Annotated in this window: 216 protein-coding genes and 7 tRNA genes (3 of these 223 only partly in view); 170 read left to right on the top strand and 53 right to left on the bottom strand. The window is 72.3% G+C overall.

Annotated features, from left to right (window positions below):
* A protein-coding gene (locus RWK90_RS02190) for a THUMP-like domain-containing protein (RefSeq protein WP_314034229.1) crosses the window boundary here: on the top strand, nt 1–12 show its 3' portion. The gene continues 1218 nt to the left of window position 1, outside the view; the window shows 12 of its 1230 coding nt (coding positions 1219–1230); the start codon falls outside the window, past its left edge; it ends in the stop codon at nt 10–12.
* On the opposite strand, the gene RWK90_RS02185 is transcribed toward RWK90_RS02190, so the two are convergent.
* Nucleotides 1–1355, bottom strand: partial view of a PQQ-binding-like beta-propeller repeat protein gene (locus tag RWK90_RS02185; protein WP_314034227.1) — the 5' portion only. The gene continues 4 nt to the left of window position 1, outside the view; 1355 of the gene's 1359 nt are visible here — the first part of the coding sequence; its start codon is at nt 1353–1355; its stop codon lies off the left edge, out of view. The genes RWK90_RS02190 and RWK90_RS02185 overlap by 16 nt on opposite strands.
* Nucleotides 1356–1539: 184 nt before the next feature.
* Here RWK90_RS02185 and RWK90_RS02180 point away from each other — a divergent pair, with 184 nt between their 5' ends.
* The 6 genes from RWK90_RS02180 to RWK90_RS02155 all read left to right on the top strand — a co-directional run bounded on the left by RWK90_RS02180 (nt 1540) and on the right by RWK90_RS02155 (nt 8659).
* Complete coding sequence (locus RWK90_RS02180; protein WP_314034225.1) at nt 1540–3171, top strand: AMP-binding protein; 1632 nt, start codon at nt 1540–1542, stop codon at nt 3169–3171.
* A gap of 195 nt (nt 3172–3366) precedes the next feature.
* The gene (locus RWK90_RS02175) at nt 3367–4152 is read left to right on the top strand and encodes an electron transfer flavoprotein subunit beta/FixA family protein (RefSeq protein WP_314034223.1); all 786 of its coding nucleotides are present in this window, start codon (nt 3367–3369) and stop codon (nt 4150–4152) included.
* 51 nt (nt 4153–4203) lie between these two features.
* Nucleotides 4204–5154 carry an electron transfer flavoprotein subunit alpha/FixB family protein gene (locus tag RWK90_RS02170; RefSeq protein ID WP_314034221.1) on the top strand — a complete coding sequence of 317 codons (951 nt, stop codon included), beginning with the start codon at nt 4204–4206 and terminating at the stop codon, nt 5152–5154.
* A gap of 93 nt (nt 5155–5247) precedes the next feature.
* Nucleotides 5248–6444 carry a cysteine desulfurase family protein gene (locus tag RWK90_RS02165; RefSeq protein ID WP_314034219.1) on the top strand — a complete coding sequence of 399 codons (1197 nt, stop codon included), beginning with the start codon at nt 5248–5250 and terminating at the stop codon, nt 6442–6444.
* The gene (gene mnmA / locus RWK90_RS02160; protein ID WP_314034217.1) at nt 6441–7571 is read left to right on the top strand and encodes a tRNA 2-thiouridine(34) synthase MnmA; all 1131 of its coding nucleotides are present in this window, start codon (nt 6441–6443) and stop codon (nt 7569–7571) included. The genes RWK90_RS02165 and mnmA overlap by 4 nt, the downstream gene beginning before the upstream one ends.
* Nucleotides 7568–8659: a cobalamin-independent methionine synthase gene (locus RWK90_RS02155; RefSeq protein ID WP_314034215.1), complete on the top strand. Its 1092-nt coding sequence runs from the start codon at nt 7568–7570 to the stop codon at nt 8657–8659. The genes mnmA and RWK90_RS02155 overlap by 4 nt, the downstream gene beginning before the upstream one ends.
* 30 nt (nt 8660–8689) lie before the next feature.
* Here the strand turns inward: RWK90_RS02155 and RWK90_RS02150 are convergent, their stop codons facing one another.
* On the bottom strand, nt 8690–9385 hold the full coding sequence (locus RWK90_RS02150; RefSeq protein ID WP_314034213.1) for an exonuclease domain-containing protein: 696 nt from the start codon (nt 9383–9385) through the stop codon (nt 8690–8692).
* 69 nt (nt 9386–9454) lie between these two features.
* On the opposite strand from RWK90_RS02150, the gene ligA reads away from it, so the two are divergent.
* Entirely contained in the window at nt 9455–11635 is a 2181-nt protein-coding gene (ligA, locus tag RWK90_RS02145) for an NAD-dependent DNA ligase LigA (RefSeq protein WP_314034212.1), read from the top strand.
* Nucleotides 11636–11644: 9 nt separating this feature from the next.
* Here ligA and RWK90_RS02140 read toward each other — a convergent pair whose 3' ends face one another.
* On the bottom strand, nt 11645–12301 hold the full coding sequence (locus RWK90_RS02140) for an amino acid-binding protein (protein WP_314034210.1): 657 nt from the start codon (nt 12299–12301) through the stop codon (nt 11645–11647).
* A 77-nt stretch (nt 12302–12378) separates the two neighbouring features.
* Between RWK90_RS02140 and gatC the strand changes: the two genes are divergently transcribed.
* From gatC to gatB, 5 genes are read left to right on the top strand one after another with little or no spacing between them, the layout of a single operon-like run.
* Nucleotides 12379–12678: an Asp-tRNA(Asn)/Glu-tRNA(Gln) amidotransferase subunit GatC gene (gene gatC, locus RWK90_RS02135; RefSeq protein ID WP_314034208.1), complete on the top strand. Its 300-nt coding sequence runs from the start codon at nt 12379–12381 to the stop codon at nt 12676–12678.
* Nucleotides 12675–14129 carry an Asp-tRNA(Asn)/Glu-tRNA(Gln) amidotransferase subunit GatA gene (gene gatA / locus RWK90_RS02130; RefSeq protein ID WP_314034206.1) on the top strand — a complete coding sequence of 485 codons (1455 nt, stop codon included), beginning with the start codon at nt 12675–12677 and terminating at the stop codon, nt 14127–14129. The genes gatC and gatA overlap by 4 nt, the downstream gene beginning before the upstream one ends.
* The gene (locus RWK90_RS02125) at nt 14126–15526 is read left to right on the top strand and encodes a DHA2 family efflux MFS transporter permease subunit (RefSeq protein WP_314034204.1); all 1401 of its coding nucleotides are present in this window, start codon (nt 14126–14128) and stop codon (nt 15524–15526) included. Before gatA ends, RWK90_RS02125 begins: the two co-directional genes overlap by 4 nt.
* Before the next feature lie 28 nt (nt 15527–15554).
* The gene (locus tag RWK90_RS02120) at nt 15555–16589 is read left to right on the top strand and encodes an ATP-dependent 6-phosphofructokinase (RefSeq protein ID WP_314034202.1); all 1035 of its coding nucleotides are present in this window, start codon (nt 15555–15557) and stop codon (nt 16587–16589) included.
* A gap of 10 nt (nt 16590–16599) precedes the next feature.
* Nucleotides 16600–18081: an Asp-tRNA(Asn)/Glu-tRNA(Gln) amidotransferase subunit GatB gene (gene gatB / locus RWK90_RS02115; protein WP_314034200.1), complete on the top strand. Its 1482-nt coding sequence runs from the start codon at nt 16600–16602 to the stop codon at nt 18079–18081.
* A 56-nt stretch (nt 18082–18137) separates the two neighbouring features.
* On the opposite strand, the gene RWK90_RS02110 is transcribed toward gatB, so the two are convergent.
* Nucleotides 18138–19715, bottom strand: coding sequence for a DUF222 domain-containing protein (locus RWK90_RS02110; RefSeq protein ID WP_314034198.1), 1578 nt, complete (start codon nt 19713–19715; stop codon nt 18138–18140).
* Between the two features lie 92 nt (nt 19716–19807).
* Nucleotides 19808–20830 carry an oxidoreductase gene (locus RWK90_RS02105; protein ID WP_314034196.1) on the bottom strand — a complete coding sequence of 341 codons (1023 nt, stop codon included), beginning with the start codon at nt 20828–20830 and terminating at the stop codon, nt 19808–19810.
* 66 nt (nt 20831–20896) lie between these two features.
* Between RWK90_RS02105 and RWK90_RS02100 the strand changes: the two genes are divergently transcribed.
* Nucleotides 20897–21709, top strand: coding sequence for a DoxX family protein (locus RWK90_RS02100; RefSeq protein ID WP_314034194.1), 813 nt, complete (start codon nt 20897–20899; stop codon nt 21707–21709).
* Between the two features lie 47 nt (nt 21710–21756).
* Here the strand turns inward: RWK90_RS02100 and ilvD are convergent, their stop codons facing one another.
* Nucleotides 21757–23595, bottom strand: coding sequence for a dihydroxy-acid dehydratase (gene ilvD, locus RWK90_RS02095; RefSeq protein ID WP_314034193.1), 1839 nt, complete (start codon nt 23593–23595; stop codon nt 21757–21759).
* Between the two features lie 186 nt (nt 23596–23781).
* Between ilvD and RWK90_RS02090 the strand changes: the two genes are divergently transcribed.
* The gene (locus RWK90_RS02090; protein ID WP_314034191.1) at nt 23782–25218 is read left to right on the top strand and encodes a DUF3533 domain-containing protein; all 1437 of its coding nucleotides are present in this window, start codon (nt 23782–23784) and stop codon (nt 25216–25218) included.
* Here RWK90_RS02090 and RWK90_RS02085 read toward each other — a convergent pair.
* Entirely contained in the window at nt 25114–25548 is a 435-nt protein-coding gene (locus tag RWK90_RS02085; protein WP_314034189.1) for a PH domain-containing protein, read from the bottom strand. The genes RWK90_RS02090 and RWK90_RS02085 overlap by 105 nt on opposite strands.
* A gap of 282 nt (nt 25549–25830) precedes the next feature.
* Between RWK90_RS02085 and RWK90_RS02080 the strand changes: the two genes are divergently transcribed.
* The 4 genes from RWK90_RS02080 (at nt 25831) to RWK90_RS02065 (ending at nt 31057) form a co-directional block, all read left to right on the top strand.
* Nucleotides 25831–27726: an acetolactate synthase large subunit gene (locus RWK90_RS02080; RefSeq protein ID WP_314034187.1), complete on the top strand. Its 1896-nt coding sequence runs from the start codon at nt 25831–25833 to the stop codon at nt 27724–27726.
* Nucleotides 27723–28229, top strand: a complete 507-nt coding sequence (gene ilvN / locus RWK90_RS02075; protein ID WP_007627160.1) for an acetolactate synthase small subunit — start codon at nt 27723–27725, stop codon at nt 28227–28229. The genes RWK90_RS02080 and ilvN overlap by 4 nt, the downstream gene beginning before the upstream one ends.
* A gap of 54 nt (nt 28230–28283) precedes the next feature.
* Nucleotides 28284–29297 (top strand): ketol-acid reductoisomerase, encoded by a 1014-nt coding sequence (ilvC, locus tag RWK90_RS02070; protein WP_314034183.1) that lies wholly within the window; start codon nt 28284–28286, stop codon nt 29295–29297.
* Between the two features lie 77 nt (nt 29298–29374).
* Entirely contained in the window at nt 29375–31057 is a 1683-nt protein-coding gene (locus RWK90_RS02065; RefSeq protein WP_314034181.1) for a hypothetical protein, read from the top strand.
* Nucleotides 31058–31097: 40 nt separating this feature from the next.
* On the opposite strand, the gene RWK90_RS02060 is transcribed toward RWK90_RS02065, so the two are convergent.
* Both RWK90_RS02060 and RWK90_RS02055 read right to left on the bottom strand, forming a co-directional pair.
* On the bottom strand, nt 31098–32582 hold the full coding sequence (locus tag RWK90_RS02060; protein WP_314034179.1) for an NAD(P)/FAD-dependent oxidoreductase: 1485 nt from the start codon (nt 32580–32582) through the stop codon (nt 31098–31100).
* Nucleotides 32579–33187, bottom strand: a complete 609-nt coding sequence (locus tag RWK90_RS02055) for a hypothetical protein (RefSeq protein ID WP_314034177.1) — start codon at nt 33185–33187, stop codon at nt 32579–32581. Before RWK90_RS02055 ends, RWK90_RS02060 begins: the two co-directional genes overlap by 4 nt.
* Before the next feature lie 133 nt (nt 33188–33320).
* Here RWK90_RS02055 and serA point away from each other — a divergent pair, with 133 nt between their 5' ends.
* The 5 genes from serA to RWK90_RS02030 all read left to right on the top strand — a co-directional run bounded on the left by serA (nt 33321) and on the right by RWK90_RS02030 (nt 39458).
* Nucleotides 33321–34913 (top strand): phosphoglycerate dehydrogenase, encoded by a 1593-nt coding sequence (gene serA / locus RWK90_RS02050; protein ID WP_314034175.1) that lies wholly within the window; start codon nt 33321–33323, stop codon nt 34911–34913.
* Nucleotides 34914–34939: 26 nt separating this feature from the next.
* Nucleotides 34940–35959: a 3-isopropylmalate dehydrogenase gene (locus RWK90_RS02045; RefSeq protein WP_314034173.1), complete on the top strand. Its 1020-nt coding sequence runs from the start codon at nt 34940–34942 to the stop codon at nt 35957–35959.
* A 113-nt stretch (nt 35960–36072) separates the two neighbouring features.
* Complete coding sequence (locus RWK90_RS02040; protein ID WP_314034171.1) at nt 36073–37935, top strand: DUF294 nucleotidyltransferase-like domain-containing protein; 1863 nt, start codon at nt 36073–36075, stop codon at nt 37933–37935.
* On the top strand, nt 37932–38654 hold the full coding sequence (locus RWK90_RS02035; RefSeq protein WP_314034169.1) for an exonuclease domain-containing protein: 723 nt from the start codon (nt 37932–37934) through the stop codon (nt 38652–38654). The genes RWK90_RS02040 and RWK90_RS02035 overlap by 4 nt, the downstream gene beginning before the upstream one ends.
* Before the next feature lie 9 nt (nt 38655–38663).
* Nucleotides 38664–39458 (top strand): fumarylacetoacetate hydrolase family protein, encoded by a 795-nt coding sequence (locus RWK90_RS02030; protein WP_314034167.1) that lies wholly within the window; start codon nt 38664–38666, stop codon nt 39456–39458.
* A gap of 37 nt (nt 39459–39495) precedes the next feature.
* Here the strand turns inward: RWK90_RS02030 and RWK90_RS02025 are convergent, their stop codons facing one another.
* A complete protein-coding gene (locus tag RWK90_RS02025) occupies nt 39496–40626 on the bottom strand; it encodes an isochorismate synthase (RefSeq protein WP_314034165.1) in 1131 nt (376 codons plus the stop codon).
* 130 nt (nt 40627–40756) lie between these two features.
* Here RWK90_RS02025 and gltX point away from each other — a divergent pair, with 130 nt between their 5' ends.
* The 3 genes from gltX to RWK90_RS02010 all read left to right on the top strand — a co-directional run bounded on the left by gltX (nt 40757) and on the right by RWK90_RS02010 (nt 42585).
* Nucleotides 40757–42241 (top strand): glutamate--tRNA ligase, encoded by a 1485-nt coding sequence (gene gltX / locus RWK90_RS02020; protein WP_314034163.1) that lies wholly within the window; start codon nt 40757–40759, stop codon nt 42239–42241.
* A 145-nt stretch (nt 42242–42386) separates the two neighbouring features.
* Nucleotides 42387–42458 (top strand) — tRNA-Gln (locus RWK90_RS02015).
* Between the two features lie 54 nt (nt 42459–42512).
* Nucleotides 42513–42585 (top strand) — tRNA-Glu (locus RWK90_RS02010).
* Nucleotides 42586–42632: 47 nt separating this feature from the next.
* Here the strand turns inward: RWK90_RS02010 and RWK90_RS02005 are convergent.
* The 3 genes from RWK90_RS02005 to RWK90_RS01995 form a co-directional block, all read right to left on the bottom strand.
* Nucleotides 42633–43628 (bottom strand): hotdog domain-containing protein, encoded by a 996-nt coding sequence (locus RWK90_RS02005; RefSeq protein ID WP_314034161.1) that lies wholly within the window; start codon nt 43626–43628, stop codon nt 42633–42635.
* Nucleotides 43629–43774: 146 nt separating this feature from the next.
* Nucleotides 43775–45367, bottom strand: a complete 1593-nt coding sequence (locus RWK90_RS02000) for an MDR family MFS transporter (protein ID WP_314034159.1) — start codon at nt 45365–45367, stop codon at nt 43775–43777.
* Complete coding sequence (locus RWK90_RS01995; RefSeq protein ID WP_314034157.1) at nt 45360–46094, bottom strand: helix-turn-helix domain-containing protein; 735 nt, start codon at nt 46092–46094, stop codon at nt 45360–45362. Before RWK90_RS01995 ends, RWK90_RS02000 begins: the two co-directional genes overlap by 8 nt.
* Before the next feature lie 118 nt (nt 46095–46212).
* On the opposite strand from RWK90_RS01995, the gene RWK90_RS01990 reads away from it, so the two are divergent.
* Both RWK90_RS01990 and RWK90_RS01985 read left to right on the top strand, forming a co-directional pair.
* Nucleotides 46213–46285, top strand: a tRNA-Glu gene (locus RWK90_RS01990).
* A gap of 73 nt (nt 46286–46358) precedes the next feature.
* A complete protein-coding gene (locus tag RWK90_RS01985) occupies nt 46359–47210 on the top strand; it encodes an ABC transporter substrate-binding protein (protein WP_314034155.1) in 852 nt (283 codons plus the stop codon).
* Here the strand turns inward: RWK90_RS01985 and RWK90_RS01980 are convergent.
* Nucleotides 47207–47908, bottom strand: coding sequence for an IclR family transcriptional regulator (locus tag RWK90_RS01980; protein WP_314034153.1), 702 nt, complete (start codon nt 47906–47908; stop codon nt 47207–47209). The two genes, RWK90_RS01985 and RWK90_RS01980, sit on opposite strands and share 4 nt — an antisense overlap.
* Before the next feature lie 70 nt (nt 47909–47978).
* On the opposite strand from RWK90_RS01980, the gene leuC reads away from it, so the two are divergent.
* The 3 genes from leuC to RWK90_RS01965 all read left to right on the top strand — a co-directional run bounded on the left by leuC (nt 47979) and on the right by RWK90_RS01965 (nt 50582).
* Complete coding sequence (leuC, locus tag RWK90_RS01975) at nt 47979–49445, top strand: 3-isopropylmalate dehydratase large subunit (RefSeq protein WP_314034151.1); 1467 nt, start codon at nt 47979–47981, stop codon at nt 49443–49445.
* Nucleotides 49446–49450: 5 nt separating this feature from the next.
* Nucleotides 49451–50047, top strand: coding sequence for a 3-isopropylmalate dehydratase small subunit (leuD, locus tag RWK90_RS01970; RefSeq protein ID WP_314034149.1), 597 nt, complete (start codon nt 49451–49453; stop codon nt 50045–50047).
* A 154-nt stretch (nt 50048–50201) separates the two neighbouring features.
* On the top strand, nt 50202–50582 hold the full coding sequence (locus tag RWK90_RS01965) for an HU family DNA-binding protein (RefSeq protein ID WP_314034147.1): 381 nt from the start codon (nt 50202–50204) through the stop codon (nt 50580–50582).
* An 80-nt stretch (nt 50583–50662) separates the two neighbouring features.
* Here RWK90_RS01965 and RWK90_RS01960 read toward each other — a convergent pair whose 3' ends face one another.
* From RWK90_RS01960 to cofC, 3 genes are read right to left on the bottom strand one after another with little or no spacing between them, the layout of a single operon-like run.
* Nucleotides 50663–51577: an NUDIX hydrolase gene (locus tag RWK90_RS01960; RefSeq protein ID WP_314034146.1), complete on the bottom strand. Its 915-nt coding sequence runs from the start codon at nt 51575–51577 to the stop codon at nt 50663–50665.
* The gene (locus RWK90_RS01955) at nt 51574–53670 is read right to left on the bottom strand and encodes an RNA degradosome polyphosphate kinase (protein ID WP_314034145.1); all 2097 of its coding nucleotides are present in this window, start codon (nt 53668–53670) and stop codon (nt 51574–51576) included. Before RWK90_RS01955 ends, RWK90_RS01960 begins: the two co-directional genes overlap by 4 nt.
* Entirely contained in the window at nt 53667–54386 is a 720-nt protein-coding gene (gene cofC / locus RWK90_RS01950) for a 2-phospho-L-lactate guanylyltransferase (protein ID WP_314034144.1), read from the bottom strand. Before cofC ends, RWK90_RS01955 begins: the two co-directional genes overlap by 4 nt.
* 107 nt (nt 54387–54493) lie before the next feature.
* On the opposite strand from cofC, the gene RWK90_RS01945 reads away from it, so the two are divergent.
* On the top strand, nt 54494–55492 hold the full coding sequence (locus RWK90_RS01945) for an NAD(P)H-dependent glycerol-3-phosphate dehydrogenase (RefSeq protein WP_314034141.1): 999 nt from the start codon (nt 54494–54496) through the stop codon (nt 55490–55492).
* A gap of 10 nt (nt 55493–55502) precedes the next feature.
* Nucleotides 55503–56609, top strand: a complete 1107-nt coding sequence (locus RWK90_RS01940) for a D-alanine--D-alanine ligase family protein (RefSeq protein WP_314034140.1) — start codon at nt 55503–55505, stop codon at nt 56607–56609.
* A 60-nt stretch (nt 56610–56669) separates the two neighbouring features.
* On the opposite strand, the gene RWK90_RS01935 is transcribed toward RWK90_RS01940, so the two are convergent.
* Nucleotides 56670–57284, bottom strand: a complete 615-nt coding sequence (locus tag RWK90_RS01935; protein WP_314034137.1) for a DUF3515 domain-containing protein — start codon at nt 57282–57284, stop codon at nt 56670–56672.
* Nucleotides 57285–57405: 121 nt separating this feature from the next.
* Between RWK90_RS01935 and thiL the strand changes: the two genes are divergently transcribed.
* The 3 genes from thiL to RWK90_RS01920 are packed head-to-tail and all read left to right on the top strand — an operon-like array spanning nt 57406 to nt 59660.
* Nucleotides 57406–58419 carry a thiamine-phosphate kinase gene (gene thiL / locus RWK90_RS01930; RefSeq protein ID WP_314034134.1) on the top strand — a complete coding sequence of 338 codons (1014 nt, stop codon included), beginning with the start codon at nt 57406–57408 and terminating at the stop codon, nt 58417–58419.
* A 9-nt stretch (nt 58420–58428) separates the two neighbouring features.
* The gene (locus tag RWK90_RS01925; protein WP_314034132.1) at nt 58429–58950 is read left to right on the top strand and encodes a gamma carbonic anhydrase family protein; all 522 of its coding nucleotides are present in this window, start codon (nt 58429–58431) and stop codon (nt 58948–58950) included.
* 2 nt (nt 58951–58952) lie between these two features.
* Nucleotides 58953–59660, top strand: coding sequence for a uracil-DNA glycosylase (locus RWK90_RS01920; RefSeq protein ID WP_314034130.1), 708 nt, complete (start codon nt 58953–58955; stop codon nt 59658–59660).
* Nucleotides 59661–59711: 51 nt separating this feature from the next.
* Here RWK90_RS01920 and RWK90_RS01915 read toward each other — a convergent pair whose 3' ends face one another.
* Nucleotides 59712–60506: an enoyl-CoA hydratase-related protein gene (locus RWK90_RS01915; protein ID WP_314034127.1), complete on the bottom strand. Its 795-nt coding sequence runs from the start codon at nt 60504–60506 to the stop codon at nt 59712–59714.
* Between the two features lie 127 nt (nt 60507–60633).
* On the opposite strand from RWK90_RS01915, the gene RWK90_RS01910 reads away from it, so the two are divergent.
* The 12 genes from RWK90_RS01910 (at nt 60634) to RWK90_RS01855 (ending at nt 73611) form a co-directional block, all read left to right on the top strand.
* Nucleotides 60634–62394 (top strand): DAK2 domain-containing protein, encoded by a 1761-nt coding sequence (locus RWK90_RS01910; protein WP_314034125.1) that lies wholly within the window; start codon nt 60634–60636, stop codon nt 62392–62394.
* Nucleotides 62391–64661: an ATP-dependent DNA helicase RecG gene (gene recG, locus RWK90_RS01905; protein WP_314034123.1), complete on the top strand. Its 2271-nt coding sequence runs from the start codon at nt 62391–62393 to the stop codon at nt 64659–64661. The genes RWK90_RS01910 and recG overlap by 4 nt, the downstream gene beginning before the upstream one ends.
* An 18-nt stretch (nt 64662–64679) precedes the next feature.
* Nucleotides 64680–65267 carry a 16S rRNA (guanine(966)-N(2))-methyltransferase RsmD gene (gene rsmD, locus RWK90_RS01900; RefSeq protein WP_314034121.1) on the top strand — a complete coding sequence of 196 codons (588 nt, stop codon included), beginning with the start codon at nt 64680–64682 and terminating at the stop codon, nt 65265–65267.
* Nucleotides 65264–65737, top strand: coding sequence for a pantetheine-phosphate adenylyltransferase (gene coaD, locus RWK90_RS01895; protein WP_314034119.1), 474 nt, complete (start codon nt 65264–65266; stop codon nt 65735–65737). The genes rsmD and coaD overlap by 4 nt, the downstream gene beginning before the upstream one ends.
* Nucleotides 65738–65829: 92 nt before the next feature.
* Entirely contained in the window at nt 65830–66621 is a 792-nt protein-coding gene (locus RWK90_RS01890) for a DivIVA domain-containing protein (RefSeq protein ID WP_314034118.1), read from the top strand.
* Nucleotides 66622–66644: 23 nt separating this feature from the next.
* On the top strand, nt 66645–67244 hold the full coding sequence (locus tag RWK90_RS01885; RefSeq protein ID WP_314034116.1) for a YceD family protein: 600 nt from the start codon (nt 66645–66647) through the stop codon (nt 67242–67244).
* Nucleotides 67241–67954 carry a ribonuclease III gene (rnc, locus tag RWK90_RS01880; protein ID WP_314034114.1) on the top strand — a complete coding sequence of 238 codons (714 nt, stop codon included), beginning with the start codon at nt 67241–67243 and terminating at the stop codon, nt 67952–67954. The genes RWK90_RS01885 and rnc overlap by 4 nt, the downstream gene beginning before the upstream one ends.
* A 1-nt stretch (nt 67955) precedes the next feature.
* A complete protein-coding gene (gene mutM / locus RWK90_RS01875) occupies nt 67956–68867 on the top strand; it encodes a bifunctional DNA-formamidopyrimidine glycosylase/DNA-(apurinic or apyrimidinic site) lyase (RefSeq protein WP_314034112.1) in 912 nt (303 codons plus the stop codon).
* Between the two features lie 4 nt (nt 68868–68871).
* Complete coding sequence (locus RWK90_RS01870; RefSeq protein ID WP_314034110.1) at nt 68872–69381, top strand: OsmC family protein; 510 nt, start codon at nt 68872–68874, stop codon at nt 69379–69381.
* A complete protein-coding gene (locus RWK90_RS01865) occupies nt 69378–69668 on the top strand; it encodes an acylphosphatase (RefSeq protein WP_314034108.1) in 291 nt (96 codons plus the stop codon). Before RWK90_RS01870 ends, RWK90_RS01865 begins: the two co-directional genes overlap by 4 nt.
* A 16-nt stretch (nt 69669–69684) precedes the next feature.
* The gene (gene smc / locus RWK90_RS01860; RefSeq protein WP_314034106.1) at nt 69685–73248 is read left to right on the top strand and encodes a chromosome segregation protein SMC; all 3564 of its coding nucleotides are present in this window, start codon (nt 69685–69687) and stop codon (nt 73246–73248) included.
* A 45-nt stretch (nt 73249–73293) separates the two neighbouring features.
* Complete coding sequence (locus RWK90_RS01855) at nt 73294–73611, top strand: helix-turn-helix transcriptional regulator (RefSeq protein WP_069389232.1); 318 nt, start codon at nt 73294–73296, stop codon at nt 73609–73611.
* Between the two features lie 75 nt (nt 73612–73686).
* Here RWK90_RS01855 and RWK90_RS01850 read toward each other — a convergent pair whose 3' ends face one another.
* The 3 genes from RWK90_RS01850 to RWK90_RS01840 are packed head-to-tail and all read right to left on the bottom strand — an operon-like array spanning nt 73687 to nt 77131.
* A complete protein-coding gene (locus tag RWK90_RS01850; RefSeq protein ID WP_314034102.1) occupies nt 73687–74430 on the bottom strand; it encodes a succinate dehydrogenase/fumarate reductase iron-sulfur subunit in 744 nt (247 codons plus the stop codon).
* Nucleotides 74427–76403 (bottom strand): fumarate reductase/succinate dehydrogenase flavoprotein subunit, encoded by a 1977-nt coding sequence (locus RWK90_RS01845; protein ID WP_396230253.1) that lies wholly within the window; start codon nt 76401–76403, stop codon nt 74427–74429. The genes RWK90_RS01850 and RWK90_RS01845 overlap by 4 nt, the downstream gene beginning before the upstream one ends.
* On the bottom strand, nt 76400–77131 hold the full coding sequence (locus RWK90_RS01840; RefSeq protein ID WP_314034100.1) for a succinate dehydrogenase cytochrome b subunit: 732 nt from the start codon (nt 77129–77131) through the stop codon (nt 76400–76402). Before RWK90_RS01840 ends, RWK90_RS01845 begins: the two co-directional genes overlap by 4 nt.
* Before the next feature lie 99 nt (nt 77132–77230).
* Between RWK90_RS01840 and ftsY the strand changes: the two genes are divergently transcribed.
* The 17 genes from ftsY (at nt 77231) to RWK90_RS01755 (ending at nt 93934) form a co-directional block, all read left to right on the top strand.
* Complete coding sequence (ftsY, locus tag RWK90_RS01835; RefSeq protein WP_314034098.1) at nt 77231–78724, top strand: signal recognition particle-docking protein FtsY; 1494 nt, start codon at nt 77231–77233, stop codon at nt 78722–78724.
* Between the two features lie 296 nt (nt 78725–79020).
* Complete coding sequence (locus RWK90_RS01830) at nt 79021–80313, top strand: ammonium transporter (RefSeq protein WP_314034748.1); 1293 nt, start codon at nt 79021–79023, stop codon at nt 80311–80313.
* A gap of 27 nt (nt 80314–80340) precedes the next feature.
* The gene (locus RWK90_RS01825; protein WP_314034096.1) at nt 80341–80679 is read left to right on the top strand and encodes a P-II family nitrogen regulator; all 339 of its coding nucleotides are present in this window, start codon (nt 80341–80343) and stop codon (nt 80677–80679) included.
* A 230-nt stretch (nt 80680–80909) separates the two neighbouring features.
* Nucleotides 80910–83285, top strand: coding sequence for a [protein-PII] uridylyltransferase (locus RWK90_RS01820; RefSeq protein ID WP_314034094.1), 2376 nt, complete (start codon nt 80910–80912; stop codon nt 83283–83285).
* A 64-nt stretch (nt 83286–83349) separates the two neighbouring features.
* Complete coding sequence (gene ffh / locus RWK90_RS01815) at nt 83350–84936, top strand: signal recognition particle protein (protein ID WP_314034092.1); 1587 nt, start codon at nt 83350–83352, stop codon at nt 84934–84936.
* 200 nt (nt 84937–85136) lie between these two features.
* Nucleotides 85137–85631 (top strand): 30S ribosomal protein S16, encoded by a 495-nt coding sequence (gene rpsP, locus RWK90_RS01810; protein WP_314034090.1) that lies wholly within the window; start codon nt 85137–85139, stop codon nt 85629–85631.
* Nucleotides 85632–85636: 5 nt separating this feature from the next.
* The gene (locus RWK90_RS01805) at nt 85637–85879 is read left to right on the top strand and encodes an RNA-binding protein (RefSeq protein WP_314034088.1); all 243 of its coding nucleotides are present in this window, start codon (nt 85637–85639) and stop codon (nt 85877–85879) included.
* Between the two features lie 41 nt (nt 85880–85920).
* A complete protein-coding gene (gene rimM, locus RWK90_RS01800) occupies nt 85921–86454 on the top strand; it encodes a ribosome maturation factor RimM (protein ID WP_314034086.1) in 534 nt (177 codons plus the stop codon).
* A 35-nt stretch (nt 86455–86489) separates the two neighbouring features.
* Nucleotides 86490–87278, top strand: a complete 789-nt coding sequence (gene trmD, locus RWK90_RS01795; RefSeq protein ID WP_314034746.1) for a tRNA (guanosine(37)-N1)-methyltransferase TrmD — start codon at nt 86490–86492, stop codon at nt 87276–87278.
* Between the two features lie 162 nt (nt 87279–87440).
* Nucleotides 87441–87782, top strand: a complete 342-nt coding sequence (gene rplS / locus RWK90_RS01790; RefSeq protein ID WP_007632870.1) for a 50S ribosomal protein L19 — start codon at nt 87441–87443, stop codon at nt 87780–87782.
* A gap of 62 nt (nt 87783–87844) precedes the next feature.
* Nucleotides 87845–88609 carry a signal peptidase I gene (lepB, locus tag RWK90_RS01785; protein ID WP_314034083.1) on the top strand — a complete coding sequence of 255 codons (765 nt, stop codon included), beginning with the start codon at nt 87845–87847 and terminating at the stop codon, nt 88607–88609.
* Nucleotides 88606–89313: a ribonuclease HII gene (locus RWK90_RS01780; RefSeq protein WP_396230252.1), complete on the top strand. Its 708-nt coding sequence runs from the start codon at nt 88606–88608 to the stop codon at nt 89311–89313. Before lepB ends, RWK90_RS01780 begins: the two co-directional genes overlap by 4 nt.
* Nucleotides 89310–89615, top strand: a complete 306-nt coding sequence (locus RWK90_RS01775; RefSeq protein ID WP_007632861.1) for a DUF2469 domain-containing protein — start codon at nt 89310–89312, stop codon at nt 89613–89615. Before RWK90_RS01780 ends, RWK90_RS01775 begins: the two co-directional genes overlap by 4 nt.
* Before the next feature lie 141 nt (nt 89616–89756).
* Nucleotides 89757–90152, top strand: a complete 396-nt coding sequence (locus RWK90_RS01770) for a YraN family protein (RefSeq protein WP_314034078.1) — start codon at nt 89757–89759, stop codon at nt 90150–90152.
* Between the two features lie 2 nt (nt 90153–90154).
* A complete protein-coding gene (locus RWK90_RS01765) occupies nt 90155–91672 on the top strand; it encodes a YifB family Mg chelatase-like AAA ATPase (protein WP_314034076.1) in 1518 nt (505 codons plus the stop codon).
* Nucleotides 91672–92895, top strand: coding sequence for a DNA-processing protein DprA (gene dprA, locus RWK90_RS01760; RefSeq protein ID WP_314034074.1), 1224 nt, complete (start codon nt 91672–91674; stop codon nt 92893–92895). Before RWK90_RS01765 ends, dprA begins: the two co-directional genes overlap by 1 nt.
* A 79-nt stretch (nt 92896–92974) precedes the next feature.
* Entirely contained in the window at nt 92975–93934 is a 960-nt protein-coding gene (locus RWK90_RS01755) for a tyrosine recombinase XerC (protein ID WP_314034742.1), read from the top strand.
* Nucleotides 93935–93955: 21 nt separating this feature from the next.
* Here the strand turns inward: RWK90_RS01755 and RWK90_RS01750 are convergent, their stop codons facing one another.
* Complete coding sequence (locus RWK90_RS01750) at nt 93956–94423, bottom strand: M23 family metallopeptidase (protein WP_314034740.1); 468 nt, start codon at nt 94421–94423, stop codon at nt 93956–93958.
* A 622-nt stretch (nt 94424–95045) separates the two neighbouring features.
* Here RWK90_RS01750 and rpsB point away from each other — a divergent pair.
* The 5 genes from rpsB to RWK90_RS01725 all read left to right on the top strand — a co-directional run bounded on the left by rpsB (nt 95046) and on the right by RWK90_RS01725 (nt 99441).
* The gene (gene rpsB, locus RWK90_RS01745; protein ID WP_314034072.1) at nt 95046–95915 is read left to right on the top strand and encodes a 30S ribosomal protein S2; all 870 of its coding nucleotides are present in this window, start codon (nt 95046–95048) and stop codon (nt 95913–95915) included.
* 207 nt (nt 95916–96122) lie between these two features.
* Nucleotides 96123–96947 (top strand): translation elongation factor Ts, encoded by an 825-nt coding sequence (tsf, locus tag RWK90_RS01740; RefSeq protein ID WP_314034070.1) that lies wholly within the window; start codon nt 96123–96125, stop codon nt 96945–96947.
* 239 nt (nt 96948–97186) lie between these two features.
* Nucleotides 97187–97912, top strand: coding sequence for a UMP kinase (gene pyrH, locus RWK90_RS01735; RefSeq protein WP_314034068.1), 726 nt, complete (start codon nt 97187–97189; stop codon nt 97910–97912).
* A 52-nt stretch (nt 97913–97964) separates the two neighbouring features.
* Nucleotides 97965–98522: a ribosome recycling factor gene (gene frr / locus RWK90_RS01730; RefSeq protein ID WP_314034066.1), complete on the top strand. Its 558-nt coding sequence runs from the start codon at nt 97965–97967 to the stop codon at nt 98520–98522.
* A gap of 40 nt (nt 98523–98562) precedes the next feature.
* Nucleotides 98563–99441: a phosphatidate cytidylyltransferase gene (locus tag RWK90_RS01725; RefSeq protein WP_314034064.1), complete on the top strand. Its 879-nt coding sequence runs from the start codon at nt 98563–98565 to the stop codon at nt 99439–99441.
* A 39-nt stretch (nt 99442–99480) separates the two neighbouring features.
* On the opposite strand, the gene RWK90_RS01720 is transcribed toward RWK90_RS01725, so the two are convergent.
* Nucleotides 99481–99921, bottom strand: coding sequence for a lipopolysaccharide assembly protein LapA domain-containing protein (locus tag RWK90_RS01720; RefSeq protein ID WP_314034062.1), 441 nt, complete (start codon nt 99919–99921; stop codon nt 99481–99483).
* An 84-nt stretch (nt 99922–100005) separates the two neighbouring features.
* Here RWK90_RS01720 and rlmN point away from each other — a divergent pair, with 84 nt between their 5' ends.
* Nucleotides 100006–101115 carry a 23S rRNA (adenine(2503)-C(2))-methyltransferase RlmN gene (gene rlmN, locus RWK90_RS01715; RefSeq protein WP_314034060.1) on the top strand — a complete coding sequence of 370 codons (1110 nt, stop codon included), beginning with the start codon at nt 100006–100008 and terminating at the stop codon, nt 101113–101115.
* Between the two features lie 128 nt (nt 101116–101243).
* On the opposite strand, the gene RWK90_RS01710 is transcribed toward rlmN, so the two are convergent.
* Nucleotides 101244–101618: a DUF2631 domain-containing protein gene (locus tag RWK90_RS01710; protein ID WP_314034058.1), complete on the bottom strand. Its 375-nt coding sequence runs from the start codon at nt 101616–101618 to the stop codon at nt 101244–101246.
* 163 nt (nt 101619–101781) lie between these two features.
* Here RWK90_RS01710 and dxr point away from each other — a divergent pair, with 163 nt between their 5' ends.
* From dxr to RWK90_RS01670, 8 genes are all read left to right on the top strand, one after another.
* Nucleotides 101782–102945, top strand: coding sequence for a 1-deoxy-D-xylulose-5-phosphate reductoisomerase (gene dxr, locus RWK90_RS01705; RefSeq protein ID WP_314034055.1), 1164 nt, complete (start codon nt 101782–101784; stop codon nt 102943–102945).
* A 3-nt stretch (nt 102946–102948) separates the two neighbouring features.
* Complete coding sequence (locus RWK90_RS01700; protein ID WP_314034053.1) at nt 102949–104169, top strand: M50 family metallopeptidase; 1221 nt, start codon at nt 102949–102951, stop codon at nt 104167–104169.
* 135 nt (nt 104170–104304) lie between these two features.
* On the top strand, nt 104305–105453 hold the full coding sequence (ispG, locus tag RWK90_RS01695; RefSeq protein WP_314034738.1) for a flavodoxin-dependent (E)-4-hydroxy-3-methylbut-2-enyl-diphosphate synthase: 1149 nt from the start codon (nt 104305–104307) through the stop codon (nt 105451–105453).
* Between the two features lie 3 nt (nt 105454–105456).
* Entirely contained in the window at nt 105457–106311 is an 855-nt protein-coding gene (locus RWK90_RS01690) for a GNAT family N-acetyltransferase (RefSeq protein WP_314034051.1), read from the top strand.
* Between the two features lie 170 nt (nt 106312–106481).
* Nucleotides 106482–106916, top strand: coding sequence for a hypothetical protein (locus tag RWK90_RS01685; protein ID WP_314034050.1), 435 nt, complete (start codon nt 106482–106484; stop codon nt 106914–106916).
* Nucleotides 106916–107107 carry a hypothetical protein gene (locus RWK90_RS01680; RefSeq protein WP_314034048.1) on the top strand — a complete coding sequence of 64 codons (192 nt, stop codon included), beginning with the start codon at nt 106916–106918 and terminating at the stop codon, nt 107105–107107. The genes RWK90_RS01685 and RWK90_RS01680 overlap by 1 nt, the downstream gene beginning before the upstream one ends.
* Nucleotides 107108–107183: 76 nt before the next feature.
* Nucleotides 107184–108059, top strand: a complete 876-nt coding sequence (map, locus tag RWK90_RS01675; RefSeq protein WP_314034046.1) for a type I methionyl aminopeptidase — start codon at nt 107184–107186, stop codon at nt 108057–108059.
* A 120-nt stretch (nt 108060–108179) separates the two neighbouring features.
* Nucleotides 108180–109658, top strand: coding sequence for an NAD(P)/FAD-dependent oxidoreductase (locus RWK90_RS01670; protein WP_314034044.1), 1479 nt, complete (start codon nt 108180–108182; stop codon nt 109656–109658).
* 16 nt (nt 109659–109674) lie between these two features.
* Here RWK90_RS01670 and mtr read toward each other — a convergent pair whose 3' ends face one another.
* A complete protein-coding gene (gene mtr, locus RWK90_RS01665; protein ID WP_314034042.1) occupies nt 109675–111075 on the bottom strand; it encodes a mycothione reductase in 1401 nt (466 codons plus the stop codon).
* Nucleotides 111076–111080: 5 nt separating this feature from the next.
* Nucleotides 111081–112115: an alpha/beta hydrolase gene (locus RWK90_RS01660; protein WP_314034040.1), complete on the bottom strand. Its 1035-nt coding sequence runs from the start codon at nt 112113–112115 to the stop codon at nt 111081–111083.
* Nucleotides 112116–112250: 135 nt separating this feature from the next.
* Between RWK90_RS01660 and mqo the strand changes: the two genes are divergently transcribed.
* The 3 genes from mqo (at nt 112251) to RWK90_RS01645 (ending at nt 116181) form a co-directional block, all read left to right on the top strand.
* Nucleotides 112251–113747, top strand: coding sequence for a malate dehydrogenase (quinone) (gene mqo / locus RWK90_RS01655; protein ID WP_314034038.1), 1497 nt, complete (start codon nt 112251–112253; stop codon nt 113745–113747).
* Between the two features lie 133 nt (nt 113748–113880).
* Complete coding sequence (gene cobA, locus RWK90_RS01650) at nt 113881–115107, top strand: uroporphyrinogen-III C-methyltransferase (protein WP_314034036.1); 1227 nt, start codon at nt 113881–113883, stop codon at nt 115105–115107.
* Nucleotides 115108–115194: 87 nt separating this feature from the next.
* Complete coding sequence (locus RWK90_RS01645) at nt 115195–116181, top strand: LLM class flavin-dependent oxidoreductase (protein WP_314034736.1); 987 nt, start codon at nt 115195–115197, stop codon at nt 116179–116181.
* A 49-nt stretch (nt 116182–116230) separates the two neighbouring features.
* Here the strand turns inward: RWK90_RS01645 and RWK90_RS01640 are convergent, their stop codons facing one another.
* Nucleotides 116231–116980: a peroxide stress protein YaaA gene (locus tag RWK90_RS01640; RefSeq protein ID WP_314034034.1), complete on the bottom strand. Its 750-nt coding sequence runs from the start codon at nt 116978–116980 to the stop codon at nt 116231–116233.
* A gap of 57 nt (nt 116981–117037) precedes the next feature.
* Here RWK90_RS01640 and RWK90_RS01635 point away from each other — a divergent pair, with 57 nt between their 5' ends.
* On the top strand, nt 117038–118789 hold the full coding sequence (locus RWK90_RS01635; protein WP_314034032.1) for a proline--tRNA ligase: 1752 nt from the start codon (nt 117038–117040) through the stop codon (nt 118787–118789).
* A 29-nt stretch (nt 118790–118818) separates the two neighbouring features.
* On the opposite strand, the gene RWK90_RS01630 is transcribed toward RWK90_RS01635, so the two are convergent.
* Both RWK90_RS01630 and RWK90_RS01625 read right to left on the bottom strand, forming a co-directional pair.
* On the bottom strand, nt 118819–119223 hold the full coding sequence (locus RWK90_RS01630) for a ferritin-like domain-containing protein (protein WP_314034030.1): 405 nt from the start codon (nt 119221–119223) through the stop codon (nt 118819–118821).
* Nucleotides 119220–119687, bottom strand: a complete 468-nt coding sequence (locus RWK90_RS01625) for a hypothetical protein (protein ID WP_314034028.1) — start codon at nt 119685–119687, stop codon at nt 119220–119222. The genes RWK90_RS01630 and RWK90_RS01625 overlap by 4 nt, the downstream gene beginning before the upstream one ends.
* A gap of 105 nt (nt 119688–119792) precedes the next feature.
* On the opposite strand from RWK90_RS01625, the gene rimP reads away from it, so the two are divergent.
* From rimP to RWK90_RS01515, 22 genes are all read left to right on the top strand, one after another.
* On the top strand, nt 119793–120338 hold the full coding sequence (rimP, locus tag RWK90_RS01620; protein WP_314034026.1) for a ribosome maturation protein RimP: 546 nt from the start codon (nt 119793–119795) through the stop codon (nt 120336–120338).
* The gene (gene nusA / locus RWK90_RS01615) at nt 120335–121321 is read left to right on the top strand and encodes a transcription termination factor NusA (protein ID WP_314034024.1); all 987 of its coding nucleotides are present in this window, start codon (nt 120335–120337) and stop codon (nt 121319–121321) included. The genes rimP and nusA overlap by 4 nt, the downstream gene beginning before the upstream one ends.
* A 140-nt stretch (nt 121322–121461) precedes the next feature.
* Nucleotides 121462–121860, top strand: coding sequence for a YlxR family protein (locus RWK90_RS01610; RefSeq protein ID WP_314034022.1), 399 nt, complete (start codon nt 121462–121464; stop codon nt 121858–121860).
* Nucleotides 121861–121928: 68 nt separating this feature from the next.
* Complete coding sequence (gene infB, locus RWK90_RS01605; protein ID WP_314034020.1) at nt 121929–124775, top strand: translation initiation factor IF-2; 2847 nt, start codon at nt 121929–121931, stop codon at nt 124773–124775.
* Between the two features lie 112 nt (nt 124776–124887).
* Entirely contained in the window at nt 124888–125346 is a 459-nt protein-coding gene (rbfA, locus tag RWK90_RS01600; RefSeq protein WP_314034018.1) for a 30S ribosome-binding factor RbfA, read from the top strand.
* Nucleotides 125343–126323 (top strand): DHH family phosphoesterase, encoded by a 981-nt coding sequence (locus tag RWK90_RS01595; RefSeq protein ID WP_314034016.1) that lies wholly within the window; start codon nt 125343–125345, stop codon nt 126321–126323. Before rbfA ends, RWK90_RS01595 begins: the two co-directional genes overlap by 4 nt.
* The gene (locus RWK90_RS01590) at nt 126307–127695 is read left to right on the top strand and encodes an MATE family efflux transporter (RefSeq protein WP_314034014.1); all 1389 of its coding nucleotides are present in this window, start codon (nt 126307–126309) and stop codon (nt 127693–127695) included. Before RWK90_RS01595 ends, RWK90_RS01590 begins: the two co-directional genes overlap by 17 nt.
* Nucleotides 127692–128627 carry a metallophosphoesterase gene (locus RWK90_RS01585; protein WP_314034012.1) on the top strand — a complete coding sequence of 312 codons (936 nt, stop codon included), beginning with the start codon at nt 127692–127694 and terminating at the stop codon, nt 128625–128627. Before RWK90_RS01590 ends, RWK90_RS01585 begins: the two co-directional genes overlap by 4 nt.
* Nucleotides 128624–129379 carry a 4'-phosphopantetheinyl transferase superfamily protein gene (locus tag RWK90_RS01580; RefSeq protein WP_314034009.1) on the top strand — a complete coding sequence of 252 codons (756 nt, stop codon included), beginning with the start codon at nt 128624–128626 and terminating at the stop codon, nt 129377–129379. The genes RWK90_RS01585 and RWK90_RS01580 overlap by 4 nt, the downstream gene beginning before the upstream one ends.
* Nucleotides 129376–130287, top strand: a complete 912-nt coding sequence (gene truB / locus RWK90_RS01575) for a tRNA pseudouridine(55) synthase TruB (RefSeq protein WP_314034008.1) — start codon at nt 129376–129378, stop codon at nt 130285–130287. Before RWK90_RS01580 ends, truB begins: the two co-directional genes overlap by 4 nt.
* A 23-nt stretch (nt 130288–130310) precedes the next feature.
* Complete coding sequence (locus tag RWK90_RS01570; protein WP_314034006.1) at nt 130311–131273, top strand: bifunctional riboflavin kinase/FAD synthetase; 963 nt, start codon at nt 130311–130313, stop codon at nt 131271–131273.
* 115 nt (nt 131274–131388) lie between these two features.
* Nucleotides 131389–131658, top strand: a complete 270-nt coding sequence (gene rpsO, locus RWK90_RS01565; RefSeq protein WP_314034004.1) for a 30S ribosomal protein S15 — start codon at nt 131389–131391, stop codon at nt 131656–131658.
* A 373-nt stretch (nt 131659–132031) separates the two neighbouring features.
* Nucleotides 132032–134290: a polyribonucleotide nucleotidyltransferase gene (locus tag RWK90_RS01560; RefSeq protein ID WP_314034002.1), complete on the top strand. Its 2259-nt coding sequence runs from the start codon at nt 132032–132034 to the stop codon at nt 134288–134290.
* Nucleotides 134291–134435: 145 nt separating this feature from the next.
* Nucleotides 134436–135731 (top strand): pitrilysin family protein, encoded by a 1296-nt coding sequence (locus RWK90_RS01555; protein WP_314034734.1) that lies wholly within the window; start codon nt 134436–134438, stop codon nt 135729–135731.
* A 36-nt stretch (nt 135732–135767) separates the two neighbouring features.
* Complete coding sequence (gene dapB, locus RWK90_RS01550) at nt 135768–136517, top strand: 4-hydroxy-tetrahydrodipicolinate reductase (RefSeq protein ID WP_314034732.1); 750 nt, start codon at nt 135768–135770, stop codon at nt 136515–136517.
* A 10-nt stretch (nt 136518–136527) separates the two neighbouring features.
* The gene (locus tag RWK90_RS01545) at nt 136528–137007 is read left to right on the top strand and encodes a hypothetical protein (protein ID WP_314034000.1); all 480 of its coding nucleotides are present in this window, start codon (nt 136528–136530) and stop codon (nt 137005–137007) included.
* Nucleotides 137004–137456, top strand: a complete 453-nt coding sequence (locus tag RWK90_RS01540; protein WP_314033998.1) for an NAD(P)H-dependent oxidoreductase — start codon at nt 137004–137006, stop codon at nt 137454–137456. The genes RWK90_RS01545 and RWK90_RS01540 overlap by 4 nt, the downstream gene beginning before the upstream one ends.
* Nucleotides 137457–137495: 39 nt before the next feature.
* A complete protein-coding gene (gene thyX, locus RWK90_RS01535; protein WP_314033996.1) occupies nt 137496–138248 on the top strand; it encodes an FAD-dependent thymidylate synthase in 753 nt (250 codons plus the stop codon).
* Between the two features lie 58 nt (nt 138249–138306).
* Nucleotides 138307–139254: a 4-hydroxy-tetrahydrodipicolinate synthase gene (gene dapA, locus RWK90_RS01530; protein ID WP_314033994.1), complete on the top strand. Its 948-nt coding sequence runs from the start codon at nt 138307–138309 to the stop codon at nt 139252–139254.
* Nucleotides 139251–141491 carry a ribonuclease J gene (locus tag RWK90_RS01525; protein ID WP_314033992.1) on the top strand — a complete coding sequence of 747 codons (2241 nt, stop codon included), beginning with the start codon at nt 139251–139253 and terminating at the stop codon, nt 141489–141491. Before dapA ends, RWK90_RS01525 begins: the two co-directional genes overlap by 4 nt.
* A gap of 4 nt (nt 141492–141495) precedes the next feature.
* Nucleotides 141496–142152, top strand: coding sequence for a TIGR03085 family metal-binding protein (locus tag RWK90_RS01520; RefSeq protein WP_314033990.1), 657 nt, complete (start codon nt 141496–141498; stop codon nt 142150–142152).
* A gap of 61 nt (nt 142153–142213) precedes the next feature.
* Complete coding sequence (locus RWK90_RS01515; RefSeq protein ID WP_314033988.1) at nt 142214–145108, top strand: DNA translocase FtsK 4TM domain-containing protein; 2895 nt, start codon at nt 142214–142216, stop codon at nt 145106–145108.
* Here RWK90_RS01515 and RWK90_RS01510 read toward each other — a convergent pair.
* Entirely contained in the window at nt 145105–145395 is a 291-nt protein-coding gene (locus tag RWK90_RS01510) for a YciI family protein (protein WP_314033986.1), read from the bottom strand. The two genes, RWK90_RS01515 and RWK90_RS01510, sit on opposite strands and share 4 nt — an antisense overlap.
* A gap of 87 nt (nt 145396–145482) precedes the next feature.
* Here RWK90_RS01510 and pgsA (RWK90_RS01505) point away from each other — a divergent pair, with 87 nt between their 5' ends.
* The 9 genes from pgsA (RWK90_RS01505) to RWK90_RS01465 all read left to right on the top strand — a co-directional run bounded on the left by pgsA (RWK90_RS01505) (nt 145483) and on the right by RWK90_RS01465 (nt 152299).
* A complete protein-coding gene (pgsA, locus tag RWK90_RS01505) occupies nt 145483–146070 on the top strand; it encodes a CDP-diacylglycerol--glycerol-3-phosphate 3-phosphatidyltransferase (protein ID WP_314033984.1) in 588 nt (195 codons plus the stop codon).
* A gap of 10 nt (nt 146071–146080) precedes the next feature.
* Nucleotides 146081–146638 carry a nicotinamide-nucleotide amidohydrolase family protein gene (locus RWK90_RS01500; protein ID WP_314033982.1) on the top strand — a complete coding sequence of 186 codons (558 nt, stop codon included), beginning with the start codon at nt 146081–146083 and terminating at the stop codon, nt 146636–146638.
* A gap of 16 nt (nt 146639–146654) precedes the next feature.
* Nucleotides 146655–146969, top strand: a complete 315-nt coding sequence (locus RWK90_RS01495; protein WP_314033980.1) for a helix-turn-helix transcriptional regulator — start codon at nt 146655–146657, stop codon at nt 146967–146969.
* 106 nt (nt 146970–147075) lie between these two features.
* Nucleotides 147076–147903, top strand: a complete 828-nt coding sequence (locus tag RWK90_RS01490; protein WP_396230251.1) for a PspA/IM30 family protein — start codon at nt 147076–147078, stop codon at nt 147901–147903.
* Between the two features lie 68 nt (nt 147904–147971).
* Nucleotides 147972–148166 (top strand): DUF3046 domain-containing protein, encoded by a 195-nt coding sequence (locus RWK90_RS01485; RefSeq protein ID WP_314033978.1) that lies wholly within the window; start codon nt 147972–147974, stop codon nt 148164–148166.
* Between the two features lie 224 nt (nt 148167–148390).
* On the top strand, nt 148391–149494 hold the full coding sequence (gene recA, locus RWK90_RS01480; protein WP_314033976.1) for a recombinase RecA: 1104 nt from the start codon (nt 148391–148393) through the stop codon (nt 149492–149494).
* Nucleotides 149494–150132, top strand: coding sequence for a regulatory protein RecX (locus RWK90_RS01475; RefSeq protein ID WP_314033974.1), 639 nt, complete (start codon nt 149494–149496; stop codon nt 150130–150132). Before recA ends, RWK90_RS01475 begins: the two co-directional genes overlap by 1 nt.
* 26 nt (nt 150133–150158) lie before the next feature.
* Entirely contained in the window at nt 150159–151727 is a 1569-nt protein-coding gene (gene miaB, locus RWK90_RS01470; RefSeq protein WP_314034730.1) for a tRNA (N6-isopentenyl adenosine(37)-C2)-methylthiotransferase MiaB, read from the top strand.
* On the top strand, nt 151715–152299 hold the full coding sequence (locus RWK90_RS01465) for a hypothetical protein (protein ID WP_314033972.1): 585 nt from the start codon (nt 151715–151717) through the stop codon (nt 152297–152299). The genes miaB and RWK90_RS01465 overlap by 13 nt, the downstream gene beginning before the upstream one ends.
* A 97-nt stretch (nt 152300–152396) precedes the next feature.
* On the opposite strand, the gene RWK90_RS01460 is transcribed toward RWK90_RS01465, so the two are convergent.
* Nucleotides 152397–153782: a DUF349 domain-containing protein gene (locus RWK90_RS01460; protein WP_314033970.1), complete on the bottom strand. Its 1386-nt coding sequence runs from the start codon at nt 153780–153782 to the stop codon at nt 152397–152399.
* A 222-nt stretch (nt 153783–154004) separates the two neighbouring features.
* Here RWK90_RS01460 and RWK90_RS01455 point away from each other — a divergent pair, with 222 nt between their 5' ends.
* From RWK90_RS01455 to RWK90_RS01445, 3 genes are read left to right on the top strand one after another with little or no spacing between them, the layout of a single operon-like run.
* On the top strand, nt 154005–154661 hold the full coding sequence (locus tag RWK90_RS01455; RefSeq protein ID WP_314033968.1) for a hypothetical protein: 657 nt from the start codon (nt 154005–154007) through the stop codon (nt 154659–154661).
* Nucleotides 154658–155611: a tRNA (adenosine(37)-N6)-dimethylallyltransferase MiaA gene (gene miaA, locus RWK90_RS01450; protein ID WP_314033966.1), complete on the top strand. Its 954-nt coding sequence runs from the start codon at nt 154658–154660 to the stop codon at nt 155609–155611. The genes RWK90_RS01455 and miaA overlap by 4 nt, the downstream gene beginning before the upstream one ends.
* Nucleotides 155608–156354, top strand: a complete 747-nt coding sequence (locus RWK90_RS01445; RefSeq protein WP_314033964.1) for an IclR family transcriptional regulator — start codon at nt 155608–155610, stop codon at nt 156352–156354. The genes miaA and RWK90_RS01445 overlap by 4 nt, the downstream gene beginning before the upstream one ends.
* Before the next feature lie 164 nt (nt 156355–156518).
* On the opposite strand, the gene RWK90_RS01440 is transcribed toward RWK90_RS01445, so the two are convergent.
* Nucleotides 156519–158699, bottom strand: coding sequence for a malate synthase G (locus RWK90_RS01440; protein WP_314033962.1), 2181 nt, complete (start codon nt 158697–158699; stop codon nt 156519–156521).
* Between the two features lie 119 nt (nt 158700–158818).
* On the opposite strand from RWK90_RS01440, the gene dapF reads away from it, so the two are divergent.
* Both dapF and hflX read left to right on the top strand, forming a co-directional pair.
* Nucleotides 158819–159748, top strand: coding sequence for a diaminopimelate epimerase (dapF, locus tag RWK90_RS01435; protein ID WP_314033960.1), 930 nt, complete (start codon nt 158819–158821; stop codon nt 159746–159748).
* Between the two features lie 14 nt (nt 159749–159762).
* Nucleotides 159763–161214: a GTPase HflX gene (gene hflX / locus RWK90_RS01430; protein WP_314033958.1), complete on the top strand. Its 1452-nt coding sequence runs from the start codon at nt 159763–159765 to the stop codon at nt 161212–161214.
* 74 nt (nt 161215–161288) lie between these two features.
* Here the strand turns inward: hflX and lexA are convergent, their stop codons facing one another.
* The gene (gene lexA, locus RWK90_RS01425; RefSeq protein ID WP_314033957.1) at nt 161289–161957 is read right to left on the bottom strand and encodes a transcriptional repressor LexA; all 669 of its coding nucleotides are present in this window, start codon (nt 161955–161957) and stop codon (nt 161289–161291) included.
* A 534-nt stretch (nt 161958–162491) separates the two neighbouring features.
* On the opposite strand from lexA, the gene RWK90_RS01420 reads away from it, so the two are divergent.
* Together RWK90_RS01420 and nrdR are read left to right on the top strand one after the other, a co-directional pair.
* Entirely contained in the window at nt 162492–162635 is a 144-nt protein-coding gene (locus tag RWK90_RS01420) for a hypothetical protein (RefSeq protein WP_314033954.1), read from the top strand.
* A 111-nt stretch (nt 162636–162746) separates the two neighbouring features.
* The gene (gene nrdR, locus RWK90_RS01415; protein ID WP_314033952.1) at nt 162747–163202 is read left to right on the top strand and encodes a transcriptional regulator NrdR; all 456 of its coding nucleotides are present in this window, start codon (nt 162747–162749) and stop codon (nt 163200–163202) included.
* A gap of 70 nt (nt 163203–163272) precedes the next feature.
* Here the strand turns inward: nrdR and hrpA are convergent, their stop codons facing one another.
* Nucleotides 163273–167187: an ATP-dependent RNA helicase HrpA gene (gene hrpA, locus RWK90_RS01410; RefSeq protein WP_314033950.1), complete on the bottom strand. Its 3915-nt coding sequence runs from the start codon at nt 167185–167187 to the stop codon at nt 163273–163275.
* A gap of 34 nt (nt 167188–167221) precedes the next feature.
* Entirely contained in the window at nt 167222–167410 is a 189-nt protein-coding gene (locus tag RWK90_RS01405; protein WP_314033948.1) for a hypothetical protein, read from the bottom strand.
* 49 nt (nt 167411–167459) lie between these two features.
* Here RWK90_RS01405 and RWK90_RS01400 point away from each other — a divergent pair, with 49 nt between their 5' ends.
* Nucleotides 167460–168221, top strand: coding sequence for a hypothetical protein (locus RWK90_RS01400; protein WP_314033946.1), 762 nt, complete (start codon nt 167460–167462; stop codon nt 168219–168221).
* Here the strand turns inward: RWK90_RS01400 and RWK90_RS01395 are convergent.
* On the bottom strand, nt 168196–168855 hold the full coding sequence (locus RWK90_RS01395; RefSeq protein ID WP_314034728.1) for a TrkA family potassium uptake protein: 660 nt from the start codon (nt 168853–168855) through the stop codon (nt 168196–168198). The two genes, RWK90_RS01400 and RWK90_RS01395, sit on opposite strands and share 26 nt — an antisense overlap.
* 136 nt (nt 168856–168991) lie before the next feature.
* Nucleotides 168992–169654 (bottom strand): TrkA family potassium uptake protein, encoded by a 663-nt coding sequence (locus RWK90_RS01390; protein WP_314033944.1) that lies wholly within the window; start codon nt 169652–169654, stop codon nt 168992–168994.
* 113 nt (nt 169655–169767) lie between these two features.
* Here RWK90_RS01390 and RWK90_RS01385 point away from each other — a divergent pair, with 113 nt between their 5' ends.
* From RWK90_RS01385 to dxs, 3 genes are all read left to right on the top strand, one after another.
* A complete protein-coding gene (locus RWK90_RS01385; protein ID WP_314034726.1) occupies nt 169768–171759 on the top strand; it encodes an APC family permease in 1992 nt (663 codons plus the stop codon).
* Complete coding sequence (locus RWK90_RS01380) at nt 171756–173114, top strand: TRAM domain-containing protein (RefSeq protein WP_314033942.1); 1359 nt, start codon at nt 171756–171758, stop codon at nt 173112–173114. Before RWK90_RS01385 ends, RWK90_RS01380 begins: the two co-directional genes overlap by 4 nt.
* 137 nt (nt 173115–173251) lie before the next feature.
* Entirely contained in the window at nt 173252–175129 is a 1878-nt protein-coding gene (gene dxs, locus RWK90_RS01375; protein WP_314033940.1) for a 1-deoxy-D-xylulose-5-phosphate synthase, read from the top strand.
* A gap of 37 nt (nt 175130–175166) precedes the next feature.
* Here the strand turns inward: dxs and RWK90_RS01370 are convergent, their stop codons facing one another.
* A complete protein-coding gene (locus tag RWK90_RS01370; RefSeq protein WP_314033938.1) occupies nt 175167–176405 on the bottom strand; it encodes an HRDC domain-containing protein in 1239 nt (412 codons plus the stop codon).
* The gene (locus RWK90_RS01365; RefSeq protein WP_314033936.1) at nt 176402–176989 is read right to left on the bottom strand and encodes a DUF3000 domain-containing protein; all 588 of its coding nucleotides are present in this window, start codon (nt 176987–176989) and stop codon (nt 176402–176404) included. The genes RWK90_RS01370 and RWK90_RS01365 overlap by 4 nt, the downstream gene beginning before the upstream one ends.
* A 218-nt stretch (nt 176990–177207) precedes the next feature.
* Between RWK90_RS01365 and hemE the strand changes: the two genes are divergently transcribed.
* Genes hemE through hemQ form a run of 3 tightly spaced genes read left to right on the top strand, consistent with a single transcriptional unit; the run spans nt 177208 to nt 180314 of the window.
* On the top strand, nt 177208–178230 hold the full coding sequence (gene hemE, locus RWK90_RS01360) for a uroporphyrinogen decarboxylase (RefSeq protein WP_314034724.1): 1023 nt from the start codon (nt 177208–177210) through the stop codon (nt 178228–178230).
* Nucleotides 178227–179615, top strand: coding sequence for a protoporphyrinogen oxidase (hemG, locus tag RWK90_RS01355; RefSeq protein WP_314033934.1), 1389 nt, complete (start codon nt 178227–178229; stop codon nt 179613–179615). The genes hemE and hemG overlap by 4 nt, the downstream gene beginning before the upstream one ends.
* A 3-nt stretch (nt 179616–179618) precedes the next feature.
* The gene (hemQ, locus tag RWK90_RS01350) at nt 179619–180314 is read left to right on the top strand and encodes a hydrogen peroxide-dependent heme synthase (protein ID WP_314033932.1); all 696 of its coding nucleotides are present in this window, start codon (nt 179619–179621) and stop codon (nt 180312–180314) included.
* Between the two features lie 81 nt (nt 180315–180395).
* Here the strand turns inward: hemQ and msrB are convergent, their stop codons facing one another.
* The 4 genes from msrB to RWK90_RS01330 are packed head-to-tail and all read right to left on the bottom strand — an operon-like array spanning nt 180396 to nt 184365.
* Nucleotides 180396–180830 (bottom strand): peptide-methionine (R)-S-oxide reductase MsrB, encoded by a 435-nt coding sequence (msrB, locus tag RWK90_RS01345; protein ID WP_314033930.1) that lies wholly within the window; start codon nt 180828–180830, stop codon nt 180396–180398.
* Between the two features lie 9 nt (nt 180831–180839).
* Nucleotides 180840–182036, bottom strand: coding sequence for a glycosyltransferase family 87 protein (locus RWK90_RS01340; protein WP_314033928.1), 1197 nt, complete (start codon nt 182034–182036; stop codon nt 180840–180842).
* Between the two features lie 53 nt (nt 182037–182089).
* Nucleotides 182090–183622 (bottom strand): alpha/beta fold hydrolase, encoded by a 1533-nt coding sequence (locus RWK90_RS01335; protein ID WP_314033926.1) that lies wholly within the window; start codon nt 183620–183622, stop codon nt 182090–182092.
* Nucleotides 183619–184365: a dihydrofolate reductase family protein gene (locus RWK90_RS01330; RefSeq protein ID WP_314033925.1), complete on the bottom strand. Its 747-nt coding sequence runs from the start codon at nt 184363–184365 to the stop codon at nt 183619–183621. Before RWK90_RS01330 ends, RWK90_RS01335 begins: the two co-directional genes overlap by 4 nt.
* A gap of 51 nt (nt 184366–184416) precedes the next feature.
* Here RWK90_RS01330 and zapE point away from each other — a divergent pair, with 51 nt between their 5' ends.
* Nucleotides 184417–185433, top strand: coding sequence for a cell division protein ZapE (gene zapE, locus RWK90_RS01325; protein WP_314033924.1), 1017 nt, complete (start codon nt 184417–184419; stop codon nt 185431–185433).
* Nucleotides 185434–185445: 12 nt separating this feature from the next.
* On the opposite strand, the gene RWK90_RS01320 is transcribed toward zapE, so the two are convergent.
* The 5 genes from RWK90_RS01320 to RWK90_RS01300 all read right to left on the bottom strand — a co-directional run bounded on the left by RWK90_RS01320 (nt 185446) and on the right by RWK90_RS01300 (nt 186653).
* Entirely contained in the window at nt 185446–185997 is a 552-nt protein-coding gene (locus tag RWK90_RS01320) for an N-acetyltransferase (RefSeq protein ID WP_314033922.1), read from the bottom strand.
* Between the two features lie 22 nt (nt 185998–186019).
* Entirely contained in the window at nt 186020–186250 is a 231-nt protein-coding gene (locus RWK90_RS01315; RefSeq protein ID WP_314033920.1) for a hypothetical protein, read from the bottom strand.
* 104 nt (nt 186251–186354) lie between these two features.
* Nucleotides 186355–186429 (bottom strand) — tRNA-Val (locus RWK90_RS01310).
* A 31-nt stretch (nt 186430–186460) separates the two neighbouring features.
* A tRNA-Cys gene (locus tag RWK90_RS01305) sits at nt 186461–186531 on the bottom strand.
* 49 nt (nt 186532–186580) lie between these two features.
* Nucleotides 186581–186653 (bottom strand) — tRNA-Gly (locus tag RWK90_RS01300).
* A gap of 494 nt (nt 186654–187147) precedes the next feature.
* Between RWK90_RS01300 and RWK90_RS01295 the strand changes: the two genes are divergently transcribed.
* Nucleotides 187148–187219 (top strand) — tRNA-Val (locus tag RWK90_RS01295).
* A 96-nt stretch (nt 187220–187315) separates the two neighbouring features.
* Here the strand turns inward: RWK90_RS01295 and RWK90_RS01290 are convergent.
* Nucleotides 187316–187999, bottom strand: a complete 684-nt coding sequence (locus RWK90_RS01290) for a DsbA family oxidoreductase (RefSeq protein ID WP_314033918.1) — start codon at nt 187997–187999, stop codon at nt 187316–187318.
* A gap of 157 nt (nt 188000–188156) precedes the next feature.
* Between RWK90_RS01290 and thrS the strand changes: the two genes are divergently transcribed.
* The 18 genes from thrS (at nt 188157) to RWK90_RS01200 (ending at nt 206139) form a co-directional block, all read left to right on the top strand.
* Entirely contained in the window at nt 188157–190241 is a 2085-nt protein-coding gene (gene thrS / locus RWK90_RS01285; RefSeq protein WP_314034722.1) for a threonine--tRNA ligase, read from the top strand.
* Nucleotides 190238–190840, top strand: a complete 603-nt coding sequence (locus RWK90_RS01280) for an HIT domain-containing protein (RefSeq protein ID WP_314033916.1) — start codon at nt 190238–190240, stop codon at nt 190838–190840. Before thrS ends, RWK90_RS01280 begins: the two co-directional genes overlap by 4 nt.
* A 12-nt stretch (nt 190841–190852) precedes the next feature.
* Entirely contained in the window at nt 190853–191512 is a 660-nt protein-coding gene (gene pgsA / locus RWK90_RS01275) for a phosphatidylinositol phosphate synthase (RefSeq protein WP_314033914.1), read from the top strand.
* On the top strand, nt 191509–192417 hold the full coding sequence (locus RWK90_RS01270) for a phosphatidylinositol mannoside acyltransferase (protein ID WP_314033912.1): 909 nt from the start codon (nt 191509–191511) through the stop codon (nt 192415–192417). The genes pgsA (RWK90_RS01275) and RWK90_RS01270 overlap by 4 nt, the downstream gene beginning before the upstream one ends.
* Before the next feature lie 7 nt (nt 192418–192424).
* Nucleotides 192425–193540: a glycosyltransferase family 4 protein gene (locus tag RWK90_RS01265; protein WP_314033910.1), complete on the top strand. Its 1116-nt coding sequence runs from the start codon at nt 192425–192427 to the stop codon at nt 193538–193540.
* A complete protein-coding gene (locus RWK90_RS01260; protein ID WP_314033908.1) occupies nt 193530–194177 on the top strand; it encodes an NUDIX hydrolase in 648 nt (215 codons plus the stop codon). Before RWK90_RS01265 ends, RWK90_RS01260 begins: the two co-directional genes overlap by 11 nt.
* 106 nt (nt 194178–194283) lie before the next feature.
* The gene (gene pdxS, locus RWK90_RS01255; protein WP_314033906.1) at nt 194284–195189 is read left to right on the top strand and encodes a pyridoxal 5'-phosphate synthase lyase subunit PdxS; all 906 of its coding nucleotides are present in this window, start codon (nt 194284–194286) and stop codon (nt 195187–195189) included.
* A 7-nt stretch (nt 195190–195196) separates the two neighbouring features.
* Complete coding sequence (locus tag RWK90_RS01250; RefSeq protein ID WP_314033904.1) at nt 195197–196069, top strand: acyl-CoA thioesterase II; 873 nt, start codon at nt 195197–195199, stop codon at nt 196067–196069.
* Entirely contained in the window at nt 196066–196680 is a 615-nt protein-coding gene (pdxT, locus tag RWK90_RS01245) for a pyridoxal 5'-phosphate synthase glutaminase subunit PdxT (protein ID WP_314033902.1), read from the top strand. The genes RWK90_RS01250 and pdxT overlap by 4 nt, the downstream gene beginning before the upstream one ends.
* A 91-nt stretch (nt 196681–196771) precedes the next feature.
* Nucleotides 196772–197524 (top strand): YebC/PmpR family DNA-binding transcriptional regulator, encoded by a 753-nt coding sequence (locus tag RWK90_RS01240; RefSeq protein WP_314033901.1) that lies wholly within the window; start codon nt 196772–196774, stop codon nt 197522–197524.
* Nucleotides 197525–197587: 63 nt separating this feature from the next.
* Nucleotides 197588–198247 carry a crossover junction endodeoxyribonuclease RuvC gene (locus RWK90_RS01235; protein WP_314034720.1) on the top strand — a complete coding sequence of 220 codons (660 nt, stop codon included), beginning with the start codon at nt 197588–197590 and terminating at the stop codon, nt 198245–198247.
* Nucleotides 198244–198843 carry a Holliday junction branch migration protein RuvA gene (gene ruvA, locus RWK90_RS01230; protein ID WP_314033899.1) on the top strand — a complete coding sequence of 200 codons (600 nt, stop codon included), beginning with the start codon at nt 198244–198246 and terminating at the stop codon, nt 198841–198843. Before RWK90_RS01235 ends, ruvA begins: the two co-directional genes overlap by 4 nt.
* Complete coding sequence (ruvB, locus tag RWK90_RS01225; protein WP_314033897.1) at nt 198843–199931, top strand: Holliday junction branch migration DNA helicase RuvB; 1089 nt, start codon at nt 198843–198845, stop codon at nt 199929–199931. Before ruvA ends, ruvB begins: the two co-directional genes overlap by 1 nt.
* Before the next feature lie 89 nt (nt 199932–200020).
* Nucleotides 200021–200341 (top strand): preprotein translocase subunit YajC, encoded by a 321-nt coding sequence (gene yajC, locus RWK90_RS01220; protein ID WP_314033895.1) that lies wholly within the window; start codon nt 200021–200023, stop codon nt 200339–200341.
* 126 nt (nt 200342–200467) lie between these two features.
* A complete protein-coding gene (secD, locus tag RWK90_RS01215; protein WP_314033893.1) occupies nt 200468–202114 on the top strand; it encodes a protein translocase subunit SecD in 1647 nt (548 codons plus the stop codon).
* A complete protein-coding gene (gene secF, locus RWK90_RS01210; protein ID WP_314033891.1) occupies nt 202111–203172 on the top strand; it encodes a protein translocase subunit SecF in 1062 nt (353 codons plus the stop codon). The genes secD and secF overlap by 4 nt, the downstream gene beginning before the upstream one ends.
* Entirely contained in the window at nt 203169–203726 is a 558-nt protein-coding gene (locus tag RWK90_RS01205) for an adenine phosphoribosyltransferase (RefSeq protein WP_314033889.1), read from the top strand. Before secF ends, RWK90_RS01205 begins: the two co-directional genes overlap by 4 nt.
* A 46-nt stretch (nt 203727–203772) precedes the next feature.
* The gene (locus RWK90_RS01200; protein WP_314033887.1) at nt 203773–206139 is read left to right on the top strand and encodes a bifunctional (p)ppGpp synthetase/guanosine-3',5'-bis(diphosphate) 3'-pyrophosphohydrolase; all 2367 of its coding nucleotides are present in this window, start codon (nt 203773–203775) and stop codon (nt 206137–206139) included.
* Nucleotides 206140–206242: 103 nt separating this feature from the next.
* On the opposite strand, the gene RWK90_RS01195 is transcribed toward RWK90_RS01200, so the two are convergent.
* Nucleotides 206243–207163, bottom strand: a complete 921-nt coding sequence (locus RWK90_RS01195; RefSeq protein ID WP_314033885.1) for a peptidylprolyl isomerase — start codon at nt 207161–207163, stop codon at nt 206243–206245.
* A 207-nt stretch (nt 207164–207370) separates the two neighbouring features.
* Here RWK90_RS01195 and RWK90_RS01190 point away from each other — a divergent pair, with 207 nt between their 5' ends.
* Both RWK90_RS01190 and hisS read left to right on the top strand, forming a co-directional pair.
* Complete coding sequence (locus tag RWK90_RS01190; RefSeq protein WP_314033883.1) at nt 207371–208036, top strand: MBL fold metallo-hydrolase; 666 nt, start codon at nt 207371–207373, stop codon at nt 208034–208036.
* Nucleotides 208037–208087: 51 nt separating this feature from the next.
* Complete coding sequence (gene hisS, locus RWK90_RS01185; RefSeq protein ID WP_314033881.1) at nt 208088–209368, top strand: histidine--tRNA ligase; 1281 nt, start codon at nt 208088–208090, stop codon at nt 209366–209368.
* A 21-nt stretch (nt 209369–209389) separates the two neighbouring features.
* Here the strand turns inward: hisS and RWK90_RS01180 are convergent, their stop codons facing one another.
* Nucleotides 209390–210298, bottom strand: coding sequence for a neutral zinc metallopeptidase (locus RWK90_RS01180; protein WP_314033879.1), 909 nt, complete (start codon nt 210296–210298; stop codon nt 209390–209392).
* 230 nt (nt 210299–210528) lie between these two features.
* On the opposite strand from RWK90_RS01180, the gene aspS reads away from it, so the two are divergent.
* On the top strand, nt 210529–212331 hold the full coding sequence (aspS, locus tag RWK90_RS01175; RefSeq protein ID WP_314033877.1) for an aspartate--tRNA ligase: 1803 nt from the start codon (nt 210529–210531) through the stop codon (nt 212329–212331).
* Between the two features lie 36 nt (nt 212332–212367).
* On the opposite strand, the gene RWK90_RS01170 is transcribed toward aspS, so the two are convergent.
* A complete protein-coding gene (locus tag RWK90_RS01170) occupies nt 212368–213672 on the bottom strand; it encodes an alkaline phosphatase family protein (RefSeq protein ID WP_314033876.1) in 1305 nt (434 codons plus the stop codon).
* Between the two features lie 170 nt (nt 213673–213842).
* Here RWK90_RS01170 and RWK90_RS01165 point away from each other — a divergent pair, with 170 nt between their 5' ends.
* The 18 genes from RWK90_RS01165 to carA form a co-directional block, all read left to right on the top strand.
* Nucleotides 213843–215219 (top strand): replication-associated recombination protein A, encoded by a 1377-nt coding sequence (locus tag RWK90_RS01165; protein ID WP_396230258.1) that lies wholly within the window; start codon nt 213843–213845, stop codon nt 215217–215219.
* Between the two features lie 111 nt (nt 215220–215330).
* Complete coding sequence (locus tag RWK90_RS01160) at nt 215331–215486, top strand: hypothetical protein (RefSeq protein ID WP_181365944.1); 156 nt, start codon at nt 215331–215333, stop codon at nt 215484–215486.
* 119 nt (nt 215487–215605) lie between these two features.
* Entirely contained in the window at nt 215606–215764 is a 159-nt protein-coding gene (locus RWK90_RS01155) for a hypothetical protein (protein WP_181365945.1), read from the top strand.
* A 293-nt stretch (nt 215765–216057) separates the two neighbouring features.
* Nucleotides 216058–218718, top strand: coding sequence for an alanine--tRNA ligase (gene alaS / locus RWK90_RS01150; protein ID WP_314033871.1), 2661 nt, complete (start codon nt 216058–216060; stop codon nt 218716–218718).
* Nucleotides 218715–219209, top strand: a complete 495-nt coding sequence (ruvX, locus tag RWK90_RS01145; RefSeq protein ID WP_314033869.1) for a Holliday junction resolvase RuvX — start codon at nt 218715–218717, stop codon at nt 219207–219209. Before alaS ends, ruvX begins: the two co-directional genes overlap by 4 nt.
* Nucleotides 219210–219302: 93 nt before the next feature.
* The gene (mltG, locus tag RWK90_RS01140; RefSeq protein ID WP_314033867.1) at nt 219303–220475 is read left to right on the top strand and encodes an endolytic transglycosylase MltG; all 1173 of its coding nucleotides are present in this window, start codon (nt 219303–219305) and stop codon (nt 220473–220475) included.
* Nucleotides 220465–221331: a shikimate dehydrogenase gene (locus RWK90_RS01135; protein WP_314033865.1), complete on the top strand. Its 867-nt coding sequence runs from the start codon at nt 220465–220467 to the stop codon at nt 221329–221331. Before mltG ends, RWK90_RS01135 begins: the two co-directional genes overlap by 11 nt.
* A gap of 80 nt (nt 221332–221411) precedes the next feature.
* Nucleotides 221412–222626: a chorismate synthase gene (gene aroC, locus RWK90_RS01130; protein ID WP_314033863.1), complete on the top strand. Its 1215-nt coding sequence runs from the start codon at nt 221412–221414 to the stop codon at nt 222624–222626.
* Complete coding sequence (locus RWK90_RS01125) at nt 222623–223177, top strand: shikimate kinase (protein ID WP_314033861.1); 555 nt, start codon at nt 222623–222625, stop codon at nt 223175–223177. Before aroC ends, RWK90_RS01125 begins: the two co-directional genes overlap by 4 nt.
* 56 nt (nt 223178–223233) lie before the next feature.
* Nucleotides 223234–224361 (top strand): 3-dehydroquinate synthase, encoded by a 1128-nt coding sequence (aroB, locus tag RWK90_RS01120; RefSeq protein WP_314033859.1) that lies wholly within the window; start codon nt 223234–223236, stop codon nt 224359–224361.
* A complete protein-coding gene (locus RWK90_RS01115) occupies nt 224358–225458 on the top strand; it encodes an aminopeptidase P family protein (RefSeq protein ID WP_314033857.1) in 1101 nt (366 codons plus the stop codon). Before aroB ends, RWK90_RS01115 begins: the two co-directional genes overlap by 4 nt.
* Nucleotides 225459–225551: 93 nt before the next feature.
* Nucleotides 225552–226115 (top strand): elongation factor P, encoded by a 564-nt coding sequence (gene efp / locus RWK90_RS01110; protein WP_314033855.1) that lies wholly within the window; start codon nt 225552–225554, stop codon nt 226113–226115.
* Between the two features lie 2 nt (nt 226116–226117).
* Nucleotides 226118–226771: a transcription antitermination factor NusB gene (nusB, locus tag RWK90_RS01105; RefSeq protein WP_314033853.1), complete on the top strand. Its 654-nt coding sequence runs from the start codon at nt 226118–226120 to the stop codon at nt 226769–226771.
* Nucleotides 226772–226840: 69 nt separating this feature from the next.
* Nucleotides 226841–227425 (top strand): bifunctional pyr operon transcriptional regulator/uracil phosphoribosyltransferase PyrR, encoded by a 585-nt coding sequence (pyrR, locus tag RWK90_RS01100; protein WP_314033851.1) that lies wholly within the window; start codon nt 226841–226843, stop codon nt 227423–227425.
* Nucleotides 227422–228363 (top strand): aspartate carbamoyltransferase catalytic subunit, encoded by a 942-nt coding sequence (locus RWK90_RS01095; protein ID WP_314033849.1) that lies wholly within the window; start codon nt 227422–227424, stop codon nt 228361–228363. Before pyrR ends, RWK90_RS01095 begins: the two co-directional genes overlap by 4 nt.
* Nucleotides 228360–229703: a dihydroorotase gene (locus RWK90_RS01090; protein ID WP_314033847.1), complete on the top strand. Its 1344-nt coding sequence runs from the start codon at nt 228360–228362 to the stop codon at nt 229701–229703. The genes RWK90_RS01095 and RWK90_RS01090 overlap by 4 nt, the downstream gene beginning before the upstream one ends.
* Nucleotides 229700–230239 (top strand): hypothetical protein, encoded by a 540-nt coding sequence (locus RWK90_RS01085; protein ID WP_314033845.1) that lies wholly within the window; start codon nt 229700–229702, stop codon nt 230237–230239. Before RWK90_RS01090 ends, RWK90_RS01085 begins: the two co-directional genes overlap by 4 nt.
* Nucleotides 230236–230686: the beginning of a glutamine-hydrolyzing carbamoyl-phosphate synthase small subunit gene (gene carA / locus RWK90_RS01080; RefSeq protein ID WP_314033843.1), read on the top strand. It continues 758 nt past the right edge of the window; the window shows 451 of its 1209 coding nt (coding positions 1–451); the start codon lies at nt 230236–230238; its stop codon lies beyond the right edge, outside the window. The genes RWK90_RS01085 and carA overlap by 4 nt, the downstream gene beginning before the upstream one ends.

Raw genomic sequence — 230686 nt, 5'->3', positions numbered from 1 at the left:
CCGAACATGTAGACCGCGCCCACCGCGGTCGTCAGCGCGATCCGGCCGTCCGAGTCCACGCTGAGCCCCGACACCGGCCCCGACGCCGCGGGCACCTCGATCCGGTGGACGGTCCGCCCGTCACCACCGTCGAGCACGTGCACCGCGATACCGGGTCCGTCCCCGCCACCGGCCGCCCGCACCGCCACCACGACCTGCCCGTCCGGGGTCGCGGCGGGGTTGGTGAGCTGCTGCAGATCGTCCCGGCGCCAGACCTCGCCGCCGGTTCCGCCGTCCCCGCGGACGGCCACCACGGGCGCCGGGCCCGCGTCGTCGTCGTGCTCGTCGTCGGGTCCCCTCCACACCGTCGTCGTCCGGCCGGCGGTGACGAGGGTGCCGTCGGGCAGCAGCGCCGGCGAGGAGTCCGGGCGGTACCCGACCGGCACCGACCACAGCGCCGCACCGTCGGCGGCCCGGAACGCGCCCAGCGCGCCGTCGGCGGCGTGGACGTACACCTCGTCCCGGTCGTCGGACAGCACCACCGGCACGCCCAGCCGACCGCCGGGCAGGGGCGCCCGCCACGCCACCTCCAGGACGGGGAGCTCGTCACCGGTCAGCCGCACGGCGACCAGCTCCGGCGCCCGCGCGCCCGGGGTCCAGGCGGTGAGGTACGCGGTGGCGGTGTCGGTGTCCACGGCGGCGGTCGCCGGCACCGGGCAGCCCCGGGCCCCGGTCGCGCACCACGGCAACCCGTACGCCGGGTCGTCGGTAGCGACGTCGCCGGTCAGGCGCAGCTCGGGGGTCACGTCCAGCCCGGTGTGGGCGTTGATCACCCGCGCCACGCCGAGGTGGGAGACGAGCAGAAGGTGACGGTTGTCCATCAGCGTCACCGTGGTCGGGACGCCGCGGGTGGCGGCGAACCAACGGTTCTCACCCTCGGCGGCCACCGCCGCGACCCCGCCGTACGCGGGCACGAACAGCGAGCCGCGCCCGTCGACCGTCGCCGTGATGCGCGGGCCGTCCGTGGGCATGCGCGAGCACCACCGCTTGCGGCCGTCGTCGGCGGTCAGGGCGAACAGGTTGCACCCGCGCTCGGAGATCGTCGCCTGGAAAGAGGTCCCTATCCCGTCGGAGGAGGCCACGCCTATCGCCGGGGCGCCCAGCGCGCGCGACCACAGCAGCTCCGGCGCGTCCGACACCCCGGCGTGGGCCCGCGACGAGTTGGGCGGGCCACCCGCCACCGAGGACCAGCTCGCGGCCTGGCCCAGCCGGGCGTCGCCGCTGCCGGTACTCGACGCGCAGCCCGCCGCCACGCCCAGGGCGAGGCCGGCGACGACCAGGGACCGTACGGTGCGCGGAAGCGATGCCGGTGCCACAGGTCCCCCCGTCGAAGAGTCGGTCGGCACACCAGCGTAGTCCGCGCGTCCGACGGCCCAGGGGTACGCCCGGGGGAACACACGCTCGCGGAGCGCGCTCCGCCGATACCGTGACGGCACTCACCCGTGCCCGCGAGGGCACCAGGACCCGGCCCCCGGCCCCCACGGAAGGCGGACACCCCCGATGACAGCGAACTCCGGTCTCGACACAGCGCTGACCCCGCTGCGCTTCCTCGAGCAGGCCGCGCGCGTGGCACCCGACGCCACCGCGGTGGTCGACGGACCGCGCCGCCAGACCTACGCCGAGTTCGCCGAGCGGGCTACCCGCCTGGCCTCCCTGCTCAAGATGCGCGGCGTCGCGCGTGGGGACAGGGTCGGCGTCCTGGCGCCCAACTCCGCGGAGGCGCTGCTCGCCCAGTTCGCCGTCCCGCTGGCCGGCGGGGCCGTCGTCGCCCTCAACACCCGCCTCGCCCCGGCGGAGATCGACTACATCGTCGGCCACGCCGGGATCGAGGTCCTCATCGCGGACGCGGAGCTGCTCGCGGGCCTGGGCGACGAGGTCCCCGACGCGCTGCGCCTCGTCCTGGTCGCCCCCGACGCCGACGGCACCCAGCCCGACGTCGCCCGCTTCGGCCCCCGCGCCGAGGCGCTGGAGGAGGGGATCGCCGGTGCCTCGCCGCAGCCCGTGCCGTGGACCGTGGACGACGAGGACTCGGTCATCGCCGTCAACTACACCTCCGGTACCACCGGCCGCCCCAAGGGCGTCATGTACACCCACCGCGGCGCGTACCTCAACGCGCTCGGCGAGATCGTCACCCAGGGTCTGGACGCCGACTCCCGGTACCTGTGGACGCTGCCGATGTTCCACTGCAACGGCTGGTGCACCACCTGGGCCCTGACCGGCGCGCGGGGAACCCACGTGTGTCTGCGCGCCGTCCGCGGGGACGAGATCTGGAGACTGTTCGACGACGAGGGGATCAACCGCCTCGCCGGTGCCCCGGCCGTGTTGAGCACCATCGCGGACGACCCGGCCGCCCGGCCGATCGAGGGGATCCGCATGATCACCGCCGGGGCGCCGCCCTCGCCGACCATCCTGCGCCGGTTCGAGGAACTCGGGATCGACGTGACCCAGGTGTACGGGCTCACCGAGACCTACGGCCCGTTCACCGTCTGCGCACCCCAGCCCCACTGGGCCGACCTCGACCCCGACGAGCGCGCGGCGCTGAAGTCCCGCCAGGGCGTCGCCATGATCCACGCGGACACCGTGCGCGTGGTCGAGCGCACCTCGCCGGGGGAGACCCGACTCGTCGACGTCCCCGCCGACGGCGTGACGATGGGCGAGGTCGTCATGACCGGCAACGGCGTGATGAAGGGGTACTTCGACGACCCCGAGGCCACCGCCGCGGCGTTCGCCGGTGGGTGGTTCCACTCCGGCGACCTGGGCGTCATGCACCCCGACGGGTACGTGCAACTGCTCGACCGCGCCAAGGACGTCGTGGTCTCCGGCGGCGAGAACATCTCCACCATCGAGGTCGAGCAGGCGATCGTCTCCCACCCCGACGTCGTGGACTGCGCGGTCGTCTCCATGCCCGACGAGAAGTGGGGGGAGCGGCCCAAGGCGTACGTCGTGGTCCGGCCCGGGTCCGAGCTCGACGAGAACGGCGTGATCGAGCACTGCCGCACGAAGATCGCCCGCTACAAGGTGCCGGGCGCCGTCGAGCTCACCGAGGCGCTGCCCCGGACCTCCACCGGCAAGGTCCGGAAGAACGAACTGCGCGACGCCGCCTGGGCCGGCTGGGAGAAGCGGATCAACTGACACCGGTACCGCCGCCCGGGGCGGGGTCCCTCGCACCCCCGCCCCGGGACCCGCGCGGCCCCGGCGGTGTGACGTACCCGGCACCGCCGTCGTGACCCCGCTCGCGTTATTGTGTGAGGCAGGACCACAATCCGGTGCGCCCGGTCATGACGGGGGCGCACCCCGCCCCGACTCGCAGGAGGTCGACGCAGGCCCATGACGAACATCGTCGTACTGATCAAGCAGGTTCCCGACACCTATTCCGAGCGCAAGCTCTCGGACGGGGACTACACCCTGGACCGCGAGGCCGCGGACGCGGTCCTGGACGAGATCAACGAGAAGGCCGTCGAGCAGGCGCTCCAGATCAAGGAGGCGAACGGGGGCGAGGTCACCGTGCTGTGCGCCGGACCGGATCGCGCCACCGAGGCCATCCGCAAGGCCCTGTCGATGGGCGCCGACAAGGCCGTCCACCTCAACGACGAGGCCCTCCACGGCTCCGACGTCGTCCAGACCGCGTGGGCCCTGGCCAACGTCCTGGGCACCATCGAGGGCACCGAGCTGGTCATCGCCGGCAACGAGGCCACCGACGGCCGTATGGGCGCCGTCCCGGCCATCCTCGCCGAGTACCTGGGCCTGCCCCAGCTCACCCACATGCGCACGCTGGAGATCGCCGACGGCGTCGCCAGGGGCGAGCGCGAGACCGACGAGGGCATCTTCGAGGTCGAGGCCGCCCTGCCCTGCGTCGTGTCGGTCGGCGAGAAGATCAACGAGCCGCGGTTCCCGTCCTTCAAGGGCATCATGGCCGCCAAGAAGAAGCCGGTCGAGGTCCTCACCCTGGCCGACGCGAACGTCGAGCCCGGGCAGGTCGGCAAGGACAACGCCGCCTCCACCGTGACCTCCTCGGCGCCCAAGCCGCCGCGCGCGGCCGGTGAGAAGGTCGTCGACGAGGGCGAGGGCGGCAACGACATCGCCAAGTACCTCGTCGCGCAGAAGCTCATCTGAGCCGAGCTCACCCCGACCAACTCATCCCAGTCTTTCCAAGGAGAACCCACCATGGCTGAAGTCCTCGTCGCGGTCGAGCACGTCGACGGCGAACTCAAGAAGGTCACCAACGAGCTGCTGACCGCCGCCCGCGCGCTCGGCGAGCCGTCCGCGGTCGTGTTCGGTGAGACCGGCACCGCCGCCGCGCTCACCGACGCCCTCAAGGAGGCCGGCGCGGAGAAGATCTACGTCGCCGAGGGTGACGCGGTCCAGAACTACCTCGTCACCCCGAAGGTCGACGTCCTGGCCGGCCTCGCCGAGCAGGGCGCGGCCGCGATCGTCCTCGCCGCCACGTTCGAGGGCAAGGAGGTCGCGGGGCGTCTCGCGGCCCGCACCGGCTCCGGCGTCCTCACCGACGTCATCGAGATCCGCGAGGACGGCTCGGCCGTCCACTCGATCTTCGGTGGCGCCTACACGGTCGAGGCCACCGTCTCCGGTGACACCCCGATCTACACGGTGCGCCCCGGCGCCGTCGAGGCCACCCCGGCCGCCGGTGCGGGCGAGGTCGTCGAGGTCCAGGTGCCCGAGCCCGAGAACGCCGCGAAGATCCTCTCCCGCAACCCGATCGTCGGCGGCGACCGCCCCGAGCTCACCGAGGCGACCGTCGTCGTCTCCGGTGGCCGCGGCGTCGGCTCCGCCGAGAAGTTCGAGGAGGTCGTCGAGCCGCTCGCCGACTCCCTCAAGGGCGCGGTCGGCGCGTCCCGCGCGGCCGTCGACTCGGGCTACTACCCGGGCCAGTTCCAGGTCGGCCAGACCGGCAAGACCGTGTCGCCGCAGCTCTACATCGCCCTGGGCATCTCCGGCGCCATCCAGCACCGCGCCGGCATGCAGACGTCCAAGACGATCGTCGCGGTGAACAAGGACGAGGAGGCCCCGATCTTCGAGATCGCGGACTACGGCATCGTCGGCGACCTGTTCAACGTCGCCCCGCAGCTCACCGAGGCCATCAACGCCCGCAAGTGAGCCCCGCGCACCGCGTCTGACCGACGCGTCCCGGACCCCGGCACCCCTGCGGTGCCGGGGTCCGGCGCGTTCGGGCGTATCCTTGCGTGCGATATGTCCACCACCCGCCCCGTGCACTATCTGGACCACGCCGCGACCACCCCGATGCGCCCGGCGGCCGTCGCCGCCTACGCCGAGGCGGCCTCGGTGGTCGGCAACGCCTCCTCGCTCCACGGCTCCGGCCGACGCGCGCGGCGCCGTGTCGAGGAGGCCCGCGAGTCCCTCGCCCACCACCTCGGCTGCCGCCCCTCGGAGGTGCTGTTCACCTCCGGCGGTACCGAGTCGGACAACCTCGCGGTCCTCGGCCAGGTCGCCGCGCACGGCGGCGACGTCGTGGCGGTCGGCGCCACCGAGCACCACTCCGTGCTCGACGCCGCCGCCCATCTCGCGACCGACCGCGGCGGGAACGCCGAGATCCGCCTCCTGCCCGTGGACCACCGCGGCGCGGTCGCCGCGGACACCGTGCGCGATCTCGCGGAGCGGACCGGCCCGCGGCTCGCGTTGGTCGCCACGATGCTCGCCAACAACGAGGTCGGCACGCTCACCGACGTCGCGGCGGTCGCGGACCACGCCCGCGCGGTCGGCGCCGCGGTCCACACCGACGCCGTCCAGGCCGTCGGCCACGTCCCGGTGGACTTCGCCGCTCTGGGCGTGACCTCGCTGAGCCTGTCCGCCCACAAGTTCGGCGGCCCGCTCGGGGTGGGCGCCCTGCTCCTCGACCGCGGCGCGGCGTGTTCGCCGATCGGCTTCGGTGGCGGGCAGGAACGCGATCTGCGTTCCGGGTCCGTCGACGTGCCCGGGGTGGTCGCCATGGCCGTCGCCCTGGACGAGGCGGTCCGCGAGATGGAGGCCGAGACACGGCGGCTGACGGCACTGCGGGACCGTCTCGTCGACGGGGTCCTGGCCGCCGTCCCCGGCTCGATCGCCAACGGGGGCGGCGAGCGTCTGCCCGGGATCGCCAACATCACCTTCCCCGGCTGCTCCGGCGAGTCCCTCATCCTCCTGCTCGACGCCGCCGGCATCGAGTGCTCGACCGGCTCGGCGTGCACCGCCGGGGTCGCCGAGCCGAGCCACGTCCTGCTCGCGCTCGGGGCCGACGAGGCCGCGGCCCGCAGCAGCCTGCGCCTGAGCCTCGGTTACACCACCACCGAGGCCGACGTCGACGCGGCGATCGCGGCCCTCGGCCCCGCCGCCGAGCGGGCCCGCGTCGCCGGACTCGGCCTCGCGCGCGCCGGGGTGGGCGCGTCATGAGGGTCCTCGCCGCGATGAGCGGGGGAGTGGACTCCGCGGTGGCCGCCGCCCGCGCCGTGGCCGCCGGTCACGAGGTCGTCGGCGTCCACCTGGCGCTGAGCACCGACCCGGCGACGCTGCGTACCGGGTCCCGGGGCTGCTGCTCGCGGGAGGACGCCGGCGACGCCCGGCGCGTCGCCGACCTGCTGGGCATCCCGTTCTACGTGTGGGACTTCGCCGAACGCTTCCGCGCGGACGTCATCGACGACTTCGTCGAGTCCTACGCCCGCGGCGAGACGCCGAACCCGTGCCTGCGGTGCAACGAGCGGATCAAGTTCGAGGCGCTGCTCGAGCGCGGTATGGCCCTCGGCTTTGACGCCGTCGCGACCGGCCACTACGCGCGCCTGGCCACGGAGGAGCTGCCCGACGGCACCCGCCGGCCCGTCCTGCGCCGCGCGGTGGACCCCGCCAAGGACCAGTCGTACGTGCTCGGCGTGCTCACGCCGGAGCAGCTCGCGCATTCGATGTTCCCGCTCGGTGACTCGCTGAAGTCCGAGGTCCGAGCGGAGGCCGAGGCGGCGGGGCTGCCCGTGGCGACCAAGCCGGACAGTCACGACATCTGCTTCATCCCGTCCGGGGACACCCGCGCGTTCCTCGGGGCGCGCATCGGGGTACGCCCCGGCGCGGTGGTCGACGCCGACACCGGCGACGAACTCGGTCGGCACGACGGGATCCACGGTTTCACCATCGGCCAGCGCAAGGGCCTCGGGGTACAGGGGCCCGCGGCCGACGGCCGCCCGCGGTACGTCACCGGGATCGACGCGGAGAGCGGCACCGTCACCGTCGGCGGCGCCGACCACCTGTGGTCCGTGGCGATGACCGGCGGCTCCCCGTACTGGCTCGTCGACGACGATCTCCGCGAGACCGATTGCCTGGTCCAGATCCGCGCGCACGGCGAGGCCACGCCCGCGCACGTCCGCCGCGTCGGCAGCGGCGACGACGCCCGTCTCGAGATCACCCTCCACGAGCCGGTCCGCGGCGTGGCACCCGGGCAGGCCGCCGTGCTCTACCGGCCCGAGCCCGGGGGCGATCGCGTCCTGGGCAGCGGCACCATCTCCGCCTCCCGCCCGGCCACGGAGGCGGTGTGACGACGGAGCCCACGCCGGTGCCGTCGGCCACCGGGCCGGGGCCGATGCCCGGGACCGATCCCCGCGAGGCGGCCCGCGTCGTGATGGGGGAGTGCCACGCCCTGCCCTTCCTGCCCGAGCTCGCCGACCGCGGCCCGGGGGCGGACGCGATCGGCCGTACGCTGGCGCTGCTCGCGGACCTGCCCGCGGACGTCAGCCCGCGAGGGTGGCGGCTCGCCGATTCCCCCGGGCGACTCGCGCGGCGGGCCGTCGACCACCTCGACCGGGACGCGGACGCCCTCGAGGAGGCCGACGAACTCGCCCGGGATCCCGAGCACGCACCCGCCCCTGATCGTCGGCGGCTCCAGGTGGGGATCGTCGGCCCGTGGACACTCGCCGCGCGGGTCGAGCTCCCCGGGGGGATGCCGGTCCTCTCCGACCGGGGCGCCCGCCGGGACCTGGCGGCCTCGCTGAGCGAGGGCGCGGGAGGATTCGCCGCCCGCCTCGCCGAGCGGGTGGGCGCGGGCGCCCGGATCCTGCTCGACGAACCCGCCCTGTGGCAGGTGGCCGCCGGGACGGTGCACTCGCCCAGCCGGCTCGACCCGATCCCGCCCGTCGCCGCGGACCAGTTGGCGCTCTCGCTGTGCCGCTTCGGCGATGCGTTGCGACGGGCCGGCGTTGCCGAGGTCCTGCTCCGGGTGCCGACGGCGTCGGTCCCCGGCGCGCCGCCCGTCTGGTCGGTCGTCGCCGCGCCGCCCCGCGGGGAGACACCACTGGACGGGGCGTGCCTGCCCGCCGCGCCGCTGTACTCCGCCGACTCGCACGCAGCGCTCGACGCCGCCGGGACGCTGCTCGGCGACGGGCGCCTGCTCCAGCTGGAGGGCCTGCCCGCTAGCGGGGCGGGCATCCCGCGCACCCCCGCGGACGCCGAGCGTGCGGCGGCGCGGGTACTCGCGCTGTTGGATCGCCTCGGGGCCCCGCCGCACACGCGACTGCCCGCTGTCGTCCTCACACCGACTCCCGGGGACATGGAGTCCGCCTCCGGGGCGGCCTCCGCCCTGCGCGCCGCACGCCTCGTCGCCGACACCGCGCCCCGGATGGCCGAGTGACCCGCTCTCGGCGGATCCGGCGGCGCGTGCCTACACCGCGGCCACGGGCCACACCGTGTTGACGTCTGACGCGTCCTTGCCGGACCGCTCCAGGTAGGCCGCGAAGTCCCGCTGACGCGACTCGTGCCACCGGGCCTGCAGGGCGTTGGACTCGCGCCAGTCGCATCCGGACAGTTCCTGCTGGGTGCCGAGCATCTTCCACGCCAGCCGCGCGGCCGCGAGCGCGTCCGCCGCGGCCTCGTGAGCGGCGTCGAGACGCACCCCGTGCTGACCGCACAACGCCTCGAGCGTGCGCTTGCCCTTGCGGAAGGGGTCGACCGCGCGGTCCACGACATAGGGGTCGATCACCGGGCCGACCACCTCGAACTCCGGGTGCCAACGCCGCAGGACGGTCAGGTCGTAACAGGCGTTGAACACCACGAGCGTGCGCCCGTCGCGCCACCCCTGCTGGATGGCCGCCACGGTCTCGGCGACCACCTCGGCGTGGGGCCGACCGTGTTCCCGGGCGTGGGCCGTGGTGATGCCGTGGACCGCGGTCGCCCCCTCCGGGATCTCTATGCCGGGATCGGCGAGCCAGTTGCGTTCCCTCTTGCGGGGCCCGTCGATCTCGATGAGGGCCGAGGTGACGACGTGCGCGGTGCGGGGGTCGGGGCCGGTCGTCTCGAGGTCGAAGGCCAGGAGGCGGTTCCGGTCGATGCTGACGGGGATCGTGTTGTCGTTGTCCATGGGCTCACGGTAGGCCAGCGCTCCGACACCGCGGAGGCACCGCGGCCGCGCTCGACATAACCTGTCTGTGTGAGCCAACCCGAGGAGAGCACCGAGCCCGCCGGCACCGGGGACATCCCGCCCGAGGTCCGGCAGGAGTGGACCGAACTCGCGGAGACGGTCCGCGACCACCAGTTCCGCTACTACGTCAAGGACGCACCGATCGTCTCCGACGCCGAGTTCGACCGGCTCTTCGGGGACCTGCAGGCGCTCGAGGAGAAGTACCCGGCACTGCGTACCGCCGACTCTCCCACGCAGCTGGTCGGTGGCGGCTTCTCCACGGACTTCGCCCCGGTCGAGCACCTGGAGCGGATGACCAGTCTGGACAACGTCTTCTCCGAGGAGGAGCTCCGCGACTGGGTGGCCTCCGCGGTCGAGCAGGCCGGGGTGCCCGAGGACCGGCTCCCGTTCCTCTGCGAGGTGAAGATCGACGGCGTCGCGCTGGACCTGGTGTACCGCGACGGCAAGCTCGTCAGCGCGGCCACCCGCGGCGACGGGCGGACGGGCGAGGACGTCACGCTCAACGCCCGCACGATCGAGGACATCCCGGTGACCCTCACCCCGACGCCGGACCGGCCGGTGCCCTCCCTGCTCGAGGTCCGCGGCGAGGTATTCTTCCGCCTCGAGGACTTCGCGGAGCTCAACGCCCGGCTGGTGGCGGAGGGCAAGGCGCCGTTCGCCAACCCCCGCAACAGTGCCGCGGGGTCGCTGCGGCAGAAGAACCCGGCCATCACCGCTCAGCGCCGCCTCGGGATGTACTGCCACGGCCTGGGCGCCGTGGAGGGCGCGGCGTTCGAGAGCCTCCACGACGTCTACCTCGCGCTCGCGGACTGGGGACTGCCCGTCTCACCGCACACCGCACCCGCGACGGGCGTCGAGGAGGTCGTCGAGCGGATGAAGTACTGGGGCGAGCACCGCGGCGACCCCGAGCACGAGATCGACGGCCTCGTCGTCAAGATCGACGACCGCGCCGTCCAGCGCCGCCTCGGCCAGACCTCGCGCGCCCCTCGGTGGGCGATCGCCTACAAGTACCCGCCCGAGGAGGTCATGACGGAGCTGCTCGACATCCGGGTCTCCGTCGGCCGGACCGGGCGCGTGACGCCGTTCGCCTACATGGAGCCGGTGCTGGTCGCCGGGTCGACCGTGTCGCTGGCGACGCTGCACAACCAGACCGAGGTGATCCGCAAGGGTGTGCTCATCGGCGACACCGTGGTGATCCGCAAGGCGGGCGACGTGATCCCCGAGGTCCTCGGTCCCGTGGTCGAGCGGCGCGACGGGACCGAGCGCGAGTTCGTCTTCCCCGAGCGCTGCCCCGAGTGCGACACCGTCCTCGCCCCCGCCCGCGAGGGTGACGCCGACTGGCGCTGCCCCAATCAGCGGTCGTGCCCCGCCCAGCTACGGGAGCGGCTGTTCTACCTCGCCTCCCGTAACGCGCTGGACATCGAGGCACTCGGGTACGAGGGCGCGTCCGACCTCCTCGCCAGCGGGGTGCTCGAGAACGAGGCCGGGCTCTTCGATCTCACCGAGGCCGATCTCCTCCGCACGCACCTCTACACTCGTATCGACAAGGCGACGCGCAAGCAGATCGAGGAGGGCGCCGAGCCCGAGCGCACCGTGCTCACCGAGAACGGGCGCAAACTACTGGCCAACCTCGCCACGGCGAAGGACCGGCCGCTGTGGCGGGTCCTGGTCGCCCTGTCGATCCGTCACGTCGGCCCGACCGCCGCCCGTGCCCTCGCGACGAAGTTCGGGACGATGGAAGCCATCCGCGCCGCGTCCGAGGAGGAACTGGCCGAGACCGACGGCGTGGGCCAGACGATCGCCGCGTCGGTGGTCGAGTGGTTCGGCGTCGACTGGCATCGCGAGATCGTCGACCGGTGGACGGCGGCCGGCGTCTCGATGGCTGACGAGCGGGACGAGTCGATCCCGCGCACGCTCGAGGGACTGACGATCGTGGCGACGGGCTCCCTGGAGGGCTTCACCCGCGACGGCATCAAGGAGGCCATCATCGCCCGCGGCGGCAAGGCCTCGGGATCGGTGTCCAAGAAGACCGACTACGTGGTGGTGGGGGACAACCCCGGTTCGAAGGCGGCGAAGGCCGAGGAACTGGGGCTGACGATTCTCGACGAGGCGGGCTTCGTGGAGCTCATGGAGAACGGGCCCGCCCCGGTCGGTACCGCGGATCCGGACGCGGACGACGCCGACCGGTGACGGCGCGCCTCAGCCGGCGTGCAGGGAGCGCAGGATCCCCGTGAGGTAGCCCAGCCGGGCGATCTCCGACGGCCGGAACGAGGGGCCGCCGGGTCTGCCCACCACGAGGACGTGGTCCGCGTTGAGAGGCGCGGCCGCCAACGCGGTGTCCATCGCCGTCCATTCGGCCGGGACCTCGTCGTCGTCGTAATCCAGTGCGGTGACACGCTCCAGGTCGCTCAGCGCGGAGACCTGCCCGCCGTCCCACAGCGGCGCGGATTCCCCGCGCGCCACGAGGCGACAGGACCCGGTCCCGGTCACCTCCACCACCAGCGCCCACCCGACCCGCAGCGCCGCGGGGAGCTCGTCGGCGAGCATCTGCGCGGCCCCGGCGCCCGCTCCGGCCACCGCGTCGATCAACTCGAGCTCACGGTGGGCGTCGAGGATGCCACCGAACGGGCGCAGGGAATCCACCACGACCCCGTCCAGCCGCTCGGCCGCGGTGATGAGTGTGTCGGGGAACGTGCCGTTGGGCACCGTGACCACGATGTCGTCCACCGCGACACCGTCGAAACGGTCCACCACGTCGAGGCTGATGATGTCCGCGTCCACGGTTCCCAACGCCACCGCGAGGGAGCCGAGGCTGCCCGGTCGATCGGGCAGCATGACGCGGAGGAGATAAGACATGACGCCCATTGTGCCGCACCCCCGCGGCCTGACTAGGCTGGGCCGGTACCGACCACGCCACGGAAAGGGGCAGGCACGTGACCTCGATCTCACGCGGGGACGTCGCGCATCTGGCCAGGCTCTCCCGCCTGGAACTGAGCGACGCCGAGCTGGATTCGTTCGCACAGCAGCTCACCGACATCCTCGACCACGTGCAGGCCGTCTCGGAGGTCGCCGCGGACGACGTCCCGGCGATGAGCCACCCCACCGCGATCACCAACGTCTACCGCGACGACGTGGTCACCCCGGGACTGACCCCCGAGCAGGCCCTCGACCAGGCGCCCGCCGCCGACGAGCAGCGCTTCGAGGTCCCGCAGATCCTGGGAGAGGACGCATGACCGAGCTCACCACCGCCACCGCCGCCGAGCTGGCGGGCCGGATCGCCGCGCGGGAGGTGTCCTCGGAGGAGGTCACTCGTGCGCACCTGGACCGGATCGACGAGGTCGACGGCGAGATCAACGCCTTCCTGCACGTGGGCGCCGACGAGGCCCTCGCGGCGGCCCGGGACGTCGACTCCCGCCTGGCCGCCGGTGAGGCGCTCGGCCCGCTGGCCGGCGTGCCCATCGCCCTCAAGGACGTCTTCACCACCACCGACGCGCCCACCACGTGCGGTTCCCGCATCCTCGAGGGGTACCGCTCCCCGTACGACGCGACCGTGACGAGCCGGCTGCGCGAGGCGGGCATCCCGATCCTCGGCAAGACCAACATGGACGAGTTCGCCATGGGGTCCTCCACCGAGAACTCCGCGTACGGGCCCACCCGCAACCCGTGGGATCCCAGCCGAACCCCCGGCGGCTCGGGAGGCGGCTCGGCCGCGGCGCTCGCGTCGCACCAGGCCCCGCTCGCCATCGGCACCGACACGGGTGGGTCGATCCGCCAGCCCGCCGCGCTCACCGCGACGGTCGGCGTGAAGCCCACGTACGGGACCGTCTCCCGGTACGGCCTCGTGGCCTGCGCCTCCTCGCTCGACCAGGGCGGGCCGTGCGGCCGCACCGTCGAGGACACCGCGCTGCTGCACCAGGTGATCGCCGGGCACGACCCGCGTGACTCCACCAGCCTGGACGTGGCGGTCCCGGACGTCGTCGCGGCCGCCCGCGAGGGCGCGAAGGGCGACCTGACCGGGCTGCGCGTCGGCGTGGTCACCGAATTCTCGGGCGAGGGCTACCAGCCCGGGGTCGAGGCCTCGTTCCGGGCCGCGGTCGACACCCTGCGCGAACTGGGTGCGGAGATCGTCGAGGTCTCCTGCCCCAATTTCCGCTACGCGCTGCCGGCCTACTACCTCATCCTCCCGTCCGAGGTCTCCAGCAACCTCGCCCGGTTCGACGCGATGCGCTACGGCCTGCGCACCGGCGAGGGATCGGCCGACCAGGTGATGGCCGCCAGCCGCGAGGCCGGGTTCGGCCCCGAGGTCAAGCGCCGCATCATGCTGGGCACCTACGCGCTGTCCGCCGGCTACTACGACGCCTTCTACGGCCAGGCGCAGAAGGTCCGCACGCTCATCGCCCGCGACTTCGACGCCGCGTACGAGAAGGTGGACGTCCTCGTCTCGCCGACCACGCCCACGACCGCGTTCCCGCTCGGCGACAAGGTCGAGGACCCGGTCGCGATGTACCAGTTCGACCTGTGCACGCTGCCGCTCAACCTCGCCGGACACTGCGGCATGTCGGTGCCGTCCGGTCTGGTCGAGGGTCTCCCCGCGGGGCTGCAGATCATGGCGCCGGCGCTGGCCGACGACCGCCTCTACCGGGTGGGCGCCGCCTACGAGGCCGCGAGAGGCGCGATCGCGTGACCACCGTCCCCGAGCGGGACGCCTGGAAGGCCCTCGCGGCCCTGGTCATCGGGTTCTTCATGATCCTGGTGGACCAGACGATCGTCGCGGTGGCCACCGAGGCGTTCGTGACCCAGCTCGGCGCCAGCACCAACCAGGTCATCTGGGTGACCAGCGCCTACCTGCTGGCGTACGTGGTGCCGCTGCTGTTCACCGGGCGGCTCGGGGACCAGATCGGGCCGCGCACCGTGGCGATCGCCGGCCTGGTGGTGTTCACCGGGGCCTCCCTGTGGTGCGGCCTCGCGCCGAACATCGAGACGCTCATCGTGGCCCGGGTGTTCCAGGGTGTCGGCGCCGCGCTGCTCACCCCGCAGTCGCTGAGCGTCATCACCCGGGTGTTCGCGCCCGAGCGCCGCGGCGCGGCCATGGGCACGTGGGGCGCGGTGGCCGGCATCGCCTCGGTGGTCGGCCCGGTGTTCGGCGGCGTCCTGATCGACGCCTTCGACTGGCGGTGGATCTTCTTCGTCAACATCCCGTTCGGTGTGCTCGCCGTGGTGCTGGTGTGGCTGTGGGTGCCGACGTTGGAGACCCGGTCGCGGTCCTATGACATCCCGGGGATCGTCCTGTCGGCGATCGGCATGTTCCTGCTGGTGTTCGGTATCCAGCAGGGGGAGTCGCACGGCTGGGGCGGGACGACCGCGGCACTGATCGTGGCCGGCGTGGTGGGCCTGACGGTGTTCGTGTGGTGGCAGTCGCGGGTCCGCACCGAGCCGCTCGTCCCCCTCCGGCTGTTCCGCGACCGCAACTTCTCGATCGGGACGTTCGGTGTGTCGACGATCGGCTTCGTCACCGCCGGCACGATGGTGCCGCTCATGTTCTACCTGCAGGGCGTCAAGGAGCTCAGCCCCACCCGCGCCGGTCTGATGCTGCTGCCGATGGCCCTGGTCGCCGGCGTCCTCGCACCCGTGGTGGGCCGGTGGGCCGACCGTCTCGACCCCCGCATCTTCACGGGGATCGGCTACTTCTCGTACGCGATCTCCCTGTTCTGGCTCGCGCTGGTGATGGACTCGCAGACGCCGGTCCTCGTCCTGCTCGGCCCCATCGCCCTCATGGGGGTGGCGAACGGGTGCGTGTGGGCGCCGACGTCCTCCACCGCGATGCGCCGACTCGAGCTGGCGTCCGCCGGCGCCGGATCCGGGGTCTACAACACCACGCGCCAGGTCGGTGCCGTGCTGGGCTCCGCCGCGATCGGCGCCCTCATGCAGGCGCGCCAGGTCGCGCACGGCGATATCGGCCAGGCGGTCGCGGACGCGATGGTCCTGCCCGCCGTGGTGGTGTTGCTCGGCGGCCTGGCCACGATGGCGTTCAGGACCGACACCGCGCCGGCCCGGGAGCGGTCAGCCGCCACACGCCCCTAGACTGCGGGGGAACCGAGAGGAGCTCGACGTGCGTATAGGTGTCCTCACCGCCGGCGGCGACTGCCCGGGACTCAACGCGGTCATCCGCGCGCTGGTCCGCACCGCCAACTCCGAGTACGACTCACCGGTCCTAGGGTTCCAGGACGGGTGGTCCGGCCTGGTCGAGGACCGTGCGGTCCCACTGTTCGACGACGAGGGCATCGACCGCATCCTGCTCCGCGGTGGCACGATTCTCGGAACCGGCCGACTCAACCCGGACGTCCTGACCGCCAGCCTCCCGCAGATCCGCCGGACCCTCGAACGGCACGCCCTGGACGCGCTGGTGGCGATCGGCGGAGACGGGACGCTCAAGGCCGCCCGCTGGCTCACCGAGAACGGCATCCCCGTGGTGGGCGTGCCCAAGACCATCGACAACGACGTGGGCGGCACCGACTACACCTTCGGGTTCGACACCGCCGTGTCGATCGCCTCGGACGCGATCGACCGCCTGCACACGACCGCGGAGTCGCACGAGCGCGTCATGCTGGTCGAGGTGATGGGGCGGCACGCCGGGTGGATCGCGTTGCACGCCGGGTTGGCCTCGGGTGCGCACATGATCGTCATCCCCGAGGTGCCGTTCGACATCGACTACGTCTGCAAGGTGATGAAGCGTCGGTTCCAGATGGGGGAGGCCTACGGGATCTGCGTGGTGGCCGAGGGCGCCACGCCTGTCGAGGGTTCGGGCATGACCCTGCGCGAGGGCGGGGTCGACCAGTTCGGCCACGAGGTGTTCACCGGGGTCGCCGACCAGATGGCGACCGCGATCCGTGAGCGCATGAACCGCGACGTGCGGACCACGGTGCTCGGCCACATCCAGCGTGGCGGCACCCCGACCGCGTACGACCGCGTCCTCGCGACCCGTTTCGGCGTGCACGCCGCGCACGCGGTGCACCGCGGTGACTTCGGCCAGATCGTCGCGCTGCGGGGCGACGCGATCGAGATGGTGCCGGTCGAGGAGGCCGTGGCGGTGCTCAAGACCGTCCCGGAGGACCGCTACCGCGAGGCCGCCTGCCTCTTCGGCTAGATTGTTCGGCATGGAGTTCACCGAGGTCGTGTCACGTTTCGATCCCGTCATGGGTATGGAGGTGCACGTCGAGCTGCACACCAACACCAAGATGTTCTGCGGGTGTCCGACCGGGTTCGGGGCCGAGCCCAACACGCAGGTGTGTCCGGTGTGCATCGGCCTGCCGGGCGCCTTGCCGGTCGCGAACCGCCAGGCGGTGGAGTGGGCCATCAAGATCGGCCTGGCGCTGAACTGCGAGATCGCGCCGTACAGCCGGTTCGCCCGGAAGAACTACTTCTACCCGGATCAGCCGAAGAACTACCAGATCTCGCAGTACGACGAGCCGATCGCCCACGACGGTTACCTCGACGTCCAACTCGAGGACGGCAGCACGTGGCGCGTGGACATCGAGCGCGCGCACATGGAGGAGGACACCGGTAAGTCCACGCATGTCGGTTCGGCGACGGGCCGAATCCACGGCGCCACGCACTCGCTGCTGGACTTCAACCGGGCGGGCGTCCCGCTCATCGAGATCGTCTCCAAGCCGATCGTCGGGGCGGGGGAGCGTGCGCCGGAGATCGCCCGCGCCTACGTCTCGGCGCTGCGGGATCTGCTGAGGAGCCTCGACGTCTCCGACGTCCGGATGGACCAGGGCTCGATGCGCTGCGACGCGAACGTCTCGCTGATGCCGAAGGGCGCCACCGAGTTCGGTACGCGCACGGAGACGAAGAACGTCAACTCGCTCCGCAGCGTGGAGATCGCGGTGCGGCACGAGATGTGCCGGCAGGCCGATGTGCTCGAGTCCGGCGGCGAGGTCGTTCTGGAGACCCGGCACTTCCACGAGTCGGACGGCACCACGACCGCGGGCCGGCCGAAGGAGTCGGCCGAGGACTACCGGTACTTCCCCGAGCCCGACCTGGCGCCCGTGGAGCCGACGGTGGAGCTCATCGAGTCGATCCGCGCCTCTCTGCCCGAGCTGCCGTGGGTGCGGCGTGCGCGGGTGCAGGCGGACTGGGGTGTCTCGGACGAGGAGATGCGCGATCTCGTCAACGCCGGGGCGCTGGACCTGATCCTCGCGACGGTGGACGCGGGCGCGCCCCCGGCGGAGGCCCGGTCGTGGTGGGTGTCGTACTTGACGCAGCAGGCGAACAAGCGGGGCGTCGAGCTGGACGCCCTGGCCATCACCCCGGCGCAGCTGGCCCGGGTCGTCGAGCTGGTCGCGGAGGGCAAGCTCACCAACAAGCTGGCCCGCCAGGTCGTGGACGCGGTGCTCGACGGTGAGGGCGAGCCGGACCAGATCGTGGCCGACAAGGGCCTCGAGGTGGTCCGTGACGACTCCGCACTGCAGAAGGCGGTCGACGACGCGCTCGCGGCGCAGCCGGACATCGCGGACAAGATTCGCTCCGGCAAGGTCCAGGCGGCCGGCGCGATCGTCGGTGCGGTGATGAAGGCGACCCGCGGGCAGGCCGATCCGGCCCGCGTGAAGGAGCTGGTGATCGCCGCCTGCAACTAGTCGCTCCGCGGCTCCATCGTGCCCGGTCGCATCGGTGCGACCGGGCACGGCGGTCTTCAGGCGGGTCGCGGTCCGTCCCGGCGCTCGTCCGGCCCCGTCTGCGGCGTGTCGGCCCCGTTGGTTCGGCTGCGGTTGCGGGTGCGGAGGGTGCGGTCGATGCCGGGTGGGTTGGTCAGGTGGCCGTCGTCGGTGATGAGGCGGTCGAGGTGTTGGCGCCAGGCGTGGTCGAGGATGCGGTCGCGGGCCTGGGCCAGGGGGCCGTGGGGCAGGGTGCGGTGTTCGTGTCCGGTTTCGGTGATGATGGTCAGTTCTCCGAGGGGGCCGGGTCGGTAGGCGCAGTGGCCGAAGGTTTTCTCGCGGTGGTGGCGGCGGCACAGGCAGTACAGGTTCCATTCGGCGGTGGGTCCGCCGAGTTCGGGGCGTTGGTGGTCGAAGGCGATGGCATGGTCGATCTCGCAGTCCCAGGCGTCGACGGTGCAGCCGGGGTGGCGGCAGGTGCCGTCGCGTTGGCGGATCCGTTCGGCCAGGGCCGGGGAGATGGTGTATTTCAGGGCCGCGTCGGGGTTGTCCTGGGCGCCGGGTTGGGGATCGAGTAGTTCGAAGCGGACGGTGGCATCGCCGCCGGAGAGTAGTTCCTCGCAGATCCAGTCGAAGCTGGCGTAGGCGCCGGTGACGAACTCGACCCGGTTGGGCAGGCCCTGGGCGACGCTGTTGATGATGGCGATGCGGATCGGCTGTTCGGTGCCCCAGGAGGCGCCCAGCGGGGGCCGCGGCCCGGACCCCGCACCCGCACCCGCGGCGGGTGGGGTGCCTGTGTGGTCGTCGGGGTGGGGGCGGGCGACGTCGTCGGTGTTGGGATCGCCCAGGGCGCTCAGGGCGTCGGCGCGTAGTTGGGCGCGGGTGCGGGGGTCGGCGGCGTCGGTGGCGGCGCGGGCGGCGGCCTCCAGGCGGCGGCGTAGTTTCTCGGCCGGGCCGCTGGGTAGCAGGGCCCACATGCTGGTCATGCCGTCGCGTTCGGGCCGGAATCGGACGGTGCGTGTCTCGACGGCGGCGTCGACCGCGTCGCCGGCCCCGCGGGGGTCGTGGCGCTCGCGGGAGGCGTCCACGGCCTGGTTCAGGGCGGTGCGGCTGGGGCGGTGCCCGCTGGCCAGGTCGCGGCACAGTGCGGCCACGACGTCGGATTCCACGGCGGGCAGGATGGCGTCGTCGATCCGGGCCAGGCGGCAGGCGGCGTCGATGGCCAGTTGCTCGGGCAGCAGTCCGCGGGTGACGGCCTTGCGCAGTCGGGGCAGGCGGGTGTGGATCTGGGTGCCGGCGGTGACCAGGCGGGCGGCGTGCCAGACGCTCAGCGCCATCGCCGCCACCAGGTGGTCCCGCGCGCGATCGGCCGGGGCGAGGCGGGCGTGGGCGGGGCGGGTGTCGGTGGCCGGATCGCCGTGCGCGGCGGTCTCCAGGCCGGTGAAGTTCTCGACCAGCAGGTGCGCGGTGTGCAGCCGGGTCGCCCCGGCCAGGTTCTGCGCCAGCGTCGCCGACCGCGCCACCTCCGACAAGGCCCCGGCGTCCAGGGAGTCCAGCGGCTCGTCCACCGCGCGCAGCGCCCCGGGATCGAACCCGCTCGTCGTCGTCGTATCCACCCCGCTCACCCCCCGCCGTAGCCCCACATCGTGTCGAATATGCGTGCTATGTTACCGGCCATGCACACATCGCACAAGGGTTCGACAGTTGCTCACATCCGGGCGTCGCCGCCGCCCCCGGAACCGGGCAGGATGACCGCGCGGTCGTCCGTCGCGACAGGGGAGCCGCCCGCCTTGTTGGTGGTCCCCGCCAGGAGAATTCCCTCGCCGACCATGGTGAGTCCGGTCAACCGCCCGTATCGCCCCTCGGCGAGAGGTTCGGGCTGGCCCCGCGCGGCGCCGCCGGCCGTCTGCACGGTGTCGACCCGCTCGGCGTCGGGCAGTGCGATCGCCAGCGACCCCTCGTCGGCCGCGCACCCGCCCGCGGAGCGCTGGTCAGGCCAGGTCCACACCATCCGGTCCGGGGATCGGAGCGCTGCGCCACGGTCTGTGACGGTGGACAGGTACACCTCGTCCCGGTGCACACACAGCGCCTGGATGCGTCCGAGGTCGCGCCCGATGACCTCCGGCTGCTCCGCGCGTCCGATCCCCGTGAACGACGGGAACCGAATGAGCTCGGACCCCACGCCGACGGTGAGGACGTCGGAGACGAACGCGAGACCGCCACTGTCGGCCGGCGCGAGTTCCGCGACCGTGCGGGGGGCGTCGCCACGCGCCAGCCTCTCGACGCGGGTGGGGCCGCCGCCGACGACGAGGAGGTACACGAGCCGGTCCTCAGCGAAGTCCGGGGACGGCGCGACCGCGGCCACCCGGCCGCCCCGCGGATCCACCCGGCCGAAATCCTCCGGGTCCGCATCCGGCGAGACGATCTTCACCGCGCCCGTCGCCTCCGCGAGCAACGCCCGCTCGCCCAGTCCCGCCACCGCGACCGCCGGGTCCAGACACGTCGCGATCACCGCCGGATCGGGGTCCACGCACGGGCCGGTCTCCGGGGCCGGTTCGGGTTCCGCCGTCGGCGAGGTCGGAGGGGGAGGTGGCGTGCTCGGCGGACCGGGCGGCGCAGCAGCCATCCCCGGCCCCGGCGCCGGCGTGAACGGGGCCTCGAGGCGGTCGTCGAACCTCGCACAACCCGACACGGCGACGGTGAGCGCCAGGACGAGCGCGAGCGATCTCATGCCGACCAGACTACGGCGCGCCGTGTCGTCCGGGTCCTCACGGCGGCACCGGCCTACAGTCGGGGTGTGACTTCCTCAAAGCGCGGGGACGACGACGCCCGTACCGAGATCATCCACGACGTCGACTATCCGCTCGACGTCCCCGACGCATCGGGTTCCGGCACAGCTGCGGCGACAGGTAACGCCGCAACGACCGCGTTCCCGGCCGCCGGGCGCACCGACTACTCACAGTTCTCCGAGTCGGGCGGGTACGACATGTCCGCGCCGCTGCCGTTCGGCGAGCAACCCACGACGATCGCGCCCGGCCGGAACGACGAGATCGGCCGGCGCGGGACCATCGACCTCGGTCTGTTCGTCCTCCGCCTGGCCGTGGGAATCCTGTTGGCGATGCGCGGGCTGCAGAAACTGGCCGGCCTGTTCGGGGGCCCGGGCATCGACGGGTTCACGCAGACCCTCGCCGACTCGGGCTTCGACCAGGCCCGCGCGCTGGCGATCACCGGCGGCGCCGTCGAACTCGTGGCGGGCGTCATGCTCGTCGTGGGTCTGGCGACGCCCGTCGCGGCCGCCGGCCTGCTGGGGATCGTGGGGCTCGGCATCGCTGTGCGGTTGACCGGGGCCGATCCGATTCCCGTGCTCAGCGACACCGCCCGGGGGCTCGAACCGTCGATCCTCTACGCCGCCGCACTCGTGACGTTGCTGTTCGCGGGGCCCGGGAGATGGTCCGCCGACCGCAAGTGGGGATGGTCGCACCGGCCCCGGTTCAGCGGGATCGTCTGGCTGGTGATCGTCCTGGTGCTGGCCGGCGTCCTGTGGTACTTCCTCAACGGCACCAACCCGCTGACGTCCTCCGCCGACAGTCCGCCGGTCACCGCGGGCTGACCGCCGGGGGGCGGTCGGCCCGCGACGACCGGGTCCAGGGGCGGCGGTCAGTCCGGAAGGATCCGCACGGCGCCCTTGTCGGCCGACGACGCCATCGACGCGTACGCCCGTAGCGCGGTGGAGACCTTCCGGTCACGGTTCGCCGGGCGCCACGGCAGCGGGCCCTTCTCCGCCCGGCGCCGCGCCAGCTCGTCGTCGTCCACCCCGACCGAGATCGAGCGGGTGGCCACGTCGATCGTGATGACGTCGCCGTCCCGGACCAGGCCGATCGGGCCGCCCGACGCGGCCTCCGGCGCGATGTGACCGATCGACAGCCCCGACGAACCGCCCGAGAAGCGGCCGTCCGTGATGAGCGCGCACTTGGCGCCGAGCCCGGCGCCCTTGATGAACGCCGTCGGGTGCAGCATCTCCTGCATGCCCGGACCGCCGGCCGGACCCTCGTAGAGCACGACCAGCACCTCACCGGCCTGCAGGGTCTTGTTGAGGATGACCGAGACGGCCTCCTCCTGGGACTCGACCACCCGGGCCGGGCCCGAGAAGTGGAAGTTCTCCTCCGAGACGCCGGCGGTCTTGAACACCGAGCCGTCCGGTGCGATGTTGCCCCTGAGCACCACGAGTCCGCCCTCGGCGGTCGCCGGGTGCTCCACCGAGTGGATGCAGCCGTTCACCGCGTCGGTGTCGAGTGACTCCCACCGGTTGTCGGTGGAGAACGGCTCGATCGTGCGGACCCCACCGGGGGCGGCGTGGAACAGCTCGACGGCCTTGTCGGTGGCCGTGCCGCTGCGGATGTCCCAGTCGGCGATGTACTGCTCGAGCGACGGCGAGTGGACGGAGTGGACGTCGGTCTCCAGCAGTCCACCGCGGTACAGCTCGCCGAGGATCGCGGGGATGCCGCCCGCCCGGTGGACGTGTTCCATGTAGTAGTCGGAGTTCGGGGCGACCTTGGCCAGACACGGGACCCGGCGCGAGACCTCCTCGATGTCGTGCAGGTCGAAGTCGACCTCGCCCTCCTGCGCCGCGGCGAGGATGTGGAGCACCGTATTGGTGGAGCCGCCCATCGCGACGTCGAGCGCCATCGCGTTGGTGAACGCCGACTTGGTGGCCACCGAGCGGGGGAGGACCGACTCGTCCTCGTCGCGGTAGTAGCGGGTGCACAGGTCCACGATGAGGCGTCCGGCCTCGGCGAACAGCTCGCGGCGCGCGCTGTGCGTGGCGAGCGTCGACCCGTTGCCCGGCAGCGACAGGCCGAGCGCCTCGGTGAGGCAGTTCATCGAGTTGGCGGTGAACATGCCCGAGCACGACCCGCACGTCGGGCACGCCGAGCGCTCGATCGCATCCAGGCCCTCGTCGTCGACGGCCGAGTTCGCGGACGCGGAGATCGCGGTGATGAGATCCGACCCGGCCTTGACCACGCCGTCCACGACCACCGAGAAGCCCGACTCCATCGGCCCGCCCGAGACGAAGACGGTCGGGATGTTGAGCCGCATGGCGGCATTGAGCATGCCGGGTGTGATCTTGTCGCAGTTCGAGATGCACACCAGCGCGTCGGCGGTGTGCGCGTTGACCATGTACTCCACGGAGTCCGCGATGATCTCGCGACTGGGCAGGGAGTAGAGCATGCCGGCGTGACCCATGGCGATGCCGTCGTCCACGGCGATGGTGTGGAACTCGCGGGCGACGCCGCCGGCCGCCGCGATCTGCTCGGCGACGATCTCACCGACGTTCTTCAGGTGGACGTGACCCGGGACGAACTGCGTGTACGAGTTCGCGATCGCGATGATGGGCTTACCGAAGTCCGAGTCCGTCATCCCGGTCGCGCGCCAGAGGGCCCGGGCCCCCGCGGCGTTGCGTCCGGCGGTACTGGTTCGTGACCTCAGGGGCGGCATGGGACCTCGATCCGTTTCGAAGGGGGCGGGCGGCCGGGAGGGGCGGCACCCGCGAGGGCGTCCCGGGCGCGCTCGCGGCGGCGCCCGGGGAGCACCGTGACCTCCCCACGATACGCCCCGGTGTGGGTTTACTCTTCTCACGGTCGGTACGGAGCCGGCCCGCCCACCGACGGATCGGGGATGGACATGAGCGAGTCCGGTCACACCGGCGGGATACGGGAGTTCGCCTCGCACTCCGCGGGGGCCGTCGCCGTGGTCTGCGGACTGTTCTTCCTGCTCGCCTTCATGTACATCGGCGGAACCGCGGACCCGCAGTCGCACGCCCGGCACATCCCGGTCGCGGTGGTGAACTCGGACGAGGCAGCCGGCCTCGACACCCCGGTGGGCGAGCGGCGGATCGACGTGGGGACACGCATCACGGCGGGGCTCATCCAGAACAACGACTGGGGCACCCTCCGGCTGCACATGGTGGACGCGGCGACCGCCGAGGAGGGGCTCCGGGACGGCACGTACTTCGGGACCCTGAGGATCCCTCCCGGGCTCAGCGAGCAGGTGGTCGCACTGGTCGAGGCGGCCGCGACCGACGAGGGGCGCGCCGGGCCGGTGCCGGAGCGGGCCCGCGTCGAGCTGCAGTACTCGCCGCGGGTGTCGATCGTGTCGGGGCAGGTGATGAACACCATGGCCGACCGGATGCAGGAGTCGTTCCGTGAGCGTGTCGGGCCGGGGCTCCTGGAGGACGCGGAGCTCCTCGCGGAGGCCGAGGGCGGGTCGGTCGACGCGGCCGCGGCGCTCGCCCTCGGTGACCCGATCCGGGTCGACGTCACGGCGTGGAACCCACTGCCGCCGGGCGTGTCCAACGCATCGCTTCCCATGTTCTACGCGCTGGTGGTCATCCTCGCCGGCTTCACCGGGGCGATGATCATCTCGGCCCTGCTGGACGCCCGGCTCGGGTTCATCCCGCTGGAGATCGGGCCCTTCGCCCACCATGTGCACGTCGCGCCGTTCGGCCGGGTCCAGACCCTCGTCCGGAAGTGGGCGGTCACGGCCGTCACCGCTCCGCTGGTGTCGGCCCTGTGCCTGTGGGTGGCGGCGATCCTCGGCATCAGCGGGTACGACCCGGGGCACATGTTCTGGTTCTCGAACCTCGTGATCATCGCCGTGGGGTTCTGCGCGCACACCATCATCGCCGCGATCGGCAACGCCGGGTTGTTGGTGAACCTCGTCCTGTTCGTGGTGCTCGGCATCCCCACCTCGGGCGGGGCGACGCCGACGCAGATGTTGCCCCCGGTGTTCGTCGCGATCGGGGACCTGCAGCCCATGCACCAGGCCTATCTCGGGCTGCGCTCGATCATGTTCTTCGACTCGGGCTGGGACGCCGGTCTCGGCCACGCGGTGTGGGTGCTGGGCGCCTGGACGGTCGGGGGACTCGTGGTGGGTCTCGCCGTCACCGTCGTGTACGAGCGGATGGGTATGCGGCGTCAGGCCGTGGCCGACCGGGTGCCGGCCGGCCGCGGCGCGTCAGGGCTGCTCGGGTCCGGGCGCGGAGTAGGGATCGCGGATGCGGCCCCGGCTGGCGGCGGAGAGGCGCGGGAGGTCGTGGAAGGACACCCCGCCCATCGGTAGGGACTCGTCCGAGGTCGTCACGAGCCGGGCGAAGCCCTTCTTGGGGAACATGACGCCCTTGACCCGGTCCCACGGGACCGAGCGCGTGGAGCGCCAGGTCGTCAGGTGGACGCCCCGCTCGTCGAGCCGGGTCCGGGTCCGGGCGATCCACCAGCCGAAGCCCAGGGGGATCAGGACGAGCCAGCCGAGGGTGAGCGGGTAGGCCGCGACCGGCCACAGGATCGCCACCACGAGGATGGCGATCACGATGTAGGACATGGGGTTGACGCGGAAGAGGGCGCGGTCACGCGGGGTCGACTCCGGCACCGGGGCTCTGAATGGGGCGCTCATGATGCGCTCCATTCTCGCACGGCCCACTATGTGGGATCGGGGTTCCACGAGTTGACGCTGCGGCCGGCCGCCGCCTACTCTGGGCCGCGTGAACACCTGGAACGGTCTCGTACTCGGCCGGCGCGTCGGCGCCTGAGCCGCAACCTGGCTTCCCCCCGACGCGCACCCTCGCCGGCCCCCTGTGGTCGTCGGGGGTTTTTTGTTGCCAGGTTCCACCGGTCCCACCGGGCCGGGTGAGGCGACGAACGACAAGCTCCACGACCAGCATGAAGGACAGTTGAAGTGAGCGCACCAACGGCACAACCCGGACCTCGTCCGGGCGCAGAGCAGAAGGCCCGCCCGGCGGCCCCCGAGCGGATGACGGGCGCGCAGGCCGTCGTCCGGTCCCTCGAGGAGATCGGAACCGAGGTGGTCTTCGGCATCCCCGGCGGGGCCATCCTGCCGGTCTACGACCCGCTCTACGACTCGGCCAAGGTCCGGCACGTGCTCGTCCGGCACGAGCAGGGCGCGGGCCACGCCGCGACCGGGTACGCCCAGGCGACCGGACGGGTCGGCGTCTGCATGGCGACCTCGGGTCCCGGCGCCACCAACCTGGTGACGCCCCTCGCGGACGCCCAGATGGACTCGGTGCCGGTCGTGGCCATCACCGGCCAGGTCGGTACCTCCCTCATCGGCACGGACGGCTTCCAGGAAGCCGACATCTCCGGCATCACGATGCCGATCACCAAGCACAACTTCCTCGTCTCCCACGGCGACGACATCCCGCGGATGATCGCCGAGGCGTTCCACATCGCGCAGTCGGGCCGACCGGGTGCCGTCCTCGTGGACATCCCCAAGGACGTCCTGCAGGGCGAGATGACGTTCTCGTGGCCCCCGGAGATGAAGCTGCCGGGCTACCGCCCGGTCACCAAGCCGCACGGCAAGCAGATCCGTGAGGCCGCGCGGATGATCGCCCGGGCGACGCGTCCGGTGCTGTACGTCGGTGGCGGGGTCATCAAGGCCGACGCCTCGGCCGAGCTCATGGCGCTGGCGGAGCTGACCGGCATCCCCGTCGTCACGACCCTCATGGCGCGGGGTGCGTTCCCGGACTCCCACCGGCTCCACTACGGCATGCCGGGCATGCACGGCACGGTCGCCGCCGTCGCCGCGCTGCAGCGCTCCGACCTGCTGGTCACCCTCGGCGCGCGCTTCGACGACCGGGTGACGGGCCGCCTGGACTCGTTCGCCCCGGACGCCAAGGTCATCCACGCCGACATCGATCCGGCCGAGATCGGCAAGAACCGTGCCGTGGACGTGCCGATCGTCGGGGACATCCGGGAGGTGCTGGTCGAGCTCGTCGAGACGCTGCGCGGGGAGCGCGAGTCCGGCACGCTGACCGCGCCGTCGACGTGGGTCGGTGAGCTGGACGAGATCCGGGCCGAGTACCCGCTGGGGTACGCGCCGCAGTCTGACGGCTCCCTCTCGCCCGAGTACGTCATCGAGCGGCTCAGCGCCGCCGCCGGCCCGGACGCGGTCTACTGCGCCGGCGTGGGCCAGCATCAGATGTGGGCGGCCCAGTTCGTCAAGTACGAGAAGCCGCGCACCTGGCTCAACTCGGGTGGCCTGGGCACGATGGGCTACGCCGTCCCCGCCGCGATGGGGGCGAAGTTCGGCCGCCAGGACGCCGAGGTGTGGGCGATCGACGGCGACGGGTGCTTCCAGATGACCAACCAGGAGCTGGCGACCTGCGCGATCGAGGGCGCGCCCATCAAGATCGCGCTCATCAACAACGGCAACCTGGGCATGGTCCGCCAGTGGCAGACCCTGTTCTACGAGGAGCGCTACTCGCAGACCGACCTGTCGACGCACACCATGCACATCCCCGACTTCGTCAAGCTCGGCGAGGCCCTGGGCTGTGTGGCGCTGCGCTGCGAGCGGGCCGAGGACGTCGACGACGTGATCGCCCGCGCCCGCGAGATCAACGACCGCCCGGTGCTCATCGACTTCATCGTGGGCAAGGACGCCCAGGTGTGGCCGATGGTCGCCGCCGGGACGTCCAACGACGAGATCATGGCGGCCCGGGACATCCGGCCGCTGTTCGACGACACCGACTCCGCGGCGGACGAGGCCACGGAGATCCACGAGGTGACCGAGCGGATCGACGCCGCGGTCGTCGCCCGCCAGGAGGAGGATCAGTGAGCGCTCGCTCCCACACCCTGAGCGTGCTGGTGGAGGACAAGCCCGGCGTGCTCGCGCGCGTCGCGTCGCTGTTCTCCCGGCGCGGGTTCAACATCGAGTCACTGGCCGTCGGACCGACCGAGACCGACGGGCTGTCGCGCATGACGATCGTCGTCAACGTCGAGGACTTCCCGCTCGAGCAGGTGACCAAGCAGCTCAACAAGCTGGTCAACGTCATCAAGATCGTCGAGCAGGACCCGGCCGGGTCCGTCGCCCGCGAGCTGACCCTGGTCAAGGTCCGGGCCGACGCCACCAACCGCGGCCAGATCGTCGAGATCGCCAGCCTGTTCCGGGCGCACATCGTGGACGTCTCCCCGGAGTCGCTCACGCTCGAGGCCACGGGCACGCCGGACAAGCTCGACGCGCTGTTGCGCATGCTCGACGGCTACGGCATCCGCGAGATCGTGCAGTCCGGCATGGTCGCGCTCGGACGCGGTCCCAAGTCCATCACCACCACTCGATAGTCTCGACCTGTAATCCGGTTTCGACTTACCGAAAACAAACGAAGGGAATCCACCATGGCAGTGGAGATGTTCTACGACGATTCGGCGGACCTGTCGCTGATCCAGGGCCGCAAGGTCGCCGTCATCGGCTACGGCTCGCAGGGCCACGCGCACTCGCTGAGCCTGCGCGACTCGGGCGTGGAGGTCGTGATCGGCCTGCGCGAGGGCTCCAAGTCCCGTGAGAAGGCCGAGGAGGCCGGCCTCAAGGTCATGACCGCGTCCGAGGCCGCCAAGTGGGCCGACGTCGTCATGCTGCTCGCCCCCGACACCTCGCAGGCGCAGATCTACGCCGACGACATCGAGCCCAACCTGAACGACGGCGACGCGCTGTTCTTCGGTCACGGCCTCAACATCCACTTCGGCCTCATCAAGCCGGCCGCGAACATCACCATCGCGATGGTCGCGCCGAAGGGCCCCGGCCACCTCGTGCGTCGTCAGTTCGTGGACGGCAAGGGCGTCCCGGCGCTCATCGCCGTGCAGCAGGACCCCAAGGGCGAGGGCGAGGCGCTCGCGCTGTCCTACGCCAAGGCGATCGGCGGCACCCGCGCCGGCGTCATCAAGACCACCTTCAAGGACGAGACCGAGACCGACCTGTTCGGTGAGCAGGCCGTGCTGTGCGGCGGCACCGAGGAGCTCGTCAAGACGGGCTTCGAGGTCATGGTCGAGGCCGGGTACGAGCCCGAGCTGGCGTACTTCGAGGTGCTCCACGAGCTCAAGCTCATCGTCGACCTGATGTACGAGGGCGGCATCGCCCGCATGAACTACTCGGTGTCCGACACCGCGGAGTTCGGCGGCTACCTCTCCGGCCCGCGCGTCATCGACGCCGGCACCAAGGAGCGCATGAAGGAGATCCTCGCCGACATCCAGAACGGCGAGTTCACCAAGCGCCTCGTGGCCAACGTCGAGGGCGGGAACAAGGAGCTCGAGGCGCTGCGCAAGGAGAACGCCGAGCACCCGATCGAGGTCACCGGCCAGAAGCTGCGCGACCTGATGAGTTGGGTCGACCGTCCCATCACGGAGACGGCCTGAGCGGTGCGGGAGCGCCCCGCGTGAGGCCCCTGTAGGGTCCACCGGGATCGATTCCCGACAGCTGTAGGAGGACCGCCGTGCGTCACATCGTCCGAGGTGTGGGTGCGGCGGTCCTCGCCGTCTGTCTGGGGGCGTCGGTGGCGGCGTGCGGGACGACGGGGGACGGCGTCGGTACGGGACCGCGGGCGGTGGAGGCCGGCGGGGTGCTCCTCGCCGCGGACGCCGACGGGTCGGGCGTGGAGACCACGCGGTTGCTGCTGGAGTCCGCGCCGGTGGTCGTGGTGGCCGCGCCGGACCGGGCGGCGCAGGCGCGGGCGGCGTCGGTGGCGGTGGGGCTGCGCGCCCCGATGCTCACCGCGGTACCGGGGGCCGGGAAAGTGCTGGCCGAGGAGGTCGCCCGCCTGGGGGCCGAGCGGGTGCTGCGGGTCGGCGGGGCGGATTTCGGGTACGACGGCGAGGTGGTCGAGTCGCCGACGGACCGCCGGTCGCTCGAGGAGCTGACCGGGATCACGTTCCATTCCGAACTGGAGGTCCCCGCGGACCGGATCGACGACGTCACGGTGCACCAGACGCCCGGCGGGCCGGCGCTGCTGACGGTCGCCGATCCGGGGGCGGGGGGCCGCGATGCGGATGCCGCCGGCGGCGGGGGCCCGGACTCGTCGGGCGCGGGCCCGTCGGGCGCGGACGCGGTGGCCTCGGACGAGGCCGAGCCGTTCGTGCCGGGCGCGCCCGCGTGGGACGGCGACGGCGCGCCGAGCGTGCTCGTCCACGACCGGACCCCGGTCGCGTCGATCGCCACGGCGGTGGCCGCCGGTGCGGAGGTGTCCCACCTGAGGGCGCCGGACCCGCGTGTCGACGGCGGATCGGTCGAGGCCGTCCGGGGGGCGGACGCGGTCTACGGGCTCGGCCCGGGCTGGGGTTCGCAGGAGGAGTTCGACGACCGGGTCGAGAAGGCGCGGACGGTGCCCGAGCTGCCGGGCGGCGGTCAGCTCGTGTTCCCGGGGCGGCGGTTCGTGGCCGCCTACGGCTCGCCGATCACCCCGGTCCTGGGCATCCTCGGGGAGCAGGGGCCCGCCGAGAGCGTGGAGCGCGTGCGGGCGCTGGTGGAGCAGTACCAGCCGTTCTCCCCGGAGCCGGTGATCCCGGCGTTCGAGATCATCGGGACCGTCGCCGCGGGTGGGCCGGGTGCGGACGGGAACTTCACCAACGAGTGGCCGCCGGAGGTGTTCGAGCCGATGGTCGACGCGATCACGGGGGCCGGCGGCTATGCCGTGATCGACCTGCAGCCGGGGATGGCCGACATGGTCGACCAGGCGAAGATCTTCGAGGACATGCTCCGGCGGCCCGGCGTGGGCCTGGCCCTGGACCCGGAGTGGAAGCTGGAACCCGGGCAGCGGCCGGGTGCGCAGATCGGCTCGGTGGACGCCGAGGAGATCAACCGGGTGATCCACTGGCTCGCGGATCTCACCCGCGACAGCGGCGGCCCGCAGAAGCTGCTCATCCTTCACCAGTTCAGCCTGGCGATGATCTCGAACCGCGAGGACATCGACACGTCGCGGCCGGAGGTGGCGATCGCCCTGCACGCCGACGGGCACGGCACCCCCGATCTCAAGATGGAGACGTGGGACGTCCTGCGCGCCGGGCTCTCGCCCGACATCCGGATGGCGTGGAAGAATTTCTACGACGAGGACACGCCCACGTTCACGCCCGAGCAGACGATGGCCGTGACGCCGCGCCCGTGGTTCGTCTCCTACCAGTGACCCGGCGGGCCTCACGGGGCCGACGTCGCGGGCCGCGTGCTCAGCGGCCGAGGATCCGGTCCGCCACGTGGCGGCCGGCCATGCCGTGGACCCCGGGGCCGGGCGGTGTGGAGCCGGAGGCGTGCCAGACCCCCGGCACGCCGGTGGCGAAGGGGTCGGCCCGCGGGACCGGGCGGGCGATGAGTCCGCGCAGGTCCACCCGCCCCGCGGCGATGTCCCCGCCGGCGTTGTTCGCGTTGTGCTCGGCCATCCGGTCCGCGGGTGTGCAGTGCGCGGCCAGCACGACGTCCCGCACCCCCGGCGCGACCTCCTCCAGTGCCGTGAGCACCTGTTCGGTCTGGTCGCGACCCGAGTACGCCGGGACGTGGGCGTAGGTCCACAGCGGGCGTCGGCCGTCGGGCGCGACACGGCCCGGATCGGTGACCCAGGGCTGGGAGACCAGGACCATCGGGCGCTCCGCGTGGCGTCCCGCGGCCACCTCGCGCTCGGCGAGGGCCAGGGCGTGCGAGTCCCCGCCCAGGTGCACGGTCCCCGCGCCGGCGAGGCGCTCGTCCCGCCACGGCACCGGACCAGACAGGACGAGGTCGACCTTCGCCGCCGCGCCCCCCACCGGGGCCCGGAGCAGCCTGCGCGCGCGCCGCGCCACCGCGGGGGACGGCGACGACGCGACCAGGATCCGGCCGAGGATCCGTGACGAGGTGTTGAACACGACGTCGCGGGCGTCGAGCCGGGCCAGGGAGTCGACGGTGACGCCCGTACGGATCTCGCCGCCGGCGTCGCGGACGGCATCGGCCAGCGCGGCGGTGATCGCGCCGCTTCCGCCGACCGGCAGGCCCCAGCCCCGCGGTGAGTGCAGGAGCGAGCCCAGCACCAGGCCGACGCCGGTCGCGGCGGGGGAGTTCAGGGGGGTGATGGCGTGCGCGGAGATGCCGGACAGCAGCGTCCGGCCGTCCGGGCCCAGGGGATCGGCGACGCCACCGCGGGGATGGACCCGCAGGAAGGCGCCCGCGAGCGCCGCGGTCGCCGCCACGGGCGGGATCGAACGCTGATCGGACAGGGCGGCCGCGACGACGTCCTCGGCGCGGCGGCCGAGCGGACCCATCACGCCCCACCACCGGTCGGCCTCCTCACGCGAGCCCAGACCGGCGGCGAGGTCGGCGGGGGAGGGATCGGACGGCACGACGATCGCGTCCCGACCCGGCAGGGCGTGCGCGAGCTGCACGGGCGGCGAGGCCATCTCCACACCGTGGGCGGGCAGGTCGAAGTCGCGGAAGAACGGCGACGCGCCCGCCATCGGGTGGACGGCCGAGCAGGGGTCGACCAGCAACCCGTCGGCCAGGTGCTCCGGGATGTCGGGGGCGACCTCGGACATCGGCCGCGTCCGACAGCCGCCGCCGACGCCGTCCTGCGCCTCGAGCACGACGACCTTCCGCCCGGCGCGCGCGCACGACACCGCCGCCGCGAGGCCGTTGGGGCCCGAGCCCACCACGATCACGTCCGCGCGCACCGGCCCGGCCGCGCTCACCCGAAGACCGCCAGACCGTAGGTGCGCCGTAGCTGCTCCAGCAGGTCCTCCTGCACGCGCGCCTGTTCCGCCAGACCCCGCAGGAGGCGGCCGGTGTCGGAACCGGGGAGCTCGTCGTCGTCGTCGCCACCACGCCCGCGGTCGACACCCACCGGCGCCGGGTCGTCGGCGACCCACGACTCGGCCAGCAACTCCCACATCGACCGCTTGGCCACCACCAACGTCCGCAACGCCTCCAGCACGGCGAGCCGCGCCAACGGATCGCGCACCAGCGGCCCCACCGGCAGGGCCGACAGCGTCACCACCGACGAGGCGCGCAGCAGGCCCCGGCCCGGCGTCCCGAACACCGACAGGCGCCGGAGCAGGGCCGCGGCGGCGTCGATCTCCTGCTCGAACTCCGCCCGCAGCGGGACGAGGCGCTCACGGTCGCCCGGCTCCACCGCCCGGATGCACCGGTCCAGGATGCTGCGGCCCACGGCCGCCCCGTACAGGTGCGCCCGCAGATACGCCGCCACCGCCGTCGCGCCCCGCGCCGGCGCCACCACCGGCACCCACGGATCGGGGAAGCGGACCGGGGGCGGGGTCGACCGGGGGCTGCGGGGCATCGGGGCTCCGTTCGTCGGGCATCGCTGTTGAACCGCCACGGTAGGCGCCGCCGGCCGGGCCGGCCACTGCTGGGCCGTCGCGGGAGGTGGCATAGACTGGCCTCGCCCGTTTTGACACCGAGGAGATCCCACTGTGACAGCATCCGGACGTCCCGTCGTCCTCATCGCCGACAAGCTCGCCCAGTCGACCGTCGACGCGCTCGGCGACGCCGTGGAGGTCCGCTGGGTCGACGGCCCGGATCGCCCCAAGCTCCTCGAGGCGGTCGCCGACGCCGACGCGCTGCTCGTGCGCTCCGCCACCACCGTCGACGCCGAGGTGCTCGCCGCCGCCCCCAACCTCAAGATCATCGGCCGCGCCGGGGTGGGCCTCGACAACGTCGAGATCCCCGCCGCCACCGAGCGCGGCGTCATGGTGGTCAACGCGCCGACCTCCAACATCCACTCGGCCGCCGAGCACGCCGTCGCGCTGCTCATGTCCGCCTGCCGCCAGATCCCCGCCGCCGACGCCACGCTGCGTGAGCACACCTGGAAGCGCAGCTCCTTCAACGGGGTCGAGCTGCTCGGCAAGACCATCGGCGTCGTGGGCCTCGGCCGCATCGGTCAGCTCGTCGCCCAGCGCCTCGCGGCGTTCGAGACGCACATCATCGCCTACGACCCCTACCTGCCCGCCGCCCGCGCGGCGCAGCTGGGCATCGAGCTCGTCGACATCGACGAGCTGGTCTCCCGCGCGGACATCATCACGATGCACCTGCCCAAGACCAAGGAGACCGCCGGCCTGTTCGACGCCGAGCGGCTCGCCCGCGCCAAGGACGGCGTCGTGATCGTCAACGCCGCCCGCGGCGGCCTCATCGTCGAGGACGCCCTCGTCGACGCGCTGAAGTCCGGCAAGGTCCGCGCGGCTGCGCTCGACGTGTTCGACACCGAGCCGTGCACCGACTCGCCGCTGTTCGAGCTCCCCAACACAGTGGTCACCCCGCACCTCGGCGCCTCCACCTCGGAGGCCCAGGACCGCGCCGGCACCGACGTCGCGCGCAGCGTGCTGCTCGCCCTGCGCGGCGAGTTCGTGCCCGACGCCGTCAACGTCTCCGGTGGCCCGGTCGGCGACGAGGTCGCGCCCTGGCTCGACCTCGTGCGCAAGGTCGGCCTCATCGCCGGTCACCTGTGCCCGGGCGTGCCCACCACCGTCAACGTCGAGGTCGCCGGCGAGCTCGCCGCCGAGCAGGTCGACGTCCTGGGCCTGGCCGCCCTGCGCGGTATGTTCTCCGCCATCACCGACGAGCCCGCCACGTTCGTCAACGTCGGACAGATGGCCGAGCAGCGCGGCGTCACCCACTCGGTGGAGACCCGCAGCGAGTCCAAGGCCTACCGCAGCACCGTCACCGTCACCGCGGTGGCCGCCGACGGCGCCACCGGCCAGGTCACCGGCACCCTGTCGGGCCTGGAGAAGGTCCAGAAGATCGTCCGCATCAACGAGCGCGGCTTCGACCTGCGCGCCCAGGGCCAGAACCTCTTCGTCCACTACTCCGACCGCCCCGGCGTGCTCGGCAAGGTCGGCTCGATCCTCGGCGGCGAGGGCATCGACATCCAGGCCGCCGCCCTGAGCCAGGACGCCACGGGTGAGGGCGCGTCGCTCATCCTGCGTGTGGACCGCCCGGTCGCCGAGCCGACCATCGACCGGATCGTCTCCGAGCTCGGTGCGACGGCCACCCAGATCAACCTCGACTGACGAGCAGCAAAGGAACCCACATCACCATGAAGCTCGCAGTCATCCCCGGTGACGGCATCGGCGTGGAGGTCACCGCCGAGGCGCTCAAGGTCCTCGACGCCCTCGTGCCCGGCGTGGAGAAGACCGAGTACGACCTCGGCGCCCGTCGTTACCTGCGCAACGGTGAGACGCTCACCGACGCCGACATCGCCAGCCTCAAGACGCACGACGCGATCCTGCTGGGCGCCATCGGCGACCCCCGCTCCGTGCCGGCCGGGATCCTCGAGCGCGGCATGCTGCTGCCGCTGCGCTTCGCCCTGGACCACCACGTCAACCTCCGACCCTCGCGGCTGTTCCCCGGGTCGGCGACCCCGCTGAAGAACCCCGGCGAGATCGACTTCGTCGTGGTGCGCGAGGGCACCGAGGGGCTCTACACCGGCAACGGCGGGGCGATCCGCGTGGGGACCCCCCACGAGATGGGCACCGAGACCTCGGTCAACACCCGCTTCGGCGTCGAGCGCGTCGTCCGCGACGCGTTCGGACGGGCGATGTCCCGCCGGCGCAAGCTCACGCTCGTCCACAAGACCAACGTGCTCGTCAACGCCGGCGGACTGTGGCAGCGCACCGTCGACGAGGTGGCCGCCGAGTTCCCCGAGGTCGAGGTGGACTACTGCCACATCGACGCGGCGACCATCTACATGGTCACCGACCCCGCCCGCTTCGACGTGATCGTCACCGACAACCTCTTCGGCGACATCATCACCGACCTCGCCGCCGCCGTCACCGGCGGCATCGGGACCGCTGCTTCGGGCAACATCGACGCCTCCGGTACCAACCCGTCGATGTTCGAGCCCGTCCACGGCTCGGCGCCGGACATCGCCGGACAGGGCAAGGCCGACCCGACCGCCGCGATCCTGTCGGTGGCCCTGCTCCTGCGTCACCTCGGCAGGACCGCCGAGGCGGACAAGGTCGAGGCCGCGGTCGAGGCGGACCTCGGCTCGCGCGGCGACGCGCCCGTCGTCACCTCCGAGGTGGGCGACCGGATCGTCGCCGCGGTCACCGCCTAGGTCGACCCCGCACCCCGGCGGCGACGCGCCGGGCTCCCCACCGCCCCCGGCCCGCGGGTGTGAATCGCCAGAAGCGAGCACACCGCGGGCCGTCGGCGTCCACAGTGGAGGGCGTGGACGTGGAACTGGCCGAGGTGCGCGACTTCCTCGCCCGCTGCGCGCCGTTCGACGCACTCCCGCCGGAGGACCTCGACCGGCTGCCGGCGCGGCTGACCCAGCGCTACCACCGCCGGGGCTCGGTCATCATCGAACCGGGGGCGCCGAACGACTCCCTGCACATCATCCGGACCGGTGCCGTCGAGGTGTGCGACCCGAACGGCGCCCTGCTCGACGCGCGGGACGAAGGCGACTGCTTCGGGTACTCGACGCTCACCCAGTCCCGCCTGTCGCGCTACCTCATGGTCGCGTCGGCCGACACCCTCCTGCTCGAGATGCCCCGCGAGGTGTTCGACGAACTGGCCGCCGGGAACCCGGACCTGCGCGCCTTCTTCGGCGCGCGCAGCGATCGGATCCGCCAGGACCTCGCCTCCGCGCGCGTCGCGGCCTCCGGCGGGGACGTCCTCGGCACGCCCGTGGGGGAGTTGCTCACCAGGGACGCGGTCACCGTGGAGCCCACGACCCCCATCCGCGAGGCCGCGCGGTTCATGACGCAGGAGCGGGTCTCGGCGCTCGTGGTGGTGGAGTCCGGGCGCGTCGTGGGCATCTTCACCGACCGCGATCTGCGCGCGAAGGTCGTCGCGGTGGGCGGGGACCCCGAGGCCCCGGTCTCGACCATCATGACCCGCGACCCGGTGACGGTGGACGCGGGGACGCGCGCGTTCGACGCCACCCTGCTCCAGATGGACCACGGGGTCCACCACCTCCCGGTCTGCCAGGACGGGGCACCCACGGGGATGGTGACCACGGGAGACCTGCTCCGGCTCGCGCAGGCCGACCCGGTCTACCTCGCAGCCCGGATCTCCCGCGCCCCGGACCCCGACGCGGTCGCCGGCCTGGCGGAGCGCCTCCCGCCACTGATCGGGGAGTTCGTCCGCCGCGGCACCGCGCCCCAGGACATCGGGCGGGTCATCACCGCCACCGCCGACGCGGCCACCCGGCGGCTGCTCGCCCTGGCCGAGACCGAGCTCGGGCCCGCGCCCGCCGCCTACTGCTGGGTGGGGCTCGGATCGCAGGCCCGGGGTGAGCTCGGCGCCTCCAGCGACCAGGACAACGCGCTCGTCCTCGCCGACGCCGCCGACACGGTCCCGGGCGCCCACGACTACTTCGCAGCACTCGCGGAGCGCGTCTGTGACGGACTGGAGCGGGCGGGTTTCGCGCGCTGTCCCGGCGGCGTCATGGCCACCAACCCGCAGTGGCGACGCACCGCGTCCGACTGGGAGCGGCGGGTGCGTGACTGGGTGGGCGCCCCCGACCCGGACGCCGTGCTGCGCAGCCAGGTGTTCTTCGACATCCGCGCCGTGCACGGTGCCGACGAGCTGCTGGACCGGGTCCGTCGGGAGATGCTCTCGAGGGCGCGGGGGAGTGCGCGGTTCCTCGCCCACCTCGCGCGGATCGCCTGCGACTGGCAACCGCCCCTGGGGTTCTTCCGTGGCCTGGTGGTCGCGCGCCGCGGGGAGTACCGCAACACCCTCGACATCAAGGCGGGGGGTATCGCGCCCGTCGTGCAGATCGCCCGCCTGCACGCCCTGTCGGCCGGGCTGCCCGAGGTCTCCACGCTGGACCGGCTCGACGCCGCGGCGACCGCCGGGGTGATCGCGCGCACCGACGCGGAGAACCTCTCCGGCGCCATCCGCTTCCTCCGCGGGCTCGCCTACCGTCATCACGCGCGCCAGATCGCCGAGGGCCTCGTCCCGGACAACCACGTCGACCCGTCGACCCTCGGCACGATGGACCGGCACCGCCTCCGGGCGGCGTTCCGCATCATCGCGGGTGCACAGTCCGCGCTGGCGATCCAGTACCGGGTCGGGCGGATGTGACGGCGCTCGACAGGCTCGCGGCGGCCGCCCGCCGGCGACGCGCGGCCCGCCGGGCCCCCGACGGACCGCTCGGCACGCTCCTGCGGACGCCGCCGCCGGACCCCTCCACTCCGCTCGCAGAGGCGCGACTGCTGGCCGTGGACGTGGAGACGACGGGCCTCGACCCACGCCGTGACCGGGTCGTGTCGGTGGGGTTCGTCCCGGTCGACGGGGACCGGATCGTGCTGGCCGGGGCGGGGTCCATGGTGTTGCGACCGGACGACCGGACGGGGGTCGACGACGGGGTCGGACAGAGCGCGACCGTCCACGGACTCACCGACGACGACGTGGCCCACGGAACCGGGGTCGAGGAGGTGCTCGACCGGGTCCTCACAGCCCTGACCGGGCGGGTCCTCCTCGCGCACTACAGCGCGATCGAGGTGGACTTCCTCGGCGTCCTCTGTCAGCGCGTGTACGGCGTACGTCCGCCCCTGGAGGCCGTCGACACGCTCGAGCTTCAGCGGCGGATCCTCGGCGGCGGGATCGACATGGGCTTCACCGCGGACCCGTCACCGGACGACCTCCGGCTGTGGGGCGCACGGGCACGCTACGGGCTGCCCCGGTACCGCGCCCACGAGGCCGCCGTCGACGCCCTCGCGTGCGCAGAGCTGTACCTGGCCCAGGTGGCCGAGCTCCGCGAGCGTGGGGCGCGCGTCCTGCGGGACCTGCGCACGTCCTAGGATCGCGGTATGCGTCTCGCCCGTATCGCCCATCCCCAGGGGTTCGCCTTCGTCGAGGTCCGTGGGGACGTCGCCGACCCCTCCTCCCTGACCTGTGCCGAGATCTCCGAGCACCCGTTCGGCACCCCCGAGTTCACCGGCCGCGAATGGCCGCTCGCCGACGTGCGCCTGCTCGCGCCCATCCTCGCGTCGAAGATCGTGTGCGTCGGGAAGAACTACGCGGATCACGCCGAGGAGATGGGGTCGCAGGCCCCGGCGCAGCCGCTGATCTTCCTCAAGCCCAACACGTCGGTCATCGGCCCCGAGGCCGCCATCGCCTACCCGCCGAGTTCCGAGCGGGTGGACCACGAGGGTGAGCTGGCCGTCGTGATCGGCCAGCCGTGCCGGGACGTCGCCGCGGCGCGCGCCCGGGACGTCATCCTGGGCTACACGTGCGCCAACGACGTGACCGCCCGGGACCAGCAGCTGGCCGACGGGCAGTGGACCCGGGGCAAGGGGTACGACACCTTCTGCCCGCTCGGCCCGTGGATCGTCACCGACCTGGACCCCAACGGGCTGGACGTCCGCACCACCGTCACCCACGAGGACGGGACCAGCGAGCTGCGTCAGGACGGCAACACCTCGCAGTTCATGCACACCGTCGGCGAGATCGTCGAGTACGTCACCCGGGTCATGACCCTCCTGCCCGGCGACGTCATCCTCACCGGGACCCCGGCCGGGGTCGGGCCGTTGCTGCCCGGCGACCGCGTCACGGTGGAGATCGAGGGAATCGGGTCGCTGGGCAACCCGGTCGTCGACAGGTAGGCCCGGAGGGCCCGGGAGGACCCGCCGGCGGATCGGCCTAGGCCGCGCCGACCGCCCGGAGGACCGTGCGCAGCTTGGCCCCGGTCTCCGCCACCTCGTCGTCGGGCTCCGAGTCGGCCACCAGCCCGCCCCCGGCCCACGCGATGGCCCCGGTGCGGTCCGCGTCGATCTCGACGCAGCGGATCGTCACCATCCAGTCACCGTCACCGCCCGCGTCGGACCACCCGACGGCACCGGCGTAGAACCCGCGGTCACCCTCGATCCCCGCGATGAGTCGGCGGGCCGCGTCCGTCGGGGTCCCGCACACGGCGGGGGTGGGGTGCACCGCCAGCGCCAGGTCGAGGGCGGTGGTGCGCGGGTCGGCGATGCGACCCCGGATGCGGGTGCCGAGGTGCCACATCTCCCGCGTCGACGTCAGCGACGGGCGCTCGGGGATCTCCAGGTCGGTGCACAGCGGGGCGAGCGACCGGGCCAGCGAGTCCACGACGAAGGCGTGCTCCGACGCGTCCTTCCCGGAGGCCCGCAGGGCGCGTCCGGCGGCCTGGTCGGCGGCGGGATCGGCCGACCGCGGCGCCGACCCGGCCAGCGGGTGGCACTCCACCAGATCGCCGCGGCGACGCACCAGCAGCTCGGGACTCGATCCCACGAGGACGCGGCCGGAGTACCGTCCCCCGGCGGGTGAGAGATCCACGAGGTAGCCGTCGGCCGCGGGGCTCGCGTCGATGAGCGCGGCGCAGACCGCGTGCGGGTCGATCGGCTCCTCGGCCTCGAGGCGGACGGCCCGGGCCAACACCACCTTGTCGAGTTCGCCGGCGCGCACCCCCGAGATAGCGGTCGACACGCGCGCCCGGTGCTCCGCGGCGGTGGGCACCTCCTCGGCGACGCGGGCCCGTGTGCGCATCGCCCGGAAGTAGGCGGGGGGCTCGAGCGGGCCGTCGGTGCGCACCACCACGTCCGGCTCCACGAGCGCGGCGGGCGCGTCCGGCTCGAACCCGATGGCGCCCACCACCAGGCGGCAGGAACCCGCGCGGAGGGCGAGGGCGGCGTCGGCGGGATCGGTGAACGCGGAGAGCGCCCCCTGGGTGCGCAGCGAGCCCGTGGGCCGGGAGAGCAGGAAATCCGGGGCGGTGACGGGACGGCCGACGTCGGGGTGGGGCCCTGACGCCACGGCTCGCCTCCTCGACTCGGCTCGGTCCGTGCGGCGCGGTCCCAGGAGGGGCGCCGGCCACGGGTACCCGCTGATCCTAGGCCGGTCCTCGGCGGGGGTGCGAGCCGGGACCGTCACTAGGATGGGGCCCATGACAGCCTCCGAGGTCCGCGTCCGCTTCTGTCCGTCACCCACCGGCACCCCCCACGTGGGGCTCGTGCGCACGGCACTGTTCAACTGGGCCCACGCCCGGCACACGGGCGGCACGTTCGTCTTCCGGATCGAGGACACCGACGCCGCCCGCGATTCCGAGGAGTCCTACCAGGCCATCCTCGACGCGCTCCGGTGGCTGGGGCTGGACTGGGACGAGGGACCCGAGGTCGGTGGCCCGTACGCTCCGTACCGGCAGTCGGAGCGGCGCGAGCTGCACCTCGACGTGGTGCGCAGGCTCGTCGAGGCGGGGGAGGCCTACGAGTCGTTCTCGACCCCCGAGGAGGTCGAGGCCCGGCACCGGGCGGCGGGGCGTGACCCCAAGCTGGGCTACGACGGCTTCGACCGCGACCTCACCGAGGAGCAGAAGCAGGCCTTCCGTGACGAGGGGCGGGGCGCGGTGATCCGCCTGCGGATGCCGGACGAGGACCTGTCCTGGAACGACCTCGTCCGGGGGGAGACGACGTTCAGGGCCGGGACGGTCCCCGACTTCGCGCTCACCCGCGCGAACGGCATCCCGCTGTACACCCTGGTCAACCCCGTCGACGACGCGCTGATGAAGATCACGCACGTCCTGCGCGGGGAGGATCTGCTCAGCTCGACCCCGCGGCAGATCGCCCTGTACCGGGCGCTGGAACGCATCGGTGTGGCGGACGGCGTGCCGGAGTTCGGCCACCTGCCGTTCGTCATGGGCGAGGGCAACAAGAAGCTGTCCAAGCGCGATCCCGAGTCGGACCTCTTCCTCCACCGCGACCGCGGCATGCTCCCCGAGGGACTGCTCAACTACCTGGCGCTGCTCGGGTGGGGACTGTCGGAGGACCGCGACGTGTTCTCCCTGCAGGAGATGGTCGACGCGTTCGACGTCCGCCAGGTCAACGCCAACCCGGCCCGGTTCGACCAGAAGAAGGCCGACGCGATCAACGCCGAGCACATCCGTCAGCTGCCGGCGGAGGAGTTCGCCCGGCGCCTGCGCGAGTACCTCGTCGCCCACCCCTCCGAGGACGGGCTCACGCTGCCGGCGGACTTCGACCCGCAGCGGTGGGCGGTCGTGGCGGAACTGCTGCAGACCCGGATCGTGGTGCTGTCGGACGCGTGGAAGCTCATCCGGTTCCTGCTGGTGGACGAGGCGGCCTTCGAGGTGGACCCGCAGTCGGCGGCGAAGAACCTCAAGGCCGAGGCGCGCGAGGTCGTCGAGGCGGCGATCGCCGCCCTGGAGCCGCTCGAGGAGTGGACGACGCCCGCTATCGAGGCCGCCCTGTCCGGGGCGCTCGTCGACCGGCTGGGCATCAAGCCGCGGAAGGCCTACGGCCCCGTGCGGGTGGCGGTCACGGGTTCGCATATCTCGCCGCCGCTGTTCGAGTCCCTCGAGCTGCTCGGCCGCGAGGCCACGCTGTCCCGTCTGCGGTCGGCGCCGATCGCCGGGTGACCGGCCGGCCGCGCACGTCCCCGTCGGGGCGTGCGCGGCCGGCTCAGGCTCGAATCTCGGCTGTGACCAGGCGATTTGCTATTCACCCACCATTGTTTGGTAATCTCTTCGAGGCCGCTGAAGAGCGGCGGACAAGTGAAAACAGTGGCCTATGGTGTAATTGGCAACACAGCTGATTCTGGTTCAGTCGTTCTAGGTTCGAGTCCTGGTAGGCCAGCGGAGTACTCCTCGTGAGTGCTCATGAGCGGATCCCCAGCGGATCCGCGTCCTAGCCCCCGTCGTCTAGCGGCCTAGGACGCCGCCCTCTCACGGCGGTAGCGTGGGTTCGAATCCCATCGGGGGTACAACAGCAGGAACGCCCGGAGCACATCGCTCCGGGCGTTCCTCGTTCTCAGCCCGGCACGGCCGCCCGTGTGGCCTCCCGCCCGCGTGAGCGCAGGCGGATGAGCTCACGGGCGTGCTCGTCCAGGGCGTGGTCCTCGTCGGACACGGGGTCCCACCGCTCGACCCGGGTGGGGCGGCCGTGGGCGTCGAGGGCGGCGCAGACGGTGAGGCAGTGCGTGGTGAGCGTGCGCGGATCCGAGGTCGGCGGCCCGGAGCGGACGTGAACGGACACGTGCATGGTCTCCTGTCCGGTGTGCAGCAGACGGGCCTCCACCTCCACCACGTCCCCGATGCGCACCGGGTGGTAGAACCGCACCCCGCCGGCGTACACGGACGTACACGAGGTGCCCGACCACCGGGCGGCGCACAGGTTCGCGGCGTCGTCGATCCACGACATGATCCGGCCACCGTGGGCGTTGCCGCCCCAGTTCACGTCCGTCGGCGCGGCGAGCAGGCGCAGGGTCGAGCGGGGCGCGGTGCCCGCGCCGGAATAGACCTGCCGCGCCATCGCGCGCTCGATGTCGCGGCGCAGGCCGATGCGCCGGACCGCCTCGTCGGACTCGTGGATCTCGAGGCCGGAGGCGGGCCGCCAGGCCGGGACCGTGGCGGGCGCCCCGTCGCGCACGGAGATGAAGATCACCAGGCACTCCGCGCAGTGGCGGGCGGCGGGTCGAGCGGGTTCACACGCGCGGACGTCGCACTGGATGTGCATGGAGGTGGTCCCGGTGTGGACGAGGCGGGCGGACACCTCGACGAGCTCGCCGGAGTGGATCGGCCGGGAGAATCGGACGTTGCCGACGTAGGCCGTGACGGCGTAGCCGCCCGACCACCGGGCGGCCAGCGCGTACGCGGCCTTGTCTATCCATTCGAGGATGCGGCCGGTGTGTACCTGGGTACCGGTCCCGACGTCGGTCGGGGCGGCCAGGAAACGCAGGACGATCTGGCGGTCGGGGGTCGTGTGGGTCGCGCCCGGCTCCGGGGCGACGGGATGCGTCGTGGTCACGCGGTGGACGGTAGCGACTGCGCGTGACGGGTTCGTTTCGGCGCGTGTACGGATCGGGTGTCCTGGTCCTCACCCCCGCGCCGGCGCGTGGTGAGCGCGGGCGCGGGGAGGAGGGGCGGGGAAGGGCGGTGGCCCCGCCCGGTGGGTCAGTCGACCGTCTCCTTGAGGGTGTCCTCGCGGACGAACAGCAGGAGCACCGTCGCGACGAGGATGAGCGGGACGACCATGTGGTAGATCGGCACGAGGGCGTCGTTGTACGAGGCGACGATCGCGTCGTGCAGGGGCCCTGGGAGGCCGGCCAGGATCTCCGGGCTCATCGAGTTCGCCGCGCCCGAGCCGTCGGCGAACGTCTCGGCGATCCGGGCGCCCTCGGGACCGAGTTCGGCCGCCGCGGCCGGGACGCGCTCTCCCATGAGGTCGGCGAGGCGGCTCACGAAGAGGGAGCCGACGATGGCCGAGCCCATGGTCCCGCCGATCTGGCGGAAGAAGTTGTTGGATGCGGTCGCCGTGCCGACCATGGTGATGGGGAAGGCGTTCTGGACGATCAGCACCAGCAGCTGCATACACAGGCCGAGTCCGAAACCGAACACGAAGAGCACGACCCCGAGGTGGACGAGGGTGTCGCCGGCCCGCAGCGAGCCGATGAGCCACAGCCCGACGGCCATGATGAGGGTGCCGGCGACGGGGTACCACTTGTAGCGGCCGGTGCGGCTGACGATGTTGCCGACGACGATGGAGGTGCCCATCATGCCGATCATCATGGGGATCATCATCAGGCCGGCGTCGGTGGGGCCCAGGCCGTGGACCATCTGGATGTAGGTGGGCAGGTAGGCCATGCAGCCGAACATCGCCACGCCGATGAGGAGTCCGGCGCCGGTGGAGATGGAGAAGTTCCGCTCGGCGAACAGGGTCATGGGGATGAGGGGGTGCGGGGAGCGTAGTTCGACGAGGACGAACGCCACCGCGCTCACGAGGAACACCGCGCCCATCGCGAGGATGACCGGGTCAGTCCAGGCGTAGCGGTTGCCGCCCCACGACGAGATGAGGATGAGAGCCGTGGTCCCCACGGCCATGAGGAGGGTGCCGGGCCAGTCCGTGCGACGTCCGCCGCCGCGGTTGGGCAGGCGGAGCCAGACGACGGCCACGACCAGGGCGATGAGGCAGACCGGGAGGTTGAACCACAGGGCCCAGCGCCAGCCGGGGCCCTCGGTGAAGAATCCGCCGAGGAGGGGGCCGAGGACGGACGACAGGCCGAAGACGGCGCCCATCACGCCCATGTACCGTCCGCGCTGCCGGGCGGGGACGACGTCGGCGACGATGGCCTGGGACAGGACCATGAGGCCGCCGCCGCCGAGACCCTGGACGGCACGGGCGGCGATGAGCAGGTCGATGTTCGAGGCGAGCGCGCCGAGCAGCGAGCCGGCCGAGAACAGCAGGATGGCCGCGACGAACAGCGGCTTGCGGCCGATCTGGTCCCCGAGCTTGCCGTAGACGGGCAGCCCGATGGTCATGGTGAGCAGGTAGACGGTGATGACCCAGCTCATGCGGTCGACGCCGCCGAGGTCGGCGACGATCGTCGGCAGCGCGGTGGCGAAGATCATCTGCCCCAGGGAGACGATGAGCATCCCCAGCAGCAGCGAGGTGAACACCAGCGGGACGTTGTGCGTCGCGGGTGACGGGGCGGGGGAGCGGTCGGTGCCGGGCGGTGCGGCGGTGGTGCGGAGGTCTGTCTCACTCATGGGGTGTCCCGTCGGTGGTGGCGGAGGGGGTGAAAGCGGGGGTCGGGGCGGCGGCGCGGGCCCCGGGGTGGTGGGTGCAGGGCTCGCCGACGAGCGCGGCGAGCTGGCCCAGGGCGGTGACGCAGTCGGCGTGGAGGTCGGCGAAGGAGGCGGAGTCGCGGTTCAGCCAGGTCGCCATGCCCAGGTTCCCGGAGGCGGCGACGAGCGCCACGTACGCCCGCGCCTCGGCCTCGGCGCTCACGCCGCCGAGTCGGCGCAGCCGCGGGTGCTGCTCGAGGTGGCCGGTGACCAGGTCCACCAGGCGCAGCTGGAACCGGGACGAGGCGGTCATGCGCGCCGCACCGAGTTCCGGCTCGGCGCGGAAGATCTCGCGCCGCCGCTGGACGAGGGTCGCGGTCTGGTCGCGGTCGGCGATGCGGGTGGCGGCGAAGCCGGCGATGAACACCCGCATCAGGGCGCGGGGGACGTCGGGATCGGCACGGTCGAGGAAGTCCCGGCTCTCCGCCTCGGGGAGGTCCTGTGGGGTGGCGCCGATCACCGCGGCCTCCTTGGAGGCGACGTAGTTGAAGAACGTGCGCTTGGAGACCTCGGCGGCCGCGCAGATCTGTTCGACGGTCACGGCGTCGTAGCCGTACTCGAGCACCAGCTCGGTGGCGGCGTCCTCGATGGCGAGGAGCGTGGCGCGACGCTTGCGGTCCCGGAGGGAGATGTCGGGGGGAGAATTCACGTGAGAAGGTTACCCAGAAAGTAGACCGAGTGCATGTTTGCACCTGGTGAATCCGGTCACTCCCGCCGATTTGGCTCTGCGTCCACCTATCGGTTACTGTTGTGGAGCAACGAAACAGGCCCCCGTCGTCTAGCGGCCTAGGACGCCGCCCTCTCACGGCGGTAGCGTGGGTTCGAATCCCATCGGGGGTACAAGCGAGATGTCCCGGTTCGTCATCGACGAGCCGGGACGTTCTGCATTTCGGGCACGTGGCAGGATCGCCGCGTGACCTCACGTCGTGATCTCCTGCGCCTCGCCGTGGGCGGTGGCCTGACCCTGGCCGCCCTCGCGGCGTGCGGTGGGGAGAGGGGGGCGACGACGACGAGTTCGCCCGCCGCGGGTGACCCGCTGGCACCGCTGACGCCGATCCGTACGCCGACGCCGGATGCGCCACCTCGGCGCCTCATCGCGCTCTCCTCGGCCGATCTCGACGTCCTGCACGCGCTCGGTCGGGAGCCCGAGGCCGCGTGGGCGGTTGACGGGACGGGTCCGCGGCCCTGGCGGGAGCGTCCGGCCCCGCCGCGGCCCGGGTGGGAGGGCCCGGGCCTGCCCGGTCTCCGGTCGCTGCTGCCGTTCGGCGTCGACGCGTTCGTCCTCGCGGCGGCCGACGTCTCGGCGGACCAGCTCCGCGGGTACGAGCGGTTGGCGGCGGTCATCGTCGACCCGGAGGGTCGACCCGGCTGGCGGGCCCATCTCGACCTCGTGGCCGGCGCCCTCGACCGCGACCCCGCCCCGGCGGCCGGGCCCACCGAGGAGGCGCTCGACGCGTGGACGCGGGGACAGCGACGGTTGGGGGTCGAGGCCCTCGCCGTCGTCGTCGGCACCGGGGCCGGCCCCGACACCCCCGTGGCGACCCTCGCGGCGGACTCGCCGTTCGGCGCCGAGGTCCGCGCCCTGGGTGTCGACGTGCTCGCCCACGGGGAACCGAGGCCCTACCGGGAGCTGCGACGCCCCGGTGTGCAGGTGGTCCGGGTCGACCCCCGCGACGGCGACCTCGTGGCGGCCGTGCGCCAACCGAGCGTGGCCAGCCTGCCGTGGGCGCTCGAGCAGCTCGTCCGGGGGCGGCGGCCCGCCTAGAGCCGCTTGTGGATCGCGTCCGCCGCGGCGAGCAGGTCGGCGGCCCACTTCACGCCGGGCCGCCGACCGATGCGGTCGACCGGCCCGGACACCGAGATCGCGGCGACCACGGTGCCCCCGGCGTCACGGATCGGCGCGGAGATCGAGGCCACGCCCGCCTCGCGCTCGGCGACCGACTGCGCCCAGCCGCGCCGACGGACCTCCGCGAGCTGACGCTCCGTGTACGCGGCGTCGGCGAGCAGGGCGCGCTGGGTCGCGGCGTCCGCCCACGCGGCGAGTACCTTGGCCCCCGAGCCGCGGCTCATGGGCAGGACCGCGCCCACGGGAACGGTGTCCCGCAGGCCGGTCGGGGGTTCGGCCGAGGCCACGCAGATCCGACGGTCCCCCTCGCGGCGGTACACCTGCACGCTCTCCTCGGTGAGCTCGCGCAGGCGCGGCAGGACCGACGCCGCGGCGTCGGCGAGCGAGTCCGAGACGTGCGCCGCGAGCTTGGCGAGACCGGGACCGAGGCTCCACACCCCGGCCGCGTCGCGGGAGAGGAGTTGGTGGACCTCCAGGCCCACCGCGAGGCGGTGCGCGGTGGCCCGTGGCAGGCCCGTCCGCTCGCAGAGATCGGCCAGGACGCAGGGCTCCTCGGCCACGGCGTGCAGCACCGTCATCGCTTTGTCGAGGACCCCGATCCCGCTATACTGTCTCACAGTTCGACTATATCGTCCTACATGTTGAGAATCCATACGATGCTCACCCGGGACGTGGACTGGAGGCGTGATGACTGAGACCGTGACCGGCGGAACGCGACCGCGGACCCTGGCCGAGAAGGTCTGGGACGACCACGTGGTGGTCCGTGGCGAGGGTGAGGGGGAGTCCCGGGGACCCGACCTCATCTTCATCGACCTCCACCTCGTCCACGAGGTCACCAGCCCCCAGGCGTTCGACGGCCTCCGCCTGGCCGGTCGGGCCCTCCGTCGCCCGGATCTCACCCTGGCCACCGAGGACCACAACGTCCCGACCGACATCGTCGGCGGCGCGGTCAACCTCATCGCCGACCAGACCTCCCGCGTGCAGATCGAGACGCTGCGGCGCAACTGCGAGGAGTTCGGCGTCCGCCTGTACCCGATGGGCGACCTCGACCAGGGGATCGTCCACGTCGTGGGGCCGCAGCTCGGTCTGACCCAGCCGGGCATGACCGTGGTGTGCGGTGACTCGCACACCTCGACGCACGGGGCCTTCGGCTCCATCGCCATGGGGATCGGCACGTCCGAGGTCGAGCACGTCATGGCCACCCAGACGCTGAGCCTGCGCCCGTTCAAGACCATGGCCGTCACGGTCACCGGGGAGCTGCAGCCGGGCGTCACCGGCAAGGACCTCATCCTCGCCGTCATCGCCCAGATCGGCACGGGCGGCGGTCAGGGCTACATCATCGAGTACCGGGGCGAGGCCATCGAGAAGCTGTCGATGGAGGCGCGGATGACCGTGTGCAACATGAGTATCGAGGCCGGCGCCCGCGCGGGCATGATCGCCCCGGACCAGACGACGTACGACTACCTCCGGGGCCGCCCGCACGCGCCGACCGGAGACGAGTGGGACGAGGCCGTGCGGTACTGGGACAGCCTGCGCACCGACCCCGACGCGGCCTTCGACACCGAAGTCGTGATCGACGGCTCGGCGCTGACCCCGTACGTCACCTGGGGGACCAACCCCGGGCAGGGCGTCCCGCTGAGCGCGTCCGTCCCGCATCCGGAGGAGTTCACCGACGCCAGCGACCGCATCGCCGCGGAGAACGCGCTGGAGTACATGGACCTGCGGGCCGGGACCCCGATGCGCGAGGTGCCCGTCGACGTGGTGTTCGTCGGATCCTGCACCAACGGCCGGATCGAGGACCTGCGGTCGGTCGCCGAGGTGATCGACGGCCACCGGATCGCCGACGGCGTCCGGATGCTCGTCGTGCCGGGGTCCATGCGCGTCCGCCAGCAGGCCGAGGCCGAGGGCCTGGACAGGGTGTTCCACGAGTTCGGTGCAGAGTGGCGGCAGCCGGGCTGCTCCATGTGCCTCGGCATGAACCCGGACTCGCTCGAGCCGGGCCAGCGCTGCGCGTCCACCTCCAACCGGAACTTCGAGGGGCGCCAGGGCAAGGGTGCGCGCACCCACCTGGTCAGCCCGTCCGTCGCCGCGGCCACCGCCGTGCTCGGGCGCCTCGCCTCACCCGCCGATCTCGAGCCCGCGAAGGGGGCCTGACACCCATGGAGCCGATCACCACCCACACCGGCATCGGTGCCCCGCTGCGCCGTTCCAACGTGGACACCGACCAGATCATCCCGGCCGAGTACCTCAAGCGGGTCACCCGGACCGGCTTCGAGGACGGCCTGTTCTCGTCCTGGCGCGCGGCCGAGCCCGACTTCGTCCTCAACCGCGCCCCGTACGACCGCGCGACCGTCCTGGTGGCCGGCCCCGACTTCGGAACCGGGTCGTCCCGGGAGCACGCCGTGTGGGCGCTCATGGACTTCGGGTTCCGCGTGGTCGTCTCGTCCCGCTTCGCCGACATCTTCCGCGGCAACTCCGGCAAGGCCGGACTCGTGGCCGCCCAGGTCGAGCAGGAGAACGTCGAGCTCCTGTGGAAGGTGATGGACGAGCGACCGGGTATCGAGCTCACGGTCGATCTGGGGAGCCGGACGATCACCGCGGGCGACGTCACCGTGCCGTTCGACATCGACGACTACACGCGGTGGCGGCTCATGGAGGGCCTCGACGACATCGGCCTCACGCTGCGGCGGGCGGACCAGATCGAGGAGTTCGAGAGCCGGCGGCCGGCGTTCAAACCGGTGACCACGCCGCGCTGACGGGGACGCCCCCGGGCCGACGGGACACGCGAGAAAAAGTTTCGGAGTCACCTCCGGATTCGCCCCCGAATGGCGAGCCCGTGTGAGTATGCTTATATTCATTGGCGTGCGGTTGCGAACCGCACCGCATACTCACCCGAAGGGGGATCCCCACGTGAACAAAGCCGACCTGATCGCCGAGCTGGCGGACCGGATGGGCGGAGACCACCAGCTCGCCACCGAGGCGCTGGAGAACACCCTGGACATCATCGTGCGGACGGTGGCGTCCGGGGAGTCCATCACCATCATGGGTTTCGGCATCTTCGAGAAGAAGGCACGTGCGGCCCGCGTGGCCCGCAACCCCCACACCGGCGAGTCCATCCCGGTCCCGCCGACCTACTCGCCGGTGTTCCGCCCGGGGCAGTACTTCAAGTCGGTCATCCAGGGCACCGAGACGCTGCCCGAGGGGCGGCTCGCCGCCAAGCGCTCCAGCTCGCACCAGTCGTTCGGCGGGCTGCGCAGCAACGGCACCGGGCTCCGGGACAAGGTCAGCTGAGCCAGCTCCTCCGCCCCGCCCGTCACCCCGGTCGGCGGCGGGTCCCGTATCGGACCCGCCACCGGCCGGGGTGACGTTCGTCAGAACAGCGGCAGGGGGCTCGGGTAGTAGTCGGCGTGGACCAACGCCCCGTCGACGAACCCCAGGCCCCACACGCCGGCCTTCTTCGTCGATCCCTCGCCCACGTCGAGCCCGGCCGGGCCGGCGAGATCACGGACCAGCCCGGGGATGGCGGTTCCCTGCGAGCACACCGCCGCGACCCCCTCGCCGGCCGCGACGGCACCCAGCCGGGACACCGCCGCGGCGGGATCGGCCAGGTACGCCTCGTCACTCAACGCGGGCTCGACCGTGATCGGCTCCCCGAGCTCGTCGGCGAGCGGCGCCAGGGTCTGTTCGCAGCGCACCCGCGGGGCGCTGTGCAGGCGGGTGACGCCGAACGCCCGCAGCATCGGCGCCAGCATCTCCGCCTGGGCCCGCCCGGTCTTGTCGAGGGGCCGGAGGTCGTCGTCCCCGCTCCACTCGCTCCGGCGCCCCGCCTTGGCGTGCCGGACGAGCATCAGCACCGACCTGGCGCGCGGCGCGGCGTCGAAGCGCGTGAGGATCTTCCGGTCCAGCGGGTAGGTCACCAGCTGCATGGCCTCGTCTACCGGTACCCAGCGGAGCTCGTCGACCTCGGAGTTGGGCTCGAAGGCGCCGCCGGTCGACAACGCCGACCAGTAGGTGACCTCCTTGCGGAGGTTCTCCTTGAGCGGGTACCCGGTGGTGCCGATCCGCTCGCGCAGGACGGCGGAGAACCCCGTCTCCTCGAGCATCTCGCGGACGGCGGTGACAGGGACGGACTCCCCGGCGTCGACCTTGCCCTTGGGCAGGGACCAGTCGTCGTACCGGGGTCGGTGGACGACCGCGCACAGCGGGGTGTCGCCGTCCATCCGGTAGAGGACCGCACCGGCGGCGGGGACCACCCGGATCCTGGACCTGCTCGGCTTGGGGCTCATCGGTCGCGGAACCCTGCGTGCTGGGAGGCCATGAACTCCTGGTGGTCCACGGACCCCTCCCAGTCCTCGGACGCCGGCATCCGGGTCCAGGTCGCATCGGGCCGGAGGTGGAAGCTGCGGGTCGCCGGGTCGAGCGCCGAGTCGAAGATGCGGCGGATCTGGCCCTTGAGGCGCGGGTCGGTGACCGTGACCATCACCTCGACCCGGCGGTCGAGGTTGCGGTGCATCATGTCGGCGCTGCCGATGAACACCTCGTCCGCGCCCCGGAAGTGCAGGATCCGCGAATGTTCGAGGAAGCGGCCGAGGATCGACCGGACGTGGATGTTCTCGCTCAGGCCCGGGACCCCGGCGCGGAGCGAACAGATGCCGCGGACCACGATCTCGACCGGCACCCCGGCCTGCGAGGCGCGGTACAGCGCGTCGATCACCTGTTCGTCGACCAACGCGTTGGCCTTGATCCGGATGCCCGCCTCGTGGCCCTCCTCGGCCAGCGCGATCTCACGGTCGATCCGCTCGATGATGCCCGAGCGGATCCCCTCCGGCGCGACCAGCAGCCGGCGGTACTTGCTGACGTTGGAGAAGCCCGTGAGGTGGTTGAACAGGTCCGTCAGGTCCGACACGACGTCCTCGTCGGCGGTGAACAGTCCCACGTCCTCGTAGAGACGGGCCGTCTTGGGGTTGTAGTTGCCGGTGCCGATGTGCGCGTAGCGCTGCAGCCGGTCGCCCTCCTTGCGCACCACGAGGCAGGTCTTGCAGTGGGTCTTGAGGCCCAGCAGGCCGTAGACGACGTGGACACCGGCCTGCTCGAGCTCGCGCGCCCACCGGATGTTGTTCTGTTCGTCGAACCTCGCCTTGATCTCCACCAGGGCGACCACCTGCTTGCCGGCCGCCGCGGCGTCGACGAGCGCGTTGACGATGGGGGAGTCGCCGGAGGTGCGGTAGAGGGTCTGCTTGATCGCGAGGACGTCCTCGTCGGCCGCGGCCTGCTCGATGAACCTCTGGACCGTCGTCGCGAACGAGTCGTAGGGGTGCTCGACGAGGACGTCACCCTCCTGCAGGGAGGAGAAGATGTTGCGGGCGGTCTCCCGCTCCCCGAACGCCGGGGGAGTGGACGGGACCATGGCCGGGTCCTTGAGGTCGGGCAGGTCGAGGGCGTGGAGCTCCCAGAGCCCGGTGAGGTCGAGCAGCCCGGAGAACCGGATGACGTCGGCGGAGTCCACGTCGAGCTCGCGCTGCAGGATCCGCAGCATGCGCGGGGTGGTGTCCTCCGCGATCTCGAGCCGGACCGCCGACCCGAAGCGCCGACGCGCCAGCTCGCGCTCGAGCGCCTGCAGCAGATCCTCGTCGCGGTCCTCCTCGACCTCCATGTCCGCGTTGCGGGTCACCCGGAAGACGTGGTGCTCGACGATCTCCATGCCCTGGAACAACTCGTGCAGGTGCGCGGCGATGATGTCCTCGGCGGGGACGAACGAGTACTCGTCCGGGCCGCCGCGGTCGACCCGCACGAACCGGGGCACGTTGTGCGGGATCTTCACCCGGGCGAAGTGTTCCTGGCCCGAGTCGAGGTCGCGGATGATCACCGCCAGGTTCAGGCTCAGCCCCGAGATGTAGGGGAACGGGTGCGCGGGGTCCACCGCGAGCGGGGTGAGCACGGGGAAGATCGAGTTGCGGAACAGCTCGGCCAGCGTGGACCGCTCGTCGGCGGTGAGGTCGGACCAGGGCAGGATCCGGATACCGTTCGCCTCGAGCTCCGGGCGGATCTCGTCGCGGAACAGCCGGGTCTGTTCGTCGCAGAGCTCGCGGGTACGAAGACTGATCCGTCCGAGCTGCTCGGCGGGGGTCTGACCGTCGGCGGAGCGGACCGACAGACCGGTCTTGTCGCGACGCTTCAGGCCCGCCACCCGCACCATGTAGAACTCGTCGAGGTTCGAGGCGAAGATCGCGAGGAACTTGGCCCTCTCCAACAGCGGCAGACCCTCCTCCCCGGCCAGCGCCAGGACCCGGGCGTTGAAGTCGAGCCAGCTGAGTTCGCGGTTGAGGTAGCGGTCACGGGGCCGGGGCAGTCCCTGGAGGGCGTGCTGTTCTACGGTCACGGCACCATTGTGGCCGATAGCCCGTCCGCGTGCGTGCCGTGTCGGGACCGGGGGTCATGAAGGACCTCGGCCGTGGCGGGCCCCACGTCCCGGGCCGGCAGCGCGGCGAGATCGGCGGGGTCGTCGACGTCCCGGGTGGCCGCCCCGAGGTCGGCCGTCACGCCGACGGGGACCGCCCCTCCGTCCCTGAAGCGGGCCGCCGACCCGGGGCCGAACCGGCAGACGCGGGTCGCGCGTGCACCCGTCCAGAACGCCATCGTCGTCCCGGCCCCGCGATGGTCCGCCACGGTCGAGTGGGGGCTACACGCGGCGGCGGAGAGGATGCGGGACAGATGGTGCGGACGCAGCTCGGGCAGGTCGGCGGTGACGATCCCCGCGGGGCCGTGCAGGTCGTCGAGCGCGGCGGTGAGGGCAGCGTTGAGGGGGTCTGTCCCGAGCACGGCGGCCGGCGGCGGTTCCGCGACGAAATCCGCGCCCACCCGGGCGGCCAGCTCCCGCACGACCGGGTCGTCGGCAGAGACGACCCGAACGCGACGGACCTCGGGGGTCTCGACGCAGACCCGCAGTACGTCGGTGGCCATGGCCAGCACGAGTGCCTTCCGTCGGTCCGCCGGCAGCACCGGGTCCAGGCGGCTCTTCGCACGGGCGAGCGCCTTGACGGGCACGATGATCGTCCACCCGTCAGGGCCGGTCGCGCCACCCCCCGCTGTACTCATCGCCCGCCATCCTGCCAGCCGTGCCTCGCCGGCGTCCCCCGCCGGGTAGCGTTTGGCGGGATCCACCGCGGTCGGCGGGCAGGAACGACGAGGGCCGGGAGGCGAAGATGGCGCGGATCGCGGTGATGGGGGCGGGGTCCTGGGGGACCGCGGTCGGCAAGGTCCTGGCGGACGCCGGGTCCGAGGTGGTGATGTGGGCCCGCCGCGAGGAGGTGGCGGCGGACATCAACGGGGCGCACTGCAACCCGACCTACCTGCCCGACATCGTCCTGCCGGGGACCGTGACCGCCTCCACCGATGCGGCGGAGGTGCTCGCCGGCGCCGAGGAGGTCGTGCTCGCCGTCCCGTCCCAGAGCCTGCGCGGCAACCTGGAGACCTGGGTCGAGTCGTTCGAACCCGGCGCCGGGGTGATCTCGCTGGCCAAGGGGATCGAGACCGGCACCCTGCTGCGCATCAGCGAGGTGGTGGCCGAGGTCGTCGGCCTACCGGAGTCCCGCATCGCCGCCCTGTCGGGACCGAACCTCGCCCGCGAGATCGCCGAGGGCCAGCCCGCCGCCACCGTGATCGCGTGTTCGGACGAGGAGCGCGCCGCCCGCCTGCAGGACGCGTTCTCCACCCCCTACTTCCGGCCCTACACCAACACCGACGTCGTGGGCTGCGAGATCGGCGGCGCGACCAAGAACGTCATCGCGCTGGTCTGCGGCATCGCCACCGGCATGGGCCTGGGGGACAACACCATGGCGACCCTGGTGACGCGCGGGCTGGCGGAGACGACGCGCCTCGGCGTGGCGCTGGGCGCCAACCACATGACCTTTGCCGGACTGGCGGGCCTCGGTGATCTCGTCGCCACCTGCACGTCACCGCTCTCGCGCAACCGCACCTTCGGGGAACGCCTCGGACGGGGCGAGACCCTCGAACAGGCCCAGCGCGCCACCAACGGCCAGGTCGCCGAGGGCGTCAAGTCCTGCACGTCGATCCGCGAGCTCGCCCGCCGGGCCGGTGTCGAGATGCCGCTCACGGAGGCCGTCCACGAGATCTGCCACGAGGGCGGCGACGCGGTGGAGGTGGCGGTGCGCCTCATGAGACGCAGCACCAAGCCCGAGTAGCCTCGTCCCGGTGAATCGCATCGCCGTCGCAGTCCTCTACGGCGGCCGCAGCTCCGAACACTCCGTGAGCTGCGTGTCCGCCGGTGCCGTCATGAGTCACCTCGACCGTTCCCGTTACGAGGTGATCCCCGTCGGCATCACCGAGGCCGGCACCTGGACCCTCGGCCCCGAGGACACCTCGGCCCTGCGCATCGTCGATCGCGAGATGCCGGTGGTGGACCCCGACCGCCCGCGGGTCACGCTCGGCGTGTCCGCCGACGACCGCGGCGTGCTGCGGTACGCGGACGGCGACCGGGCGGGCGAGCGGATCGCCCGGGTGGACGTGGTCTTCCCGGTCATGCACGGCACGCACGCCGAGGACGGCACGATCCAGGGCCTGCTGGAGCTGTCCGGGGTGCCGTACGTCGGCCCCGGCGTGTTCGCGAGCGCGGCCGGGATGGACAAGGAGTTCACGAAGGTCGTCCTGGGGGCGGCCGGCCTGCCGATCGGGCGTCAGGTGGTGCTCCGGCCCGGCACCCCGACCCTCACCGCCGCCGAGCGCGAGCAGCTGGGCCTCCCGCTGTTCGTCAAGCCCGCCCGCGGTGGGTCGTCCATCGGCATCACCAAGGTCTCCCGGCCCGAGGACCTCGACGCCGCGATCGCCGAGGCCCGCCGGTTCGACGACAAGGTGATCGTCGAGGCCGCGATCGTCGGTCGCGAGATCGAGTGCGGGGTGCTCGAGTACCCCGACGGCAGGGTGGAGGCGAGCCTGCCCGCCGAGCTCCACATCCCCGGCGAACCGACGGGGCTGGAGGGCGAGACCGAGGGCGACGCCTTCTACGACTTCGACACCAAGTACCTCGACGACGTCACGACCTTCGATCTGCCCGCGCGGTTGCCGGCCGAGCAGACCGACCACCTGCGGGCGCTGGCGGTCGAGGCGTTCCACGCCCTCGACGCCCGCGGGCTGAGCCGGGTCGACTTCTTCGTCACCGCCGACGGTCCCGTGATCAACGAGGTCAACACCATGCCGGGGTTCACGCCGATCTCCATGTACCCGCAGATGTGGGCCGCGACCGGCGTGGCCTACGAGACCCTGCTCGACACCCTGATCGGAACGGCCGTCGCGCGCGCCTGACCCGGCCCTCGGCCCGTCACCGGGGCGGGCCGGCGCCCCCCCCCGCGATCCGGGCGGGATCTAACCCACGGGGGCGGGGTCCGGTTCGACCGCCTCGAGGGCCGCGGAGATGGCGTCCGACAGGTCCTGGATGGGGCCGGTCCCGCTGCCCTCGGGAAGGGTGACCGCCACGTACCGCGGGCGGTCGACCGCCACCCAGGTGGACGCGGTGACGGCCGGGTCGGGGTCGGGTTCGTTGAACCACTGGACGCCGTTGACCTCCTGCAGGCCGACCCCCACGGTGAACGTCGGCGGGGCGGGCAGACCGCACCGCACGGTGACCGGCTCGGCGTCCGGCATGCGGTACGCGGCCGTCCCCTCCGGCGCGGGCTCGACGAGGGCCACCCGCGCGGCGTCGCCGAGGGAGTCCGGGAGCTGCTCGACGAGGGCCGCGCACTCCGGCGATCCGGCGTCCGGCGCGGGGATCGCCACGGCGGCCACGGGCTCGCTCGCGGCCTGCTCGGCCGCCTCGTCGGCGATGGTGCGCACCATCACCAACACCACCGCGAGCATGACGAGCGGGACGACGACCGCGAGCGCCACCACGACCCTCGAGACCGGTGCGGTCGGGGCGGTGCCGGGCTCCCTCGGCCCGGCGTCGTACCGGTCAGCCCGATCCGAATCCCTCGAAGCCACGTCGCGTCGTCCTTCCTCCCACGGCGGCCGCCCCGGAGCGCGGCCGCTAGCCTGACGGCAACGCTACAGACCCACGCCGGCGACCCCGGCGTGCGACACCACGAGAAAAGGGGTGGCCGCCGTGTCAGACCCGGCCGCGACCGCCGCCCACACGGGTGACGTAGACCGGGACGCCACCGTCGCGGCGGTGGGGGAGGCGGCGGTCCTCGCCGTGCTCAGCGGGCCGGGCACGGCCGACACGGGTGACCCCGTCGGCAACGGGGACGACGCGGCCGTGCTGGGCCCCGCCGAGGCGACCGTGGTGACCACCGACATGCTCGTCGAGGGCACCCACTTCCGGCTGGACCTCACCGGGTGGGCGGACCTGGGCCGGCGGGCCGTGGCCCAGAACGTCTCCGACGTGCTGGCCATGGGCGCCGAGTGCAGCCGCGTGCTGGTCGCCCTGGCCGTGCCCGCCGGGACGACCATGGGGCAGATCGCGGATCTCGCGCAGGGGATCCACGGTGAGGCCGCCCGATCCGGGGCCGTGGTGGTGGGCGGTGATCTCACGAGGGCGGACCTCGTCGTCGTCGGGGTCACCGCGATCGGCACGCTCCCACGCGGCGCCCGGCCCCTGCGCATCGACGGCGCCCGACCGGGGGACACCGTCGCGCTCTCCGGCGCCCCCGGTCGCTCGGCGGCCGGGCTCGCCCTGCTCCTGGCCGGTCACCCCGACGGACCGCTGCAGCAGTCGCACCGGGTGCCCGTCACCCCCGTCGGACTGGGGACGGCGGCCCGCCTGGCCGGCGCGCGCTCGCTCACCGACGTCAGCGACGGGCTGCTGCGCGACCTGTCCGGCCTGGCCCGGGCGTCGGGTGTGGGCGTCGACCTGACCGTCGACGCGCTGCCGGTCGACCCCCTGCTCGCGGAGGCCGCGGCGACGCTCGGCGCCGCCGACCCCGCGGCGCAGGCCCTCGACTGGGTCCTCGACGGCGGCGAGGACCACGGACTGCTCGCGACCTTCCCGCCGGAGGTCGCCCCGCCGGACGGGTTCACGGTGATCGGGACCGTCCACGCCGGCGAACCGGGACGGGTCACCCTCGACGGCGAGCCGAGGACACCCGGCGGCTGGGACTCGGCCCGCGGCGCGAACTAGGGTGGGCCCATGGCCGTCTACGCACTCGGAGACCTCGAACCGGACATCGCCCCCGACGCGTGGGTCCATCCCGACGCGGTGGTGATCGGGCGCGTGACCCTCGGCCCGGGTGTCTCGGTGTGGCCCACCGCAGTGCTGCGCGGGGACTACGGACGCATCGAGGTCGGGGCCATGTCCAACATCCAGGACGGGACGATCGTGCACTGCACCGCCACCGACGCCACCGTCATCGGCGAACACTGCGTGGTGGGACACAACGCCCACATCGAGGGCGCGACCATCGGGGACCGCACCCTCATCTCGTCGGGCTCGATCGTGCTCAACGGGTCGGTCATCGGCTCCGGCGCGGTGGTGGCCGCGGGATGCCTCGTCCCGCCCCGGTTCGAACTGCCCGACCGCCGCATGGCGATGGGCACGCCCGCGAGGATCCGCGACGGTTACGAGGTCGACCCGGCGATGATGGAGGGGAACACGCAGATGTACCACGACAACGCCATGCGGTACCGGGCCGACCTGCGTCGCCTCGACTGACCGTGGCCTCCCCGGACACCCCTGCGCACCTTCACGACCTGCTCGACCCCGGCTGGGCGCGCGCACTGGCCCCGGTCGAGGACCGGATCCACCGGATGGGGGACTTCCTGCGCGCCGAGAACGCGGCGGGCCGCGGGTTCCTGCCGTCGGCGGACCGCGTCCTGCGGGCGTTCACGCAGCCGTTCGACGAGGTCCGTGTCCTCATCGTGGGCCAGGATCCGTACCCCACGCCCGGTCACGCGGTCGGGTTGAGCTTCGCCGTCGAGGGCGATGTGCGGCCGCTGCCCAGGAGCCTGGTGAACATCTACCGCGAGTACGGCGACGACCTCGGGCTGACGCCGCCCGGGCACGGTGACCTGGGAGCCTGGACCCGCTCGGGCGTGCTGCTGCTCAACCGGGTGCTCACCGTGGCCCCGGGCGAACCCGCGTCCCACCGACGCAAGGGCTGGGAGGAGATCACCCAGCGGGCCATCGAGGCGCTCGTCGAGCGCGACCGGCCCCTGGTCGCGATCCTGTGGGGCCGGGACGCCCGGTCGCTCGTCCCGATGCTCGGCGACACCCCGGTGATCGCCTCGGCGCACCCCTCACCGCTGTCGGCGTCGCGTGGCTTCTTCGGATCGCGGCCGTTCAGTCGGACGAACGACGAACTGCGTCGACTCGGCGCGGACGAGGTCGACTGGCGCCTGCCCGCCGAGCCGGGACAGGCGTAGAGGCCGGGGCCTCGGCGCCTCCTTGCCCTGGCTCCTCCTCGCCTCGGCGGCTCAGCCCCGGCCGAACTCCGGGCGGCGCTTGGCGACGAAGGCGTCGACGCCCTCGACCCCGTCGGCCGAGACCGCCAGCCGTGCGATGGAGTCCCGCTCGGCGTCGAGCTGCTCGGCCAGCGTGGCCGTCTCCGACGCGCGCAGCAGGGCCTTGGCCGCGGCATGCGCGTCGCGGGGCCCGGCGGCCAGGCGCACCGCGAGCGCGCGGGCGGCCTCGCGGACATCGCCCTCGACGAGGGACGTGAGCAGGCCCAGTTGGTGGGCGCGCTCGCCGTTCATCGGCTCGTTGCCGATGAGGAACGCCCGGGCCGCGCCCTGACCGATGGCCCGGGGCAGCCGCCACGACATGCCGCCGTCGGGGGACAGCCCGATGCCCGGGTACGCCGCGAGCAGGCGCGTGTCGGGGCCGCCCACGGCGAAATCCGCCGCCAGGACCAGCGACGCCCCCGCGCCGGCCGCCCACCCGGCGACCGCCGCGACGACGGGCACGGTCAGCTCGTCGAGCTGCCGGACGACCGCGTGGAGGCGGTCCGCGAGCTCGCGGACGTGCTCCCCGCGGTCGTCGGCCGCGGCGAAGCCCGCGACGTTGCCGCCCGCACAGAAGTTCGCCCCGAGGCCGACCAGGAGCACCGCCCCGGCGTCGATCTCGCCCGCGTGCAGGGCGCGCAGGGCGACGGCCGCCTGGTCGACCGCCCCGGAGTCGAGGGAGTTGCCCTTGCCCTCGAGGGAGATCGGGAGCGTGAGTACGCCGTCGGCGAGCGTGACGAGCGGGGTGTCGGAGAGGTCGAAGGTCATCGTGGTGCTCCCGTGTCGTGTCGGCCGTCTCGGCTAGTCGGACGGCTGTCGAGGGGTGAGGGTACTAGGCTTGGCGGCGCCGGACGTGAAGTGCACCACCGGGGTGGGCGAGTGGTGAGGAGGGGTGATGACGCAGGAGTCGACACATGTCGAGGATCGGCCGTCGACCCTCGACGCCCACGGCCTGCTCACCTGGGCGCGTCGCTCCGTGGAGCTGCTCGCCGCCCACCGCGAAGAGATCAACGCTCTCAACGTCTTCCCCGTGCCGGACTCGGACACCGGCACGAACCTGCTCTACACGATGCGGGCCGCCGTGGACCGCGCCGAGGGCGAACAGGCGTGGATCGCCGAGGGGGGCGGGACCGCGGGGGCCCGCGAGATCGCCGTCGCACTCGGGCACGGGGCCGTCCACGGCGCGCGGGGCAACTCCGGGGTGATCCTGTCGCAGGTGCTGCGCGCGGTCGGCGAGGCCGCGACCTTCACGGTCGTGGACGCCTCCACCTACCGTCGCGCCCTGCGCACCGCCGTCACGCTGGTCGACCACGCCCTGAGCGACCCCGTCGAGGGGACCATCGTCACGGTGTTGCGCGAGGCCGCGTCGGCGGCGGGGCGGTCGTCGGCCCGTTCGCTCGTCGAGGTGGCCCGCGCCGCCGCGGACGCCGGCGCGGACGCCCTGGACCGCACCACCTCGCAGCTGGCGGCCCTGCGCCGCGCCGGGGTGGTCGACGCCGGTGGTCGGGGACTGCTGGTCCTGCTGGACGCCATGGTCGAGGTGCTCACGGGCGCCGCCCCCGAACGGCCCGTCTACTTCACGCCGCCGGATCCCGTCGCCGCGTCGGCGACCGTCGGGGCCTCCGACGACGCCCGGCCCGGGACCGGAGTGGCCGGGACGTGCGGCGCCGAGGACGCCGGGCGCGGTACGCGCTACGAGGTCATGTACTCGCTCACCCACTCCGACGACGCGCGCGCGGACGAACTGCGCGCGGCGCTGCGGATGATCGGCGACAGCGTGGTGGTGGTCGGCGACGGCGGGACCGACGTCAACGCCAGGTGGGCGGTCCACGTGCACACCGACGACATCGGCGGGGCGATCGAGACGGCGCTGCCGCTGGGACGGGTCACCGAGATCAGGGTCACGGACATGCTCGACCCGGTCGGCGACCGGTACCGCGACGCCGGCGGTGACGCCGGCGACACGGGCGCCGTGGCACGACGGGGCGGGCCCGGTGGCGAGACCGGGGTGCGGCGGGTGGTGGCGGTGGTGCCCGACGGCCCGCTCGCGGACCTGTTCTCCGAGGCGGGCGCCGCGACCGTCGATCCCGGCGAGAACGGGGACGGGGTGATCGACGCGGTCCTGGCCGTGGAGGCCGATGAACTCCTCGTGCTGCCGAACGGCGAACTGTCCCGCGACCGCATCAGCGCGCTCGACGCGGCGCTGCGCGACTCCGTCGGCCACGCGCTGATCCTGCCGACCGCCTCGGTCGTCCAGGGGCTCGCGGCGCTCGCGGTGCACGACCCCGCCACCACCCTGTCCCTGGACGGGTTCTCGATGGCCGACGCGGCGGCGGGCACCCGGCACGCCCACCTGGTCCGGGCGGACCAGGACGCGCTGACCCTGGTCGGCCGGTGCTCGGCGGGTGACCTGCTCGGTGTCGTGGGACATGATGTGGCGCTCATCGGGACCGATCCGGTCGAGTCGGTCTGCGCGCTGGTCGACCGGATGCTGTCCTCCGGCGGTGAGCTGGTGACGGTGCTGTTCGGTGACGAGTACGACGAGGCGACGAGGGACTCCGCGCTGACCCGCCTGCGCGGCGACCACCCCGACATCGAGGTGGTCGGGTACGCCGCCGGGCCGGGCCGGGCGTCGGCGCACGTCGGGGTCGAATGACCACGCTGGCCACCACGGACACGCCCCTGGTCGAGGTCCTCGATCCGGGCCTGGCCGAGCGCGTCACGAAGGCGTTCGGCCACCACACCGTCGGGGACCTGCTGCACACCCTGCCGCGGCGCTACCGCCAGCACGGGCAGCGCTACGACAGGCGGGAGCTCGTCGACGGCGAGCGGGTGACGGTCATCGGCACGGTCACCACCTCCAAGACCCGGAACTACCAGACCCGGAGCGGCCAGGTCCGCGAGATGCTCACGCTGACGGTGGAGGACGGCGACACCCGCTTCCGGGTCGTGTTCTTCGCCGCCCGGGGCATCAAGTACCTGCTGCCGGTGGGCACGCTCGCCATGTTCGACGGCACCGTCTCCCACTTCCGGGGCACCCCGGACCTGAAGCATCCCGAGTTCCTCGTCCTGCGGGCGGTCTCCGGACCCGGTGGCGAGCTCAAGGGCTCGGGTGACCTCGCCGCGCTGGCCAGACTCTCCTCCCAGATCGACGCCGAGGGCGGCCCGAGTCTGTTCGACCGCCCGCTGCTGCCGGTGTACGCCGCGAAGGAGGGCGTCACCTCGTGGGACCTGCTCGGGGCGGTGGTCACCGCGTTGCGGGCGCTGGTGCCGGTGGTGGACCCGCTGGACGACACCGTGCGGTCGGCGGCGGGGTTGATGGGGCTCGACGAGGCGCTGCGCAAGGCGCATCTGCCCGACACGACGCGGGAGAAGGACCACGCGGGGCGTCGGCTGCGCTTCGACGAGGCGCTCGCGCTGCAGCTGCTGCTCGGGGCGCGCCGCCGGTTCCTCGCGCGCGACCCGGCCCCGGAGAGCCCCGTGCGGGAGGACGGGATACGCGCGGCGATGGCGGCCCGGATGCCGTTCGAGCTCACCGGCGGGCAGCAGAGGGTCCTGGCGGAGATCGCGGCCGACCTGTCGCGGTCCGAGCCCATGAACAGGCTCCTGCAGGGTGAGGTGGGGTCGGGCAAGACGGTGGTCGCGCTGCTGGCGATGCTGCAGGTGCTGGACGCCGGGCGCCAGTGCGTCATGCTCGCGCCGACCGAGGTCCTGGCGGTCCAGCACCACCGGTCCCTCACCGCGATGCTCGGGGACCTGGGGGAGCGAGGCAGGCTGGGCGCGGCCGACCACGCCACCCGCGTGGTGCTGCTCACCGGGTCCATGTCGACGGCCCGGCGCCGGGAGGCCCTGCTCGACATCGTCACCGGCGAGGCGGGGATCGTCGTGGGGACGCACGCGTTGATCCAGGACTCGGTGGACTTCTTCGACCTGGGCCTGGTGGTGGTGGACGAGCAGCACCGGTTCGGGGTGCGTCAGCGCGACCGCCTGCGGTCCAAGGGCCGCGAGGGGATGGTCCCCCACCTGTTGGTGATGACGGCGACCCCCATCCCGCGGACGATCGCCATGACGGTGTTCGGGGACCTCGAGGTCTCCGAGCTCGAGGAGCTGCCGGGGGGCCGCCGGCCCATCTCTACATCCGTGGTGCCGGCGCGCGAGCGGCCCGCGTGGCTCTCGCGCGCGTGGGAGCGGGTGCGGGAGGAGGTCGCCGCCGGCCACCGCGCGTACGTGGTGTGCTCGCGGATCGACGGCGAGGACCCCCCGTCGGGGGACGAGACGACGGGCGACGACGACGAGGGCGGCGACAGACCGCCGTTGGCCGCCGCCGTGGACCTGCACGGGTACCTGTCCACCGGCCCGCTGGCCGGGGTCAGGGTCGGTCTCATGCACGGCCGACTCCCGCCGGAGGAGAAGGACGCCGTCATGGCGGATTTCGCCGCCGGCCGCCTCGACGTGCTCGTGTCCACGACCGTCATCGAGGTCGGCGTGGACGTCCCGCAGGCCACCGTCATGGTGGTGATGGACGCCGAGCGGTTCGGGGTGAGCCAGCTCCACCAGCTGCGCGGCCGGGTCGGCCGGGGTGGGCTGCCGGGCCTGTGCCTGCTGGTGACCAACTCGCGCGCGGACAGCCGGGCGATGGAGCGGCTCGCCGCGGTCGCGGGCACCACCGACGGCTTCGCACTGGCGCAGCTGGATCTGGTCCAGCGCCGCGAGGGCGACATACTGGGGGACGCGCAGTCCGGGGCGTTGTCGGCGCTCCGGTTGCTGTCGGTGGTCGACGACGGCGACGTCATCGAGATCGCCCGCCGGCACGCCGAGGAGATCCTCGAGGCCGACCCCGGCCTGCACCGGCATCCCGCGCTGGCCGAGCGTGTCCGCCGGCTGGCCGGGTCCGAGGACACCGACTACCTGTTCAGATACTGACGCGACGGGAAGCCCCCCATGACCCGCATCATCTCCGGCCGCCTCCGCGGGCTGTCGATCACAGTGCCGCCGGCCGGCACGCGGCCCACCACCGACCGGGTCCGCGAGGCGTTGTTCAGCGCCATCGACAGCCGCGTGGACCTGGCGGGCGCCGCCGTCCTCGACCTGTTCGCCGGCTCCGGCGCCCTCGGGCTCGAGGCCCTGTCCAGGGGAGCGGACACCGCGTGGTTCGTCGAGGAGAACCACCGGGCGGTGGCGTGCCTCAAGAAGAACGTCGCCGGGGCGTCGTCGTCGTCGCCCTCCCTCCGGACCACGGTGAGACGGGCCTCGCTCCCGGCGGCGGTCGAGGGCGCATGCCCCGTGCCCGGCGGGTTCGATCTGGTGTTGGCCGACCCGCCGTACGACAGGTCCGCCGCGCTCGACGAGCCGATCCTCCGTGCGCTGACGGCCGGGGGCTGGCTCGCCGGTGACGCCCTCGTGGTGTGGGAGCGCTCGAGGCGTGACCCCGCCGTGCGCTGGCCGGACGGGTACGACGTCGTCTTCGAGCGCACCTACGGGGAGACCGCCGTCGAGATGGCCCGGCCGGTTGATACGGTCGCCCCATGACGACCGTCGTGGTTCCAGGCTCCTTCGACCCGGTGACCCTCGGGCACCTCGACATCATCCGCCGGGCGGCGGCGCTGTTCGACGACGTGATCGTGTGCGTGGTCGCCAACCCCAACAAGCAGGGCACCTTCTCGATCGACGAGCGCAAGGCCCTCATCGACGAGGTCTGTGCCGACGTGCCCGGGGTGCGTGTCGACAGCTTCTACGGGCTGCTGGTCGACTACTGCCGTGAGCAGGGCGCCACCGCGGTGGTCAAGGGTCTGCGGGACTCCACGGACTACGACTACGAGCTGCCGATGGCGCACATGAACCGCTCCATCGCCGGCATCGACACCGTCTTCCTGCCGACGCGGGCCGATCTGGCGTTCGTGTCCTCGTCGCTGTGCCGCGAGGTGACCCGCCTGGGCGGAGACGTCTCCCACCTGCTGCCGGGTCCGGTGGCCGTCGCGCTGCGGGAGCGGCTGGGCTGAGCACGCGGACACACCGCGCGGGCAGCCCCCCGCCACGGTGTGTTGGGGGCACACTGATGGGACGAATGTGACGATCCGGTGAAGGGACGAGCGTGTACCGAGTGTTCCAGGCCCTCGACGAGCTGAACGCGATGATCGAGGACGCCCGCAGTCTGCCCATGACCGCGAACTGCGTGGTGCCCCGGCACGAGTCCCTGCTGTTGCTCGACGACATCCGCGACTCCTTCCCGGGCGAGCTCGACGACGCGCAGGACGTCCTCGACCAGCGCGACCGCGTGCTCGCTGAGGCCGACGCCACCGCCCGCGAGACCGTCGCCGCCGCCGACGCCGAGGCGGACCGCACCCTGCGGGAGGCCCGCGAGGACGCCGACGCGATGCTCGCCGACGCCAAGGCCCGCGCCGACCGCATGGTCGCCGAGGCCACCGCCCACGCCGACGGCCTGGTCGGCGACGCCCGCGCCGAGGCGGCCGAGCTGCTGGACCGCTCCCGCCGGGACGCCGAGTCCACCACGACCCGCGCCCGCGCCGAGGCGGACAGGGTGGTCGAACAGGCCAACGTCCTCTACGACCGCACCATCACCGAGGCCCGCCAGGAACAGCAGCGCATGCTGTCCGAGTCGGAGGTCGTCCGGATCGCCGACGAGGAGGCCGCCCGCGTCCGCGACGCCGCGCACGCCGAGAGCGAGCGGCGGCGCGAGGAGTGCGACGCCTACATCGACGAGAAGATGGCCCGCTTCGAGGAGTTCCTCGGCGCGACGCTGCGCACCGTCACCCGCGGCCGCGAGGAACTGCACGGCGTCGCCCCCACCGCGCGGCGGGATCCCGCCGCGCGCCGCGGCACCCGTGACGACGAGCGCTTCGGCGACGGGTACGGGGACTACTGAGCCGGGCGGGTAGTCTGCTGGGCGTGTCCTCCACCTCCCGCACCCCCCGCCACGGCCGCCCGGCCGCCGATTCGCTCGTCCTCGACAGCCGCGTCCTCGCCCGCACGCCCGGCGCGACGGAGCCCGTGCAGCGCGCCGCGGTGGCGCCGTCCGACATCGGGGTCGAGCTCATCCGGATCCCGAGCGGGTCGGAGGTCGAGCTGGACCTGCTGATGACCTTCGTCGACGAGGGCGTGCTGGTCACGGGGTCCGTCAGCGGAACCGCACGGGTCGAGTGCGCGCGGTGCCTCGGCGAGTTCACCACCGACGTCGCGGTGGATCTCACCGAGATGTACGCCGCCCCCGGGACCGCCGCGGCCGACGGCGCGGAGGAGGACGAGGTACGGCTGCTCGACGGCGACCTGATCGACCTCGAGCCGGCCCTCGTCGACGCGTTCGGGCTCGAGTTCCCCATGTCGCCCACCTGCGCGGACTACGGGCACGACGAGTGCGTGAACCCGGACACCCCCGCCCCGGACGGGGTCTCCGGGGAGGAGACCGGGCGGATCGACCCGCGCTGGGCCGACCTGGCGGAGAAGTTCGGCACCACCGGCCCGGACGACACCGACGGGGACCGCGCGTGACGGACCAGCCCTCGCCGCTGGACACGGTCCTGGGCGTGGCCCTGCCCGTCGCCCTGGCGACCCAGGCCCTGACCCACCGGTCGTACGCCTACGAGCACGGCGGGGCGCCGCACAACGAGCGACTGGAGTTCCTCGGCGACGCGGTGCTGGAACTCGTCGTCACGGAATACCTCTACACCGCCTACCCGGACCGGCCCGAGGGCGACCTGGCCAAGATCCGCGCGAGCCTGGTCAACACCTACGTCCTCGCCGACATCGCGCGTGAGCTGGGCGAGGGCGGGCTGGGCAGCCACCTGCGGTTGGGCCGCGGGGAGGAGCTGACCGGCGGGCGCGACAAGCACTCGATCCTCGCGGACACCCTCGAGGCGGTCTTCGGGGCGGTCTACCTCACCCACGGGCTCGAGACGGCCCGCGGCGTGATCGAGACGATCATCGGCGACCGCCTGCGGGTCGTGCCCCACCTCGGAGCGGCGCTCGACTGGAAGACCAGCCTCCAGGAGAAATGCGCCTCGCTCGGGCGGCCCCGGGCCCGGTACGAGATCACCTCGACCGGACCGGACCACGACAAGACGTTCTCGGCCGTGGTGTTCGTGGGCGAGGACGCGTTCGGCGAGGGCGCCGGCCGCACCAAGAAGGAGGCCGAGCAGCGGGCCGCGGAGCAGGCCTGGGCGGCCCTGGACGGGACGGCGCCGGGTCGGACAGCGGGCTGACGTGCCGGAGCTACCCGAGGTCGAGGTCGTCCGGCGGGGACTGGCCGACCACGTCGTGGGTCGCACCCTGGAGTCGGTCGAGGTCACCGGGGCACGCACGGCCCGCCGCCAGCCCGGGGGCGCACCCGAGATCGTCGCCCGGCTGACCGGGCGCACCGTCACCGGGGCGAGGCGCCGCGGCAAGTACCTGTGGCTCACCCTGGACGGCGTGGATGCGGCCGGGGCCGACTGCCTCCTGGTGCACCTGGGGATGAGTGGGCAGATGCTCGTCACCGGTGCCGGCGCACCTGCCGTGCGGCACCTGCACGCCCGGGCCGTCCTGGACGACGGCAACGAACTCCGGTTCGTCGACCAACGCACGTTCGGCGGGTGGACGGTCGTGCCCCTGGCCGAGGCCCGCGACGGCAGCGGTGTGCTGCTGCCCGCCCCCGCCGCACACATCGCCGCGGACCCGTTCGAGCCCGGCTTCGACGCGGTCGCCGCGGCCCGGCTCATCCGCCGTCGGGACACCGAGATCAAGCGCCTCCTGCTGGACCAGACCGTCGTGTCCGGCATCGGCAACATCTACGCCGACGAGGCCCTGTGGCGCTCGGGGCTGCACGGCCGGCGGCGCTCCGGGGCGGTCACCCTCCGCGCCGTCACCGGGGTGCTCGAGCACGCCCGCGACGTGATGGCCGACGCCCTCGACGCCGGCGGGACCTCTTTCGACGCGCTGTACGTCAACGTCAACGGCGCGTCCGGCTACTTCGACCGGTCGCTCGACGCCTACGGCCGCGCCGGGCTGCCCTGCGCGCGCTGCGGCACCGCCATCGTGCGGGAGGACTTCATGAACCGCGGCTCGCACTTCTGCCCCGCGTGCCAGCCGGCGCCCCGCCGCCGGAGCGGGACCCGACGCCGCCCGGCCGTACGATGACCCCATGACCGAGACGCCCCAGAGCACCCCGCAGGACCCCGCACCCGCCGCCGGTGACGCGCCCGACCCGGCCGCCGGCCCGGACCTGCGGGTCGACCGCATCGGCACGCGGAGGTACGTGGGCTCCTCCGCCCGGGGCGCCCGCGTCGAGATCGGCTCGGCCGACGTCGAGGGCGTGTTCACCCCCGGGGAACTGCTCAAGATCGCGCTCGGCGCGTGCACCGCCATGGCGTCGGACTTCACCCTCTCCCGTCGTCTCGGGGACGACTACGCGGCCACGGTCCGCGTCTCCGGCGACGCCGACCGCGAGGCCGAGCGCTACCCGCGGCTCGAGGAGACCTATGAGCTCGACCTCTCCGGGCTCGACCCGGCCATGGTCGACCGCGTCATCGACATGGTGCGCCGCTCCGTCGACGCCACGTGCACCGTGGGACGCACGATCACCGCCGGCACCGAGGTCACGCTCGACTTCCGGACCGGCGGCGCGGCGCCCGACGGAGGCGCTGCCGGATGAGCGCGCCGGACGGGGACGGGGTCCGGCTCGTCGCCTGGGTGCACGGCCGGGTCCAGGGCGTGGGCTTCCGGTGGTGGACCCGCAGCCGCGCCCTCGAACTGGGCCTGAGCGGGTACGCGGCCAACAAGCCGGACGGCCGCGTCCACGTGGTGGCCGAGGGACCCGAGAGCGCGTGCCGGGCCCTGTCCGACCTCCTCCGCGGCGGCGACACCCCCGAACGCGTGGACCTCGTCGTCGACACCTACGAACCGGCGCGCGGCGGACTGACGGGATTCGTCGAACGCTGACCTAGGATCGACTCCCGTGTATCTCAAGTCGTTGACGCTCAAGGGCTTCAAGTCCTTCGCCGCGCCCACGACCCTGAGATTCGAACCCGGCATCTGCTGCGTGGTCGGCCCCAACGGCTCCGGCAAGTCCAACGTCGTCGACGCCCTGACCTGGGTCATGGGCGAGCACAGCGCCAAGACCCTGCGCGGCGGCAAGATGCAGGACGTCATCTTCGCCGGCACCGCCGGCAAGCAACCCCTCGGCCGCGCCGAGGTCACGCTCACCCTGGACAACTCCGACGGCGCGCTGCCGATCGACTACGCCGAGGTCTCCCTCACCCGCCGGATGTTCCGCGACGGGGCCGCCGAGTACGAGATCAACGGCGACCGCGCCCGCCTCATGGACGTGCAGGAACTGCTCTCGGACTCGGGCATCGGTCGCGAGATGCACGTGATCGTCGGCCAGGGCAAGCTCGCCGAGATCCTCGAGTCCAAGCCGGAGGAGCGGCGCGCGTTCATCGAGGAGGCCGCCGGTATCCTCAAGCACCGCCGCCGCAAGGAGAAGGCCCAGCGCAAGCTCGCCGGCATGCAGGGCAACCTCGACCGGCTCACCGACCTCACCACCGAACTGCGGCGTCAGCTCAAGCCGCTGGGGAGACAGGCGGAGGTGGCGCGGCGGGCGCAGACCATCCAGGCCGACCTGCGCGACGCGACGTTCCGGCTGGCCGCCGACGACCTCGTGACCCGCCGCCGCGAACTCGCCGACGCCGAGAGCGTCCGCGCCCGGTTGGCCGATCAGGTCGCCGCGGCCGTCGACCGGCGCGACGGGCTGGCCCGCGACGTGGCGGCCACCCAGGCCGACCTCGACCGACTCACCCCGCAGGCCGACGCCGCGCAGCAGCGCTGGTTCGCGCTGTCGACGCTGGCCGAGCGCGCCCGCGCGACCGCCCGCATCGCCTCGGACCGCGCCCGCTCGCTCGCCGCCGAGGTCGCGGTCCACCACGGCACCGATCCCGACGAGCTCGACCGTCAGGCCGATCGCGCCGCCGCCCTCGAGCAGGACCTCGCCGCGCAGGTCGACGTCGCGGCCGAGCGGGCCCGTCGCGCGACGGAGGACCTCGGGCGGGCAGAGGCGGCGCTCACCGCGCTCGAGGCCGAGCATCTCAAGGCCGTCCGCGCGATCGCCGACCGGCGCGAGGGCGTGGCTCGTCTCGCCGGCAAGGTCGACACGCTCGCGGCGCGCGTCGAGTCGACCGAGGCGGAGATCGCCCGCCTCGACGCCGAGACCGCCGTCGCCCGCGCGGCCGTCGCCGACGCCGAGGCCGAGTTCGACGCCGTCCACGCCCGGGTCGGCGCGCACGCGGAGGGGGAACGCACCCTCGACGAGCACCTCGGCCGCGCCGAGCGCGCGCACCTGGCCGCCCGCGCCCGCCTGGCCGAACTGCAGGGGCTCGAGCGGGAGGCCGATCAGCGGATCGCCCGTCTGGCCGCACGGATCGAGACACTGGAGCAGAACAAGGGCGCCGGCGACGGTGCCGACTGGGTCGTGCGGCACCTGGGCGCGGACGCCGTGGCGGGCACGGTGGGGGAGTCGCTCGGGGTGCGGGACGGATGGCAGCGCGCGGTCGGCGTGGCCCTGGGCCCGGCCGTCGACGCGGTGGTCGTGGACGGCGACGTGGATCGCGGGCGGGTCCTCGCCGCGCTGCGCGAGGCCGACGCGGGTCGGGCGGGTCTGATCGCCCGCGGCGTCCCCGGGGACGGCTACCGGCTCGAGGTGGACCTCGTCGAGGGCGCCCGGTGGGCGCTGGACGTGGTGGACGTGCCCGACGACCTCGTCGCGGCGGTGACCGCCCTGCTGGTGGACGTGGTGCTGGTGGAGGACCTCGGCGTCGCCCACGCCCAGGTGGACGCGGACCGCCGTGTGCGCGCGGTGACGCGGGACGGTGAGCTGGCCGGCGTCGGATGGAGCGTGGGTGGTTCCGCGGCGGGTCGCACGGGCCTGGAGATCCAGTCCGCGATCGACGCCGCGGTCGCCGAGCGGGACGCCGTGCGCGCCGAGATCGAGACCACCCGCGCGGAGCTCGCCGGCGCGGAGGCGGAGGACGCCGAGCGGGCGGACCGGTACTCCGAGACCCTCGCCGCGATCGGCGAGTCCGACGCCGCGATCGAGGAGATCTACGCCGAGCTCGCCCGCATCGGCCAGCGGCGCCGGCGCGCCGAGGCGGACGTGCGACGCCTGGAGCAGGCCCGTCGCATCGCCGTGGACAAGCTCGACGCCGCGCGCGCCGAGCACGCGGAGCTGTCCGACCGGCTCGTCCGGGCGGGCGACGACGACGAGGTCGCACCGCCCTCGGACGACGGCCGGGTCGCCGCGCAGGCGGAGGTCGCGACGGCCCGCGCGGCCGAGCTGGAGGCCCGGCTCGCGCACCGCTCGGCCGAGGAGCGGGCCGCCGGCGTCCGCGGGAAGTCGGCATCCCTGCGTCGCGCGGCGCAGTCCGAGCGCGAGGCGCGGGCCCGCGCGGCTCGGGCGGCGGCGCAGCGACGTCGGGGCGCCGAGGTCGCCGGGGTGGTCGACGAGCTCAGCGGGCGGCTGCTGGACCGTCTCGACGAACTCATCGCCGGCGCGTCCGCGGAGCGGGACCGGTTGGCGGCCTCGCGCGCGGACGCCACGGCCCGGGTCGCGGCCCTGCGCGCCGACCTCGCCGCCGCCGAAGCCGAGGTGTCGCGACTCTCCGACGCCGCCCACCGCGACGAGATCGTCCGCGCCCAGCTCGAGGTCAAGGTCTCCGAGCTCGAGGCGGCGGTGCTGGAGCGCCACGGGATCGAACCCGGTGCACTGGTCGCCGAGTACGGTCCCGACGTGGACCTGCCGCCGTCGGCGTTGGAGATGCAGGAGTACGAGGCGGCTCGCGAGCGCGGCGAGGACGTGACCCCGCCGCCCCCGATGCCGTTCGTGCGCGCCGAACAGGAGCGTCGTCTCAGGTCGGCGCAGAAGGACCTGGCCACCCTGGGCAAGGTCAACCCGCTGGCGTTGGAGGAGTTCGCGGCGCTGGAGGAGCGCTACGCGTTCCTGTCCACCCAGCTCGACGACGTGAAGAAGGCCCGGTCCGACCTCGAGGGGGTGATCGACGACGTCGACGAGCGCATCGAGCAGATCTTCACCGAGGCGTGGGTCGACGTCGAGCGCGAGTTCCGGGGTGTCTTCTCCACGCTCTTCCCCGGAGGGGAGGGGCGACTGATCCTCACCGAGCCGGAGGACATGCTCGCCACCGGGATCGAGGTGGAGGCGCGGCCACCGGGAAAGAAGGTGAAGCGGTTGTCGCTGCTGTCCGGCGGCGAGAAGTCGCTCACCGCGGTCGCCATGCTGGTGGCGATATTCAAGGCCCGCCCCAGCCCGTTCTACGTCATGGACGAGGTCGAGGCGGCGCTCGACGACACCAACCTGCGGCGGCTCATCGGGCTGTTCGAACAGCTCAGGGAGACCAGCCAGCTCATCGTCATCACCCACCAGAAGCCCACCATGGACGTGGCCGACGTGCTCTACGGCGTGTCGATGCAGGGCGACGGCATCTCCAAGGTCATCTCCCAACGCATGCGCTGACTCCTCGCGGCGGCCCTGCGGTGTCGGATTCGGCATCATGGGGTCATGCCTCAGAGAGAACTGTTCATGGACCCCAGTCTGGCGCGCGCGGCGCGCGCGTTGTGCCTCGTCTCCACCAAGGTGGTGGCGCTGCGCTCCGGACTGGACGAGCAGCGGATCCGCGAGTACGAACGGGGAGTGGGCGCACTCGACGCGGCCGAGGTGCAGGCGTTGACCGACGCCCTGACCTACTTCGGCGCCCGGTTCATCCCGGAGAGCGACCGAGGGGGAGTGGGTGTGCGTCGCAAGTTCACGCGGACCAAGGTCGAGATGATCGACACCTGGGAGGCAGAGGGCGGCCCGGTCGGGGAGGACGACGTCTAGGTCACGGACGGCCCGGTCGTCGCCCGAGTGCGACGTGCCGGCCTCCGTGCACGTGACCGAGGCGTCGCCGCTCGCTCACGAGCGCCGGAAGACCGCCCGGAGCCGTTCACGGTTGACCACGCCAATCGCCCGCAGCGGGATCCCCGCCGGGCACACCCGCGAGCACTCCCCGTAGAGCGAGCAGGGACCGAACTCCTCGTCGGCGGCGCTGACCATCTCGCGGGCGCGGGCCGCGCGGTCGGCGCCCGCGACGGGCATGAGGGCGAGGTGCCCGAGTTTGGCCCCCACGAACAGGTTGGCCGAGCCGTTGGGGCAGGCCGCCACACACGCCCCGCACCCGATGCACGCCGCGAAGTCCAGTGCGGTCTCCGCCGTGTCGTGACCCTGGAGGGTCGAGTCCGCGTCCGGGGCGGCGCCGGCCGGGATTCCCACATGGGCCGCGGACTCGACGACCCCGTCCAGAGCGGACCGGTCCACCACCAGATCGCGGAGGACGGGGAACACGGCGGCGCGAAGCGGTTCGATGCGCAGGGTGTCCCCGTCGGCGTAGGGGGTCAGCCGCTGGTGACACGACGGGGTGTTCTCCGCGGGACCGTGGGGGCGTCCGTCGACGGTGACGCCGCAGGCCCCGCAGATCCCCTCACGGCAGTCGGAGTCGAACGCCACCGGTTCGACGCCCGCGTCCACCAGGTCGGCGTTGAGGACGTCGAGCAACTCCAGGACACTCATCTCCGGCCGGGCGTCGTGGACCTCGAACTCCTCGTACCGCCCGGCCATGTCGGGCCCGGACTGTCGCCAGATTCGCAGGGTGAGCCTCATCGGTAATCCCTCGCGGTGGGGGCGACCGCCGAGAACTCCAGCGGTTCGGCGTGGCGGGTGAAGGACCGGGGCCCGCCACGGTCATCGCCCTCGGAGGCCCAGGCGGAGGCGAAGGCCCACCGACGGTCGTCCCGCCGGGCCTCGCCGTCGGGCGTCTGGTGCTCGTCGCGGAAGTGGGCGCCGCACGACTCGTCCCGGTCCAGCGCATCCACGCACATCAGTTCCGCCAGTTCGAGGAAGTCGGCGACCCGCCCGGCCAGTTCGAGCACCTGGTTCAGGTGACCGCCTGCGCCCGTGACCCGCAGGCCAGTCCAGAACCGGGTCCGCAGGTCACGGATGCGCTCGAGCGCCCGGGTCAGGCCGTCGGCCGTTCGTGTGACGCCGCAGCCCGAGTAGAGGATCTCGCCGAGCTCACGGTGGAAGTGTTCGGGCCCGGTCGAGCCGCCCACCGCGAGCAGGTTCCGCACCCGCGTCCGGGCGCGGGCCACGGCGGCCACGACCACCTCGTCGTCGTCGCCCGGCAGGTCGTCCCCGAGGCGGGTGGCCAGGTGCGCCGGCACCGAGTACGGAAGGGTGAACCAGCCGTCGACGCTCGCGCTGAGCAGGGAATTCGCACCGAGTCGGTTCGCGCCGTGATACGCCCAGCCGCATTCGCCGCCGACGAACAGGCCGGGGATCGACGTCTGCAGGTCGAAGTCGCTCCACAGCCCGCCCATCGTGAAGTGGCACGTCGGCGCGATGCGCATGGGTACGGCGTACGGGTCCTCGCCGGTGGCGTGGGCGTACAACTCGAACAGGTTGCCGTAGCGCTCGGTGATCGTCCGGCGCCCGTCGCGGGACAGGGCGTCACGGAAGTCCAGGTAGACGGAGTTGCGGCGTGGCCCCACCCCTCGCCCGGCACGGATCTCGGAGGTGATCGCCCGGGAGGCCACGTCGCGGGGCACGAGGTTGCCGAAGGCGGGATATCGGCGCTCGAGAAAGAAGTCGCGGTCGGCGTCCGGGATCTCCCCGGGCGGCCGGTCGTCGCCGTCGTGGAGCGGGACCCAGACGCGGCCGTCGTTGCGCAACGATTCGCTCATGAGGATCGTCTTGGCCTGCCAGTCGTTGTCCTTGGGCAGCGCGGTGGGGTGGAACTGCACGAACGACGGTGAGGCGAACAGGGCCCCCCGCTGGTGCGCGCGCCACACCGCCGAGGCGTTGGAGTGGATCGCGAGTGTGGAGTCGTGGAAGACGGTCCCGTAGCCGCCGGTCGCGAGGACGACCGCGTGCGCGGTCTCGGCCCGGATGTGGCCGGACACCAGGTCGCGGACCACCACACCGTGGCACCCCGAATCGTCGACGACGAGGTCGAGCATCTCGTGGCGGGTGTGCAGCGTCACGGCGCCGGCACGGATCTGCCGCTGCAGGGCCTGGACGCCCGCGATCTGCAGTTGCTGGCCGGTCTGCCCGCGGGAGTAGTACGTGCGCGAGACCTGCACGCCGCCGAAGGACCGGGTGGACAGGACGCCGCCGTACTCGCGGGCGAACGGGGTCCCGATGGCCGAGAAGTGGTCGATCACGCGCGCCGACTCCTCGCCCAGCCGGAACGCCTCGGCCTCCCGGCCGCGGAAGTCCCCACCCGAGACGGTGTCGGCGACGAACCTGGCCACCGAGTCCCCGTCCACGCGGCGGGCGCGGGCGGCGTTGATGCCGCCCTGGGCCGCGACGGAGTGCGCGCGGCGGGCGGCGTCGTGGTAGGTGAACGCCGTCACCCGGTAGCCGAGTTCGCCGAGCGCCGCGGCGGCCCCGGCGCCGGCCAGGCCCGTGCCCACCACCACCACGTGGAAGCGCCGACGGTTGGCCGGCGCGACGAGCCGGTAGCCGTCACGCCGTCTCGACCACGCGGTGGCCGGGTCCCCCTCCGGGGTGCCCGGGGCGAGGATGCCGCCCGCCCGCGCGCCGGGGACGAGGACCGGGGGAGGGGAGAACGTCACGTCAGCCACCCGGCCTGGACCGCGACCGGGATCGCGGCGTTGCCCAGGAGGACCGCCACCGCCGCGATCCCGCCCAACAGGGTGATCACCGCGCGGCTGCGCACGCCGGTCACCCCGAGGTCACCGGCCGCCGTGCGGACCCCGTGGGCCACGTGCACGGCGAGCACCACCATGGTGAGTGCGTAGAAGACGGCCATCCAGGGGCGCGAGAAGCTGGCCACCAGGTTCCCGTACGCGGAGCCGGGTTCGAACGCCTCCGGGGAGACCGGGGCGGTGCCCGTGGTCATGTCCAGGACGTGGACGACGACGAAGAGCAGCACCACCACGCCGGTGAGCAGCATCGACCGCGCGCCGAACGAGCCGGCGGTGAGCCCCGTACGGCGTCGGTGCGGGCCCGCGGACGCCCGGGAGCGACGCAGCAACAGCAGCGAGAACCACACGTGCAGCACCAGACTCACCAGCAGCAGCACGCGCAGGGTCCACAGGACGCCCCCGTGGGGGACGAGGGGGTACAGCAGGGTACGCAGCCACGCGGCGTACCCGTCGAAACCCGGCGCTCCGCCGAACACCTTCAGATTGCCGATCATGTGCGCCACCACGAACACGGTGAAGAGCAGGCCCGTGAGCGCCATGACGGTCTTGGCGAGCCAGGTGGGCACCACCGGGGCGCGGCGCACGGGGCGGCGTTGCCCGGGCGGTGACCCCGACGGGGCGGAGACCTCGACCACTGGCGCTCCTCCCGGACTCGGCGACAGGCGCCAGTCTAGGTCTGTCCCAGCCCCCCGGGGCCGGGATGGAGGCGGGTGGTGTCGGCCATACTGGACACCGTGACTACCACCACCTGGATCATCATCGCCGTCGCCGCGGTGCTGCTGCTCGCCGTCATCGCGCTCGTCGTGGGACTGCAGCTGCGCAAGAAGCGGCAGATCTCCCTCACCCGGGCCGAGGAGCGCAAGGAGCTCACCCGTGAGGAGCGCTCCGGCAACTACCAGGCCGGGACGGGGTTCTCGTTCGCCCAGGGAGGGGGCGGCGCCACGGCGGCCCCGCCCAGGGAGCCGGTGCGCCGTGACCCGACGCCGCGGGAGGACCTGCCGCCGGCGACACCGGCCCCACGGCCCCCCGCGCCGCCGTCCGCTGCGACGGGGGCGGCCCCCGCCGCCGAACCCGCCGCCGAACCCGCGGCCGCCCCTGCGACCGCGCCGGACACCGCGCCCGAGACGGCCGTCCCCGCGCCCGAGCCGGACGTCGATCCCGGCCCGACCGAGGCCACCGAGGTCGTCGAGCCCGCCCCGGTCGAGCCCGTCGTGGTCCCGCCCGAGGTGCCCGACGAGGAGATCCCGGCGCCCCCGGAGACGGTGACCGGGACCCCGGAGCCGGTCGCCCCGGTCGAGCGCATCGACCCGGCCGCCGGCCGCCTCGACCGCCTGCGGGGCCGCCTCGCGCGGTCGCAGAACACTGTGGGCCAGGGCCTGCTGGGTCTCCTCGGCGCCGGCGATCTCGACGAGGACGCCTGGGAGGAGATCGAGGACACGCTGATCATGGCCGACCTCGGTTCGGCCACCACCGAGCTCGTCGTGGACCGCCTGCGGGCGGAGATCGCCACCCGACAGGTCCGCACCGAGGCCGAGGTGCGCGATCTGCTGCGGCAGACCCTCATCGACAACCTCCACCCCGAACTCGACCGCTCGCTGCGTGCGCTGCCGAACGACGGGACGCCGGCCGTCCTCCTCGTCGTCGGCGTCAACGGCACCGGCAAGACCACCACAACCGGCAAACTCGCCCGCGTCCTCGTCGCCGACGGTCGCGAGATCCTCCTCGGCGCGGCGGACACGTTCCGCGCCGCCGCGGCGGATCAGCTCCAGACCTGGGCCGAGCGGGTGGGCGCCGAGGTGGTCCGCGGCAAGGAGGGCGCGGATCCCGCCTCCGTCGCCTTTGACGCGGTGACCCGCGGGGTCGAGACCGGCGTGGACGCCGTGCTCGTGGACACCGCCGGTCGGCTCCACACCAAGACCGGCCTCATGGACGAGCTCGGCAAGGTCAAACGAGTGGTGGAGAAGAAGACCCCCGTCGACGAGGTCCTGTTGGTGATCGACGCCACCACCGGACAGAACGGGCTCATGCAGGCGCGCGTGTTCAAGGAGGTCGTCGACATCACCGGCGTCGTGCTCACCAAGCTCGACGGCACCGCCAAGGGCGGGATCGTCTTCCAGGTCCAGCACGAGCTCGGTGTGCCGGTCAAGCTCGTCGGACTGGGGGAGGGCGCCGACGACCTGGCGCCGTTCACCCCCGAGGCGTTCGTGGACGCCCTGCTCGGGACGTAGACCCCCGCCCCCGGGCCACCCGGCCCGGCGGGACGACCGGGTGGGGCAGCGGTCGTGGGAACGGGCGCGGCGGGCCGCGACACACAACCGGAACCGGGGCCCGCCGCGTGTAACCGCCAGGAAACACACGCGCACATCTACCGCAACACGGCAGCGGAAACCTCTACAGGCGACCGGGGAGCGAGAAGACGCTCACCACGCGATGAAATGAGGAGGACCGCACCGTGATAGGTGACAGTGTCGCGTTGCTCGCCCAGGAGGCGACGCCGGAGTTCGATACGGGAGACACGGCCTGGATGCTCATGGCGGCATCCCTGGTGCTGCTCATGACGCCAGCCCTGGCGCTCTTCTACGGCGGCATGTCCCGGCAGAAGTCGGTACTCAACATGATGATGATGTCGTTCGGCACCATGGGCCTGATCGGCGTCATCTACCTGCTGTGGGGCTGGTCGATGTCCTACGGCAGCCAGTCCGTGGCCGGACTGTTCGCCAACCCCTTCGAGATGTTCGGCCTCTCTGGCGTCATCGGTGACGCCTCCGGCTGGGTGCAGGGGCTCGGTGCCTACCCGCAGGTCGTCGACGTGGCCTTCCAGGTCACGTTCGCGATCATCACCGTCGCGCTGATCTCCGGCGCGATCGCCGAGCGCGTCCGGTTCGGCACGTGGCTCGCGTTCGCCGGCGTGTGGGTGACCCTGGCCTACTTCCCGCTCGCCCACATGGTGTGGGGCGGCGGGCTGCTCTCCCACTCGGACAGTGGGCTCGCCGCGATGATCTTCGGGACGGTCGACGACGGCGAGGGTGGTCTGACCGCCGCCGTGGGCCCCATCGACTTCGCCGGCGGAACCGTCGTGCACATCAACGCCGGCATGGCCGCCCTGGTGCTGGTGTTGCTGATCGGCAAGCGGCTCGACTTCGGACGCACCGCCTTCCGCCCCCACAGCCTGCCCCTGGTGATGCTCGGCGCGGCCCTTCTCTGGTTCGGCTGGTTCGGGTTCAACGCCGGCTCGGCGTTCGGCGCCAACGGCACCGCGGGCCTCGCCTGGGTCAACACGACCGCCGCGACGGCCGCCGCGATGCTGGGCTGGCTCCTGGCGGAGCGGATCCGTGACGGCCACGCCACCAGCCTCGGCGCCGCCTCCGGTGTCGTCGCCGGCCTCGTCGCCATCACCCCGGCCGCCGGTTCGGTCCACCCGCTCGGCGCCATCGCGCTCGGTGCGATCGCGGGCGTCCTGTCCGCTCTCGCGGTGGGGCTCAAGCACCGGTTCGGCTACGACGACGCTCTCGACGTGGTGGGCGTCCACCTGGTCGCCGGCCTGTGGGGCACGATAGCGATCGGGCTGTTCGCCACCGGCACCTTCGACACCGCCCCCGGGATCTTCTACTCCGGCGACGGATGGAAGCTCCTCGTGGTCCAGATCGTGATCGCCGTCGCGGCGCTCGTGTTCACCGCGGTGATGACCGCGATCGCCTGGGCGATCTGCCGCCCCCTCGGATGGCGGATCGACAAGGCGGACGAGCAGGCCGGCATCGACGGCGCCCAGCACGCGGAGACCGCGTACGAGCCCTCCACCAGCGCGCTCATCCGCTGACCCGACCACCTCGAAAGGAACCACGACATGAAGCTCGTGACCGCGATCGTCAAGCCGTTCACGCTCGACGACGTCAAGGCCGCCCTCGAGCAGGCCGGCATCCACGGACTGACCATCAGCGAGGTCCAGGGCTACGGCCGACAGAAGGGCCACACCGAGGTCTACCGAGGCGCCGAGTACGCCGTCGACTTCGTCCCCAAGATCCGGGTCGAGGTGGTGGTCGACGACGACACCGCACCGACGGTCGTCCAGCTGATCGTCGACGCGGCCCGCACCGGCAAGATCGGTGACGGCAAGGTCTGGGTGACCGCCGTCGAGAGCATCGTCCGTGTCCGCACGGGCGAGGAGGGCGCCGACGCCATCTGAGCGGGCCCCACTGCCGCACCCACACCGCCAGCGCGCGGGTCGCCTCCGGACGAGGCGGCCCGCGCGCCGACGTGTGCCCCACGGCTCCCGGTGCTCGCGCGCCGCCGTGCGGGGGCGTTCACAAAGGCGAAACACGCCCGCCGCGGCGGGGTGACACGGCCGCGGGACGCTGGAACCCGACGACCCGCCCGGAAGTGGACGCGGGACCGGACGCGGGAAGGAGGGCACCGATGACGGCGACGGCGGACGACGGACGCGCCACGGCACTGCGGTCCGGTCGCGCGCGGATCCTCGCCGCGGGGCGGGAGGCTCTGCCGGCCGCGGCGCTGCGGGACGCCCTGTGCGAGCTCTACGAGATGGAACTGGCCAGGCTGGCGGAGGAGGCCGGGGTCGACCCGGGCTCGGGTTTCGCACTGGTCGCGTTCGGCGGGCTCGGCCGCAGGGAGGTTCTCCCGCACTCCGACCTCGACCTGGTGCTGGTCCACGAGCGCCGCACGGACCGCGACGTCGGCGAGCTCGCCGACGCCCTGTGGTATCCCCTGTGGGACTCCGGGGTCGGTCTCGACCACAGCGTCCGCACCGTCGACCAGTGCCTGGCGGTGGCGGCGGCGGACGTCTCGGTGGGCCTGAGCCTGCTCGACGCGCGGGTGATCGCGGGCGACGCGGATCTCGGTGCGCTGGTCGTCGACGGCGCCCGCAGGCAGTGGCGGGATCAGATCGCCACCCGCTTCGACGACCTCGTGGCGGCGGCCGCGGCCCGCCGACACCGCGCCGGGGTCATCGCGCACCGCAGCGAGCCCGACCTGAAGAACGGCGCGGGCGGTTTACGCGACGTGCAGCTCGTCACCGCGCTCGCCCTGGCGCACCTGAGCGACGGCCGCCCGGTGGTCCCCGGGGGTATGGCCGCCGCGCACCGACTCGTCCTCGACGCCCGCACCGAACTCCACCGGGCGGCCGGGCGGCCCCGCGAGGTGCTGCACGCGGAGTACGGGGACGAGGTCGGTCGCGCGCTCGGTCTGGGCGACCGGTTCGATCTCGCCCGGGCCCTCAGCGACGCCTCCCGCACGATCGCCTTCACCGCGGACCAGGCGATCCGTGGGTCGTGCGCCACGCTGTCGACCCGCGGCTTCACCGGCCTGCTGCGGCGTTCACCGGTCCGCAGACCGCTCGATGACGGTGTCGTCGAGCACGCGGGCGAGGTGGCTCTGGCCCGGGGCGCCCGGGTCTCGGAGGACCCGTGGTTGCCGCTGCGGGTGGCGGCGGCCGCAGCGCGGTTCGCCCTCCCCGTCGCGGGCTCGACTCTCGGCGTCCTGGCCGAGCGGAGCCCCGCCCCCGAGGGGAGGTGGCCCGCCGAGGCCCTGTCCGACCTGCTGGTCCTCCTGGGCTCCGGGGAGGCGCAGATCCCCGTCCACGAGGCCCTCGACCGTTGCGGACTGTGGGAGCGGATGCTGCCGGAATGGTCCGGTGTGCGCGACCTCCCCGCGCGCGAACGCACCCACGTCTACACCGTCGACCGGCACCTGGTGCAGACGGCGGTGGAGGCCTCGCGCCTCACGACCTCGGTCGCCCGCGCCGATCTGCTGCTGCTCGCCGCACTGCTGCACGACCTCGGCAAAGCCCGCGAGGGCGATCACAGCGAGAACGGCGCGATCATGATCCGGCCGATCGCCGAACGGATGGGGTTAAGCGTGCGCGACACCCAGACCCTGGAACGGCTCGTCCGCCACCACCTGCTGCTCGCCCGCACCGCGGCACAGCGCGACCCCACCGACCCGGCGACCGCCCAGGCCGTCCTCGACGCGCTCGACTGGGACACCGTCGCCCTGGACGTCCTGGCCGCGCTCACGGAGGCCGATTCCCTCGCCACGGGCCCGACGGTGTGGACGGCGGGTCGCGAGGGCGTCCACGCCGCCCTCGTCGCGGCGTGTCGGCAGCTGGTCGGCCCCAGCCGGGCGGCGGTGCGGGCGCCGACGGTGCGGGCGTCGAGGCGACACGGGCCCCCCGACGTGGTGGTCGAGCTCAGCGCCGCCGGTACCGGCACGACCCACGAGGTCACCCTCGTCGCGCCGGGAGCCGGCCGGTCGCTGGCCGTGGCGGCGGAGGTCCTGGCGGCCCACCGCCTGGAGATCGTCGACGCCGAGATCGACCTGCGTCCCCCCGGCGGGATGCGTGCGCGGATGACGGTCTCGACCCGGTTCGGCGACCCCGTCGACGCCCGCGTCCTGCGCCAGGACCTGCGACGGGCCATCGACGCCGGACTGCCGGCGTCACTGCGCTCGGCGCTCGCACGGGGCGAGTCGCTGCCGATCGGGCCCCCGAGGGCCAGGTCATCGGTCCTCGTGGGCCACCGCTCCGACGCCGACGGCGTCCTCATGGAGGTCCGCGCGGAGGACCGGCCCGGGTTGTTCGCCCGGATCGTGTCCGCCATCCTGCAGACAGGGGCCCGGATCGACTGGGTCGTGGTCCGCACACGGGGGGCCGCGGTGGAGGACGTCTTCGCGCTGTCGGGGCCCGGCGCGGTGCTCAGCACGGCCGGTCAGGTCGAATCGCTGCTCCCGGGAGCCGAGCCAGCGACGCCCGTCGTCGCGCATGCCGATACCCTGTGATCAGTCGTCGCCGACGACGCCGGGACGCGCGCGCTCCCGGGACGCGAACCAGGGAGCTGTTGCCGTGTTCGAATCCTTGTCCGACCGCCTCACTGGTGCGCTCAAGGACCTGCGCGGAAAGGGTCGGCTGAGCGATGCCGACATCGACGCGACGGCCCGCGAGATCCGACTCGCGCTGCTCGAGGCGGACGTCGCGCTGCCCGTCGTGCGCGCCTTCATCTCCCGGGTCAAGGAGCGGGCCAAGGGTGCCGAGGTATCCGAGGCCCTCAACCCGGCCCAGCAGGTCGTCAAGATCGTCGACGCGGAGCTCACCGCGATCCTCGGCGGCGAGGCCCGCCGGATCGAGTTCGCCAAGCAGCCGCCCACCGTCATCATGCTCGCCGGCCTCCAGGGCGCGGGTAAGACCACGCTGGCGGGCAAGCTGGCGCACTGGCTGAAGGGCCAGGGGCACACGCCGCTCCTCGTCGCCTGCGACCTCCAGCGTCCGGGAGCGGTCGACCAGCTGCGCATCGTGGGTGAGCGGGCCGGCGTCCAGACGTTCGCCCCCCACCCGGGCACCTCCGTGGGCGGGGACGGCGCCGAGATCGGCATCCAGGAGCCGGTGTCGGTCGCCCAGCGCGGACTGGCCCACGCGCGCGCCAAGATGCACGACGTCGTGATCGTCGACACCGCCGGCCGCCTCGGCATCGACGAGGAGATGATGGCCCAGGCACGGGGCATCCGCGACGCCGTCCAGCCCCACGAGACCTTCTTCGTCCTCGACGCGATGATCGGTCAGGACGCGGTCGTCACCGCCGAGGCGTTCCGCGAGGGCGTCGGCTTCACCGGTGTCGTGCTCACCAAGCTCGACGGCGACGCGCGCGGCGGCGCCGCGCTCAGCGTCCGCGAGCTCACCGGCACCCCGATCATGTTCGCCTCGAACGGTGAGAAGCTCGAGGACTTCGACGTCTTCCACCCGGACCGCATGTCCAGCCGGATCCTCGGGATGGGCGACGTCCTCTCGCTCATCGAGCAGGCGGAGACGGTCTTCGACGCCAAGGAGGCGGAGAAGACCGCCGCCAAGATCGGGTCGGGCGAACTCACCCTCGAGGACTTCCTCGACCAGATGATGATGATCCGCAAGATGGGTCCCATCGGGAACCTGTTGGGGATGCTGCCCGGCGGCAAGGACATGAAGGCCGCGGTCGGGGACATCGACGAGAAGCACCTGGACCGCATCCAGGCGATCATCCGCGGCATGACCCCCGAGGAACGCGCCGATCCCAAGATCATCAACGGCTCCCGTCGGCAGCGCATCGCCAACGGCTCGGGGGTCACCGTCACCGACGTCAACCAGCTCGTCGACCGGTTCTTCGAGGCCCGCAAGATGATGAGCCGGATGGCCGGCCAGATGGGGATGCCCGGCGCCGGTCGCAAGAACCAGCGCAAGGGCAAGAAGGGCAAGGGGAAGGGCAAGGGACGCGGTCCCACGCCGCCCAAGAACCGCGGCATGATGCCGGGGATGCCGGGCATGCCCGGGATGCCCCCGGGTGGGATGCCGGGGATGCCGGGCGGGATGCCCGACCTGTCCCAGATGCCGCCGGGACTGGACCAGCTCCCGCCCGGGCTCGAGGGCTTCGATCTGGACGACCTCAAGTTCCCCAAGCGCTGATCCCGTCGCCCGCGCGCGTCGATTGGTGTGCGTGGACGGGGGATGTCTAGACTGATCCGCTGGACGCCGTCACCGGTGGATCCCCGCGTGCGGGGCTCCGGGCCGAACGGCGGTCACCCGGAAGGCGAAACCGGGCCCCGCGAGAAGCGCGGGCGTCGCTGAATCGCCACGTGACCCACAACAGGAAGTGAGACGCGCTTATGGCCGTCAAGATCAAGCTCACCCGACTCGGCAAGATCCGCAACCCGCAGTACCGGGTCGTCGTCGCCGACGCCCGCACCCGTCGCGACGGTCGCGCCATCGAGACCATCGGCCTCTACCGCCCGAAGGAGGAGCCGAGCTTCATCCAGATCGACTCGGACCGGGCGCAGTACTGGCTGGGCGTCGGCGCGCAGCCGACCGAGGCCGTCGAGCAGCTGCTGAAGATCACCGGCGACTGGCAGAAGTTCAAGGGCATCGAGGGCGCCGAGGGCACCCTCCGTACCCCCGAGCCCAAGCCCTCGAAGCTGGACCTGTTCAACAAGGCGCTCGAGGAGGCCCAGGGCGAGCCGTCCGCCGAGGCCATCACCTCCAAGCGCAAGGCCGAGAAGGCGAAGAAGGCCGAAGAGGCCAAGAAGGCCGAGCAGGAGGCCGCCGCCTCCGAGTCCGCCGAGGGTGAGACCGCGGCTGCTGACGCCGAGACCGCCGAGGCCTGAGAGAGATGAACGACATGGTCGTCGACGCCGTCGACCACCTCGTCCGCGGTATCGTGTCGGATCCCGACGCCGTCGCCGTGCGGTCGAGTGGCGGTCGGCGCGGCACCGTGATCCGGGTCGCGGTCGCGCCCGAGGACCTCGGCCGGGTCATCGGCCGGGGAGGCCGGACCGCCTCCGCGATCCGGACCATCGTCTCCGCCGTCGGCGGCGAGGGCATCCGGGTCGACGTCGTCGACACCGACCGCTGATCCCGATACCGCACGCCGACACCCGGAGGACCTGACACACCATGGATCTCGTCGTCGGACGCGTCGTCAAGTCACACGGCGTCCGCGGGGAGCTCGTGGTGGAGGTCCGCACCGATTCACCCGAGGAACGCTTCGCACCCGGAGCGCGCCTCACCGGTCGTCTCGGTCGCGGCGAGCGCGCGACCGACCGTGACGTCACCGTCGAAGCCGCCCGGAACCACTCCGGGCGGCTTCTGGTGCGTCTGGCCGGGGTGACGGACCGGGACACCGCCGACTCGCTGCGGGGGATGCTCCTGCTGGTGGACTCCGCCGACCTCCCCGCGCCGGAGGACCCCGATGAGTACCACGATCACCAACTCGTCGGGTTGCGGGTGCTGGACACGTCCGGCGAGGCGCTCGGTGAGGTGACCGAGATCGTCCACACCGCCGCGGGCGAACTCCTGGCGATCCGCCTGACCGGGGGCGGTGACGCCCTCGTCCCCTTCGTCACCGAGATGGTGCCCGAGGTCGACGTCCCCGGCGGCACCTGTGTGATCGACCCGCCGGAGGGGCTGCTCGACCTGGGCACGGCATGACCGGGTCCGCCGCCGACGGGACGACCTCGCCGGTGATGCGACTGGACGTCGTCACCGTCTTCCCCGACTATCTCGCCCCTCTCCACCTCGCCCTGCTCGGTCGCGCCGTCGACCGGGGGATCGTCGAGGTGGGCGTCCACGATCTCCGGGACTGGACGCACGACGTGCACAAGTCCGTGGACGACACCCCCTTCGGCGGTGGCCCGGGGATGGTGATGCGTCCGACGGTGTGGGGTGACGCGCTCGACGACCTCGTCCCCGTCCCGCCCGCCGGGGCCGCGGAGGTCCCCGAACGGGATCCCGACTCCCGCCCCCTGCTGATCGTCCCGACGCCCGCCGGCCGGCCCTTCACCCAGTCCGACGCCCACCGGTACGCCCGGCGGCGGCGGATCGTGTTCGCGTGCGGACGCTACGAGGGGATCGACCAGCGGGTGGTGGACGAGGCCGCCGAACGGATGGACGTCGAAGAGGTCAGCATCGGTGACTACGTCCTCATCGGTGGCGAGGTCGCGGTCCTGGTGATCGCCGAGGCCGTCGTCCGCCTGCTGCCCGGCGTCCTGGGCAACCGTCGCAGTCACGAGGAGGACTCCTTCTCCGACGGGCTGCTCGAGGGCCCGAGCTACACCCGCCCCGAGGTGTGGCGGGACCGAGCGGTACCCGAGGTGCTCAAGAGCGGGGACCACGCCCGGATCGCCCGGTGGCGGCGTGATGAATCGCTGCGCCGGACCGCGCGACGACGCCCGGATCTGCTGCGACACGCCCCGCTGGACGCCTCGGACCTGGCGGTGCTCGCCGAGTTCGGCTGGAGCCCGGCCGGCGACTGATTTGGGCCACCCGCGACGAGGATGGCACACTAGCGAGGTTGACCTTCCGGGCGTCTGGTGCGCCCGGGGACGGTCGCGCTGATCCGGGGCACGAACCGGTCGACCCGCCCGGAGGTGGGCGCCAGGGTCCTCTGTCCTCATTCCTGACATGCAAGGAACACAATGAACACTCTCGACTTCATCGACAACAAGTCCCTCCGGGACGACATCCCGGAGTTCCGTGCCGGCGACACGCTCGACGTGCACGTCAAGGTCATCGAGGGCTCCAAGGAGCGCATCCAGGTCTTCAAGGGCGTCGTGATCCGTCGCCAGGGCGGCGGCGTCCGCGAGACCTTCACCGTCCGCAAGGTCTCGTTCGGCGTCGGCGTGGAGCGCACGTTCCCCGTGCACTCGCCCAACATCGACCGCATCGACGTCCTCGTGCGCGGCGATGTCCGCCGCGCCAAGCTCTACTACCTGCGTGAGCTCCGCGGCAAGGCCGCGAAGATCAAGGAGAAGCGCTGAGCGCATAGAGCGCGTCGGACTCGGCCGCCGTCGGCGGCGCGGGATCGACTACGCTCATCCGGGTGAGCAGCACCGATACGCCCGGATCCGACACCGCCGAGCCGGGGCCCCGTCAGCACGGGTCCCCGGCTCGCGGCGTCGAGAAGAAGGGCCAGCCCTGGTATATCGAGATTCCGCTGCTGGTGGTGATCGCCCTGGCCCTGGTGTTCGTGTTCCAGACCTTCGTCGGTCGCGTCTACCAGATCCCCTCCGAGTCGATGGAACCCACGCTGCACGGTTGCGCGGGCTGTACGGGAGACCGGATCTTCGTCGACAAGATCACCTACCGGTTCGGCGACCCGGAACCAGGGGACGTGGTCGTCTTCAAGGGGCCCGACTCGTGGAACGACGGCTACCAGTCCATCCGCTCGGACAATCCCGTCATCCGGACCCTCCAGAACATCGGTGGCGTGATAGGCATCGTCCCGCCCGACCAGAACGACATGGTCAAGCGCGTGATCGCGGTGGGCGGACAGACGGTGGGCGGGTGCGCCCCCGACGGGTCCCTGCTCGTGGACGGCCAGCCTCTGGTCGAGCCCTATCTCAACGAGTCCCCGTCGCCGGCCCGGAACCCGTTGAACTGCGCGTTCGGGCCCGTCACCGTCCCGGAGGGCAACTACTGGGTGATGGGCGACAACCGCGGCAACTCGGCGGACTCCCGCTTCCACATGGGGGACGAGCACCAGGGCACCGTCCCGGGGGAGAACGTCATCGGCAAGGTCCGGGCGATCATCCTCCCGTTCGACAGGATCGGGACGGTCTCCTCGCCGGACATCAGCGCGGGGTGACCCGCCCACGCCCGGAGCGTCCTGCCCGGCAGCGCCTGCTGCCGACCCGCGCGCGGGTGACCCGCCGGGACGGTCGGCTCGCGCTGGAGGCCGCCCTCACGCGGCGGGGACTCGGTCCGGTCGCGGGCGTCGACGAGGCGGGACGGGGCTCCTGTGCGGGCCCGCTCGTCGTGGCCGCGTGTGTGTTGGGGGACCGCCTCCATCCGGAGCTGCGCGATCTGGACGACTCCAAGAAGCTCACCGCCGCCGCCCGGGATCGGCTCCACGACGCCGTACTGCGACGAGCCAGGGCGGTGTCGGTGGTGGTGATCGATCACGACCGGATCGATGCCCGGGGGATCCACCGCTGCAACCTCGAGGGGATGCGCCGCGCGGTCGCCGCGCTGGACCCGCGACCCGGGTTCGTTCTCACCGACGGCTTCGCCGTCGACGGTCTCGGATGCCAGTCGACCGCCGTGATCGGGGGTGACGCGGTGGTCGCATCCATCGCCGCCGCGAGTGTCCTCGCGAAGGTCACGCGCGATCGGATTATGGTGGAGCTCGACTCGCGATATCCGGGATACGGATTCGCCGCCCACAAGGGGTACAGCACCGCGGGTCACGCCAGGGCGATCGAGCAGCTCGGTCCCAGCGACATCCATCGGATGTCGTACGCCAACGTCCGTCGCGCCGCGCAGGCGCATTCGAGGAGCAGCACGAGATGAGCGCCGAGGATCTGGAGAACTACGAGACCGAGATGGAGCTGTCCCTGTACCGCGAGTACCGGGACATCGTCGGTCAGTTCACCTACGTCGTCGAGACGGAGCGGCGCTTCTACCTCGCCAACGCCGTCGAACTGATCCCCCGGTCCGCCGACGGGGAGGTGTACTTCGATGTCCGGATGTCCGACGCCTGGGTCTGGGACATGTACCGACCTGCGCGTTTCGTCAAGTACGTGCGCGTGCTGACCTTCAAGGACGTCAACATCGAGGAGCTCGACAAGCCCGAACTCCGGCTGCCCGAGTAGGACCCCGCCCGGTTCTCCACAGCCCCACCCGTCTCCACAGGAGACGACGGCCCGGTCCGCGAGCAGCGGACCGGGCCACTTGCAGTCCGGCAGGGTGTGCCGCGGCGGACCCGGACGGGCCGGGTCGCCGGGAGGACTGAGATGGCAGGGGACGGGGCCACGCCCGCCGGGGGCGGGAAGGATCCGCGACAGGAGCGCGGGCGGCAGGGCGAGGAACACGCCGCCGCACTGCTGCGGGCCCGGGGCGGGGTGGTGATCAGCCGGAACTGGCGCTGCACGACCGGTGAACTTGACCTCGTCGTGCTCGACGCCGCGGGCAGGTTGCGGTTCGTCGAGGTGCGCTCGCGGGCGGGGGCGGGGTTCGGCACCCCCGCCGAATCCGTCACGGCGGACAAGCTCCGCCGCCTGCGCCGGCTGGCGGGCGCGTGGTTGGCGGAGAACCCGGGGCGGTGGCGCCAGGTGTGCTTCGACGTGGTCGGGGTCGACCTCTCGGATCCGGACCGGCCCCGGCTCGAGCTGTTCGAGGACGTGATGTAGCCGTGGCGCTCGGACGCAGCTGGGCTGTCACCCTCCACGGGGTCGGCGGTCAGATGGTCGAGGTGGAGGCGGACGTGGGACGGGGCCTCCCGGGGGTGAGCATCGTCGGCCTCCCGGACTCGGCGGTCCTGCAGGCGCGGGAGCGGATGCGGGCGGCGGTGACCAACAGCGGGCTGTCCTGGCCGGCGGGCAAGGTCGTCCTGTCCCTGTCCCCGGCGGCCCTGCCCAAACGGGGTTCGGGCTTCGATCTGGCCCTCGCGGTGGGCACACTCACCGCCTCCGGGGAGCTGCCCGCCGCGTGCTTCGACGGCACCCTGCTCGTCGGTGAGCTGGCCCTCGACGGGCGAGTCCGCCCGATACGTGGGGTCCTCCCGGCCGTGCTCGCCGCCCGGGACGCCGGACTGCCCCGGGCGATCGTCCCGGCCGCGAACCTCGCGGAGGCGCGGTTGGTCCGTGGCATCGACACCGCCGGCGTGGACTCCCTGGCGATGCTCGCGGTGTGGAGCCGGGGCGGGGGTGCACTGGTCTCCGACGCGCCGGAGGTCCGGGCGGTGGGCGGACGCCCTCGTGAGGATCTCGCCGAGGTGCACGGGCAGGACGATTGCCGCCGAGCGGTGGAGGTCGCGGCCGCGGGCGGCCACGCGCTCCTGCTCCGCGGGGCGCCCGGAACGGGCAAGACCATGCTCGCGCGCCGTCTCCCGGGTCTCCTGCCGGATCTGGGCGAGCGCGAGGCGCTGGAGGCGACGGCGGTCCACTCCGTGATGGGCAGGCTCGCCCCGCGCGATCCGCTCCTGCGGCGCCCGCCCTTCGTGGCCCCACATCACTCGGCCTCCGCCGCGTCGCTCGTGGGAGGTGGGATCAACACGGCGCGCCCGGGGGCGGTGACGCTCGCGCACCGTGGGGTGCTGTTCCTCGACGAGTGTGCCGAGTTCCCCGCGCGGGTGCTCGACAGCCTGCGCACCCCGCTGGAGGACGGGGAGGTGCGCATCGCACGTCGGGACGGCATCGCGGTGTATCCGGCCCGGTTCCAGCTGGTGATGGCGGCCAACGACTGTCCGTGCGGCAGCTCGAGGCCGGACGCGTGCACCTGCACCCCCGATGCGCGGCGGAGGTACGGCCGCTCGCTGACCGGCCCGCTGCGGGACCGCATCGACATCGCGGCCAGGACCCTGCCGATCGGGTCGGGTCTGTTCGCGGTGGGGGAGGTCGAGGACACCGCGGTCGTACGCGCGAGGGTGGCCGAGGCACGAGCGGCCGCCGCCGAGAGGTGGGCGGAGTGCCCCGAGGCGGCGGGTGCCCGGGCCAACGCGGAGGTCCCCGGCCGGGTCCTCCGGTCGGTACGTGCGCCGGGGCGTCAGGCGCTGCAACCGCTCGACCGGGCGCTCGCCCACGGGGTGCTCTCCGCGCGGGGCGTCGACCGGTGCCTACGACTGGCGTGGACACTCGCCGACCTCGACGGGGACGCCGTGCCGGGCGAGCCGCACGTGGCCGAGGCGCTGATGCTCCGGGGTGAGGACTGATGGCGGGGGAGGAGCCGTCCCTGACGGGCGGGGAGCGCGACGGGTCGGAGCCGTGGGAGGTCCGCGAGTCGTACGCGTACCTGGGGGCCGTGACCGAGCGACCCACCGCCCAACTGTGGGACCTGGTGGACTCCGTCGGACCGGTCGCCGCGCGGCGGTTGATCAGGACGGGGCGGGCCGGGGAGGAGCTGACAGCGCAGACGCAGGCCCGCCGGGACCTGGTCGACGGTGCGGCGCTGCTCGACGCGGCCGCCCGGGTCGGCGCCCGCCTGATCGTGCCGGGCGACCCGGAGTGGCCGGCGCACGCACTGCAGCCCCTGGACCGTCCGCGCGGACGCCGGCGGAACGGCGCGGGCGGGGTGCCCACCGCGCTGCGGCCGTTGGGCCTGTGGTGGCGGGGGCCGGCCGACCCCGCGTCGTCCCTGGGCAGGTCCGTGGCCGTGGTGGGGACCCGCGCCCCGACGCCCTACGGCAGGACGGTCGCCGCGGATCTCGGCGCGGGTGCGTCAGCGGAGGGGTTCACCGTGATCTCGGGTGGGGCGTTCGGCATCGACGCGGCCGCCCACCGCGCGGTGCTCGGGGTGCGGGGCACGACCGTCGCGGTCCTCGCCGGCGGGGTCGACCGCCTCTACCCGCGGGGTAACGACGGTCTGCTCCGGGAGATCGCCGAGACCGGGGCGGTGATCTCGGCGCAGCCGCCGGGGACCGGGGTGACCAGGTACCGCTTCCTCGACCGCAACCGCATCATCGCGGCGCTGTCCTCGGCGACGGTGGTGGTCGAGGCGGCGGCCCGCAGCGGTGCCCTGAGCACGGCGGCGTGGGCGGCGGCGCTCGATCGTCCCGTCGGTGCGGTCCCGGGGCCGGTCACGTCGGTCGCGTCCGTCGGGTGTCACCTGCTCCTGCGGGACCGCGGAGCGGTCCTGGTGGGTCGGACCGCCGACCTCGTCGAGCTGGCCGGCCGGATGGGGGAGACGGCCCCGCCCCCGACCGGGGAGGCGACGCCGTGGGACGGTCTCGACGACGTGACGCGGCGGGTCCTCGAGGCGTTGCCGACGGCGGGCGGGGCCGCGCCCGCCGAGGTCGCGGCGTCGGCGGGGATCGCCCCGGCCACGGTGCGGGCGGTACTCGGGCGGTTGTCGTCGACCGGGGCGGTCGTGCGGGGCCCGGAGGGCTGGCGGAGGTCCGGCGGCGGTGGGATGCAACTCAGCCTGCCGGTGTCGTGAGGTCCGGGGCGCCCCGCGGGCGGCGCCGCACGCTTGCGCCGCCCGCGGCCGCCCGCGACAATCGGTATTTATGGGACGGATGAGTGCTGGTGGGGACGATGAGACCGACCTGCCCGTCCACCTCGAGCAGGTGCTCGACGATTTCGTCGAGCACCTGCTCACCGGCCGGTCGCGGTCGGCGGCCACCGCCCGTTCCTACCGCTCCGACGTGCGCGGACTGCTCCGCCAGCTCGCGCGCGGCGACGGGCGTCTCACCACCGCCGCGGACCTGGGCTCGGCGCTGACCCTGCCCGCGCTGCGGGGCTGGCTCGCCGATCAGGTCGCGGCGGGGGCCGCGCGGTCGACCATCGCGCGCCGGGTCGCGGCCGCACGCTCGTTCAGCACGTGGGCGACCCGCGTCGGTCTGCTGTCGGTCGACGTCGCGGCCCGGCTCGAGGCGCCACGGGCCCGCCGTCATCTGCCGGAGGTCCTGGACGCCGCCCAGGCGGGCGAGACACTCCGGACCAGCGAGCTCGCGGCGGCCGAGGGCGACCCCGTCGCCGTCCGCGACCGCCTCGTCGTGGAGCTGCTGTACTCGTGCGGCGTCCGGGTCGCGGAGCTGTGCGGGCTCGACGTGGACGACGTGGACCCCGAGCGTCGGCTCCTGCGGGTGATCGGCAAGGGGGACCGTGAGCGCTCGGTGCCCTACGGTGTGCCCGCCGCCCGCGCGCTCCGCACCTGGCTCGACACCGCTCGGCCGGCCCTGGCGAACAGCCGCTCGGGGCCGGCGTTGCTGTTGGGGGCGCGCGGCGGTCGACTCGACCCGCGCGCCGCACGCCGGATCGTCAACGAGGTCAGCGCGGCCACGCCCGGCACCCCGCGGATCTCGCCCCACGCTCTCCGCCACACCTCGGCCACGCATCTGCTCGAGGGCGGCGCGGACCTGCGACACGTGCAGGAGCTGCTCGGCCACTCGACGCCGGCCACCACCCAGATCTACACGCACGTCTCGGCGGAGCGCCTGCGGGCGGCCTACCGAGGCGCCCATCCCCGCGCCTGACCTCGCGGCGCGGACCGGGGATCAGCCGACGCCGTCGCCGGGGATCGTCGCCTTGAGCCGGATCGGCCGGTGGGTGTCCGCCAACAGGGCGAGCGGGTCGACGTAGTCGTCGTCGTCACCGGACGGGCCACCCGAGGCCACCCGCGCGCCCCAGTGCAGGCACGCCACCGCCGGACACCCCGGGTGGCCGGCGCGGAGCCGGCCGATCCGCGCGCCCGCCGCGACGACCTCACCCGCACGGACCTCCGCGGTCACCGGCTCGTAGGTCGTACGCAGCCCACCGCCGTGATCGACCGACACCACCGGCCGACCCCCCACCGCGCCCGCGAAGGTCACCGTCCCGTCGGCGGGCGCGAGGACCGGAGACCCGGGCGCCCCCGCGAGGTCCACGCCGCGGTGCCCCGGCAGCCACCGCTGCGCCGGGGGATCGAACCCCGTCACCACCGACACCGGCGCCGCCAGGGGAGAGCGCATCACCCGCCCCGACACGTCCGACCCCGACCCGTCCGACCCCGCCCCCGTGGCGGGGACCCCGACCGGCGCGGCGACAGCCGTGACCGGGAGCGCGGAGACGAGGACGAGGACGAGGACGAAGATGCAAACGACGACGAGGCCGGCCACCGCCGGGCCGGCGGGGCCCGGACGGCGGTCGCCCACGCGACGGAACCGGATGATCTCCACACCCCGAGTGCACCGCACCCCCACGCTGAGCCGCCAGGGGCCACCGGCCGCCTGTGGACACGATGGACGACCATCCCCAGGGCACCGGGCCGGGCGGCCGGGAACGCGCCCGCGCCCCGCCGCGGCCCGTCTTGGCGGGGAGGGCCGGAGGGGATATGCTTCCCCTGCGGTCGGCTCTCGAGTCGATCGACTTCGCGTGTCCTGCGGACAACCCGGTTCCCGGGCCCGCATCCAGGCCCCGGTGCTCCCGAGCCCCGGCCCCCCGGACGCCGGACCAGCAGGTGCCCCCGCCCGTCGGGGGTCCGGCCCGGCGCGGACACCAGGGCCCGCCGCCGACCGGTGAGCGGGCGTAACCCGATACGTACCAGAAAGCGAGGACGAGGGCCTCGCGGTCCGGCTGCTTCCAAGCCGGACGAGCCCTCAACCCATCATGGCAGTCATCTCCATGAAGCAGCTGCTCGACGCAGGCGCCCACTTCGGTCACCAGACCCGCCGCTGGAACCCGAAGATGCGTCGGTTCATCTTCACCGACCGCAACGGCATCTACATCATCGACCTGCAGCAGACCCTGACGTACATCGACCAGGCGTACGAGTTCGTCAAGGAGACCGTCGCCCACGGCGGCACCGTCCTGTTCGTCGGCACCAAGAAGCAGGCCCAGGAGGCCATCGCCGAGGAGGCCGCCAAGGTCGGGATGCCGTACGTCAACCAGCGTTGGCTGGGTGGCATGCTCACCAACTTCCAGACCGTGCACCAGCGGCTCCTGCGCCTCAAGGAGCTCGAGTCGATGGAGCAGACGGGCGGATTCGAGGGTCGCACCAAGAAGGAGATCCTCATGCTCACGCGCGAGAAGAACAAGCTCGAGCGCACGCTCGGCGGCATGCGTGACATGAGCAAGGTCCCCTCCGTGGTGTGGGTCGTCGACACCAACAAGGAGCACATCGCCGTCGGCGAGGCCCGCAAGCTCAACATCCCGGTCGTCGCGCTGCTCGACACCAACTGCGACCCGGACGTCGTCGACTACCCGATCCCGGCGAACGACGACGCCATCCGCTCGGTCACCGTGCTGACCCGCGTCATCGCCTCCGCCGTCGCCGAGGGCCTCAAGGCCCGCGGCCAGGCCGGCAAGGCCACCGGCGAAGAGGCCGAGCCCCTCGCCGAGTGGGAGACCGAGCAGCTCGACCAGGTCACCGGTGGCGCCGCCGCCGAGGCCACCGAGGCGCCCGCCGCGGACGTCACGGGCACCGAGTCGCCCGTCGCCGAGGCCCCCGCAGCCGAGGCTCCGGCCGCCGAGGCCTGATCCGCACCTCCAGCTCGAGCACCATCGGGCCCGGCCGCCCACGATCCCCGCAGGGATCCTCCGGGGGCCGGGCCCGAGGTGTCGGCGGCGGAGGGCGACACGTCCCCGGACGCCCGGCGTCTAGGGTGGAGCTGATCGCGCCCGCCGACCGGACCCGAACACCTTTCCCGACACATCACGAACCCCTTTAAGGAGGGTCGCCCCACCATGGCGAACTACACCGCTGCCGACGTCAAGCGTCTGCGTGAGCTCACCGGCTCCGGGATGATGGACTGCAAGAAGGCCCTGGAGGAGACCGACGGCGACTTCGACAAGGCCGTCGAGGTCCTGCGCATCAAGGGCGCCAAGGACGTGGGCAAGCGCGCCGAGCGCACCACGGCCGAGGGCCTGGTCGCCGTCAAGGACGGCGTCATGATCGAGCTCAACTCCGAGACCGACTTCGTCGCCAAGAGCGCCGAGTTCATCGCGCTGGCCGACAAGATCGTCGCCGTGGCCGCCGCCCAGGGCATCTCCGACCTCGACGCCCTCAACGCCGCCGAGCTCGACGGGGCGACCGTCGCCGACGCCGTGGTGTCCTTCTCCGCCAAGTCCGGCGAGAAGCTGGTCCTGCGCCGCGTGGGCAAGCTCGACGGCCCCGTCGCCGTCTACCTGCACAAGCGCTCCTCCGACCTGCCGCCGGCCGTCGGCGTCATGGTCGCCTACTCCGGCGAGGGCGAGGCCGCGGACGCCGCTGCCCGTTCGGCCGCCATGCAGATCGCCGCGCTCAAGGCGCAGTACGTCTCCCGTGACGAGGTCCCCGCCGACATCGTCGCCAAGGAGCGCGAGATCGCCGAGGCCACCGCCCGCGAGGAGGGCAAGCCGGAGCAGGCTCTGCCGAAGATCGTCGAGGGTCGCCTCAACGGCTTCTACAAGGACGTCTGCCTCCTGGACCAGCCGTCGGTCACCGACAGCAAGAAGACCGTCGGGGCCCTGCTCGACGAGGCCGGCGCCAAGGTGTCGTCCTTCCTGCGCTTCGAGGTCGGCCAGGCCTGACACGCTCGCGGGCCCGCCAGACGGGCCCGGTCCGACGGCGGTATCCGGTGATCCCGGGTGCCGCCGTCGCCGTCTTCCGGCCCGGGTGTCCCCGCGCCCGGCGGGCTGCGGTGTGGCGCCCGGACCGATAGGGCAGAATGAACGCGGTCCCACCACGGACCGCACGCCCGCCCGCCCGATCCGGCGCCGGGGGCGTTGACGCGCGACACGGGCTCGATCCGCCCGGGACGAGGAGAACGATGACCGACCCGCGGGACGGCTACAAGCGAGTGATGCTCAAGCTGGGCGGCGAGATGTTCGGCGGCGGCGGCGTCGGGATCGACCCGGACGTGGTGCAGTCGGTCGCCCGTCAGATCGCCGAGGTGTCGCGGACCGGGGCGCAGATCGCCATCGTGATCGGGGGAGGCAACTTCTTCCGCGGGGCCCAGCTGCAGCAGCGGGGACTCGACCGGGCGCGCAGCGACTACATGGGGATGCTCGGCACCGTGATGAACTGCCTCGCGCTGCAGGATTTCCTCGAGCAGGAGGGCGTCTCGACGCGCGTCCAGACCGCCATCCACATGGGCCAGGTCGCCGAGCCGTACATCCCCCTGCGCGCCGAGCGGCACCTCGAGAAGGGCCGGGTCGTCATCTTCGGTGCCGGTATGGGCATGCCCTACTTCTCCACCGACACGACGGCCGCGCAGCGGGCCCTGGAGATCAAGGCCGACGTCCTGCTCATGGCCAAGGCCGTCGACGGCGTCTACTCGGACGACCCCCGCACGAACCCCGAGGCCGAGCTGTTCACCCGTATCGAGCACCGCGAGTGCCTCGAACGCGGTCTGAAGGTGGCCGACGCCACCGCGTTCAGCCTCTGCATGGACAACAACATGCCCATCCTTGTCTTCAACCTCCTCACCGAGGGCAACATCGCGCGCGCCGTCTCCGGTGAGCAGATCGGAACCCTGGTCAGCAGTTCGGACTGACCCGCCCACCCCTCCGGACCCAGCCATCGACGAGAACGAAAAGAGACGCACCATGATCGACGACACTCTGCTCGAAGCCGAGGAGAAGATGGAGAAGGCGATCGAGCACGTCCGCGACGAACTCGCCTCCATCCGCACCGGCCGTGCCAACCCCGGCATGTTCAACCGGGTCCTGTGCGAGTACTACGGGACGATGACCCCGATCACCCAGATGTCGAGCGTCACGGTGCCGGAGCCCCGGATGCTGATCATCAAGCCGTACGAGATGTCGCAGATCGGGCCGATCGAGAACGCGATCCGCAACTCCGACCTCGGGGTGAACCCCACCAACGACGGTCAGGTGCTTCGCGTGACCGTCCCGCAGCTCACCGAGGAGCGGCGGCGCGACCTGGTCAAGCAGGCCAAGGCCAAGGCGGAGGACGGGCGGATCGCGGTCCGTGGCGTGCGGCGCAAGGCGATGGACGAGCTCAAGCGGATCCAGAAGGACGGTGAAGCCGGCGAGGACGAGGTCTCGGCCGCCGAGAAGGAGCTCGACAAGCTCACCCAGCGCTTCGTCTCCGACGTCGACGACCTGGTCAAGGCCAAGGAGGGCGAGCTGATGGAGGTCTGACCTCCCGCCCAGATCCACCGTTCACAGTCGAGGAGATGCCGTGGACACCGCTCCCCCCGGACCGCCCGGGCCCACCGCCGCGGCCGCCGCACCGCCGTCGCGTGCCGGCCGGGACCTGACCCGGGCGATCCCTGTCGGGATCGCCCTCGGTGCGCTCGTGATCGCCAGCATCGCGTTCACCCCCCGCGCGTGGTATCTCGTCGCGGCCGGGGCCGTCGCGATCGGTACCTGGGAGGTCTTCAAGCGCCTCCGGCAGGCCCGGTTCCGCCTCCCGCTCATCCCGCTGCTGGTGGGCGGACAGGCCACGGTGTGGGCCGGGTTCCTCAGCGGCGCCGAGGGGGCGTTCGCCGCCTTCGCGGTGACCACCGTCGTGGTGCTGGTCTGGCGTCTTCTCATGGGTGGTCTGACCACCGCACCCAGGAACTACCTGCGCGACGCGTCGGTGGCCGTGTTCGTCCTGGTGTGGATCGCCGTCCCGGGCGCACTGGGCGCGATGTTGTCGGACGGCGAGTTCGGCGCCCAGCGGGTGGTGGCGCTCATCCTGCTGGTCGTGTGCTCGGACGTCGGCGGATACGTCGCCGGTGTGCTGTTCGGCCGGCACCCCATGGCCCCGGCGATCAGCCCCAAGAAGTCCTGGGAGGGTTTCGCCGGGTCACTGCTGTTCGCGACCGTCGCCGGGGCGACCGTCGTGGCGACGATGTTCGACGACAGTCTCTGGAAGGGCGTCGTGCTCGGTGTGTTCACCGTGTTCACCGCCACGTTGGGTGATCTCGTCGAATCGCAGGTCAAGCGGGACCTGGGCATCAAGGACATGGGCACGATGCTGCCCGGTCACGGCGGGTTCATGGACCGCCTCGACTCGGTGCTGCCCAGTGCCGTCGTCGTCTGGGTCATCTTCACCTACGTCGTCCCGACCTGACGCCCCGGGCCGGGGCACACCCCCGGCCCGGGCGTGCCGTCAGTGGGAGCGGGCGGTCAACTTGCGGGCCTTCCGGGCGCGCATCCGCAGCTGGAGGATCCGGACACCGGCGAAGATCGCCATGATCAACGCGCCCACGATGGCGGCGAGCAGGATGAGCACGCCCAGCGGGAGGCTGAACTCGAGCCCCAGGTAGCGCACGTCGGTCGAGGTCGTGTTCTGGGCGATGAAGATCAGCAGCAGGACGGTCACCAGGGCGCCCAGGACCAGACCGATCCACGCCGAGCCGATGAGGCCGCCGGCGGTGTCGGGGAAGGGTTCCTCCGGGATGTCGCGGCCCGCCCGACCGTTGTCGGACGCCCCGTCCAGGGGGACCGGGGTGGACGCCTCGACGGCGGGGTTCTCCGCGGGCGGCAGTGCCGGGTCCGCGGCGGTACCGGGCTGGTCGGGATCTACGGGGTCGTGTGATCGTGTGGCCATGTATGGACTGTATGTGCTCGGCCGGCCGGACGGGACCGCTGACGGTGTGTTCCCCGCCCGCGGTTCTGACACAATGGTCGAATCATGGCTGAACCTCTTCCCCTCGTCTTCGACGCGCCCCGCCGCGGCCTGCCCCCTCGTCATTTCGCCGACCTCGACGCCGAGGGCCGCGCCTCCGCGATGGGTGACCTCGGGGTGCCCGCGTTCCGCGGGAAGCAGGTGGCCAACCAGTACTTCGGGCGTCTCGAGGCGGACCCCCGGGAGATGACGGATCTGCCGGCCGGTCTGCGGGAGCGGGTGGGGGAGGAACTGTTCCCGTCGTTGACCACCTCGCTGCGGCACGTCACGGCGGACGAGGGTACGACCCGCAAGACACTGTGGAAGCTCCACGACGGATCCCTCGTGGAGAGCGTGCTCATGAGGTACCCGGACCGGGCGACCGTGTGCATCTCGAGCCAGGCCGGCTGCGGCATGGCGTGTCCGTTCTGCGCCACGGGCCAGGGCGGCCTGCAGCGCAATCTCTCGACGGCGGAGATCCTCGAGCAGGTCCGCGTCGCCGCGCGGGCGCTACGGGACGGCGAGATCCCCGGGGGGCCGGGGCGCCTGTCCAACGTGGTGTTCATGGGGATGGGTGAGCCGCTGGCCAACTACAAGCGCGTCCTGGCCGCGGTGCGGGGGATCGTCTCGCCACCGCCGTCGGGGTTCGGGCTGGCGCAGCGCTCGGTGACCGTGTCGACGGTCGGCGTGGTCCCCGCCATCCACCGTCTGGCCGAGGAAGGCCTGCAGGTCACCCTGGCCGTCTCGCTGCACACGCCTGACGACGAGCTGCGCGACACCCTGGTCCCGGTGAACAACCGGTGGCCCGTGGCGGAGGTCATGGATGCGGCCCGCCACTACGCGGACGCCACCGGGAGGCGCGTGTCGATCGAGTACGCGCTGATCCGCGACGTGAACGACCAGGTGTGGCGCGGGGAGATGCTCGGTCGTCTGTTGGCTCAGCGTCTGGGCGCCATGGCGCACGTCAACCTCATCCCGCTCAACCCGACCCCGGGCAGCGAGTGGGACGCCAGCCCCCGGCACCAGCAGGACGCGTTCGTCGCGGCGGTCCGCGCCGCCGGCGTGTCCTGCACGGTCCGGGACACGCGCGGGTCGGAGATCGACGCGGCCTGCGGACAGCTCGCCGCCGAGGGCTGACCCCGCCGCCGAGGGCTGACCTCACCGCACCAACCGGTCACGATCCGGGTGCGGTCACCCGGGACACGAGAAGGGCCGCCACCACTCGAGGGGAGTGGTGGCGGCCCTTGATCCGGGTCGGGCCGGGCTCAGTGCCGGGCGGGGGCGACGCCCTCCGGGTTCCGGGCGGCCTCGCCGATGGCGACGGAGGCGGCCGCCGCGTAGTGGTCCGGCGCGATCTCGTAGACCCTGCTCTTCTTCAGCGTCTTGTCCTTGGCGGGGCGCAGCGACAGGACCATCCAGATGGCCAGGAACGCGGCGATCGAGACCAGCCAGATGTTCTCCACCCGGCCGATGTGGTTTCCGAAGAGCATCGCCAGCAGGAAGAGGACGAAGAATCCGCCCACCACCACGCCGACCTTCCTGCTGTGCGTGTGCCAACCCCAGGCGACGGAGGGCTCCTCGACGGAACTGATCCCGTTGACGACGATCTCCCGGCTGGTGTGGTGTCCGTCCGCGCTCATGCTCCCCGGTTCTCCTCACGGCTCGCTGGCAGCCCTGCGGGCCGCCGACATGGACCCCAGTTTGTCACATCGCGTTCTCAGCTCGACGCCTAACCCGCCGCAGTCGGCCCCGCGGGGGTCGTCCGATGCGGCACGAGGGGCCCCGGGCGTGGACAATGGCGGGGTGACCACGCGCGTTCTCATCCTCGGTAGCACCGGCTCGATCGGGACCCAGGCCCTCGAGGTGACCTCGCAGGCCGGTCCGGAGCGGTTCGAGGTCGTGGGGTTGGCCGCCGGCGGCGGCCGGGTCGATCTCCTCGGCGAGCAGATCCGGGCCACGGGCGTGCGGTTCGTCGCGGTGACCGCCGCGTCGGCGGCGGAGCGGATCCGTGCGTCGTTCCCGGAGGTGACGGTCCTGTCCGGCGAGTCGGCGGCTGCGGACCTGGTGGGCGCGGTGGAGTGCGACGTGGTGCTCAACGGCATCGACGGGTCGATCGGCCTGGGCCCGACCCTGGCGGCGCTGCGCTCCGGCGCCCGACTGGCGCTGGCCAACAAGGAGTCGCTCGTGGCGGGCGGCGCTCTCGTCACGGGCGCGGCCGCCCCGGGGCAGTTGATCCCCGTGGACTCGGAGCACTCCGCGATGGCGCAGTGCCTGCGCGCGGGTTCGGCACAGGAGGTGGCCTCGCTGGTCCTCACCGCCTCGGGGGGACCGTTCCGCGGTCGGACGCGCGCGGAGCTCGCGCATGTCACGGCGGAGCAGGCGCTCCGGCACCCGACGTGGGCGATGGGCCGGATGATCACCCTCAACTCGGCGACGCTGGTCAACAAGTCACTCGAGCTCATCGAGGCGCACCTGCTGTTCGGCGTGCCCTATGAGCGGATCGAGGTGACGGTCCATCCGCAGTCGGTGGTGCACTCGGCGGTGACGTTCGTCGACGGCGCGACGGTCGCCAAGGCCTCGCCGCCGTCCATGACGTTGCCGATCGCGTTGGCGTTGGGGTGGCCGGACCGTGTCCCCGGGGCGTCGACGCCGTTGGACTTCACCCGGGCGCACACGTGGACGTTCGAGCCGGTCGACTCCGAGACGTTCCCGGCCATCTCCGTGGCGCGGGCCGCCGGGGAGGCGGGCGGTCTGCGGACGGCGGTGTTCAACGCGGCCAACGAGGAGGCGGCGCCGGCGTTCCTCGACGGCCGGATCGGGTTCACGGACATCGTCGACGTGGTGGCCGAGACGGTGGGTGCCGCGGACGAGTGGTCGGCGGATCCCCGGGATCTCGACGACGTCGCGGCGGCGGAGTCCTGGGCGCGGCGTCATGCGGGCGCCGTCATCGCGGGCCTGGAGGGCTGAGTCGTGCTGATCTTCGGGATCGTCCTGTTCGCGCTGGGGATCATGGTGTCCATCGTGTTGCACGAGCTGGGGCACATGAAGGTGGCGCAGTGGTCGGGCATGCGGGTCCGGCGGTTCTTCGTGGGCTTCGGTCCGACCGTGTGGTCGGTGAACCGGGGCGGGATCGAGTACGGACTCAAGGCGATCCCGCTGGGAGGGTTCTGCGACATCGCCGGGATGACCGCCTACGACCGGCTGTCGCCGGAGGACGAGCCGCGTGCGATGTGGCGTCAGGCCTGGTGGAAGCGCGTCGCGGTGCTCCTGGCCGGTCCGTTCATGAACATCGTGCTCGCGATCGTGCTGTTCTACATCGTCGCCCTGGGGTGGGGGCTGGCCAATCGTGACGTCCAACCGATCCCCACCGACCGGGTCGCGGCCGTGGTCGGTGACACGTGCGCGGGTGCGGACTCGTGTGGGGTCGGGGTGGGTCCGGCCGGTGAGGCGGGGATCCTCCCGGGCGACCGGATCACGTCCGTGGACGGGGTCGCTGTGGTGAGTTGGGCGGATCTGTCCGAGGTGGTGTCCGCGCGCCCCGGCGAGACGGTGCCGGTGGTGGTGGAGCGGGACGGGCGGGAGGTGTCGACGACGACGACGTTGACCTCCTCGACGGTCGACGGCCGGGAGCGGGGTGCGCTCGGTGTCCGGCTCTCGGAGGACGGTATCCCCAGGGAGATCCTCGACGACCCGGCGTACCAGACCGTCAAGACCTACGACGCCCTCTCGGCGGTGCCGGCGACCTTCGTCTTCACCGGTGAGATGGTGGAGGCGACGGTCGAGGGCCTCATCTCGTTCCCGGCCAAGATCCCGGCGGTCGCGGCGTCGATCTTCGGAGCGGAGCGGGCCGAGGACTCGCCGGTGTCGGTGGTGGGGGCCAGCTACATCGGCGGGCAGGCTGTCGAGCAGGGGTTGTGGAGCCTGTTCCTGCTGTTCCTCGCCGGTCTCAACCTGTTCCTGGGGGCGTTCAACCTCGTGCCGCTGACACCGTTCGACGGGGGTCATATCGCGGTGGTGTTCTACGAGAAGCTCCGCGACGCGGTCCGGCGGCTGCGCGGGCTCGCGCCGGGCGGGCCCGCCGACTACGAGAAGCTGGCCCCGCTGACCATGGCGGTGTTCGTCCTGCTGATCGGGGTCTCCGCGATCGTCATCACCGCCGACTTCGTCAACCCGATCCTGCTGCCGGGCTGAGCCGACCCACACCCACCTCGCCCCCGCCGCCGGTTACCCGGATAATGGCGGACGGGACTCGTGGGCACCCGGCCCGCAGCCCCTACGGAAGGCCCTGTTGTGAACGACTCCTCCTCGATCCCGGTCGGACTGGGTATGCCCGACGCACCGCCGCCGGTGCTGGCGCCGCGGCGCAAGACCCGGCAGTTCTTCGTCGGCCCGGTCGGCGTGGGCAGTGATCACCCGGTCTCGGTCCAGTCCATGACCAACACCAAGACCCACGACGTCAACGCGACGTTGCAGCAGATCGCCGAGCTCACCGCGTCCGGATGCGACATCGTGCGCGTGGCGTGCCCGCGGCAGGAGGACGCCGACGCGTTGTCGACCATCGCGCGCAAGTCCCCGATCCCGGTGATCGCCGACATCCATTTCCAGCCCAAGTACATCTTCGCGGCGATCGACGCGGGGTGCGCGGCGGTGCGCGTCAACCCGGGCAACATCAAGGAGTTCGACGGGCGCGTCAAGGAGGTCGCCAGGGCGGCCGGGGACGCGGGTATCCCGATCCGGATCGGTGTGAACGCGGGGTCGCTGGATCCCCGCCTGCTCGCCAAGTACGGCAAGGCCACGCCGGAGGCCCTGGTCGAGTCGGCCGTGTGGGAGGCCTCGTTGTTCGAGGAGCACGGCTTCGGGGACATCAAGATCTCGGTCAAGCACAACGACCCGGTGATCATGGTCGAGGCCTACCGCCAGCTCGCGGCGCAGACGGACTACCCGCTGCACCTCGGTGTGACCGAGGCGGGCCCGGCCTTCCAGGGCACGATCAAGTCCGCGGTGGCGTTCGGCGCCCTGCTCGCCGACGGCATCGGCGACACCATCCGCGTCTCGCTCTCGGCCCCGCCGGCCGAGGAGATCAAGGTGGGTGCCCAGATCCTGCAGTCGCTCAACCTGCGGCCGCGCAAGCTCGAGATCGTCTCGTGCCCGTCGTGTGGTCGCGCGCAGGTGGACGTGTACAAGCTCGCCGAGGAGGTCACGGCCGGGCTCGAGGGGATGGCCGTGCCGCTCCGGGTGGCCGTGATGGGGTGTGTGGTCAACGGGCCCGGTGAGGCGCGGGAGGCCGACCTGGGCGTCGCGTCGGGCAACGGCAAGGGGCAGATCTTCGTCAAGGGCGAGGTCATCAAGACCGTGCCGGAGGCGGCGATCGTGGAGACCCTCATCGAGGAGGCCATGCGGATCGCCGAGGAGATGGGCGAGACGGTGGGGGAGGCCGCCGAGGGCCAGGGCCCCCAGGTCAAGGTCACGCGATAGGCCGTGACGGACACGGTGGCCCCGGGGACCGGGATCGGCGGGTGCCGCGACGTCGGCCCGGGGGAGACGGCGGCCGTGTCCGAGGTGCTCGCGTCCGATCCGCTGGTCTCGGCGCCGGCCGCGGAGAAGCTCGCGACGTCGGGGGTGGTCGCCGGTGCCGACGGGCGCTTCCTCACCCTCGGCGGGCCCGAGCGGTCGCTGGTGTTCATCGGTAGCTCCGTGCTGCCGCTGCGTGGCGACGGGCCCGATCTCCACGCGCTCGGCGGCGCCGTGGCCGCGCTGGGGCTGGGGCCGATGTCCGTCCACGGTCGGCGGGAGCGGGTGGCGGCGCTCTGGCCGGAGCTGCGCGGGGCGTGGGGCGAGGCGCGGGAGTTCCGCGGGCACCAGTTCCTCATGACCCTGGAGCGTCCGGTGGACCGCACCCTCATCCCGCAGGGGGTCCGCCCGGCCACCCTGGAGGAGTTCGAGCCGGTCCTGGCCGCCGCGGCGGCCATGTACCGCGAGGAGTTGCGTGCGGACCCGTTCGCCGTGGGCGCCGGCATCCCGTTCCGCCGCCGCGTGGCCCGCTCGCTGGCCCGGGGCCGGACGTGGGTCGCGTTCGAACGCGGTGAGGTGGTCTTCAAGGCCGACGTCGCCGCGCTCGCCCCGCGGGTGGCGCAGATCCAGGGCATCTGGGTGCACAGGGACAGGCGCGGTACCGGTCTGGGGTCCGGCGGGACGGCCGCCGTGTGCGCGGCGCTCCAGGACCGGGGGCTCACGCCGTCCCTCGTCGTGAACGGGTCGAACACGGCGGCGCGCGCGGCGTATCGCCGTGTCGGCATGACCGATGCCGTGGACTACGCGACGGTGCTGCTGTGACCACCGCACCGCGCGGCGGCGGCCGTGGTGCGCCCGTGGCGGCTTCGGCCCCGGCGGGCCGCTGTGGGACAGTGGAGGGGACGTTCGACGGTGAGCTTCGAGGAAGTGACGGCGATGCACAGGACAGCGACCATGGGCACCGACAGCGGCGACCGGAACGGGAGAGCCGCGTGAGCGTTCCCACCACCGCGCCCCTCACCGCCGTGCCGGTCGACGCCGTCGCGCAGGATCAGGGGTTCCGCTCGCAGAGCGGGGCCGACCGTGCCATGCGACGCCTCCTGGGGATACGCGGGATCGACACGAAGGCCGGCTCCGGCGCCCATCGGGCGTTCCGGATCTCGGTGGTCGTGTCCGCCGTGCGTTGTCTCATCACGTACCTCGCCATCCCGATCCTCGTGCCGCTGCTCAGCCTGTCCGGCTGGGTGGCCGCGCCGGTCGGCATCGCCCTCTGCGTCATCGCCGTGGTCAACGGCGTGGTGAGTGTCCGGCGCTTCTGGGCGTCGGATCACGCCAGGCGGTGGACGTACACGGCGTTCATGGGCGTCGTGTTCGTCATCCTCGGCGTGGCCATGGTCTCCGAACTGCATCGTCTGGGGGTGATGTGATGGATCCCCGACAGACCCCCGACCCCGCGACCGGGGAGCACGACGACACCGGGCGGCCCGCGGAGCACGACGACGCCGGCCGGCCGGAGGGGTCCGGCGACCCCGGCCGGTCCGGGAGCGCCGACGTGCTCACCATGGGCCTCTTCGGCGCCATGGTGATCATCGCCTCGATCTGCTTCGTCATCTGGTGACCGCCGCCGGGCCGCCTCGCCCCCGTGCGCGGCCTCCGGCGGGAGCGACGTGGCCCGTCCGACCTATCCTTGAGTCATGACGACCTCGACCCGCCAGCCCCTCGTCCCCGGCGAGCCCACCCCGATCCGGACCGTGCCCGACTCGATCCCACGCCCGGAGTACGCGTGGCGTGACCGCGTGGACGAGGCCAACGGCGAGCCGTGGGTGCACCCGCCCGAGGTGATCGAGTCGATGCGGGTGGCGAGCAGGATCGCGGCGGACGCTCTCGTCGCGGCCGGCGAGGCCGTCGCGCCAGGCGTGACGACCGACGAGATCGACCGGGTGGTCCACGAGTACCTCTGCGACCACGGCGCCTACCCGTCGACGCTGGGCTACAAGGCGTTCCCGAAGTCGTGCTGCGTCTCCCTCAACGAGGTCATCTGCCACGGCATCCCCGACACCACGGTGATCCACGACGGGGACATCGTGAACGTCGACGTCACGGCGTACATCGACGGTGTCCACGGGGACACCAACGCCACGTTCCTCGCGGGTGAGGTCGGCGACGAGGTCCGTCTCCTGGTGGAGCGGACCGAGGAGGCGATGAACCGCGGGATCAAGGCCATCCGTCCCGGCCGTGAGGTCAACGTGATCGGCCGCGTCATCGAGTCCTACGCGCGCCGGTTCGACTACACGGTGGTCCGCGAGTTCACGGGGCACGGGGTGGGGCCGACGTTCCACAACGGGCTCGTCGTGCTGCACTACGACGACCCGTCCCGGACCGAGGTGCTCGAACCGGGGATGACGCTCACGGTCGAGCCGATGATCTCCCTCGGCGGCCCCGGCTTCGAGGTCTGGGACGACGACTGGACCGTGACCACGGCCGACAAGGCCTGGACCGCGCAGTTCGAGCACACCGTCGTGGTGACCGAGGACGGGTACGAGATCCTCACACTGCCCAGCGGCTCCTGACGGCGGCCTCGCCCGGGCCACCGGGTTCCCGGGTCGTGCGCCCGGACCCGGTGGCCCGGCATATGGACGTTCGTCCCGTAGCGCCCTCGGGAATGGACAGGGCGATGCATACTGTCCAGCATGATCGACACGCCCCGTGGACCCGTGGACCAGATCGACCTGTTGGTGGTGGGCGCCGGCTTCGGCGGTATCGCCATGGCCGACCGTCTCCTGCGCGAGGGACGGGGCCGGGACTTCCTCGTCCTGGAGGCCGCTGACGAGGTCGGGGGCACGTGGCGCGACAACACGTACCCGGGGTGCGCCTGCGACGTGCCCACCGCCCTGTACTCCCTCTCGCGACACGCGCACCCGGGCTGGTCACACTCCTTCGGCCGGCAGCCCGAGATCCACTCGTATCTGGTGTCGGTCGCCGACCGCATCGGCCTGCGGGACCGGCTCGTCACCGGCTGCGAGGTGACCGCGGCGCGGTGGGACGCGGACTCCGCCGAATGGGTGGTGGACACGAGCCGTGGGCAGGTGCGTGCCCGGCACCTCGTGGCCGCCACCGGCGCGCTCTCCGCCCCGTCCGTCCCCCGGCTGCCGGGGCTCGCCTCGTTCGAGGGCGAGGTCTTCCACTCCGCGCGGTGGCGTCACGACATCCCGCTCGAGGGCAAGCGGGTCGCGGTGGTCGGCACCGGCGCCTCCGCGGTCCAGTTCGTGCCGGAGATCGCGGGCACCGCCGGGCACGTGACGGTGTTCCAGCGCACGCCGGGGTGGATCCTGCCCCGGCTCGACCGGCCGATCTCGGATCGCCGCAAGCGACTGTACGAACGCCTGCCGGTCCTGCAGAAGCTCGTCCGTGGGCGTATCTACCTGGGACGGGAACTGTACGTCGTGGTGTTCACCCGGGCGCAGTTCCTCCTGCGCTTCTTCGAGTGGTTCGCCCGGTTCTACCTGCTGCTCAAGGTCCGCGACCGGGGGATGCGCAGGGCGCTCACGCCCGACTTCTCGATCGGGTGCAAACGGGTCCTGCTCACCAGCCAGTGGCTGCCCGCCCTGACCCGCCCCGACGTGACGCTGGTGCCCGGGGCCGCGTCCTCCGTCACGCCGCACGGCGTGGTCTCGGAGGACGGTACGGAGCACCCGGCCGACGTCATCATCTTCGGCACCGGGTTCCAGCCCACGGAGCCGCCGATCTCGAAGGTCATCACGGGTGCGGACGGCCGCACGCTCGCCGAGCACTGGGACGGGAGCCCCCGCGCCCACAACGGGGTGACGGTGGCCGGGTTCCCCAACCTGTACCTGTTGTACGGACCCAACACCAACCTCGGGCACTCGTCGATCGTGTACATGCTCGAGTCGCAGGCGGGCCACGTCCTGCGGCTGCTGGACCTGGCGGAGCGGTCCGGGCGCGGGATCGTCGAGGTCCGGCGAGAGGTCGAGGAGGCCTACGCGGACCGGATGGACCGCGAATTGGCGCACACGGTGTGGAACCAGGGCGGCTGCTCGAGTTGGTACATCGACTCCCGCGGCCGGAACTCGCTACAGTGGCCGACCTTCACGTTCCGCTACCGCGAGCAGGTCCGCTCGGTGGATCCGGAGGACTTCGTCCTGACCTGAGGTCGCCGGCCGCGGCCTAGAAGCCCCGGTCGGGGAAGTCCAGGCCGAGCAGCGCGTTCTCGACGACCTCGGCCATCGCCGGGTGGATCCAGTACTGGCGCCGCGCGAGGTCCGGAACGGTGATCTCGAACTCCATCGCCTGGATGAGGATCTGGATCAGCGACGGCGCGTGGGCACCCATGAGGTGTGCGCCGAGCAGCAGGCCGGTCGCGCGATCCGCGATCAGCTTGCAGCAGCCCACCGAATCCTCCATCGCCCATCCGTACGCGACGTCGCCGTAGTCCTGTGTCTTGACGGTCACGTCGTAGCCGGCGGCACGCGCCTCCGCCTCGGTGAGACCCACCGAGGCGATCTGCGGCCACGTGAAGACCGCGTAGGGGACGTGGCTGTGGTGGAACGACTGCAGGTCGTCGGGGTGCCGCAGGTTGTGGCCGAGCACGCGCTGCTCGTGGTTCGCCACATGCTTGAGCTGGAACGGCGAGCTCACGTCGCCCAGCGCCCACACCCCGTCCGCGGTGGTACGGCCGTACTCGTCCACCCGGACCCGGTCACCGTCCATCTCGACACCGGCGGAATCCAGGCCGAGGAGATCGCCGTTCGGCGTCCGCCCGGTGGCCACGAGGAGGGCGTCGCCGGAGCAGGTCGAGCCGTCCTCGAAGGTGATCTCCACGCCCCGGCGGTCCTCGCCGGTCGCGGTCATGGTGGCGATCTGCTGACCGAGACGCACGTCCCAGCGCCGGGCGGCCGCCGCGGTGAACCGCTCCGCCAGTTCGCGGTCCAGGTGCTTGAGCAACACGTCCGATCGGCCGATCACGGTGACCTTCACACCGAGGGAGGAGAAGATGTGGGCGAACTCGCACGCGATGAACCCCGAGCCCTGGATGACGATCGACTCCGGCAGCTCCGGGATCCGCATCACGTCGTCACTCGTGTGGTACGCCACGCCCGCCTCGGTGACGATCCCGGGGATCGACGGGCGGGCCCCCGCCGCGATGACGACGGAGTCGGCGGTGATGATCTCGCCGGTGCCGGTGTCGATGGTGCGCGGGCCCACGAACCGCGCGTGGCCGTCGAAGACGGTGACGTTGTCGCAGCGGTTGCGGCGGTAGTCCTCACCGCTGTTGGCGATGGGATCGATGCGCCGGTCGAAGACGCGCGAGACGATGTCCGGCCACCGGACGCCGTCGAGCGTCGAATCGACCCCGTAGGTCGCGGAATGGGTGACCGAGGTGGCCGTGTCCGCCGCGTAGACGAACATCTTGGTGGGGATGCACCCGACGTTGAGGCACGTCCCGCCGAACGTCCCCTTCTCGCAGATGGCGACGGACTTGTCGGCGAAGGACTCGTCGATCAGCGAGTTCCCGCTGCCCGTTCCGATCACCACGAGATCGAAGTGTCGCGAGGGGGTCTGTGTCATTGCGGTCAGGACTCCTTGGGGTGAGCGGACAGGGTCTGGTCGAGCCAGCGCCCGAGATGATCGAAGACCACCTCGAGGACGTCGGCGCGGGAGAGGAAGACGTCGTGGCGGGCGCCCTCGACGGCGACATCCGTCACGTCGCGGGAGACGCGATCGGCGAACCGCTGCATCGACCGGACGTCGAGGATCAGGTCGGTGTCGACGTCGATCTCCCCGCCGCGTGATCGCGACCCGACCGAGGACGCCGTCGAACGTAGCAGCAGCACGGGGAGGGGGAGATCGACCCCGGCCTGCAGCCTGCGCTGGGCGCGACGCACCGCGGCGAGCCACCCGGCGCGGACACCCACCCCTCCCGGGGGCTTGAGGGTGGTGTCGAAGTGGAAGTCCCCGTCGTGATCGACGTGCGTGCTGATCACGTACCGGTCCGAGGTGGGCAGCGGGAGCCGGTAGAACGGCCGGATCGTGCCCAGCGTCCGGATCACCGGGTCGAGCACCGTGCGGGCGCGGTCCGGCACGTCGAGCTGGAACCAGGGGGAGTTCAGCACCACCCCCACCACGGGGGCCAGTGCCGACCTCTCACGCCGCCGAGCCAGCCACAGCGGCACCACCAGGCCCCCCGTGGAGTGCGCGAACACGAGGACGGGCACGCCCGGGTGTTCGGTGGTGATCACCTCCAGTGCCCGGTCCAGCTCGTCGTCGTACCTCTCCAGATCGGTGGTGAAATGGGGCGTCAACCCCTCCCGCCTCGAGCGACCACACTTGCGCAGGTCGATCCCGTACGTCGCGATCCCGCGCGCGGCGAGGTACTCCGCCAGGTGGGTGTGGAAGAAGTAGTCGGACAGGCCGTGGACGACCAGCACCACCGCGTCCGGCGCCGGCGGGGCGTCCTCGTGCCGGACCAGGGTCGCCGAGATGGGTCCCTCGCCGTCCGGATCGAGGCCCAACGGGAGGTCGAGTCGCCGGTAGGACGGCCCCAGCAGGTCGGGCGCCCAGCGCGGATCGGATCCGTCGGAGGGGGGAACGGGGGAGTGCGACGACACGACGACCACCCTAGACCGGTGTGCCCCCACGCCGGTGCCGTGAGTAGTCTGGGTGCCCTGTGGGCGCGGGCCCGGGAGGGACCGGCCCGCGTCGACGTGAGATTCGGGTCCACGACCAATGAGCGAGGGTAGCCGGTGACTTCAGACCAGGTGGCAAAGCACGGAACGACGGATGTGGCGCTCATCGGCGCGGGCACCATGAGCGCGACACTCGGGGCGCTGCTGCGCCGGCTCCAGCCGGACTGGGACATCCAGGTCTTCGAGCGGCTCGAGGGTCCCGCCCTGGAGTCGTCGGATGCGTGGAACAACGCCGGCACCGGCCACTCCGCCCTGTGCGAGCTCAACTACTCGCCCAAGACCGCCGACGGCGACGTCGACATCACCAAGGCCGTGGGCGTCAACGAGAAGTTCCAGGTCTCGCGCCAGTTCTGGTCGTACGCCGTGGAGAACACGATCCTCGGCGACCCGACCGAGTGGATCCGCCCCGTGCCGCACATGAGCTTCGTGACCGGCGAGGACGGGCAGGCCTACCTGCAGAAGCGGTACGACAAGCTGGCCGGGCACCCGCTCTTCCCGGGCATGAACCACACCACGGACCACGCCGAGCTCGAGCGGCTCGTGCCCCTCATGGCCAAGGGCCGGTCCCCGGAGCAGCCGTTCGCCCTGAGCCACTTCTCCAACGGCACGGACGTCAACTTCGGCGCCCTCACCCGGCAGCTCATCAAGTACCTCACCCGGACCGGCACCGAGGTCCACTACCAGAACCAGGTCAAGGACCTCGAGCGGAACACCGACGGCACCTGGCGGCTGACGGTGACCAACCGCCACACCGGTGACGAGCGGACCGTCGACGCCAAGTTCGTGTTCGTCGGCGCGGGCGGCGGTGCGCTGCACCTGCTGCAGAAGTCCGGCATCCCCGAGATCAAGGGCATCGGCGGTTTCCCCGTCGGTGGCCAGTGGCTGCGCTGCACCAACCCCGAGCTCGTCGAGCAGCACCAGGCCAAGGTCTACAGCCAGGCCTCCGTCGGCGCGCCCCCGATGTCGGTGCCGCACCTGGACACCCGCGTCATCGACGGCAAGAAGGGCCTGCTGTTCGGCCCCTTCGCCGGCTGGACCCCCAAGTTCCTCAAGATGGGCAGCTTCCTCGACCTGCCGTCGAGCATCCGGCTCGGGAACCTCCTGCCCATGGCCAACATCGGTCTCACCGAGATGAGCCTCGTCAAGTACCTCATCACCGAGCTCGCCAAGAACCACGGGGCCCGTGTCGACTCCCTCCGCGACTTCGTCCCGTCCGCGCAGGAGAACGACTGGGAGAAGGTCATCGCCGGCCAGCGCGTCCAGGTGATCAAGCCCAACGGACGCGGCGGCACCCTCGAGTTCGGCACGGCCGTCGTCAACGCCGCCGACGGCTCCATCGCCGGCCTGCTCGGCGCGTCGCCCGGGGCCTCCACGGCCGTCGACGCGATGGTCGACGTCCTGCAGCGCTGCTTCCCCAGCCGGTTCGCCGAGTGGAAGCCCGCGCTCGAGGAGATGATCCCGTCGCTCGGCCGGAAGCTGGCGGAGGAGCCCGCCCTCTTCACCGAGCAGTTCGAGCGGTCCACCCGGACGCTCAAGCTCGACCAGAAGGCCTGACCGGCCGGCGCCACCGCGCCGCCTCGTCGGCACCTCGTCCCCCGGTCACCTCCCACGAGACCGGGGGATGAGTCGTCTCACCCCCCTCAGGGTCGATACCGGGGACGTCTGCCGCGGCGGATAGGATCAAGGCATGATCCGGCCCGTGAACCCGTACCCCGTAGGCCTGGACCTCGAGGGCCGTCGCGTCGTGGTGATCGGTGGAGGATCCGTGGCCCAGCGCCGCGTTCCCGTCCTGCTCGAGGCCGGGGCTGTCGTCCACCTCGTCAGCCCGGACATCACGCCCACCCTCCAGGGACTCGTCGACGCGGGCCGCATCTGGTGGGAACCGCGCGAGTACCGGACCGGGGATCTCGAGGGCGCCTGGTACGTCGTCGCAGCGACCAAGAATTCCTTGGTCAACGCCCGCGTGGCCGCGGAGGCGGAGCACCACCGCACCTTCTGTGTCCGCTCGGACGCCGTCACGTCCGGCACCGCCGTGACCCCCGCTGTCGTCCGCCGGGGACAGATGCTCGTGTCCGTCCTCACCGGGGACCGCGCCCGCACCACCGAGGCCCGCGACGTCGTCGCCCGGGCGCTCGACGAGGCCGGTGCGGAGGCCCCGGAGGTCGACGAGTCGCTGCGGGGAACGGTCGCCCTGGTCGGCGGGGGGCCCGGGGCGGACGACCTCATGACCGTGCGCGGACGTCGTCTGCTCGCCCGCGCCGACGTGGTGGTCGCGGACCGCCTCGCGCCCCAACGTCCGCTCGCCGAGCTGCGCGCGGACGTCGAGATCGTCGACGCCGCCAAGATCCCGTACGGCCGCTCGATGGCCCAGGAGGCCATCAACCGGGTCCTCGTGGACCGGGCTCGTTCCGGCAAGTTCGTGGTGAGGCTCAAGGGCGGCGACCCGTTCCTCTACGGACGGGGGTTCGAAGAGGCCCAGGCGTGCGCCGAGGCCGGCGTCCCGTGCACGGTCGTTCCCGGTGTCTCGAGCGCACTGGCCGTGCCCGCGCTCGCCGGGATCCCGGTCACCAACCGGGGGATGACCCACGAGCTGACCGTCGTGTCCGGGCATCTGCCCCCCGGGCACCCGGGCTCGCTCATCGACTGGGAGGCACTCGCCCGGATGCGTGGCACCCTCGTCGTGTTGATGGGCGTGAAGAACTCGCCCGCGATCGCCGAGTCGCTCATGGCCGGGGGCCGCTCTCCCGAGACCCCGGCGGCGGTGGTCGTCGACGGGAGCCTGGAGGGCCAGTCGACCTACCGCTGCACCCTCGGCACCATGGCCGCGACCCTCGACTCCCACGACGTCCGCCCGCCGGCGATCGTCGTCATCGGCGACGTCGCCGGTCTCCCGCAGGTACTGTCCGCGCTCTGACGCGCGGGGCGCACCGCGTCCCCTGTCGGGCATGATGAGGACGTGAGCGCCCCCAAGAAGATCGGTTTCCTGTCCTTCGGGCACTGGATGGACCATCCCGACTCCGCCGTCCGGTCCGCGTCGGACGCACTGCTACAGAGCGTCGAGCTCGCGCAGGCGGCGGAGGAACTCGGTGCGGACGGGGCGTACTTCCGCGTCCACCACTTCGCCCGGCAGCTCGGAACCCCCGCCCCGCTGCTCGCGGCCGTCGGTGCGCGCACCCGCCGGATCGAGATCGGCACGGGCGTGGTGGACATGCGGTACGTCAACCCGCTCGGGTTCGCCGAGGACATCGCCGCCGCGGACCTGCTGTCCGGCGGCCGCGTCCAACTCGGGGTCTCCCGTGGGTCCCCGGAACAGGTGATCGACGGGTGGCGGTATTTCGGCTTCCAGCCCGCGGAGGGGGAGTCCGACGCCGACATGGCCCGCCGGCACACCGAGGCCTTCCTGCGGGCCGTCGAGGGTGCGCGGTTCGCGCAGCCCAACCCGCGGCCGATGTTCCCCAACCCGCCGGGGCTGCTGCGTGTCGAGCCCCACTCCGACGGGCTGCGGGAACGCATCTGGTGGGGAGCAGCCTCGGATGCCACCGCGCGGTGGGCCGCCTCGCAGGGGATGAACCTCATGTCCTCGACCCTCAAAGCGGACGAGACGGGGGAACCGCTACACGTCCAGCAGCGCCGACAGATCGACGCCTTCCGCGAGGAGTGGGGACGCCACGACCACGGGTTCGAACCGAGGGTGTCGGTGTCCCGGTCGATCGTGGCCATCACCTCCGACGCGGATCGGCGCTTCTTCCTCGGGGGAGGGCAGCGGGGCGATCAGTTCGGGGACATCGAACCCGGTCTGCGCGCGGTGTTCGGGCGGTCCTACGCCGACGAGCCCGATCAGCTGGTGCAACAGCTCCGCGCGGACGAGGCGATCGCCGCCGCGGACACCCTCCTGGTGACCGTGCCGACCCAGCTCGGCGTCGACTACAACGCGCACCTGCTGGACTCGATCCTCACGCACGTCGCGCCGGAGCTGGGCTGGCGCTGAGGCCCATCTCCGGGCCGGGCTCGGCGGGCCGCCGGGTGCGCGGGAGGCGTCAGGGCGCGGTGACCATCGTGACGACGGACGGCGAGGTGTGCTCCACCTTGTGGCCCGCGCGCCGAGCGACGCGGAGCAGGTCCGCCACCTCGGTCATCTCCGCCCGCGACGTCGCGAGCGTCCGCGCGAGTAACCCCTTGTGGAACTTGGAGAAGTGCGAGACGACCTTGCGGCTGCCGTCCTCGTACTCCGTGACGACGTCGACGGTCACCGCTCCGGGAACGGGGCCGAGCTGGTGGTAGCCCCCCGACCGCATGTCGACGACCAGCTCGTCGGCCCACCCCGAGGTGGCGCAGCCGAGTGCGGGCTTCCACACCGAACGCAGGGTCCCCAACCCGGGCAGCTTCGTCCCGGCGGAGAGACGGTAGTGGGGGATCGGGTCCGAGGCCCCGAGAAGACCGAACAGGGCCGACCCGATCCACAGGCGTGCCTCGGCCCGGGAGCGAGCGGCACCGCTCAGCGACCCCTCGTCGAGCGCGTCGTACAGGACACCCGTGTACCGGCTCAGGGCGGGAGCGGTGGGGGACGACCACAGCCGGGCGTCGAGGTCGACCTCACCCGCGAGGCGCTCGCTGAGCCCCAGGGCGGACCGGGCGGCCTCGGGGTCCGAGGTGCACAGGTCGACGAGCGCGTCGGCGACCACCCTCCGGGTCTCCCCGAGCGCGGGCAGCGACAGAGCCGCGAGGTCGAGGGGGCCGCCGGCCCCGCCGACGGACTTGGTCTCGGAGGGTGACAGGAGGATACGCACCCGGCAGAGGCTACCGTCGGGCCGGGACGGCACCCCGGGCGGCTACTCTGGATCATCGTGATCACGCGCCTGTCCCACCTGTTCCTCCGCACGCTCCGCGACGACCCGTCCGACGCCGAGGTCCTCAGCCACAAGCTGCTCGTCCGCGCGGGCTACGTCCGTCGCGTCGCGCCCGGTGTCTACTCCTGGCTGCCGCTGGGCCTGCGCACGCTGCGGCGGGTCGAGCAGGTGGTACGCGAGGAGATGGACGCGTTCGGCGCCCAGGAGATCAGTCTTCCCGCTCTGCTCCCGCGGGAGCCCTACGAGACGACGGGTCGGTGGACCGAGTACGGACCCGCGTTGTTCCGGCTCAAGGACCGCAAGGGCAACGACATGATGCTCGGACCCACCCACGAGGAGCTCTTCACGCTCACCGTGCAGGGGGAGTACTCGTCGTACAAGGACCTGCCGGTCACCCTGTACCAGATCCAGACCAAGTACCGCGACGAGGAGCGTCCCCGGGCCGGCATCCTGCGCGGCCGCGAGTTCGTGATGAAGGACTCCTACTCCTTCGACCTCGACGACGCGGGGCTCGAACGCTCCTACCGCGCGCATCGCGACGCCTACCAGCGGATCTTCGACCGTCTCGGCATCGAGTACGTCATCTGCGCCGCGACCTCCGGTGCGATGGGCGGCTCCGCCTCGGAGGAGTTCCTCGCCGTCTCGGCGGCCGGCGAGGACACGTTCGTCCGTTCGACGGACGGCGCCTACGCCGCGAACGTCGAGGCCGTGGTCACCCCGGCGCCGCCGGCCCGGCCGGTGGAGGGGTTGCCGGAGGCGACGGTCCACGACACCCCTGACGCCCCGACCATCGAGACGCTGGTCGCCTGGGCCAACTCGGCGGGCCTCGGGCGGGAGATCACCGCCGCGGACACGTTGAAGAACGTCATGCTCAAGGTGCGCCAGCCGGGTCGCGACTGGGAACTGCTCGCGGTGGGGCTGCCCGGCGACCGCGAGGTGGACATGAAGCGTGTCGAGGCCGCCCTCGAGCCCGCCGAGGTGGCGATCCTCGAGGAATCCGACTTCACCGCCAACCCCTTCCTCGTCAAGGGCTACATCGGGCCGCGGGCGCTGCGGGAGAACGAGGTGCGGTACCTGGTCGACCCCCGGGTGGTGGAGGGCACCGCGTGGATCACGGGCGCCGACGAGCCGGGTCGTCACGTCGTCGACCTGGTCTGCGGCCGTGACTTCACCCCGGACGGGACCATCGAGGTGGCCGAGGTCCGCGAAGGCGATCCCGCACCGGACGGCCACGGCACCCTCACGCTCGCCCGCGGTATCGAGATCGGGCACATCTTCCAGCTCGGCCGCAAGTACACCGACGCCTTCGGCTTCGACGTGCTGGGGGAGAACGGCAAGCCCGCCCGCGTGACGATGGGCTCCTACGGGATCGGCGTCTCGCGTCTCGTGGCCGTCCTGGCGGAGCAGTTCGCCGACGACAAGGGCCTCGTGTGGCCCGCGGAGGCCGCGCCGGCCGACGTGCACGTGGTGATCGCCAACAAGGACCAGGCGGCCATCGACGGCGCCGCGACGCTGGTGGAGGCCTTCGACCGGGCCCGCCTCGAGGTCCTCTTCGACGACCGCAAGGCCTCGCCCGGCGTGAAGTTCAAGGACGCCGAACTCATCGGCGTCCCGTGGGTGGTCGTGGTGGGTCGGGGATGGGCCGAGGGGACGGTCGAACTCCGTCGACGGGCCACCGGTGAGGTCACCCAGGTGCCGGTGGACGGGGCGGCGGAGGAGATCATCCGTCTCATCGGGGCCGACCGCTAGGCCGGTCAGCCGGGCGGTCGGTCGCCCGGTCAGCCGGGCGGCGGGAACCCGGGCAACGCCTCGAAGGGGGCACCCGGGACCAACGTCCTCCACCGGGCGAGCTGAACCGCCGCCGCGGTGAGGGCGTCCAGGCAGAACCGCCGGAGTTCCGGGGACCCGGAGCGGCCGAGTTCCACCCGCCACGCCTCGCAGCAGTCCGATTCCAACCGGATGGCCAGCAGCACGGGCGAGGACGGCGTGTCCGGCCCGGTCAGGTAGCCCACGGGCGCCGGGGGCGACCCCGGCCACAACCGCTCGGCCTCGTCCCGGCGGGCGCGGTGGGCGGCGAGCTCGCGCCGTACCGCTGCGCGAATACTCGCATCGGCGGAGGCCAGGACGAGTCCGTACCCGTAGACCGCGGCGTCCTCGGCTGCGAGGCCGACGGCCGCGCTCATGCGAGCACCACCTCGGCGGCGGCGGTGCACGCCGCCGACACGGCCCCGGCGATCTCCGCACGGGCTCCGTCGACCTCCGCCGCGACGACCGCGGCCAGCGCCGCGTCGGCCCTCAGTCGCTCCCGGACCTCGTCGACCGGCGGGCAGATCGGTGTCACCTGGGCCGCGTCCGGCGGTGTCTGGCCGGAGTCCGGCAGATCGGTGAGTTCTCCGAGCGAAACGGCGTGTACCCGGCGGGCCTCCGCGATCCGGCGCAGGGCGCCGACCCGTTCCCCGTGCGTGGCATCCGCGGCGGCGAGCTCGCGCGAGTCGCGGAGCGCCGCGTCGAGTACGGGGACGAGCGGGTCCGGCCGGTCGACGACCGCCGGCAGGGCGCAGCCGCCGACGGCGGCGAGGCCGGTGAGGCCGGCCGCCGCGGTGACGAAAGTTCGGCGGGAGACGACGACGGGGGCGGGATGGGGCACTCCGACATCCTGCCAGGGCTCGGAGGTGGGGGCGGCGAGGCGGTACAGTGATGCGGCCCGTCCGCGTCCCGGATCGGTACCCCCAGCCCGCACTCCAGGAGCACAGTGATCGTCCCCGAGCCCGACAGGGCCCACATACTCGAAGCGGTTTCGGACCGCGGCCTCGATCTCGAGGACATCCGGGAGGACTCCCGTTCCTCCACCTGGCACGTGACGATAGTCGTGGACGGGGACTCCGGTGTCTCGCTCGACGATCTGGCCGAGCTGTCGACCGCTCTCGACCCGCTCGCGGAGCGGTGGGGCGGCCCCGACCGGCCGGTCACCCTCGAGGTGACGAGCCGCGGCGTCGACGCCCCGCTCGAGCTGCCCAGACACTGGCGTCGGGCTCGGGGCCGGCAGGTCGACATCACGTACGTGCCGGGCGCCGACGGGCCGCAACGGGGACGCATCGGCGATCTCGACGAGGAGGCCGGTGTGGTCCGCCTCGTGTCGGGGGCCGGGCGGGGTAAGAAGGTGGACTCGGTAGCGTTGGAGCAGGTGGACCGCGCCGTGATCCGCGTCGAGTTCCGACCTGCACCGCAGGACGAGCTGGATCTGCTGTCGGGACCGGGCGACGCCGGACGTGGCGCGCGAGGAGGAGAAGACCGTTGAACATCGACATGGCAGCGCTCAACATGCTGTCCCAGGAGCGCGAGATCCCGCTGGACGATCTCGTGCACACGCTGGAGAACGCCCTCCTCACCGCCTACAAGCGCACGGACGGTGCGCACCGGGTGGCCCGGATCGCACTGGACCGTAAGGCCGGCACCGTCGCCGTGCTCGCGGCGGAGGTGGACGAGGACGGCAACCGCATCGGCGAGTTCGACGTCACCCCGTCCGACTTCGGCCGGGTGGCCGCGGCCACCGCGCGTCAGATCATCCTCCAGCGTCTCCGCGAGGCGGAGACCGAACGCATCTACGGCGACCTCGTCACCCGCGAGGGTGAGGTCGTCAGCGGAGTGGTCCAGTCCGACTCACGCGCGAACGCCCGCGGCATCGTGGTGGTGCACATCGGTCCGGAGAACGGCGGCACGGAGGGGACCATCGCGCCCGCCGAGCAGGTGCCGGGCGAGACGTACGAGCACGGCGACCGCATCAAGTGCCATGTGGTGGGAGTCCACAAGGGCCCCCACGGCGCCTCCGTCTCCCTGTCCCGGACCCACCCGGATCTCGTGCGCGGACTGTTCGCACTCGAGGTGCCCGAGATCGGTGACGGGTCGGTCCGGATCGCGGCGATCGCGCGCGAGGCGGGACACCGGACCAAGATCGCGGTGGAGTCGACGGTGTCGGGGCTCAACGCCAAGGGGGCGTGTATCGGCCCCAACGGTGCCCGCGTGCGTGCGGTGATGGCCGAGCTGAACGGTGAGAAGATCGACATCGTCGACTACGACGACGACCCGACGGTGTTCGTCGGTAACGCGCTGTCCCCCGCCAAGGTGATCTCGGTGACCGTGGCCGACGAACAGACCCGCGCCGCCCGCGTGGTCGTGCCGGACTACCAGCTCTCGCTGGCGATCGGCAAGGAAGGGCAGAACGCCCGCCTGGCCCACCGGCTCACGCAGTGGCGGATCGACATCCACAGCGACGCCGAGTGAGTCCTCACCGGCGGTGCCGCCACGCGCTCGGGCGCGCCGTTAGTGTCGACACGGCATCTTCTGTAGACTGATCAGTTGTCACAGTGACTTCACGTTCACCCGCCCCCACGGGTCGGACGGCGAGAGACCGAGGTGGCCGTATGCAGGGTCGTCCAGACCAGCGGACCGGGACCGCCGAGGCCGTGGGTCCCATCCGGACCTGCGTCGGTTGTCGTGGCCGGGATTCCGATTCCCGGCTGCTGCGGATCGTCCACGATCCGCGGACGGCGGCGCTCTCGCCTGATCCCCGCCGGCGGGCGAGTGGACGAGGAGCCTGGGTGCACCGCGACGAGCGGTGTATCGCGACAGCACTCGACCGCAGGGCCTTCATCCGGTCCCTGCGGGTCGCCGGGAACGTGTCCCAGGACGCGATCTCGGAGGTGCTCGAGGCGTTACGCCTCGGGCACGACACCACCCGCCGGCCGTTCGGCCCGGCAGGGGGAGCACAAGAAGAGGAACGGACCAGACACGATGAGCACACCGTGAAGCTCCAGCGATGAACGTCCATCGAATGTAGACCGAGGTCGCGCGGCCAGCCCTGCCGTGAGACCTCGCAGTGAGGAGAGCAGTGGCAGGCAAGCCCCGGGTACACGAACTGGCAAAAGAGTTCGGTATCACCAGTAAAGAACTTCTGACGAAGCTCCGCGATCAGGGAGAGTTCGTCAAGTCCGCGTCGTCGACGCTGGAGGCCCCGGTCGTCCGGCGCCTGCGCGAAGCGCACGCACCGGCCGGTGGCGGCGACACCGCCGCACCCGCGCCCAGGTCCGGCGGTGGCTCCGCGCCCAAGCCGGGTGCGCCGTCGAAGCCGGCGCCCGCTCCGGGCCCGCGTCCCGGCGCCGACCCGCGTTCCGCGGCCCCCAAGCCGTCGGCCGCGCCCACGCCGGGCGCGAAGCCCGCGGCACCGACGCCGGCACCGGCTCCCAAGCCCGCCGCCGCCGGCCCGACCCCGGGTGCGAAGCCCGCCGCACCGGCGCCCAAGCCGGGCACGCAGCGGCCCACCCCGGGTGCGACGCCCGGCGCGGCCGCCGAGCGTCCGACCCCCGGCGCCGCGGCGTCCCGACCGGCCCCCGGTCCCCGTCCGGCGGGCCCCAAGCCCGGCCCCAAGACGCCGCGAGTGGGTAACAACCCGTACTCGAGCGGGACCACGCCCGCGCCCCGTCCCCAGGGTGGAGCGCGTCCCGGACCCGGTCAGGCCGGCCCCCGTCCGGGTGGTGCCCGTCCGGCCCCCGGTCAGGGTGGACCGCGTCCGCCGCAGCGCCAGGGCGCTCCAGGTCAGGGCGGTCCCCGTCCCAGCCCCGGCAACATGCCCCCTCGCCCCAACCCCGGTCAGATGCCGGGTCAGGTCGCGCGCCCCGCAGCGGGTCGCGGTCGTCCGGGTGGCCCCGGTGGCCGTCCCGGCGGCGGTGGCTTCCGTCCCGGTGGCGGCGGCGGCGCACCCGCCGCGGGTGGCGGCGGCTTCCGTGGACGTCCCGGTGGCGGTGGCCGCGGTCGCGGTGGCGCCGCGGGTGCCTTCGGTCGTCCCGGTGGCGCTCCGCGTCGGGGTCGCAAGTCGAAGCGGCAGAAGCGTCAGGAATACGATTCGATGCGGGCACCGGAGGTCGGCGGCGTCCGGCTTCCCGACGGTCGTGGGCAGGTCCTGCGGCTGGCCCAGGGCGCGTCCCTGAGCGACTTCGCCGACAAGATCGACGTTAACCCGTCGCAGCTGGTCCAGGCCCTGTTCAACCTGGGTGAGATGGTCACCGCCACGCAGTCGGTGACCCCGGAGACGCTGCAGCTCCTCGGCGAGGAGATGGGCTTCAAGGTCCAGATCGTCAGCCCCGAGGACGAGGACCGCGAGCTGCTCGAGTCCTTCGATCTGTCGTTCGGTGAGGACGAGGGTGACGAGGACGACCTCGAGCGTCGTCCGGCTGTCGTGACCGTGATGGGTCACGTCGACCACGGTAAGACCCGACTGCTCGACAGCATCCGGTCGGCCAAGGTCGGCGAGGGTGAGGCCGGTGGCATCACCCAGCACATCGGCGCGTACCAGGTCACCGTCCCGGTCGACGAGGTCGATCGCACGATCACCTTCATCGACACCCCGGGCCACGAGGCGTTCACCGCCATGCGTGCCCGCGGCGCCAAGTCCACCGACATCGCGATCATCGTGGTGGCGGCGGACGACGGCGTGATGCCCCAGACGGTCGAGGCGATCAACCACGCACAGGCGGCCGACGTGCCGATCGTGGTGGCGGTCAACAAGATCGACAAGGAGGGCGCGCAGCCCGACAAGATCCGTGGCCAGATGACCGAGTACGGGCTCGTTCCGGAGGAGTACGGCGGCGACACGATGTTCGTCGACATCTCCGCGAAGCAGAACCTCAACATCGACGCACTGCTCGAGGCCGTCGTCCTCACCGCGGACGCCGCTCTGGACCTGCGCGCGAACCCGGACATGGACGCCCAGGGTGTCGCGATCGAGGCCCACCTCGACCGCGGCCGGGGTCCCGTGGCCACCGTGCTGATCCAGCGCGGAACCCTGCGGGTCGGCGACTCGATCGTCGCCGGCGACGCCTACGGGCGTGTCCGTCGGATGGTCGACGAGCACGGCCAGGACGTCGAGGAGGCGACCCCGTCGCGTCCGGTGCAGGTCATCGGTCTCACCAGCGTCTGTGGCGCGGGTGACACGTTGATGGTGGTCGACGAGGACCGTACGGCCCGGCAGATCGCCGACCGTCGCAACGCGCGCAAGCGCAACGCGCTGGCCGCCCGCAGCCGTCGCCGGATCAGCCTCGAGGATCTGGACTCGCACCTCAAGGAGACGAGCCAGCTCAACCTCATCATCAAGGGCGACAACTCCGGTACGGTCGAGGCCCTCGAAGAGGCCCTGATGGGGATCGAGATCGACGACGAGGTCCAGCTGCGCGTCATCGACCGCGGTGTCGGTGCCGTCACCGAGACCAACGTCAACCTCGCGGCCGCCTCCGACGCGGTGATCATCGGCTTCAACGTCCGCGCGGAGGGCAAGGCCACCGAGATGGCCAACCGCGAGGGCGTGGACATCCGGTACTACTCGATCATCTACCAGGCGATCGACGAGATCGAGAGCGCGCTCAAGGGCATGCTCAAGCCGATCTACGAGGAGAAGCAGCTCGGTCAGGCGGAGATCCGCCAGATCTTCCGCTCCTCCAAGGTGGGCAACATCGCCGGTTGTATGGTGCTCGACGGCATCATGCGGCGTAACGCCAAGGCGCGGCTCATCCGCGACGGCAACGTGGTCCAGGAGGAGATGACCATCTCCTCGCTGCGCCGCGAGAAGGACGACGCGACCGAGGTCCGCGAGGGCTTCGAGTGTGGTCTGACGGTGACGTACTCCGACATCAAGATCGGTGACATCATCGAGACCTACGAGCTCGTCGAGAAGCCGCGCGACTGACGTCGCCGAGCGCACCGTGGGGGCGGGTTCCGTTGCGAGACGGACCTGCCCCCACGGTGCGCTCGTCATCACCCGACCGCCCGACGGTCGGATCATCGCAAGGAGGACCGGCATGACCGGCAAGGGACGTGCAGGACGGCTCGGCAAGCGGATCGGCGAGATCGTCGCCACGGCGATCGAGCACGAGATCAAGGATCCGCGGCTCGAGTTCATCACCATCACCGACTCCCGCATCACGGCTGACCTGCGGGTCGCCACCCTGTACTACACCGTCCGGGGCCAGACCCTGGACGAGGAGCCGGATCTGGAGGCCGCCGAGCAGGCGCTGACGGCCGCGCGGGGACGTCTGCGCACGATGGTGGGCAGGCAGACCGGCGTGAAGTTCACCCCGGACCTGACCTTCGTACTGGACTCGGTGCCCGACGCGGCCCGACACATGGAGGAGCTCCTGGCCAGGGCCCGCGCCAACGACGAGCAGGTGCGTCGTGCGGCCGAGGGCGCCCGCCCGGCGGGTGACGAGGACCCCTACCGGAAGCCTGAGGAGGGCCGACCGGAGGACGACGACCGGTGACGACCCCGGTGGACGCCGCCGGCGCGGCCGAGGTGTTGGCGCGCCATCGCGAGGTGACCGTGCTGTGCCACGTCCGCCCGGACGCCGACGCGCTCGGGAGCTCGTGCGGGCTCGCGCGGGCCCTGCGCGCGGTCGGCGTGACAGTCCACCATTCCTTCGATCCCGGCGTGGTGCCGGCCGCGCTCCGGGGCATACCGGGCACGGACCGGGTGGTCCCGCTGGCGCAGGTCCCCGCCCACGCCGGCCTGGTGGTGACACTGGACTGCGCGAGCCCCGACCGCGTCGGCGCCTGGGAGCGGCTCGCCGAGACCGCGTCCGAGGTCCTCGTGGTGGACCACCACGGCTCCAACCCGGGTTTCGGTTCACACCTGTACCTCGACCCGGCGGCCGCGTCGACCGCGACGCTCGTGCTGGAGATGCTCGAGGCCGGCGGTTACATCGTCGACACCGAGATCGCCACGAGTCTGTACGCGGGCCTGGTCACCGACACCGGGTCGTTCCGGTGGGGTGGTGGGCCCGCCCACGACACGGCCCGCCGTCTGCTCGCCGCCGGTGCCGAGACGGAGCAGCTCTCCCACGACCTTCTGGACGCCCACTCGTTCGCCTGGCTCAGGGTGTTGGGTGAGCTGCTCACCCGCGTCCGGCTGGAGGCCGACGCGGTCGGCGGTCGCGGGGCGGTCTGGCTGGCGGTGCCCCACGAGGTGATCGCCGCCGCGGACGAGGACGACGTCGAGTCGCTCGTGTCCCACCTGCGCGGGGTCCGCGAGGCCCGCGTGGCGGTCCTGCTCAAGGAGTACCTGCCGGGGGAGTGGGCGGTGTCGCTGCGGTCCCGCGGCGGGAACGGGGGGCGAGGGCTCGTCGATGTCTCGGCCGTGGCCGCGGCACTGGGCGGCGGCGGCCATCCGGCGGCGGCGGGGTGCACCGTGCGCGGCGATCTGGAGGACGTCACAGCGAGGCTCCGTGAACTCCTCGGCTGAGACCGCGCGGACCGCCGGACCGGAGGAGCAGGTGCCACAGGTCGGGCTCGCGGCGATCGGGCGCCGCCTGTGGTCGATCGCCCTGCCGGTCCTCCCGGTGCTGTCCGCCGAGCCGATCTACCTCCTGGTGGACGGCATCGTGGTGGGACGTCAGGGTGCCGACGACCTCGCGGCCCTGGGCGTGGGCGCACTCGTGCTGCTGGTGCTGGGCACCCAGATGAACTTCCTGTCCTACGGCACCACGGCGCGGTCCGCGAGACTGCACGGGGCCGGCCGACGCGCCGACGCCGTGGCCGAGGGCGTGCAGGCCACATGGATTGCCCTCGCGGTGGGCGCCGTCGTGGTGGCCGCGGTGAGCGCGCTGATGGGTCCGATCACGCGGGTCCTCGCCGCGGACGCCGACGTCGCCGCCGGTGCGACCGGATGGCTGAGGGTGGCGGTGTGGGGCATCCCGTGCATCCTCGTCGCCTCGGCCGGGCACGGGTGGATGCGCGGCGTCCAACGCCTGCGCACACCCCTCGTCCTGGTGGCCACGGGGATCGGGGTGTCGACCGTCGGCTGCGTGGTGCTCGTCCCCGGGCTCGGTCCCGCGCCGGAGCTCGGACTGGTGGGCAGCGCGTGGGCGAACCTCGCCGGTCAGCTGATCATGGCGGGCGGGTTCCTCGCCGCGCTGGTGCGCGAGCACCGCGGGTCGTTGCGGCCCCGCCGCGCGGTGATCGTGAGCCAGCTGCGCATGGGTGTCGATCTGGTGATCCGCACCGCGTCGTTCCAGATCACCTTCGCCGTCGCGACCACGGCGGCGGCCGCCGCGGGCGTGAACTCGCTCGCCGCGCATCATCTCGCGCAGCAGCTGTGGTCCCTGTACTCGCTGGTGCTGGACTCCGTGGCGATCGCCGCCCAGTCGCTCGTGGGTGCCGCCCTGGGCGCCGGGCTCGCGGCGCACGGGCGGGCGCTGGCCCGGGCCGTGGTCGTCTGGTCGCTGGGTCTGGGGGTCGCCCTCGCCCTGCTCACGGTGATCTTCCGCGACCCCCTCGCGCTCTTGCTGGCCGGGGACGCGGGTGTCGCGGACCGGCTGGTGGTGGCGCTGATCGGCATGGCGATCGTCGTCCTCCCGGCGGCGGTGGTGTTCGGTCTCGACGGCGTCCTGCTGGGCGCCGGGGACGCGGCCTTCCTGCGCACGAGCACCGTCATCGCCGCGCTGTTCGGCTTCCTGCCCGTGCTGCTCGCCACCCGTCACCACGGCTGGGGTCTGACGGGCATCTGGTGGGGGATGGGCGTCTTCGTCGGGATGCGGCTCGTCGCCGTCGCGATACGGGTGCGCGGGGACCGGTGGATGGTCCTCGGCGCCCGGCGTCCGGAGGCCTCCGGGTGACCGCCGAGGCGCCGGGGCCGACCCTGCGGGCGGTGTCCGACCTGCACGTCGGGCACCGGGGGAACGCCCACGTGGTGGACGACCTGCAGCCCGCGCACCCGGGCGACTGGCTCATCGTGGCCGGCGACGTCGCGGAGCGGGTCGAGCAGGTGGTCGACGCCCTGGAACGGCTGGCCCGGCGGTTCGAGCGCGTCATCTGGGCGCCCGGTAACCACGAACTGTGGATCGGCCGCGACGACGAGGGCATCACCTCGACGACCAAGTACGACCGGCTGGTGGAGTCGTGCCGCGGGATCGGGGTGGACACCCCCGAGGACCCCTACCCCCTGTGGACCGGACTCGGAGGGCCGGCGTGGGTGGTGCCGATGTTCCTCTTCTACGACTACAGCTGGACCCCCGTGGCGGGGCAGGGCCGGGCCGAGGCGCTGGCCGGTGCGCGCGAGCGGAGGGTGGTGGCGTCCGACGAGTTCCTCATCGACCCGGGCCCGTACGGCGACGCCGTGGCGTGGTGCAGGGAGCGTCTGGTCGCCACCACCACCCGGCTGGGGCGGCTGGACCCGGCCCACCCCACGGTCCTCGTCAACCACTGGCCTCTGGTGCGGGAGCCGACCCGCGTCCTGCGCCACCCGGACTTCGCGATGTGGTGCGGGACCGCGCAGACGGCCGACTGGCACCGTCGCTACCGGGCGACGGCGTGCGTCTACGGGCACCTGCACATCCCGCGCACGACCGTGCACGACGGCGTCCGGTTCGAGGAGGTCTCGCTGGGGTACCCGCGGGAGTGGGGGGCACGGGGTCGTCCCGAGCCGCTGACCCGGCAGATCCTGCCCGCGCCGCAGGCCCCCCAGGTGCGGTGGGTGCGCGGGGACGACGGCACGCCCCGCCTCGCCGGGCCCGACGACCCGGCTCCGGATCTGGAGGAGGCGCGGTGATCGCGGATCTGTTCCCCGGGGACGTGGCCGTGGTGACCGACGCCGAACTGGGTCTGGACGACGCCGCCCTCCTGGCGTCGTTGTTCCCGGTGGAGGTCGAGCAGATCGGCGCGGCCGTGGAGCGGCGGCGGCTCGACTTCGCCGGGGCGCGGGCGTGCGCACGGGAGGCGATGGCACGGCTGGGGGTGCCGGCAAGTCCGGTGTTGCGGGGCGCGCGAGGCGTGCCCGTGTGGCCTCCCGGGCTGGTGGGCACGCTGACGCACACCGACGGTCTGCGCGCGGCCGCGCTGGCCCGGGCCGATCGGGTGCGGTCGGTGGGACTCGACGTGGAGCGGCACGCGCCGCTCGCCGACGGGGTGCTCGAGGCGGTGTCGCTGCCGCAGGAGGCGGCGTGGGTGCGCGCCGCTCGCGCGGAGGCGCCGTCGGTGGCGTGGGACGCGCTGTTGTTCACCGCGAAGGAGGCCACGTACAAGGCCTGGTTCCCCCTGACCCACCGGTGGCTGGGGTTCGACGACGCGCACATCACCCTGGTGCCCGACGGCGACGTCGGCGACGGGATGCGCGCCGACGACGGGGTCGACGACGACGGGGTGGTCCGCGGCTCCCTCGTGTCCCGGATCCTCGTCGACGGGCGGACGGTCGACGGCGGGCCGGACGCGGTCGAGTTCCGCGGCCGCTGGGCCGTCCGGGGCGCCCACGTGGCCTCGGCGATCGTGCTGCGACCGGCCGGGGTCGCTAGCGTGGGCTCGTGACGCCGCGCAGACCCGATCCCCGTCCCGCCCCCGAGCCCGGCCTGGTGGTCGTCGACAAGCCCGGGGGGATGAGCAGCCACGACGTCGTCGCCCGACTGCGGCGGTTCTTCGGCACCCGGAAGGTCGGCCACGCCGGCACCCTCGACCCCATGGCCACGGGCGTGCTCGTGGTGGGGGTCGAGCGCGCCACCAAGATGCTCGGGCTGCTCGCCCTGGAGACCAAGTCCTACGAGGCGACCATCCGCCTCGGCGTGAGCACCACGACCGACGACGCGGAGGGAGAGATCACCGCGACGGTGGACGCCTCTGCGGTGACGGACGCCGCGATCGACGCCGCCGTGGCCGACCTGACGGGGGAGATCGACCAGGTCCCGTCGGCGGTCAGCGCGATCAAGGTCGACGGGAGGCGGGCCTACGACAGGGTGCGGGCGGGGGAGGAGGTCGAGCTCCGGTCACGGCGGGTCACCGTCACCCGGTTCGACGTGCTCGAGCGGGTCCGCGCCGGTGCGGTGATCGACCTCGTCGTCGTCGTCGACTGTTCGACCGGCACCTACATCCGCGCCCTCGCCCGCGACCTCGGCGCCGCGCTCGGCGTGGGGGGTCATCTCACGGCGCTGCGACGCACCCACGTCGGCCCGTTCGGGCTCGACGTCGCCCGCACCCTCCCGGAACTCGAGGCCGCGCCCACCCTGTCGCTCGACCTCGACGCCGCCGCCCTGGCCGCGTTCCCGCGCCGCGACATCGACGGGGACGCGGCCGAGGGGCTGAGACACGGCCGCTGGCTCGAGGCCCGCGGTGACACCGGCGTCGTCGCGGCCGTGGGACCCGACGGTCGCGTCGCCGCACTCGTGGCGGAGTCGGGACGGCGCGCCGCTCCCGTCGTGGTCATGCGCCCGGCGGGGCTGTGAACGCCGCGCGTAAGGTGGTCGCCGTGCAGCTGTGGCGGACGTTCGACGAGATCGTGATCCCCGACGGCGGGAGTTCCGTCGCACTCGGGGTGTTCGACGGACTCCACCGGGGTCACCGCAGTCTCGTGGACCGCGCGGTGGACGCCGGCCGGGGCCTCGGTGCGAGCCCGGTGCTCGTGACCTTCGACCCCCACCCCGTCGAGGTGGTGCGGCCCGGGACCCACCCCACCGTCCTCACCCCCCTCGAACGCCGCGCCGAGCTCGCGGCCGGGTTCGGGATCGAGGCGGTCTTCGCCCTGCCCTTCGACCGCGAGATGGCCTCCTGGGAGCCCGACGAGTTCGTGGACCGAGTACTGGTCTCCGGGCTCGACGCGCGCGCGGTGACCATCGGCAGCAACTTCACGTTCGGGCGCCGCGCCGCCGGCACACCCGCGACGATGCGGGAGCTGTGTGCCGAGCGGGGGATCGCCTGCGAGGTCGTCGACCTCCTCGAGGCGGGTGGCGAGACCGTCTCCTCCTCCCGCATCCGCGGCCTGCTCGCCTCCTCCGACGTGGCCGGAGCAGCCGAGATCCTCGGCCGTCCCCACCGTGTCTCGGGGGTCGTGGTCCACGGCGCCGGGCGCGGGGGACGCGACCTCGGGTACCCGACCGCCAACCTCGACCTGCCCGAGCACACCGCGGTGCCCGCCGACGGCGTGTACGCGGGCTGGTTCACCGTTCTCGACGACGGGGCGGTCGACGGTTCGATCGTCCCCGGCCGCCGCTACGCCGCCGCGATCTCGGTGGGCACCAACCCGACCTTCGGGGACGCCGCCCGCAGCGTCGAGGCGTTCGTGCTGGACGAGTCGGCCGACCTGTACGGCCGGATCGCCGCCGTCGACTTCGTCGACCACGTCCGCGACATGGAGAAGTTCAGCTCCGTCGACGAGCTGCTCGTCGCCATGGACCGGGACGTCCGGCGGGCCCGGGACGTGCTCGACGCCTGAGCGCCGTGATTGGGGCGCCGGCCCGGTGGCTGGTAACGTCCTCTGTCGGCCCTGCTGCGGTCCGCGGCGGCGGTGGCCACACATTTTCCGCGGACTGGAACAACCAGGAGTCATCATGGCGCTGAGCACCGAAGAGAAGAAGGCAGTTCTGGCCGAGTACGGGATCCACGAGACCGACACCGGTTCCCCCGAGGCCCAGATCGCGCTGCTCACCCGGCGCATCCAGCAGCTGACCGAGCACCTCAAGACCCACCAGCACGACCACCACTCGCGTCGTGGCCTGCTGCTGCTGGTCGGTCGTCGTCGCCGCCTGCTCAAGTACATCGCCAAGGTCGACATCGCGCGCTACCGTTCGCTGATCGAGCGCCTCGGCCTGCGCCGCTGACGCCGGCCGACAGGCCCCACGACGATCCCCGCCCCGCACGCCGCGGCGGGGATCGTTCATTTGTGGCCGGCCCGGTCTCCCTCGCGTCGGGGGGCGGCGCCCGCGAGCCCCGGTGACCCGGGCGTTCATCCCTGATAGCCTGACGTCCAGCCGGTGCGCACGTGCCGGGGTGGTCGACAGGTCCGATTGGCGGTCCTCGGTAGTGGCCGCCGGAACCCGACCCACGAGGGTCGTCAGAGCCTCGTGGGCACCGTTCCGGCCGCTTCGATCGAAGACCGAGGTCGTACCGGGACCCCCTTGACACGTGACCGGCGGCCCCGGCGGACTCGGATCCGCCGCGCGGCCCCATCACCCCCGATACGACAGGAAACACATGTCACAGATCACGGCCGTCGAGATCGAGGACGGCGTCTTCGAATCCGTCGCGACCATCGACAACGGCGACTTCGGTCGCCGCGAGGTCCGCTTCGAGACCGGTCGGTTGGCCAAGCAGGCCGCCGGCTCGGTCGTCGCCTACCTCGACGACGACACGATGCTGCTGTCCGCCACCACCGCGGGCAAGCACCCCAAGGACCACTTCGACTTCTTCCCCCTGACGGTGGACGTCGAGGAGCGGATGTACGCCGCCGGCCGCATCCCCGGCTCGTTCTTCCGCCGCGAGGGCCGCCCCAGCACGGACGCGATCCTCACCTGCCGTCTCATCGACCGGCCGCTGCGCCCGACCTTCGCGGACGGAGTCCGCAACGAGGTCCAGGTCGTCGTGACCGTCATGAGCCTCGATCCCAAGGATCTCTACGACGTGGTGGCCATCAACGCCGCGTCCGCCTCCACCCAGCTGTCCGGGCTGCCCTTCTCGGGCCCCGTCGGCGGCGTGCGCGTGGCCCTCATCCCCACGGCCGCCGACCCGGCCGGCCAGTGGGTCGCCTTCCCGACGGTCGAGCAGCTGGAGGACGCCGTGTTCGACATGGTCGTCGCCGGTCGCGTCGTCGGCTCGGGCGCGGACTCCGACGTCGCGATCATGATGGTCGAGGCCGAGGCCACCGACAACGTCATCGAGAAGGTCGCCGGGGGCGCGCAGGCGCCCACCGAGGAGGTCGTGGCGCAGGGCCTCGAGGCCGCCAAGCCCTTCATCGCGGAGCTGTGCGCCGCCCAGCAGGCGCTGGCCACCGCCGCGCCCGGGACCCCGCGCGAGTTCCCGCTGTTCCCGCCCTACGCCGACGACGCCTACGCCGCCGTCGCCGAGGTCGCGGAGGGCAAGCTCTCGGAGATCATGCGCATCGCCGACAAGCAGGAGCGCGAGGTCGCGACCGACGAGCTCAAGGCGTCGGTGCTCGACGAGCTGAGCGAGCGGTTCGCCGACCGTCTCGGCGAGATCGGTGCCGCGTTCAAGTCGCTGACCAAGAAGATCGTCCGCCAGCGGATCCTCACCGACCACTTCCGGATCGACGGCCGCGGCGTGCGCGACATCCGCGCGCTCTCCGCCGAGGTCGAGGTCATCCCGCGCGCCCACGGTTCGGCCCTGTTCGAGCGCGGCGAGACCCAGATCATGGGCGTCACGACGCTCGACATGGTCAAGATGGCCCAGCAGATCGACTCGCTCGGGCCAGAGACCAGCAAGCGCTACATGCACCACTACAACTTCCCGCCGTACTCCACCGGCGAGACCGGCCGCGTGGGCTCGCCCAAGCGCCGCGAGATCGGCCACGGCGCCCTCGCCGAGCGCGCGCTGATGCCGGTGCTGCCCACCGTCGAGGAGTTCCCGTACGCCATCCGCCAGGTCTCCGAGGCGCTCGGCTCCAACGGGTCCACCTCGATGGGCTCGGTGTGTGCGTCGACCCTGTCGCTGCTCAACGCCGGTGTGCCGCTCAAGGCCCCCGTGGCCGGCATCGCGATGGGTCTGGTCTCCGACGAGGTCGACGGCGAGACCCGCTACGTGGCGCTCACCGACATCCTCGGCGCCGAGGACGCGTTCGGCGACATGGACTTCAAGGTCGCCGGAACCGGGATGTTCGTCACCGCCCTCCAACTGGACACCAAGCTCGACGGCATCCCGTCCCACGTCCTGGCCGGTGCCCTCACCCAGGCCCGTGAGGCCCGCCTGACCATCCTCGACGTGATGGCCGAGGCGATCGACGAGCCCGACGAGCTGAGCCCGTTCGCCCCGCGCATCATCGCCATCAAGGTGCCGGTCGACAAGATCGGCGAGGTCATCGGGCCCAAGGGCAAGATGATCAACTCGATCACCGAGGAGACCGGCGCGTCCGTCTCGATCGAGGACGACGGCACCGTGTACATCGGCGCCACCGACGGCGAATCGGCCCAGGCCGCGATCGACAAGATCAACGCCATCGCCAACCCGCAGCTGCCCAAGGTCGGGGAGCGCTTCCTCGGCACCGTCGTGAAGACCGCGCCCTTCGGCGCGTTCCTGTCGCTCCTGCCCGGTCGTGACGGCCTGGTCCACATCTCCAAGCTCGGCGGCGGCAAGCGCGTCGGCAAGGTGGAGGACGTCGTCAACGTGGGCGACAAGATGCAGGTCGAGATCGTCGACATCGACAACCGCGGCAAGATCAGCCTCGTCCCGGTGGGCGAGGACGCCGAGACCGGCTCCGAGGCCGCCGGTACCGACGACTGATCCCGCGCCCGGCCCCGAGGGGGCCCGGGCACCCGTCGAGGCACGCACTCCCCGCGGGGGGTGCGTGCCTCGACCGTTCGAGCACAGCGCGCCCGGTGACGCCGGGCCCGGCGCAGCAGACCGAGAGTGGAGTGGCGTGAACCCGATGATCCGTGTCGACCGCACGATCCCGGGCATCCGGGTGGTCACCGAGGAGCTGCCGTGGTGCCACACCGCCGCGGTGGGCATCTGGATCGGCGCCGGGTCCGCGGACGAGGGACCCCGGGAGCACGGCGCCGCCCACTTCCTCGAACACGTGTTGTTCAAACGCACCTCCACGGCCACCGGTCGCGAGCTGTCCGAGCGGATCGACCTGCTGGGCGGCGACCTCAACGCCTACACCGGGCGCGAGCACACCTGCTACCACGTCCAGGTCCCCGCGGAGGGGCTCGACACCGCCGTCGACGTCCTCGTCGACGTGGTCGCCAACGGCTCCTGCGACCCGGCGGACGTCGAGGTGGAACGCGACGTGGTGCTGGACGAACTCGCCGGGCGGGCCGACGACCCCGAGGACCTCGCCTGCGAACTCGTGGCCACCGCCGTCCTCGGCCGGGATCCGCTCGCGCGGCCGGTGATCGGCACCGAGGACTCCGTCGGCGAGCTGGACTCCGACACGCTCCGCGCCTTCCACCGCCGCATCCTCGGCTCCGGCGACATCGTGGTGGCCGCCGCGGGGCGCGTCGACCACGACGCGGTGGTCGCCCGGATCGCCTCCGGGCCGCTGCCGGTGGCCGTGGCGAGGAGTCTTGCCCACCCGGCGGACCGCTCCGCGACCGCCCCCGCCCCCCGGGATCCGGGGTGGGCGACCGCTCCCGTCCTGGTCGGTGAGGACGACGACTCCGAGCAGGCGCTGTTCGCCCTGGCCCGCCGGACCCCGGCGCGCTCACACGCCGACCGCGCGGCCGCCCAGGTCGCGACGGCGGTGCTCGGCGGGGGGCTCAGCTCGCGACTGTTCCAGCGGATCCGCGAGGAACTCGGTCTGGCCTACACCGTGTACGCGGGGATGGACCAGTTCCGTCCCACCGGTCTGCTCACCGTGGTCGCGGGCTGCCCCGTCGAACGGGTGGGGTCTCTGGTCGGCGAACTCGGCGAGGTCGTCGAGGGGATGCGTGTCGGCGTCCCGACCGCCGACGAGGTCTCCCGGGCGATCGGACACCTCACGGGATCGATCCGGCTCGGGCTGGACGACCCCCTGTCCCGGATGACCCGCATCGGCCGCCACCTGCTCGACCGCGACGAGGTCGTCAGCGTCGACGAGTCCGTGTCCCGGCTGCGGAGGGTCACGTCGGACGAGGTCGTCGCCTACTGGGAGCGCGAGTCCGCGCCCTGGTGCCTGGCGGCGGTGGGGCCCGGCATGCCGGACGGCGGCGCTGCGGGATTGCTCGCGCGCCTCGCCGGATAGTCTGGGAAGGGATCGACGATGACCACGGAGGAGACGATGACGGTGACCAAGGTCGGGGTACTCGGCGCACGGGGCAAGGTGGGCTCGGCGATCTGCGAGGCCGTTCGCGCGGCCGAGGACATGGAACTCGTCGCCGAGGTGGACCAGGGCGATCCGCTCGGCACCCTCGTCGACGCCGGGGCCGAGGTCGTCGTGGACTTCACCCACCCCGACGTGGTGATGGACAACCTCGAGTTCTGCATCACGAACGGCATCCACGCCGTCGTGGGCACCACCGGGTTCACCGACGCCCGCCTCGACACCCTCCGCGGGTGGCTCGCGGAGAGCCCGCGCACGGGTGTGCTCGTGGCACCCAACTTCGCGATCGGCGCGATCCTCATGATGAAGTTCGCCGTCCAGGCCGCCCGGTACTTCCCGTCCGCCGAGATCGTCGAACTGCACCACCCGAACAAGGCGGACGCCCCGTCGGGCACCGCCCACCGGACCGCCGCGATGATGGGCGCCGCCCGCGCCGAGGCCGGCCTGGGTGCCTCGCCGGACGCCACCTCGACCTGCCTGGACGGCGCCCGCGGGGCCGACGTCGACGGGGTCCGGGTGCACTCCGTGCGCGTCACCGGTCTGGTGGCGCACCAGGAGGTGCTCCTCGGCACCCAGGGCGAGACCCTGACGATCCGTCACGACTCGCTGGACCGGTCCTCGTTCGCCCCCGGCGTGCTGCTGGGCGTCCGCTCGATCGCCGCCTCCCCGGGGCTGACCGTGGGCCTCGACGCCTTCATGGACCTGTAGGACGCCCACGGTGGACAGAATCGTCAAGCCGCTGGTCATGGCCCTCACCGCCGCGGGCCTGGTCGTGGCCTTCCTGTACCTGCTCTACCTCGGGTGGTCCATGCTCCGCGCGTCCGAGCATCTCGCGGTGCGGGGGCTCGGCGTGGGGATCCTCCTCCTCGCGGTCGTCGGGGCCTGGGCGACGTGGGCGATCGTGCGCAACGGTCTGGAGTTGCAGCGCATCTCGGCCGCGGCCGCCGCCGCGGGGATCGAGCTCGACCTGACCGGTCTCGACCGGCGCCCCTCCGGCCGGCTCGAGCACCACGCCGCCGACGGGCTGTTCGACCGGGTCAGCGCGGAATACCAGGCGGCCCCCGACGACTGGCGGACGAACTACCGGCTCGCGCGCGCCTACGACCACGCCGGGGACCGTGCGCGGGCCAGGGAGGCGATGCGGGTGGCGATCGAGCTGCACGACGCCGAACTGGCGGCCGGGAAGAACCCGCGATGAGCACCGTGCTGGTCGTCCACCACGCGCCGTCACCCCGCCTGCGGCGCATCCTGGAGGCGGTGGAGAACGGCCTCGCCCACCCGGAACTGGATCAGGTCACGGTGGAGTCGGTGCCGGCCCTGGCCACGACCGACGACCACGTCCTGCGGGCCGACGGATACGTCCTGGTGACCCCCGCCAACTTCGGCTACATGTCCGGAGCACTCAAGCACTTCTTCGACCGCACCTACTACACCTGCGAGGGCGCGGTCGCCGGGCGGCCGTACGCCCTGTGTGTCCACGGCGACAACGACACCGCCGGTGCGGTCACCTCCGTCGAACGCATCGCCACGGGCTGGGACCTGCGGGCCGTGGCCCCGGCGGTGCGACTGACCGGCGAACCCTCGCGCGACGACCTCGACACCGTGGCCGAGGTCGCGGCCACCGTCGCCGCCCACCTGCTCAGCTGAACCGCCGGGCACACCACGTCACCTCAGAGGAGTCCCACCATGTCCGAGCTCGTCCGGCGGCAGGTCCGAATGGTCGCGCACACCGAGTTCATACCGCCCGACGAGGTCGGCTGGGAGACCGACGCGGACGGCGGCTCAGCCCTGGCGGAGTTCGCGGGTCGGGCCTGTTACCAGAGCTGGGACAAACCCAACCCCCGCACCGCGACCAACGCCGGGTATCTACGGCACATCCTCGAGGTGGGGCACCTGTCCGTCTTCGAGCACGCCAGCGTGAGCTTCTACATCACCGGGATCTCCCGGTCCTGCACGCACGAGCTCATCCGGCACCGGCACTTCTCCTACAGCCAGCTCTCGCAGAGGTTCGTGCCCGAACACGACTCGAAGGTCGTGCCACCCCCGGCGATCGCCGACGACCCCGAGCTCGTCGAGATCTTCCGTCGGGCGACCGACGCCTCCCGCGACGCCTACGCGGAGATGCTGGCCAAGCTCGAAGAGCGGTTCGCGGACGTGCCCAATCCGATGCTGCGGCACAAGCAGGCCCGGCAGGCCGCGAGGTCGGTGTTGCCCAATGCCACCGAGACGCGGATCGTCGTCACGGGGAACTACCGGTCGTGGCGACACTTCATCGGGATGCGCGCCACCGAGCACGCCGACACCGAGATCCGCGGGCTGGCGATCGACGTGCTCCGGCAGCTCCGCGACGCCGCGCCGGCCGTGTTCTCGGACTTCGAGATCGCCACCCTCGAGGACGGGTCGGAGATCGCGGTCAGTCCCTACGTCCTCGAGGGATGACCCCGCCTGTCGGGCCGGAATCGGGATACGCCGACCGCTGCGGGTACCCTGGAAGACCATGACACACGTGACCACCGGGGGGCCGACCGCGGCCGGTAGCGGCCCGACCCCCGTCGAACCAGGGCGCCCGGCGCCGTTCGGCACGGTCGTCACGGCGATGGTGACCCCGTTCGGAGCCGACGGTTACGTCGATCTGAACGCCGTCGCACGTGTCGCGCGACATCTCGTGGACTCCGGTTGTGACGGTCTCGTCGTGTCCGGGACCACGGGCGAGTCGCCCACCACCACCGACGCGGAGAAGATCGCGGTCCTCGAGACCGTTCTCGCCACGGTGGGGGACAGGGCGACGATCGTCGCGGGCGTCGGGACCTACGACACGGCGCACTCCGTGCACGCGGCCCGTCAGGCCGCCGCCTCCGGGGCGCACGGGCTGCTCGTCGTGACCCCGTACTACTCCAAGCCCACCCAGGCGGGCCTGGACGCCCACTTCCGCACCATCGCCGACGCGACAGACCGACCGGTGATGCTCTACGACATCCCCCCGCGATCGGTGGTCCCGATCCAGGCGGAGACCCTGATCGGACTGTCCGCCCACCCGAACATCGTGGCGGTCAAGGACGCGAAGGGTGACTTCCACGACGCGATCACCGTCATGTCGCACTGCGATCTCGTCTACTACTCGGGCGACGATCAGCTCAACCTCCCGTGGTTGGCGGTCGGCGCGACCGGTTTCGTCAGCGTGATCGGCCACGTGGCCGCACCGCGGCTGGTCGAGATGCGGCGCGCGTTCCTGTCGGGCGACATCGAGACGGCGCGCCGTATCAACCTCGGACTCCTCCCGCTCTTCGACGCCCAGCGGGCGCTCGGCGGCGTGTCGATGTCCAAAGCAGCACTAGAACTTCTCGGGGTCCCGGCCGGAGTGCCGCGACTCCCGCAGTTACCACCCACCGACGAGCAGACAGAGGCGCTGAAGGCGCTACTGCTCAGAGCAGGAGTCACCAGATGACGGAATCTTCCTCCACCGGCCGCGGACGCGGTCGTACACGCCGCGCCGCGGGTCGCCCCTCGGGCGAGCCGGCACCGGCCACCGCGGTGCAGTTCACCGAGCCGACCCCGGCCGCCGAGGCGCCCGCCGCGGAGTCGGCACCGTCCCGGGCCGGACGTGAGAAGGGCCAGCAGGACAAGAACAAGCAGGACCAGGGGCAGCGGGGCGGCCAGAGCAAGGCCGACACCGGCGGGTCCGAGAACGGCGCGAGCGACCAGAAGGCTGATCAGGGTCGGTCGCGGCAGGACTCCTCCCGCGGGGGTTCCCGTGGGCGCGGCCGCGCCTCGGGCGGTCAGGACGGCGCCCAGAACGGAAACGGCGGCGGTCAGAAGGCCGGCGCCCAGAACGGCGGCGGCCAGAAGTCCGGCGGACAGAACGGCGGGGGTCAGGACGCAGGCGGCCAGAACGGTGGCCGGGGCCGGGGCGGACGCGGCCGTGGGCGCGGTCGCGGGGACACCTCGACCGCCGAGTTCGGCGGCGTCAAGACCATGCAGGGCGGCGACATGACCGTGCGCATGCCCAGCCCCCCGAAGCCCCGCAAGGGCGCCCTGCGCATCGTGGCGCTCGGCGGCATCTCGGAGATCGGGCGCAACATGACGGTCTTCGAGTACGACTCGAAGCTGCTCATCGTGGACTGCGGCGTGCTGTTCCCGAGCTCCACCGAGCCCGGCGTGGACCTGATCCTGCCCGACTTCGGACACATCGAGGACCGCCTGGACCAGGTCGAGGCGCTCGTTCTCACGCACGCGCACGAGGATCACATCGGGGCCATCCCGTTCCTGCTCAAGCTGCGCCCGGACATCCCCGTGGTGGGTTCCAGGTTCACCCTGGCGCTGGTGGCGGCGAAGTGCCAGGAGCACCGGATCAAGCCCGTGTTCCGGACCGTCGACGAGTCCAGCGTCAGTGACCTCGGCAAGTTCCAGGTCCGCTACTTCGACGTCAACCACTCGATCCCGGAGTGCCTGGGCGTGGTCATCAAGGCCGGCGACAACACGGTGATGATGTCAGGCGACATCAAGCTCGACCAGCTCCCGACCGACAAGCGCCCCACCGACCTGCCCAAGATGTCGAGGTTCGGCGACGAGGGGATCGACCTCCTGCTGCTTGACTCCACGAACGCCACGACCCCGGGGATCAGCCCGTCGGAGTCCGGCGTCCGGCCGGCCCTGCAGCGGCTCATCGCCGACGCGCGCCAGCTCGTGGTGGTGGCCTGCTTCGCCTCCAACGTCTACCGCGTCCAGTCCGTCGTCGACGCGGCCGCGGCCACCGGCCGCAAGGTCGCGCTGACCGGACGGTCGATGCTCCGCAACATGGAGATCGCCCTCGAGATGGGGCTGCTCACCGATCCCGACCGGGTCCTGGTGGACATGGACACCGCCGCGAAGCTCCCCTCCGAGAAGGTTCTGGTGATGACCACCGGTACGCAGGGCGAGGCGATGGCCGGACTGTCCCGGATGGCCCGCCGCGAGCACCGGCAGATCAACCTCTCCGAGGGTGACACCGTCCTGTTCTCCTCCTCGGTCGTCCCGGGCAACGAGGAGTCCGTCTACGGGGTCCAGAACGGCCTGTCGCAGATGGGCGTGAACGTGGTCACGAGCCGCGAGGCCGACATCCACGTCTCGGGTCACGGCTACTCCGGCGAGTTGCTCTTCATCTACAACGCCGTCCGCCCGAAGAACGCCATGCCGGTCCACGGCGAGTGGCGTCACCTCCGTGCCAACAAGGCGCTCGCGGTGGCCACCGGGGTTCCCGAGAAGAACGTGGTGCTCGCACAGAACGGCGTCGTCGTCGAACTGGTCGACGGCAAGGCCTCCGTGGTGGGACAGATCCCCGTCGGCAACCTCTACGTCGACGGCCTGTCGACCGGCGATGTCGGCGACACCGTCCTCGCCGACCGCACCGCCCTGAGCGAGGACGGTTTCATCGTGGCCACCGTCGTGGTGGACCCGCGCACCGGCCGACCGGTGAGCAAGCCGCAGATCATCGCCAAGGGCTTCACCGACGAGCCGGGGGCACTGGCACCGGTCGTCGAGCTGGTGGAGAACGCCCTGTGGGACCTCGCGGGCGAGGGCGAGACGGATCCGTACCGGATCGCCCAGGCGGTGCGGCGCACCGTGGGCCGCTGGGTGTCGGACAGGTGGCGCCGTAAGCCGATGATCGTGCCGACCGTCATCACCTCCGCCGTCGCCGAGGTCTGAGTCCGTGCGTCCCGACCGTCCCAGTCTGGCCCAGCGGGAGCGGAGCGCTCTCGTGGAGACGATGCGCGCCGTGGGGCCGGACGCCCCGACGCTGTGCGAGGGGTGGACCACCCGGGACCTGGCCGCCCATCTCATCGTGCGGGAGGGGCGGCCCGACGCGGCGGCCGGGGTCGTCGTCCCGGCGTTCGCGGACCGGCTCGAGCAGATCAGGCTCCGCGAGGCCGAGCGACCGTGGGACGAGCTCCTCGCCACCATCGCGGCGGGGGCACCCTGGTACTCGCCCCTGCGCTACGCCGACCGCGTGGCCAACACGGCCGAGTACCTGGTGCACCACGAGGACGTACGCCGCGGGTCCGCCGGCTGGACCCCCCGCGACTTCCCCGTCGAGGACCTCGAACGGGTCTGGTCGCTGGCCACCACGGTGGCCCGGACCTTCCTCCGCAAGGTCCGGGCCCGCGTCGACCTGCGCGCCCCCGGGGACGTCGGTTCGCCCCGGATCTCGCCGGTGTCGACCGGGGCCGCCCTGGCGCCGTTGGTGAGCGTCTCGGCCGATCCGGTCGAGATGCTGCTGTGGGCGTTCGGGCGCGACGAGGTCGAGATCGACATCTCCGGTGCACAGCGGGGGATCGACGCGCTCCGGGCCGTGCCACGCGGCCTCTGAACCGCCCCCGGCCCGTGTGGCTCCTGTTACCTGTGTTGCCTGAGACGATAGAGTGACGGTCATGGCATCCACCTCGAGCGCGCGATCCACCCGTGCCCCCGGCGGCCGACGTCCGGCCTCGACGTCAGGAGCGAAGCGGTCCACCGCGTCCACCCCGTCGTCGTCCCGGGGCGGCGGATCCCGCCGGGGTGCGGTGGTCTCCACGCCCAAGAAGGGCTCGCGCGGTCACGCACGGCAGACCCCGGCCGCGCCCGAGCGGACGTCCGGCGCGTTCGGCGCCGTGGGGCGTGGATTGCGTGGTGGGTGGTCCGCGATGGCCAAGGGCGTCGGCCACGGTGTCCGTGGCCTGCGGGGTGGGGACCACGACGACGACAGGGTGGTCCCTCCGCACCGACGTGACGGTCTCGGGCTCATCCTCATCGGCGTCGCCATCGTCTTCGCCGGCGCGGTCTGGTTCGGTGCGGCGGGTCCGGTGGGGGAGTGGATCGATACCGGCATCCGCACGGTAGTTGGCACCCCCGGCGCCCTGCTGCCCCTGCTGCTCGGTGGCTGGGGCGTGCTCGTCATGGCACGCGAGCCGCGTCCGGACGTGCACTCGCGCTGGCTCGTCGGCGCGACCGTGACCGCGCTCGGCGTACTCGGGTTGTGGCATCTGGGGTCGGGCTCGCCGACGGATCCCGAGGGCGTGCGCTCCGGCGCCGGGGTTCTCGGTCGCATCGTCGGGGGGACGCTCGAAGCCGGACTATCGGTCTTCGTCGCGGGCCCGCTTCTCGTGCTCCTCGTCGCGTTCGGGCTCCTGGTGATCGTGGGTCGCCCCGCCCGCGAGATCCCGGGGATCGTCCGGGGCTTCTTCGGGTGGGACGGTAGCGGCGACATCGTCGACCACGACTACGACGAGATGGCCGAGGACTGGGACGACGAGGCCACCACCGCGTACCCGATCGCCGAGACCACGGCGCACGAGGACCCCGGTCACGCCGCGTCCCGGCGCAGCTCCCGTCGGCGCGTGGCGGCCTGGTCGGACACGCCCACCACGGGCGAGACGGTCGAGATGCCGCGCGCCTCCCGCACGGCCGCACCGCAGCGCGACGCCCCGGGAACGGACATACCCGACGAACCGGCCACCGGGCTCGACGACGCCCCGGCGCCGACACGCACCCGTCGGGCGCCGCGCCGCACCGAGGTCCTGCCGGTCGGCGAGGAGCCCGCCGAGGACGGCGTCGCCGCCGCGGAGCCCGCTCGCGCCGGTCAGGCGCGCGCCGCCGCCCCCGCCCGGGCCGCACAGCGGGCGGCCGCGACGCCGACACCGGTGGTGGACAGCACCACGGTGCCGCAGACCAACACCCCGTCGACCCACACGGCCGCCGAGGTCGAGAGCGACACCGAGCGGCTCGACTCGCAGACCCAGCTGCTCAGCGGCGTCGACTATTCCCTGCCGCCGGTCACCCTGCTCACCGCGGGCGATCCCCCCAAGGCGCGCAGCGAGTCCAACGACCAGATGATCGAGGCCATCCAGGGCGTCCTCGAGCAGTTCAAGATCGATGCCGCGGTCACCGGCTTCACCCGCGGCCCGACGGTGACCCGCTACGAGGTCGAGCTCGGCCCGGGCGTCAAGGTCGAGAAGATCACCGCGCTGCACCGCAACATCGCCTACGCGGTGGCCACGGACAACGTGCGGCTCCTCGCGCCCATCCCGGGCAAGTCCGCGGTCGGCATCGAGGTGCCCAACCTCGACCGCGAGCTGGTGCGGCTCGCGGACGTCCTCACCGACCCCAAGACCGCCGGCAAGCACAACCCGATGCTCATCGGCCTCGGCAAGGACATCGAGGGCGACTTCGTCACCGCCGACCTGGCCAAGATGCCGCACCTGTTGGTCGCCGGGTCGACCGGCTCGGGTAAGTCCAGCTTCGTCAACTCGATGCTGGTGTCCCTGCTGACCCGTGCGACCCCGGACGAGGTCCGGCTCATCCTCATCGACCCCAAGATGGTCGAGCTGACCCCGTACGAGGGCATCCCGCACCTCATCACGCCGATCATCACGCAGCCCAAGAAGGCGGCCGCGGCACTGGCGTGGCTCGTCGAGGAGATGGAGCAGCGGTACCAGGACATGAAGTCCACCCGCGTGCGCCACATCACGGATTTCAACGAGCGCGTCAAGTCCGGGGCCATCACGACGCCGCCCGGCAGCGAGCGCGTCTACCGCCCGTACCCGTACATCGTCGCCGTCGTGGACGAGCTCGCCGACCTGATGATGACCGCGCCGCGTGACATCGAGGACGCGATCGTGCGGATCACCCAGAAGGCGCGCGCGGCCGGCATCCACCTCGTGCTCGCCACGCAGCGTCCCTCGGTGGACGTGGTGACCGGTCTGATCAAGACCAATGTGCCCTCCCGCCTGGCGTTCGCGACCTCGTCGCTGACCGACTCGCGGGTCATCCTCGACCAGGCGGGCGCGGAGAAGCTCATCGGTATGGGCGACGGCCTGTTCATCCCGATGGGCGCGTCGCGGCCCATCCGTATGCAGGGCGCGTTCATCACCGACGAGGAGATCCACGAGGTCGTCGACTACGCCAAGAACCAGGCCGAGCCCGAGTACGACGAGTCGATCACCGCAGCCAAGGACGACGGCAAGAAGGACATCGACTCCGACATCGGCGACGACCTGGACGACCTGCTCGCGGCGGTGGAACTCGTGGTCTCGAGCCAGTTCGGCTCCACCTCGATGCTCCAGCGCAAGCTGCGGGTGGGCTTCGCCAAGGCCGGCCGGCTCATGGACCTCATGGAGTCCCGCGACATCGTCGGCCCCTCGGAGGGGTCCAAGGCGCGCGAGGTCCTGGTCAAGCCGGAGGAGCTGGCGTCCGTGCTGTGGATGATCAAGGGCGGGACGCCGCCGGAGGACGACCCCGGCGAGCAGCCCGCCGAGCTGGACGCGCCGGCGGAGACGCCCGTCGGCTAACGGCCCCGGGAGAACTCCCCGAACACGGGCATCCACTCCCGCACGGTGATCTCCGAGACCAGTCCGCGCAGGCAGTGGGGGTCGTCGTTCACGAGCGATCGCGCCGCCTCGTCGTCGTCGGCCTCCACGAGCAGCAACGCCCCGGACCCGTCGACGAACGGTCCCACGGACCGGATGGCGCCGGCGGTGACCTGCGCGTCCAGCCACTCGCGGTGGGCCGGCTTGTTGGCCTCCCGGGCCTCCGTCTGGGCATCCGAGTAGCGGTAGGTGACGGCGAACAGCGGCATGGGTGTCTCTCTCCCGGGGGTCCTGGCACGGGGCGCGGGTGCGCCCGGTACCGAGGGTATTCGCCCGGCCCTCGCTAAGGTGTGGGGGTGACTGCTTCCACGCGCGAGGACGGGCGACCCGCCGCCGACGTCCCCGTCCTCAACATCGCGAACGTCCTCACGGTGCTGCGGATCGTCCTGGTCCCGGTGTTCGTCGTGATGTTCTTCGTCGCCGGCGCCCAGGAGCCGTGGTGGCGGGTCGGCTCGTTCGTCGTCTTCGCCGTGGCCATGCTCACCGACTACGTCGACGGCTACCTCGCCCGGCGGCTCGGACTGGTCACCGACTTCGGCAAGATCGCCGACCCGATCGCCGACAAGGCGCTCATCTCGGCCGCCCTCATCTCCTTGTCGCTGGTCGACGAGCTGTTCTGGTGGGTCACCGTGGTGATCCTCGTGCGCGAGGTGGGGATCACCCTCTGGCGGTTGTTCGGGGTGGACTACGTGGTGGCCGCGAGCCGGGGCGGCAAGCTCAAGACGGTGACCCAGACGCTCGGTGTGGGCATGCTGGTCCTGCCTCTGCCCCAGTGGGCCTGGCCGGCCGAATGGCTCGTCATGGGCGTGGCGGTGGTGCTGACCGTCTACACGGGCGTGGACTACCTGGTCAAGGCCAGGCGAGCCGCCCTCGTCCGGAGCTGAGGCGGCCGTCGTGGACGCCGCACCCTCATCCGCCGCGCCCTCATCCGACGCACCGTCTCCCGCCGCGCGGGCGGCCGTCGGCGCGCTCCGGGCGCGCGGGTGGACCCTGGGGACGGCGGAGTCGCTCACCGCGGGACTGGTCGCCGCGACGGTCGCCGAGGTGCCCGGGGCGAGCGCCGTGCTGCGCGGGGGGCTGATCGTCTACGCGACGTCGCTCAAGCACGAGCTCGCCGACGTGCCGTCGGAGGTCCTCGACCGGCACGGCGCCGTGTCGCCCGAGACCGCCCGGGCGCTCGCGGTGGGCGCGGCCCGGCGTTGCGGCGCCGACGTGGGGGTGGGGCTGACCGGCGTCGCCGGGCCGGACACCCAGGAGGGGCGGCCGGTGGGGACCGTGTACGTGGGGTTGTCCGTCCCGGGCCGGCCGGCATGGTCGGTGCCCCTCTCGCTCCCCGGGGACCGCGCCGCCATCCGCCGCGCGGCGTGCGAGGCGGCGTTGGGGCTGCTCGTCACCGCCGCCGGTGGGGATCGACGGGGCGACGACGACGCCGGGAACGAATCCGGGAGCTGAGGCGTTATACCCCGTGATGCCGAACATCCAGATGACCACACTGCCCCGACCGGACCAGCCCGGGCGTCCGCCTCTGCTGCGCGAGACCCTGGGGACGGTCCTGCGCGGACTGCGGGGGGAGTCGGGTCGGACCCTGCGTGACGTGGCCGACGCGGCCCGCGTGAGCCCCGGCTACCTCTCGGAGATCGAGCGCGGCCGCAAGGAGGCGTCGAGCGAACTGCTCGCCTCGATCTCCGGCGCGCTCGACGTGTCCCTGGGCGAGATCCTCATCAGGGCCGCGCTCGAGGTCTCGCCCCCCGGGACCATCGCGGAGCCCGTGCTCGCGGCCTGAGCCGCCCCCATCACGAGGCAACGCCGCCCGGTGGTCGCACCAGGGCGTTGTTCGGTACCGTAGACGAGACCCGTCGTCCGAATCGGCAGAAGGACACTACGCAGCGATGGCCAATCCGTTCACCAAGGCATGGCGCTACCTCATGGCGTTGTTCGATTCGAAGATCGACGAGAACGCTGACCCGAAGGTCCAGATCCAGCAGGCCATCGCCGACGCGCAGCGCCAGCACCAGCAGTTGTCGCAGCAGGCCGCGGCGGTGATCGGCAACCAGCGCCAGCTGGAGATGAAGCTGAACCGTCAGCTCGCGGACATCGAGAAGCTGCAGGGCTCGACCCGGCAGGCGCTGCAGATGTCCGAGCAGGCGCGCAACAACGGGGACCTGCAGAAGGCCACCGAGTACGAGAACGCGGCGGAGGCGTTCGCCGCGCAGCTGGTGACCGCCGAGCAGAACGTCGAGGACCTCAAGGGGCTGCACGACCAGTCGCTGCAGGCCGCCGCGCAGGCCAAGAAGGCCGTCGAGCAGAACGCGATGGTGCTGCAGCAGAAGGTGGCCGAGCGCACCAAGCTGCTCAGCCAGCTGGAGCAGGCCAAGATGCAGGAGCAGGTCAGTGCCTCCCTGCAGTCGATGTCGGAGCTGTCCGCGGGTGGCAACACCCCCAACCTCGACCAGGTCCGCGACAAGATCGAACGTCGCTACGCCAACGCGCTCGGGTCCGCGGAGCTCGCGCAGAACTCGGTGCAGGGCCGGATGATGGAGGTGGAGCAGGCCTCCACCCAGATGGCCGGGCACAGCCGCCTCGAGCAGATCCGCGCGTCGATGAAGGCCGAGGGCGGTCAGCTCGGTCAGGGCACCGGCGCCGCCGGCCAGCTCGGCCAGGGCCAGCCCGCCACGCCGTCGCAGCAGTCGCAGCAGGCGCAGTCCGAACAGCAGTGATCTCGCGGCCACGGGCCGCCGGCGATGCGTGCCGGCGGCCCGTCGTCGTCCGCAGGGGAGGGTGAGTCGTGACTCTGACCGAATTCCGGGCCCGGACGGTGGAGGCGTTCGGGGAGCTGCGCGCGGACCACCTGGTGCGTTCACACCACCTGGCCGCCTGCGGGGGACGGACCGCACACGAGGCGATCGACGGGGGGCAGTCCGTCAAACAGGTCTGGCTGGCGCTGTGCGACGAGTTCGACGTGCCCGAACGTCTGCGCTAGACGACTCGTCCGGCGTGTCCCTCGACCTCGAACATCCGTTCGCCTACACTGGAGGCCACGTGAAGGCGGCTCGGCCGTCCACAGGGCGGGCCGCCTCCACAGGGGGTGGTCGTCGGGCCCGGCGCGAGACGTTCGTGTCGTACCCGGCCGCTAACGTCCGCGAGTGAAGACCACACAGACCGCCCGGCCGGATGCCGGGGGTCGCAGTAGGAACGGAGCATCAGATGGCAGCCAAGAGCAAGGCGGGACCGGGCAAGCCCGGAGCCGCCCAGAACCGCGAGCAGGCGCTGGAGCTGGCCCTGGCGCAGATCGACAAGGCGTACGGCAAGGGCTCCGTGATGCGTCTGGGCGACGACACCCGGCCGCCGGTCCAGGTCATCCCGTCCGGTGCGCTGTCGCTCGACGTGGCGCTGGGCGTCGGCGGTTTCCCGCGCGGTCGTGTGGTGGAGATCTACGGCCCCGAGTCGTCGGGTAAGACCACGGTCGCGCTGCACGCCGTGGCCAACGCCCAGGCGGCCGGCGGCATCGCGGCGTTCATCGACGCGGAGCACGCGCTGGATCCGGAGTACGCCCGCAAGCTGGGGGTGGACACGGACAACCTCATCGTCTCGCAGCCCGACACCGGCGAGCAGGCGCTGGAGATCGCCGACATGCTGGTCAAGTCCGGTGCGATAGACATCCTCGTGATCGACTCGGTCGCGGCGCTCGTGCCGCGGGCGGAGATCGAGGGCGAGATGGGTGACAGCCACGTCGGCCTCCAGGCCCGGCTCATGAGCCAGGCGCTGCGCAAGATGACCGGTGCGCTGCACAACACCGGCACCACCGCCATCTTCATCAACCAGCTACGCGAGAAGATCGGCGTGATGTTCGGCTCGCCGGAGACCACCACCGGCGGTAAGGCGCTCAAGTTCTACGCCTCGGTACGGCTGGACGTGCGTCGTATCGAGACCCTGAAGGACGGTGCCGACGCCGTCGGTAACCGCACCAAGGTCAAGGTCGTCAAGAACAAGGTCGCCCCGCCGTTCAAGATCGCCGAGTTCGACATCCTGTACGGCGAGGGCATCAGCCGCGAGGGTTCGCTCATCGACATGGGCGTGGACAACGGCTTCATCAAGAAGTCCGGTTCGTGGTTCACCTACGGCCAGGACCAGCTGGGCCAGGGTAAGGAGAACGCCCGCCGGTTCCTCAAGGAGAACCCGTCGGTGCGGGACGAGATCGAACGCAAGATCCTGGACAAGCTCAACATCGGAGCGGGTGCGGAGATCGCGGAGATCGAGGCGGAGTCCGACGCGGACGCGCCGATCGACGTGGTGCCCGTCGACTTCTGATGGCCGGCCGGTCGACCCGGTCGGGCGCGGCGCAGCAGCACGTCGCCGAGTCCGCGCCCGACGGGACCGTGCTCGACGCGTCGGCGCTGCGTGCCGCGATCGCCGCGGTCGAGTCCCGCGCCTCTAGCTCCGCGGACCTGCCGCCGCTGGCCCCGGAGGCCCACGAGGCCGCGACGGCCGCCCTGCGTCTGCTGCGTCACCGTCCGCGTAGCGAACACGAACTCCGGCAGCGCCTCTTCGCCAAGGAGTTCGCGCCGGAGGCGGTGTCCGAGGCACTCGAGCGCGTCCGCGCCTGGGGCCTTCTCGACGACGCCGACTTCGCCGCGGAGTGGGTCCGTGGCCGTCGCCGGCGCCGCGGGCGCTCGCGCGGGGCCCTCGAGCGGGAACTGCGGGACAAGGGCGTGGCCGAGGGACACATCGCCGACGCGGTCTCCGGGATCGACGAGTCCGACGAACGCCGTCAGGCGTCCGAACTGGTGCGCGCCCGGCTGGAGCGACGCCCCGCCGCGGCGGTCTCGGGGCCGGAGGCACAGGGGGAGCGGCGGCGCCTGGTCGCGTTCCTCGCCCGGCGGGGTTATCCCACGGGGTTGGCGATGTCGGTCGTGGACGCCGAATTGGCGAGCCACGCCTCCCGCTGAGTACCCTGGCCTGCGTGGATTCTCTCGTGACCGACATTCATCCGGCGGCGCAGGACGACCCCGCCGAGGGCGTCGACCGTCGCACCTACCAGGTGCGCACGTTCGGATGTCAGATGAACGTCCATGACTCGGAGCGCCTCTCCGGCGTGCTCGACGCCGCCGGCTACGTGCCGTTCGAGGGCGAGGCCGACCCGGCCGCCGGCACGCTTCCCGACCTCGTCGTGTTCAACACCTGCGCGGTCCGCGAGAACGCCGACAACCGGCTCTACGGCACCCTCGGTCACCTCCGGCCGTGGAAGGACGCCAACCCGCGCCTCCAGATCGCCGTCGGCGGCTGCCTGGCGCAGAAGGACAAGGACGTCGTCGTCTCCCGGGCCCCCTGGGTGGACGTCGTGTTCGGCACCCACAACCTCGGGCACCTGCCCACCCTGCTGGACCGCTCCCGCCACAACCAGCGGGCCGAGGTGGAGATCGCGGAGTCGCTCCAACACTTCCCGTCCACCCTGCCCGCCACCCGCGACTCCGCGTACGCCGGCTGGGTGTCCGTCTCCGTCGGCTGCAACAACACCTGTACGTTCTGCATCGTGCCCTCCCTGCGGGGCAAGGAGGTCGACCGGCGCCCCGGCGAGGTCCTCGCCGAGATGCAGGCCCTCGCGGACGAGGGCGTCCTGGAGGTGACGCTCCTCGGCCAGAACGTCAACGCCTACGGTCGGTCCTTCCACGACCCCGAGGAGCCGTCCGACAAGGGCGCCTTCGCGAAACTGCTCCGCGCGGCCGGCCGGATCGAGGGCATCGAGCGGATCCGGTTCACCTCGCCGCACCCGGCCGAGTTCACCGATGACGTGATCGAGGCCATGGCCGCCACACCCACCGTCTGCCCCCAGCTGCACATGCCCCTGCAGTCCGGTTCCGACCGGATCCTGCGGGCGATGCGCCGCTCGTACCGCTCGGAGCGGTTCCTCGGGATCATCGACCGCGTCCGTGCGGCCATGCCGCACGCCGCCATCACCACCGACATCATCGTCGGCTTCCCCGGTGAGACCGAGGAGGACTTCCAGGCCACCCTCGACGTGGTCGAGAAGGCCCGGTTCTCCAGCGCCTTCACGTTCCAGTACTCACCCCGCCCGGGGACCCCGGCGGCCACCATGGACGAGCAGATCCCCAAAGCCGTCGTGCAGGAGCGCTACGAACGCCTCATCGCACTCCAGGAGCGGATCACCCTCGAGGAGAACCAGGCCCAGGTGGGCCGTGTCGTCGAGCTGCTCGTCACCGCGGACGAGGGCCGCAAGGACGCGGCCACCGCCCGCATGACCGGCCGCGCCCGCGACGGCCGCCTCGTCCACTTCGCCCGGGTCGGCGAGTCCGCCGACCGGGTGCGCCCCGGCGATGTCATCACCACCCGCGTCACCGCGGCGGCCCCGCACCACCTGCTCGCCGACGACGGCGTCCTGAGCTACCGCGCCACCCGTGCCGGTGACCGCCACGCGGAGGGACGCAAGCCCGAGACGCCGCCCATCGGGGTCGGGCTCGGACTGCCCACCCTGCGCCGCGAGACCGTCCCCGCCGCCACCACCGAGAAGGGATGCCCCACGTGAGCACCGACGACGACCGACCCGACCCCATCGCGGGGATCATGGAGGTCACCCGCAACGCGGAATCGGAACTGCGCTCCAAGGACCGCATCCTCGGCCGGACCCTCGTGATCGGGCGCGCCTACCTCGCCTCCGCGGTCCTCATCGTCCTGCTGGCGGCCGCGCTCGCGCTCCCGCACAGCGACGGCGTCCGAGGTCTGGACGTCCTGTTCTTCACCGACGCCGCCAGCCAGCAGTACACCTCGCTGCCGTCGCACCTGTTCGTCCTGCTGTACTCCGTCGGCACCATCGTGTTCGGCGCGGTGATGATCCTGTCGCAGAAGTGGTGGGCCGCCGGCATCGCGTGGAGCACCGCCTGCGTGGCCGCCGTCTACGGCGTCCTGGCGATCTGGCTGCGGCAGTCCGGCCGCGGACCCAACCCGGACATCCAGGACTTCGGCGGACCCGGCATCGGGCTCTACCTCAGCGAACTGCTCGTCCTGGGCCTCGTCGCGACCCTCGCCGCCGTGCTCTGGTCGCGCACGCCCGAGCAGCGCAGGCTCGAGGAGGCCGCCCGGTACGGCGACGGGAACTGACCGCGTCGCAGAGCACGCCCGCGCGGACGACCGAGCCCGGCCGATCTCCCGGCCGGGCTCGGTCGTACCTCTCGGACCGTGTGCGGCCCGGTCCGCGTCAGCGGGTGTCGACCGCCTTCTCCGCGGCCTCCGCCCACTCACGCCACTGAGCCGCCTGGGCGCGGGCGTTCTCCGCGTCCCGGGCCCTGCCCGCCGCGTCCGCCTTCGCCGCCTGGTCCTCGAAGTCCCGGACACGATCCCAGAACTGGCCGGCGCGGGCCTTGGCCTCCGGGTCCGTGCGGCGCCACTCCGTGTCGGCCGCATCCGAGACCGCCTTCTCCAGCGCCCGGATCCGGCCCTCGAGACGACCCATCTGCTCACGCGGGACCTTGCCGATCTCCTCCCAGCGCGACTGGAGCTCCCGCAGCGTGGACCGGGCGGCGGCGAGATCGGCCGCCGGGTCGATCCGGCCCTCGAACTCGGCCAGCAGTGCCTCCTTGGCGCGGGCGTTCTCCTCGAACTCGGCATCACGCTCCGCGGCTGCCGCGTGCCGCGCGTCGAAGAACGAGTCCTGGGCGGCCTTGAACCGCTTCCACAGCGCGTCATCCGCCTCGCGCGGCGCCCGGCCCGCGGCCTTCCACTCGTCCATGAGCTTGCGGAACGCGGTCGCCGTGTCGTTCCACTCGGTCGACCCGGACAGCGCCTCCGCCCGCTCGACGAGATCCTCCTTGACCCGCTTCACCGACGCCCGGTTGCGATCCAGCTCCGCGAAGTGGGAGCCGCGACGACGGTTGAACGCCTCCCGGGCCCGCGAGAAACGCTTCCACAACGCATCGTCCGTCTTTCGATCGATCCCACGGATCGTCTTCCACTCCTCGAGGATGTCGCGGAGACGATCCCCCGCGGCCTTCCACTGCGTCGAGGACGCGCCGATCTCCTCGGCCTCGGCCGCCAGCGCCTCCTTGCGGGCGATCGCGGCCGCGCGCTGCTCCTCCTTGCGCTGACGAGCGGTCTCCTCCACCTCGGTCGACCGCTCCACGACGACGGCGAGCCTGGCGGCCAGGGAATCGAGATCGCCCACCGCCGCGGCCGTGGGGATCTGCTCCGCGAGCGTCTCCGCGGAGGCGCGCGTCTTACGGGCGTCCTGCGGGTGCGAATCCAGCCGTGCCTCGAGCAGCGCGACCTCGGCCGCCAGGTCGTCGAACCGTAGCCCGAAGTGGGCCAACCCCTCCTCGGGAGCGCCCGCCTGCCACGACCCCACCTGCCGCTCACCGTCCGCGGTACGCACGAACACGGCGCCCGTCTCGTCGACCCGACCCCACTGCGCCGGGTCGGAGCCGCGCGCCGCCCGCTGATCGGCCGCGGGACTCGGCCGCGGCGCCACCTTCCGGGCAAGCGCCGCCGGTGACGGCGCCCCCGGCCGGGGCCCGGGTCGCGGACCCGGTGCCGGTGCGGCACCGCCGTCGTTCGCTCCGCCCGCGGCGGTGGGTGACTGCTCGGTCATCTCGTCCTCATTTCCTTCTGCCGCGTGTCACGGCACCGTCGCCGGGATCGCACCGGTCGTCGCCTCACCGCCCGGACCAGACCCGGGACGGCACCCTCATAGTGTGTACCAACCGCCGCGCGGGTGTCCGGCGTATCCCCGGGTACGCCCCGACCGGTCCACCCGGCCCGATCCGCGGACATCCTGCGGCGGCGTCGTGGGCGGTCAGTAGGGTTTCGGGGTGTGAACACCTCAGTCGTCCTGGTACCCGGGGCCCCCGCGCTCGTACCGGAACTCTCCGGGACAGCGGCCGTCGAGTCCGCGCACCGGGTCGCCGGAGTCCTCGACGGGCTGCGACGCGCCAGCGCACACGCCTCCGCCGTGCGCGTGGTGGGCACCGATCCCGCCGGCCGCACCCTGGGTGACGTCCGCTCGACCCTCCGACGCTGGGGCGCCGACGTACCGGTCGGTCGGCCCGACAGCCCGCTGGCCCCGCACGACGCCGTGCCCGATGCGGCGCTGATCGCGTGGTGGCTGCTGGACCGGGCCGAGATCGACCTCCCGAGGACCTTCACCGGCGTCACCGGGACGTCGCACACCACCCCGCGGGCCGGTGCGGACGACCTCGTCGTCGTCGTCGCCGACGGACCCGCCTCCCTGACCCCCCGCGCCCCCGTCCCCGAGGACCCGCGAGGGGTGGAGCTGGACGGCCGCCTCGGCCGGTGGCTGCGCGAGCCCGGAGCGCTCCCGGACCCCGGTCAGACGGTCGCACGGGAGATCGGGTGGTGGAGCCGACCCGCGTGGCGGGTGCTCGCCGACCTCGTGGACGGCCGCGCCGCACACGAGTCGTTCTCGTGGGCCCCCTTCGGGGTCGGATACCACTGGGCGTGGTGGCGATGAGCCGCCCCGCGCCCATCGCCGTGATCGGCCCCACGGGTACCGGCAAGTCCGCGCTCGCGCTCGACCTCGCCGAGCGGCTGGGCGGTGAGATCGTCAACTGCGACGCCATGCAGCAGTACCGCGGGATGGACATCGGTACCGCCAAACTCCCGCCCGCCGACCGGCGCGGCATCCCGCACCACCGGCTCGACGTGCTCGACGTGACCGAGACCGCGAGCGTCGCCGACTTCCGCGACGAGGCCGAGCGGGAGATCGCCGGGATCCGCGACCGCGGGAACGTACCGATCCTGTGCGGCGGCTCCATGATGTACGTCCAGGCGCTCGTGGACGGATGGAGCATCCCCGACACCGACCCGGAGGTGCGGGCCCGCTATGAACGGCGCCTGCACGAGATCGGCGTCCGCGCCCTCCACGCCGAGCTCGCCGCGGTCGACCCCGAGGCCGCGCGCAGCATCCTGCCCACCGACCCGCGGCGCACCGTCCGCGCTCTGGAGGTCGTGGGGATCACCGGACGACCGTTCTCGGCCTCACGCCCCACGATCGGCGAGCCGAGGTGGGGCACCCGGATGCTCGGATTGCGCTGCGCGCTGCCCGAGCTCGACGCCCGGCTCGCCGCGCGGACGGCGGCCATGTTCGCCGACGGACTCGTCGACGAGGTCCGCGCCCTGGTCGGGGTCGGGCTCCTCGACGGCGTCACCGCCCGCCGCGCCATCGGATACGCCCAGGTCCTCGACGAGATGGACGACTCACAGGACATCGACGCCGAGGGGCTGGCGCGCGCGGAGGAACGGACGGTGATCGGCACCCGTCGGTACGTGCGACGGCAACGGTCGTGGTTCGGGCGCGACCACCGGATCGGGTGGATCGACACCGACACCCACGGCCGCGCGGACGACGCCCCGACGCCGCTCGAGACCGCCCTACGGCTGCTGGGGGAGGACACACGATGAGCGCATCCGGCGCCGGGAGGTCCCGGGTCCAGTCCGTCGACCGCGCCTTCGGACTGCTCGACGCGCTGGCCCGGCGGGGCGGACGCGCGAGCCTCGGCGAACTCGTCTCCGACACGGGTCTGGCCGCCGCGACCGTCCACCGCCTCTGCGGCACCCTGGCCGACAGCGGCCACCTCCGGCGCGACGCGGGCCGCGGCTACCTCCTCGGCCCGCGCCTCCAGCGGATCGGGGACGCCGCCCAACGCGCGACCGCCTCGTGGGCCCAGCCGCTGCTCGCCGCCGTCGTGGAGGGCACCGGCGAGACCGCCAACCTGGCCGTGCGGGAGGGCGACGGGGTGGTGTACCTGGCACAGGTCCCCTCGCCGCACTCGATGCGGATGTTCACCGAGGTGGGGCGACGGGTCGAGGTCCACTGCACCGCCGTCGGCAAGGCCCTCGTCGCCGGGGACGACGACGACGACATCCGCGCCATGCTCGACCGGGCCGGGATGCGCCGCTACACCGGGTCCACGATCGTCGACCCCGGCGCGCTGCTCGACCAGATCCACGAGGTCCGACGCCGGGGTTTCGCGACCGACGAGTCCGAGCAGGAGGAGGGCGTGCGGTGTGTGGCGATCGCCGTCGGTTCCGGCGACGCCGCGTTCGCGATCTCCGCCTCCGGGCCCGAGGCGCGGTTCACCCGAGACCGCCGCGACGCGGCCGTCGGGATCCTCCGGTCCGCCGTGGAGGGCCTCATCGGCTGACCGCGCGGCGTGTCCGCCTCGTCGGCTGACCGCGCGGCGTGTCCGCCGCCCTGTTCCGGGGTGGCGGCTACCCCGGATACGCGAAATCCGCTACTCCCAGCCCAGATCCGCTACCCGCGTAGGGGTAGCGGATGCCGAGGGGGAGTAGCGGATTCCGGCAGAGGTTACAGCCCGTTAGCCGCCTTGAACTCGCGGCGACGGCGGTGCAGGATCGGCTCGGTGTAGCCGGACGGCTGCGTGGTGCCCTCGAGGACCAGCTCGCGGGCCGCCTGCCAGGCGATGGAGGACTCGACGTCCGGGGCCATGTTCCGGTAGGCCTCGTCGCCCGCGTTCTGGGCGTCGACGACCTCCGCCATCCGCCGCAGGGAGTCCTCCACGAACTCCGCGGTGACGATGCCGTGGCGGATCCAGTTGGCGAGCAGCTGCGAGGAGATCCGCAGGGTCGCGCGGTCCTCCATGAGGTTCACGTCGTGGATGTCCGGCACCTTGGAGACGCCGATACCCTGCTCGACCCAGCGGACGACGTAGCCGAGGATGGTCTGGCAGGAGTTGTCGACCTCCTCCTTCTTCTCCTCCTCGGACCAGTCGGTGTTCGGCGCCAGCGGCACCGTGAGGATGTCGTCGACACTCGCGCGACGGCCGCCGGCGAGAAGCTCCTCCTGGCGGGTGAGGACGTTCACGCGGTGGTAGTGGGTGGCGTGCAGGGTGGCGCCGGTGGGCGAGGGCACCCACGCCGTGTTGGCGCCGGCCTGCGGCTGCCCGATCTTCTCGGCCAGCATGTCCGCCATGAGGTCGGTCTTGGCCCACATGCCCTTGCCGATCTGCGCGCGCCCCCGCAGACCGCACGCCAGACCGGTGTCGACGTTGAAGTCCTCGTAGGCGTTCATCCAGCGGGCGGACTTCATCTCGCCCTTCCGGATCATCGGCCCGGCCTCCATCGAGGTGTGGATCTCATCGCCGGTGCGGTCGAGGAAGCCGGTGTTGATGAACACCACCCGCTCCGTGGCCTCGGCGATGCACGCCGCGAGGTTCACCGAGGTGCGGCGCTCCTCGTCCATGATGCCCACCTTGAGCGTGTTGGTGGGCAGCCCGAGGAGCTTCTCGACGCGGCCGAACAGCTCGGTGGTGAAGGCGACCTCGTCGGGCCCGTGCTGCTTGGGCTTGACGATGTAGATCGACCCGGTACGGCTGTTGCCCCGCTCGTTGCCCTCGGCGATGCCGTGCATGCCCGCCAGCGCGGTGATCAGGGCGTCGAGGATGCCCTCGGGGAGTTCGTTGCCCTCGGCATCCACGACCGCGGGGGTGGTCATGAGATGGCCGACGTTCCGCACGAACAGCATCGAGCGGCCGTGGAGTCGGACCTCCCCGGAGCCGTCCGGAGAGGTGTAGACACGGTCGTCGTTGAGCACGCGCGTGAACGATTTGCCGCCCTTGCTGATCTCCTCGGACAGGTCGCCCTTCATCAGGCCGAGCCAGTTGCGGTAGCCGAGCGTCTTGTCCTCGGCGTCGACAGCGGCGACGGAGTCCTCGAAGTCCATGATCGTGGTGACGGCGGACTCGAGGACCACGTCCTTGACGCCGGCCGCGTCCGTCGAGCCGATGGGAGAGTCCGGATCGATCTGGATGTCGATGTGCAGGCCGTTGTTGCGCAGCAGCACCGAGGAGGGGCTCGCCGGGTCGCCGAGGTAGCCCGCGAGCTTCTCCGGGTCCGCCAGCCCGGTGGTGGTTCCGTCGACGAGCGTGACCTGCAGCGCGCCGTCCACGACCGCGTACCCCGTGGTCCCGACGTGGCTGCCCGAGGCCAGCGGGGCGGCGTCGTCGAGGAATTCGCGGGCCCAGGCGATGACCTTGTCGCCGCGCACCTTGTTGTACGACTCACCCTGCTCCGCGCCGTCGGTCTCCGGGATGGCGTCCGTGCCGTAGAGGGCGTCGTAGAGGGAGCCCCACCTGGCGTTGCCGGCGTTGATGGCGAACCGGGCGTTGGTCACCGGGACCACGAGCTGTGGCCCCGCGACGGTCGCGATCTCCTCGTCGACGTTCTCCGTGGTCACGGCGACGGACTCCGGCTCGGGGACCAGGTAACCGATCTCCCGGAGAAACGCCTTGTATGCGGCCTGGTCGATCGGCGCGGGGTTCTCGCGGTGCCAGGCGTCGATCTTCGACTGCAGGTCGTCGCGAGTATCGAGCAGCTCCCGGTTGCGGGGTGCGAGGTCGGAGAAGATCTCGGCGGCACCCGCCCAGAACGCGTCGGGGTCGACCCCGGTGCCCGGGATCGCCTGGGTGTTGACGAAGTCGTAGAGGACCTCGTCGACCTGGATTCCGCCGACGGTGATGCGTTCGGACATCGATGCTCTCCTCGAGTAGGGGATCGTTCTTCCGGACCGACTCTAATGTCCTCGTCGCGCCGGTTCATCCGGCATTTCCGCAGTGCGGAACGGGTCGATGCCGCGAGTACGATCACCACATGACTTCGGACCACTCACCGGGCACGGCGGACGGGCTCGCCTTCCTCAAGGGCCACGGCACCCTCAACGATTTCGTGATCCTTCCCGACGATCATGCGGACATCGCCCTCGACGAGGTGCTGGTCCGCGCGCTGTGCGACCGCCGCGGTGGGATCGGCGCCGACGGGGTCCTCCGGATCGCCACGGCCGGCGCGCTGGTGGACCGCGGGGTCCTGCCGGCCCTGCCGACCGGGGTGGAGTCCGCCGACTGGTTCATGGACTACCGCAACGCGGACGGGTCGATCGCCGAGATGTGCGGCAACGGTGTCCGCGTGTTCGCCCACGCCCTCGTCGCCACGGGACGGGCCGAGGCCGGCACGATCCCGGTCGGCACCCGTTCCGGGCCGCGGCCCGCGACGGTCGCCTCGCACGCGGGCGGCACCGCCGTGGTCCGGGTCGACATGGGCGAGCCCCGGCTACTCGGCCTCTCCTCGGCTGAACTCGGGGGCCGGACCTTCGCCGGCGTCGCGGTCGACATGGGCAATCCCCACCTGGCCTGCATCGTCCCGGGGCTCGACGCCGCGGCCCTCGCCGCCCTGCCGGTGGGGGACCCGCCGGTGTTCGACCGCGAGTTCTTCCCACACGGTGTGAACGTGGAGATCGCCACCCCGCTGTCTGCGGGAAGGGTGACGATGCGTGTTCACGAGCGGGGGGCGGGGGAGACGATGTCGTGCGGCACCGGCATCGTGGCCACGGCTGTCGCCGCCCTCGCCGACGCCGGACGGGGCACGGGCGAGGTCGTCGTGTCGGTTCCCGGCGGCGAGGTCGAGGTGACCGTCCGCGACGGGGGGTCGACCCTGACGGGCCCGTCGGCACTCGTCGCTGACGGCCGTTTCCGCGGCGGCGCGTATCACACGCCCGCTCCCACGACGCGATCGGCCCGGATGTGAGATGATGTCAGCGAATGACTATTGATCACACGGCCGCTGACCGGCCGACACGAGACCTCGACCCCTCTATCGGCGAACTGCAGCTCGAGGAGAGATCCTCGCTGCGCCGGGTGGCGGGCCTGTCCACCGAACTCCAGGACGTCAACGACGCCGAATACCGCCAGCTCCGCCTGGAGAGGGTCGTGCTGGTGGGGGTGTGGACCGAAGGGTCCGCCGCCCAGGCCGACGCCGCCATGGCCGAACTCGCGCAATTGGCCGAGACGGCGGGCTCGGAGGTCTGCGACGCGCTCATCCAGCGCCGGGACAAGCCGGACGCCGCGACGTTCATCGGCTCGGGCAAGGTGAGCGTCCTCAAGGACGTCATCGCCGCGACCGGTGCCGACACCGTCATCTGCGACGGCGAACTCACCCCCGGCCAGCTGCTCGCGCTGGAGAAGGCGGTCAACGTCAAGGTCATCGACCGCACGGCGTTGATCCTCGACATCTTCGCCCAGCATGCGACCAGCCGTGAGGGCAAGGCGCAGGTCTCCCTGGCCCAGATGGAGTACATGCTCCCGCGCCTCCGTGGGTGGGGCGAATCGCTGTCCCGGCAGGCCGGCGGCCGGGCCGGGAGCAACGGCGGTGTCGGTCTGCGTGGCCCGGGTGAGACCAAGATCGAGACGGACCGGCGACGGATCCGCGAACGGATGGCGAAGCTGCGGCGCGAGATCAAGGGGATGAAGCAGTCCCGTGACACCAAGCGCTACCGCCGGCGTGCCACGCCGGTGCCGTCCATCGCGATCGCCGGCTACACCAATGCGGGCAAGTCGAGCCTGCTGAACAGGATCACCGGCGCCGGTGTCCTCGTCCAGAACGCGCTGTTCGCCACTCTCGATCCCACCACCCGTCGGGCCGATCTCCCGGACGGGCGGTCGGTGGTGTTCACGGATACGGTCGGGTTCGTCCGTCATCTGCCGACCCAGCTGGTCGAGGCGTTCCGCTCCACTCTGGAGGAGGTGGTCGATTCCGAGCTGTTGCTCCACGTGGTGGACGGATCGGACGCGTTCCCCCTCCGTCAGATCGAGGCGGTCCGCAAGGTGGTCAACGAGGTGGTCGAGGAGCAGAACGCCGAGCGGCCGCGCGAACTACTGGTCATCAACAAGATCGACGCCGCCGACCCGGTGGTGCTCGCCGAACTCCACCACGCCCTGCCGGACGCGGTGTTCGTGTCCGCGGCGACGGGTCAGGGCGTCGACGAACTGCTCGAGCGGATCATGCAGATCGTGGCATCCGGAGACACCGAGCTCACCCTCGAGATCCCGTACACCCGCGGTGACCTCGTGGCGCGCGTGCACGGGGAGGGTGCGGTGGTGGAGGAGGAACATTCCGCACGGGGAACGCGTCTGGTGGTGCGGCTACCCGCCTCGGTCGCCGGTGAGCTCCGGGAGTTCGTCATCGACGACGATCCCCGCGACGGCGCCGCCTGACCGGGCGACCCGACACGACCGCGCCGCCTGACCCACTGCGGGTCAGGCGGCGCAGTCGTCGCCAGGCCGGGGCGTCAGAGCTTGCGGAAGACCGTGACCACCTTGCCGAGGATCGTCGCGTGCTCGCCCGGGATCGGACTGAAAGACGGGTTGTGGGGGAGCAGCCACACCCCGGTGGAGTCCTTGCGGAACGTCTTCACGGTGGCCTCACCGTCGATCATCGCGGCGACGATCTCGCCGTTGTCGGCCACGTTCTGACGACGCACCACGACGTAGTCACCGTCGCAGATCGCCGCATCGATCATCGACTCGCCGACGACCCGGAGCATGAACAGGTCCCCGGTTCCGACGAGATCGGACGGCAGCGGGAAGACCTCCTCCACGGCCTGCTCGGCGAGGATGGGACCGCCGGCCGCGATCCGACCGAGAACAGGGACGTACACCGGCTCGACGGCCCCGCTGGGTCGCCTCACCTCGCTGGTCGGCGAACGCCTGCCCCGGCCCTTCTGCCCGGGCACCCCGTGTACGTCGACGGCACGGGGCTTGTGCGGGTCCCGCGTCAGGAAACCCTTCTTCTCGAGGGTGCGCAGCTGGTGCGCGACCGACGACGTCGACTGTAGGCCCACGGCGTCACCGATCTCGCGGATGCTCGGTGGATAGCCCCGCTCCTTGACCGTGTCGTGGATGTGTAGCAGCACGCTCTTCTGGCGGTCGGTCAGTGAGTCGAAGTCGGGCTTCGGCATCTCGGGTCCCTTCGGCGAATGATTGTTCGACGCTGTCATCTGTGTACACCCTAACGCCCTCGAGCGGTGAGCGCCACACACATGTTCGAAGAATTCGCACCGGGAATCGTGACTGTGTCGGACCCGCGTGGTACAACTCTAGTCACGTTCGGATTCGAACAGATGTACAAAGTTGGCCATACGGATGTGCGAACGGACTTCGCACACCGTATCGATCAGGGAGTGGACATGACCATTCTGGAACTGCACTCGCACACTGATTCCACGATGCGGTGGACCGGGGTCTGTGAAGGTGACCACCACCCGTCCGGCCAGCCCGCGGACGACGTCCGGGCGGATGCCGCTCGAACCGCGGATCGGCAGGTTCGCGGGCGGACCGCCGGAGGGCTGGCGGGGCGGCCGACGGGTCGTCGGGACGCCGCCTCACCGACGCGTGGCGCCCGCGGTGGCCGCGGGACCGTGGTCGGCACCGCTCCGTCCCGGACTCCGTCCCCGCGGCGGTCCGCGCAGGCCCGCCCGGTATCCGCCGAGGGCGTGCGCGCATGTCGGATCGAGTCGTCGGCTCCGGCCGGGGTGGTCGACGATGTACCCGCGTGGGCGCTCCTGGCCTGCGGTGTCGTGGTCGGGGTGATCGTGCTGCTGGCCGTCGCGTTCCTCGGCGGGCCCGCCTACGCGTGACCGGCACACCGGCCTCCTAGAATGAGTCGGGGACGGTGGTCAACCGTCCCCGCGTCCCGTGGGCCACGACCCGGGAGGCGTGACGTCCGGTCGACGAAGGGCCACACGGGAATGTACTGCCCTACATGCCACAACGAGGACTCCCGGGTGATCGACTCACGATCGGTCGACGAGGGCCAGGCCATCCGGCGCCGCCGGGAATGCCCGGAGTGCGGGCATCGCTTCACCACCCTCGAGACCCCGCTGCTCACCGTACTCAAACGCAATGGTGTCACCGAGGCCTTCAGCCGGGACAAGGTCGTCCGGGGCGTGCGCCGCGCCTGCCAGGGCAGGTCTGTGGACGAGGACGCTCTGCGGCGCCTCGCCCAGCGGGTCGAGGACGCCGTCCGCGCGCGCGGTGCCTCGGAGGTTCCCGCGCACGAGATCGGCCTCGCGATCCTCGGCCCCCTCCAAGACCTCGACGAGGTCGCCTACCTGCGATTCGCCTCCGTCTACAAGCAGTTCAGTTCCGCCGACGACTTCGAACGCGAAATCGTGGCACTGAAGGAACGACGCGCGAACCGCTGACACGAGGCGGGCTCACCGACCGCTGGACGCGGCCGACGAGCCACCCGGCCCCCGTCGCCGAACCAGGCCGTCAACGCCGCGCCCGCGGAGCGAGCGCCGACGCCACGGCCTTGTCGATCCTCTCGGCCGACACCGGGCGGGCCGTCCCGAGCGACTGGGCGAACAAGCCCACCCGGTACTCCGCCAACAACCACCGCAGTTCCCGGGCCGCCCGTGCACCACCGGGCCGCCTGCGCAGGGCGACGCACGCCTCCTCCACGGTCTCCTCCGAGCGCGCCAGCTTCTCCGTCAACTCGCGATGACGCCCCGGGGACTTCTGTGCCATATCGAGCCGGGCACCCACGGCTCTCACATGACGCTCCAGATGCGGCAGCACATCCGCCGGATGACGCGCCAGGAACCCCTTGCCCACCAGGAACTCCAAGGACGGACGCACCGCTGCGGCGACGTCGCCCGGGGCCTCCGCCACCCGCGGGGAGACCCGCTGTGCCGCCACCAACGCCGGCACCACCGTCGAGATCGCCGACGCGACGGCCCCGGGGACCTCCGCGGCCGCCGCCTCACGCAACCCGGTGAACTCCGCCACCGTCAGCACGGGCGCGCCCTTCCTCCGGGCGATGATCCGGCCGCAGGCCGCCAACGCGGCGTCGGCAACCAGCGCCTCCACACCCCCGTGCGGGTACTGCGTCAGCGCCAGCCGCTGGTCCACCGGACGACCCCGCAGAATCGACGACGCGGAGACGAGATCGCGGGAGACCAGCGTGAGGACCGCCGACGCCTGCCGCGTACGACGCTCCTCCTCGGTCGCGCACGCCACACGGTGGATCCCGTCGGCGTCGACCCGCAGAGCCGGGTAGACGGTCACCTCCACACCGTCGACCGTGCCGGTGACCGACGGCGGGAGGTCCCCGATCGTCTCCTCGCTCCACCGTCGGTACGGGCCGTCATCGGGGACGAGACGGGTGGTGAGGGTGTCCCTGACCCTGTCCTGTAGCCGGGACCGCAACGCCCCGAGGTCGGTACCGGACGCGACGACGCGGTCACCGTCGACGACCTCGAACCGCACCCGCAGATGGTCGGGGAGCTGCGAGGGGTCGAACTCCCGGGGGTCCACCGTCGTGCCGATCCGCTCGGACAACGCGCGGGCCAGAGCGACCGGCAGGGGCGCCGACCGCGGGGTGACGTCGTGGGCGAGGAGCGCCGCGTACTCGGCGGGTGGCGAACAGAGCCGCCGCAGGTACTTGGGCAGCGTGCGCAGCATCTCCGTGTAGAGCTCCTCCCGCAGGCCGGGGACCAGCCACTCGAACCCTGCGGTGGTGACGGAGGACAGCTGCGGCAGCGGGATCCGCACGGTGATCCCGTCGGCGTCGCCACCCGGATCGAACTGGTACCGCAGCTCGAAGCGCCGGTCGCCCTGCTGCCAGTACGGGGGGAAGTCCCCCGCGTCGGGGGCGGCCTCGGAGATGCGGATGTCGGCGGGGGTCAGCCGTATCGCGTCCGGGTCGCGATGGCCCCGCTTCTTCCACCAGGAGTCGAGGTGCCGACCCGAGGTGACGTCGTCGGGGAGCCGGTCGAGGTAGAACGCGACCAGAGCCTCGTCGTCGATCACCAGGTCGCGACGCCGACTGCGGGTCTCGAGTTCCCGCGCCTGCGCCACCGCCTCGGCGTTCTCCCTGATCACCGCGATCCTCGTGTCCCAGCGTCCCTCGACGATCCCGTGCCGGACCACCAGTTCGCGGGCCAGCGCCGGGTCCACCCGGGAGAGCTGGATCCTGCGGGCCTCCACCACGGTCAGGCCCAGGAGCATGACCTTCTCGTAGACCATGGCCGTGCCCTGGGCGTCGGACCAGTGGGGCTCGGAGTACTGGCGGCGGACCAGGTGGGCACCGAGCTGCTCGATCCAGCCCGGGTCGATCCGCGCCACGTCGCGCGCCCAGAGCCGGGAGGTCTCCACGAGTTCGGACGCCATCACCCACCGGGGCGGCTTCCTGGCGAGGTCGGAGCCGGGGAAGACCTGGAACCTGATGCCGCGGGTGCCGCGGAACTCGCGGGTCTCCTCGTCGCGCATGCCGACGTTGGTCAGCAGGCCGGAGAGGATCGCCTTGTGCAGGTCGTCCTCGGCGGCCTGCCCGGACGGGGGGTGCCAGCCCCGTTCCCGGCACATGCTGCGCAGCTGCGCGTTGAGGTCCTGCCACTCTCGGATGCGCAGCCAGTGCAGGTACTCGGCCCTGCACATCTTGCGGAACGCGCTGCCCGACAGCTCCCGGCGCTGTTCGGTGATGTAGCGCCACAGGTTGAGGTAGGAGAGGAAGTCGGAGGTCTTGTCGGTGAAGCGCCGGTGGAACTGGTCGGCCTTGTCGCGCTCCTCGGCGGGCCGTTCGCGGACGTCCTGCACCGTCAGGGCCGCGACCACCACGAGCACGTCGCCCAGCGACCCGTTGCGGTGGCCCTCGACGACCATCCGGGCCAACCGGGGGTCGAGGGGGAGTGCGGCCATGTCCCGGCCCACGTCGGTCAGGTGCGGGCGCTCGTCGTCGTCGACCCTCAACGCCCCCAGCTCGGACAGCAACGTCATGCCGTCCCGGACCGCCTTGCGGTCGGGAGGTTCCACGAACGGGAAGTCGTCGACGGGGCCGAGGTCGAGGTCGGCCATGGACAGGATCACCGAGGCGAGGTTGGTGCGCAGGATCTCGGGGTCGGTGAACTCCGGCCGCGCCTCGAAGTCGGACTCCGAGTACAGGCGGATACAGATGCCGTCGGCGACACGCCCGCACCGGCCCGCGCGCTGGGCGGCGGAGGCCTGGGAGATCGGCTCGATCGGCAGACGCTGGACCTTGGTGCGGGTCGAGTAGCGGGAGATCCGGGCGAGGCCGGTGTCGACGACGTAGCGGATGCCCGGGACGGTCACCGAGGTCTCCGCGATGTTGGTCGACAGGACGACGCGACGCGTGGAGTGGGCGCGGAAGGCACGCTGCTGTTCGGCGGCCGTGAGCCGGGCGAACAGGGGGAAGATCTCCGTGCCCGGGAACTTCCGCCCCCGCAGGACCTCCTCGGCGTCGCGGATCTCGCGCTCGCCGGAGAGGAACACCAGCACGTCGCCGTCGTCCTCGCGGAGCAGTTCGGCGACGGCGTCGGCGAGCGCGTCGAGGGGGTCCAGGTCGACCACCCTGTCGGCGTGTTCGACCTGCAGGGGCCGGTAGCGGATCTCGACGGGGTAGGTGCGGCCCGACACCTCGATGACGGGCGCCGACGTGCCGTCCGGGGCGGCGAAGTGGCGGGCGAACCGCTCGGGGTCGATGGTCGCGGAGGTGATGATCAGCTTCAGGTCCGGCCGGCGGGGCAGGATCTGCTTGAGATAGCCGAGCAGGAAGTCGATGTTGAGGCTGCGCTCGTGCGCCTCGTCGATGATGATCGTGTCGTAGGCCCGCAGCAGCCGGTCCCGGCGGATCTCGGCGAGCAGGACGCCGTCCGTCATGAGCTTGACCGCCGTGTCGTCGCTGGTGCGGTCGTCGAACCGCACGGCGGATCCCACGAGGCCGCCGATCTCCACGCCGAGTTCGTCGGCGATCCGCTCCGCCACGGACCGGGCCGCCAGTCGGCGCGGCTGGGTGTGGCCGATCATGCCGCGCACGCCGCGGCCCAGCTCGAGGCAGATCTTGGGGATCTGGGTGGTCTTGCCGGATCCGGTCTCGCCGGCGATCACGACCACCTGGTTCTCCCGGATCGCGGTGGCGATCTCGTCCCGGCGCGCGGAGACGGGCAGCTGGGCGGGGTACTCGGGGGTGGGGATCGCCTCGGCGCGGGCCCGGAGGCGCTCCGCGGCCGCGTCGACGCGGCGCGTGAGGTCGTCGAGCTGGTCGGCGCGGGCGCGGCGGATCCGGGGGCGGAGCCGGTGCGCGTCGAGGGTCCCGACCTCGTCGAGCCGGGTGAGCAGGTCGTGGCGGGCCCGACGGAGCTCGGGTGGGGCTGAGGTGGACGACGGCATGGTGCCCGCCAGGATATCGGCCCGGGCGGCGCGGTCAGTCGGCCGTGCCGTCCCGACGGGCCTGGACCCGTGCGTAGCGCTCGTGGAGGCGTTCGCGGATCTCCTCGGGCTCGTAGGAGCGGCGCCGGCGTTCGGAGCGGGCGGCGAGGATCCCGGTGGCGGTGACGCCCGCCAGTCCCGCCGCGCCGATGAGCTTGAGCCACTGCCGTCCCCTGGGAGCCATGTGGTCGAGACTAGGCCGCGGGGGCGACCGGTCCTGGCAGGATCGCCCCATGACCATCGACACCGTGCCCCTGGCCGCCGCCGTCGAGCGGACGAGGACCGGGGATCTGTGGCTGTTCCGCGGCCGGTCCACGGCGGATCGCGTGATCCAGACGTTGACCAACGCGCCGGTCAACCACGTGGGGGTCGCGGTGGTGCTCGACGACATGCCGCCGCTGATCTGGCACGCGGAGATGGGACGGGCGCTGCCGGACGTGTGGACGGGGCGTCGCCAGCGCGGGGTGCAGTTGCACGACCTGGAGGCCGCCGTGCGCCAGTGGACGGGGCCGTACGGCCAGCGGGCGTGGTTCCGGCAGGTCTCCCCGGAGGTCGGGGTGGCGCAGGAGGAGGCGCTGCTGGAGACGATCGCGCGCCTGAACGGGGTGTCGTTCCCGTCGGCGGGGCGCCTCACCGCCCGGTGGGCGCGGGGGCGCTGGGCGTCGCGGGGCAGCCGGTGGGCCGGCGGGCTCGCCGCCGGGGGGCCTGGGGAGGCCTCGGGGGACGACGACGAGGTGGGCCGCGGCGGGATCCGGGGCCTGCTCCGGCGGCGGGGGCGGAACTCGCCGGGTCCGGCGATGCGGATGGAGGCGGCGTACTGCGCGGAGGTCGTGGGCCTGACCCTGGAGGCGATGGGCGTGCTCCGGCGGGCGGGCGATGCCAGCTGGTACGACCCGGGGAGGTTCTGGAGCGGGGACGACCTGCCTCTCGCGCCGGGCTGGGGGTACGGGCGCGAGATCGCGGTGACGGTCAGCCCCCCAGGATCGCCTCGCTGAGGTCGGACTCGACCGCCTCCGGGGCCACCACGAGCAGTTCGTCACCGGGTTCGAAGGGCACGTCGGGCTCGGGGACGATCACTCTGCCGCCGCGCAGGATGGCCACGAGGGCGGAATCGCGGGGGAACCGCACGCGGGCGACGGGGCGGCCGGCCAGCGGGGTCTGCTCGGGCAGGGTCACGCTGACGAGGTTCGCGCCGCCCCGGCGCAGCGTCATGAGCCGGACGACGTCGCCCACGGAGACGGCCTCCTCGACCACGGAGACGATCAGGCGCGGGGTGGACACGGCGACGTCGACGCCCCAGCGGTCGTCGAAGAGCCACTCGTTGCGGGGATCGTTGACCCGGGCGACGACGCGGGCCACGGCGAACTCGGTCTTGGCGAGCAGACTGACGACGAGGTTGGCCTTGTCGTCGCCGGTGGCGGCGACGACGACATCGGCCTCCTCGGTGCGGAGCCGCTCGAGGACGCTGAGTTCACACGCGTCGCCGACCTGTTGCCCGGCGCCCTCGACGGGGTCCGCGTCGTACACGCCGGGCCGCTTGTCGATGAGGGTGACCGTGTGGCCGCCGGCGAGGAGTTCGCGGGCGATCGAGCGGCCGACGACACCGGCGCCGGCGACGACGACCCGCATCGAGATGGAGCGGACGACGCGGGCCGGGGCGCCGGCGAGCAGGCCCGAGCCGTCGGCGTAGTCGTCCACCGCGGGGTCGGGCCCCCGGTCGGGGGAGGCGCCGGGCGCGCGGTCCGGGGTGGGGTCGGTCGTCGGCTCACGCATCGGAGGGTCCTCGCTGCAGTTGGTCGTCCAGCCCGCGCACCGCGTCCGAGGGCAGCGCGAGGTGGAGGACGTCGTCGGCCTGGACGAGGGTGTCGGTGTCCGGGATCCGGCAGGTGCCGAAACGGGTGACCGCGGCGGCGCGGCCGCCGACGGCCGCGGCGAGCCGGTCGACGGCCACACCCACCCATGCCGGCGGCGCCTCGAGCGCGACGAGGGACACCGAGTCGGTCTGGTCGCGCCACACGACCGGGCCCGTGCCGGCGGTGATGTGCCGCAGGAGCCGGCCGGTGGCCCAGGGGACGGTGGTGACGGTCGGGATGCCGAGTCGTTCGTACACCTCCGCGCGCCCCGCGTCGTAGATGCGGGCGATCACCCGGTCGACGCCGAAGGTCTCGCGGGCCACCCGGGCGGCGATGATGTTCGAGTTGTCCCCGGAGGACACGGCGGCGAACGCGTCGGCGCCCACGAGCCCGGCGTCGGTGAGCACGGCCCTGTCGAACCCCTGACCGGTGATCGTCCGACCCCGGAAGCGCTCGCCCAGCCTGGCGAAGGCCGCCGGGTCGCGGTCGATCACCACCACCTCGTGCCCGGCGGCGTCGAGCTCCGCGGCCAGCGCCGCCCCGACGCGGCCACAGCCCATGACGACGACCCTCATCGCGAGTCCCACTCCTCACGGGACACCCTCGTGTCCCAGGCACGTCACGCTACTCACATCCGGGGAGGCTGTCCGCTCCGGCGCGCTGGTCCTACGATGTGTCGGTGTCCAGGATCTCCAGGCTCTCCGTGGGAGCCAAGCGTCTGTTGGTGGGGCGCCCCTTCCGCAGCGACACCGTCGGGGCGGCGCATCTGCGCAAGCGGGTCGCCCTGCCCGTGTTCGCGGCCGACGCGCTGTCCTCGGTGGCCTACGCGCCGCAGGAGATCTTCCTCGTGCTCTCGATCGCCGGGATGTCGGCGCTGGCGTTCACCCCGTGGGTCGGCGTGGCGGTCGCCGTCGTCCTCGTCGTCGTCATCGCCTGTTACCGTCTCAACGTCCACGCCTACCCGTCGGGGGGCGGCGACTACGAGGTGGCCACGGTCAACCTCGGTCCCCGCGCCGGGCTGGCGGTGGGCGCGGCGCTGCTCATCGACTACGTCCTCACGGTCGCCGTCTCGATCTCGGCCGCGGCCGCGAACATCGGGTCCGCCGTCCCGTTCCTGCAGTCCCACGAGGTGTTGTTCGCCGTCCTCGCGATCGCCGTGCTGGCCGCGGTGAACCTCCGCGGGGTCCGGGCGTCGCGGGCATCGTTCGCGATCCCGGTCTACGCGTTCCTGGCGTCCATGACCGCGCTCGTCGTCTGGGGACTGATCCAGCTCGAGGTGCTGGACCGCGGCCTGCGGGCCGAGTCCGCGGACTTCGAGCTCATCCCCTCGGGCGGCGCGGAGGTGGCCGGGGTGGCGCTCGCGTTCGTCGTGGCGAAGTCCTTCGCGTCGGGCTCCGCCGCGCTCACCGGGATCCAGGCCGTCCACAACGGCGTGCCCGCGTTCCGCAAGCCCCGTGCCCGCAACGCGGCCACGACCCTCGCCCTCGTCGGGGCGCTCTCGGTCTCGTTCCTGCTGGGCCTCATCGCCCTGGCCCGGGGGCTCGGGGTCCAGATCGCCGAGCAGCCCGCCACCCAGTTGGTCGGCGCCCCGGAGGGGTACCACCAGAAGACGCTGATCGCGCAGCTCGCGGAGCCGGTGTTCGCCGGCCTGCCGGCAGCGTTCCACGTCGTCATGGTGGTGACCGCACTGATCCTCGTGCTGGCCGCGAACACGGCGTTCACCGGGTTCCCGGTCCTGGCGTCGGTGCTCGCCCGCGACAAGTACCTGCCCCGGCAGCTCGCCACCCGTGGTGACCGGCTCGCGTTCTCCAACGGCATCGTGTTGCTCGCGGTCGCGGCGATCGCGCTCGTCTTGGCGTTCGGGGCGGACGTGACGGTCCTCATCCAGCTGTACATCGTGGGCGTGTTCGTGGCCTTCACGCTGGGGCAACTGGGGATGGTGCGGCACTGGACCCGTCGCCTCCAGCGCGAGCAGATCCCGGCCGTGCGTCGGCGGGCCCGCCGCGCCCGCGCCCTCAACGCGGTCGGGTTCGGGCTCACCGCGGGCGTGCTGCTCATCGTCATGGCGAGCAAGTTCTTCTCCGGCGCCTACATCGCCGTGGTCGCGATGGTGGCCGTGTTCGGTGTCATGCGGCTCATCCGCCGCCACTACGACGCGGTGGCCCGCGAGCTGGACGACTCGTCCCGGGAGGTGGTGCTGCCCAGCCGCACCCACTGTCTCGTGCTGGTGTCGAAGCTGCACCTGCCGACCCTGCGCGCACTGGCGTACGCGCGGGCCACCCGTCCGGACACCATCGAGGCACTGACGGTGAACATCGACACCGCCGAGACCCGCGCCCTGGTGCGGGAGTGGGAGAGCCGCGGGATCTCCGTGCCGCTCAAGGTGGTCGAGTCCCCGTACCGTGAGATCAACCGCCCGGTCGTGGACTACGTCAAGCGGCTGCGCGACCAGTCACCCCGGGACGTGGTGATCGTCTACATCCCGGAGTACGTGGTCGGCCGCTGGTGGGAACAGCTGTTGCACAACCAGAGCGCACTGCGGCTCAAGACCCGCCTGCTCTACGAGCGGGGCGTGATGGTCACCAGCGTGCCGTGGCAGCTGTCGTCTTCGCGGGGACGGGCGGAACAGGCCCGCGACGAACCGATCGTCGGGCGTTGGGGCGGACCGGAGGCGAGATGACACACGAGAGCACGACCGACTGGACGGGCCGCGTCCTGCGGCTGGAGGTGGCGGGCCCCGCTCACGGCGGGGAGTTCGTCGCCCGGCACGAGGGGCGCGTGGTGTTCCTCCGCGGCGGGATCACCGGCGAGACCGTCGACGTCCTGATCGAGGACGACCCGGGCCGCTCGTTCTGCCGGGGCACGGTCACGTCCGTGATCACACGGTCGGCGGACCGCGTCGACGCGGCGTGCCCGGCCGCGGCCGCCGGTGCCGGGTGCTGCGACTGGAGCCACATCGACCCGTCGGCCGCACGCGGGTTCGTCGGGCGGGTTCTCGCCGAGCAGGCCGTGAGGATCGGCGGGATCGACCTACCGGAGGGCACCGTGCCCGTCGACGTCCCCGGCGGGGACCCGGCGGTCACCGGGTGGCGCACCGCGGCCAGGTGGGTCACCGGACCCGACGGTCGTCCCGGCCTGCGCCGGGCCCGGTCCGCCGAGCTGGTGACCGATCCCTGCGTCCAACCCGACCCGCGGATCCTCGACGCCGTGAGCTCGGCCGGGATCGGCCCCGGTCGCGAGATCCTCGGGCTCCTCGGTGACGACGGGACCGTCCACATCGCGCACCGGCCCGCGGTCCGCGACGCCCCCCGGGGCGGGGGGCGTCAGACCCGCCGGTCGGCCGCCACCCGCGCCCGCGCACGACACTCGCGGGCGGCGGACTGGGAGTTCGTCACCGGGGGTCCCGACGTGGTCCGACGCGTGGGCCGACACGAGTGGCGACTGCCCCCGCAGGCGTTCTGGCAGGCGCACCGCAGCGCCGCGACCCACTACGCCGCCGCGGTCCGGACGGCCGTCGCCCGGACCCCGGGTCTGCCGGACGCCCCCGTCGTCTGGGATCTCTACGGCGGCGCCGGGTTGTTCGCCGCCGCGGTCCTCGACGGGGTCCCCGGCGCGCGGGTCACGGTGGTGGAGTCGTCGTCGGCGTCGGTCGGGGCGGTGCCCTCCTCCCACGCGGCCCCCGACGCCGACGGGGATCCCGCGTCGGGCGGGGACGTGACCACGGTGCGCTCGAGGGTCGAGGCGTTCCTCGAGGACGAGGTCGGGTCCGCACGGCCCGGCGCCCACCCCGCTCCGGACGTCGTGGTGCTGGACCCGCCCCGGGGTGGTGCGGGCATCCCCGTCATGCGGCGTCTGGCCGAGCTCACCCGCATGCGGATCGTCCACGTGGGGTGCGACGCCGCGAGCATGGCCCGCGACGTCGGGGAGCTCGTCTCGGCCGGATGGACACTCCGGGACCTGCGGGGGGTCGCCGCGTTCCCCGGCACCCACCATGTCGAGGGGATCGCGGTCCTGGACGCCCCGCGCGGCCGGTGAGCCCGGGCCCGGTCGGGAGCTCCCCCCGTCCCACCGTCGCCGACCCGCGGACCGCGGGCGAGGTCGCGGCCCGTCAGCCCGTAGACTGGCCGTTCGACCCATCGGGGTGTCGCACACGGAAGGGGCAGTCGACAGCAATGAGCGTGCTCGATCAGGTGGACGGCCCCTCGGACCTCAGGGGTCTCGGACCGGACGAGTTGGGCCGGTTGTGCGGCGAGATCCGGGAGTTCCTCATCCGCAAGGTGGCCGCCACGGGAGGACACCTGGGACCCAATCTGGGCGTCGTGGAACTGACGGTCGCACTGCACCGGGTGTTCGACTCCCCGCGCGACCCGATCGTCTTCGACACCGGCCACCAGTCCTACGTCCACAAGATGCTCACCGGCCGGCGCGACCAGTTCGACGGGCTGCGCACCAGGGGCGGCCTGTCCGGTTACCCGAGCCGCGCGGAGAGCGAGCACGACATCGTGGAGTCCTCGCACGCCACGGCGTCCCTGTCCTACGCGGACGGCCTGGCCAAGGCCTTCGCCCTCCGGGGGGAGCGTGACCGGACGGTCGTCACCGTGATCGGTGACGGGGCGATGACCGGCGGCATGGCCTGGGAGGCGCTGAACAACATCGCGGCCGCGAAGGACCGGCCCATGGTGATCGTCGTCAACGACAACGGCCGGTCGTACTCGCCGACCATCGGCGGGATCGCCGAACGGCTCGGCGCCCTGCGCCTGCAGCCCGCCTACGAGAAGGCGATGGACCGCACCAAGAACGCGCTGACCGGCCGCAAGGACGTCGTCGGCAAGGCGGTCTACTCCGTGCTGCACGGCATCAAGGCCGGGGTCAAGGACGTCGTGTCCCCGCAGGAGCTGTTCGCCGATCTGGGGCTGAAGTACATGGGCCCGGTCGACGGTCACAACCTCGCCGCCACGGAGGCCGCGCTGCGGCTGGCCAAGGATTTCGGCGGGCCGGTGGTCGTCCACGTCGTCACCCGCAAGGGCATGGGGTACGTCCACGCGGAGAACAACGAGGCGGACCAGATGCACGCCACCGGGGTCATCGACCCCGAGACGGGAAAGCCGCTGTCGACCTCGTCGTCCGTCGACTGGACCTCGGTGTTCTCCGAGGAGCTCTGCGCGATCGGGGCCGAGCGCGACGACGTCGTGGCGATCACCGCCGCCATGGCCGGTCCCACCGGCCTCGCCGCGTTCGGGGAGCGGTTCCCCGAGCGGATGTTCGACGTGGGGATCGCCGAGCAGCACGCCGTGGCCTCCGCGTCGGGGCTGGCCCTCGGCGGGATGCACCCGGTCGTGGCCGTCTACTCGACCTTCCTCAACCGGGCCTTCGACCAGCTCCTCATGGACGTCGCCCTCCTGCGCCAGCCCGTGACGCTGGTCCTCGACCGTTCGGGGGTGACCGGGCCGGACGGCGCCAGTCACAACGGTATGTGGGACCTCTCGCTCACCGGGATCGTGCCCGGCGTACGGGTCGCCGCGCCCCGCGACGCGATCACCCTGCGCCAGGAGCTGCGCGAGGCCGTCTCGGTCGACGACGGCCCGACCGTCGTGCGTTTCCCCAAGGGGTCGGTCGGTGAGCCCGTACCGGCACTGGCGACGTCCGATGACGGCGTGGACCGCGTGCACGGCCCGGGCGACGCCGAGGTCCTCGTCGTCGCCGTCGGCCCGATGGTCGCCCCCGCGGTCGGCGCGGCCCGCGCGCTCGAAGCCGAGGGCGTCACCGTGGACGTGGTGGACCCCCGGTGGGTCTATCCCGTCCCGGCCTCGATCGTCACCGCCGCCCGCGGCCGGCGCCTGGTGGTGACCGTCGAGGACAACGGTCTGCACGGCGGTGTGGGCTCCGCGGTCTCGGCGCGCCTGGACGAGGCCGCAGTGCGCACCGACCGGTTCGCGCTGGGCGTACCGCAGGAGTTCCTCGACCACGGCTCGCGCGGGGAGATCCTCGCCGACGCCGGTCTGACCGCGGAGGGGATCGCCGGGTCCATCCGGACGCGGCTGGCTCACTGACGGGGTCCCCGCCCCCCGTCGCGCCGGCGGTCGGTGCTCAGCCCTCGGTCCGGAACCGGTGCACCGCCTCGAGCAGCGGCTCGGCGGTGAGCTCGACCTGCCACCGGCGGGCCTCCTCCTCGCGGAGGACGTCGGCCAGCAGCTCGGCGTCGTCCGCGGGCGAGGACATGGCCGCCCGCCACACCCAGAGCCTGAGCGTCGAGGGCTTGAGGAGCAGCCCCTGCTCCAGGCCGAGGTCGTCGGCGAGGGCGCCGATCGTCTCCCGCGCGATGTCCAGCAGGGCGGCGGCGTCCGGCTCGTTGCGCTTCCACGAGGCGTGCGGGGGGTGGTCGGCGGGCGGGCCCTGCCGGGACGGCAGATCCTCGCGCCCCAGACCGTCGGCCCACTCGAGGGCCGCCAGCCACTCACCGGTGAGACGTCGACGCTGGGGGCCGTCGAACCCGTCTATCGCGAGGAGCGCGTGACGGCCGGTGGGGCCGATCCGCGCGGCCTCGACGATCGCGGCGTCGGGCAGCAGGCGCTTGGGCGCGATGTCCCGCTCGGCGGCGACCCGGTCGCGGGCCATCCACAGCTCCCGCGCGCGGGCCAACTGGCGTGGGTCGCGCAGGCTGGACAGCCGCGACAGGCGGCGCCACGGGTCGGGCGCCGCCCGCGCCGGCTCCGACTCGACGAGATACCGGCACTCCGCCTCGAACCACTCGCGGCGGCCCAGGGCGTCGAGGCGGGGCAGGACCTCGTCCGCCAGCTCGTGCAGGAACAGCACGTCGTAGGCGGCGTAGTCCAACCACGCGCGGGGGAGCGGCCGGCGCGACCAGTCCGCCGCCGAGTGGGCCTTGGCCAGACCGATCCCGAGGTGTTCGGAGACCATGGCACCGAGGTTGACCCTCTCGATCCCGAGGAAGCGCCCGGCGAGCTCCGTGTCGACGACGGCGGTGGGGCGTATCCCGAGCTCACGCAGGGACGGCAGGTCCTGGCTCGCGGCGTGGAACAGCAGGGGCCGGGAGGACAGGACGTCCGCGAGCGGCCCGACGGTCCGCCCGGGCGTCTCGGGGTCCACGAGGAACGCGGGCTCACCCGGGATCCGCAGTTGGAGCAGAAACGCCCGCTCGGAGTAGCGGATCCCGGACGCGCGCTCGACGTCGACCGCGATCGGCCCGGGGGAGGATCCGAGACCGTCGACCACCCCACCGATCCCGGAGAGGTCGTCGACGAACTCGTACTCGGCCGGGGGAGGCGCCGCCCCGGGCGGGGTCTCGCCGCGGCGCCGCCCGCTCACGCCCGTCCGTGCAGGGACGTGACCCCGGCGGGCGGCAGGCCCGCGGCCTGCGCGAGGGTCTTGCAGAACGCCGAGGCGTGGCCGGTGAGATCCGGCTCGAGAGCCGTCCACGAGGCGCGGAGCTCGAGCTGGTGGGCTTGCGGCGGCCCCGCGATGTCGCCGTAGCGGACCGAGGCCGTGCTGGTGACGGTGCCCCCGAGCGCGGTGTAGGGCCCGGCCTCCTCGTCGAGGGCCTCGGTCAGCCAGCTCCACGCCACCTGCGGCAGCAGCGGATCGCCGGCGAGCGAGGCCTCCATGTCGGCCTGGATGTACGCGACCAGGCGCAGGGTGCCGTTCCACGCGTCGTCCCCGGAGGGGTCGTGCAGCAGGATCAGGCGCCCGAACGCGTCGCCGTCCGAGAACTCCGGCACGTCGTCGCCGCGCGGCGGGAGGATCTCCACACCGAGGGCGTGACTGTAGGGCGCCAGTCGCTGCGGCGGGCGGATCGGACCCACCGAGATCTCGGGGCGGACCTCGAGCCGCGACAGCGACTCGACCGCCGCCCGGAAGACCTCGGGCTCGCCGTCATTGACCGATGTGCTCACAGGTCGTCACGCTAGCCATCGCCGCACCGTGCTCCGCGGAGGCGCGCCGTCACCTGCCCGGGTGGGTGGACCGGCCCCGGCGGCCGCTTCATGGGACGATGGGGGGCGTGTTGAACTCTGATGCGTCCTCGAACCCCCACCCCGGCGACAGCCCGCGGCCCGGTGCCGACGGTCGTCCGACCGGCACCCCCGGCCGTCGCGCCGGCACCGGCCCCTACCTGGACGAGGTGACCGGTCGGGGCGGGTCGCACACGCCGGTGTGGTTCATGCGCCAGGCGGGACGCTCCCTGCCGGAGTACAAGAAGGTACGCGGCGACTCGACGATGCTCGAGGCCTGTTTCGATCCCGAGATGACGTGCGAGATCACGCTCCAGCCTGTCCGCCGTCACGGCGTGGACGCCGCGATCTTCTTCTCCGACATCGTGATCCCCCTGGCCGCCGCCGGCGTGGACATCGACATCGTCCCGGGCACCGGCCCGGTGGTGGCGCAGCCGATCCGCAACGAGGCCGCGGTGGCCGCGTTGCCCGAGCTGACCCCGGACCGCCTCGAGGCGATCGGGCAGGCCGTGCGCCTCATCACCGCCGAGCTCGACCCGGCCGTGGCCCTCATCGGGTTCGCCGGCGCCCCGTTCACCCTGGCGTCCTACCTCATCGAGGGCGGTCCGAGCCGCAACCACGAGCACACCAAGGCGCTCATGTACTCGCGGCCCGACGTGTGGAACGCGCTGATGTCCAGGCTCGCGGACCTCACGACCGTGTTCCTGCGGGCCCAGATCGACGCGGGCGTCGACGCGATCCAGCTGTTCGACTCGTGGGCCGGGGCGCTGACCGAGCGTGACTACCGCACCCTCGTCCTGCCGCACTCCGCGCGCATCTTCGCCGACGAGGTCATCTCCTCGGTCCCGCGGACGCACTTCGGCGTGGGCACCGGGGAGCTGCTCGGCGCGATGGGCGAGGCCGGCCCGGAGGTCGTGGGCGTGGACTGGCGGATCCCGCTGGACGACGCCGCCACGCGGGCGCCCGGCAAGGTCCTGCAGGGCAACCTCGACCCGGCGATGCTCTTCGCCGACCGCGACGCCCTGGACGGCGAGGTCCGGCGCATCCTCGACGAGGGCCGCCGCGCCCGGGAGGCCGGGGCCGCCGGCCACGTGTTCAACCTCGGGCACGGGGTGCTGCCCTCCACCGACGCCGGGGCGGTGACCCACGTGGTGGAGCTCGTCCACGAGCTCACCGGCAAGTGACGGCGGCGCCGCGCGTCGTCGTGGTGGGCGGCGGCCTCAGCGGGCTGACCGCCGCCTACCAGCTCTCGCTCGATCTGCCGGACGCGCAGGTGACCGTTCTCGAGGCGTCCGCCGCACCCGGGGGAGCGCTGCACACGGTCGACTTCCCGTCCGGGCCCATGGAGCTCGGGGCCGAGGCGTTCATCGGTCGTCGCCCCGAGGCCTCGGCGCTCGTCGCCGAGCTCGGCCTGGCGGACTCGCTCCGACACCCGGGCACGCTCGGATCGGCGATCCTCACCGGTGGGCGCGTGGTGGCGATGCCGCCGGGCACCCTCATGGGTTTGCCGTCGGACGTCGACGCCCTGTCGGAGGTCCTCGGCCCCGCCGAGCGGGCGGTCGCCGCGCGCGAGGTCGACCTGCCCCTGGCGTGGGAGCCCGGGTCGGACGTGTCGCTGGGGGACCTCGTCGCGGAGCGCTTCGGGCCCGCCGTCGTCGCCAGGCTGGTCGATCCGATGCTCGGCGGCGTGTACGCGGCCCGCAGCAGCGGCCTCGGCCTGCGCCAGGTCGTGCCGGGACTGGCACAGGCGCTCGACCGCGGGGCGCCCAGCCTCACCGCCGCGGCCCGCGAACTCACCGCCACCCGCACCCCGGGGCCCGTGTTCGCCGCCCTCGACGGTGGCTACCGGGTTCTCGTCGACGCACTCGTCGCCGCGTCCGGTGCACGGATCCGCACCCGCACGCGGTGCACCTCCCTCCGGCGGGGAGCCGACGGGTACGCGGTGGCGGTCCACGCCGACAGCGGGCCGTCGGTCGAGCGGGCCGACCTCGTCGTCGTCGCCGTCCCCGTTCCCCACGCCGCCCCGCTCCTCACCGCCGCCGGGGGGCTCGACGCCGGGGACCCGTCCCTGTCCGGGATCCGCACCGCCTCCTCGGCGGTCGTCGCGCTCGAGATCGACCGCTCCGCGGCACTGCCCGAACGGTCCGGGATCCTCGTCGCGACGGACGAACCCGTGCCCTACAAGGCCATGACCTTCACGAGCCGCAAGTGGCCGCACCTCGACACGCGCCCCGGGCATCTGGTGCGGGTGTCCTTCGGAAGGCTCGACGACGACGAGGTCCTCCGCTCCGACGACGCCGCCCTCACCCGGATGGCCGAAACGGGACTGGGGGAGCTGTGCGGCTCTGAGCCGACGGTCCTGCACTCGCGGGTGCGCCGCTGGACGGACGCCCTCGCCGAGATCGGCCCCGGACACGATGCCCGGATCGCCGCCGTGCGGGCGGAACTCGCCGACCGGCTGCCCGGTGTCGAGCTCGTCGGCGGCGCCACGGAGGGGGTGGGGGTACCCGCCTGCATCGGGTCGGCACGGGCCGCGGCCCGACGACTGGCGACGAAGTGGCAGGATTGAGCCATGGCACGCCTCGACTACAAGAAGCTCAACTCCACCCTGCGCTACCTGATGTTCTCGGTCTTCACCGTGACGCCCGGGCAGCTCGGCGAGGACCGGGACGCGGTCGCCGCGGATCTCGAGAAGTTCCTCGCCCGCTACGAGGACACCGACGTGGTCGTCCGTGGCCTGTACGACGTCTCCGGCCTGCGCGCCGAGGCCGACTTCATGTTCTGGACCCACGCCGAGCACATCGAGGACCTGCAGCGGTTCTACAACGAGTTCCGGCGCACCACCCTCCTCGGCCGCGCCAGCACCGCGTACTGGTCCAACACGGCCCTGCACCGGCCCGCGGAGTTCAACAAGAGCCACATCCCGGCCTTCCTCGCCGAGGAGGAGCCGGGCGCGTACATCTCGGTGTACCCGTTCGTGCGGTCCTACGAGTGGTACCTGCTGCCGGACGAGGAGCGGCGTCAGATCCTCGCCGAGCACGGCCGCGCCGCGCGCGAGTACCCCGACGTGCGCGCCAACACGGTGCCCTCGTTCTCGCTCGGTGACTACGAGTGGATCCTCGCGTTCGAGGCCCCGCAGCTCGACCGGATCGTCGACCTCATGCGGATCATGCGCGCGACCGAGGCGCGCCGCCACGTGCGCGAGGAGATCCCGTTCTTCACCGGGCCGCGCGTGACCGCCGCGCAGCTCACCGCCTCCCTGCCGTAGGGCGCCACGCGTCCTCGTCGTGGGCACGACGACGAAGGGGCCGACCGGATCCGATCCGGTCGGCCCCTTCTCGTACCGCGCTCAGCCCTCGGCGGGCTCGAGGGTCAGGCTGACCGAGTTGATGCAGTACCGCAGGTCGGTGGGCGTGCCGTAACCCTCGCCGGCGAACACGTGGCCGAGGTGGCCGTGGCAGTTCGCACAGATGACCTCGGTCCGGGTCATGCCGAGGGAGGTGTCCTCGCGCTCGATCACCGCGTCACCGGCGAGCGGGGTGAAGAACGACGGCCATCCGCAGTGGGACTCGAACTTGGCGTCACTGCGGAACAGCTCGGCACCGCAGCCGCGGCACCGGTAGACGCCCTCGGTCTTGGTGTCGTTGTACTCGCCCGTGAAGGGCCGCTCGGTCCCGGCCTGCCGCAGGACCTGGTACTCCGCCGGGGTGAGGCGGCGACGCCACTCGGCGTCGTCGAGCGTGAAGTCGGGCTGGGGGGAGTGGGTGTCGGTGGGCTTGCTCATGCCCGCAGGCTACGCCGCCGCGGCGGCGGGTGCGATCCGCTCGTGGCGGCGCGGGTCGGTGCGGCGCCACAGCAGCACCACCAGCACGGTGACGAGCAGCAGCAGCCAGCCGAGGGTCGGGTGGGCGAACTCGAGGAGCCGCCCGTAGTAGGGCCAGCGGGTGGACTCCCAGAAGTCGAGGGTGAAGAACCCGTACGCGGCGAGCCACGCCGGCCAGTTGCGCACGAGAGACTTGTCCAGCACCACCGTGAGCATGATGGGGATGAGCATCATGGAGTAGTACATCTGGCCGAGGGTGGAGACGAGGAACACGCCCGTCAGGACCACCCCGGAGGTGGTCGCGAGCCACAGGACCTCGTGGTTGTGGCGGTACTCGAGCAGCAGCCAGACCGCCAGCAGGGTGGCGGCCACCACGAGGATCCGCGCCACGAGCACGAGCGGTTCCGGGACCCCGTAGTACAGGCCGAGGCCGGCGATCGAGCTGTTGTAGTAGTCGCGCACCTCACCCATATAGGCGAGGGTGGTGTCGAGGTAGCTGCGGGCGTCGACGGTCAACGCCCAGCCGGCGGCCATGGCCACGCCGGGGATCGCGACGGCGGTGACGAACGGCTGCCACTGCCTGCGGATGAGCGGCAACACGAGCAGCGGCGCGAGCATCGGCTTCACCGCGAGCGACAGGCCCATCGCCACGCCCGCCCACCACAGGCGGCGCCGGTGCAGCAGGTACAGGAACGCCACCTGGCACAGGAAGATCACCCCGTTGACGTTGGTGAACACCAGCGTGTTGGTGACGGCCTCGGTGCAGAAGGCGGCCAGGAGGATCGCGGGCGCGGCGAAGGAGCGGACGTCGAGGTCGAACAACCGCATGAGCAGCCACAGCGCGGCGATGATCGCGGCGGTGTTGACTAGGATGAACAGCCACCGGGCGATCGTGTAGTTGTCGATCATCCCGAAAGGCGCGAGCACCAACGTGCCGCTGGGCGCGTAGAGGTAGTGCGGTTGGACGGTGAGCAGGTTCTCGACGTAGACCGGCTCGCCGGCGAGGAAGCGCCTGGTGGCGAGGTAGACGGTGCCGAAGTCGTTGGTGATGGATCCGTTGACGGCCCGGATCAGGACGCGGTGGATGACGGTCATGATCGCCAGCGGCCACAACACGTGGGTGAGGACGCGGGGGACGGTCATCGTGTTTCGGGTGGGCAACGGCACGTGAGGCAGGGTACCGCCTCGCCGACCGGGCCCGGCCGAGGCACTCCGGTCGGTCAGGACGGGCAGGCCGCCGGGTCCGCGGCGCCGGCGGGGTCGTCGAGGAATCCGGTCACCGCGGCGCGGGCGCACGCGGAATGGAGGAGCACCCGGGATCCGGGGGCTCCCCAGGTGAGCGTGCGGACGTCGGTGGCGCCGGCGGCGGTGAGGGCGGCGGCGGTCGGCTCGACGGCCGCGGCCCCGGCCACGGGGTCGGCGATGCCGCCCAGGAGCAGGACCGGCACGTCGCCGGGGACGGTGATCGGCGAGCCCCCGGGGACGGGCCAGGTGGAGCACGCGGACAGCTGGGCGGCGAGGATCTCCCCGAACGGCGGCGTGTCCTCCCATTCCGAGCTCAGTTCCGCGACCCGGTTGACGGGTACGCGCCGCGAGAGGTCGGAACACCCCGCGACGTACGGCAGGGAGGTGCCGACGAGCGCGGAGGCCCGGTCGCGGACGCTGTCGGGGGTCTCGTCGGGCGCGGCGGCGACGAGGTCGCCGAGGATCCTGTCCCCCGGGGACGGGTCCGCGGCGGAGGCCCCGGACAGGTCGGCGAGGGCAGAGCGGACGACGTCGGCCAGCAGGGCGGCGGGGACCCTGGCGCCGGGGTCGCGGGCCCGGTCGAGCGCGCGGGTGATCGCGTCGACCTTCTGGTCGGCGTCGCCGGGCCCGCATTCGGGTCGGGTGCACGAGGCGGCCCAGAGCCGGAGCGCGGCGTCGGAACCGTCGAGCGCCGCCCGGGCGGCGGCCTCCTGGTCACCGTCGGCGGGGGCGGGGGAGTCCAGCACGAGGGTCGCGAGGCGTCCCGGGTGGGTGCTCGCGTACGCCAGTGCGGTGCGTGCGCCGGTCCCGATGCCCAGCACGGCGAGCCCGGGAACGCCCCACTGCTGACGCAGGCGTTCCAGGTCCTCGGCGGCGCCGGCGGCGCCGAAGTCCAGTTCGCGACCCGCCAGCTGGTCGGTGCAGGACTGCGCGGTGTCGGCCAGGGCGCCGCGCACCTCGGGGGAGGTGGGGTCGGTGCCGCGGTCGGCGAGCCCGTCGAGGGTGCGCCGGGCGGGGAAGGACAGACACGTCCCGGCGGCGCCCGAGCGGCCGCGGTGGTCGACCAGGACGAGGGGCCGGGCGTCGGTGAGTTCGGGGCCGGTGGAGGCGATCCGCGCGGCGAGCGTGTCGGGGGAGGTCTCCGGGCCCGCGACGACGACGAGGGGGGCCGCATCGGTCGGGGTGCCCGTCGCGGTGAGGCGCAGGACGGGCGTGTCCCCGAGCATCGCGCACTCCACGCTGGCATCGGCCGGGATCCCGCCACCGCGGTCCCCGGAACACGGCGTCCAGGCGAGGTCGGAGCGCGGGACGAGCCATTCCGGGCGCTCGACCGTCTCCCGCCCGTCGGTCGCGTCGCCGGAGCTGCGGCCCGGCCCGTCCCCGGTGGCCAGCCGCGGCCCGGGCGCGGGCAGCGGTGCACAGGCGGTCGCGGCCACCGCGAGGGCGGCGAGGGCCGCCGCGGTCGAGGCGAGGACCCGGGGTCGGACGGCCGGGCGGTCGGGGCTCATCCCGTGGTCCGGTCGACGACCCAGCGCGTGTAGAGGCCACCGCGCGGGCACGTGAACACCGTGGCGACGCGCATCGGGATCCGGGTGGCGTCGGGCCCGGTGGCGAGGGGCGTGCGGTCGCCGCCCACGACGAGCCCGGGCGCGACGGACAGGACCAGCTCGTCGATCGCGCCCTCGCTCAGGAACGTCCCGAGGAGTTCGGGGCCTCCTTCGAACGCCACCTCCGACGCGCCGAAGTGACTGGCGAGCGACCGTACGGACGCCCGCAGCGGGCCGGGATCGAGCACGTGGACGGTGACGCCCCGCTCACGGGCGGCCTCGAGGCGCTCTCCCGGGATGCCGTGGGCGGCGACCACCTGGACGGCGTCGGCGACCGGGGCGCAGTGGTCGATGAGCCGGTCGGGCAGGCTGCGGGTGAACACGAGCACGACCGGCGGGGGACCGGGTCGGCGGTCGGCCCAGACCTCGGCGATCCGGGCCGGGCCGTAGCCCTCGGTGAGCGCGGTGGACGAGCCCACCATGACGAGGTCGGCGCGGGCGCGCATGGCGTCGTAGACGAGCTTGTCGGTCGGCGTGCCGAGTCCGCCGCTGCGTCCGTCGACGGTCGTGCTGCCGTCGATGGTGGAGATCATCACGGCGCGGATGCGGGGCATCGCGAGGCCGGGCTCCGGCTCCAGCGCCGCCCAGAGGGTGTCCAGGGCCGCGGGGTCGTCGTCGATCACGGTGGGCCGTGTCGTGTGCACCGCGGACTCCTTCCGTTCTGACGTCGGGTGCCCCCACGATAGGCTCTCCGCATGGTCTCTCGCCTCGTTGACGTCACCCCGGTGGTCCCCGCCGACCAGCTCGTGGCCCAGATGGTGCCGCCGTCGATGTTCGACGACGTCAGCTTCGACTCGTACATCCCCGATCCCGCGCAGCCGTCGCAGGCCGCGGCGGTCAAGGCGTGCCGGCGGTTCGCCGAGGAGGTCAACGCCCGACGCGCGCCCAAGAAGGGCCTGTTCGGACGCAAGCCCAAGGCGGGTCAGGGCACCGGGATCTACCTGGACGGTGGGTTCGGTGTCGGCAAGACGCACCTGCTGACCTCGATCTACCACAACTGCCCGGAGCCCAAGGCGTTCGGCACGTTCGTCGAGCTCACCCATGTGGTGGGGGCTCTCGGCTTCAACCGGGCGGTCGAGGAACTGTCGGGCCACTCGGTGCTGTGCATCGACGAGTTCGAGCTCGACGATCCCGGCGACACCATGCTCGTCTCCCGTCTGCTCGCCGAGCTGACGACCGCCGGGGTGAGTGTGGCCGCGACGTCCAACACGCTGCCCGAGCAGCTGGGGGAGGGCCGCTTCGCGGCCAAGGACTTCATGCGGGAGATCCGCAAGATGTCGGGGATCTTCGAGTCGATCCGCGTGGACGGTCCGGACTACCGGCACCGCAACCTGCCGCCCGCGCCGGAGCCGATGACCGACGATGCGCTGAAGGCGGACGCGGAGGCGGTCGACGGCGCGACGCTCGACGACTTCGACGCCCTGTGCGAGCACCTGTCGACTCTGCACCCGTCCAAGTACAACCGACTGGTCGACGGGGTGAACCGTGTGTGCCTGAGCGGGGTCAAGCCGCTGCCGGACCAGTCGATCGCGCTGCGGCTCGTCGTGCTCGCGGACCGGCTGTACGACGCGGGCATCCCGGTGCGCAACTCCGGCGAGAAGCTGGACGCCATCTTCACCGACGAGATGATCGCCGGCGGGTACCGGAAGAAGTACCTGCGCGCGACCTCGCGACTGTTGGCGCTGTCCCGCTTCGAGACCGTCGGCGGCTGAGAGCCGGCTCTCTCAGAGCGTCAGCTCGTAGACGACGTCGGCGTTGGCGACACCACCCACGTCGAACGTCCGCTCACCCCGCGCCCGGAACCCGTGCTTGACGTAGAAGCGACGGGCGCGGGTGTTGGCGACGTTCGTGGCCAGCCAGAGGCTGCGTACCCCTCGCCGGCGTGACCGCCGGGTCACGTCGTCGAGCATCCGGGCCGCGATCCCCACGCCGTGGTACCCGGGGTGCACGTAGAACTTGCTGATCCCGGTCGTGGGGCGGTGCACGATCTGCCCCTCGCACGCGGGGTCCATCGCGGTGCCGGCGACCAGTAGCACGTACCCCACCGGCTCGCCCGCGTCGCGACCGTCACCGTCGCCCTCCCGGGCCACCAACACCTCGTGGTCAGGCACCTCGAGGTACCTCCGGAACGCCTCCTCGCTGAGATTCTCCGCGACGAAGGCCGCGATCACCTCCCGGTCGAGTTCGGGCGGGCACGCCAACGGGAACGTGCGGGCGGCCAGGGCGGACAGGCCGGGCAGATCGGCTTCGTGGGCCACGTGGAGCAGTTCGGACACCCCACCAGCCTAGGAGGGGCGTTCAGGCGTGCAGATGGAGGCTCTCGTCCCCGCGGACTCCGCGGAAGGCATACCTCTCGGGGTCGTCGCCGCCGCCCAGAACGAGGGTGACCTCGTAGGCATCGGTGCCGGTCCGCCGGAGGTCGACGAGCACCCCGGTCGTGTGGCGGAAGTCCACGACGCGTCCGCGCATGGCCGCGACGTCGGCCGCGCCGACGGTGGTCGAATGGTGGATGTGGGGCAGGGCGGTCATGGCCTCATCATCCGTGACCGACATCACACCGGTGGAACGATCCGGTACCGATCCGGCGGCTGACCAACGGCGAAAGCCCCGGCCGTGTGGCCGGGGCTCTCGTGTGGTGCGCGATACTGGGATTGAACCAGTGACCTCTTCCGTGTCAGGGAAGCGCTCTCCCGCTGAGCTAATCGCGCGGGTTCCGCGCCCGGACGAATCCGGACGTAGAGGTGGAGACGGGAATCGAACCCGTGTTGACGGCTTTGCAGGCCGCTGCCTCACCACTCGGCCACTCCACCGCAAAGGTATCGAGCCTGGTGAGGACGTCCTGGCTCCTCGATCCCTCCGAGCGGATGACGGGATTCGAACCCGCGACCCTCACCTTGGCAAGGTGATGCGCTACCAGCTGCGCCACATCCGCATCGCTTCGGCGGCTCGCTGTTGCTCACCCCGTTGCGAGAATGAACATTAGTCGACTCCGTCGCCGGAACACAAATCCGGGGTCGGAAACGTGCGCTGAACTGCCCAGATGCCCTAAATCGTCCGCCCGAGACCGGCGCCTTACCGCCCCCCGCCGCCGCCCGGGGCCACTCAACGCCTCGCGGGCGCCGGGGGGGGCGGAGGGCTCGCCGGGCCGGTCCGCGCGCCGCCCGCCGGCTCGCGCAGGGCGGAGCGGGTCGCGTGAGCCCGTCAGCTCACCCAGTGCGGAGCGGACCGCGTGTCGCCCAGGGTCGTCTCCGGTGCACCCGCGACCGGGGCCCCGCGCTTCCGCATCCGCGCACCGCCCGGGCGCGGACGGAACCAGGTGCGACCTCTCCGACCTGCGCGTGAGCGGGTATCCGGGCCCCGAATTGGGCGGGGGCCCGGGTCTTGCTACAGTGTTCCGGTGCCGAGCGAGACAGCCCGGCGCGACGCGGTCCTATAGCTCAGCGGAAGAGCGCTCCGTTCACACCGGAGAGGTCACTGGTTCGAACCCAGTTAGGACCACCGCAACAGCAGAAGCCCTCCCGGGTCCCGGGAGGGCTTCTGTCGTTCCGGGCGCGTGACGGCCGAGCCTGGGCGCGGCCACCGCGCTCGGCCGCATCAGGTGTGATCCGGTCCCGCCGACGCGACCTGCGACGCCAGCGCCTGGTCGAGAGCCCGGGTGAACACCTCGACCGGCTGTGCACCGCTCACCGCCAGCCGTCCGTCGAACACGAAGAACGGCACACCGCGGACCCCGATGCCGCGCGCGGCCTCCACATCGCGGCGGACGGCGTCGGCGAAGTCATCCCCGGCGAGCACCCGGTCGACCGCGTCGGCGGGCAGGCCCGCAGCGACGCCGATCCGCCGCAGCACCTCCGGGTCCGAGATCACGCGGCCCTCGGAGAAGTGGGCGCGGCGCAACCCCTCGTCCACCTCGTCCGCACGGCCGTGCTCGGCCGCCAGCGCGGCGAGCCGGTGGGCGTCGAACGTCGAACAGACCCGGGACGACCGCCAGTCGAACTCCAGCCCCAGATCCCGGAAACGGGCGGCCATCTGTTCCTGGCCGGCCTCCGCCTCCTCTCGGGACATCCCGTACTTGCGGGCGAGCATCTCGGCGCTCGTCTCACCGGGCTCGTCGGAGGCGACGCGGGAGGCGGAGGGGTCGAGTTCGTAGGCGCGCCACACCACCTCCACACCGACGTCGGGGTGATCATCTCGGAACGACTCGAGCGCCGCCTCCAGGTGCCGCTTGCCGATCCAGCAGAACGGACAGATGACGTCGGACCAGATGTCGATGCGCATACCGGGTCCAACGCCCCGGCGAGGTCCGGGATTCCGGAGGGGCCCGGGTAGCATGGACCGGCCCGGTCCCACGTTCGGACCGCGGTGTCAGCCCGGGCGGCCCGTCGCCGCCCGACGTCCACTGCCGAGGAGATCGTCCCCCGTGTCCGAGAACCGCATGCCCCAAGCCGATGTCGACGCGACGGGCGCGGCCACCGTGACCACCGTCATCCCGGCCGGTGAGCCCGCGGGCAAGATCCTCGCCGAGCGCGAACTGCAGTCGCGGAGCGGTCCGGAGACGATCGTCGTGGTCCGCGACCCCGAGGGCGCGCTGCGGGACCTGTCCTGGGCACCCGAGGTGGACACCGAGGTGGAGCTCGTGCGCGCGGACACCGAGGACGGCCGATCCGTGATCCGCCACTCCTGCGCCCACGTGCTGGCGCAGGCCGTGCAGGACAAGTTCCCGGACGCCAAGCTCGGCATCGGCCCGCCGATCGAGAACGGCTTCTACTACGACTTCGACGTGACGGAGCCGTTCACCCCCGAGGACCTCAAGGACCTCGAGAAGCGGATGAAGAAGATCATCAGGGCCGGCCAGCGCTTCTCCCGGCGCGAGTACGCCTCGCTCGACGAGGCCCGCACCGAGCTGGCGGGCGAGCCGTACAAGCTCGAGCTGATCGAGGACAAGGGCCGGGCGGACGCCGGCGACGCGGACGGAGCCGAGGCACTCGAGGACTCCGAGATCATGGAGGTGGGCGCGGGCGCGCTCACCGCCTACGACAACCTCAACCCCCGCACCGGCGAGGTCATCTGGTCGGACCTGTGCCGGGGACCCCACGCGCCCACCACCAAGTTCATCCCGGCGTTCACGCTCACCCGGTCCTCGGCCGCCTACTGGCGGGGCGACCATAACAACGCCGGCCTCCAGCGCATCTACGGAACCGCGTGGGAGAGCACCGAGGCGATGGACGCGTACCTGGACCGGCTCGCCGAGGCGGAGAAGCGTGACCACCGCCGCCTGGGCACCGAGCTGGACCTGTTCAGCTTCCCCGACGAGATCGGCTCCGGCTTCCCGGTGTTCCACCCGCGCGGCGGGATCATCCGCAACGAGATGGAGCAGCACTCGCTCAAGCGCCACCTGGCCGCCGGGTACTCGCTGGTCAACACCCCGCACGTGACCAAGGGCGACCTGTTCCGCAAGTCCCAGCACCTGAGCTGGTACTCGGAGGGCATGTTCCCCCCCATGATCCTGGACGCCGAGCACGACGCGGACGGCAACGAGACCAAGCCGGGGCAGGACTACTACGTCAAGCCCATGAACTGCCCGATGCACAACCTGGTCTTCGACTCGCGGGGCCGGTCGTACCGGGAGCTCCCGCTGCGGATGTTCGAGTTCGGCACCGTGTACCGGTACGAGAAGTCGGGCGTGATCCACGGCCTGACCCGCGCCCGCGGCTTCACCCAGGACGACGCGCACATCTACTGCACCGAGGAGCAGATGGAGGGCGAGATCGCCTCCGTGCTCTCGTTCATCATCTCCCTGCTGCGCGACTACGGTCTGGACGACTTCTACCTCGAGCTGTCCACCAAGGACCCGGAGAAGTACGTCGGCGGCGACGAACTGTGGGAGCGCGCGACCGAGACCCTGCGCCGGGTGGCGACGAACTCCGGGCTGGAGCTCGTGCCGGACCCGGGAGGGGCCGCCTTCTACGGGCCCAAGATCTCCGTGCAGGCGCGTGACGCCATCGGCCGTACCTGGCAGATGTCGACCGTGCAGCTCGACTTCAACCTGCCGGAGCTGTTCGACCTGACCTACAACGCGGCCGACGGCACCAAGAAGCGGCCCGTCATGATCCACCGCGCGCTCTTCGGTTCGATCGAGCGGTTCTTCGCGGTGCTGCTCGAGCACTACGCGGGCCTGTTCCCGGCGTGGCTCGCGCCGGTCCAGGTGGTGGGCATCCCCGTCGCCGAGGCGCACGAGAAGCACCTCGAGGACGTGATCGACGAACTCCGTGGCCGCGGGATCCGCGCGGAACTCGACACGTCGGACGAGCGGATGCAGAAGAAGATCCGCAACCACACCACCGGCAAGGTGCCGTTCATGCTCCTGGCCGGCGACCGCGACGTCGAGGCCGGTGCCGTGAGCTTCCGGTTCCCCGACGGCACCCAGCTCAACGGTGTCTCGCGCAACGCCGCGATGGACAAGATCGCGTACTGGATCACCTCGCGTCGCAACGACGTGCCCACCGCGGAGCGCGTGTGACGTCGGGGGAGTCGGTGCCGACGGAGCAGTACCGCCAGTTCGGTGTGGGTGAGGACCGGCTCCAGCTGCTGTGGGCGCCCTACCGGATGTCCTACATCGCCGAGACGCGGCCGGAGCCGGCCGAGGGGATGACGGGGGAGCCGTTCCTCGACATCCCCCGGATGAGCGACGAGGACGGGCTGGTGGTCGCGCGGGGCGAGCACGTGTACGTGGTGCTCAACCTCTTCCCGTACAACCCGGGTCACTCGATGGTGGTGCCGTACCGCAAGGTGGCGGACCTGGAGGACCTCGACGACGACGAGTCCCGCGAGCTGATGTCGTACACGCAGCACCTCATCCGGGTCATCAAGGCGGTCTCGAGGCCCGATTCGTTCAACGTGGGGCTCAACCTCGGTGGCGCGGCCGGCGGCTCGCTGTCGGAGCATCTGCACCAACACGTCGTCCCACGCTGGATCGGCGACGCGAACTTCATTACCGTGACCGGCGGAACCAAGGTGCTGCCGCAGCTCCTCCACGAGACGCGGAGGCTGCTCGCCGAGGCGTGGTCCACGACGGTGTCCCCGGGCAGTGTGCCCGGGCAGACCACACCTTCCAGGTAAGCAGGGGGACGGATGCTCAGCGAGTACGGACGGTCGGGGGTCTCCCGGGTGACCCACCCCTTCGCCTCACTGCTGGTGCGGATGGGCGTCACCGCGAACGGCATCACGCTGACCGGTCTCGTACTGACCTGTGCCGCGGCGGTGGCGCTGTTCGGCCACGGCCAGCTCGTCGCGGGTGCGATCGTCATCGCCCTGTGCACGCTGCTCGACCTCGTCGACGGGGCCGTCGCCCGGGCCGGGGGCGGGGGCTCGCCGTACGGCGCGCTGGTCGACGCCGTGTCCGACAGGGTCGCCGACGGCGTGATCCTGTCCTCGCTTCTGTGGTGGCTCGTCCACACCGAGCCCGGGAACCGCTACGCGCTGGCCATGCTGCTGGCGTGCCTGGTGCTGTCCCAGGTGGTCTCGTACTCCAAGGCCCGTGCCGACGCGGGCGGTCTGCGCACCCCCGGCGGGCTCATGGAACGCGCCGACCGCCTGGTGCTCATCCTGCTCGGTGCCGGCCTCGAGGGCCTCGGTGTGCCGTGGGCGCTGGAGGTCGGCCTCACCGCGGTGGCGGTGGGCAGTCTCGTCACGGTGATCCAGCGCGTGTGGGGCGGTCGGACCGACTACCTGCGCCGCGTGGCCCACGAGCAGGCCACCGCCGCGCCGGCCCCCGCCCCGGGGGACCGATGAGCGGGGCCGCCGAGCGCCTGTCGGACCTCGGCTATGCCGCCGGGTGGGCCGTCGTCCGCGCCCTCCCCGAGGGCCTCGCGCGGACGCTCTTCCGCGCCGGAGCCGATCTCGCCGCCCGGCGGCAGGGTCCCGACTCCCAACTGCGCCGGAACCTCGCCCGGGTCCTCGGCGTCACCCCGGCGGAGGTGCCCGACGAGCTCGTCCGCGACTCGTTCCGGTCCTACGCGCGGTACTGGCGCGAGGCGTTCCGCCTCCCGGCGATGGACCGCGAGGCCGTGGCCCGCGAGATGGACCGCACCATCGAGGGCGTCGAGCACCTCGACGCCGCGCTCGCGCAGGGCCGCGGCGTGGTCGTGGCCCTGCCGCACTCGGCCAACTGGGATCTGGGCGGCACCTGGCTCGCCCGGCGCTACGGCGGGTTCGCCACCGTGGCCGAGCGTCTCAAGCCGGAGTCCCTGTACCAGCGCTTCCTCGACTACCGGGAATCGCTGGGGTTCACCATCTACCCGCACACCGGAGGCCCCACCCCTCCGCTGGACGCCCTGCGCGCCTACCTCGCCGACGGCGGGATCGTCTGCCTTCCGGGGGAGCGCGACCTGCGCCGCACCGGTGTGCCCGTGACGTTCTTCGGCGAGGCCACCCGCATGCCCGCCGGCGCGGCGAGGCTCGCGGTGGAGACCGGCGCCCCGCTGTTGGTGGCCCAGTTCTGGTACTCCGACGACGACACCATGCGCGTGCGGATCACCCCGCCGATCGACGTCTCCGGGGGAGTGGGGTCCGCTGTCCAGGCGATGGCGGACCTCTTCGCCGAGGGCATCGCCCGCCACCCCGCGGACTGGCACATGCTGCAGCCCCTGTGGCTCGACGACCTGCCCGCCGAACGCCGCGAACGGATCGAGGGCTGATCCGGCCGTGCGCATCGGCATGATCTGCCCGTACTCGTTCGACGCGCCCGGCGGCGTGCAGGCCCACGTCGTGGACCTCACCAGGGAACTGCGCCGGCGCGGGCACTCCGTCCGCGTGCTCGCACCCGGCAGCCCCGGCAGCGCCCCGATCCCGGGCATGACCCTGACCGGCCCGGGCGTCGCGATCCCCTACAACGGCTCGGTGGCCCGGCTCAGCTTCGGTCCCGCGACCTGGCGGGCCACCCGCCAGTGGCTGCGCGAGCAACCCCTCGACGTACTGCACATCCACGAACCCAACGCGCCCGGAGTGGGCATGTTCGCGCTCGCCATGTCCACGGGCCCCATCACCGCGACCTTCCACACCTCCACCACCGGATCGCTCATCCTCGACGCCGCGGACGGCGTCCTCGCGCCCCTGCTCGAGAAGATCCGCGGCCGGATCGCGGTGTCCACCCTCGCGCGACGGTGGCAGATGGAGGCGCTGGGCTCCGACGCCGTGGAGATCCCCAACGGGGTCGACGTCAGCGCCTTCGCCGACGTCGACACCTCCGGCGAGCCGACCGGCGCCCCCACCGTCGCGTTCCTCGGCCGCTACGACGAGCCCCGCAAGGGGATGGGCGTCCTCGCGGCCGCCCTCCCCGCCGTCCTGCGCGCCGTCCCGGACCTGCGCCTGCGGATCATGGGCGACGGCGACCGGGACGCCCTCCGCTCCCGCCTGCCCGCCGGGCTCGACGTGGAGTTCCTGGGCCGCGTCGACGACGCCCGCAAGGCCGCGGTCCTCGCCGCCGCCGACGTGTACTGCGCCCCCAACACCGGCGGCGAGAGCTTCGGCATCGTGCTCGTGGAGGCCATGGCCGCCGGCACCGCCGTCGTCGCCTCGGACCTCGACGCCTTCCGCCGCGTGCTCCGGGACGGGCGGTGCGGGCAGCTCGCCGCGGTCGGCGACGCCGACGCCCTCGCCGCCGCCCTCACCACCGTCCTCACCGACCGCGCACGCCGCGACGAACTGTGCGCCCACGCCGGTGAGGCGGTCCGCGAGTACGACTGGCCCGTCGTGGCCGAGAGGGTGATCCGCGTGTACGAGACGATCCGCGGACCGGGGGAGACGCTCCGTGTCCGTTGAGGTGATCGCCCTCGTCGTCGTCGTCCTGGTCGTGGTCCTCGCCGCCGCGTTGCTCGGCGCCTACCTCACCGCCCACCGCCTCGACCGTCTGCACATCCGCACCGACCTCGCCCGCGCCGCCCTGGCCGGGGCCCTCGAACGCCGCCACGCGGTGGCCGCCGCCGTGGTCCGTGACCTCACCCCACGTGACCCCGCGGGCGCCGACCGCCTGGCCCTGGCGCTGGCCCGCGCCCGGGCGCACCCGCCCGACGCCGTCGCCGGTCCCGACCCCGCACCGCAACCCCCGCCGCGACGCGACGCCGACCGCACCGGCCCCGGCGGGGCCGACCACGCCGGCGACCATCCCACCGACCGGGCCGGGGAGGACACGGCCGGCCCGGACGCCGAACAGGCGGAGAACACCCTGGGCGTGGTGCTCGCCGGACTCGACGTCCGCGCCCTCCCCGCCGACCTGGCCGCCGAGCTCGAGGACGCCGGCGACCGCGTCTCCATGGCCCGCCGCTTCTACAACGACGCCGTCCGCGACACCCGCGCCCTGCGCGACCAGACCGCCGTCCGTGTCCTGCGCCTGGCGGGCCGCGCCCCCATGCCCGATTACGTGGAACTCGTCGACCCCCCACCGGGCGGGGACGCCTGACCGCTCGGCCGCGGACCACGGGGGGCACGCGGTTGGGGCGGCGAGGTGAGGCCGACCTACACTGGTAGGCCTGAACACGTCGTCTGAGCCAGGAAAGGCCATTTTCGTGAGCGAGCCGCAGTCGAGCGAGAACACCACCGGAACAGCCCGCGTCAAGCGGGGCATGGCCGAGATGCTCAAGGGCGGCGTCATCATGGACGTCGTCACCGCCGAGCAGGCGAAGATCGCCGAGGACGCCGGTGCCGTGGCCGTCATGGCCCTCGAGCGTGTTCCCGCCGACATCCGCGCCCAGGGCGGCGTCGCCCGGATGAGCGATCCCGACCTCATCGACGGCATCATCGAGGCCGTCTCCATCCCCGTCATGGCCAAGGCCCGCATCGGCCACTTCGTCGAGGCCCAGATCCTCCAGGCCCTCGGCGTGGACTACGTCGACGAGTCCGAGGTCCTCACCCCGGCCGACTACACCAACCACATCGACAAGTTCGCCTTCACGGTGCCCTTCGTCTGTGGCGCCACCAACCTCGGCGAGGCCCTGCGCCGCATCACCGAGGGCGCGGCCATGATCCGCTCCAAGGGCGAGGCGGGCACCGGTGACGTCTCCAACGCCACCACCCACATGCGCCAGATCCGCCAGCAGATCCGCACCCTCCAGGCCCTGCCGGAGGACGAGCTGTACGTCGCGGCCAAGGAGCTGCAGGCGCCGTACGAGCTCGTCAAGGAGGTCGCCCAGACCGGCAAGCTCCCCGTGGTGCTGTTCACCGCCGGCGGCATCGCCACCCCCGCCGACGCCGCGATGATGATGCAGCTCGGCGCCGAGGGCGTCTTCGTGGGATCCGGCATCTTCAAGTCCGGCAACCCCTCCGAGCGCGCCAAGGCCATCGTCAAGGCCACCACCTTCCACGACGACCCGGAGATGCTCGCGAACATCTCGCGCGGGCTCGGCGAGGCCATGGTCGGCATCAACGTGGACGACATCCCGGAGCCCCACCGGCTCGCCGAGCGGGGCTGGTGACCCGCCGGTGGCGAAGATCGAGGAGATCCTCGACCTCGAGCGGATCGACCGCGACCTCTACCGGGGCCCCGCGATCCGCACCCATCTCCAGCGCACCTTCGGTGGCCAGGTGGCCGGTCAGACCCTGACCGCCGCCGTCCGGACGGTGGACTCCGACAAGCACGTCCACTCCCTGCACGGGTACTTCATCCGGCCGGGGATCCCCGACGTGCCCACCGTCTACCAGATCGACCGGCTGCGGGACGGGCGGAGCTTCGCCACCAGGCGGGTCACCGCCATCCAGGAGGGCGAGCCGATCTTCACGATGTCGGCCTCCTTCCACCTCCTCGACCAGGACGGGATCGAGCACCAGGACCGCATGCCCCGAGTCGTCGACCCCGAGGAGATCCCCGTGACCTCCGTCGACGATCTCGACGAGGTCCACCGCGTCTTCGTCGACGAGTGGGCCCAGTGGGACATCCGGTTCGTCCCCCGGGACGGCATGCCGACCAGCCCCGAGCTGGCCGCGCAGCAACGGGTGTGGTTCCGCTGCGTCGACACCCTCCCGGACGACGCGAACTTCCACGTGTGCACCCTGGCGTACATGTCGGACATGACCCTGCTCGGGTCGGCCAAGATCCCGCACCCGGACGAGCCGACCCAGGACGCCTCGCTCGACCACGCCATGTGGTTCATGCGGCCGTTCCGCACCGACGACTGGCTCCTCTACGACCAGACGTCCCCGTCCGCCTCCGGGGGCCGCGCCCTGACCCAGGGACGGATCTTCGACCGCTCCGGTCGCCTCGTGGCCGCCGTGACACAGGAGGGGCTGTCCCGGCGACTCAACCCGGGCGCCCAGCCGTTCCCGGTGGACACCTCCGGCTCGGCCTCCGTCTCGTGAGCGGAGCCGCGCCGACGATCGGGGTGCTCGCCCTGCAGGGCGACGTGGCCGAACACATCCGCCACCTCGAGGCCGTCGGCGCGCGGGCGATCCCCGTGCGCCGACGGTCCGAGCTGGACACCGTGGACGGCCTCGTCCTGCCGGGGGGCGAGTCGACCGCGATGAGCCGCCTGCTCGACGTGTACGAGATGTACGAGCCCGTGTCCGCTCGGATCGCGGCCGGGATGCCCGTCTACGGCTCGTGCGCCGGCATGATCCTGCTCGCCTCCGAGGTCCTGGACACCCGGGCCGACGCCACCTGGTTCTCGGCGATCGACATGACGGTCCGCCGGAACGCCTTCGGGCGGCAGGTCGACTCGTTCGAGGCCGACCTCGTCGTCGACGCCCTCGGACCAGACCCCGTGCGCACGGTGTTCATCCGCGCCCCGTGGGTCGAATCGGTCGGCTCCGACGTGCAGGTACTCGCCGAGGTCCGGGCCTCCGACGGCCGCGATCACGTGGTCGCCGTGCGGCAGGGCAACGCCCTGGCCACCTCGTTCCACCCCGAGGTCACCGACGACGTCCGCGTCCACCGGTACTTCCTCGACATGGTCCGCACCGCCACCTCGTAGACTGGGCGGTCAGGTGGCCTCGAGCGAGGCCGCGCACCGGGCCGCCGGACGGCGGGACCCGGTCCCCAGACCCCCGGAGGGCGGAACATCAATGGCAGGCCATTCCAAGTGGGCCACCACCAAACACAAGAAGGCGGCGATCGACGCCAAGCGTGGCAAGCTCTTCGCCAAGCTGGTCAAGAACATCGAGGTGGCCGCCCGCACGGGCGGCGGTGACCCCGCCGGGAACCCCACCCTCTACGACGCCATCCAGAAGGCGAAGAAGAACTCCGTCCCCGCCGACAACGTCGAGCGCGCCCGCAAGCGCGGCGCCGGCGAGGAGGCGGGCGGCGCCGAGTGGGAGACCATCATGTACGAGGGCTACGGCCCGAACGGCGTGGCCATGCTCATCGAGTGCCTGACCGACAACCGCAACCGCGCCGCCGGCGAGGTCCGCACGGCCATGACCCGCAACGGCGGCAACCTCGCCGACCCCGGCTCTGTGGCGTACCTGTTCGCCCGCAAGGGCGAGATCGTCCTGGACAAGGGCGAGCTGACCGAGGACGACGTCCTCATGGCCGTGCTCGACGCCGGCGCCGAGGAGGTCAACGACCTCGGTGAGCAGTTCGAGGTGGTCTGCGAGCCCACCGACCTCGTCCAGGTACGCACCGCCCTGCAGGAGGCCGGGATCGACTACGAGTCCGCCGAGTCGGGCTTCCGTGCGTCGGTCGAGGTGACCGTCGACGCCGACGGCGCCGCCAAGGTCTTCAAGCTGATCGACGCGCTCGAGGACTCCGACGACGTCCAGAACGTCTACTCGAACATGGACGTCCCCGAGGACGTGCTGGCGAGCCTCGACGCCTGACGACCGACCCCACTGGTAGGGTCTCGAACGTAGGTTCTACCGTTGGTCGACGAGAGGTCGCAGATGCGCGTCATGGGTGTGGACCCGGGGCTGACCCGGTGCGGGCTCGCCCTCATCGAGACCGCCCCGGGCCGCGCGGTCACGGCTCTGGACGTGGACGTGGTGCGCACGACGTCCGACGAGCCGCTCGAGCGGCGCCTGCGCGCCGTCCACGCCGTGGCCGACGAGTGGATGCAGATCCACGCGCCGGACGTGGTGGCCATCGAGCGCGTGTTCGCGCAGAACCAGGTGTCGACCGCCATGGGGACCGCCCAGGCCGCCGGCGTCGTCGCCCTGGCGGCCGCGTACCGCGACATCCCCGTGGCGTTCCACACCCCGTCCGAGGTCAAGGCGGCCATCACCGGCAGCGGGCGCGCGGACAAGAAGCAGATGACCCTCATGATCACCCGCATCCTGGGTCTGCAGAAACCCCCGAGCCCGGCGGATGCCGCCGACGCGCTGGCTTTGGCCGTGTGCCACAGCTGGCGCGCACCGATGCAGGGACGGGTCGCCTCGCTGGACGCCCACGTCGCCCGCTCCCGGGCCGGGTTCGAGGCCAAGGTCGCGGCCGCCAGGGAGGCGGCCGCGTCGAACGGGGCCGGGCGGCGCGACCCGGCAGCCGATCAGGAGCGTGCCCGGGCGGCCGCCCGCGGCATGGCGCGAGCGAAAGGAGTGCGCTGGTGATCGCCTCGATCCGGGGAACGGTGGCCGAGATCGGCCTGGACCGCTGCGTCGTGGAGACCGGCGGGATCGGTGTCCTGGTACACGCGACCCCCGCCGCGCTCGCGGGACTGCGCCGCGGGGCCGAGGGCATGCTCCACACCGAACTCGTGGTCCGAGAGGACTCGTTGACGCTCTACGGCTTCGACTCCGTGGACGCACGTCAACTGTTCCTCACCGTGCAGACCGTCTCCGGCGTCGGACCACGGCTCGCGCTGGCGATCGTCGCCACCCTGGAACCCGATGACCTCGTCCGCGCACTGGGCACCGGGGACGTCAAGGCACTGACCCGGGTCCCCGGCGTCGGCAAGCGCACCGCCGAACGCATGGTCCTCGAACTCAAGGACAAGGTGGGACCCGTGCCCGACGGCGGTTCCGGCACGGCGCTCGCCGGGACCGGGCGGGCCCCCGCCGCCACCGAGGTCGCCGAGGCCCTCGAGGGCCTGGGCTTTTCCGCGGTGGAGGCCGAGAAGACCGCCACGGCCGTGCTCGACGCCCAGCCCGACCTCGACCCCGCGCAGGCCCTGCGCCTCGCGCTCAAATCGCTCGGTAAGCGCTGATGGCGGAGCTCGACCCGACCGCCGGAGACGGACACGAGGCGGAGCTGTCCGCCTCGCTCACCCCGTTCGACACCGACGTCGAGGGCGCGCTGCGCCCGCGCAGCCTCGGGGAGTTCATCGGTCAGGAGACCGTCCGCGAGCAGCTCGATCTGGTTCTCACCGCCGCCACCCGCCGTGGCGTCGTCCCCGACCACCTGCTGTTCTCCGGCCCTCCGGGGCTGGGCAAGACCAGCCTGGCCATGATCGTGGCGGCCGAACTCGGCGGCTCCCTGCGCATCACCTCCGGGCCGGCTCTCGAACGCCCCGGGGACCTCGCCGCGATGCTGTCCAACCTCATCGAGGGCGACGTGCTGTTCATCGACGAGATCCACCGCATCGCCCGCCCGGCCGAGGAGATGCTGTACCTCGCCATGGAGGACTTCCGCATCGACATCATGGTCGGCAAGGGCCCCGGTGCCACGTCGATCCCGCTGGAGATCGCCCCGTTCACCCTCGTCGGCGCCACCACGCGCTCGGGCGCACTCACCGGTCCGTTACGCGACCGCTTCGGGTTCACCGCGCACATGGACTTCTACACCGATGCCGACCTGGCCCGGATCGTCACCCGCGCGGCCGAGATCCTCGCCATCCCCGTCGAGCCCGACGCCGCCCTGGAGATAGCCGGTCGCTCCCGCGGAACGCCCCGCATCGCCAACCGCCTGCTGCGGCGGGTCCGCGACTTCGCCGAGGTCCGCGCGGACGGCCGGATCACGGTCCCCGTGGCCCGCGCCGCGCTCGAGGTGTACGAGGTCGACGAGCTCGGGCTCGACCGTCTGGATCGCGCCGTGCTGCGGGCGTTGCTCGTCCAGCACGAGGGTGGCCCCGTGGGCCTGAGCACCCTCGCCGTGGCGGTGGGGGAGGAGTCCACCACCCTGGAGGAGGTCTGCGAGCCGTTCCTCGTCCGGGCCGGACTGCTCGCCCGGACGCCCCGCGGCCGGATCGCGACCGCGGCGGCGTGGGACCACCTCGGCCTCACCCGGCCCGACACGCGCCCGGCGGAGCCGATGCTGCCGGTGGACGTGGACCCGGGACCCGGCGCGCGCGGCTGAGCCGGGGGCTGGCATCCTCGGACGGGACCGTCCGTAGCCCGGACCCGCACACCGGACCCGGAATCCGCGGGTCCACGTCAGGAGGACCCATGGGACTGGAACTGCTGCTCCCGTTGATGATCGTCGTGCTGCTCGTGCTCATGTTCATGCAGAGCTCGAAGCAGCGGAAGGCCGTGAAGGAACTGCGCGAGATGCAGGAGTCGCTCCAGCCGGGCGACCGGGTCCTCACCACCTCCGGCCTCCACGCCACGATCGTCTCCGTGGACTCCGACGACCTCGAGCTGGAGATCGCGCCGGGCGTGCGCACCCGCTGGGACCGTCGCGTCATCCGCGAGAAGTTCACCGCCGCGGGCGCGCCCGGGACGGAGCCGGGTACCGAGCCCGGAACCGATGCGTCGGGTTCCCGGTAGTCGACTACCGGCGAGTAGTGTAGTGGGGCCGACCAGCCGGAGGCCTCAGACGAAGACCGAGAGAGATCACCTGTGTCGCCAGTACGTCCTCGAGGCGCCGACGCCCGTCCCAGACCCTGGGCGCTGTTGTCCAGCTTCTTCCTGGTGCTGTTCATCCTCTTCCTCGCCGCGTTCGCCGTGGCGGACCGCGGGCTGACCCCGAAGCTGGGGATCGACCTGCAGGGCGGGACCCGGGTCACCCTGATCCCGAAGGGCCAGCCCGATGAGGCCGACCTGCGACTCGCGCAGGACATCATCCGCGACCGCGTCGACGGCCTCGGCGTGGCCGGCACGACCGTCGTGATCGAGGGCAGCAACATCGTCCTCACCGTGCCCGGAGAGGACTCCAGCCAGGCCCGCGACCTCGGCACCACCTCCCAGCTGACGATCCGGCCGGTGCTCGAGGTCCAGCCCGTCGCGGAGGGAGACCGCGAACCGGTCCCCGCCGACAAGGGCGACCGCGAGGCCGTGGCCGCCGCCGTCGACGAGGCGCGCGAGGCCCGGCAGGGGGAGCCCGCGGAACTCATCGAACGGCTGCCCGCCTTCCGGTGCCCCGAGCGTGACGTGCTCGCCGGATTCGACGACCCGTCCCGCGCCCTCATCGCCTGCGGCGAGGGAGCGAAGTACGTACTCGGACCGGTGCCGTTGCTCATCGGCGAGCCCGAGGACGGTCGCCGCCTCGACGGCCAGCAGATCGTCAAGGACTCGGTCAGTTCCGGTTTCAACCAGCAGGCCGCGAAGAACGAGGTCTCGTTCCGCTTCAACGCCGGACCCGGCGAACAGGGCAGCGCCACCTGGTCGCGCCTGACCCAGGAGAACCTCCAGCGGCAGATCGCCATCCTGCTCGATGGTGAGGTGATCAGCGCCCCCGTCGTCCAGGGCGTCACCCCCGTCGGGTCTGCGACGTCCATCACCGGGGACTTCACCATCGACGAGGCCGCCTCGCTCGCCGCGAACCTGCGGTACGGGGCGCTCCCCATCTCGTTCGAGGACCCCAACGTCGACAACGTCCCGGCCTCCCTCGGCCTGGCCTCCCTGGAGGCCGGGCTCCTCGCCGGGGCGATCGGCTTCCTCCTGGTGTTGGCCTACTCCGCATTCTTCTACCGGCTGCTCGGGGTGCTCGCCTTCATCTCCCTGCTGCTGTCCTTCCTGCTGACCTACGTCGTCCTGGTCTTCCTCGGCTACACCGTCGACTACAGCCTCGACCTCGCCGGGATCGCCGGCCTCGTGATCGGCATCGGCATGACGGCCGACTCCTACGTCGTGTTCTTCGAACGCATCAAGGACGAGCTCCGAGACGGTCACCGGTTCAGATCCGCCGTACCGCGGGCGTGGAAGAGCGCCGGACGCACCATCGTCACGGGCAACATGGTCAGTCTCATCGGCGCCGTCGTGCTCTACCTCCTCGCCAGCGGTGAGGTGCGTGGCTTCGCCTTCACACTCGGTCTGACCACGGTCATGGACGTGTTCGTCGCGTTCACCGTCACCTGGCCACTCGTCTACCTGGCCTCGACGCGGCCCTTGTTCGCCAAGCCGGGGGCAAACGGGATGGGACGGATGGAGAACCTCCAGGCCGCCGCCGCCGAGCAACGCCGACTCGACCGCCGGGTCGAGCAGGAGGCCGAGGGCGCCCGGGAGCGCGGGGTCACGGCGACCATCCGCGGGCCGGGCGGGGACACCCTGGCCGAGCCCCGGATCGACCGTCCCGCCACCGACGAGGAGGAGGGCCGATGAGCACGCCCACCAGCACCGCCACCGAGAGCGGCGCCGCGGCACCGGCGCCCGCCGGCGGCAGCCTGTTCACCCGCCTGTACACCGGCACCGGGGCCTTCGGCATCGTCGCCAACCGCCGCAAGTTCTACGTGCTCACCGGGGTGATCGTCGCCATCTGTCTGGTGAGCATCATCTTCCGCGGCTTCAGCTTCGGTATCGACTTCACCGGCGGCACCAAGCTGACGATGCCTGCGGGCGACCTCGACAAGGACCGCGTGGCCGCGGTCGTCGAGGAGGCCATCGCCGAGGAGGCCCAGATGGTCCAGATCGTCGGCGCGGGCGACGCCCGCATCGTCGAGGTCGAGACCCGGTTCCTCACGAGCGACGAGATCCGCGCCGCCAAGAGCGCCATGTTCGAGGAGTTCCAGCCCGTCACCGCCGACGGCGTCGCCTCCGTCGAGGCGATCGGGGACTCGGCCCGCAGCGAGAGCTGGGGCGGGCAGGTCACCAAGAACGCCCTCATCGCACTCGGCGTGTTCCTCGTCATCGTGTTCGGCTACATCGCGTTCCGGTTCGAGTGGCAGATGGCCACCGCGGCGATCGTGGCGTTGCTGTTCGACGTGGTGACCACCGCCGGCATCTACTCCCTCATCGGCTTCGAGGTCACCCCGGCCACCGTCATCGGCCTCCTCACGATCCTCGGGTTCTCGCTGTACGACACAGTGATCGTCTTCGACAAGGTCGAGGAGAACACCCGGGGACTCCGACACACCGCCGCCCGCACCTACGCCGAGGAGGCGAACCTCGGCGTCAACCAGACCCTCATGCGGTCGATCCACACCACCATCATCGGTGTGCTGCCGCTGTTGGCGCTCGTCGTGATCGCCGTCTGGATCCTCGGTGTGGGCACACTGTTGGACCTCGCCATGGTCCAGATGGTCGGCATCGTCACCGGCACCTTCTCCTCCGTGTTCCTCGCGACGCCGCTACTGGTGTCGCTCAAGAACCGCGACCCCGAGATCCGACGCCAGACCGCCAAGGTCCTGGCCCGACGCGAGAAGGCCGAGGCCACCGCATGACCGAGCCCGCACTCACCCACGTCTCACCGACGATCAGTTCCGCCGTCGAACGACTGATGCGGCGCGTCGAGGACTTCCCGTCCGCGGGGGTCCAGTTCTGCGACCTCACCCCGGTGCTCGCCGACCCCGACGGCTTCGACGCCGTGGTCAGCGGGCTCATCGCCGGCCACGAGATCGGCACCGTCGACTACGTGGCCGGGCTCGACGCCCGCGGCTTCCTGCTCGCCGGGGCCGTCGCCGTGCGCCTGCACACCGGGGTCCTGGCCGTCCGCAAGGCCGGTAAGCTCCCGCCGCCCGTGCACTCGCGCTCCTACGAGCTCGAGTACGGCGCCGCGACCCTGGAACTGCCCGCCGACGGGCTCGACCTGCGCGGCAAGCGGGTCCTGGTCGTCGACGACGTCCTGGCCACCGGCGGTACCCTCACCGCGGCGGTCGGTCTCCTGGAGGACTGCGGCGCCGTCGTCGCCGGCCTGTCCGTCGTCCTCGAGATCCCCGGCCTCGGGGGCCGGGATAGACTGGCCGGCACACCGTTGACCTGCCTCACGGTGGCGTGACCCCCGGCCGCTCCTGACGGCCCGAGACTGCAGGGAGGAGCCGGAGATGACGCAGCGCCAGAACTCCGCCGGCACGCCCGACGGGGTTCCGCAGGCGGGCAAGAAGCCCGCCCCGCAGCCCACCACCCAGCCGCTGCCGGTGATACCGGGTTCCCGCCCGTCCGCCGGTCGGCGGGTCCGGGCGCGCTGGGCGCGGCGGCTGACCTCGGGCCTCACGGTCACCTCCACACCCGCGGTCCTCGAACCCCTGGTGCGGGTTCACCGGATCCACCACGCCAAGGCGGACGTGGGACTGCTCGCCCGCGCCTACGCTCTCGCCGAGCGGCAGCACGAGGGCGTGTACCGCAAGTCCGGGGACCCCTACATCACCCACCCGTTGGCGGTGGCCACCATCTGTGCCGAGATGGGGATGGACACCACCACCCTGGTCGCCGCCCTGCTGCACGACACGGTCGAGGACACCGACTACTCGCTCCAGCAGCTCGAGACCGACTTCGGCGGCGAGGTCGCCCACCTGGTGGACGGTGTCACCAAGCTGGACAAGGTCGACTTCGGCGAGGCCGCCGAGGCCGAGACCATCCGCAAGATGATCATCGCCATGGCGCACGACCCCCGCGTGCTGGTCATCAAGGTGGCCGACCGCCTGCACAACATGCGCACCATGCGTTTCCTGCCGCCGGAGAAGCAGGTCAAGAAGGCCCGCGAGACCCTCGAGGTGATCGCCCCGCTCGCGCACCGCCTCGGGATGGCCACCGTGAAGTGGGAACTCGAGGATCTCGCGTTCGCGATCCTCGAGCCCAAGAAGTACCAGGAGATCGTCCGGCTGGTGGCCGACCGCGCGCCCAGCCGCGACGTCTACCTCAACACGGTCATCAACCGGGTCAAGGCGGACCTGGAGAAGGCCAACATCCAGGCCCGCGTCGAGGGCCGGCCGAAGCACTACTGGTCGATCTACCAGAAGATGATCGTCCGCGGCCGCGAGTTCGACGAGATCCACGACCTCGTGGGCATCCGCGTCCTGTGCGAGGACGTCCGTGACTGCTACGCGGCGATCGGGGTCGTCCATTCGACCTGGAAGCCCATGCCGGGCCGGTTCAAGGACTACATCGCCCAGCCGCGCTTCGGCGTCTACCGTTCGCTGCACACGACCGTGATCGGGCCCGACGGCAAGCCGTTGGAGATCCAGATCCGCACCCACGAGATGCACCGCAACGCCGAGTACGGCATCGCGGCGCACTGGCGGTACAAGGAGACCCGCGGCAAGCACAACGGCGACCCGGCCGAGGTCGACGAGATGGCGTGGATGCGTCAGCTCCTGAGCTGGCAGCGCGAGGCCGCGGACCCGGGCGAGTTCCTCGACTCACTGCGCTTCGAGATGACCAGCAAGGAGATCTTCGTCTTCACCCCCAAGGGTGACGTGATCAACCTGCCGGTCGGGGCGACCCCCGTGGACTTCGCCTACGCCGTCCACACCGAGGTCGGTCACCGCTGTATCGGTGCGCGTGTCAACGGCAAGCTCGTCGCGCTCGAGCGTCCGCTCGAGAACGGCGAGGTGGTGGAGGTCTTCACCTCCAAGGACCCCAACGCCGGGCCCAGCCTGGACTGGCAGAAGTTCGTGGTCTCCGGGCGCGCCAAGAGCTCGATCCGGCAGTGGTTCGCCAAGGAGCGCCGCGAGGAGGCGCTCGAGCGGGGCAAGGACCTCATCACCCGGGAGGTGCGTCGCGGTGGCGTGCCCGTGCACCGGGTCTTCTCCAACGAGTCGATCGCGGGCGTGGCCCGCGAGCTCGGCTTCAGTGACGTGACGGCGCTGTACACCGCCATCGGGGAGAACCACGTCTCGGCCAAGACCGTCGTGGGCCGGCTCGTCGCCGCCCACGGGGGCGTGGACGAGGTCACCGAGGAGCTGGCGGACCGCTCGCGTGACAAGACCATCACGCCGCACCGGTCCGCCCCGTCCGGAGCGGGCGTGCTCGTGGGCGGGGTCGAGGACGTCCACGCCAAGCTCGCCCGCTGCTGTACGCCGGTCCCGGGTGACGAGGTGCTGGGGTTCATCACCCGCGGCGGCACGGTCAGTGTGCACCGGACGGACTGCACCAACGCCTCGGCCCTGCACCGGGAACCGGAGCGCCTGGTCAAGGTCGAGTGGACCCAGCAGCCGGGCGCGCTGTTCCTCGTGGCCATCCAGGTCGAGGCGCTGGACCGCCACCGCCTGCTCTCCGACGTCACCAAGGTGCTGGCCGACGAGAAGGTCAACATCCTGTCCGCGTCGGTGCAGACCGCGGGCGACGACCGGGTCGCGATCTCCAGGTTCACGTTCGAGATGGCCGACCCCAAGCACCTCGGGCACGTCCTCAACACGGTGCGCCGGGTCGAGGGAGTGTTCGACGCCTACCGGATGACGTCCAACTCCTGATCCGGCCAGGTCCCGCGAGGACCCCGTACCGACGAGACGACCCCGGCCCTCGGGCCGGGGTCGTCCTCCACCGTGGCGTGTCCCGGGCGGGCCCGGGCCGGTCTCACCCCTCCGGCAGGCCCTCCTGGGCGCCGACCGTGACCTTCTCGATCTCGACGGGGCGCCTGGGGGACTCGTAGTCCTCACTCGTCGGGTCGTCACTCTTGATGCCGCGCTCGGCGATCTCGTCCAGGACCTCCAGGCCGGACTCACCGATGGTGCCCATCACGGTGTACTCGGGTGGGAGCATGGAGTCCTCGTAGACGAGGAAGAACTGGCTGCCGGCACTGTTCGGGGCCTGCGACTTGGCCATGGCGACCGTACCCCGCGGGTAGACCGACATCCCGGAGCCGTCTTCGGCCACCGGCAGGTCGGTGGGCGGCTCGTCGACGACCGTGTACCCCGGCCCGGAGAGGCCGGTCCCGGTCGGGTCTCCGCACTGGAGCACCGACAGTTCCGCGCCCTCCTCGCCGATGGTCAGGCGGTGGCACACCGTGTCGTCGAAGTAGGCCTGACCGGCCAGGTGCACGAAGCTCTCGACGTTGCAAGGCGCCCCGGCCCGGTCCAACTCGAGCGGGATGTCCCCGGAGTTGGTGGTGATGGTGATCTCGGCGGTGCCCCGGCGGGGCTGGTCACCGGTCGGCGGCTCGACCTCGCGCCTGGACTCCTCGATCTCGTCGATCTGCTCGTTGAAGCGCTCCGCCTCCGCGACCACGTCCGGCCCCTGGTCCTCGAACTGGGCGGGATCGACCTTCTCCATGGGCGTGTCCGCCGGGTATTCACAGGTCACCCAGTTGGCCGCGTACTCCTCGGCCCGCGACTGCTCGGCCTTGTTCCAGACCACCACGCCCACGATCCCCAGCAGGACCACCACGACGACCGACGCGCCGGCGATCTTGAGCTGCTTCTCGCGACGGGCCTGGGCCTCCATCTGCTCGCGCAGGCGCTGGCGCGCCTCGGCTCGGCGTTCCTGGTTGGTGGACACTGACCCTCCTGGGGACCTGGACTAGGCTGGAACGGTCGGCCGGTCCGCACGCCGGGTCCCCCTCGCGGGGGCCCGGGACGGCCCGGCCCAGGGTCCTTGTCTACCAGGTCGGGCAGCGGCGACCGCACACCACTCCGGTGTCGGGCCACGTTGAACCGGCAGCGCGCGCCGCACGGCGCGGATTGTCGAAGGAAGGGAGTACGGGACGTGCAGATCGTCGGTTTCCCCGCCGGGATGTTCCAGACCAACTGCTACATCGTGTCCGACGACGCGGGGGACTGCGTGATCGTCGACCCGGGCCAGGACGCCGAGGAGCAGGTGCGGCGCCAGATCTCCGAGGCGGGGCTGCGCCCGCGGGCGGTGTTGCTCACGCACGGGCACCTGGACCACATCTGGAACGCCCAGCAGGTGGCGGATCACTACCGTGTGCCCGCGTACATCCACCCGGACGACCGCCCGATGCTCTCGGACCCGGCCAGGGGGCTGTCCCTCGACCTGTCCGCCATGCTCAAGGACGCCAGCTTCACCGAGCCGGCGGAGGTCGTCGAGGTGTTCGACGGTGACACGGTGACGTTCGGGTCGATGACCTTCGACGTGGATCACGTCCCCGGCCACAGCCCGGGCTCGGTCTCCTTCCGGATCATCGTGCAGACCGAGGAGGGACCGCGGACGGTGGTCCTCGGCGGCGACGTACTGTTCCAGGACGGGATCGGTCGGACGGACCTGCCGGCGGGGGACACCGAGGTGCTCATGCAGTCGATCGCCAAGAAGTTCCTCGTGCTGGACGACGACGCGGTGGTCCTGCCCGGACACGGTCCCTCCACCACGATCGGTCGCGAACGCAGGTCCAACCCGTTCCTGCGCGACCTCTAGACCCGCCCCGACCCGCCCCCCGCCCCTTCCACACCCGAGGACTACTCAGCAGTGACCGGCACCGAGAAGAAGACCGCCCTCAAGGCGCCCAAGGGCGTGCCCGACTACGTCCCCCCGGCCTCGGCCGGGTTCGTGGCCGTCCGGGACGCGATCACGTCCGCGGCACGGCGCGCCGGGTACGGCCACGTCGAGTTGCCGATCTTCGAGGACACGGCCCTGTTCGCCCGCGGGGTGGGTGAGTCCACCGACGTGGTCTCCAAGGAGATGTACACCTTCGAGGACCGGGGCGGGCGCAGCGTCACCCTTCGTCCGGAGGGCACCGCCGGGGTGATGCGCGCGGTGATCGAGCACGGTCTGGACCGCGGGCAGCTGCCGGTCAAGCTCTGTTACGCGGGACCGTTCTTCCGGTACGAGCGGCCGCAGGCGGGTCGCTACCGCCAGCTGCAGCAGGTGGGGATCGAGGCCATCGGGGTGGACGACCCGGCGCTGGACGCCGAGGTGATCGCGGTGGCCGACGAGGCGTTCCGCTCGCTCGGACTGTCCGGCTTCCGTCTGGAGCTCACCTCGCTCGGTGACGAGACGTGCCGGCCGCAGTACCGGGAGCGGCTGCAGGAGTTCCTCGCCGGACTGGACCTCGACGAGGCGACGCGGGAGCGTGCGCGGATCAACCCGTTGCGAGTCCTGGACGACAAGCGCCCCGAGGTGCGTGCGCAGCTCGAGGACGCCCCCCTGATGATCGACCACCTGTCGGAGGCGAGCGCGGAACACTTCGCGACGGTGCGCGCGCACCTGGACGCCCTCGGGGTGGAGTACACGGTCAACCCCCGCATGGTCCGCGGGCTGGACTACTACACCAAGACGACGTTCGAGTTCGTCCACGACGGGCTGGGCGCGCAGTCCGGGATCGGTGGCGGCGGGCGCTACGACGGGCTGATGGAGCAGCTGGGCGGCCAGGCCCTCTCCGGGATCGGCTTCGGCATCGGGGTCGACCGCACCGTGCTGGCGTTGCAGGCCGAGGGGATCGACCCGGCCGCCCGGGGCCGCGTGGACGTGTACGGCGTCGCCCTCGGCGCGGCGGCCAAGACGGCGATGGTGCCGGTGCTGGCGGAGTTCCGGCGCAACGGGTTGCGTGCGGACATGGCGTACGGCGACCGGGGGATGAAGGGCGCGTTCAAGGCCGCCGACCGGTCGGGGGCCGCGGTCACCGTGGTGATCGGCGAGGACGAGCTCGCGACGGGCACCGCGGTCGTCAAGACGATGGCCACCGGAGAGCAGGAGCCCGTGCCCCTCGAGGCGATCCTCGGCCACGTCACCCGCGCGGTCGGCCACTGACCGGCGCGCGCGGGTGGCCCGTCAGAGCTGCGCGCGGAAGGTGTCGCAGGCCCCGACGGAACCCTGCTCGTACCCGGTGAGGAACCACTGACGGCGCATCTCGGACGAGCCGTGGGTCCACGAGCGCGGGTCCACGCGCCCGCCCCCGGTGCGCTGGATGTGGTCGTCGCCGATCGCCTCGGCGGTCCGGACGATCGCGTCCACGTCGGCCGGGGTGAGGCTCTCGAGCAGGGGCGGCCCACCGTCGGGGGCGGGTGTGGTGGTGGCGTAGTGCGCCCACAGGCCGGCGTAGCAGTCGGCCTGCAGTTCCACGCGGACCGCGCCGGAGGACGGTCCCCGCGGGTCCTGCTGTGAGCGGCGGATGTCGCCGAGCATGGTCTGGAGGTGGTGGCCGAACTCGTGCGCCACGACGTACATCTGCGCGGCGCCGGCCGGCGGGCCGCCGAGCCGGCCCACGAGGACGCTGTCGAAGAAGGTCGGGTCGATGTACACGGTCCGGTCGCCGGGGCAGTAGAACGGCCCGATGTCCGACGACGCGGCCCCGCAGGCGGTGTCGACCCCGCCGCTGAAGATGGTGGTGTGGGGCTGTTCCCACCGCATGCCGACCTGGTCCGGCAGCTGGGTGGTCCACACGTCCTCGAGGCTCTCGGTGGTGGCGACGATCCGACAGACGGTGTCGACGTTGGCCTGCGCGAGGTCGCACTGGTCGATGTGCGCGTCGAGGTCGTCGGTGGTCGCCGACGAGCCGGCCCGGTCGGAGGGGGCGGCGGGGTCGGCGAGGAACTGTCCGGGGTCGACGCCGAGGAACAGCGCGATGACGACGACGACGAGGCCGCCGACACCACCGCCCACGGCGATCCCCCGGCGGCCACCCCGACCTCCCGCGGAGACCCCGCTGGTGTCGAGTCTCCCGCCCTGTCGAAACGTCATGCTCTCCGCCTTCCGGGTGGTGCGTCTCGCCCGGTCGTCGGGCGGGTCGTCCGCCGCACCACGGACTTCACGATAGATCGCGCCGGCCCCGCTCACGGCCGACACCGGGAGGATCACGTGGTGGACGTAGACTGTCCCCGTCCGAGCCCGTGGCCGGCCGTGGGGTCGTCCCGTCGGTGCTCACGCTCAGGCGACCACACCACACTTTTCCCGACGAGAGGACCACCGCAGTGCTGCGCACCCATTCCGCCGGCCAGCTCCGAGCCGCCGATGCCGGTGACACCGTCACCCTGGCCGGCTGGGTGGCCCGCCGCCGGGATCACGGCGGCGTCATCTTCGTCGACCTCCGCGACGCGTCCGGCGTCTGCCAGGTGGTGTTCCGTTCGGAGGACGTGGCCGAGCGCGCCCACCGACTGCGCAACGAGTACTGCGTGGCGGTCACGGGCGTCGTGGACCGGCGGCCGGAGGGGTCGGAGAACCCCAACCTCGACTCGGGTGAGATCGAGATCGACGTGACCTCGTTCGAGGTCCTCGGCGAGGCCGCGGCGCTGCCGTTCCAGCTCGACGACGAGGTGGGGGAGGAGGCGCGTCTGCGTCACCGCTACCTCGACCTCCGTCGCGAGGGCCCGGGAGCGGCGCTGCGACTGCGCTCGAAGGTCAACGCGGCGGCCCGCGGCGTCCTCGCGCGCCACGACTTCGTGGAGATCGAGACCCCCACGCTGACCCGGTCGACCCCCGAGGGTGCGCGCGACTTCCTCGTGCCGGCGCGCCTGCAGCCCGGCACGTTCTACGCCCTGCCGCAGTCGCCGCAGCTGTTCAAGCAGCTGCTCATGGTCGCGGGCATGGAGAAGTACTACCAGCTCGCCCGCTGCTACCGGGACGAGGACTTCCGCGCGGACCGGCAGCCGGAGTTCACGCAGCTCGACGTGGAGATGAGCTTCGTCGACCAGGACGACGTGATCGCGGTGGCCGAGGAGATCCTCACCGAGGTGTGGGCGACCGCCGGCTACGAGATCACCACCCCGATCCCGCGGATGACCTACGAGGAGGCGATGCGGCGCTACGGTTCGGACAAGCCGGACCTGCGTTTCGACATCGAGCTCGTCGAGTGCACGGAGTTCTTCGCCGACACGCCGTTCCGGGTGTTCAAGGCGCCGTACGTGGGTGCGGTCGTCATGAAGGGCGGGGCGACCCAGCCCCGTCGTCAGCTCGACGCGTGGCAGGAGTGGGCCAAGCAGCGCGGCGCCAAGGGTCTCGCGTACATCCTCGTGGGCGAGGACGGCGAACTCGGCGGCCCCGTCGCCAAGAACCTGTCGGACGCCGAGCGGGCCGGCATCGCCGCCCACGTCGGTGCGGAGCCGGGTGACTGCATCTTCTTCGGCGCCGGCCCGGTCAAGTCCACCCGCGCCCTGCTCGGCGCGGCCCGTGGCGAGATCGCCGCGAAGCTCGGGTTGATCGATCCCACCAAGTGGGCGTTCACCTGGGTCGTCGACGCCCCGATGTTCGAGCCCGCCGACGACGCGACCGCGGCCGGCGACGTGGCCGTGGGCTCGGGTGCGTGGACCGCGGTGCACCACGCGTTCACCTCGCCCAAGCCCGAGCACCTGGACTCCTTCGACACCGATCCGGGCTCGGCCCTGGCGTACGCCTACGACATCGTGTGCAACGGCAACGAGATCGGCGGCGGGTCGATCCGTATCCACCGCAAGGACGTCCAGGAGCGCGTGTTCGGCGTGATGGGCATCGCGGCCGAGGAGGCGCAGGAGAAGTTCGGCTTCCTGCTGGACGCCTTCTCGTACGGCGCGCCCCCGCACGGCGGCATCGCGTTCGGCTGGGACCGCATCTGCGCCCTGTTGGCGGGGACCGAGTCGATCCGCGACGTCATCGCGTTCCCCAAGTCCGGCGGCGGCGTGGACCCGCTGACCGACGCGCCGGCGCCGATCACCGCGCAGCAGCGCAAGGAGTCGGGCATCGACGCGAAGCCGGTGCAGCGTGGACAGGCCGCCCCCGCCGCGGAGGCGCCGGCCCGCTAGACACCGGACCGCGGGGCGGGCGGCCCGCGTGGAGCCTCAGAGCCGGAACGCCTCGAGCACTGGCCGGCCGTCCATCCCGCCGTGGTCGAGCCCGAACAGTCGGGCCACGGTCGGCGCCACGTCGAGGGTGCGCACCGGCCGGTCGACCACGCCCCCGCGCCGCACGATCCGGTGTCCGCCGGAGACGAAGAACGGGATCCCGAGGGTGACCTCGTGACCGTGGTTGCCGGGGATGGGGTTGGAGAACGGGGTGGGGTCGGAGAAGCGCCAGCCGGGGTGACACGTCGCCACGAGGTCGCCGCCACGCTCGCCCAGTGACAGGTCGGCCGGCTCGTACAGGCGGTGGACGCCGGGCAACCCGCCGATCACCTCCCGCAGTCGGGAGAGCGCGGCATCGCGCTCGGCGGCGGGGCCGAGGTGGGTGAACGTGTCCGCCCCGCCGTTCTGGGCGATCCCGAACCGCCCGCGCAGGGCCGGGTCGGCGTCGATCGCCCCGGCCGCGCTGATCAGCCGCAGGGGCTCGGACCAGTCCATCCCGTGGTCGGCCAGCACGATGAGCACCGAGCGCTCCCAGCGTCCGGTGGCGCGGAGGAACTGCTCGAGGTCCCACAGTTTGTGGTCGGAGTTGAACACCGCCTGGTTGCGCGCGAGCCGCAACGAGGTGCCGGACAGGTCCATGTGGCCGAAGCGGTCCATGTCCCCGAGGTTGACGAAGGTCATCCGCGGCGCGTGGTCGGTGATGGTCTGCTTGAGGGCCTCGACGGTGAACCAGTCGAGCGAGTGGTCGGTGATCGGCACCAGGGGGAACGGCGCCCACTGGACGCTGGCGCGCCCGCCGAACAGGCCGTGCAGGTAGTCCTTGCTGAGCACGCTCGCCGTGGTGAGTCCGGCTTCGGTGCGGATCCGGTCGAGGACCGTCGGGGCGCGGAGGTCGTCGGCGCGGTCCAGCGTGCGGTCGGTGCCGGCGGCGCGGTCCCAGATCGCGTTGGCGGGCACCCCGTTGCGTTCGGGCAGGACCCCGGTGACCATGGCGGCGTGGTTGGGCAGGGTCTCGGCGATCATGATCGAGGACGCGTCGGTGAACCGTGTGCCCTCGGTGGCCCAGCGGTGCAGTGTCGGGGCCTGCGCCGGGGTGAGTTCGTCGGGACGCATGCCGTCGGTGACGATCACGTAGACGTCGAGGTCGTCGGCGACCGGGCGCACCGGGTCCGCCCACACCGGGGCGGGGTCGGCGAGGAGCGTCACCCCGACCGCGCCGGCGGCGGCGACCGCCCCCGCGCGGGCGAGGGCCTCGCGGCGGGTGATCGTGGGGCCGTGGGTGGGGTGGTGGTCGCGGCACATCGGGTGGGCCCTCCGGGGGTCGTGGCACGGGGTGGTGGCGTGTCGTGGCGTGGGGTGGTGGCGCGGCCCCGTCCGGGGACGACGCACACCTGACCTCCAGAGAACCTGACGACAACGAGGTACGCGGCCACTTGGGCGGATCCGTAGCCCGGTGTTCACCTCGGGCTCGGCTGTCGGGGCCCGCCGGTAGCCTGGTGGGCGTGACAGATGACGCTGGGCTGTTCGCCGCCGGGGACGCCGCCGGCGCCGGGCCCGTTCCTCCGGCGTCGGCATCGGTGGACGCGGACGCCCCGTTGGCGGTCCGGATGCGACCGCGGACGCTGGACGAGGTGATCGGCCAGGAGCACCTGCTGCGCCCCAACTCCCCGCTGCGCCGCCTGGTGGAGGGGCGCGGCGGCTCCTCGGTGATCCTGTACGGCCCGCCCGGGACCGGCAAGACGACGCTCGCCAACCTCGTCGCGAGCACCTCGGGCCGGCATTTCGTCGCCCTGTCGGCGCTGAGCGCGGGGGTCAAGGACGTCCGCGCGGTGATCGACGACGCCCGCACCCGGCAGGTCCACGGTCAGCGGACGGTCCTGTTCATCGACGAGGTCCACCGGTTCTCCAAGAGCCAACAGGACGCCCTGTTGGCGGCGGTGGAGAACGGCATCGTGCTGCTGGTGGCGGCGACCACGGAGAACCCGCACTTCTCCGTCATCGCCCCCCTCCTGAGCCGGTCGCTCATCGCCGAGCTGCAGGGCCTGGACGACGCAGGCGTCGCCGCCGTGCTGCGGCGCGCCGTCTCCGACGAACGGGGGCTGGCGGGGCGGGTCGAGCTCACCGACGCCGCGGCGGAGGACATCGTCCGGCTCTCGGGAGGGGACGCGAGGCGCAGTCTGACGATCCTGGAGGCCGCGGCCGGGGCCGCCGAGGACGGCGTGGTGACGCCGGAGATCGTCGAGCTCAGCCTGGACGCGGCGCCGGTGCGCTACGACCGTGACGGCGACCAGCACTACGACGTGACGAGCGCGTTCATCAAGTCCATCCGGGGCTCCGACGTGGACGCGGCGCTGCACTACCTCGCGCGCATGCTGGTGGCGGGGGAGGACCCGCGGTTCATCGCCCGGCGACTCATGGTCCACGCGAGCGAGGACATCGGGATGGCCGACCCCACCGCGCTGCTGGCGGCGACCGCGGCGGCGGAGATCGTCCAGAAGGTCGGGATGCCGGAGTGCCGGCTGGCCCTGGCGCAGGCGACCATCCACCTCGCGACCGCCCCCAAGTCCAAGGCCGTCATCGCTGCCATCGACGCCGCGATGTCCGATGTCCGCGGCGGCGGCGTCGGGGAGGTGCCCAAGCACCTGCGGGACGGCCACTACGCCGGCGCCAAGGGCCTCGGCAACGGGGTGGGTTACCGCTATCCCCACAACGCGGCGCCGGGCGTGGTGGCCCAGCAGTACCCGCCCGACGAACTGGTGGGACGGAACTACTACGAGCCGGGGCCGCACGGGCACGAACGGGAACTGTCCGCCCGGGTCGACAAGCTCCGCAGGATCATCCGCGACTGACGGTCGAGCACCGTACGTTCGCCCGACATACATGGGAACTTTCTCATGAAAGGCTGAATCGGTTCATGTCACGGCAGACGGCCGGGGCAGTGATCCATTCAGGGAGCAACCATGTACGCACTCGCGAGCATCTTCTCGACCCTCGTCGGCGTCGCCACCTCGGTCGGCGTCTGGGGCACCGGGGCGCACAGCCTCGGCCTGCTGCCCCACGAGGCATTCGTCACCGCCGCCAACTTCGGCATCACCCTGCCGCCGATGCCGCGCTGAGCCGGCCCGGTCCGCCCGCGGGGCGCGAACCCTGGCCAACTCCTGAGAACTGTGTGAAGCTAATAGTTCCTGCCTGAGCAGGCAGGATGCTGTGTCCACACCAACGTTCGGAGGATTTCATGTTCAGCGGACTCGCGAGCATCTTCTCGACCCTCGTCGGCGTCGCCACCTCGGTCGGCGTCTGGGGCACCGGGGCGCACAGCCTCGGCCTGCTGCCGCAGGAGGCCTTCATCACCGCCGCCAACTTCGGCATCATCCTGCCCCCGATGCCGCGCTGATCACGACGCGTCGGACCCCGGGGGTCTCCCCGCAGCGGCCCACGGCCGGGCAGGGTGCCCGCTCCACCGGTTCGGCGGAGCGGGCGCCCGCACCCCGTCCGCGTGACGGGGTCCTCGTCGTCGTCGTCTCCGTCGTGGTCTCGGCCCGGCGGTTCCCGACCCGCCGCTCACGGCCCGACGGTTCACGGCCCGGCCGCTCACAGCCCGGCCACCTCGCTCCGGGTGCCGCCCCGCGCGGCGGTAGGCTGGTCTCTCGCCCGAGACCACCAGCAGACGACCAGTGAGGCCCCCCAGTGCAGACCCATGAGATCCGGCGCCGCTTCCTCGACCACTTCGTCCGGGCCGGGCACGTCGAGGTCCCGAGCGCGTCGCTCGTACTGGACGACCCCAACCTGCTGTTCGTCAACGCCGGCATGGTCCCGTTCAAGCCCTACTTCCTCGGCCAGGAGACCCCGCCGTACGCCACCGCGACCTCCATCCAGAAGTGCGTGCGCACCCTCGACATCGAGGAGGTGGGCATCACCACCCGCCACAACACCTTCTTCCAGATGGCCGGCAACTTCTCCTTCGGCGACTACTTCAAGGAGGGGGCCATCCGCCACGCGTGGTCCCTGCTCACCTCCCCGGTGGACGCCGGCGGGTTCGGCATCGACCCCGCCCTGCTGTGGGTGACCGTCTACCTCGACGACGACGAGGCGTACGGCATCTGGCGTGACGTGATCGGCGTGCCGGAGCAGCGCATCCAGCGCCGCGGCATGGCCGACAACTACTGGTCCATGGGCGTACCCGGGCCCTGCGGCCCCTGCTCCGAGATCTTCTACGACCGCGGCCCCGCCTACGGCGTCGACGGCGGCCCCGAGGCCGACGAGGACCGCTACATCGAGATCTGGAACCTCGTGTTCATGCAGAACGAGCGCGGGGAGGGCACCGGCAAGGACTCCTTCGAGATCCTCGGCCCCCTGCCCAAGCAGAACATCGACACCGGTATGGGCGTCGAGCGTGTCGCGTTCCTGCTCCAGGGCGTCGAGAACGTCTACGAGACGGACCTCCTGCGCCCGGTCATCGACACCGCCGAACGGCTCTCCGGTGCCACCTACGGCACCGACGCGCCCTCGGACGTGCGGTTCCGCGTCATCGCCGACCACGCCCGCACCGCCTACATGCTCATCTCCGACGGCGTGACCCCCGGCAACGAGGGACGCGGCTACATCCTCCGGCGCCTCCTGCGCCGCATCGTCCGCTCCGTGCGCCTGCTCGGCGCCACGGGCGAGACCATGGCCGAGTTCATGCGCACCGTGAAGGAGGCCATGGGGCCGTCCTACCCCGAGACCCTCGAGGGGTACGACCGGATCGAGCGGGTCGCCGTGGCGGAGGAGGTCGCCTTCCTCAAGACCCTCGAGTCCGGCACCCAGCTCTTCGAGCGTGCCGCCGAGTCCGCCCGCCGGTCCGGCGCCGCGCTGCTCTCCGGCCAGCAGGCGTTCGCCCTCCACGACACCCACGGCTTCCCGATCGACCTCACCCTCGAGATGGCGTCCGAGGCGGGCCTGCAGGTGGACGAGGAGGGTTTCCGCTCGCTCATGTCCGAGCAGCGCGCCCGCGCCAAGGCCGACTCCCGCGCCAAGAAGCACGCGCACGCCGACCTGTCCGTCTACCGCGACTTCCTCGACGCCGGCGAGACCGTCTTCACCGGCTTCACCGACCTCACCGACGAGTCCCGCCTGCTGGGCATCATCTCCGGCGGGCAGACCGTCTCCCTCGCCAGGGAGGGCGACGAGGTCGAGTTCGTACTCGACCGCACCCCGTTCTACGCCGAGTCCGGCGGCCAGCTCGGCGACCGCGGCCTCATCTCCACCGCCGGGTTCCAGATGCGTGTCGACGACGTGCAGAAGATCGGCAAGAAGCTCTGGGTGCACAAGGGCGTCCTCACCGGGGGCGAGGTCGAGGCCGGTCAGCTGGTCACCGCCGCCGTCGACCCCGACTGGCGCAAGGGTGCCACCCAGGGCCACTCGGCCACCCACCTCGTCCACGCCGCACTGCGCCAGATCCTCGGGCCCGAGGCCGTGCAGGCCGGCTCGCTCAACAAGCCCGGCTACATGCGGTTCGACTTCAACTGGTCCGGCTCGATCCCCGCCGACGTCCTCGCCCAGATCGAGGAGATCACCAACGCCGCCGTCGACGCCGACTACGGCGTCAACACCATCGAGACCACACTCGACGAGGCCAAGCGCATGGGCGCCATGGCCCTGTTCGGTGAGAACTACGGCTCGACCGTCCGCGTCGTCGAGATCGGCGGCCCGTTCTCCATGGAGCTGTGCGGCGGCACCCACGTCGGCAGCTCCGCGCAGATCGGCCCCGTCAGCCTGCTCGGCGAGTCCTCCGTCGGATCCGGCATCCGGCGCGTCGAGGCGTACGTCGGCATGGACGCCTACCGCCACCAGGCCCGCGAGCGCGCGCTCGTCTCCGGCCTCGCCAGCTCGCTCAAGGCCCCGGCCGACGAGCTGCCCGACCGCATCGCCGCGCTCACCGCCAAGCTGCGCGAGGCGGAGAAGGCCCTCGAGTCCCTCCGCGCCGCCCAGCTCGCCTCCCAGGCCGGCGACCTCCTCGCCTCCGCCGAGGACCTCGACGGGATCCGGTTCCTCGCCCACAACGCCCCCGGCGGCGCGGCCGGCGACCTGCGCACCCTCGCCTCCGACCTCAAGGGCCGCCTCGGCTCCGACGCCGGAGTCGTCCTCCTCACCGCACCCGGCCAGGACAAGGTGCCGTTCGTCATCGCAGTGACCCCGTCCGCCCAGGAGCGTGGCCTCAGGGCCGGCGACCTCGTCAAGGCGATCTCCCCGGCCCTCGGCGCCCGCGGTGGCGGCAAGGCGGACATGGCCCAGGGCGCGGGCACCGAGCCCGGCGGCATCGACGCCGCGGTGGCGGCCCTGCGCGACGCCGTCAGGGACGCCGGATGACCGACGCCACAGGCGGTGCGGCCGGAGGTGCCGCGTCGCGCCCCGCCTGGACCCGGGGGCGGCGCCTCGGCCTCGACGTCGGCACCGCCCGCATCGGCGTGGCCACCTGCGACCCCGACGGCATCCTCGCCACCCCGGTCGAGACCATCCGCGTGGTCGACGGCGACCCCGGATGGGCCGCCGAACTCCGGCGACTGGCCGAGCTGGTCTCCGAGTACGACGCCGTCGGCGTCGTGGTGGGCCTGCCCACGTCCCTCAAGGGTCGCGAGACCGCCTCCACCGCCATGGCCCGGTCCTTCGCCGACGCCCTGACCACCGGATCCCCGGATCTGCCGGTCGACCTCGTCGACGAGAGACTGACCACCGTCACCGCCGGCGCGGCCCTGCACGGGGCGGGCCGCAACACCCGTAAGCAGCGAGACGTGATCGACCAGGCCGCCGCCGTCGTGCTGCTCCAGGCCTGGATCGACTCGCGGCACGCCCGCCGGTGATCGGCGCGTCGACCGTCACGGATGGATAAACTCGCGGCCGAGCCCGATGCTGTCCGCAGGACAGCTCCCCTTCAACCCTGACCGAGGAGCACCATGTCTGCGGCACGAGGACGCTCACGCACGAGCGGCACCACCAGGTTCCTCCTCCTGGCGGCCGTGATCGGGGTGGTCCTCGCGTTCTGCGTCCTGGCCTACCGCAACCTCAACACCGAGATCGCCGCCGCGCCCGACTTCGAGGGTGCGGGCAGCGGCAACGCGCTCCTGCACGTCGAGCCGGGGGACACCCTCGGCATGGTCGGGGACCGCCTCTACGAGATCGGCACCATCGCCAGCACCCGGGCGTTCACCGGCGCCGCCGCCGGCACCCCGGTCGAGGGCATCCAGCCCGGCTACTACCAGGTGCGTCAGGAGATGAGCGCGGACGCCGCCGTGGAGGCGCTGTCCGATCCGCGGAACCGCGTCGGGATGGTCGACGTCAAGCCCGGCGGGCGCCTCCTCGACACCGTGGTGGTGGGCGGTGGCACCGAGAAGGGCATCTTCACCCTCGTCTCCGAGGCCACCTGTCTACGCGACCTCGACACGCCCGAGGCCCCGCCCGCGTGCCGCGGACCCCAGGAGATCGTCGACGCCGCCGTACAGGCCGACCCCGCCGCCCTCGGCGTCCCCGACTGGGCCATCAACGAGGTCAACGCCGCCCCGGACCCGGTCCGCCGCCTCGAGGGGCTCATCCGGCCGGGGATCCACACCATCGACCCCCGCTCCGAGCCCGTCGACATCCTCCGCCACCTCATCGAGACCTCCACCGCCGACTACGACGAAACCGGACTCGTGCCCGCCGCCGGCCGGATCGGCCTGACCCCGTACCAGGTGGTCACCGCTGCGTCGCTGGTGGAGAAGGAAGGCCTGCCGCAGGACTTCGACAAGGTCGCGCGGGTCATCCTCAACCGCCTCGCCGAGCCCATGCGGCTCCAGTTCGACTCCACCGTGAACTACGCCCTGGCCGATCAGGAGATCGCCACCACCGACGCCGACCGGGCCGCGGTCACCCCGTGGAACACCTACGCCATGGACGGCCTGCCGTACGGACCCATCGGCTCACCCGGGCTCGAGGCGCTGCGTGCCATGGAGAACCCGGCCGAGGGCCGGTGGAAGTACTTCGTCACCGTCGACATGCAGGGCACGACCCGGTTCGCCGACGAGTACCCCGAGCACGAGCGGAACCAGAGCGAAGCGATCGCCAACGGGGTGCTGGCCAGTGGCCGCTGAGCCCACCGGGGCCGACGCCGGGGCCGACGTCGTGACCGGGCCGCGGTCGGCCGCCGTGCTCGGGCACCCCGTCGACCACTCCCTGTCCCCGGTCCTGCACGCCGCGGCCTACCGCGCCCTCGGGCTCGACGACTGGACCTACGAACGCATCGACTGCGACGCCTTGCGCCTGCCGTCCCTCGTCGACGACTCACCCGCGCACCGGATCGGTTACTCCGTCACGATGCCCGGGAAGTTCGCCGCCCTCTCGCACGCCACCGAGGTCAGCGAGCGGGCCCGGATCGTCGGCAGCGCCAACACCCTCGTCCGACGCGGCGGTGGCTGGTACGCCGACTGCACCGACGTGGACGGCGTGACCGGCGCGCTGTCCGCGTTCGGCGACCTGCCGGCCGCACCGACCGCGGTGGTGCTGGGGGTCGGCGGCACCGCCCGGCCCGTCCTGGCCGGGCTCGCCGCGGCCGGGGCCACCCGCGTCGTACTGGCGTCCCGCCGCGACAACGCCGGCCCCGCAGCCGAGTGCGGTCGCGCCTTGGGTCTGGAGATCCGCACGGTCCTGCTCACCGACCCGGCCCTGCCCGACGAGATCGCGTCCGCAGATGTGCTGGTGAACACCGTTCCCGAGCCCGGGGTCCGCGATCTCACCGACCTCGTCACGCACGCCCGCCGGCTGTTCGACGTGCTCTACGACCCGTGGCCCACCGTCGCCGGCGCGGCCGCGTCCGCCGCCGGGATCCCCGTGGTCGGCGGCGACGTCATGCTGCTCAACCAGGCCTTCGGACAGGTCGAACTGTTCACCGGCAGGCCCGCACCGCGGGCGGAGATGGCCGCGGCCCTCGCGCGGGCCCTCGGCCGGTAGGGCGCGCGTCGGCGGGACCACCGACCCGTCCGGCCCGCCCCCCGACGGGCCTGATGTGCCCGGACCCACCGTGGCGTGGGATGATCGGCGACGTGCTGAAGTGGACCACTGCCGGAGAATCGCATGGCCAGGCCCTCGTGACGATCGTCGAGGGTGTCATCGCGGGTGTCGAGGTGACGAGCGAGCAGATCGCCGCGCAACTCGCCCGCCGTCGCCTCGGGTACGGCCGCGGCGCGCGCATGAAGTTCGAGGCGGACGCCGTGCGCGTGCTGGGTGGCGTCCGACACGGCCGCACCATGGGGTCGCCCGTGGCGATCGAGGTCGGCAACACCGAGTGGCCCAAGTGGGAACAGATCATGTCGGCCGACCCCGTCGACCCGGAGGAGATCGACGACAAGGCCCGGGCCGCCCGTCTGACCCGCCCCAGGCCCGGTCACGCGGACTTCTCCGGGATGCTCAAGTACGACTTCGACGACGCGCGCATGGTCCTCGAGCGGGCGAGCGCCCGCGAGACCGCGGCCCGCGTCGCGGCCGGGACGGTGGCGCGCGGCGTCCTGCGTGACGTCCTGGGCGTGGAGGTGCTGTCCCACGTCATCTCGATCGGCGCCTCGGAGCCCTACGTCGGCCCCGAGCCCGCCTTCTCCGACCTCGAGGCCATCGACGCCAGCCCGGTCCGCGCGTTCGACCCCGCCGCGGCCGAGTCCATGATCGCCGAGATCGAGGCGGCGAAGAAGGCCGGCGACACCCTCGGCGGCGTCGTGGAGGTCGTCGTCCACGGCCTGCCCATCGGTCTCGGATCCCACGTGTCGGGGGAGGAGCGGCTCGACGCCCAGCTCGCCGGCGCCCTCATGGGCATCCAGGCCATCAAGGGCGTCGAGGTCGGCGACGGCTTCGAGACGGCCCGCCGCCGCGGCAGCGTGGCGCACGACGAGATGGTGCGCGGGGACGACGGGGTCGACCGGCGCAGCAACCGCGCCGGCGGGCTCGAGGGCGGCATGACCAACGGTCAACCCCTCCGCGTCCGGGCCGCGATGAAACCCATCTCCACCGTCCCGCGCGCCCTGTCCACCGTCGACATGGAGGACGGGTCGGCGGCCACGGCGATCCACCAGCGTTCCGATGTCTGCGCCGTCCCGGCGGCGGGCGTCGTGGCGGAGTCGATGGTCGCCCTCGTCCTGGCGCGGGCGGTCCTGCAGAAGTTCGGGGGCGACTCACTGGCGGAGACCCGCCGCAACGCCGAGGGATACCTCGACGCGGTCGCCGAGCGTCTGGACTGGGCGACGGACGAGGCATGAGCGGCCCGGCACGACCGGTCGCGGTGCTCGTGGGCCCGCCCGGTGCCGGCAAGACCACCATCGGGCGCAAGCTCGCCCGACGCCTCGAGGTCACGTTCCTGGACGCCGACCATCTCATCGAGGAGGCCGAGGGGCGGACCATCCCCGAGATCTTCGCCTCCGACGGTGAGCCCGCGTTCCGCGAGATCGAGGAACGGATCATCGGGGAGACCCTCGCGTCCTTCGAGGGGGTGCTCTCCCTGGGGGGCGGGGCGGTGCTCTCGGCGGTCACGCGCGAACGCCTGCGGGGGCACCGGGTGGTCCACCTGACCATCGGCGTCGCGGAGGGCGTGCGCCGGTCGCAGGGCCCGGGACGGCCGCTGCTGTCCGGGGGCGACGTCACCGCGCGGTACCAGGCGCTGCTCACCGAGCGCGCTCCCCTGTACAGGGAGGTCGCGTGGACGACGGTGAGCACCGAGCGGCGCAGTTCGGGCAAGGTGGTGTCGGACATCGTCGACAGGCTGGGATCGGGCGACCCGCACCACCGGGGCGCCGGCGGCCGGACGAGATGACTGACGGAGAGAGCGTGCACACGCGTGCGCAGACGATCGATGAGCGGGAGCGACAGATGAACCAGGATGCGAACACCGGCGAGCCCGTCGTCGTGGAGGTACGTGCGGCCGACCCGTATCCCGTGGTGATCGGGCGGGGGCTGTTGCCGGAGATCCTCGAGGCGTGCTCGTCCTCGCGCGTGGTGGCGATCTTCTACCAGCCGCCGCTGGCCCAGACCGCGGAGACCCTGCGTGAGGCGCTCGCCGAGGCGGGGGTGGACGCGCACCGGATCGAGATCCCCGACGCCGAGGCGGGCAAGGACCTCGCGGTGGCCGGCTTCTGCTGGGACGTCCTCGGGCAGATCGGCCTCAACCGCAGGGACACCGTCGTCAGCCTGGGCGGCGGGGCCGCCACCGACCTCGCCGGGTTCGTGGCCGCCACGTGGATGCGCGGCGTGCGGGTCGTGCACATCCCCACCACGTTGTTGGCCATGGTCGACGCGGCGGTCGGCGGCAAGACCGGCATCAACACCGACGCGGGCAAGAACCTCGTGGGCAGTTTCCACGAGCCGGCCGCGGTCTTCGTCGACACCGCCACACTGGAGACCGTGCCGCGCAACGAGCTCATCTCGGGCATGGCCGAGGTCGTCAAGTGCGGGTTCATCGCCGATCCGGTCATCCTCGATCTCATCGAGGCGGACCCGGAGGCCGCGCTGGACCCGTCCGGGGACACGATCGTCGAACTGATCCGCCGCAGTGTGCAGGTCAAGGCCGATGTCGTGGGTCAGGACCTCAAGGAGTCGGGCCTACGCGAGATCCTCAACTACGGCCACACCCTGGGCCACGCGGTCGAGCGCCGTGAGCAGTACCGCTGGCGGCACGGGGCCGCGATCAGCGTGGGGATGTGCTTCGTCGCCGAGCTGGCCCGGCTCGCGGGACGACTCGACGACGCCACGGCCGAGCGGCACGCCTCGATCCTGGCCTCGCTGGGTCTGCCCACCGGCTACGACCCGGACGCGTTCCCGCGGCTGCTCGAACTGATGGCCGGGGACAAGAAGAACCATTCCGGGTTCCTGCGTCTGGTGGTCCTGGACGGGCTTGCGCGCCCCTCCCGTATGGAGGCCCCCGACGCGTCGCTCATGACGGCCGCCTACGCGACCATCTCCGAGGGCCGCGCTCCCAGCGGCGGCGGGATCCTGCTGTGACGGGGCGGTTCGCGCGCCGCCGGCGCGCCCTGGCCGCCGCCCTCGCGGACGTCGGTGCCGCGTCCCTGTTGGTGACCGATCCGCGCAACATCGCCTACCTGACCGGGTTCGCCGGGTCCGGTGGCGTCGCCCTGGTGGACGACGACGGCGAGGGGGTGCTCTGCACGGATTCCCGGTACGAACTCCAGGTGGTCGAGCAGGCCCCGGACGTGGGACACGTGATCTCGCGGGAGTACGTCGCCGGGGTGCTGGGACGTCGCCGCGGACCCGCCGACGCCCCGCTCGCGGTGGAGGCCGATCATCTCACGCTGTCCGCCGCGTCCGCGCTGCGCCGCGCACTGGCGGACACCGGGGGAGCGGCCACGCGGATCGTGGAGACGACGGGCCTCGTCGAACAGGTCCGCCGCGCGAAGGACGCCGAGGAACTCGCGCTCGTCGAGCGGGCCTGCGGCGTGGTCGACGCCGCGTGGGACCACCTGCTCGCCAGCGGCGCGATCGCCACCGGTCGTACCGAGCGTGAGGTCGCGGCGGACCTCGAGCACGCGATGCGCAGGGCGGGTTCCGACGGCGTCGCGTTCGAGACGATCGTCGCCTCCGGACCCCACGGCGCCCACCCCCACCACGTACCCGGCGACCGGGTGCTCGCCGACGGCGACCTCGTCGTGGTGGACTTCGGCGCGACCGTCTCCGGCTACGCGTCGGACTGCACGCGCACGGTCGCGCTCGGCGCCGCACCGGATCGTCTCCTCGAGGCCTACGCGGTGACCCTGCGGGCGCAGCTGGCGGGGGTGGACGCGGTCCGTGAGGGGATGGCGTGCGCGGATCTCGACGCGGTGAGCCGCGGCATCATCGACGACGCCGGGTTCGGGGAGTTCTTCGGGCACTCGCTCGGGCACGGGGTGGGTCTGGACGTGCACGAAGCGCCCGCGGTGTCCACGAGGTCCACTAGTACACTGTCCGACGGCGATGTGATCACCATCGAGCCCGGGATCTACCTCCCGGGCCTCGGCGGGATCCGGATCGAGGACACCGTGGCCGTCACCGGAGGTGGCGGGAGGTCCCTGACCACCACGTCGAAGGCTCTCAGGGTGCTCTGACCATCAGCGCGCCCCGAGTGCTCCGCCCACGACCACGTGCGCGGCGCCCTCACCGGCGTCCCGCCCGACGACTTTCCCGAAGGAGTACCGACAATGGCGTCCACCGCCGACTTCAAGAACGGCCTCGTCCTCAAAGAGGAGGGGCAGCTGTGGCAGATCGTCGAGTTCCAGCACGTCAAGCCCGGTAAGGGCCCGGCGTTCGTGCGGACGAAGCTGAAGAACGTCGTCACCGGGAAGAACGTCGACAAGACGTTCAGCGCCGGTGTCAAGGTCGAGATCGCGACGGTCGACCGCCGCGACATGACCTTCCTGTACCGCGACGGTGAGGACTACGTCCTCATGGACGAGCAGGACTACGAGCAGATCAACGTCAGCCCGGCCGTCATGGGCGACGGCGCGCGCTTCCTGCTCGAGAACACCACCGTGCAGGTCTCGTTCAACGAGGGCGTCCCGCTGTTCGCCGAGATGCCGGTCGCTGTCGACCTCCTCGTGCAGCACACCGATCCCGGCCTGCAGGGTGACCGCTCCACCGGCGGCACCAAGCCCGCCACCCTCGAGACCGGCGCCGAGGTGCAGGTCCCGCTGTTCATCAACACCGGCGACAAGCTGCGCATCGACACCCGTGACGGCCACTACCTCAGCCGGGTGAACGACTGATCATGGCGGACGAGGTCGACCACCGGCGCCGCGGGGCTCGGTACCGGGCGCGCAAGCGTGCCGTCTCCCTGCTCTTCGAGGCCGAACTGCGCGACGCGGACGTCGTGGAGCTCGCCGAGGAACGTCGGCGGATGGGCGAGGAGTCCCAGGAGTTCCACGACGTCGCCCCGTACACGATGCAGATCGTGACCGGTGTCGCCGAGCGTCTCGACCGGCTGGACTCGACGATCTCCGAGCACCTGCGGGAGTGGACGCTGGCGCGGCTGCCCGCCGTGGACCGTGCGGTCCTGCGCGCGGCCGCGTGGGAGTTGCTCTTCGGCTCCGAGGAGGTGGACGCCGCCGTCGTGATCGACCAGGCCGTCCTGCTCGTGTCGGATCTGTCCGCCGAGAAGTCGGTGCCGTACGTCAACGCGGTGCTCGACCGCGTGGCCGGTCTGGCCCAGCACATCCGGGCCGCCGAGCGCGCCGTGTCGAACCTCGACGCGACGCAGCGGACGGCCCCGGCGCCCGACGCCGCGGCCGCGACCGAGGCGGAGGCGGAGGCGGAGGCCGATCCCGCAGCGGATCCCGCGGGCCCCACGACGAGCGCCGGACCCGCCGGGACCGACGTGTCGCAGACCACGTCCGGCGATCCGGGGACGGACGCGCTCGACTGATAGAGTTCTGCTCCGAAAGCTATCCCTTTAACGAGCCGTCCAGCGAGGCGGACAAGGAGGTGGTGATCGGTGAACGCTGACGGTTCGGAGACGAACTCGGTGTCACTCTTCACGTCCGACGACGTCGCCAGGACGGTGTCCCGCCTGGCACATCAGATCATCGAACGCACCGCCGCGGACGCGCCCGGTTCGGGCCCCGTGGTGCTGCTGGGCATCCCCACCCGCGGTGTGCCGCTGGCCGCCCGCCTCGCCGAGCGGATCCGCGAGTTCAGCGGAGCCGAGGTGCACGCCGGGTCGCTCGACGTCACGCTCTACCGGGACGACCTGGCGGGCAGCCCCCACCGGCCGCTCGGCCCCACCCGCGTGCCCCCGCAGGGCATCGACGGGGCCACGGTGATCCTGGTCGACGACGTCCTGTTCTCCGGCCGGACCATCCGGGCGGCGTTCGACGCGCTCCGCGACCTCGGCCGGCCCGACCGGGTCCAGCTCGCGGTCCTCGTCGACCGTGGTCACCGCGAGCTGCCCATCCGCGCCGACTACGTGGGCAAGAACGTCCCGACCTCCCGCGAGGAGGGCGTGTCGGTCCGGCTGTCCGAGATCGACGGAACCGACGCCGTGTTCCTGCGGCGCCCCGACCCGGAGAGGAACCGATGAAGCACCTGCTCTCGGCGACCGACCTCGACCGGGACGCGGCGCTGTCGATCCTCGACGAGGCGGCGCGGTTGAAGGAGGCCCTGCTGGGCCGAGAGGTCCGCAAGCTGCCCACGTTGCGCGGCAAGACGGTACTGACGGTGTTCTACGAGAACTCCACCCGCACCCGCGTCTCGTTCGAGACGGCCGGCAAGTGGATGAGCGCGGACGTCATCAACGTCTCCGCGAGCGCGTCCTCGGTCCAGAAGGGCGAGTCGCTGCGCGACACCGCCCTGACCCTGACGGCGATCGGTGCCGACGCCCTCATCGTCCGGCACCCCGCCTCGGGAGCCGCGCAGCAGATCGCCGGCTGGGTCGCCCCGGGCGGCGTGGGACCGTCGGTCATCAATGCCGGCGACGGGATGCACGAGCACCCCACGCAGGCGCTGCTCGACGCCATGACGCTGCGCGAGCGTCTCGGCGGGATCGAGGGTCGCCGCGTGGTGATCGTCGGCGACATCCTGCACTCGCGGGTCGCCCGGTCGAACGCCCTGCTGCTGTCGACGCTGGGCGCGGAGGTCGTCCTCGTCGCCCCGCCCACCCTGCTGCCCGTCGGGGTCGGATCCTGGCCCGTCCGCGCCGCGACCGATCTCGACGCCGAGCTCGGGGGAGCCGACGCCGTGATGATGCTCCGGGTCCAGGCCGAGCGCATGAACGGCGGGTTCTTCCCTTCCGCCCGGGAGTACGCGGTGCGCTACGGCCTCGGCCCCGCGCGCGCGGCCCGGCTCGGTGAGGACGTCGTCGTCCTGCACCCGGGGCCGATGGTGCGCGGCATGGAGATCGGCTTCGACACCGCCGACGCGCCGTCGTCGGCCATCCTCCAGCAGGTCACCAACGGGGTGCACGTCCGCATGTCGGTCCTGCTGCACACCCTCGTCGGAACGGAAGGAAGTCCCGAGTGAGCGCTCAGTCTGCGCCGGCCCTGCTGCTGCGGCGGGTCCGCCCCTACGGAGAGGGCGACCCGGTGGACGTCCTCGTCAGGGACGGCCGGATCGCCGAGATCGGTCCCGACCTCGTCGCCGACGCCACGTCCGGCACCACCGCGCCGGCGGACGCCGGCTCCGTCGAGGTCGTCGACTTCGACGGTGCGGTGCTGGTGCCCGGGTTCGTGGACCTGCACACCCACCTGCGCGAGCCGGGTCGCGAGGACACCGAGACCATCGCCAGCGGATCGGCGGCCGCGGCCCGGGGCGGGTACACGGCGGTGTTCGCCATGGCCAACACCCAGCCGCCGCAGGACAACCAGACGGTCACCGACTCGGTCTGGAGGATCGGCCGCGAGGTCGGTCTCTGCGACGTCCACCCCGTCGGCGCCGTGACCGTGGGGCTCGCCGGGGAGCAGCTCACCGAGATGGGCCAGATGGCCTCCGGGGAGGCGCGCGTCCGCATCTTCTCGGACGACGGCATGTGCGTGTACGACCCGCTGGTCATGCGCCGCGCCCTCGAGTACTCGGCGGGTCTGGGAGTACTCATCGCGCAGCACGCGGAGGAACCGCGGCTCACCCGCGGGGCCGTCGCCCACGAAGGACCCACCGCCGCCCGCCTCGGCCTCACCGGCTGGCCGCGCTCGGCCGAGGAGTCGATCGTCGCCCGCGACGCGATCCTCGCCCGCGACGCGGGCGCTCGCGTCCACATCTGCCACGCCTCGACCACGGGCACCGTCGAGCTGCTGAAGTGGGCCAAGGACCAGGGCATCTCGATCACCGCCGAGGTCACCCCCCACCACCTGCTGTTGGACGACTCCCGGCTCGAGTCCTACGACGGCGTGTACCGCGTCAACCCGCCCCTGCGCGAGGCCCACGACGCGGCGGCGCTGCGGGAGGCCCTGGTCTCCGGCGTGATCGACTGCGTGGCCACCGATCACGCCCCGCACGCCGCCCAGGAGAAGTGCTGCGAGTTCGCGGCCGCGCGTCCCGGAATGCTCGGTCTCGAGACCGCCCTGCCCATCGTCGCCGCGCTGCTGGTGGAGACCGGGGACATGACCTGGCGCGACCTCGCCCGGGTCATGAGCACCCGACCCGCCGAGATCGCCGGTCTGTCCGACCAGGGGCGACCGATCGAGGTGGGGGAGCCTGCCAACCTCGCCGTCGTCGACCCCGACTCCCGGTGGACCGTGGTCGGCGAGGAACTCGCAAGTCTGTCCGCCAACACCCCCTACGAGGGAATGACATTCGCGGCGAGAGTCGTCGGCACCGTGTACCGGGGCCGTCTCACCACCCGCGACGGAGAGGTACTCGTATGAGCCAGGACTTCTGGACCGTCGTCATCGTCATCACCGTCCTGCTCGTGATGGTCGGCCTGATGACGCTCGGCTGGCGGAACCGGAGCCGATCCCAGGCCGGTCTGTTCGACGAGCTCCCCTCGCCCCCCGCGGACCCCGGTGACATCGTGCTGGGTCCGCTGACCGGCGTCTACGTCGGCAGCACCATCGCGGGGGACTGGCAGGCGAGGATCGCCCGACGACCGCTCGGGCACCGCTCGGCCGGCACCCTGACCGCCCACACGGGTGGTCTGCGTCTCGACCTCGCCGACGCGACCGTCTGGATCCCCCGCGCCGACCTCGTCGACGTGCGCCGCGCCTCCGCGCTGGCCAACAAGACCGTGCCCGGCGGCGGCATCCTCGTCGCGCGCTGGCAGGTCACCGGCCCGGACGGCCGCACCCTGGTCGACTCCGGCTTCCGTGCCGACGACAAGGACGGCTACCCCCGCTGGGAGGCGCTGCGCGGAGACGCCGCCCCCACCCCCGAAACCGACTCCACCACCGAGGAGAAGCAGTGACACCGCACAGCACCACGCCCGCGCGACAGGGGGGCGGCGCACCCGCCGCACTCGTCCTCGAGGACGGCCGCATCCACCGCGGATCGGCCTTCGGCGCGTCCGGCACCACTCTCGGCGAGGCGGTGTTCACCACCGGCATGTCCGGGTACCAGGAGACCCTCACCGACCCGTCCTACTGCCGCCAGATCGTCGTGACGACCGCGCCCCAGATCGGCAACACGGGGTGGAACGACGAGGACGGCGAGTCCCTCCTCGACGGCGAGGTCGGCGGGGGCCGCATCTGGGTCGCCGGCCTGGTCGTCCGCGACCTGTCCCGCCGCGCCTCCAACCACCGCTCCCGGCGCACCCTCGCCGACGAGATGGTCACCCAGGGGATCGTCGGGATCGCCGACATCGACACCCGGGCGGTCGTGCGCCACATCCGTGAGCGCGGGGCGATGAAGGCCG

The sequence above is a fragment of the Dietzia sp. CH92 genome (assembly GCF_032248695.1).
Classification (GTDB): domain Bacteria; phylum Actinomycetota; class Actinomycetes; order Mycobacteriales; family Mycobacteriaceae; genus Dietzia.
This window is presented reverse-complemented; position numbering and strand designations above follow the sequence as displayed.

What these genes read in the sequence shown, in the direction of transcription:
- RWK90_RS02180 (WP_314034225.1), top strand. Translation starts at nt 1,540, where the DNA reads ATGACAGCGAACTCCGGTCTCGACACAGCGCTGACCCCGCTGCGCTTC.
- RWK90_RS02175 (WP_314034223.1), top strand. Translation starts at nt 3,367, where the DNA reads ATGACGAACATCGTCGTACTGATCAAGCAGGTTCCCGACACCTATTCC.
- RWK90_RS02170 (WP_314034221.1), top strand. Translation starts at nt 4,204, where the DNA reads ATGGCTGAAGTCCTCGTCGCGGTCGAGCACGTCGACGGCGAACTCAAG.
- RWK90_RS02165 (WP_314034219.1), top strand. Translation starts at nt 5,248, where the DNA reads ATGTCCACCACCCGCCCCGTGCACTATCTGGACCACGCCGCGACCACC.
- mnmA (WP_314034217.1), top strand. Translation starts at nt 6,441, where the DNA reads ATGAGGGTCCTCGCCGCGATGAGCGGGGGAGTGGACTCCGCGGTGGCC.
- RWK90_RS02150 (WP_314034213.1), bottom strand. Translation starts at nt 9,385, where the DNA reads ATGGACAACGACAACACGATCCCCGTCAGCATCGACCGGAACCGCCTC.
- RWK90_RS02140 (WP_314034210.1), bottom strand. Translation starts at nt 12,301, where the DNA reads ATGTCTTATCTCCTCCGCGTCATGCTGCCCGATCGACCGGGCAGCCTC.
- gatA (WP_314034206.1), top strand. Translation starts at nt 12,675, where the DNA reads ATGACCGAGCTCACCACCGCCACCGCCGCCGAGCTGGCGGGCCGGATC.
- gatB (WP_314034200.1), top strand. Translation starts at nt 16,600, where the DNA reads ATGGAGTTCACCGAGGTCGTGTCACGTTTCGATCCCGTCATGGGTATG.
- RWK90_RS02105 (WP_314034196.1), bottom strand. Translation starts at nt 20,830, where the DNA reads ATGAGATCGCTCGCGCTCGTCCTGGCGCTCACCGTCGCCGTGTCGGGT.
- ilvD (WP_314034193.1), bottom strand. Translation starts at nt 23,595, where the DNA reads ATGCCGCCCCTGAGGTCACGAACCAGTACCGCCGGACGCAACGCCGCG.
- RWK90_RS02090 (WP_314034191.1), top strand. Translation starts at nt 23,782, where the DNA reads ATGAGCGAGTCCGGTCACACCGGCGGGATACGGGAGTTCGCCTCGCAC.
- RWK90_RS02085 (WP_314034189.1), bottom strand. Translation starts at nt 25,548, where the DNA reads ATGAGCGCCCCATTCAGAGCCCCGGTGCCGGAGTCGACCCCGCGTGAC.
- ilvC (WP_314034183.1), top strand. Translation starts at nt 28,284, where the DNA reads ATGGCAGTGGAGATGTTCTACGACGATTCGGCGGACCTGTCGCTGATC.
- RWK90_RS02055 (WP_314034177.1), bottom strand. Translation starts at nt 33,187, where the DNA reads ATGCCCCGCAGCCCCCGGTCGACCCCGCCCCCGGTCCGCTTCCCCGAT.
- RWK90_RS02045 (WP_314034173.1), top strand. Translation starts at nt 34,940, where the DNA reads ATGAAGCTCGCAGTCATCCCCGGTGACGGCATCGGCGTGGAGGTCACC.
- RWK90_RS02030 (WP_314034167.1), top strand. Translation starts at nt 38,664, where the DNA reads ATGCGTCTCGCCCGTATCGCCCATCCCCAGGGGTTCGCCTTCGTCGAG.
- gltX (WP_314034163.1), top strand. Translation starts at nt 40,757, where the DNA reads ATGACAGCCTCCGAGGTCCGCGTCCGCTTCTGTCCGTCACCCACCGGC.
- RWK90_RS02000 (WP_314034159.1), bottom strand. Translation starts at nt 45,367, where the DNA reads ATGAGTGAGACAGACCTCCGCACCACCGCCGCACCGCCCGGCACCGAC.
- leuC (WP_314034151.1), top strand. Translation starts at nt 47,979, where the DNA reads ATGACTGAGACCGTGACCGGCGGAACGCGACCGCGGACCCTGGCCGAG.
- leuD (WP_314034149.1), top strand. Translation starts at nt 49,451, where the DNA reads ATGGAGCCGATCACCACCCACACCGGCATCGGTGCCCCGCTGCGCCGT.
- RWK90_RS01960 (WP_314034146.1), bottom strand. Translation starts at nt 51,577, where the DNA reads ATGAGCCCCAAGCCGAGCAGGTCCAGGATCCGGGTGGTCCCCGCCGCC.
- cofC (WP_314034144.1), bottom strand. Translation starts at nt 54,386, where the DNA reads ATGAGTACAGCGGGGGGTGGCGCGACCGGCCCTGACGGGTGGACGATC.
- RWK90_RS01945 (WP_314034141.1), top strand. Translation starts at nt 54,494, where the DNA reads ATGGCGCGGATCGCGGTGATGGGGGCGGGGTCCTGGGGGACCGCGGTC.
- RWK90_RS01925 (WP_314034132.1), top strand. Translation starts at nt 58,429, where the DNA reads ATGGCCGTCTACGCACTCGGAGACCTCGAACCGGACATCGCCCCCGAC.
- RWK90_RS01915 (WP_314034127.1), bottom strand. Translation starts at nt 60,506, where the DNA reads ATGACCTTCGACCTCTCCGACACCCCGCTCGTCACGCTCGCCGACGGC.
- RWK90_RS01910 (WP_314034125.1), top strand. Translation starts at nt 60,634, where the DNA reads ATGACGCAGGAGTCGACACATGTCGAGGATCGGCCGTCGACCCTCGAC.
- recG (WP_314034123.1), top strand. Translation starts at nt 62,391, where the DNA reads ATGACCACGCTGGCCACCACGGACACGCCCCTGGTCGAGGTCCTCGAT.
- rsmD (WP_314034121.1), top strand. Translation starts at nt 64,680, where the DNA reads ATGACCCGCATCATCTCCGGCCGCCTCCGCGGGCTGTCGATCACAGTG.
- coaD (WP_314034119.1), top strand. Translation starts at nt 65,264, where the DNA reads ATGACGACCGTCGTGGTTCCAGGCTCCTTCGACCCGGTGACCCTCGGG.
- RWK90_RS01870 (WP_314034110.1), top strand. Translation starts at nt 68,872, where the DNA reads ATGACCGAGACGCCCCAGAGCACCCCGCAGGACCCCGCACCCGCCGCC.
- RWK90_RS01865 (WP_314034108.1), top strand. Translation starts at nt 69,378, where the DNA reads ATGAGCGCGCCGGACGGGGACGGGGTCCGGCTCGTCGCCTGGGTGCAC.
- RWK90_RS01855 (WP_069389232.1), top strand. Translation starts at nt 73,294, where the DNA reads ATGCCTCAGAGAGAACTGTTCATGGACCCCAGTCTGGCGCGCGCGGCG.
- RWK90_RS01850 (WP_314034102.1), bottom strand. Translation starts at nt 74,430, where the DNA reads ATGAGGCTCACCCTGCGAATCTGGCGACAGTCCGGGCCCGACATGGCC.
- RWK90_RS01830 (WP_314034748.1), top strand. Translation starts at nt 79,021, where the DNA reads ATGCTCATGGCGGCATCCCTGGTGCTGCTCATGACGCCAGCCCTGGCG.
- RWK90_RS01825 (WP_314034096.1), top strand. Translation starts at nt 80,341, where the DNA reads ATGAAGCTCGTGACCGCGATCGTCAAGCCGTTCACGCTCGACGACGTC.
- RWK90_RS01820 (WP_314034094.1), top strand. Translation starts at nt 80,910, where the DNA reads ATGACGGCGACGGCGGACGACGGACGCGCCACGGCACTGCGGTCCGGT.
- rpsP (WP_314034090.1), top strand. Translation starts at nt 85,137, where the DNA reads ATGGCCGTCAAGATCAAGCTCACCCGACTCGGCAAGATCCGCAACCCG.
- RWK90_RS01805 (WP_314034088.1), top strand. Translation starts at nt 85,637, where the DNA reads ATGAACGACATGGTCGTCGACGCCGTCGACCACCTCGTCCGCGGTATC.
- rimM (WP_314034086.1), top strand. Translation starts at nt 85,921, where the DNA reads ATGGATCTCGTCGTCGGACGCGTCGTCAAGTCACACGGCGTCCGCGGG.
- trmD (WP_314034746.1), top strand. Translation starts at nt 86,490, where the DNA reads ATGCGACTGGACGTCGTCACCGTCTTCCCCGACTATCTCGCCCCTCTC.
- rplS (WP_007632870.1), top strand. Translation starts at nt 87,441, where the DNA reads ATGAACACTCTCGACTTCATCGACAACAAGTCCCTCCGGGACGACATC.
- RWK90_RS01775 (WP_007632861.1), top strand. Translation starts at nt 89,310, where the DNA reads ATGAGCGCCGAGGATCTGGAGAACTACGAGACCGAGATGGAGCTGTCC.
- RWK90_RS01770 (WP_314034078.1), top strand. Translation starts at nt 89,757, where the DNA reads ATGGCAGGGGACGGGGCCACGCCCGCCGGGGGCGGGAAGGATCCGCGA.
- dprA (WP_314034074.1), top strand. Translation starts at nt 91,672, where the DNA reads ATGGCGGGGGAGGAGCCGTCCCTGACGGGCGGGGAGCGCGACGGGTCG.
- RWK90_RS01755 (WP_314034742.1), top strand. Translation starts at nt 92,975, where the DNA reads ATGAGTGCTGGTGGGGACGATGAGACCGACCTGCCCGTCCACCTCGAG.
- rpsB (WP_314034072.1), top strand. Translation starts at nt 95,046, where the DNA reads ATGGCAGTCATCTCCATGAAGCAGCTGCTCGACGCAGGCGCCCACTTC.
- tsf (WP_314034070.1), top strand. Translation starts at nt 96,123, where the DNA reads ATGGCGAACTACACCGCTGCCGACGTCAAGCGTCTGCGTGAGCTCACC.
- pyrH (WP_314034068.1), top strand. Translation starts at nt 97,187, where the DNA reads ATGACCGACCCGCGGGACGGCTACAAGCGAGTGATGCTCAAGCTGGGC.
- frr (WP_314034066.1), top strand. Translation starts at nt 97,965, where the DNA reads ATGATCGACGACACTCTGCTCGAAGCCGAGGAGAAGATGGAGAAGGCG.
- RWK90_RS01720 (WP_314034062.1), bottom strand. Translation starts at nt 99,921, where the DNA reads ATGGCCACACGATCACACGACCCCGTAGATCCCGACCAGCCCGGTACC.
- rlmN (WP_314034060.1), top strand. Translation starts at nt 100,006, where the DNA reads ATGGCTGAACCTCTTCCCCTCGTCTTCGACGCGCCCCGCCGCGGCCTG.
- RWK90_RS01710 (WP_314034058.1), bottom strand. Translation starts at nt 101,618, where the DNA reads ATGAGCGCGGACGGACACCACACCAGCCGGGAGATCGTCGTCAACGGG.
- ispG (WP_314034738.1), top strand. Translation starts at nt 104,305, where the DNA reads ATGCCCGACGCACCGCCGCCGGTGCTGGCGCCGCGGCGCAAGACCCGG.
- RWK90_RS01680 (WP_314034048.1), top strand. Translation starts at nt 106,916, where the DNA reads ATGGATCCCCGACAGACCCCCGACCCCGCGACCGGGGAGCACGACGAC.
- map (WP_314034046.1), top strand. Translation starts at nt 107,184, where the DNA reads ATGACGACCTCGACCCGCCAGCCCCTCGTCCCCGGCGAGCCCACCCCG.
- RWK90_RS01670 (WP_314034044.1), top strand. Translation starts at nt 108,180, where the DNA reads ATGATCGACACGCCCCGTGGACCCGTGGACCAGATCGACCTGTTGGTG.
- mtr (WP_314034042.1), bottom strand. Translation starts at nt 111,075, where the DNA reads ATGACACAGACCCCCTCGCGACACTTCGATCTCGTGGTGATCGGAACG.
- cobA (WP_314034036.1), top strand. Translation starts at nt 113,881, where the DNA reads ATGATCCGGCCCGTGAACCCGTACCCCGTAGGCCTGGACCTCGAGGGC.
- RWK90_RS01645 (WP_314034736.1), top strand. Translation starts at nt 115,195, where the DNA reads ATGGACCATCCCGACTCCGCCGTCCGGTCCGCGTCGGACGCACTGCTA.
- RWK90_RS01630 (WP_314034030.1), bottom strand. Translation starts at nt 119,223, where the DNA reads ATGAGCGCGGCCGTCGGCCTCGCAGCCGAGGACGCCGCGGTCTACGGG.
- RWK90_RS01610 (WP_314034022.1), top strand. Translation starts at nt 121,462, where the DNA reads ATGCAGGGTCGTCCAGACCAGCGGACCGGGACCGCCGAGGCCGTGGGT.
- rbfA (WP_314034018.1), top strand. Translation starts at nt 124,888, where the DNA reads ATGACCGGCAAGGGACGTGCAGGACGGCTCGGCAAGCGGATCGGCGAG.
- rpsO (WP_314034004.1), top strand. Translation starts at nt 131,389, where the DNA reads ATGGCGCTGAGCACCGAAGAGAAGAAGGCAGTTCTGGCCGAGTACGGG.
- RWK90_RS01560 (WP_314034002.1), top strand. Translation starts at nt 132,032, where the DNA reads ATGTCACAGATCACGGCCGTCGAGATCGAGGACGGCGTCTTCGAATCC.
- RWK90_RS01555 (WP_314034734.1), top strand. Translation starts at nt 134,436, where the DNA reads ATGATCCGTGTCGACCGCACGATCCCGGGCATCCGGGTGGTCACCGAG.
- dapB (WP_314034732.1), top strand. Translation starts at nt 135,768, where the DNA reads ATGACGGTGACCAAGGTCGGGGTACTCGGCGCACGGGGCAAGGTGGGC.
- RWK90_RS01540 (WP_314033998.1), top strand. Translation starts at nt 137,004, where the DNA reads ATGAGCACCGTGCTGGTCGTCCACCACGCGCCGTCACCCCGCCTGCGG.
- thyX (WP_314033996.1), top strand. Translation starts at nt 137,496, where the DNA reads ATGTCCGAGCTCGTCCGGCGGCAGGTCCGAATGGTCGCGCACACCGAG.
- dapA (WP_314033994.1), top strand. Translation starts at nt 138,307, where the DNA reads ATGACACACGTGACCACCGGGGGGCCGACCGCGGCCGGTAGCGGCCCG.
- RWK90_RS01525 (WP_314033992.1), top strand. Translation starts at nt 139,251, where the DNA reads ATGACGGAATCTTCCTCCACCGGCCGCGGACGCGGTCGTACACGCCGC.
- RWK90_RS01515 (WP_314033988.1), top strand. Translation starts at nt 142,214, where the DNA reads ATGGCATCCACCTCGAGCGCGCGATCCACCCGTGCCCCCGGCGGCCGA.
- RWK90_RS01510 (WP_314033986.1), bottom strand. Translation starts at nt 145,395, where the DNA reads ATGCCGCTGTTCGCCGTCACCTACCGCTACTCGGATGCCCAGACGGAG.
- RWK90_RS01495 (WP_314033980.1), top strand. Translation starts at nt 146,655, where the DNA reads ATGCCGAACATCCAGATGACCACACTGCCCCGACCGGACCAGCCCGGG.
- RWK90_RS01490 (WP_396230251.1), top strand. Translation starts at nt 147,076, where the DNA reads ATGGCCAATCCGTTCACCAAGGCATGGCGCTACCTCATGGCGTTGTTC.
- recA (WP_314033976.1), top strand. Translation starts at nt 148,391, where the DNA reads ATGGCAGCCAAGAGCAAGGCGGGACCGGGCAAGCCCGGAGCCGCCCAG.
- RWK90_RS01475 (WP_314033974.1), top strand. Translation starts at nt 149,494, where the DNA reads ATGGCCGGCCGGTCGACCCGGTCGGGCGCGGCGCAGCAGCACGTCGCC.
- RWK90_RS01465 (WP_314033972.1), top strand. Translation starts at nt 151,715, where the DNA reads ATGCCCCACGTGAGCACCGACGACGACCGACCCGACCCCATCGCGGGG.
- RWK90_RS01460 (WP_314033970.1), bottom strand. Translation starts at nt 153,782, where the DNA reads ATGACCGAGCAGTCACCCACCGCCGCGGGCGGAGCGAACGACGGCGGT.
- miaA (WP_314033966.1), top strand. Translation starts at nt 154,658, where the DNA reads ATGAGCCGCCCCGCGCCCATCGCCGTGATCGGCCCCACGGGTACCGGC.
- RWK90_RS01445 (WP_314033964.1), top strand. Translation starts at nt 155,608, where the DNA reads ATGAGCGCATCCGGCGCCGGGAGGTCCCGGGTCCAGTCCGTCGACCGC.
- RWK90_RS01440 (WP_314033962.1), bottom strand. Translation starts at nt 158,699, where the DNA reads ATGTCCGAACGCATCACCGTCGGCGGAATCCAGGTCGACGAGGTCCTC.
- dapF (WP_314033960.1), top strand. Translation starts at nt 158,819, where the DNA reads ATGACTTCGGACCACTCACCGGGCACGGCGGACGGGCTCGCCTTCCTC.
- hflX (WP_314033958.1), top strand. Translation starts at nt 159,763, where the DNA reads ATGACTATTGATCACACGGCCGCTGACCGGCCGACACGAGACCTCGAC.
- lexA (WP_314033957.1), bottom strand. Translation starts at nt 161,957, where the DNA reads ATGCCGAAGCCCGACTTCGACTCACTGACCGACCGCCAGAAGAGCGTG.
- nrdR (WP_314033952.1), top strand. Translation starts at nt 162,747, where the DNA reads ATGTACTGCCCTACATGCCACAACGAGGACTCCCGGGTGATCGACTCA.
- hrpA (WP_314033950.1), bottom strand. Translation starts at nt 167,187, where the DNA reads ATGCCGTCGTCCACCTCAGCCCCACCCGAGCTCCGTCGGGCCCGCCAC.
- RWK90_RS01405 (WP_314033948.1), bottom strand. Translation starts at nt 167,410, where the DNA reads ATGGCTCCCAGGGGACGGCAGTGGCTCAAGCTCATCGGCGCGGCGGGA.
- RWK90_RS01400 (WP_314033946.1), top strand. Translation starts at nt 167,460, where the DNA reads ATGACCATCGACACCGTGCCCCTGGCCGCCGCCGTCGAGCGGACGAGG.
- RWK90_RS01395 (WP_314034728.1), bottom strand. Translation starts at nt 168,855, where the DNA reads ATGCGGGTCGTCGTCGCCGGCGCCGGTGTCGTCGGCCGCTCGATCGCC.
- RWK90_RS01390 (WP_314033944.1), bottom strand. Translation starts at nt 169,654, where the DNA reads ATGAGGGTCGTCGTCATGGGCTGTGGCCGCGTCGGGGCGGCGCTGGCC.
- RWK90_RS01380 (WP_314033942.1), top strand. Translation starts at nt 171,756, where the DNA reads ATGACACACGAGAGCACGACCGACTGGACGGGCCGCGTCCTGCGGCTG.
- dxs (WP_314033940.1), top strand. Translation starts at nt 173,252, where the DNA reads ATGAGCGTGCTCGATCAGGTGGACGGCCCCTCGGACCTCAGGGGTCTC.
- hemQ (WP_314033932.1), top strand. Translation starts at nt 179,619, where the DNA reads ATGGCACGCCTCGACTACAAGAAGCTCAACTCCACCCTGCGCTACCTG.
- msrB (WP_314033930.1), bottom strand. Translation starts at nt 180,830, where the DNA reads ATGAGCAAGCCCACCGACACCCACTCCCCCCAGCCCGACTTCACGCTC.
- RWK90_RS01335 (WP_314033926.1), bottom strand. Translation starts at nt 183,622, where the DNA reads ATGAGCCCCGACCGCCCGGCCGTCCGACCCCGGGTCCTCGCCTCGACC.
- zapE (WP_314033924.1), top strand. Translation starts at nt 184,417, where the DNA reads ATGGTCTCTCGCCTCGTTGACGTCACCCCGGTGGTCCCCGCCGACCAG.
- RWK90_RS01315 (WP_314033920.1), bottom strand. Translation starts at nt 186,250, where the DNA reads ATGACCGCCCTGCCCCACATCCACCATTCGACCACCGTCGGCGCGGCC.
- RWK90_RS01290 (WP_314033918.1), bottom strand. Translation starts at nt 187,999, where the DNA reads ATGCGCATCGACATCTGGTCCGACGTCATCTGTCCGTTCTGCTGGATC.
- thrS (WP_314034722.1), top strand. Translation starts at nt 188,157, where the DNA reads ATGCCCCAAGCCGATGTCGACGCGACGGGCGCGGCCACCGTGACCACC.
- pgsA (WP_314033914.1), top strand. Translation starts at nt 190,853, where the DNA reads ATGCTCAGCGAGTACGGACGGTCGGGGGTCTCCCGGGTGACCCACCCC.
- RWK90_RS01270 (WP_314033912.1), top strand. Translation starts at nt 191,509, where the DNA reads ATGAGCGGGGCCGCCGAGCGCCTGTCGGACCTCGGCTATGCCGCCGGG.
- RWK90_RS01240 (WP_314033901.1), top strand. Translation starts at nt 196,772, where the DNA reads ATGGCAGGCCATTCCAAGTGGGCCACCACCAAACACAAGAAGGCGGCG.
- RWK90_RS01235 (WP_314034720.1), top strand. Translation starts at nt 197,588, where the DNA reads ATGCGCGTCATGGGTGTGGACCCGGGGCTGACCCGGTGCGGGCTCGCC.
- ruvB (WP_314033897.1), top strand. Translation starts at nt 198,843, where the DNA reads ATGGCGGAGCTCGACCCGACCGCCGGAGACGGACACGAGGCGGAGCTG.
- yajC (WP_314033895.1), top strand. Translation starts at nt 200,021, where the DNA reads ATGGGACTGGAACTGCTGCTCCCGTTGATGATCGTCGTGCTGCTCGTG.
- secF (WP_314033891.1), top strand. Translation starts at nt 202,111, where the DNA reads ATGAGCACGCCCACCAGCACCGCCACCGAGAGCGGCGCCGCGGCACCG.
- RWK90_RS01205 (WP_314033889.1), top strand. Translation starts at nt 203,169, where the DNA reads ATGACCGAGCCCGCACTCACCCACGTCTCACCGACGATCAGTTCCGCC.
- RWK90_RS01200 (WP_314033887.1), top strand. Translation starts at nt 203,773, where the DNA reads ATGACGCAGCGCCAGAACTCCGCCGGCACGCCCGACGGGGTTCCGCAG.
- RWK90_RS01180 (WP_314033879.1), bottom strand. Translation starts at nt 210,298, where the DNA reads ATGACGTTTCGACAGGGCGGGAGACTCGACACCAGCGGGGTCTCCGCG.
- RWK90_RS01170 (WP_314033876.1), bottom strand. Translation starts at nt 213,672, where the DNA reads ATGTGCCGCGACCACCACCCCACCCACGGCCCCACGATCACCCGCCGC.
- RWK90_RS01160 (WP_181365944.1), top strand. Translation starts at nt 215,331, where the DNA reads ATGTACGCACTCGCGAGCATCTTCTCGACCCTCGTCGGCGTCGCCACC.
- RWK90_RS01155 (WP_181365945.1), top strand. Translation starts at nt 215,606, where the DNA reads ATGTTCAGCGGACTCGCGAGCATCTTCTCGACCCTCGTCGGCGTCGCC.
- ruvX (WP_314033869.1), top strand. Translation starts at nt 218,715, where the DNA reads ATGACCGACGCCACAGGCGGTGCGGCCGGAGGTGCCGCGTCGCGCCCC.
- mltG (WP_314033867.1), top strand. Translation starts at nt 219,303, where the DNA reads ATGTCTGCGGCACGAGGACGCTCACGCACGAGCGGCACCACCAGGTTC.
- aroC (WP_314033863.1), top strand. Translation starts at nt 221,412, where the DNA reads ATGATCGGCGACGTGCTGAAGTGGACCACTGCCGGAGAATCGCATGGC.
- RWK90_RS01125 (WP_314033861.1), top strand. Translation starts at nt 222,623, where the DNA reads ATGAGCGGCCCGGCACGACCGGTCGCGGTGCTCGTGGGCCCGCCCGGT.
- aroB (WP_314033859.1), top strand. Translation starts at nt 223,234, where the DNA reads ATGAACCAGGATGCGAACACCGGCGAGCCCGTCGTCGTGGAGGTACGT.
- efp (WP_314033855.1), top strand. Translation starts at nt 225,552, where the DNA reads ATGGCGTCCACCGCCGACTTCAAGAACGGCCTCGTCCTCAAAGAGGAG.
- nusB (WP_314033853.1), top strand. Translation starts at nt 226,118, where the DNA reads ATGGCGGACGAGGTCGACCACCGGCGCCGCGGGGCTCGGTACCGGGCG.
- RWK90_RS01095 (WP_314033849.1), top strand. Translation starts at nt 227,422, where the DNA reads ATGAAGCACCTGCTCTCGGCGACCGACCTCGACCGGGACGCGGCGCTG.
- RWK90_RS01085 (WP_314033845.1), top strand. Translation starts at nt 229,700, where the DNA reads ATGAGCCAGGACTTCTGGACCGTCGTCATCGTCATCACCGTCCTGCTC.